Annotated in this window: 212 protein-coding genes, 2 tRNA genes and 2 pseudogenes (2 of these 216 cut by a window edge); 86 read left to right on the top strand and 130 right to left on the bottom strand. The window is 70.8% G+C overall.

Annotated elements, in window-relative coordinates:
- Positions 1 to 1866: the 5' portion of a fumarate reductase/succinate dehydrogenase flavoprotein subunit gene (locus ACQEV1_RS12845; protein ID WP_433393930.1), read on the bottom strand. The gene continues 75 nt to the left of window position 1, outside the view; the window shows 1866 of its 1941 coding nt (coding positions 1-1866); it begins with the start codon at positions 1864 to 1866; its stop codon lies off the left edge, out of view.
- Between the two features lie 63 nt (positions 1867 to 1929).
- On the bottom strand, positions 1930 to 2667 hold the full coding sequence (locus ACQEV1_RS12840) for a succinate dehydrogenase cytochrome b subunit (RefSeq protein WP_285618525.1): 738 nt from the start codon (positions 2665 to 2667) through the stop codon (positions 1930 to 1932).
- A gap of 79 nt (positions 2668 to 2746) precedes the next feature.
- Between ACQEV1_RS12840 and ACQEV1_RS12835 the strand changes: the two genes are divergently transcribed.
- The gene (locus ACQEV1_RS12835) at positions 2747 to 3688 is read left to right on the top strand and encodes a LysR family transcriptional regulator (protein WP_285618526.1); all 942 of its coding nucleotides are present in this window, start codon (positions 2747 to 2749) and stop codon (positions 3686 to 3688) included.
- On the opposite strand, the gene ACQEV1_RS12830 is transcribed toward ACQEV1_RS12835, so the two are convergent.
- Positions 3675 to 4226: a hypothetical protein gene (locus ACQEV1_RS12830; RefSeq protein ID WP_285618527.1), complete on the bottom strand. Its 552-nt coding sequence runs from the start codon at positions 4224 to 4226 to the stop codon at positions 3675 to 3677. The two genes, ACQEV1_RS12835 and ACQEV1_RS12830, sit on opposite strands and share 14 nt — an antisense overlap.
- 333 nt (positions 4227 to 4559) lie before the next feature.
- Here ACQEV1_RS12830 and ACQEV1_RS12825 point away from each other — a divergent pair, with 333 nt between their 5' ends.
- Genes ACQEV1_RS12825 through ACQEV1_RS12815 form a run of 3 tightly spaced genes read left to right on the top strand, consistent with a single transcriptional unit; the run spans position 4560 to position 8059 of the window.
- Positions 4560 to 5390 carry a hypothetical protein gene (locus ACQEV1_RS12825; RefSeq protein ID WP_285570795.1) on the top strand — a complete coding sequence of 277 codons (831 nt, stop codon included), beginning with the start codon at positions 4560 to 4562 and terminating at the stop codon, positions 5388 to 5390.
- A gap of 13 nt (positions 5391 to 5403) precedes the next feature.
- A complete protein-coding gene (locus ACQEV1_RS12820) occupies positions 5404 to 7281 on the top strand; it encodes a fumarate reductase/succinate dehydrogenase flavoprotein subunit (RefSeq protein ID WP_433393927.1) in 1878 nt (625 codons plus the stop codon).
- Between the two features lies 1 nt (position 7282).
- Complete coding sequence (locus tag ACQEV1_RS12815) at positions 7283 to 8059, top strand: succinate dehydrogenase/fumarate reductase iron-sulfur subunit (RefSeq protein ID WP_285570798.1); 777 nt, start codon at positions 7283 to 7285, stop codon at positions 8057 to 8059.
- A gap of 4 nt (positions 8060 to 8063) precedes the next feature.
- On the opposite strand, the gene ACQEV1_RS12810 is transcribed toward ACQEV1_RS12815, so the two are convergent.
- Positions 8064 to 9293: a sensor histidine kinase gene (locus ACQEV1_RS12810; RefSeq protein WP_433393925.1), complete on the bottom strand. Its 1230-nt coding sequence runs from the start codon at positions 9291 to 9293 to the stop codon at positions 8064 to 8066.
- Positions 9290 to 9943, bottom strand: coding sequence for a response regulator transcription factor (locus ACQEV1_RS12805; protein ID WP_433393923.1), 654 nt, complete (start codon positions 9941 to 9943; stop codon positions 9290 to 9292). The genes ACQEV1_RS12810 and ACQEV1_RS12805 overlap by 4 nt, the downstream gene beginning before the upstream one ends.
- 117 nt (positions 9944 to 10060) lie before the next feature.
- Here ACQEV1_RS12805 and ACQEV1_RS12800 point away from each other — a divergent pair, with 117 nt between their 5' ends.
- The 5 genes and pseudogenes from ACQEV1_RS12800 to ACQEV1_RS12780 all read left to right on the top strand — a co-directional run.
- A complete protein-coding gene (locus ACQEV1_RS12800; protein ID WP_433393921.1) occupies positions 10061 to 10546 on the top strand; it encodes a hypothetical protein in 486 nt (161 codons plus the stop codon).
- A gap of 5 nt (positions 10547 to 10551) precedes the next feature.
- On the top strand, positions 10552 to 11679 hold the full coding sequence (locus ACQEV1_RS12795; protein ID WP_433393919.1) for a peptidoglycan-binding protein: 1128 nt from the start codon (positions 10552 to 10554) through the stop codon (positions 11677 to 11679).
- On the top strand, positions 11676 to 12392 hold the full coding sequence (locus ACQEV1_RS12790; protein WP_433393917.1) for an ABC transporter ATP-binding protein: 717 nt from the start codon (positions 11676 to 11678) through the stop codon (positions 12390 to 12392). The genes ACQEV1_RS12795 and ACQEV1_RS12790 overlap by 4 nt, the downstream gene beginning before the upstream one ends.
- On the top strand, positions 12389 to 13612 hold the full coding sequence (locus ACQEV1_RS12785) for an ABC transporter permease (RefSeq protein ID WP_433393915.1): 1224 nt from the start codon (positions 12389 to 12391) through the stop codon (positions 13610 to 13612). The genes ACQEV1_RS12790 and ACQEV1_RS12785 overlap by 4 nt, the downstream gene beginning before the upstream one ends.
- 251 nt (positions 13613 to 13863) lie before the next feature.
- A pseudogene (locus ACQEV1_RS12780) lies at positions 13864 to 14091 on the top strand (succinate dehydrogenase/fumarate reductase iron-sulfur subunit); the annotation flags it as partial.
- Positions 14092 to 14256: 165 nt separating this feature from the next.
- Here the strand turns inward: ACQEV1_RS12780 and ACQEV1_RS12775 are convergent.
- From ACQEV1_RS12775 to ACQEV1_RS12765, 3 genes are all read right to left on the bottom strand, one after another.
- The gene (locus ACQEV1_RS12775) at positions 14257 to 14733 is read right to left on the bottom strand and encodes a hypothetical protein (protein ID WP_285618529.1); all 477 of its coding nucleotides are present in this window, start codon (positions 14731 to 14733) and stop codon (positions 14257 to 14259) included.
- A gap of 139 nt (positions 14734 to 14872) precedes the next feature.
- Complete coding sequence (locus ACQEV1_RS12770) at positions 14873 to 17011, bottom strand: hypothetical protein (protein WP_433393913.1); 2139 nt, start codon at positions 17009 to 17011, stop codon at positions 14873 to 14875.
- Positions 17008 to 17262, bottom strand: coding sequence for a hypothetical protein (locus ACQEV1_RS12765; RefSeq protein ID WP_433393911.1), 255 nt, complete (start codon positions 17260 to 17262; stop codon positions 17008 to 17010). The genes ACQEV1_RS12770 and ACQEV1_RS12765 overlap by 4 nt, the downstream gene beginning before the upstream one ends.
- A gap of 285 nt (positions 17263 to 17547) precedes the next feature.
- On the opposite strand from ACQEV1_RS12765, the gene ACQEV1_RS12760 reads away from it, so the two are divergent.
- The 3 genes from ACQEV1_RS12760 (at position 17548) to ACQEV1_RS12750 (ending at position 21714) form a co-directional block, all read left to right on the top strand.
- Positions 17548 to 18066: a DUF4282 domain-containing protein gene (locus ACQEV1_RS12760; protein ID WP_285570827.1), complete on the top strand. Its 519-nt coding sequence runs from the start codon at positions 17548 to 17550 to the stop codon at positions 18064 to 18066.
- A 70-nt stretch (positions 18067 to 18136) separates the two neighbouring features.
- Entirely contained in the window at positions 18137 to 20491 is a 2355-nt protein-coding gene (locus tag ACQEV1_RS12755) for a protein kinase domain-containing protein (RefSeq protein ID WP_433393909.1), read from the top strand.
- Positions 20488 to 21714, top strand: a complete 1227-nt coding sequence (locus tag ACQEV1_RS12750) for a response regulator receiver protein (protein WP_433393907.1) — start codon at positions 20488 to 20490, stop codon at positions 21712 to 21714. Before ACQEV1_RS12755 ends, ACQEV1_RS12750 begins: the two co-directional genes overlap by 4 nt.
- Positions 21715 to 21730: 16 nt before the next feature.
- Here the strand turns inward: ACQEV1_RS12750 and typA are convergent, their stop codons facing one another.
- A complete protein-coding gene (gene typA, locus ACQEV1_RS12745; RefSeq protein ID WP_285618535.1) occupies positions 21731 to 23587 on the bottom strand; it encodes a translational GTPase TypA in 1857 nt (618 codons plus the stop codon).
- Between the two features lie 269 nt (positions 23588 to 23856).
- Here typA and ACQEV1_RS12740 point away from each other — a divergent pair, with 269 nt between their 5' ends.
- The gene (locus ACQEV1_RS12740) at positions 23857 to 25794 is read left to right on the top strand and encodes a serine/threonine-protein kinase (RefSeq protein WP_433393904.1); all 1938 of its coding nucleotides are present in this window, start codon (positions 23857 to 23859) and stop codon (positions 25792 to 25794) included.
- On the opposite strand, the gene ACQEV1_RS12735 is transcribed toward ACQEV1_RS12740, so the two are convergent.
- The 12 genes from ACQEV1_RS12735 to ACQEV1_RS12680 form a co-directional block, all read right to left on the bottom strand.
- Positions 25789 to 26088 carry an MTH1187 family thiamine-binding protein gene (locus ACQEV1_RS12735; protein WP_285618537.1) on the bottom strand — a complete coding sequence of 100 codons (300 nt, stop codon included), beginning with the start codon at positions 26086 to 26088 and terminating at the stop codon, positions 25789 to 25791. The two genes, ACQEV1_RS12740 and ACQEV1_RS12735, sit on opposite strands and share 6 nt — an antisense overlap.
- Entirely contained in the window at positions 26085 to 26477 is a 393-nt protein-coding gene (locus tag ACQEV1_RS12730; RefSeq protein ID WP_433393902.1) for a (deoxy)nucleoside triphosphate pyrophosphohydrolase, read from the bottom strand. Before ACQEV1_RS12730 ends, ACQEV1_RS12735 begins: the two co-directional genes overlap by 4 nt.
- A 34-nt stretch (positions 26478 to 26511) precedes the next feature.
- Positions 26512 to 27498 carry an NlpC/P60 family protein gene (locus ACQEV1_RS12725; RefSeq protein WP_433393900.1) on the bottom strand — a complete coding sequence of 329 codons (987 nt, stop codon included), beginning with the start codon at positions 27496 to 27498 and terminating at the stop codon, positions 26512 to 26514.
- Between the two features lie 166 nt (positions 27499 to 27664).
- Positions 27665 to 28291, bottom strand: a complete 627-nt coding sequence (locus ACQEV1_RS12720; protein WP_285618540.1) for a hypothetical protein — start codon at positions 28289 to 28291, stop codon at positions 27665 to 27667.
- A 7-nt stretch (positions 28292 to 28298) separates the two neighbouring features.
- Positions 28299 to 30560: a type IV secretion system protein gene (locus ACQEV1_RS12715; RefSeq protein WP_433393897.1), complete on the bottom strand. Its 2262-nt coding sequence runs from the start codon at positions 30558 to 30560 to the stop codon at positions 28299 to 28301.
- Positions 30561 to 30646: 86 nt separating this feature from the next.
- Positions 30647 to 33175 carry an ATP-binding protein gene (locus tag ACQEV1_RS12710; RefSeq protein ID WP_433393895.1) on the bottom strand — a complete coding sequence of 843 codons (2529 nt, stop codon included), beginning with the start codon at positions 33173 to 33175 and terminating at the stop codon, positions 30647 to 30649.
- An 82-nt stretch (positions 33176 to 33257) separates the two neighbouring features.
- Positions 33258 to 36401 carry a TcpE family conjugal transfer membrane protein gene (locus ACQEV1_RS12705; protein WP_433393893.1) on the bottom strand — a complete coding sequence of 1048 codons (3144 nt, stop codon included), beginning with the start codon at positions 36399 to 36401 and terminating at the stop codon, positions 33258 to 33260.
- Positions 36402 to 36462: 61 nt separating this feature from the next.
- Complete coding sequence (locus tag ACQEV1_RS12700) at positions 36463 to 36735, bottom strand: hypothetical protein (protein ID WP_432705532.1); 273 nt, start codon at positions 36733 to 36735, stop codon at positions 36463 to 36465.
- 73 nt (positions 36736 to 36808) lie between these two features.
- Positions 36809 to 37816 carry a conjugal transfer protein gene (locus ACQEV1_RS12695; RefSeq protein ID WP_285618546.1) on the bottom strand — a complete coding sequence of 336 codons (1008 nt, stop codon included), beginning with the start codon at positions 37814 to 37816 and terminating at the stop codon, positions 36809 to 36811.
- A 190-nt stretch (positions 37817 to 38006) separates the two neighbouring features.
- The gene (gene ychF / locus ACQEV1_RS12690; protein WP_285618547.1) at positions 38007 to 39086 is read right to left on the bottom strand and encodes a redox-regulated ATPase YchF; all 1080 of its coding nucleotides are present in this window, start codon (positions 39084 to 39086) and stop codon (positions 38007 to 38009) included.
- Between the two features lie 36 nt (positions 39087 to 39122).
- Positions 39123 to 39746, bottom strand: a complete 624-nt coding sequence (locus ACQEV1_RS12685; protein ID WP_433393890.1) for a hypothetical protein — start codon at positions 39744 to 39746, stop codon at positions 39123 to 39125.
- A gap of 223 nt (positions 39747 to 39969) precedes the next feature.
- Entirely contained in the window at positions 39970 to 40548 is a 579-nt protein-coding gene (locus ACQEV1_RS12680) for a hypothetical protein (protein WP_285618551.1), read from the bottom strand.
- Positions 40549 to 40776: 228 nt separating this feature from the next.
- On the opposite strand from ACQEV1_RS12680, the gene ACQEV1_RS12675 reads away from it, so the two are divergent.
- Positions 40777 to 41991, top strand: a complete 1215-nt coding sequence (locus tag ACQEV1_RS12675) for a DNA recombination protein RmuC (protein WP_433393888.1) — start codon at positions 40777 to 40779, stop codon at positions 41989 to 41991.
- A gap of 112 nt (positions 41992 to 42103) precedes the next feature.
- Positions 42104 to 42652 carry a DUF6542 domain-containing protein gene (locus ACQEV1_RS12670; RefSeq protein WP_285570873.1) on the top strand — a complete coding sequence of 183 codons (549 nt, stop codon included), beginning with the start codon at positions 42104 to 42106 and terminating at the stop codon, positions 42650 to 42652.
- Between the two features lie 5 nt (positions 42653 to 42657).
- On the opposite strand, the gene ACQEV1_RS12665 is transcribed toward ACQEV1_RS12670, so the two are convergent.
- Complete coding sequence (locus ACQEV1_RS12665; RefSeq protein ID WP_433393885.1) at positions 42658 to 43605, bottom strand: 4-hydroxy-3-methylbut-2-enyl diphosphate reductase; 948 nt, start codon at positions 43603 to 43605, stop codon at positions 42658 to 42660.
- Between the two features lie 159 nt (positions 43606 to 43764).
- On the opposite strand from ACQEV1_RS12665, the gene ACQEV1_RS12660 reads away from it, so the two are divergent.
- Positions 43765 to 44517 carry a hypothetical protein gene (locus tag ACQEV1_RS12660; RefSeq protein WP_433393883.1) on the top strand — a complete coding sequence of 251 codons (753 nt, stop codon included), beginning with the start codon at positions 43765 to 43767 and terminating at the stop codon, positions 44515 to 44517.
- 173 nt (positions 44518 to 44690) lie between these two features.
- Here the strand turns inward: ACQEV1_RS12660 and ACQEV1_RS12655 are convergent, their stop codons facing one another.
- Positions 44691 to 45113, bottom strand: coding sequence for a MarR family winged helix-turn-helix transcriptional regulator (locus tag ACQEV1_RS12655; RefSeq protein WP_285618560.1), 423 nt, complete (start codon positions 45111 to 45113; stop codon positions 44691 to 44693).
- Between the two features lie 158 nt (positions 45114 to 45271).
- Here ACQEV1_RS12655 and xseA point away from each other — a divergent pair, with 158 nt between their 5' ends.
- The 3 genes from xseA to ACQEV1_RS12640 all read left to right on the top strand — a co-directional run bounded on the left by xseA (position 45272) and on the right by ACQEV1_RS12640 (position 47570).
- Positions 45272 to 46486: an exodeoxyribonuclease VII large subunit gene (gene xseA, locus ACQEV1_RS12650; protein WP_433393881.1), complete on the top strand. Its 1215-nt coding sequence runs from the start codon at positions 45272 to 45274 to the stop codon at positions 46484 to 46486.
- A gap of 113 nt (positions 46487 to 46599) precedes the next feature.
- The gene (locus ACQEV1_RS12645; protein ID WP_433393879.1) at positions 46600 to 47283 is read left to right on the top strand and encodes a hypothetical protein; all 684 of its coding nucleotides are present in this window, start codon (positions 46600 to 46602) and stop codon (positions 47281 to 47283) included.
- 47 nt (positions 47284 to 47330) lie between these two features.
- Entirely contained in the window at positions 47331 to 47570 is a 240-nt protein-coding gene (locus tag ACQEV1_RS12640) for an exodeoxyribonuclease VII small subunit (protein ID WP_285618564.1), read from the top strand.
- A gap of 16 nt (positions 47571 to 47586) precedes the next feature.
- On the opposite strand, the gene ACQEV1_RS12635 is transcribed toward ACQEV1_RS12640, so the two are convergent.
- Both ACQEV1_RS12635 and ACQEV1_RS12630 read right to left on the bottom strand, forming a co-directional pair.
- Positions 47587 to 48264 (bottom strand): DUF4245 domain-containing protein, encoded by a 678-nt coding sequence (locus ACQEV1_RS12635; protein ID WP_433393877.1) that lies wholly within the window; start codon positions 48262 to 48264, stop codon positions 47587 to 47589.
- Positions 48248 to 48859, bottom strand: a complete 612-nt coding sequence (locus tag ACQEV1_RS12630) for a TetR/AcrR family transcriptional regulator (protein WP_285570894.1) — start codon at positions 48857 to 48859, stop codon at positions 48248 to 48250. The genes ACQEV1_RS12635 and ACQEV1_RS12630 overlap by 17 nt, the downstream gene beginning before the upstream one ends.
- Before the next feature lie 394 nt (positions 48860 to 49253).
- Between ACQEV1_RS12630 and glpX the strand changes: the two genes are divergently transcribed.
- Positions 49254 to 50288: a class II fructose-bisphosphatase gene (gene glpX, locus ACQEV1_RS12625; RefSeq protein ID WP_285570896.1), complete on the top strand. Its 1035-nt coding sequence runs from the start codon at positions 49254 to 49256 to the stop codon at positions 50286 to 50288.
- Between the two features lie 66 nt (positions 50289 to 50354).
- On the opposite strand, the gene ACQEV1_RS12620 is transcribed toward glpX, so the two are convergent.
- The 4 genes from ACQEV1_RS12620 to ACQEV1_RS12605 all read right to left on the bottom strand — a co-directional run bounded on the left by ACQEV1_RS12620 (position 50355) and on the right by ACQEV1_RS12605 (position 54389).
- The gene (locus tag ACQEV1_RS12620; RefSeq protein WP_433393874.1) at positions 50355 to 51233 is read right to left on the bottom strand and encodes a carbohydrate ABC transporter permease; all 879 of its coding nucleotides are present in this window, start codon (positions 51231 to 51233) and stop codon (positions 50355 to 50357) included.
- Positions 51230 to 52186 (bottom strand): carbohydrate ABC transporter permease, encoded by a 957-nt coding sequence (locus tag ACQEV1_RS12615; protein ID WP_433393872.1) that lies wholly within the window; start codon positions 52184 to 52186, stop codon positions 51230 to 51232. Before ACQEV1_RS12615 ends, ACQEV1_RS12620 begins: the two co-directional genes overlap by 4 nt.
- A gap of 10 nt (positions 52187 to 52196) precedes the next feature.
- The gene (locus ACQEV1_RS12610) at positions 52197 to 53411 is read right to left on the bottom strand and encodes an extracellular solute-binding protein (RefSeq protein ID WP_433393870.1); all 1215 of its coding nucleotides are present in this window, start codon (positions 53409 to 53411) and stop codon (positions 52197 to 52199) included.
- 372 nt (positions 53412 to 53783) lie between these two features.
- Positions 53784 to 54389: a DUF1707 SHOCT-like domain-containing protein gene (locus tag ACQEV1_RS12605; RefSeq protein WP_285618571.1), complete on the bottom strand. Its 606-nt coding sequence runs from the start codon at positions 54387 to 54389 to the stop codon at positions 53784 to 53786.
- Positions 54390 to 54444: 55 nt separating this feature from the next.
- Here ACQEV1_RS12605 and ACQEV1_RS12600 point away from each other — a divergent pair, with 55 nt between their 5' ends.
- From ACQEV1_RS12600 to ACQEV1_RS12590, 3 genes are all read left to right on the top strand, one after another.
- Complete coding sequence (locus ACQEV1_RS12600) at positions 54445 to 55368, top strand: ABC transporter ATP-binding protein (protein WP_285618573.1); 924 nt, start codon at positions 54445 to 54447, stop codon at positions 55366 to 55368.
- Positions 55361 to 56140: an ABC transporter permease gene (locus ACQEV1_RS12595; protein ID WP_285570911.1), complete on the top strand. Its 780-nt coding sequence runs from the start codon at positions 55361 to 55363 to the stop codon at positions 56138 to 56140. The genes ACQEV1_RS12600 and ACQEV1_RS12595 overlap by 8 nt, the downstream gene beginning before the upstream one ends.
- 82 nt (positions 56141 to 56222) lie before the next feature.
- Positions 56223 to 57434, top strand: coding sequence for an MFS transporter (locus tag ACQEV1_RS12590; protein WP_433393867.1), 1212 nt, complete (start codon positions 56223 to 56225; stop codon positions 57432 to 57434).
- A 33-nt stretch (positions 57435 to 57467) separates the two neighbouring features.
- Here the strand turns inward: ACQEV1_RS12590 and ACQEV1_RS12585 are convergent, their stop codons facing one another.
- Entirely contained in the window at positions 57468 to 57713 is a 246-nt protein-coding gene (locus ACQEV1_RS12585; RefSeq protein WP_285570917.1) for a hypothetical protein, read from the bottom strand.
- Between the two features lie 144 nt (positions 57714 to 57857).
- Complete coding sequence (locus tag ACQEV1_RS12580; protein ID WP_433393864.1) at positions 57858 to 59276, bottom strand: serine/threonine-protein kinase; 1419 nt, start codon at positions 59274 to 59276, stop codon at positions 57858 to 57860.
- 119 nt (positions 59277 to 59395) lie between these two features.
- On the opposite strand from ACQEV1_RS12580, the gene ACQEV1_RS12575 reads away from it, so the two are divergent.
- Complete coding sequence (locus tag ACQEV1_RS12575) at positions 59396 to 60688, top strand: serine/threonine-protein kinase (RefSeq protein ID WP_433393862.1); 1293 nt, start codon at positions 59396 to 59398, stop codon at positions 60686 to 60688.
- Positions 60689 to 60708: 20 nt separating this feature from the next.
- On the opposite strand, the gene ACQEV1_RS12570 is transcribed toward ACQEV1_RS12575, so the two are convergent.
- Positions 60709 to 62349, bottom strand: coding sequence for a fumarate hydratase (locus ACQEV1_RS12570; RefSeq protein ID WP_433393860.1), 1641 nt, complete (start codon positions 62347 to 62349; stop codon positions 60709 to 60711).
- Between the two features lie 142 nt (positions 62350 to 62491).
- Positions 62492 to 63502, bottom strand: a complete 1011-nt coding sequence (locus ACQEV1_RS12565) for an EamA family transporter (protein ID WP_433393858.1) — start codon at positions 63500 to 63502, stop codon at positions 62492 to 62494.
- A gap of 67 nt (positions 63503 to 63569) precedes the next feature.
- On the opposite strand from ACQEV1_RS12565, the gene ACQEV1_RS12560 reads away from it, so the two are divergent.
- Positions 63570 to 65024 carry a PLP-dependent aminotransferase family protein gene (locus ACQEV1_RS12560; RefSeq protein ID WP_433393856.1) on the top strand — a complete coding sequence of 485 codons (1455 nt, stop codon included), beginning with the start codon at positions 63570 to 63572 and terminating at the stop codon, positions 65022 to 65024.
- 38 nt (positions 65025 to 65062) lie between these two features.
- Positions 65063 to 66463 carry a class II fumarate hydratase gene (locus tag ACQEV1_RS12555; protein WP_433393854.1) on the top strand — a complete coding sequence of 467 codons (1401 nt, stop codon included), beginning with the start codon at positions 65063 to 65065 and terminating at the stop codon, positions 66461 to 66463.
- A 12-nt stretch (positions 66464 to 66475) separates the two neighbouring features.
- On the opposite strand, the gene ACQEV1_RS12550 is transcribed toward ACQEV1_RS12555, so the two are convergent.
- The 9 genes from ACQEV1_RS12550 to ACQEV1_RS12510 all read right to left on the bottom strand — a co-directional run bounded on the left by ACQEV1_RS12550 (position 66476) and on the right by ACQEV1_RS12510 (position 77156).
- Positions 66476 to 66931 carry a lytic transglycosylase domain-containing protein gene (locus ACQEV1_RS12550; protein WP_285618588.1) on the bottom strand — a complete coding sequence of 152 codons (456 nt, stop codon included), beginning with the start codon at positions 66929 to 66931 and terminating at the stop codon, positions 66476 to 66478.
- A 65-nt stretch (positions 66932 to 66996) separates the two neighbouring features.
- On the bottom strand, positions 66997 to 67233 hold the full coding sequence (locus ACQEV1_RS12545; RefSeq protein ID WP_433393852.1) for a hypothetical protein: 237 nt from the start codon (positions 67231 to 67233) through the stop codon (positions 66997 to 66999).
- A gap of 14 nt (positions 67234 to 67247) precedes the next feature.
- Positions 67248 to 68300 (bottom strand): hypothetical protein, encoded by a 1053-nt coding sequence (locus ACQEV1_RS12540; RefSeq protein ID WP_433393850.1) that lies wholly within the window; start codon positions 68298 to 68300, stop codon positions 67248 to 67250.
- A gap of 420 nt (positions 68301 to 68720) precedes the next feature.
- The gene (locus ACQEV1_RS12535) at positions 68721 to 70028 is read right to left on the bottom strand and encodes a PhoH family protein (protein WP_285570944.1); all 1308 of its coding nucleotides are present in this window, start codon (positions 70026 to 70028) and stop codon (positions 68721 to 68723) included.
- A 162-nt stretch (positions 70029 to 70190) separates the two neighbouring features.
- A complete protein-coding gene (locus ACQEV1_RS12530) occupies positions 70191 to 70952 on the bottom strand; it encodes an isoprenyl transferase (RefSeq protein ID WP_285618592.1) in 762 nt (253 codons plus the stop codon).
- Positions 70953 to 71170: 218 nt separating this feature from the next.
- The gene (locus tag ACQEV1_RS12525) at positions 71171 to 72706 is read right to left on the bottom strand and encodes a phosphoenolpyruvate carboxykinase (protein ID WP_285618593.1); all 1536 of its coding nucleotides are present in this window, start codon (positions 72704 to 72706) and stop codon (positions 71171 to 71173) included.
- Between the two features lie 222 nt (positions 72707 to 72928).
- Positions 72929 to 73450, bottom strand: a complete 522-nt coding sequence (locus ACQEV1_RS12520; protein WP_285618594.1) for a hypothetical protein — start codon at positions 73448 to 73450, stop codon at positions 72929 to 72931.
- A gap of 307 nt (positions 73451 to 73757) precedes the next feature.
- Positions 73758 to 74927, bottom strand: a complete 1170-nt coding sequence (locus ACQEV1_RS12515; protein WP_285618598.1) for a C40 family peptidase — start codon at positions 74925 to 74927, stop codon at positions 73758 to 73760.
- Between the two features lie 246 nt (positions 74928 to 75173).
- Entirely contained in the window at positions 75174 to 77156 is a 1983-nt protein-coding gene (locus ACQEV1_RS12510) for a thioredoxin domain-containing protein (RefSeq protein WP_433393846.1), read from the bottom strand.
- Positions 77157 to 77335: 179 nt separating this feature from the next.
- Between ACQEV1_RS12510 and ACQEV1_RS12505 the strand changes: the two genes are divergently transcribed.
- Positions 77336 to 77689, top strand: a complete 354-nt coding sequence (locus ACQEV1_RS12505; RefSeq protein WP_285618601.1) for a hypothetical protein — start codon at positions 77336 to 77338, stop codon at positions 77687 to 77689.
- An 80-nt stretch (positions 77690 to 77769) separates the two neighbouring features.
- Entirely contained in the window at positions 77770 to 78300 is a 531-nt protein-coding gene (locus ACQEV1_RS12500) for a hypothetical protein (protein ID WP_433393844.1), read from the top strand.
- Between the two features lie 221 nt (positions 78301 to 78521).
- Here ACQEV1_RS12500 and ACQEV1_RS12495 read toward each other — a convergent pair whose 3' ends face one another.
- Complete coding sequence (locus tag ACQEV1_RS12495; protein WP_433393842.1) at positions 78522 to 78968, bottom strand: DoxX family protein; 447 nt, start codon at positions 78966 to 78968, stop codon at positions 78522 to 78524.
- Between the two features lie 25 nt (positions 78969 to 78993).
- On the opposite strand from ACQEV1_RS12495, the gene ACQEV1_RS12490 reads away from it, so the two are divergent.
- Positions 78994 to 79332: a PadR family transcriptional regulator gene (locus tag ACQEV1_RS12490; protein WP_285570971.1), complete on the top strand. Its 339-nt coding sequence runs from the start codon at positions 78994 to 78996 to the stop codon at positions 79330 to 79332.
- Entirely contained in the window at positions 79329 to 80024 is a 696-nt protein-coding gene (locus ACQEV1_RS12485; protein ID WP_433393840.1) for a permease prefix domain 1-containing protein, read from the top strand. Before ACQEV1_RS12490 ends, ACQEV1_RS12485 begins: the two co-directional genes overlap by 4 nt.
- A 373-nt stretch (positions 80025 to 80397) precedes the next feature.
- Here ACQEV1_RS12485 and ACQEV1_RS12480 read toward each other — a convergent pair whose 3' ends face one another.
- The 4 genes from ACQEV1_RS12480 to ACQEV1_RS12465 all read right to left on the bottom strand — a co-directional run bounded on the left by ACQEV1_RS12480 (position 80398) and on the right by ACQEV1_RS12465 (position 84302).
- Positions 80398 to 81018, bottom strand: a complete 621-nt coding sequence (locus ACQEV1_RS12480; protein WP_285618608.1) for a hypothetical protein — start codon at positions 81016 to 81018, stop codon at positions 80398 to 80400.
- A 9-nt stretch (positions 81019 to 81027) separates the two neighbouring features.
- Positions 81028 to 82320, bottom strand: a complete 1293-nt coding sequence (locus ACQEV1_RS12475) for an ABC transporter permease (protein WP_285618609.1) — start codon at positions 82318 to 82320, stop codon at positions 81028 to 81030.
- 84 nt (positions 82321 to 82404) lie between these two features.
- Positions 82405 to 83127: an ABC transporter ATP-binding protein gene (locus ACQEV1_RS12470; protein WP_433393837.1), complete on the bottom strand. Its 723-nt coding sequence runs from the start codon at positions 83125 to 83127 to the stop codon at positions 82405 to 82407.
- Positions 83124 to 84302 (bottom strand): efflux RND transporter periplasmic adaptor subunit, encoded by a 1179-nt coding sequence (locus ACQEV1_RS12465; protein WP_433393835.1) that lies wholly within the window; start codon positions 84300 to 84302, stop codon positions 83124 to 83126. The genes ACQEV1_RS12470 and ACQEV1_RS12465 overlap by 4 nt, the downstream gene beginning before the upstream one ends.
- A gap of 237 nt (positions 84303 to 84539) precedes the next feature.
- Between ACQEV1_RS12465 and ACQEV1_RS12460 the strand changes: the two genes are divergently transcribed.
- Positions 84540 to 85958 (top strand): efflux RND transporter periplasmic adaptor subunit, encoded by a 1419-nt coding sequence (locus tag ACQEV1_RS12460; RefSeq protein WP_433393833.1) that lies wholly within the window; start codon positions 84540 to 84542, stop codon positions 85956 to 85958.
- A gap of 411 nt (positions 85959 to 86369) precedes the next feature.
- Here the strand turns inward: ACQEV1_RS12460 and ACQEV1_RS12455 are convergent, their stop codons facing one another.
- The 3 genes from ACQEV1_RS12455 to ACQEV1_RS12445 all read right to left on the bottom strand — a co-directional run bounded on the left by ACQEV1_RS12455 (position 86370) and on the right by ACQEV1_RS12445 (position 90199).
- Positions 86370 to 87902: a S1C family serine protease gene (locus ACQEV1_RS12455; RefSeq protein ID WP_285618613.1), complete on the bottom strand. Its 1533-nt coding sequence runs from the start codon at positions 87900 to 87902 to the stop codon at positions 86370 to 86372.
- A 120-nt stretch (positions 87903 to 88022) separates the two neighbouring features.
- Positions 88023 to 89504, bottom strand: coding sequence for a sensor histidine kinase (locus tag ACQEV1_RS12450; protein WP_285618614.1), 1482 nt, complete (start codon positions 89502 to 89504; stop codon positions 88023 to 88025).
- Entirely contained in the window at positions 89504 to 90199 is a 696-nt protein-coding gene (locus ACQEV1_RS12445; RefSeq protein WP_285570999.1) for a response regulator transcription factor, read from the bottom strand. Before ACQEV1_RS12445 ends, ACQEV1_RS12450 begins: the two co-directional genes overlap by 1 nt.
- A 268-nt stretch (positions 90200 to 90467) precedes the next feature.
- Between ACQEV1_RS12445 and ACQEV1_RS12440 the strand changes: the two genes are divergently transcribed.
- A complete protein-coding gene (locus ACQEV1_RS12440) occupies positions 90468 to 91259 on the top strand; it encodes a phosphatase PAP2 family protein (protein ID WP_285618616.1) in 792 nt (263 codons plus the stop codon).
- On the opposite strand, the gene ACQEV1_RS12435 is transcribed toward ACQEV1_RS12440, so the two are convergent.
- On the bottom strand, positions 91213 to 91482 hold the full coding sequence (locus ACQEV1_RS12435) for a hypothetical protein (RefSeq protein WP_285571005.1): 270 nt from the start codon (positions 91480 to 91482) through the stop codon (positions 91213 to 91215). The genes ACQEV1_RS12440 and ACQEV1_RS12435 overlap by 47 nt on opposite strands.
- Positions 91479 to 92345 (bottom strand): mycothiol conjugate amidase Mca, encoded by an 867-nt coding sequence (gene mca, locus ACQEV1_RS12430; RefSeq protein ID WP_285618903.1) that lies wholly within the window; start codon positions 92343 to 92345, stop codon positions 91479 to 91481. The genes ACQEV1_RS12435 and mca overlap by 4 nt, the downstream gene beginning before the upstream one ends.
- Positions 92346 to 92501: 156 nt before the next feature.
- Here mca and ACQEV1_RS12425 point away from each other — a divergent pair, with 156 nt between their 5' ends.
- Together ACQEV1_RS12425 and greA are read left to right on the top strand one after the other, a co-directional pair.
- Complete coding sequence (locus tag ACQEV1_RS12425) at positions 92502 to 92867, top strand: DUF4307 domain-containing protein (protein ID WP_285618620.1); 366 nt, start codon at positions 92502 to 92504, stop codon at positions 92865 to 92867.
- 133 nt (positions 92868 to 93000) lie between these two features.
- Positions 93001 to 93501: a transcription elongation factor GreA gene (gene greA, locus ACQEV1_RS12420; RefSeq protein WP_285571010.1), complete on the top strand. Its 501-nt coding sequence runs from the start codon at positions 93001 to 93003 to the stop codon at positions 93499 to 93501.
- 15 nt (positions 93502 to 93516) lie between these two features.
- Here the strand turns inward: greA and ACQEV1_RS12415 are convergent, their stop codons facing one another.
- On the bottom strand, positions 93517 to 93984 hold the full coding sequence (locus tag ACQEV1_RS12415) for an Lrp/AsnC family transcriptional regulator (RefSeq protein WP_285571013.1): 468 nt from the start codon (positions 93982 to 93984) through the stop codon (positions 93517 to 93519).
- Positions 93985 to 94142: 158 nt separating this feature from the next.
- On the opposite strand from ACQEV1_RS12415, the gene hppD reads away from it, so the two are divergent.
- Positions 94143 to 95285, top strand: coding sequence for a 4-hydroxyphenylpyruvate dioxygenase (hppD, locus tag ACQEV1_RS12410; protein WP_433393828.1), 1143 nt, complete (start codon positions 94143 to 94145; stop codon positions 95283 to 95285).
- 42 nt (positions 95286 to 95327) lie between these two features.
- On the opposite strand, the gene ACQEV1_RS12405 is transcribed toward hppD, so the two are convergent.
- A complete protein-coding gene (locus ACQEV1_RS12405; protein WP_433393826.1) occupies positions 95328 to 95933 on the bottom strand; it encodes a TetR/AcrR family transcriptional regulator in 606 nt (201 codons plus the stop codon).
- A gap of 112 nt (positions 95934 to 96045) precedes the next feature.
- On the opposite strand from ACQEV1_RS12405, the gene ACQEV1_RS12400 reads away from it, so the two are divergent.
- The 4 genes from ACQEV1_RS12400 (at position 96046) to ACQEV1_RS12385 (ending at position 100391) form a co-directional block, all read left to right on the top strand.
- Positions 96046 to 96861 carry an SDR family NAD(P)-dependent oxidoreductase gene (locus ACQEV1_RS12400; protein ID WP_433393824.1) on the top strand — a complete coding sequence of 272 codons (816 nt, stop codon included), beginning with the start codon at positions 96046 to 96048 and terminating at the stop codon, positions 96859 to 96861.
- Positions 96862 to 97078: 217 nt separating this feature from the next.
- Positions 97079 to 98491: a M1 family metallopeptidase gene (locus ACQEV1_RS12395; protein WP_433393822.1), complete on the top strand. Its 1413-nt coding sequence runs from the start codon at positions 97079 to 97081 to the stop codon at positions 98489 to 98491.
- Positions 98492 to 98599: 108 nt separating this feature from the next.
- Positions 98600 to 100027 (top strand): M1 family metallopeptidase, encoded by a 1428-nt coding sequence (locus ACQEV1_RS12390; RefSeq protein WP_433393820.1) that lies wholly within the window; start codon positions 98600 to 98602, stop codon positions 100025 to 100027.
- A 130-nt stretch (positions 100028 to 100157) separates the two neighbouring features.
- Entirely contained in the window at positions 100158 to 100391 is a 234-nt protein-coding gene (locus tag ACQEV1_RS12385; RefSeq protein ID WP_285571025.1) for a hypothetical protein, read from the top strand.
- A gap of 69 nt (positions 100392 to 100460) precedes the next feature.
- Here the strand turns inward: ACQEV1_RS12385 and ACQEV1_RS12380 are convergent, their stop codons facing one another.
- Positions 100461 to 101630, bottom strand: coding sequence for an MFS transporter (locus tag ACQEV1_RS12380; RefSeq protein ID WP_433393817.1), 1170 nt, complete (start codon positions 101628 to 101630; stop codon positions 100461 to 100463).
- A gap of 104 nt (positions 101631 to 101734) precedes the next feature.
- Between ACQEV1_RS12380 and ACQEV1_RS12375 the strand changes: the two genes are divergently transcribed.
- A complete protein-coding gene (locus ACQEV1_RS12375) occupies positions 101735 to 102226 on the top strand; it encodes an Lrp/AsnC family transcriptional regulator (RefSeq protein WP_285618630.1) in 492 nt (163 codons plus the stop codon).
- 276 nt (positions 102227 to 102502) lie between these two features.
- Positions 102503 to 103093 carry a hypothetical protein gene (locus ACQEV1_RS12370; protein ID WP_433393815.1) on the top strand — a complete coding sequence of 197 codons (591 nt, stop codon included), beginning with the start codon at positions 102503 to 102505 and terminating at the stop codon, positions 103091 to 103093.
- A gap of 46 nt (positions 103094 to 103139) precedes the next feature.
- Here the strand turns inward: ACQEV1_RS12370 and ilvA are convergent, their stop codons facing one another.
- The 4 genes from ilvA to ACQEV1_RS12350 all read right to left on the bottom strand — a co-directional run bounded on the left by ilvA (position 103140) and on the right by ACQEV1_RS12350 (position 108618).
- Positions 103140 to 104351, bottom strand: coding sequence for a threonine ammonia-lyase (gene ilvA / locus ACQEV1_RS12365; RefSeq protein WP_433393813.1), 1212 nt, complete (start codon positions 104349 to 104351; stop codon positions 103140 to 103142).
- Between the two features lie 61 nt (positions 104352 to 104412).
- Positions 104413 to 106200: a stealth family protein gene (locus tag ACQEV1_RS12360; protein ID WP_433393811.1), complete on the bottom strand. Its 1788-nt coding sequence runs from the start codon at positions 106198 to 106200 to the stop codon at positions 104413 to 104415.
- Positions 106201 to 106395: 195 nt separating this feature from the next.
- Positions 106396 to 107343: an ROK family protein gene (locus ACQEV1_RS12355; RefSeq protein ID WP_433393809.1), complete on the bottom strand. Its 948-nt coding sequence runs from the start codon at positions 107341 to 107343 to the stop codon at positions 106396 to 106398.
- A gap of 87 nt (positions 107344 to 107430) precedes the next feature.
- Positions 107431 to 108618 (bottom strand): FIST signal transduction protein, encoded by a 1188-nt coding sequence (locus ACQEV1_RS12350; RefSeq protein WP_285618638.1) that lies wholly within the window; start codon positions 108616 to 108618, stop codon positions 107431 to 107433.
- Between the two features lie 374 nt (positions 108619 to 108992).
- Here ACQEV1_RS12350 and ACQEV1_RS12345 point away from each other — a divergent pair, with 374 nt between their 5' ends.
- From ACQEV1_RS12345 to ACQEV1_RS12335, 3 genes are all read left to right on the top strand, one after another.
- Positions 108993 to 110315 carry a sigma 54-interacting transcriptional regulator gene (locus tag ACQEV1_RS12345; protein ID WP_432705533.1) on the top strand — a complete coding sequence of 441 codons (1323 nt, stop codon included), beginning with the start codon at positions 108993 to 108995 and terminating at the stop codon, positions 110313 to 110315.
- A 31-nt stretch (positions 110316 to 110346) separates the two neighbouring features.
- Entirely contained in the window at positions 110347 to 112314 is a 1968-nt protein-coding gene (locus tag ACQEV1_RS12340) for a hypothetical protein (RefSeq protein ID WP_433393806.1), read from the top strand.
- A gap of 69 nt (positions 112315 to 112383) precedes the next feature.
- Positions 112384 to 112659 (top strand): hypothetical protein, encoded by a 276-nt coding sequence (locus tag ACQEV1_RS12335; RefSeq protein WP_285618642.1) that lies wholly within the window; start codon positions 112384 to 112386, stop codon positions 112657 to 112659.
- A 75-nt stretch (positions 112660 to 112734) separates the two neighbouring features.
- On the opposite strand, the gene ACQEV1_RS12330 is transcribed toward ACQEV1_RS12335, so the two are convergent.
- The 6 genes from ACQEV1_RS12330 to ACQEV1_RS12305 all read right to left on the bottom strand — a co-directional run bounded on the left by ACQEV1_RS12330 (position 112735) and on the right by ACQEV1_RS12305 (position 117729).
- The gene (locus ACQEV1_RS12330; protein ID WP_433393804.1) at positions 112735 to 114840 is read right to left on the bottom strand and encodes a tetratricopeptide repeat protein; all 2106 of its coding nucleotides are present in this window, start codon (positions 114838 to 114840) and stop codon (positions 112735 to 112737) included.
- Between the two features lie 12 nt (positions 114841 to 114852).
- Entirely contained in the window at positions 114853 to 116082 is a 1230-nt protein-coding gene (locus ACQEV1_RS12325) for a hypothetical protein (protein WP_433393802.1), read from the bottom strand.
- 406 nt (positions 116083 to 116488) lie between these two features.
- Complete coding sequence (locus ACQEV1_RS12320) at positions 116489 to 116770, bottom strand: hypothetical protein (RefSeq protein ID WP_433393800.1); 282 nt, start codon at positions 116768 to 116770, stop codon at positions 116489 to 116491.
- 41 nt (positions 116771 to 116811) lie between these two features.
- Positions 116812 to 117195 carry a MerR family DNA-binding transcriptional regulator gene (locus ACQEV1_RS12315; RefSeq protein ID WP_433393798.1) on the bottom strand — a complete coding sequence of 128 codons (384 nt, stop codon included), beginning with the start codon at positions 117193 to 117195 and terminating at the stop codon, positions 116812 to 116814.
- Positions 117192 to 117521 carry a hypothetical protein gene (locus ACQEV1_RS12310; protein ID WP_433393796.1) on the bottom strand — a complete coding sequence of 110 codons (330 nt, stop codon included), beginning with the start codon at positions 117519 to 117521 and terminating at the stop codon, positions 117192 to 117194. Before ACQEV1_RS12310 ends, ACQEV1_RS12315 begins: the two co-directional genes overlap by 4 nt.
- Entirely contained in the window at positions 117511 to 117729 is a 219-nt protein-coding gene (locus tag ACQEV1_RS12305; protein WP_433393794.1) for a hypothetical protein, read from the bottom strand. Before ACQEV1_RS12305 ends, ACQEV1_RS12310 begins: the two co-directional genes overlap by 11 nt.
- A gap of 303 nt (positions 117730 to 118032) precedes the next feature.
- Here ACQEV1_RS12305 and ACQEV1_RS12300 point away from each other — a divergent pair, with 303 nt between their 5' ends.
- From ACQEV1_RS12300 to ACQEV1_RS12285, 4 genes are all read left to right on the top strand, one after another.
- On the top strand, positions 118033 to 118284 hold the full coding sequence (locus tag ACQEV1_RS12300; RefSeq protein WP_433393792.1) for a Scr1 family TA system antitoxin-like transcriptional regulator: 252 nt from the start codon (positions 118033 to 118035) through the stop codon (positions 118282 to 118284).
- Positions 118275 to 118373 (top strand): DUF397 domain-containing protein, encoded by a 99-nt coding sequence (locus ACQEV1_RS12295; RefSeq protein WP_433393790.1) that lies wholly within the window; start codon positions 118275 to 118277, stop codon positions 118371 to 118373. The genes ACQEV1_RS12300 and ACQEV1_RS12295 overlap by 10 nt, the downstream gene beginning before the upstream one ends.
- Positions 118374 to 118706: 333 nt before the next feature.
- Positions 118707 to 119867: a methyltransferase domain-containing protein gene (locus ACQEV1_RS12290; RefSeq protein WP_433393788.1), complete on the top strand. Its 1161-nt coding sequence runs from the start codon at positions 118707 to 118709 to the stop codon at positions 119865 to 119867.
- 48 nt (positions 119868 to 119915) lie between these two features.
- Positions 119916 to 120521, top strand: a complete 606-nt coding sequence (locus ACQEV1_RS12285) for a hypothetical protein (protein ID WP_285618659.1) — start codon at positions 119916 to 119918, stop codon at positions 120519 to 120521.
- Here the strand turns inward: ACQEV1_RS12285 and ACQEV1_RS12280 are convergent.
- Positions 120505 to 121419, bottom strand: coding sequence for a LysR family transcriptional regulator (locus ACQEV1_RS12280; RefSeq protein WP_433393786.1), 915 nt, complete (start codon positions 121417 to 121419; stop codon positions 120505 to 120507). The two genes, ACQEV1_RS12285 and ACQEV1_RS12280, sit on opposite strands and share 17 nt — an antisense overlap.
- Positions 121420 to 121540: 121 nt before the next feature.
- Here ACQEV1_RS12280 and ACQEV1_RS12275 point away from each other — a divergent pair, with 121 nt between their 5' ends.
- Positions 121541 to 122692 (top strand): MFS transporter, encoded by a 1152-nt coding sequence (locus ACQEV1_RS12275; protein WP_433405885.1) that lies wholly within the window; start codon positions 121541 to 121543, stop codon positions 122690 to 122692.
- Here the strand turns inward: ACQEV1_RS12275 and ACQEV1_RS12270 are convergent.
- Together ACQEV1_RS12270 and ACQEV1_RS12265 are read right to left on the bottom strand one after the other, a co-directional pair.
- Positions 122647 to 123906, bottom strand: a complete 1260-nt coding sequence (locus ACQEV1_RS12270; protein WP_433393785.1) for a hypothetical protein — start codon at positions 123904 to 123906, stop codon at positions 122647 to 122649. The two genes, ACQEV1_RS12275 and ACQEV1_RS12270, sit on opposite strands and share 46 nt — an antisense overlap.
- A 128-nt stretch (positions 123907 to 124034) precedes the next feature.
- A complete protein-coding gene (locus ACQEV1_RS12265; RefSeq protein WP_285618666.1) occupies positions 124035 to 124694 on the bottom strand; it encodes a TetR/AcrR family transcriptional regulator in 660 nt (219 codons plus the stop codon).
- A gap of 67 nt (positions 124695 to 124761) precedes the next feature.
- Here ACQEV1_RS12265 and ACQEV1_RS12260 point away from each other — a divergent pair, with 67 nt between their 5' ends.
- Positions 124762 to 125526 carry an SDR family oxidoreductase gene (locus tag ACQEV1_RS12260; protein ID WP_433393783.1) on the top strand — a complete coding sequence of 255 codons (765 nt, stop codon included), beginning with the start codon at positions 124762 to 124764 and terminating at the stop codon, positions 125524 to 125526.
- An 87-nt stretch (positions 125527 to 125613) separates the two neighbouring features.
- On the opposite strand, the gene ACQEV1_RS12255 is transcribed toward ACQEV1_RS12260, so the two are convergent.
- On the bottom strand, positions 125614 to 126768 hold the full coding sequence (locus ACQEV1_RS12255; RefSeq protein ID WP_433393781.1) for a cystathionine gamma-synthase: 1155 nt from the start codon (positions 126766 to 126768) through the stop codon (positions 125614 to 125616).
- A gap of 176 nt (positions 126769 to 126944) precedes the next feature.
- Between ACQEV1_RS12255 and ACQEV1_RS12250 the strand changes: the two genes are divergently transcribed.
- Complete coding sequence (locus ACQEV1_RS12250; protein ID WP_433393779.1) at positions 126945 to 129101, top strand: MMPL family transporter; 2157 nt, start codon at positions 126945 to 126947, stop codon at positions 129099 to 129101.
- Between the two features lie 159 nt (positions 129102 to 129260).
- On the opposite strand, the gene ACQEV1_RS12245 is transcribed toward ACQEV1_RS12250, so the two are convergent.
- Entirely contained in the window at positions 129261 to 130631 is a 1371-nt protein-coding gene (locus tag ACQEV1_RS12245) for a cystathionine beta-synthase (RefSeq protein WP_285618670.1), read from the bottom strand.
- 133 nt (positions 130632 to 130764) lie between these two features.
- Here ACQEV1_RS12245 and ACQEV1_RS12240 point away from each other — a divergent pair, with 133 nt between their 5' ends.
- The 4 genes from ACQEV1_RS12240 to ACQEV1_RS12225 all read left to right on the top strand — a co-directional run bounded on the left by ACQEV1_RS12240 (position 130765) and on the right by ACQEV1_RS12225 (position 134320).
- On the top strand, positions 130765 to 132114 hold the full coding sequence (locus ACQEV1_RS12240) for a PQQ-binding-like beta-propeller repeat protein (protein WP_433393777.1): 1350 nt from the start codon (positions 130765 to 130767) through the stop codon (positions 132112 to 132114).
- A 102-nt stretch (positions 132115 to 132216) separates the two neighbouring features.
- A complete protein-coding gene (locus tag ACQEV1_RS12235; protein WP_285618673.1) occupies positions 132217 to 133437 on the top strand; it encodes an acetyl-CoA C-acetyltransferase in 1221 nt (406 codons plus the stop codon).
- Positions 133438 to 133672: 235 nt separating this feature from the next.
- Positions 133673 to 133900: a DUF4287 domain-containing protein gene (locus ACQEV1_RS12230; RefSeq protein WP_285571113.1), complete on the top strand. Its 228-nt coding sequence runs from the start codon at positions 133673 to 133675 to the stop codon at positions 133898 to 133900.
- Positions 133901 to 133909: 9 nt separating this feature from the next.
- The gene (locus ACQEV1_RS12225) at positions 133910 to 134320 is read left to right on the top strand and encodes a PPOX class F420-dependent oxidoreductase (RefSeq protein WP_285618674.1); all 411 of its coding nucleotides are present in this window, start codon (positions 133910 to 133912) and stop codon (positions 134318 to 134320) included.
- Positions 134321 to 134502: 182 nt separating this feature from the next.
- On the opposite strand, the gene ACQEV1_RS12220 is transcribed toward ACQEV1_RS12225, so the two are convergent.
- Complete coding sequence (locus tag ACQEV1_RS12220; RefSeq protein WP_433393774.1) at positions 134503 to 135360, bottom strand: class I SAM-dependent methyltransferase; 858 nt, start codon at positions 135358 to 135360, stop codon at positions 134503 to 134505.
- A gap of 74 nt (positions 135361 to 135434) precedes the next feature.
- Here ACQEV1_RS12220 and ACQEV1_RS12215 point away from each other — a divergent pair, with 74 nt between their 5' ends.
- A complete protein-coding gene (locus ACQEV1_RS12215) occupies positions 135435 to 136037 on the top strand; it encodes a TetR/AcrR family transcriptional regulator (protein ID WP_433393772.1) in 603 nt (200 codons plus the stop codon).
- 28 nt (positions 136038 to 136065) lie between these two features.
- Here ACQEV1_RS12215 and ACQEV1_RS12210 read toward each other — a convergent pair whose 3' ends face one another.
- The 3 genes from ACQEV1_RS12210 to ACQEV1_RS12200 all read right to left on the bottom strand — a co-directional run bounded on the left by ACQEV1_RS12210 (position 136066) and on the right by ACQEV1_RS12200 (position 138507).
- Positions 136066 to 136842 carry a Bax inhibitor-1/YccA family protein gene (locus ACQEV1_RS12210; protein ID WP_285618678.1) on the bottom strand — a complete coding sequence of 259 codons (777 nt, stop codon included), beginning with the start codon at positions 136840 to 136842 and terminating at the stop codon, positions 136066 to 136068.
- Between the two features lie 164 nt (positions 136843 to 137006).
- Positions 137007 to 137081: transfer RNA gene (locus tag ACQEV1_RS12205), tRNA-Leu, on the bottom strand.
- A gap of 97 nt (positions 137082 to 137178) precedes the next feature.
- Complete coding sequence (locus ACQEV1_RS12200; RefSeq protein WP_433393769.1) at positions 137179 to 138507, bottom strand: NAD(P)/FAD-dependent oxidoreductase; 1329 nt, start codon at positions 138505 to 138507, stop codon at positions 137179 to 137181.
- A 268-nt stretch (positions 138508 to 138775) separates the two neighbouring features.
- Here ACQEV1_RS12200 and ACQEV1_RS12195 point away from each other — a divergent pair, with 268 nt between their 5' ends.
- On the top strand, positions 138776 to 139459 hold the full coding sequence (locus ACQEV1_RS12195; RefSeq protein WP_433393767.1) for an isochorismatase family protein: 684 nt from the start codon (positions 138776 to 138778) through the stop codon (positions 139457 to 139459).
- A gap of 24 nt (positions 139460 to 139483) precedes the next feature.
- Here the strand turns inward: ACQEV1_RS12195 and ACQEV1_RS12190 are convergent, their stop codons facing one another.
- The 12 genes from ACQEV1_RS12190 to ACQEV1_RS12135 all read right to left on the bottom strand — a co-directional run bounded on the left by ACQEV1_RS12190 (position 139484) and on the right by ACQEV1_RS12135 (position 152937).
- Positions 139484 to 140242 (bottom strand): uracil-DNA glycosylase, encoded by a 759-nt coding sequence (locus ACQEV1_RS12190; RefSeq protein WP_285618683.1) that lies wholly within the window; start codon positions 140240 to 140242, stop codon positions 139484 to 139486.
- Positions 140243 to 140326: 84 nt separating this feature from the next.
- Complete coding sequence (locus ACQEV1_RS12185; RefSeq protein WP_285618684.1) at positions 140327 to 141358, bottom strand: Ppx/GppA phosphatase family protein; 1032 nt, start codon at positions 141356 to 141358, stop codon at positions 140327 to 140329.
- Positions 141355 to 141954, bottom strand: a complete 600-nt coding sequence (locus ACQEV1_RS12180) for a DUF501 domain-containing protein (protein ID WP_433393764.1) — start codon at positions 141952 to 141954, stop codon at positions 141355 to 141357. The genes ACQEV1_RS12185 and ACQEV1_RS12180 overlap by 4 nt, the downstream gene beginning before the upstream one ends.
- Before the next feature lie 84 nt (positions 141955 to 142038).
- Positions 142039 to 142470: an FtsB family cell division protein gene (locus ACQEV1_RS12175; protein ID WP_433393762.1), complete on the bottom strand. Its 432-nt coding sequence runs from the start codon at positions 142468 to 142470 to the stop codon at positions 142039 to 142041.
- Between the two features lie 6 nt (positions 142471 to 142476).
- Entirely contained in the window at positions 142477 to 143757 is a 1281-nt protein-coding gene (gene eno / locus ACQEV1_RS12170; protein WP_285618687.1) for a phosphopyruvate hydratase, read from the bottom strand.
- A gap of 112 nt (positions 143758 to 143869) precedes the next feature.
- Positions 143870 to 144301: an RrF2 family transcriptional regulator gene (locus ACQEV1_RS12165; protein WP_285618689.1), complete on the bottom strand. Its 432-nt coding sequence runs from the start codon at positions 144299 to 144301 to the stop codon at positions 143870 to 143872.
- 5 nt (positions 144302 to 144306) lie between these two features.
- Positions 144307 to 145266: a sulfate/molybdate ABC transporter ATP-binding protein gene (locus ACQEV1_RS12160; RefSeq protein ID WP_285618691.1), complete on the bottom strand. Its 960-nt coding sequence runs from the start codon at positions 145264 to 145266 to the stop codon at positions 144307 to 144309.
- Positions 145266 to 146051 (bottom strand): sulfate ABC transporter permease subunit, encoded by a 786-nt coding sequence (locus ACQEV1_RS12155; protein WP_433393758.1) that lies wholly within the window; start codon positions 146049 to 146051, stop codon positions 145266 to 145268. The genes ACQEV1_RS12160 and ACQEV1_RS12155 overlap by 1 nt, the downstream gene beginning before the upstream one ends.
- Before the next feature lie 28 nt (positions 146052 to 146079).
- The gene (cysT, locus tag ACQEV1_RS12150; protein WP_285618695.1) at positions 146080 to 146943 is read right to left on the bottom strand and encodes a sulfate ABC transporter permease subunit CysT; all 864 of its coding nucleotides are present in this window, start codon (positions 146941 to 146943) and stop codon (positions 146080 to 146082) included.
- 4 nt (positions 146944 to 146947) lie between these two features.
- Positions 146948 to 147961 carry a sulfate ABC transporter substrate-binding protein gene (locus tag ACQEV1_RS12145; RefSeq protein ID WP_433393756.1) on the bottom strand — a complete coding sequence of 338 codons (1014 nt, stop codon included), beginning with the start codon at positions 147959 to 147961 and terminating at the stop codon, positions 146948 to 146950.
- Between the two features lie 197 nt (positions 147962 to 148158).
- Positions 148159 to 150600, bottom strand: a complete 2442-nt coding sequence (locus tag ACQEV1_RS12140) for a transglycosylase domain-containing protein (protein WP_433393754.1) — start codon at positions 150598 to 150600, stop codon at positions 148159 to 148161.
- Between the two features lie 126 nt (positions 150601 to 150726).
- Complete coding sequence (locus ACQEV1_RS12135) at positions 150727 to 152937, bottom strand: transglycosylase domain-containing protein (protein ID WP_285618702.1); 2211 nt, start codon at positions 152935 to 152937, stop codon at positions 150727 to 150729.
- A gap of 109 nt (positions 152938 to 153046) precedes the next feature.
- Between ACQEV1_RS12135 and ACQEV1_RS12130 the strand changes: the two genes are divergently transcribed.
- The gene (locus ACQEV1_RS12130) at positions 153047 to 153607 is read left to right on the top strand and encodes a GNAT family N-acetyltransferase (protein WP_433393751.1); all 561 of its coding nucleotides are present in this window, start codon (positions 153047 to 153049) and stop codon (positions 153605 to 153607) included.
- A 3-nt stretch (positions 153608 to 153610) separates the two neighbouring features.
- On the opposite strand, the gene ACQEV1_RS12125 is transcribed toward ACQEV1_RS12130, so the two are convergent.
- From ACQEV1_RS12125 to mfd, 4 genes are all read right to left on the bottom strand, one after another.
- Positions 153611 to 153817, bottom strand: a complete 207-nt coding sequence (locus ACQEV1_RS12125; RefSeq protein ID WP_285618706.1) for a DUF4287 domain-containing protein — start codon at positions 153815 to 153817, stop codon at positions 153611 to 153613.
- Positions 153818 to 153881: 64 nt separating this feature from the next.
- Entirely contained in the window at positions 153882 to 154817 is a 936-nt protein-coding gene (locus tag ACQEV1_RS12120) for a MazG family protein (protein ID WP_433393749.1), read from the bottom strand.
- Positions 154805 to 155524, bottom strand: a complete 720-nt coding sequence (locus ACQEV1_RS12115; RefSeq protein ID WP_285618709.1) for a hypothetical protein — start codon at positions 155522 to 155524, stop codon at positions 154805 to 154807. Before ACQEV1_RS12115 ends, ACQEV1_RS12120 begins: the two co-directional genes overlap by 13 nt.
- A gap of 38 nt (positions 155525 to 155562) precedes the next feature.
- On the bottom strand, positions 155563 to 159165 hold the full coding sequence (gene mfd, locus ACQEV1_RS12110) for a transcription-repair coupling factor (RefSeq protein WP_433393747.1): 3603 nt from the start codon (positions 159163 to 159165) through the stop codon (positions 155563 to 155565).
- A gap of 183 nt (positions 159166 to 159348) precedes the next feature.
- Here mfd and ACQEV1_RS12105 point away from each other — a divergent pair, with 183 nt between their 5' ends.
- The 4 genes from ACQEV1_RS12105 to ACQEV1_RS12090 all read left to right on the top strand — a co-directional run bounded on the left by ACQEV1_RS12105 (position 159349) and on the right by ACQEV1_RS12090 (position 164122).
- Positions 159349 to 160053, top strand: coding sequence for a class I SAM-dependent methyltransferase (locus ACQEV1_RS12105; protein ID WP_285618713.1), 705 nt, complete (start codon positions 159349 to 159351; stop codon positions 160051 to 160053).
- A gap of 61 nt (positions 160054 to 160114) precedes the next feature.
- Positions 160115 to 161635 carry an adenylyl-sulfate kinase gene (cysC, locus tag ACQEV1_RS12100; protein ID WP_285618714.1) on the top strand — a complete coding sequence of 507 codons (1521 nt, stop codon included), beginning with the start codon at positions 160115 to 160117 and terminating at the stop codon, positions 161633 to 161635.
- A gap of 105 nt (positions 161636 to 161740) precedes the next feature.
- Entirely contained in the window at positions 161741 to 162682 is a 942-nt protein-coding gene (locus tag ACQEV1_RS12095) for a sulfite exporter TauE/SafE family protein (RefSeq protein ID WP_433393744.1), read from the top strand.
- A 279-nt stretch (positions 162683 to 162961) separates the two neighbouring features.
- Positions 162962 to 164122: a hypothetical protein gene (locus ACQEV1_RS12090; RefSeq protein WP_285618716.1), complete on the top strand. Its 1161-nt coding sequence runs from the start codon at positions 162962 to 162964 to the stop codon at positions 164120 to 164122.
- A 77-nt stretch (positions 164123 to 164199) separates the two neighbouring features.
- Here the strand turns inward: ACQEV1_RS12090 and ACQEV1_RS12085 are convergent, their stop codons facing one another.
- From ACQEV1_RS12085 to ACQEV1_RS12075, 3 genes are all read right to left on the bottom strand, one after another.
- Positions 164200 to 165255: a CU044_5270 family protein gene (locus ACQEV1_RS12085; protein ID WP_433393742.1), complete on the bottom strand. Its 1056-nt coding sequence runs from the start codon at positions 165253 to 165255 to the stop codon at positions 164200 to 164202.
- Between the two features lie 11 nt (positions 165256 to 165266).
- Complete coding sequence (locus ACQEV1_RS12080; protein WP_285618719.1) at positions 165267 to 165848, bottom strand: RNA polymerase sigma factor; 582 nt, start codon at positions 165846 to 165848, stop codon at positions 165267 to 165269.
- Between the two features lie 214 nt (positions 165849 to 166062).
- On the bottom strand, positions 166063 to 168867 hold the full coding sequence (locus ACQEV1_RS12075; RefSeq protein ID WP_433393740.1) for a PKD domain-containing protein: 2805 nt from the start codon (positions 168865 to 168867) through the stop codon (positions 166063 to 166065).
- Between the two features lie 173 nt (positions 168868 to 169040).
- Here ACQEV1_RS12075 and ACQEV1_RS12070 point away from each other — a divergent pair, with 173 nt between their 5' ends.
- The 6 genes from ACQEV1_RS12070 (at position 169041) to ACQEV1_RS12045 (ending at position 175869) form a co-directional block, all read left to right on the top strand.
- Complete coding sequence (locus tag ACQEV1_RS12070; protein ID WP_285618722.1) at positions 169041 to 170132, top strand: glycosyl hydrolase; 1092 nt, start codon at positions 169041 to 169043, stop codon at positions 170130 to 170132.
- 63 nt (positions 170133 to 170195) lie between these two features.
- Entirely contained in the window at positions 170196 to 171554 is a 1359-nt protein-coding gene (locus ACQEV1_RS12065; RefSeq protein WP_285618724.1) for a hypothetical protein, read from the top strand.
- A gap of 13 nt (positions 171555 to 171567) precedes the next feature.
- The gene (locus tag ACQEV1_RS12060; protein WP_433393738.1) at positions 171568 to 172707 is read left to right on the top strand and encodes a hypothetical protein; all 1140 of its coding nucleotides are present in this window, start codon (positions 171568 to 171570) and stop codon (positions 172705 to 172707) included.
- Positions 172704 to 173546, top strand: coding sequence for a sulfotransferase domain-containing protein (locus ACQEV1_RS12055; protein ID WP_433393736.1), 843 nt, complete (start codon positions 172704 to 172706; stop codon positions 173544 to 173546). Before ACQEV1_RS12060 ends, ACQEV1_RS12055 begins: the two co-directional genes overlap by 4 nt.
- Positions 173534 to 174955, top strand: a complete 1422-nt coding sequence (locus ACQEV1_RS12050; protein WP_285618730.1) for a Wzz/FepE/Etk N-terminal domain-containing protein — start codon at positions 173534 to 173536, stop codon at positions 174953 to 174955. Before ACQEV1_RS12055 ends, ACQEV1_RS12050 begins: the two co-directional genes overlap by 13 nt.
- A complete protein-coding gene (locus ACQEV1_RS12045) occupies positions 174952 to 175869 on the top strand; it encodes a glycosyltransferase family 2 protein (protein WP_285571199.1) in 918 nt (305 codons plus the stop codon). Before ACQEV1_RS12050 ends, ACQEV1_RS12045 begins: the two co-directional genes overlap by 4 nt.
- Before the next feature lie 4 nt (positions 175870 to 175873).
- On the opposite strand, the gene ACQEV1_RS12040 is transcribed toward ACQEV1_RS12045, so the two are convergent.
- Positions 175874 to 176377, bottom strand: coding sequence for a glycosyltransferase (locus ACQEV1_RS12040; protein WP_285571200.1), 504 nt, complete (start codon positions 176375 to 176377; stop codon positions 175874 to 175876).
- The gene (gene pssD, locus ACQEV1_RS12035) at positions 176374 to 176838 is read right to left on the bottom strand and encodes a PssD/Cps14F family polysaccharide biosynthesis glycosyltransferase (RefSeq protein ID WP_433393733.1); all 465 of its coding nucleotides are present in this window, start codon (positions 176836 to 176838) and stop codon (positions 176374 to 176376) included. Before pssD ends, ACQEV1_RS12040 begins: the two co-directional genes overlap by 4 nt.
- 151 nt (positions 176839 to 176989) lie before the next feature.
- Between pssD and ACQEV1_RS12030 the strand changes: the two genes are divergently transcribed.
- The 6 genes from ACQEV1_RS12030 to ACQEV1_RS12005 all read left to right on the top strand — a co-directional run bounded on the left by ACQEV1_RS12030 (position 176990) and on the right by ACQEV1_RS12005 (position 184844).
- A complete protein-coding gene (locus ACQEV1_RS12030; RefSeq protein WP_285618734.1) occupies positions 176990 to 178687 on the top strand; it encodes a tyrosine-protein kinase domain-containing protein in 1698 nt (565 codons plus the stop codon).
- A complete protein-coding gene (locus ACQEV1_RS12025; RefSeq protein WP_285618735.1) occupies positions 178684 to 180192 on the top strand; it encodes an oligosaccharide flippase family protein in 1509 nt (502 codons plus the stop codon). Before ACQEV1_RS12030 ends, ACQEV1_RS12025 begins: the two co-directional genes overlap by 4 nt.
- Positions 180185 to 181492: a ParB N-terminal domain-containing protein gene (locus tag ACQEV1_RS12020; RefSeq protein WP_433393730.1), complete on the top strand. Its 1308-nt coding sequence runs from the start codon at positions 180185 to 180187 to the stop codon at positions 181490 to 181492. The genes ACQEV1_RS12025 and ACQEV1_RS12020 overlap by 8 nt, the downstream gene beginning before the upstream one ends.
- Positions 181489 to 182607: a hypothetical protein gene (locus ACQEV1_RS12015; RefSeq protein ID WP_433393728.1), complete on the top strand. Its 1119-nt coding sequence runs from the start codon at positions 181489 to 181491 to the stop codon at positions 182605 to 182607. Before ACQEV1_RS12020 ends, ACQEV1_RS12015 begins: the two co-directional genes overlap by 4 nt.
- Before the next feature lie 68 nt (positions 182608 to 182675).
- Positions 182676 to 183374, top strand: coding sequence for a hypothetical protein (locus ACQEV1_RS12010; RefSeq protein WP_285571214.1), 699 nt, complete (start codon positions 182676 to 182678; stop codon positions 183372 to 183374).
- Positions 183375 to 183572: 198 nt separating this feature from the next.
- Positions 183573 to 184844 carry an epoxide hydrolase family protein gene (locus tag ACQEV1_RS12005; protein WP_433393725.1) on the top strand — a complete coding sequence of 424 codons (1272 nt, stop codon included), beginning with the start codon at positions 183573 to 183575 and terminating at the stop codon, positions 184842 to 184844.
- A 27-nt stretch (positions 184845 to 184871) separates the two neighbouring features.
- Here the strand turns inward: ACQEV1_RS12005 and ACQEV1_RS12000 are convergent, their stop codons facing one another.
- Positions 184872 to 185849: a helix-turn-helix domain-containing protein gene (locus ACQEV1_RS12000; protein WP_433393723.1), complete on the bottom strand. Its 978-nt coding sequence runs from the start codon at positions 185847 to 185849 to the stop codon at positions 184872 to 184874.
- Between the two features lie 56 nt (positions 185850 to 185905).
- Here ACQEV1_RS12000 and ACQEV1_RS11995 point away from each other — a divergent pair, with 56 nt between their 5' ends.
- From ACQEV1_RS11995 to ACQEV1_RS11980, 4 genes are all read left to right on the top strand, one after another.
- A complete protein-coding gene (locus tag ACQEV1_RS11995; protein ID WP_433393721.1) occupies positions 185906 to 186073 on the top strand; it encodes a hypothetical protein in 168 nt (55 codons plus the stop codon).
- The gene (locus tag ACQEV1_RS11990; protein ID WP_433393719.1) at positions 186070 to 187368 is read left to right on the top strand and encodes an MFS transporter; all 1299 of its coding nucleotides are present in this window, start codon (positions 186070 to 186072) and stop codon (positions 187366 to 187368) included. Before ACQEV1_RS11995 ends, ACQEV1_RS11990 begins: the two co-directional genes overlap by 4 nt.
- 6 nt (positions 187369 to 187374) lie before the next feature.
- On the top strand, positions 187375 to 187836 hold the full coding sequence (locus ACQEV1_RS11985) for a PPOX class F420-dependent oxidoreductase (protein ID WP_285618748.1): 462 nt from the start codon (positions 187375 to 187377) through the stop codon (positions 187834 to 187836).
- Positions 187837 to 187898: 62 nt separating this feature from the next.
- On the top strand, positions 187899 to 188105 hold the full coding sequence (locus tag ACQEV1_RS11980) for a hypothetical protein (RefSeq protein ID WP_433393717.1): 207 nt from the start codon (positions 187899 to 187901) through the stop codon (positions 188103 to 188105).
- Here ACQEV1_RS11980 and cysN read toward each other — a convergent pair.
- From cysN to ACQEV1_RS11935, 9 genes are all read right to left on the bottom strand, one after another.
- The gene (cysN, locus tag ACQEV1_RS11975) at positions 188089 to 189357 is read right to left on the bottom strand and encodes a sulfate adenylyltransferase subunit CysN (RefSeq protein ID WP_285618753.1); all 1269 of its coding nucleotides are present in this window, start codon (positions 189355 to 189357) and stop codon (positions 188089 to 188091) included. The two genes, ACQEV1_RS11980 and cysN, sit on opposite strands and share 17 nt — an antisense overlap.
- Before the next feature lie 2 nt (positions 189358 to 189359).
- The gene (gene cysD / locus ACQEV1_RS11970; RefSeq protein ID WP_285571225.1) at positions 189360 to 190289 is read right to left on the bottom strand and encodes a sulfate adenylyltransferase subunit CysD; all 930 of its coding nucleotides are present in this window, start codon (positions 190287 to 190289) and stop codon (positions 189360 to 189362) included.
- 26 nt (positions 190290 to 190315) lie between these two features.
- A complete protein-coding gene (locus tag ACQEV1_RS11965) occupies positions 190316 to 191083 on the bottom strand; it encodes a 3'(2'),5'-bisphosphate nucleotidase CysQ (RefSeq protein WP_285618755.1) in 768 nt (255 codons plus the stop codon).
- Between the two features lie 15 nt (positions 191084 to 191098).
- Entirely contained in the window at positions 191099 to 192577 is a 1479-nt protein-coding gene (locus tag ACQEV1_RS11960) for a sugar transferase (protein ID WP_285618757.1), read from the bottom strand.
- Positions 192578 to 192737: 160 nt separating this feature from the next.
- Entirely contained in the window at positions 192738 to 193319 is a 582-nt protein-coding gene (gene pth, locus ACQEV1_RS11955; protein WP_433393714.1) for an aminoacyl-tRNA hydrolase, read from the bottom strand.
- A gap of 68 nt (positions 193320 to 193387) precedes the next feature.
- Positions 193388 to 194029, bottom strand: a complete 642-nt coding sequence (locus ACQEV1_RS11950; RefSeq protein WP_285618759.1) for a 50S ribosomal protein L25/general stress protein Ctc — start codon at positions 194027 to 194029, stop codon at positions 193388 to 193390.
- A 180-nt stretch (positions 194030 to 194209) separates the two neighbouring features.
- Positions 194210 to 195190, bottom strand: a complete 981-nt coding sequence (locus ACQEV1_RS11945) for a ribose-phosphate diphosphokinase (RefSeq protein WP_285571239.1) — start codon at positions 195188 to 195190, stop codon at positions 194210 to 194212.
- A 4-nt stretch (positions 195191 to 195194) separates the two neighbouring features.
- On the bottom strand, positions 195195 to 196640 hold the full coding sequence (gene glmU, locus ACQEV1_RS11940; protein ID WP_433393711.1) for a bifunctional UDP-N-acetylglucosamine diphosphorylase/glucosamine-1-phosphate N-acetyltransferase GlmU: 1446 nt from the start codon (positions 196638 to 196640) through the stop codon (positions 195195 to 195197).
- Between the two features lie 233 nt (positions 196641 to 196873).
- Positions 196874 to 196945 (bottom strand) — tRNA-Gln (locus ACQEV1_RS11935).
- Positions 196946 to 197187: 242 nt separating this feature from the next.
- Between ACQEV1_RS11935 and ACQEV1_RS11930 the strand changes: the two genes are divergently transcribed.
- From ACQEV1_RS11930 to ACQEV1_RS11920, 3 genes are all read left to right on the top strand, one after another.
- The gene (locus ACQEV1_RS11930; protein ID WP_285618762.1) at positions 197188 to 198141 is read left to right on the top strand and encodes an acyl-CoA desaturase; all 954 of its coding nucleotides are present in this window, start codon (positions 197188 to 197190) and stop codon (positions 198139 to 198141) included.
- A 181-nt stretch (positions 198142 to 198322) separates the two neighbouring features.
- Positions 198323 to 199069 carry a TetR/AcrR family transcriptional regulator gene (locus tag ACQEV1_RS11925; RefSeq protein ID WP_433393709.1) on the top strand — a complete coding sequence of 249 codons (747 nt, stop codon included), beginning with the start codon at positions 198323 to 198325 and terminating at the stop codon, positions 199067 to 199069.
- A 70-nt stretch (positions 199070 to 199139) separates the two neighbouring features.
- Complete coding sequence (locus ACQEV1_RS11920) at positions 199140 to 199433, top strand: hypothetical protein (protein WP_433393707.1); 294 nt, start codon at positions 199140 to 199142, stop codon at positions 199431 to 199433.
- Here ACQEV1_RS11920 and ACQEV1_RS11915 read toward each other — a convergent pair.
- The gene (locus ACQEV1_RS11915) at positions 199350 to 199778 is read right to left on the bottom strand and encodes a glyoxalase (RefSeq protein WP_285618767.1); all 429 of its coding nucleotides are present in this window, start codon (positions 199776 to 199778) and stop codon (positions 199350 to 199352) included. The two genes, ACQEV1_RS11920 and ACQEV1_RS11915, sit on opposite strands and share 84 nt — an antisense overlap.
- 82 nt (positions 199779 to 199860) lie before the next feature.
- A complete protein-coding gene (locus ACQEV1_RS11910) occupies positions 199861 to 200700 on the bottom strand; it encodes a trans-aconitate 2-methyltransferase (protein ID WP_433393705.1) in 840 nt (279 codons plus the stop codon).
- A gap of 57 nt (positions 200701 to 200757) precedes the next feature.
- Here ACQEV1_RS11910 and ACQEV1_RS11905 point away from each other — a divergent pair, with 57 nt between their 5' ends.
- Both ACQEV1_RS11905 and ACQEV1_RS11900 read left to right on the top strand, forming a co-directional pair.
- The gene (locus tag ACQEV1_RS11905) at positions 200758 to 201258 is read left to right on the top strand and encodes a MarR family winged helix-turn-helix transcriptional regulator (RefSeq protein WP_285571257.1); all 501 of its coding nucleotides are present in this window, start codon (positions 200758 to 200760) and stop codon (positions 201256 to 201258) included.
- Positions 201259 to 201309: 51 nt separating this feature from the next.
- Positions 201310 to 203709, top strand: coding sequence for a hypothetical protein (locus ACQEV1_RS11900; protein ID WP_433393703.1), 2400 nt, complete (start codon positions 201310 to 201312; stop codon positions 203707 to 203709).
- A 113-nt stretch (positions 203710 to 203822) separates the two neighbouring features.
- On the opposite strand, the gene ACQEV1_RS11895 is transcribed toward ACQEV1_RS11900, so the two are convergent.
- From ACQEV1_RS11895 to ACQEV1_RS11825, 15 genes and pseudogenes are all read right to left on the bottom strand, one after another.
- The gene (locus ACQEV1_RS11895; RefSeq protein WP_285618772.1) at positions 203823 to 204356 is read right to left on the bottom strand and encodes a DUF488 domain-containing protein; all 534 of its coding nucleotides are present in this window, start codon (positions 204354 to 204356) and stop codon (positions 203823 to 203825) included.
- A gap of 73 nt (positions 204357 to 204429) precedes the next feature.
- Positions 204430 to 205545, bottom strand: coding sequence for an amidase (locus tag ACQEV1_RS11890; RefSeq protein ID WP_285618774.1), 1116 nt, complete (start codon positions 205543 to 205545; stop codon positions 204430 to 204432).
- Positions 205546 to 205667: 122 nt separating this feature from the next.
- The gene (locus tag ACQEV1_RS11885) at positions 205668 to 207410 is read right to left on the bottom strand and encodes an ABC-F family ATP-binding cassette domain-containing protein (RefSeq protein ID WP_433393700.1); all 1743 of its coding nucleotides are present in this window, start codon (positions 207408 to 207410) and stop codon (positions 205668 to 205670) included.
- An 82-nt stretch (positions 207411 to 207492) separates the two neighbouring features.
- A complete protein-coding gene (locus tag ACQEV1_RS11880) occupies positions 207493 to 208056 on the bottom strand; it encodes a hypothetical protein (protein ID WP_433393698.1) in 564 nt (187 codons plus the stop codon).
- Positions 208057 to 208078: 22 nt separating this feature from the next.
- The gene (locus ACQEV1_RS11875) at positions 208079 to 208762 is read right to left on the bottom strand and encodes a hypothetical protein (RefSeq protein ID WP_285618778.1); all 684 of its coding nucleotides are present in this window, start codon (positions 208760 to 208762) and stop codon (positions 208079 to 208081) included.
- Positions 208763 to 208789: 27 nt separating this feature from the next.
- Positions 208790 to 209122 carry a hypothetical protein gene (locus ACQEV1_RS11870; protein WP_285618779.1) on the bottom strand — a complete coding sequence of 111 codons (333 nt, stop codon included), beginning with the start codon at positions 209120 to 209122 and terminating at the stop codon, positions 208790 to 208792.
- A gap of 23 nt (positions 209123 to 209145) precedes the next feature.
- Positions 209146 to 209484 carry a YbaB/EbfC family nucleoid-associated protein gene (locus ACQEV1_RS11865; RefSeq protein WP_285618780.1) on the bottom strand — a complete coding sequence of 113 codons (339 nt, stop codon included), beginning with the start codon at positions 209482 to 209484 and terminating at the stop codon, positions 209146 to 209148.
- A 2-nt stretch (positions 209485 to 209486) separates the two neighbouring features.
- Positions 209487 to 209750 (bottom strand): YbaB/EbfC family nucleoid-associated protein, encoded by a 264-nt coding sequence (locus tag ACQEV1_RS11860; RefSeq protein WP_285618782.1) that lies wholly within the window; start codon positions 209748 to 209750, stop codon positions 209487 to 209489.
- A gap of 13 nt (positions 209751 to 209763) precedes the next feature.
- Complete coding sequence (locus tag ACQEV1_RS11855; RefSeq protein ID WP_433393695.1) at positions 209764 to 210966, bottom strand: S8 family serine peptidase; 1203 nt, start codon at positions 210964 to 210966, stop codon at positions 209764 to 209766.
- Positions 210963 to 212228 (bottom strand): hypothetical protein, encoded by a 1266-nt coding sequence (locus ACQEV1_RS11850; RefSeq protein WP_433393693.1) that lies wholly within the window; start codon positions 212226 to 212228, stop codon positions 210963 to 210965. Before ACQEV1_RS11850 ends, ACQEV1_RS11855 begins: the two co-directional genes overlap by 4 nt.
- A gap of 1 nt (position 212229) precedes the next feature.
- The gene (locus tag ACQEV1_RS11845) at positions 212230 to 212703 is read right to left on the bottom strand and encodes a hypothetical protein (RefSeq protein ID WP_285618786.1); all 474 of its coding nucleotides are present in this window, start codon (positions 212701 to 212703) and stop codon (positions 212230 to 212232) included.
- A 321-nt stretch (positions 212704 to 213024) separates the two neighbouring features.
- Positions 213025 to 213579 (bottom strand): hypothetical protein, encoded by a 555-nt coding sequence (locus ACQEV1_RS11840; RefSeq protein ID WP_433393690.1) that lies wholly within the window; start codon positions 213577 to 213579, stop codon positions 213025 to 213027.
- Positions 213580 to 213711: 132 nt separating this feature from the next.
- Complete coding sequence (locus tag ACQEV1_RS11835; RefSeq protein WP_432705534.1) at positions 213712 to 214596, bottom strand: 4-(cytidine 5'-diphospho)-2-C-methyl-D-erythritol kinase; 885 nt, start codon at positions 214594 to 214596, stop codon at positions 213712 to 213714.
- A 2-nt stretch (positions 214597 to 214598) separates the two neighbouring features.
- Positions 214599 to 215456: a 16S rRNA (adenine(1518)-N(6)/adenine(1519)-N(6))-dimethyltransferase RsmA gene (gene rsmA / locus ACQEV1_RS11830; RefSeq protein WP_433393688.1), complete on the bottom strand. Its 858-nt coding sequence runs from the start codon at positions 215454 to 215456 to the stop codon at positions 214599 to 214601.
- A gap of 126 nt (positions 215457 to 215582) precedes the next feature.
- A pseudogene (locus tag ACQEV1_RS11825) lies at positions 215583 to 216544 on the bottom strand (RNA-guided endonuclease InsQ/TnpB family protein).
- A 190-nt stretch (positions 216545 to 216734) separates the two neighbouring features.
- Between ACQEV1_RS11825 and ACQEV1_RS11820 the strand changes: the two are divergent.
- Positions 216735 to 217373: a hypothetical protein gene (locus ACQEV1_RS11820; RefSeq protein ID WP_433393686.1), complete on the top strand. Its 639-nt coding sequence runs from the start codon at positions 216735 to 216737 to the stop codon at positions 217371 to 217373.
- Here the strand turns inward: ACQEV1_RS11820 and ACQEV1_RS11815 are convergent.
- The 6 genes from ACQEV1_RS11815 to ACQEV1_RS11790 form a co-directional block, all read right to left on the bottom strand.
- Positions 217336 to 218151: a TatD family hydrolase gene (locus tag ACQEV1_RS11815; protein WP_433393684.1), complete on the bottom strand. Its 816-nt coding sequence runs from the start codon at positions 218149 to 218151 to the stop codon at positions 217336 to 217338. The two genes, ACQEV1_RS11820 and ACQEV1_RS11815, sit on opposite strands and share 38 nt — an antisense overlap.
- The gene (gene metG, locus ACQEV1_RS11810; RefSeq protein ID WP_433393682.1) at positions 218138 to 219931 is read right to left on the bottom strand and encodes a methionine--tRNA ligase; all 1794 of its coding nucleotides are present in this window, start codon (positions 219929 to 219931) and stop codon (positions 218138 to 218140) included. Before metG ends, ACQEV1_RS11815 begins: the two co-directional genes overlap by 14 nt.
- 71 nt (positions 219932 to 220002) lie before the next feature.
- A complete protein-coding gene (locus ACQEV1_RS11805; RefSeq protein WP_433393680.1) occupies positions 220003 to 220890 on the bottom strand; it encodes a CDP-alcohol phosphatidyltransferase family protein in 888 nt (295 codons plus the stop codon).
- Between the two features lie 223 nt (positions 220891 to 221113).
- On the bottom strand, positions 221114 to 222328 hold the full coding sequence (locus tag ACQEV1_RS11800; RefSeq protein ID WP_285618797.1) for a hypothetical protein: 1215 nt from the start codon (positions 222326 to 222328) through the stop codon (positions 221114 to 221116).
- Positions 222325 to 222864, bottom strand: coding sequence for an RNA polymerase sigma factor (locus tag ACQEV1_RS11795; protein WP_433393677.1), 540 nt, complete (start codon positions 222862 to 222864; stop codon positions 222325 to 222327). Before ACQEV1_RS11795 ends, ACQEV1_RS11800 begins: the two co-directional genes overlap by 4 nt.
- 134 nt (positions 222865 to 222998) lie before the next feature.
- Complete coding sequence (locus ACQEV1_RS11790; RefSeq protein WP_432705536.1) at positions 222999 to 224270, bottom strand: glycosyltransferase family 2 protein; 1272 nt, start codon at positions 224268 to 224270, stop codon at positions 222999 to 223001.
- 373 nt (positions 224271 to 224643) lie between these two features.
- Here ACQEV1_RS11790 and ACQEV1_RS11785 point away from each other — a divergent pair, with 373 nt between their 5' ends.
- Complete coding sequence (locus ACQEV1_RS11785) at positions 224644 to 226233, top strand: hypothetical protein (protein ID WP_433393675.1); 1590 nt, start codon at positions 224644 to 224646, stop codon at positions 226231 to 226233.
- An 8-nt stretch (positions 226234 to 226241) separates the two neighbouring features.
- On the opposite strand, the gene ACQEV1_RS11780 is transcribed toward ACQEV1_RS11785, so the two are convergent.
- Positions 226242 to 226541 carry a hypothetical protein gene (locus ACQEV1_RS11780; protein ID WP_285568882.1) on the bottom strand — a complete coding sequence of 100 codons (300 nt, stop codon included), beginning with the start codon at positions 226539 to 226541 and terminating at the stop codon, positions 226242 to 226244.
- Between the two features lie 112 nt (positions 226542 to 226653).
- Positions 226654 to 227508 carry a 16S rRNA (cytidine(1402)-2'-O)-methyltransferase gene (gene rsmI, locus ACQEV1_RS11775; RefSeq protein ID WP_432705537.1) on the bottom strand — a complete coding sequence of 285 codons (855 nt, stop codon included), beginning with the start codon at positions 227506 to 227508 and terminating at the stop codon, positions 226654 to 226656.
- A 179-nt stretch (positions 227509 to 227687) separates the two neighbouring features.
- Here rsmI and ACQEV1_RS11770 point away from each other — a divergent pair, with 179 nt between their 5' ends.
- Positions 227688 to 228056, top strand: the beginning of a protein-coding gene (locus ACQEV1_RS11770; RefSeq protein WP_349497948.1) for a dolichyl-phosphate-mannose--protein mannosyltransferase. Its footprint extends 1137 nt past the window's final position; only the first 369 of its 1506 coding nucleotides appear in the window; its start codon is at positions 227688 to 227690; the stop codon falls past the right edge of the window.

The raw sequence follows: 228056 nt of genomic DNA, 5'->3' as shown, positions 1-228056 counted from the left end.
GGTGTACTCCCAGGCGGCGACGTAGGCGAAGTGCTCGTCGTCGCGCAGGGCCTCGCCGTCGGGCGTCTGGGACTCGGCGCGGAAGTGACCGCCGCAGGACTCCGTACGGTGCAGGGCGTCGATGCACATCAGCTCGGCCAGCTCGAAGAAGTCCGCGATCCGCCCGGCCTTCTCCAGCGCCTGGTTGAGCTCCTCGTTCTCCCCCGGCACCTTGACGCGGGTCCAGAACTCCTCGCGCAGCTCGCGGATCCGGTCGATGGCCTTGCGCAGGCCCTCGTCGGTGCGCTCCATGCCGCAGTACTCCCACATGAGCGCACCGAGCTCGCGGTGGAAGGAGTCCGGCGTACGGTCGCCGTCGATGGACAGCAGCCGCTCGATGCGGCCGGTGACGGACTCGCGCGCCTCGACGACGGCCTCGTGGTCGTCGCCGACCTTCGGGAAGGGGCCCTTGGCCAGGTAGTCGCTGATGGTGTTCGGCAGCACGAAGTAACCGTCGGCCAGGCCCTGCATCAGCGCGGACGCGCCGAGCCGGTTGGCGCCGTGGTCGGAGAAGTTCGCCTCGCCGATCACGAACAGGCCGGGGATGGTGGACTGCAGGTCGTAGTCGACCCACAGGCCGCCCATCGTGTAGTGCACCGCCGGGTAGATGCGCATCGGCACCTCGAACGGGTCCTCACCGGTGATGCGCTCGTACATCTCGAACAGGTTGCCGTACTTGTCCGCGACCGCCTTGCGACCGAGCCTCTGGATCGCGTCGGCGAAGTCGAGGTAGACGCCGAGCCCGCCCGGACCGACGCCGCGGCCCTCGTCGCAGACGTTCTTGGCGGCGCGGGAGGCGATGTCGCGCGGCACGAGGTTGCCGAACGAGGGGTAGATCCGCTCCAGGTAGTAGTCGCGCTCGTCCTCGGGGATCTCGCGCGGGTCGCGCTTGTCCCCCTTCGCCACCGGCACCCAGACGCGGCCGTCGTTGCGCAGCGACTCCGACATCAGCGTCAGCTTCGACTGGTGGTCGCCGCTCTGCGGGATGCAGGTCGGGTGGATCTGGGTGTAGCACGGGTTGGCGAACAGCGCGCCCTTACGGTGCGCCCGCCAGGTGGCCGTGACGTTGCAGCCCTTGGCGTTCGTCGACAGGAAGAACACGTTGCCGTACCCGCCGGAGGCCAGCACGACGGCGTCGGCGGTGTGCGTCTCGATCTCGCCCGTGACCATGTCGCGGGCGACGATGCCGCGCGCGGCGCCGTCCACGATGATCAGCTCCAGCATCTCGTGCCGGGTGAACATCTCCACGGTGCCGGCCGCGACCTGGCGTTCGAGCGCCTGGTACGCGCCCAGCAGCAGCTGCTGGCCGGTCTGGCCGCGCGCGTAGAACGTACGGGAGACCTGGACGCCGCCGAAGGAGCGCGTGTCGAGCAGGCCGCCGTACTCACGGGCGAACGGCACGCCCTGCGCGACGCACTGGTCGATGATCTCCACGCTCACCTGGGCGAGCCGGTAGACGTTGGACTCGCGCGACCGGTAGTCGCCGCCCTTGACGGTGTCGTAGAAGAGCCGCTGGATGCTGTCGCCGTCGTTGCGGTAGTTCTTCGCGGCGTTGATGCCGCCCTGCGCGGCGATGCTGTGCGCGCGGCGCGGGCTGTCCTGGTAGCAGAACGACTTGACGTGGTAGCCGAGCTCGCCGAGCGTCGCGGCGGCCGAGCCGCCGGCCAGGCCGGTGCCGACCACGATGACCGACAGCTTCCGCCGGTTCGCCGGGTTGACCAGCTTGCCCCCGAAGCGACGCTTGTCCCAGCGCTGCTCGACCGGGCCCTCCGGTGCCCTGGTGTCCTGAATCGGCTCGCCCTCGGTGAAGAGATTAACGGTGTTCATGAGCCCTCCTTCGTCGGGGAGTGACCACGGACACTGTGTTGTCGATTCGCTCACTGCGTTCGCTCATGAGACCACCCCGATGGTGACGAGGACCGGCACGGACACGAAGCCGAGGACGATCACGGCCGCGACCGTGTCGGCGAGCAGGCGCAGGCCGCGGTAGCGGTTCTGCCGGCCCCAGCCGAGCGTCTGGAAGGCGCTCCACAGCCCGTGCCTGAGGTGGAACCCGACCAGGACCACGGCGACGATGTAGAAGAGCGTGATGTACCAGTGCGAGGGGGCGAAGTCGGCGACGATCTTGTCGTACGGCTGGGCGTCGCCGCCCTTGGGGTTGACCGCGCCGAACGTCAGGTCCAGCAGGTGCCAGATGACGAACAGCAGGATGACGACCCCGCCGTACCGCATGACGTGCGTGGCGTACCGGTGCTCCTGCGTGGTGGGCCGGGCGGCGTACCGCACGGGGCGGGCCCGCCGCGCGCGCCGGGCGAGCGAGACCGCCGACCACATGTGGAGGATCACCGCCACGGTGAGCACGATCTCGATGATGGTCAGGACGGTCCGGTACGGGACCGCCGGCTCACCCATCGTGCGCAGCCAGTGCGCGTAGTGGTTGAAGTCGTCGCGGCCCAGGAAGACCTTGAGATTGCCGATCATGTGGGCGATCAGGTACAGGACGAGGATCGCCCCCGTCACCGCCATGACGGCCTTCTTGCCGACGGAGGACCCGTACAGCCTTCGCGGAAGCGCCTGTGAGGTCGCCGTCTGCGGAGGTGCGGTCACCGTGCTCGCTCTGGATGACACATTGCGGACCGTATGTCCGATTCCAAAGAGACGTCCAAGACATGATGACGCTTGTTTCGATAGCCGTAGGCTATGGGTTGTGCAGCTACAGCAACTCTCGTACTTCGTGGCCGTCGCGGAGGTGAGGCATTTCACACGGGCGGCGGAAACTCTCCGGGTCGCGCAGCCGTCCCTGTCCAAGCAGATCAAGACGCTGGAAGCGGAGCTGGGCGCGCCGCTGTTCAGCCGGGCGCGCGGCAACATCACGCTGACGGCCGCCGGTGAGGCGCTCCTGCCACTCGCCCGGCGCATCCTCGCCGACGTCGACACGGCCCGGCGGGAGATCCAGGACCTGACCGGCCTGCGCCGGGGCCGGGTGCGGCTGGGCGCGACCCCCTCGCTGTTCGCGGGGCTGCTCGCCGACGCCCTGGCGCGCTTCCGCGGCCGCTATCCGGGCATCGAGCTGCGCGTGGAGGAGGGCGGCTCCCGCGACCTCGTACGGGACCTGGCGCGCGGGCAGCTCGACCTGGCACTGATCATCCTGCCGCTGCAGAGCACCGACCCCTCGCTGGAGACCGCGCCCATCCTGCAGGAGGACCTGGTCGTGGTGTCGCCGCGCTCGGACCCGCCCAAGCGGCCGTACGTGCGCATCGAGGACCTGCGCGGCCAGCCGCTCGTCATGTTCCGCAGCGGCTATGACCTGCGGGAGGCGACCCAGACGGCGTGCCGGCAGGCCGGGTTCGAGCCGACGTTCGCCGTCGAGGGCGGCGAGATGGACGGGGTGCTGCGCTTCGTCGAGGCCGGGCTGGGCCGGGCACTCGTGCCCTCGATGGTCCTGTCGGGCCGGGCGGGGCTGGTCGGCACGCCGCTGGCGCCGCCGGGCCTGGAGCGCACGATCGCGCTCGCCCACCGCAAGGACGTGCACCCGACCCACGCGGCGCGGGCGTTCCACGAGACCCTGCTGCACTTCCTCGCCGACATCGAGAGCCGCGGCGAGCTGCCGGCGGGCGTCTCACGCATCGCGGACGTCAGTGGGAGATGACCTCCACGTCGGGGGCGAACTCCCGCAGCGCACGGCCCAGCCGCCGAGGCGCGATGCGCCACCCGCCGAGGCGGGTGGAGACCAGGCGCGGGCGGTCGTCGCGCTCGGGCGCGTAGCCGCGCAGCGCGACCGCGCCACGGCCGACGGACCCGCCGTCGGCGGAGTGGAACTCGATCGCGGTGACCTCGTCCCACGCGAACCACTCACCCTGCGAGGCCCGGCCCGACGGGCACCAGTAGACGCCCTTCTCCGCGACCGCGAACGCCACCGCCCCGCGCGCCACCCGGCGCAGGCCGACCGCGGCGAACACCAGCAGGCCGGCGCCGACGAGCGGCATCAGCCACTGGGCGCCGTACATGGTCCAGCCCCAGGGGCCGAGGTGAGAGCCGGGACGCCAGTGCAGCCGCGGGGGATGTGAGGTCGCGCCGAGCACGAACCCGGCGATGATGGCCGCGCCGAGGACGGCCGGCACGAGCGGTCCCCACCAGGCGTAGCGGACGACGTACGCTCCCGGCCCGAAATGGCTCCGGCCCCGCATGCACAACTCCCGTCACAGAGGTCTCGTGCTTTCAAATGCTAGTGAGGTTGGTGAGACCGGTGGGAAAATCCGGCACTGACGTCTTCTCAAACGGACACCCAACATGAAACCATCACAAGCGGTGCAATAATTCTCATAAGTAGATCTAGAGTCAATAAGCCGTAAATCGGACGCATCCTACTCGCGAGTAAGTGGGGAGTTTCACATGCGCCGACCGCGCCTCGTATCGTGCTCGTGACAACTCCCTAATAACGTATGAGCGCCCCTGAACAGAGGAGAGGCTCGAGCACAGGCAGCCCTCCCAGGTGGTGTGCCTTCGATGGAGAATCCCGCATGACGCAGACAACGGTGGAAGCGCCGTCCAAGGATCGGGCCCAGATCCCGGCGCGCACCCTACGCAAGGATCGTTACTGGCTCACTCCGCTGGCGACGTTCATCTTCTTCCTGGCCTGGGTCGTGTACGCGACCGTGCGCTCGATGATGGGCAGCAGCTTCTGGGTGGCCAAGTATCACTACCTGACGCCGTTCTACTCCCCGTGCGTCAGCAAGGCGTGCCCACCCGAGGCGGCGGACTTCGGCAGGTTCGTACCCGACCACCTGCCGTTCTTCATCCCGTACGCGCTGATCTCGCTGCCGTTCCTGCTGGGGTTCCGGCTGACCTGCTACTACTACCGGAAGTCCTACTACCGGGCGTTCTGGCTGTCGCCGCAGGCCTGTGCCGTCCCGGACAAGGCTCCGGTGCGCAAGACGCCCGGCGGCTACACCGGCGAGCGGCGCTTCCCGCTCATCCTGCAGAACGCGCACCGCTACTTCTGGGTGGTCGCCGGCCTCATCTCCATCGTCAACACCTGGGACGCGATCAGGGCGTTCCACGGCGCGGACGGCGGCTTCGGCATCGGGCTCGGCACGATCATCCTGTGGGCCAACGTCATCCTGCTGTGGGGTTACACGCTCTCCTGCCACTCGTGCCGCCACGTCATGGGCGGGCGGCTGAAGAGCTTCTCCAAGGCTCCGATCCGCTACTGGTTCTGGACCCAGATCAGCAAGATCAACACCCGCCACGGGCAGTTCGCGCTCATCACGCTGGTCTCTCTCGCGGTGACCGACGCGTACGTCGCGCTCGTCGCGCACGGGGCCTTCTCCGACCTGCGGATCTTCAACTAAGGACCGACCACAAGTGAGTGAAATCGAAAGGCTGCAGTTCGACGTCGTGGTCATCGGCGCCGGCGGGGCAGGCCTGCGCGCCGCGATCGAGGCCCGGCTGCAGGGCAAGAAGACCGCGATCATCTCCAAGTCGCTGTTCGGCAAGGCGCACACGGTCATGGCCGAGGGCGGCGCCGCGGCGGCCATGGGCAACGCCAACCCGAACGACAACTGGCAGGTCCACTTCCGCGACACGATGCGCGGCGGCAAGTTCCTCAACAACTGGCGGATGGCCGAGCTGCACGCCAAGGAGGCGCCGGACCGCGTCTGGGAGCTGGAGGCCTGGGGCGCGCTGTTCGACCGCACCAAAGAGGGCAAGATCAGCCAGCGCAACTTCGGCGGCCACGAGTACCCGCGCCTGGCGCACGTCGGCGACCGCACCGGCCTGGAGCTGATCCGCACCTGCCAGCAGAAGATCGTCTCGCTCCAGCAGGACGACCACAAGGAGCTCGGCGACTACGACGCCAAGATCCAGGTGTTCGCCGAGACGACGATCACCCGGCTGCTGAAGGACGACGAGGGCAAGATCTGCGGCGCCTTCGGCTACATCCGCGAGACCGGCAAGTTCGTGGTCTTCGAGGCGCCCGCCGTCGTGCTGGCCACGGGCGGCATCGGCAAGTCGTTCAAGGTGACCTCCAACTCCTGGGAGTACACCGGCGACGGGCACGCGCTCGCGCTGCTCGCCGGCGCGTCGCTGATCAACATGGAGTTCGTGCAGTTCCACCCGACCGGCATGGTCTGGCCGCCGTCGGTCAAGGGCATCCTCGTCACCGAGTCCGTCCGCGGCGACGGCGGCGTGCTGCGCAACTCCGAGGGCAAGCGGTTCATGTTCGAGTACATCCCGGACGTCTTCAAGGACAAGTACGCGACGACCGAGGAAGAGGCCGACCGCTGGTACGAGGACCCGGACAACAACCGGCGCCCGCCGGAGCTGCTTCCGCGTGACGAGGTCGCCCGCGCGATCAACTCCGAGGTCAAGGCCGGCCGCGGCTCACCGCACGGCGGCGTGTTCCTCGACATCGCGTCCCGGCTCAAGGCCGAGCAGATCATCAAGCGGCTGCCGTCGATGCACCACCAGTTCAAGGAGCTGGCCGACGTCGACATCACGGCCGAGCCGATGGAGGTCGGCCCGACCTGCCACTACGTCATGGGCGGCGTGGAGGTCGACCCGGACACCGGCGCGGCGCTGATCCCCGGGCTGTTCGCGGCCGGCGAGGTCTCCGGCGGCATGCACGGCTCCAACCGCCTCGGCGGCAACTCCCTGTCCGACCTGCTCGTCTTCGGACGGCGCGCCGGCCTCGGCGCCGCGGAGTACGCCTCGGAGGTCACCGCCACGGTGCCCGAGTCCGAGATCGAGGCGGCGATGGCCGAGGCGCTCGAACCGTACGAGCGCGAGGGCGGTGAGAACCCCTACGCGGTGCACCAGGAGCTGCAGCAGACGATGAACGACCTCGTCGGCATCATCCGCCGAGAGGAGGAGCTGGAGCAGGCGATCGAGGCCCTCGGCAAGCTGCGCGAGCGCGTCAATTCCGTCTCCGTCGAGGGCGGCCGCGGTTACCACCCGGGCTGGCACCTGGCCCTCGACCTGCGCAACATGGTGCTCGTCTCCGAGTGCGTCGCGAAGGCGGCGCTGGAGCGCCAGGAGAGCCGCGGCGGCCACACCCGCGACGACTACCCGGAGATGTCGGCCGAGTGGCGCAAGCTGAACCTCGTGTGCAGGCTGAGCGACGGCACCGTCGAGCTCAAGCGCCAGGACATGGAGCCGATGCGGGACGACCTCATCGGCCTCTTCGAACTCGACGAGCTGAAGAAGTACCTGACCGAGGGTGAGCTCCCCTCTGAGGAGAAGTGAGATGGGCTACAAGGCGAAGTTCCGGGTCTGGCGCGGCGACGCCGGCAAGGGTGAGCTCAAGGACTACACGGTCGAGGTCAACGAGGGCGAGGTCGTCCTCGACGTCATCCACCGCCTGCAGGCCACCGAGGCCCCCGACCTGGCGGTCCGCTGGAACTGCAAGGCCGGCAAGTGCGGCTCGTGTTCGGCGGAGGTCAACGGCCGCCCGCGGCTGATGTGCATGACGCGGATGTCGACGTTCGAGGAGAACGAGACGGTCACCGTGACGCCGATGCGCACCTTCCCGGTCATCCGCGACCTGGTGACCGACGTGTCGTACAACTACCAGAAGGCGCGCGAGGTCCCCTCGTTCGACGGCGGCGACGTCAAGCCGGGCGAGTTCCGCATGCAGCAGGTCGACGTGGAGCGCTCGCAGGAGTTCCGCAAGTGCATCGAGTGCTTCCTGTGCAACAACACCTGCCACGTCATCCGTGACCACGAGGAGAACAAGGAGCACTTCGCCGGCCCGCGCTTCCTGATGCGCGTCGCCGAACTGGAGATGCACCCGGCGGACGTGGCCGACCGGCGGCAGATCGCCCAGGAGGAGTTCGGCCTGGGCTTCTGCAACATCACCAAGTGCTGCACCGAGGTCTGCCCGGAGCACATCAAAATCACCGACAACGCCCTGATCCCGATGAAGGAGCGCGTGGTCGGCCGCCGCTACGACCCGCTGGTCTGGCTCGGTTCCAAGATCGGCATCGTCAAGCGCGACAAGACGAAGGAAACCCCGAAGGCCTAGCCCTTCATCGCCAACGCCCGGCCCTCGTGGCCGGGCGTTCGCGTTTCCAGGGGGTGGCCGGGCTCGGCGCGGGCGGCCGTACGGAGACGCGGAGGCCGCCGCCCGGGTTGGGCCGGGCGGCGAGGTCCGCGTCGTGCGCCTGGGCGATCGAGGCGACGATCGACAGGCCGAGCCCCGCGCCGTCCGCCGGACCCGTCCGTGCCGCGTGCAGCCGCCGGAACGGCTCGAACAGTTCCGGGATCCGCTCTTCGGGGATCTCCGGTCCGGTATTGCGCACGGTCAGCCCCTCCTCCGGCGACACCGCCACGTGCACCTCGCCGCCCGGGTGGTTGTAGCGGACCGCGTTGTGCAACAGGTTCGTGGTGAGCTGGGTGAGCAGGACGGCGTCGCCGGCGACCGTGAGTGGCCGGGTCTCCAGCCGCAACGTCACTCCGGCGCGTTCGGCCTCCGTACGCAGCGGCTCAACCGCCTCCTCGGCGACCTCGTCAAGCCGTACGGGCTGCCGGGCGTCGAGCCCGCGCTCGCCGCGCGCCAGCGCGAGCAGCCCATCGATGAGTCGTTCGGTGCGCCGGTTCGCCGTGAGGAGTTCGGCGCGCATGCGGTCGACCTGCTCCGGCGACGCGTCGGCCAGGCCGATCTGGATCGCGGCCCGCTGAATCGCCAACGGCGTCCGCAGCTCGTGTGAGGCGTTGGCGACGAACCGGCGCTGGCTCTCCACGGCCCGTTCCAGCCGTTCGAGCATGGAGTCGAAAGTGTCGGCCAGCTCCTTCAGCTCGTCGCGCGGGCCGGTGAGGGCGATCCGCTCGTCGAGATTGGCCAGCGACAGCCGCCGCGCGGTCGCGGTGATGCGGTGCAGGGGGCGCAGCACCCGGCCGGCGAGCCACCATCCGGCGAGCACCGCGACGCAGGCGAGCACGACGACCGCGACCGCGGTCACGCCCCACTGGTAGCTCAGCACCGAGGCACGCAGCTCCGCCGCGGTCCGCGCGGCGGACCCCGCCGGCGAGTCTTTGCGGAACATCATGACCTGCTCACGCGACGGCGTCCGGCCGGTCGACCAGAACGCCTTGTCCTTCGTGCCGATCATGACCGCCGTGACCTTCTGGTCCAGCACCCGCTTGAGAAGCAGGTTCACGGTGACGAGCAGGCCCGTCGTCGTGAGGAGGAACAGCCCGCCGTACAGCGCGGTCAGCTTCACCCGTACGGTCGCGGGCAGCAGCCGGCGGGCGCTCACAGCCGGTACCCGCCGCCCGGGACGGTCACGATGGCCGGCGGATCACCGAGCTTGACGCGCAGCTTCCTGATGGTGACCTTCACGACCGTGGTGAACGGGTCGGTGTTCTCATCCCACGCGCGTTCGAGCAGTTCCTCGGCGCTGACGGTCGAACCCCGCGCGCGCATGAGCACCTCCAGCACGGAGAACTCCTTCCGGGACAGCGGCAGGTAACGTCCGTCGCGGAAGGCCTGCCGGTGTGGCACGTCGACCACGATGCCGGACCTGCGCAGCACGGGCGGCAGCGACGGCCGGCTGCGCCGGGCCAGGGCTCGGACCCGGGCGAGCAGCTCGGCGTACTCGAACGGCTTGGGCAGGTAGTCGTCGGCGCCGAGGTCGAGCCCGACCACCCGGTCCGACACCGCGCCGGACGCGGTGAGCATGAGGATGCGCACGTGTGCTCCGTTCCCGGCGAGCGCACGGCACACGTCGTCGCCGTGCACCTCGGGCAGGTCGCGGTCCAGGATGAGCACGTCGTACTCGTTCAGCCCGGCACACTGCAGCGCGGCCGCGCCGTCGTACACGACGTCGACCGTCATCGCGTGCCGCCGGAGTCCCTCCGCGACCAGATCGGCCAGTGCCCGCTCGTCCTCGGCGACCAGTACCCGCATGGTCTCTCTTGGTACGGGACGCCCTGTAAGGGGGCGGTTAACGATCGCGGTCACCGCCCCGATACCTCGCGCCGCCTAGAAATTCACCCGTCAAGGAACCGATCTGTAGGAGTGACGGTGACCTGGTTCAGGTACGCGGTCGCGCTGGGAGCGCTCCTCGCGCTCGCGGGCTGCGGTGGGCACGGCGGGACGGGCGCCTCGGCGTCCTCTTCGGCGAACGCGCAGGACACGATGGTGAAGTTCGCCCAGTGCATGCGGCAACACGGCGTGCAGGTGGACGACCCCAAGGCGGGCGACCCCGGCATCAAGATCAAGAGCAAGGGCGACGAGAGCAAGATGAACGCCGCGATGCAGGCGTGCCGCCAGTACAGCCCGAAAAAGGACATCAACCCGAACGATCCCCAGGTCCGCGACCGGATGCTGAAGATGGCGCAGTGCCTGCGGGAGCACGGCCTCCAGGTCGCCGACCCCCAGCCCGGCCAGGGGCTCCAGATCAACGTGAACCGCTCCGATCCGAGGGCGCAGCAGGCCATCCAGACCTGCAACAGACAGCTCCGCCAGGCCGGGAACGCGACGCCCGGCAAGCGGGCGAACGGCGGCTGAGCGCGATGAGTATACGCGAGGAGGACCGGCTGGCCGCGGAGGTACCGGCCGCCCGGCCGCGCCGGACCGGCCGCCGCCTGCTGGTCGTCGGGATCGCCGTGGCCGCGATCGCCGCCGCCGGCACCGTGCCGGTGCTCACGAGCGGTTCCGGTGGCCATCCGCCCTCCGGGCCCGCGGTGACCACCGCCGACGTCGTCCGTACGGATCTGACCGACCGGACCCGGGTCGACGGGACGCTCGGCTACGCCGACACCTATACCGTGCTGGGCGGCGGTCACGGGCACCTCACCTGGCTGCCCGACGTGGGCGCGACGATCCGGCGCGGCAAGCGGTTGTACGGGGTGGACGGCCACAGCGTGCCGCTGTTCTACGGAGTGACGCCGCTGTGGCGCGCCCTCGGTCACGGCGTGACCGACGGACCGGACGTGCGCGAACTGGAGCGCAATCTGACCGCGCTCGGCTACGGCTCCGCCGTGACCGTCGACGACCACTTCACGGCGGCCACGGCAGCGGCCGTACGGGACTGGCAGGACGACCTCGGCGTCACCGCGTCCGGCACCGTCTCCCCCGGCGACGTGGTCATGTTGCCGTCGGCGATCCGGGTGAAGAAGGTGGACGCCGCCCTCGGCGGCACCGCCGGCGGGCACGTGCTCGACGCCACGGGGACCACGCGCCAGGTCACTGTCGCGCTTCCCGTCGGCCGGCAGGAACTCGCCCACCGGGGAGCGGAGGTGACCGTGGAACTGCCGGGAGGCCGGTCGGCGACCGGCCACATCTCCTCGGTCGGCACTGTGGCCACCGCCGCGAGTTCCGACAGCTCGTCACAGACCGGCCAGGACACGCAGAATGCGACTATCTCGGTCCTCATCACCCTGGACCACGCCTCCGCCGCGGGCCGCCTGGACGGCGCGCCGGTCACGGTCGGCTTCGCGAGCGGTATCCGCAAAAACGTCCTCGCCGTGCCGGTGCAGGCGCTGCTGGCCTCGCCGTCCGGGCAGTACTTGGTGGAGGTCGTCACGACCACCGGCCGCCGTACGGTGCCGGTCTCACTGGGCGTCTTCGCGGACGGCCGGGTCGAGGTGAGCGGTCCCGGCCTGGCAGCGGGGATGAAGGTCGAGGTGCCCCGCTCGTGAACGTGGTGTCGTTGGAGAGCGCGTCGAAGGAGTACCCCGGCGGTGTTCGCGCGCTGCGCGAGGTGTCGCTGACGATACGCCGGGGCGAGATGGTGGCCATCGTCGGCCCGTCCGGGTCGGGCAAGTCGACGCTGATGCACCTGATGGGGACGCTCGACCGGCCGACCACCGGACACGTCCGGCTGCTGGGCCATGACGTCGCGTCGCTGCCCGACCAGCAGTTGTCGGCGATCCGGGCGCACTGGATCGGTTTCGTGTTCCAGCGGTTCTTCCTCACCGCGCACCTGTCGGCGCTGGACAACGTGGTCACCGCCCTGCTGTACGACGGGACGCCGCCGCGCCGGCGCCGCGACCTGGCGCGGTCGGCGCTCGAACGGGTCGGCCTGGGCCACCGGCTAGACCACCGGCCGAGCGAACTGTCCGGCGGGGAGCGCCAGCGCGTCGCCGTGGCCCGCGCGCTCGCGAGCGGACCGGCGTTGCTCCTGGCCGACGAGCCGACGGGCAACCTGGACTCGGCGTCGAGTGCCGGGATCATGGAGATCCTCACAGACCTGCACCGCGACGGCAGCACGATCGCGGTGATCACCCACAACCCGGACCTGGCCGCCGCGATGCCGCGCCAGGTGGAGATCCTCGACGGCCGGATCCGCTCGGACACGGGCATCCCTGACGGACCTTCTTCACCCCTCGGCCGTACGGAGGCACGATCATGAGCCATCTCGCTTTCCGCGACGGCGCCGGGGCGACACCGCTGCCACCCCCGGCGCGGTCGCGCTCGGCGGACCTGGTGAAGGCGGGCCTCGGCGGCCTGCGCGCCCGCCCGCTGCGCGCGGCGCTGTCCGCGCTCGGCATCGCGATCGGCATCGCCGCGATGGTCTCCGTCCTGGGCATCAGCGCGGTGAGCCGGGCGGGCCTGCTGGCGCAGATCCACCGGCTCGGCACCAACCTGCTGACCGCCGCCCCCGGCCAGACCCTCTTCGGGGACAGCGCCTCGTTGCCGGCCGAAGCCGTGCCCATGGTGAGCCGCATCCCGGGCGCGACCTCGGTCTCCGCTGTCGGCACGGTGCCCGGCGCGACGGTACGGCGCACCGACCGGATCGACCCTGCGGAGACGAACGGCATCGCGGTGTGCGCCTCCCGCCTGGACCTGCTGGCGACGCTCGGCGGCCGGGTCCGCTCCGGCGCGTACCTGTCCCCTGCGACGGAGCGGTACCCGGCCGTCGTGCTGGGCGCGGTCGCCGCGGACCGCCTCGGCATCGACCGGGCGGGCCGGAGCGTCTACATCGCCGGCCGCTGGTTCACCGTGGTCGGCATCCTGGACTCGCTCCGCCTGGCCCCGGAGATCGACCGGTCCGCTCTCATCGGCTGGGACATGGCCACCGCGCTGGACTTCGACGGCCACCCCACGATGATCTACGAACGCTCGGCGGACGACGCGGTGTCGTCGGTGTGGAGCGTCCTGGCCGCCACGATCAACCCACAGGATCCCGAGCAGGTCCAGGTGAGCCGCCCGTCGGACGCCCTGACGGCACAGCTCGCCGCCAAGTCCGCCTTCAACACCCTGTTCCTGGGCCTGGGCGCGGTGGCGCTCCTGGTGGGCGGCGTCGGCGTGGCCAACATCATGGTCATCTCGGTGCTCGAACGCCGTCAGGAGATCGGCCTCCGCCGCGCCCTGGGCGCGACGAGACGCCAGATCCGCCTGCAGTTCCTGACCGAGTCGGTGACGCTGTCGCTGCTGGGCGGCCTGGCAGGCGTCCTGCTGGGCCTGGCGACGAGCCTGACGTACGCGACCTACCGCGGCTGGCCTCTGGCCCTGCCGGTGCAGGCACTGTCGGGAGGAGTTCTGGCTGCCGTACTGGTCGGTGCGGCCGCGGGCCTGTACCCGGCCCGCCGCGCCGCCCGCCTCACCCCGACCCAGGCACTGGCGATGTGATCAGCCACTCCCCGCCGACGTGCAGTCATGCAGAACCCCGAACCGCCGCTCCGCGATACGCATGAGCCCGGCCAGATCCGCGGCCGCGTCCTGGCCGGAGGAGACGCCGCGAATGAAAAGCTCGATCCACGCGTCACGCGCCCCGCAAGCGAACGCCGCAGCGGTGGAGTACGGAAGCCGAACGCTTGGAGCGTAGACCGTGAAGCCGGTACCGAGCGTCAGGGCCTTCGAGACGCCGGTGACCGGGCGCGGACGTGGCCGACCGGCGGCAGATCGCCCAGGAGGAGTTCGGCCTGGGCCTCTGCAACATCACCAAGTGCCGCACCGAGGTCTGCCCGGAGCACATCAAAATCACCGACAACGCCCTGATCCCGATGAAGGAGCGCGTGGTCGGCCGCCGCTACGACCCGCTGGTCTGGCTCGGCTCCAAGATCGGCATCGTCAAGCGCGACAAGACGAAGGCAACCCCGAAGGCCTAGCCCTCCATCGCCAACGCCCGGCCCTCGTGGCCGGGCGTTCGCGTCTCCAGGAAGTGGTCACGGCGATCTCGGTTCCTTCGGCCGTACGGGGACGCGGAGGCTGATTCGTTTCACCAGGGCCTGTCCCCGGCACGCGTCACTTCGATCCCGGCGCTCGTCCTGTGATCATTTACTCGGGTCCGCCGTCGGTGCGCAGTGATGCAGAACCCCGAACCGCCGCTCCGCGACCCGCATGAGCCCGGCCAGATCCGCAGTCGCGTCCCGGCCGGGAGACACGCCGCGAATGAAGATTTCGATCCACGCGTCACCCGACCCGCACGCGAACGTCGCAGCGGCGAAGTACGGAAGCCGAGAGGTGCTCGGGGAATAGACCGCGAAGCCGGATCCGAGCGTGGCGGGCAACCGGACCGGATGATCTGATGCCACGTCCTTCGCCGATTGCCCGATCTCGTTCCGACCGCCCGTCACATCCCACTGCACGCCCAACGGACCGTACCTCTGCTCGTCCTTCACGGTACATATCGAGAGGTCTTCGCCGGTCCCAGCGTTACGTAGTTCATACAGGCCCCCTGAGACGCCGGCGACCCGGCTGAGGGCGCGTCGGGAGACCAGGTCGCACCAGTACGGCGCCGTATCGGGCACGGATCCGACGGTAGCGACACGTCCGGGCGGCGACGTCGCCGTCGTCGTCCGCGGCGTGGCAGGCCGTCTTTCGTGATGACCGGAAGAGCAGGCACTGATCAGCGTGACGGCCGACACGAGGACCATCACCCGCCCTGCCTTACGGTGTCTCATCGGTACCGTTGAAACTGCTGATCGCGTCGTCATGGCTGTTTTTGATAACCGTCTCGACCCGCTGGCTCATCTGCGGAGCCGCGAAGTTTTTGTCCTGGGACCAGTCGATGAAGCGCGACCGCGCCTTATCGTCCCACCGGCTCGGCGGGAGGATCTTTCCCTTCTCGTCGGCGAACGGCTCGCCCGATGCCCTGCCTCCAGAAGCGTTGAAACGGTCGATCGCGACGGACAGCGACATGTGGCGCAGCAGTTTGCGTACCGCCTGCTCGTCGGTGGCGACCTTCGTGTCCTCTGCCGCGGACCCTCCGTCCTGCTGCATGTGCTGAAACAGCCACGCCCCAACCTTGCCGTACTGCCGGCCGGCGAGCTCGCCGTAGACGCTCGCGGGCACGCCGCTGAAGAGTTTCGCGTACGGGACGGGAACAAGCCCAACCCCTTTGTCGATCAACTCCTTGATCTGAGCATTCGTCGTATCGACCGTCACGCCACGGGCGACGAGCGCCTCGTGACGCAGCGCGAGGAGGTGACCGAGGAAACCGCCCTGTGCGATCAGTACGTTGTCGACGCCCTCGGCGTGACGCTGATCGAGCAAGACGCGCGAGCGGCCGATCGTGTTCTCCACCAGGGACATGAATCCATCGTCGGACTGACCAGCCTCGGCCAAGAGCGCGTCGACGTCTCGCGGGGAGGGCAGGATCTTCGGCAGCTCGCTGCCACTGATGTCCGCGAAAAGGCTGTCTTCCAGGTCCTTAAGGTGAGAGCACATAATGGCCCCCAGACTGGGGCGGAGTCCGGACAGATCATCGGCGTGGCCATCTACATTACTGAACCTTAGTTTGTGGTCCTTGCCATACGTGAAGTATTTCCGCGTATCGCGGCCGAGCAGTTCGCTCGTCTCCTTGAAGAGCTTCTGCGAAATCGGATCGTGGGCGGACATGGCGGCGCTCATGGCCTGGCCGAGGCTGGTGCCGTGGTCGGTATAGGCCCACAGAGGGCGACGTTCGTGCAGGAGATACTCCAGGTCGGAGTTCTTCTGGCCAGACGGCGTGTGATCCAGGAGCGCCTGCGACCCGTCCCGACTGAAGGCCGCGGCGTGCAGGAGCCCGTTCAGAAAGTCCGTACGTCCGTGGGACGGGGGATCCACCGTGGGCCTGTCTGCCTCCGGTGTGAGCGCCCATCCCAGTTGCAGCAGACCGGTCAGATCGGGCGTGGGCGCCGATGCGTCTTCCGGCCGGCGATGGGGCATCCCGGGCACGTACGGGAAAGCGACCGGAGGTGGCGTTCTCGGGAGAGAGTGCTTCGGGCGGTGTTCTCGATCGTAGGCGATCATGTCTCTGCCGACGATCTGCATGAACCGGGCCGAAAAGGGCGGGCGTCCATCGCTCATGCCGAGAAGGGTCGCGAGTGGCTGATAGCCGTTGTACGTGTCGTTGGGTCCGCCTTTCGGAAAGCGATGATCGGCGCGTCCCTGGGCCGCTAGCCGGTTCAAGTACGAATCGCCGACGTAGCCGCCGCTCGCCGGATTCGTCCCTACCGCGAGCGCTCTGCTGAGCATCTTCAGCGCGCTCTGAACGCCCGCTTCGTCGGCCCCCAAGCTGGAAGCACGAGCGTCCATGGTCATCCGCAGTCGTTGGGCGAGGGCGGCGGGCAGGGTGATCACGCCGTCGGCGCCCAGGCGTTCGAGCAGAGACCTGGCGAAGGCGGGGTTGTTCGCTTCGGCGGCGAGCCTGGCGAGTCCGCCGAGGGCCTTCCGGTCGCCGCCTGCCGCCTCCTTCGCGAGGTCGGCCGCCTCCGCACCGTCGATCCTGGCCTGAAGGGCGTCCAGCGCGTCGGGAAGGTCCCACAACGTCCCCTGGGACGTGGAGAATCCGAAGCCGATCTTCTGGCGCTCCATCTCACGCACCAGGCGCTGCCGACGCTGAAGGTCGGCCGCCTGCTCCCGCAGGCGGCCTGCCACCGCACGGATCCGGATGGCCGGCGAAGTGTCGAGCTGTGCCCTGTTCAGCTCGGCCCACAGCGCCTGGGCGAGCCGGTCGATCTGGGCGGCCGCCCGTACGTGGCCGCTCACCATGGCGTCGAAGGCGGGCTGCCGGACGCCGACGAATGACGTGGAACGGTCGCTCATGAGATCTTCGGCACCGCCGCGAGTTTCGCCTGGGCGTTCCGCACCGCCTGGGACAGCTGTCCCCGCAACTCCACACGGTCGGAGCGGACGGACGAGCCGAACCGGCGCCCGGCCGGGCCCATCCACGCGTCCGCGTCCATGACGCCGCAGGTGGGATCCAGAGCGTGCCAATGGTCGTCCGAAAGGCGCTGAATGCGCGCCAGCGCGACTCGTAACTGCCGCGTCAATTCCTCAAGGTCACCGTCTGCCATGTCGCTTCCCCCGGACAACGACGAGAACGACAGCGATGGTGGCACGGTGTCGAGATGCTGTCAGCCCTACCGGATATCCGGACTTATCAACGAGGTGATTCGTGTTCATCCCTATCGGACATGAGTGGCGACATAAAAGACCAATTACGCAAGTAGTACCTCGATCCGAGCGCCCCGCACCGGCGGCGGCGGTCCGGACGCCGATACCCGACCGGAACGGCATGGTCATGTGAACTGAGGCGCTCGGCGGTCTAGCCTTTGACGGTGGAAGCCGAGGAGACCGAGATGTCAAACCCCCACGACGATCCCGGGCACCGTCCCCCGCCACCGCGACAGGGCGAGCCCCAACCGTCGTACCCGGGCGGACCGCCCCCGCCGTACCAGACCGATCCGCACGCCTACCCAGGTCCGCCGCAGCAGCCCGGCGGCCCCTGGCAGGGCCCGCCGCCCGGACACGGCATGCCCCCTCAGCAGGCGGTCTACGCACCCCGCAGTCGTGAGGGCAAAGGCTTCTTCGCGACGCTCTTCGACGTCAATTTCGATCACATGCTCACCGTGAGGCTGGCGCGGACGATCTACACGCTGATGACGGTGCTGATCAGCCTGTTCGCCCTGGTCGTGCTCTGGTACGGACTCTCGTTCCTCACCTGGAACACGACACTCGCCGTAATGACGATCATCGCCGCACCGTTGATCTGGGTGTTCGACCTCGTGGTGGTCCGCGTCTTCATGGAGTTCGTGATCAACCAGTTCAAGATTACGGAGCATCTCAAGGCGATGCGGGACCGGGAAGGGCTTCGCTGATCCCTGTCCCGGGCGCGTGCGGGCGCGTTAGGCTCGCACAGGCAACGGCGGACGTGGCGAGGGACGGGTAGTGGCGGACATCGAGCGGCCGTCCGGGACGCGGCGTGACGGGACGCGCCGCGACACCGATCGGCCGGACACCACCCGCCGTGACGGTGAACCGTCCGCGCCGCCCTCGCTCGTACGTCTCCCGGCCGAGCTGTCCGGCCGGCTCACCCTGATCGGCGAGCTGCCCACGCAGGGCGCCGAGTCCGACCTCCTGCACGTACGCGACGCCGCGGGCACCGAGCTCGTCGTCAAGCTGTTCCGCCGCGGTTTCACCGCCGATCGCGAGGTCTGGCAGAAGCTGCCCACCCTCGACTCCCCGCACGTAGTACGGATCCTGGAGACCGGGCACGCCGAGGGCCGTGACTACGAGGTCATCGAGTACATCGCCGCAGGCAACCTGCGGGCCGTCGGGGCGCGGCTGCCGCCGGCGCTGGTCGCCGAGGTGGTCGCGCAGCTCGCCGCCGGGCTCGACCGGCTGCACCGGGCCGGCATCGTGCACCGTGACCTCAAACCGGAGAACGTCCTGGTCCGCGGCACCACGCCGATGCGCCTCGCCATCACCGACTTCGGGCTGAGCCGGGTGATCGAGCAGAGCGTGGTGTTCGCGTCGTCGTCACGGACGCTGGCGTACGCCGCGCCGGAGTCGCTGTCCGGACAGGTCTCCCCCGCTCGCGACTGGTGGTCGCTCGGCGTCATCGTGCGCGAGCTGCTCACCGGGCGCACCCCGTTCGCCGGCATGAGCGAGACCGCCGTCGTCGACCATCTCGCGACGCGCACCGTCGACTGCGACGACATCGCCGATCCGCGCATGCGGCTCCTCTGCCGCGGCCTGCTCACCCGTGACCCCCGCCGGCGCTGGACCGGCCAGGAGGTCGAACGCTGGCTCGCCGGGGAGAGCCCCGCCGTCGCCGAGCCGGAGCCGCCGCGCGTCTCCCCGCTCGCGGCCGGCGCCGCGCGGGGAGCGCTGGCGTTCGGCGGGCAGACCTACACCGACCGCGCGCAGCTCGCCCGGGCCCTCGTCGCCGACTGGGAGAACGCCGCCCGCTACTTCTTCGGCACCATGTTCACCCCGGTCGGGCCGAGCGAGGCCTGGCAGGCGCTGCGCGAGTGGCTGAACGGCTTCGACGACGACGCCGAGGGCCGGATCCGCCTGATCGACCAGTCGCTGACGGGCGACCGACCTCCCAACGTCAAGCTCCTGCACCTGGTGCGCTGGCTCGACCCGACGCTGGAGCCGTACTATCTCGGCCTCCGCCTCCTGCCCGAGGACCTGCCCGCGCTCGCGGGCGTGGTCGACGATCCGCGCCACCCCGACCGGGCCACCGCGGCCCGCGCCGTACGGGAGCTGTGGGAGCTGCACCTGCTGCCGGAGTTCGCCGCGTGCGCCGGCGGCGACGAACTCCCCGCGGTCAACGACCGCTGGCACGGCCTCGCCGCCGAGTGGAACCGCCTCGCCGCCTGGCTGCGGCCCCAGCTGCCGCGTACGGCGAGCCGCCTGCCCGACGCCGGCGCCCGCGGGCTGGACGAGCCGCCCGTGGTCCTCGCGACCCTCCTCGCGCTCGCCGGCCGGCCCGCCGAGGCGGAGGAGGCCCTGCGCTCGGCGGCCGTACGGGCGCGGGAGGAGGTCCGCGAGCCGGTTCCGTGGTTCGGCTGGCTGTCCGAGCAGACCGGTGACGATCCACTGCGGAGCCTCGCCCTCGTACGCGCCGCGCCCGACGCCGTGCTGGAGATCGAGGACGCGGCCCGCCACCGGCAGGAGACCGAACGCCGGACCGCCGAAGGCCTCCGCCACTGGAACGAACGCGAGCGCCGGCGTCTCGCCGGCCGTCGGGCCGCGATGGCCCGCGCCGTCCTGTGGACGCTGCCCCTCCTGGTCGTGTGGGCGGGCGGCGCCTGGCTCCTGGCCCAGCTCCGCCACGCCGCCCAGAGCGACAGCTACGGCGGCGTCGGCGCGGTCGGCGCTCCCACGACCCTGCTCGTGGTCGCCGCCGTCGCCACCTGGCTCGTCGGCGTCGCCTGCGAGGTCCTCCTCGCGTCCCGCCAGGGAACGGACTATCTGCCGCTCGGGCCGTGGTCCTGGCTGGCCAAGGGGCTCGGCGGGGTCAAGCGAGGCGTGTCGGGCGTCTCCCGCACGCTGTCGGGGACCACACGGCGCCGCGGCCCGGCCGGATGCGGCGTGCTGCTGCTCGTCGCGATCGTGCCGCTGATCGTCTTCCTGGTGGTGGTGGCCATGCTGATCTCCATCGCCTGGCTGCTGTGGCTGGCGGTCATGGTGGCGGCGGCGATCGCGCACGTGGTGATGACCGGGGTACGGGCGCAGCGGTGGCGGCAGGAACGCGAGCGTACGAAGGAGCAGGCCGTGGGAGGGCGACTGTGAGCAGCGGCGTCGAAGCCGACATCGCACTGGACGCGGCGGTCATCGCCAGCCTCGGTCTGATCCGCGTGCTCGGCGGCGCGGCCGGCCTGGCCGCCGTCGGCACGGGCCTGCTCGCCGGGCTGGCCGAGGAGCGGGCCGAGATCCGGGCCCGCCGGCTCGAGGAGATCCGGCACCACGAGCAGGCGGTCGCCGAGGTCCTCGACCGCAACGCCCGGATCGCCGCGCTCGCCTCGTCGGCCAGGGAGAACGACGCCCGGCTCGCGTTGCCGCTCCCCCTCGAGCCCGCCGAGAAGACCGCCGGCGAACTGGTCGCCTGGTGCACCGAGGCCGACGCCGCCCTGGCCACGGCCGAAGAGGAGCTCGCCACCGCCATCGCCACCGCCGCGACCGGCCGCATCTTCGCTCCGGCCACCGAGTCGCTGAAGGCCGCGGCACCGGCCGCGTCGCCGCCGCCCGCCGCCACGACGCTCGCCACGACCCTGACCCGCGTCCTCGCCCGGCTCCTGCCCGACACCACCGAGGACGACCGACGCCGCGTCACCGAGGCCGCCGAGCAGGCCGCGGCCGCCACCACGCAGGGAGAGGCCGAGAGCCGCCTCACCGAGGTGCGCATCCGCATCCAGGAGGCCAACGAACGCGCCCGCCGGCGGCGCGACGACCGGGCCGCCGCCGCGCGGTTCGTCCGCGAGCTGGCGACCCATCCCGCCGCCGGCGACGTACGTGCGCGGCTGGCCGAGGTCGCCGAGGGCGCGGCGGCGTTCGACGAGGAGCTTCGCGCGGAGGCCGTACGCCTCGTCGGCGACCTCCAGCGCCAGGCCGAACGCCGGTACGTGACCACCGCGCTCCGGGAGGCCTTCGCGGGACTCGGTTACGAGGTGGACGAGGGCTTCGAGACCCTGACCGCCGACTCCGGCGAGGCGGTCCTCACCCGGGGCGACTGGTCACAGCACGCGGTCAAGGTCCGCGTCGACGACGCGCGCCAGATACGCATGGCGCTGCTGCGCACCGAACCCGCCGAGAGCGACGACCAGCGCCGCCTCGACGTCGAACGCGAGGAACAGTGGTGCGCGTCGTTCGAGGCCGCCCGCGAGCGCCTCGAAGAGGCCGGCGTCCACGCCGACGTGCGCTGGCGGGTCGAGCCGGGCGAGCAGCGCCTTCCGGTCGCGCAGCGGCGCCGCGACCGCCGGCAGCCCCAGGCCCGGCAGCGCGAACGCGACCGCTGACCTCGCGACGAGCGGGTCAGGCCTGGCCGCGCTTGCCGCGGGCGCGGATGCGCTCGCGCTCCTTGGAGTCCAGCACCACCTTGCGCAGCCGGATCGCCGCCGGGGTCAGCTCCACGCACTCGTCGTCGGCGATGAACTCCAGCGCCGCCTCGAGGCTCAGCACGCGCGGCGGGGTGAGGCGCTCGAAGACCTCCGCGGTCGAGGACCGCACGTTGGTCTTCTGCTTCTCCTTGGTGATGTTGACGTCCATGTCGTCGGCGCGGGAGTTCTCGCCGACGATCATGCCCTCGTACACCTCGGTGGTGGGGGCGACGAACAGCGTGCCGCGCTCCTGGAGGTTGAACATCGCGTACGCCGTGGCGGCGCCGGCCCGGTCGGAGACGAGGGAGCCGGTCGGCCGGGTGCGCAGGTCGCCGAACCACGGCTCGTAGCCCTCGAACACCTGGTGCGCGATGCCGGTGCCGCGGGTCTCGGTGAGGAACTCGGTGCGGAAGCCGATCAGACCACGCGCCGGGACGAGGAACTCCATCCGGATCCAGCCCGTGCCGTGGTTCGTCATGTGCTCCATGCGGCCCTTGCGCACGGCCAGGAGCTGGGTGATCGCGCCGAGGTACTCCTCGGGCGCGTCGACGGTCAGCCGCTCCACCGGCTCGTGCACCTTGCCGTCGATCTCCTTGGTGACGACTCGGGGCTTGCCGATGGTGAGCTCGTACCCCTCGCGGCGCATCGTCTCCACGAGAATCGCGAGCGCCAGCTCGCCGCGCCCCTGGACCTCCCACGCGTCGGGCCGCTCGGTCGGCAGCACGCGGATCGAGACGTTGCCGATGAGCTCGCGGTCCAGCCGGTCCTTGACCAGCCGCGCGGTGACCTTGGTGCCCTTCTCGCGGCCCGAGAGCGGACCGGTGTTGGTGCCGACCATCATCGAGATGGCCGGCTCGTCGACGGTGATCAGCGGCAGCGGACGCGGGTCCTCCGCGTCGGCGAGGGTGTCACCGATCATGATGTCCGGGATGCCGGCGATGGCGATGATGTCGCCCGGCCCGGCCTCCTCGGCGGCCTTGCGCTCGAGCGCCTCGGTCATCATCAGCTCAGTGATCTTGACCCGCTCGATGGTGCCGTCGTGCTTGCACCACGCGACCTGCTGCCCCTTCTTGATGACGCCCGCGTGGACCCGGCACAGCGCGATCCGGCCGAGGTAGGAGCTGGCGTCCAGGTTGGTCACGTGCGCCTGCAGCGGCGTGTCCGGATCGTACGCCGGGGCCGGAATGGTGTCCCGGATCACCTGGAACAGCGGCTCGAGGTCCTCGCTGTCCGGCAGCCCGCCGTTGTCGGGCTTGGTGAGGCTCGCCCGGCCGGCCTTGGCCGAGGCGTACACGATCGGGAAGTCGATCTGCTCCTCGGACGCGTCGAGGTCGAGGAAGAGCTCGTACGTCTCGTCGACGACCTCGGCGATGCGCGCGTCGGGCCGGTCGACCTTGTTGACGACGAGGATGACCGGCATCTTCGCGCTGAGCGCCTTGCGGAGCACGAACCGGGTCTGCGGCAGCGGGCCCTCCGAGGCGTCCACGAGGAGGACGACGCCGTCCACCATCGACAGGCCGCGCTCGACCTCGCCGCCGAAGTCGGCGTGCCCCGGCGTGTCGATGATGTTGATCGTCATGCCGGCGTGCCGGACCGCGGTGTTCTTGGCGAGAATCGTGATGCCCTTCTCGCGCTCCAGGTCGTTGGAGTCCATGACCCGCTCATTGACGTCCTGGTTCTCGCGGAACGCGCCGGACTGCCAGAGCATGGCGTCGACGAGAGTGGTCTTGCCGTGGTCGACGTGAGCGACGATGGCGACGTTGCGCAGATCGTCCCGGGTGGCGGTGGGCATGCGTGCGGGTCTCGCTTCGTGGGTGTGGGAGGCGCCGCGGGATCCACGCGGCACCACAAGTCTACTTGGCCGACCGCGCGCCTTGGCCGCCGTGCGCCTCCGGACGGCGGAGCGGGGCGGACACGCCGGAAGTATCGGCATTCGACGGCAACCGATCCGATGCCCTCCGCGTCGAACGATTGTGCGGGGCGCCCCGATCCTGGCCGGAGCATTCACCGGGGCGTCCCGCGCACTTATGTCCGGCGCCGCCAAAGCATCGAGGAGCAGGTGTGACCGACTGGAGAGTTCCGGGCTACACGGAACTGCGCGAGTTGGGCACGGGTTCCTTCGGCCGGGTGGTACTGGCGCGCCACGACGGGTCCGGCGCCCTCGTGGCGATCAAATATCTTTCCGTAGAACGTCTCGGCGGCGACCGGTTCCTGGCCCGGTTCCGCCAGGAGGCGCGGATTCTGGCCACTCTGCACAGCCCGCATGTCACCCGGCTGTACGAGTACGCCGAGGCAGATGGTTCCGCGGCGATTGTGATGGAGGCGGTCTCCGGCGCGTCCCTTCGCGCGGTATTGGACGCACACGGCCCGGCCGACCCCGAGGCCGCCCTCGCCGTGCTGAAGGGCTCGCTGGTCGGCCTCGGCGCCGCCCACTCCGCAGGGATCGTGCACCGCGACTACAAGCCCGGGAACGTGCTGGTTCAGAACGACGGACAGAGCAAGATCGCCGACTTCGGGATCGCGGTCCGCTCCGGCCAGGCCGACGTATCGGCCGGAACACCGAAGTACATGGCCCCCGAGCAGTGGGCCGGTGGCCATGCCGCACCTTCCACCGACGTGTACGCCGCGACGTGCGTCTTCTTCGAGTGCATCAGCGGCCGCCCGCCGTACGAAAGCGCCGACCAGGACGCCCTCAGACACCTCCATCTGACCGCGCCGATCCCGTTTGAGGACGTCCCCGAGCCGATACGTCCACTCATCCTGCGCGGCATGGCGAAGAACCCGTCCGACCGGCCGGCGTCGGCACTCGACTTCGTCAGCGAGCTGGAGCGGATCGCGGCCGAGGCCTATGGACGCGGCTGGGAGCGGACTGGCCGGCGCCGCCTGGCCGAGATCACCGCCGCGCTGGCCGCGCTCGCTCCTCTGGCGATCGCGCTGGGCACCGGATCGGGCGGTGGAGGCGAGGCTGCAGGTGGCGGCGTGGGCGGACCAGGTGGTGGAGGAACAGGTGGTGGAGGAGCAGGCGGTGGAGGAGCAGGCGGTGGAGGAGCAGGCGGTGGAGGAGCAGGCGGCACGGGCGGAGGTGCCGCCGGTGGTACGAATGGCGGCCCGGGCGCGACCGGCAACGGGGCCGGGAAGACCGTGCTCGGCCACGCGGGAGCCAAGGCCGGCGCGGCCGCCGTCGGAGCGATCGTCGTCGGAGCGGTGGCCGTCTTCGTCATCGCGAACCACGGCGGCGGCCGCGAAGACGACAGACCGCCCCGGTCGGCTGCGCCGAAGGGCCCCACCATCGCGTTCGCCTCGTTGACCGAGCGGTACACGCACCCGGCCCTCACGGTCGCGGGGAGGTACGTGCGTATCGACGGCCTGCGCGACCCGGCTGTAGCACAACGCGTGAACCGGCAGCTGCGAGCGCCACTCGACGAACAACTGCGACGCTACCGCGTGGCCCGTGTCGCGGATGCCGGGGGCATCGGGGCGAAGAACCCGGCGATCGCGACAGGCATCGAGCTCGGCTTGCGCGGCCCACGGCTGGTGGCGGCACGCTACGTCTTCAAGGCCCACAACGCACCGCTCACTCCGTTGGATCTGGCCACCACGCGCGCCGTCACGGTCGACCTCACCACCGGCCGGCGGCTCAGGGCATCGGACATCCTCCGGCCCGAGGCCGTCACCCGATCCGGCCTGGCCGACCTCGAACGGCGCATCGCCCACGCCGCTCCTGGCCGGGGACTCTGTGCGGGCAGCGAGAGGTCCGGCCAGGACACGCTGAGCCCCCGCACCCTCGACAATGACGACAAGGAGACCCGTGTACTCGATCTGATGCCGACAGGGACGGGCCTTCAGTTCGACGTCATGCCTCCGCTGCTGGGTTATTTCTGGGCATGCGCTGAGACCGTGATCACCGTTCCGTACGACCGGATCTCCGATCTCGTGCGACCGGAGGTGCTCGCGCTGATCAAGGCTTCGGCGGCCGACCCGTCGCCCTCTCCTTCATGAACCGGTGCCGAGATGCCGCTCGAGCGTCTCGACCTTGGAGGTCAGGCCCTCCGACACTCCCTCACGCACGTCGGCCTTGAGCACGAGGCTGACCCGCGGCGCCCGGGCGGCGACCACATCGACCGCCCGGCGGACCACATCCATCACCTCGTCCCACTCGCCCTCGATGCTGGTGAACATCGCGTCGGTCCGGTTGGGCAGCCCGCTCTCCCGTACGACGCGCACGGCGTCGGCGACGTACTCCCCCACCGACTCGCCGACGCCAAGCGGGGTCACGGAGAAGGCAACGATCATGAGTACTCCTTGAGGTGAGCGCGCACCGCCTCGACCACTGGCAGATCGGCCGGCAGCCACGGCACGTCGAACAGCTCGGCCTCGTGCAGCCAGCGCAGGTCGGAGTGCTCGAGCGCCTTCGGCTCACCTTCGGTGATCGTGGCGGTCCAGACGTGCATGACGTAACCATTCTGGAGCGGCCAGACGTCACCGACCCGCCGTCCGATGCTCACTTCGACGCCGAGTTCTTCCCGGCACTCACGGACGAGAGCCTGTTCGTCCGTCTCCCCGGGTTCGACCTTCCCTCCGGGGAACTCCCAGCCGCCCTCGAGTTCCGGAGGCGCCGCGCGCTGCGCCGCCAGAAGCCGCTCGCCGGCGATGATCGCCGCTCCTACGACAAGCCCGCGCATGCCGCGCCCCCCGTTCTCATCCGCGGCTCCGCCGTCACAGACGCTTCGTCGGTCCGTTGTGCCCGTTGTGCGCGGTCGGCCGGGTGAACCCGACCGGGCCGCCGGGATAGGTCTTGTAGTTCTGGAACTTCACCACGTCGCCCGTGTGCGGGGCGACGATCATGATGCCCTTCTTCGGGTTGTAGACGATCCCGACGTGGCCGGGTCCGCTGTGGCCGTGCAGATACTCGAAGTAGACCAGGTCGCCCGGCTGCTCCTGTCCCTTGGGCACCTCGGCGCCCCACCAGTACTGGGCGTCCGACAGCCGGGGGATGGTGACGCCGGCGCTGTGGTACGCCGCGCTCGTCAGGCCGGAGCAGTCGAAGGAGTTCGGGCCGACGGCGCCGTAGACGTAGGGCTTGTTGAGCTGCGCCTTGGCGAAGTTGATCACCTGCGCGCTGACGGCGTTGGGGGCGACCGGCGCCCCGTTCATGTCGGCGCAGGTCGGGCCGTTCGCCTGCACCACGTTGAAGGTTCCGCCTGCGTACTTCTGCGCCGTTGACAGCACGTTGTTCACGTACGAGACCAAATGGTTGTACGCGAAGATCGCCGAGCGCATGTGGGTGGGCGCGCCGCTGTGCTTGAGGAGGCGCGCGGCGGCGGGGATGGCGTCCGCGGGATCGTAGCGGTCCTTCTTCCCGTCGTTGTTGCCGTCGACGCCGAAGATCTTCCAGGTGCCGGGGATGAACTGCATCGGTCCGCCCGCGTGTGCGAAGTTCTCTCCGCTGAGCACGCCAGGGGCCTTGAGAGTCCCGTGGTGGGTCTCCACCCATCCGACGCCGGCGAGGACGTTCCACGGGATCCCGTACTGCTGGCCGGCCTTCTTGTACAGGGCGAGGTAGTTCGACGGGATGCTGTTGGCGTCTCCGGACTGCTGGGGCTGCGCGGCGGCTCCGGAGGTGTCGGTACAGTCCCCTCCGCCGGCGGCCCCCTGGTACAGCTGGTTGGCGCCGAAGAAGAGCGGGATCGCCACGAGGCTCATCAGGAACATCGCGGCCGTGCCCGCGATGATGATGATCGGTAGCCGGACCGCACCACGGTCCGAACGGACGAAACGATGAAGCGAGACAAAGCGACGGCTGTTCCTGTGTCCCCCGAAGCCGCTGCCGATCCTCCTCAGGCGCCGGCGAAGCTTCATTTCCTGCCTCTCACTTATCACCTACGTCTGCCGGTGCGAACGCGTAGACCACCCAGCCGCCGCCCGAACGCGTCATCGTGACGGCGTACTGCTGGCTGGAGTCGCTTGTCTTTCCTCCCTTGGTGATGTGCTGTTTTCCGGTCGCGAGAAAGATGAGCTGGTCCTTGGACATGTCTCGGATCGAGTCCAGCGAGGCGTCACACGTGGAGCTCTCCTGGTCCTGCTTCCGCTGGGCGATGACCCCGGGCGCCGCGGCCCCCTGCTGCAGCTGGTTCAGCACGTCGGAGGTGACCAGGTTGCGCATCCGGTTGATGTACGCCTGCGGGTCCTCGTCGAACCGATAGGTGCCGTACGCGGCGGTGAAGCGGCGTGCGACGTCCGCCGCCGTGGTGAAGTCCTTCTGGGAGAACGGCAGCATCGAGAAGATGTCGTACGTGCCGGGCGAGGGCGTCGGCCCGCTCACCGGCGGGGCACTGTCCGTGGACGGCGGCGTACTCGGCGTGGGCGTGCTCACGTGCTCCGCACGTGCGCCGTGGTGCCCTCCGCCACTGCCGATCGTGAGGAACACCCCGACCGCCGCCAGCACGACGACGAGTCCCCCGAACAGCCATTTGCGCTGACGGTCCGTCAGATCCATCCGTAACTCACTCTTCGCCGTCGTCGCGTTTCACCGGGCGCAGCCAGAACGGCATGGCCGGCGCCTCCTCGCGGGACTTGCCGGACCACAGCGGTGGTGCCTGCCGGGCACCGCCCTCCGCGCCGTCGGTGTCCCGCCTGCCGGCGCCGGACGCCGGCTCCCGTTTGCCGTCTGATCCGCCCTTGGCCGGCCCGCTCGGCCGGTCGGAACCGGGCCGTGCCGCATTGCGACCGCCGGAGCCGCCGAACCAGCCGCGACCGCCGCCCGAGCCCGCGCCCGCGCCTTCCTTCTCGCTGCCGCCGCCGAACCAGCCGCGACCTCCGTTGCCGCCGTCCTGGCGCCGGGGCGACGCGCCGCCGGATCCCTGGCCACCACCGGCGCCGCGGCCACTGGCACCCCAGCTGGGCCCGATGGCCGACGCGGGCGGCCGGCTGCCGCCACCGCTGGGCGCGGACGGCCGGTCTTCGCGCGGAGGCGAGCCACCGGCCGGCGGCCGCGTCGAGCCTCCGGACGCGCCGGACCGGGGCGCGCGGACCGCTCCGCCGTTCGCCCTCCCGCCGGAGGGCTGCGCCCGCGGCGACAGGTTGAGCGGCGGCGCGCTTCCGCGCGGCGCGCCGGCGGCCTTGGCCGCGAGCTGGGACGCACGGCCACGCCGCTCGGATCCGGCCGGGGCCCCGCCGCCGGCCTGCTCGCGATCGCCGTCGCGGGCGTCGTCGATCATGACGAGGCTCGGCGCCGTCGTCGTGGCTCCGGTCTCCCGCTTCGCCGCCCAGCGCCCGAACCGGTAGCCGGCGGTCCCCGGCACCGCCGCGGTGGCGACCGCGGTGGTCCGCTTGCGCGTCTCCCGCACCGCCTGCTCGAGATGCTCTTCGCTCTTGCGGGAGCCGACGGCGGAGTAGCCGACGGCGGCGAAGAGATGCTGGAACGGTTTGCGGTAGATGAACGCCGCGAGCGTCACCAGGGAGATGAGCAGGATCTGCAGACCCCAGGGCAGGCTCTCCGCCATGACGAGGCCGTAACACCACAGCAGGAGGGCGAGCACGCCGATCAGCGCCGCCTGTTTCAGCAGCGTCGACAGCAGCAGCTCGAACCACCGGGTGGCGATGACCCGCCCGATCCCCGGATGGATGCCGATCCCGAGGAAGATCGGCCCCGCCACCAGCAGGAGCAGGAACGATATCTTCAGGACCATCAGCATGACGGCGATGATCAGGACGAGCAGGCCGGCGACGAGCGCGGCCAGCAACGCGCCGAAGGAGACCGCCAGGCGCGACGTCCAGTTCTTCCCTTGGAAGAGCGGATAGACGCCGGGATAGTTGTCCTTGATGTTCTTGGTGACGGCCTTGTAGTCGTCCGCCTTCTGGCCGACGTCCGGTTTCTTGCCCGAATAGGTCTCGGTGAGGTCGACCGCCTGGGACGACAGCAGCTTCGCGCCGTTGTCCTGCACGATCTTGCTCTTCGCGTCGTCGGTGCCGAACTCGCCCATCAGCCACGGCTTGCAGACCAGCGTCACCCACAGACCGTTGGCGTTACGCGTGACCGCGTCGTTCTGCACCGCCTGCTGCGCCGCCGGACCGCCGGGGATGCAGGCCGAGGCGTTGGCGTTGCTCTGCGGCAGCGCGGCGTTGAAGGCCGCCGTCGCGCCGTTGGACACTTTGGTGCCCAGCGTCGTGAAGTCGCTGGGTCTGCCGATCAGCCAGACGAGGGCGACCATCGCCATGACCATCCAGATGGTGCCCTCCGCGACCCGGCTCGCCCGTCGCCGGATCAGACCCCACCAGGCCAGCCACAAGGCGCCGAGGATGACCACCCACGACCAGTACTTGGCGCCGAAGGTGTTGCCCATGCCCTTGATGACGCCGTCGACGGTCTTCTTCAACCAGCCGAGCAACGACTCCGAGGCCGCCGCCTGGTAGATGGTGATGGTCGTCCGGTCGAAGGCCTTCGCCAGCGTGAAGACCACGTTGGAGATGGAGTTGCCCACCATCGCCATGGCGTCCGAGCAGCCCATGTCGACGGCGTGCCACGACTGGCCCTCGGTGCCGTACCGGTCGTAGTAGGTCAGCCGGTCCGGCGGCGACTTCTGCAGCTGCTGGCTCGGGTAGTCGGGGGGCTTGACCATCCCGTCGATGCCGGACCCGTACTCCTCCGGAGAGGGATGGTCGGCCGGCGAACAGGCGTCGTTCGGATTCGATCCCGGCGCCGTCGGAAGAGGCGGAGTCGGTGCCGCGCTGGCGACGCCCAGTGGGCTGAGGACGAAGATGGCCATCAGGCAGAGGATGAGAAGCGACCTGCGCTTCCGACGTGGTTTTGCGGGCCCCGCCGCCTTTCGCCGGCGGCGGGTGGGGGGCACCCTCATCGCGGGACCTCCTGGGTGGCTTCGGTCGCCGGGTCGTGCGGAGCGGTGTGCGGGCCGGGGGGCGGTCCGTCGTCGCCGCGGCCGTTCGGGGCCGCGGCCTCGCCGGGCTTGGCGCGCGTGGGGTTGGTGTCGAGCCAGCGGAGCAGTTCTTCGGAGACGAGGTCGACCCCGATGCGGCCCGCGCGGCCGTCCAGGTCGCGGAAGATGCACTCGCCGTTGCCGAGGTTGCGAAGGACCGCCCGGTGTTCGTCGGAGTTCTCCACGCCGAGCAGGGCCATCACGTTGCCGACCTCGTTGCGCTCCGTGGAACGGAACGAATAGACGGACGACAGGCAGTTCGTCACCTGTTCATTCAAGAGGTCCCCAGCGTTCTGTGAGACCAGAATCAAGGCGGTGTTCCGGGATCGCCCCATACGTGACACTTCGGGGATCAGCTTGGCGCCCTCCGGCGTCTGGGTGATCGCCCATGCCTCGTCGAGGAAGATGGCCTTCGGCAGGTGCCGGTCGAGGCCGTGCATCAGCCGCCGCGCGAACTGCGACACGAGATACATCAGCGCGACCGACAGCCGCTGTTCGTAGGAGTAGTCGTCGCGGTTGATGGCGACGTCGGGCAGGGTAAGGCCGCCGAGGGTGAACACCGTGGTCCATCCGGCCGTGTCGATGCGCTCGCCGCCGGACGGGTCGAAGCACAGCCGGGCGAGCCGCATCTCCGACATCGAACGCAGCACGGCGCCGAGGTTCTTCGACGCCGGGTCGTCGGAGGCGTCGAGATAGTCGACGACCTTGCCGAGCGAGGGCTGCGGCTGGTTGGCCACCGCGCCCACGGCCTGGATCATCGCCGACTCGCGTTCCTCCGACATCCGCGGCAGCAGCAGCCGGAGCGTCTCGGTCGCCATGGTCTTCTTGGCGGCGAGGTCGTCGCCGAAGCTGAACGGGTCGAGCAGACCCGGCGCGGCCGAGCCGAGCGGCAGCACGCGGGCGCGGCGGCCGCGCCGGCGCAACAGCTCGACCAGGGACTCGGCGTCGCCCTTGGGGTCGATCGCGGCGACCGTGACCCCGCGCAGCGCCATCTGGTAGATCAGCAGCAGCGCCAGCGTCGTCTTTCCGCCGCCGGGCTCGCCGGTGATCGCGACCGCGGTGGGCCGGTTGCGGGCGGCGGCCACGAGCGGGTCGAAGTGCACCACCGAGCGCGCGCGGCCGAGGGTCTCGCCGATGTACGGGCCGACCCATCCGCCGGCGTTCTCGTCGAGCCGGTCGCCCAGGTCGACCGTCGCGGTGGGCATGCCACCGGCGATCGTGCGCAGCGGCTGCCGCTGTGCGTAGGCGTTGACCCGGATCCGGTCGCCCGGCAACGACTCGCAGAACAGGGAGAACTGGTCGCCGGTCGAGCACACGATGTCGATGCCCAGGTCGCGGTAGTGCTCGACCACGGCGTCGACACGCTGCTGGAGCAGCTCTTCGGTCGGCGCCGAAACGATCAGCCGGTGCCAGCCGTACACGAACGGCAGCCGCTCCTTGGTGATGCCGTGTTCGAGCATGCGGGCGGCGTCGATCTGCTCGGCCAGGGCGATGGGCGCCTCGGCGCCGGCCTCACGGATGTGCTGGTCCATGTCGCGGGCGTGCGCCAGCTTGCGCGACACGTCCTTGGAGGCCTTCGCCGGCGGGACGAGCTTCATCCGCGCCGACACCTCGACCGGGAACGGCAGGGCGTCGGCGAAGTGCAGCCACGGCTCGCCGTCCGGGAACGGCATCAGGTCCGGGAACCGGGCGAAGGACAGGTAGGCGGCGTACGACGAGCCGACCGGCTGCTCCATCCGCAGGTTAGACCGGCCGTTGATGATCGCCCCCTCGACCAGGGTCTCGATCTCGCCGGCGCCCCAGGTGCGGCGTGGCGTGGCCGACGGCGGCGGGTCCGTGAGCGATCCGCTGGCGGCATGCTGGAACAGCCACGCGACCTCGGTCGAGGACGCGTGCCGCGCGTACAGCGCGCTGCCGCTGAGCGCCCGGCCGATCCGCTCGGCCTGCTCGGTCCAGCGCCCGATCTCCTTGGCCGAGATCGCGTCGTCCTGCAGGCCGAGCGCCTCTTCGCTGCGCTTGTAGAAGCCGAACAGCTGGCGGAAGGCTCCCCCGGACAGCTGCGCGCCGACCCCGCGAGGGCCGAGCCGCACGCCGAGGTAGACCTCCTTGGTCCAGAAGTCCTTCGACCAGACGTGCGCGTACATCTCCTCGAGGTAGTCGCGCCAGCCCGGACCGCCGTCGGAGGTCTGGTCGAGCGCCAGCGCCCACTCGGCCGCGGGGTAGGTGCGGTGGGCGATCCGCAGGTGGATCTCGGCGTCCTGCATACGGATGCCGGCCATCGCGATGGTGATGTTGGTGGCGAGCGCCTCGCGCTCCTCCGCCGTGGTGAACTCGTACGACACCGTCGGCAGCCGGAAGTACGCCCACGCCGCGTTGTCGGTGAGCAGGATCCGGTCGTCGAAATACCGCACGGCCAGCCTGCTGCGGACCTTGGACGTCCTACTCATTCGGTGGCTCCCCGCTCCTCACTCACTCCGCGGACGTTCTCGTGCTCCGGCCGCGCTCTGCGCGCGCCGCCTGCGGACGGGCTCATCGCGAGACCTCCTGCCGTGGGTAGCGGTCGGGCGTCTGGACGAGGCCGCCGGCGACGACGCCGCCGAGCGCGATGTAGGCCTTCCGGGTGGACGCGCGCAGTGCGCGCAGTTCGTTGCGCGGTGCCCGGTCGAGGCTGAGATGGTCGTCCCAGGGGATGCGCACGAGCGCCCGGCAGCGACCCCGCGCGACCGACTCGGCCTGTTCGACGTCGTCCATGCTGCGGCGGCTCACTCCGTTGATCACCGTGACGGCCTTCGAACGCAGGTCCTCATAGCCGTGCCCGTCGAGCCACTCGAACGTCATCGCCACCGCCCGCGGCGCGTCGGAGCTGGCCGGGGCGACCAGCACGATCTGGTCGGCGTACGGCAGCACCCGGGCCACGACCGCGGCCGCGGCGTCGAGCAGCGTGATCGAGTAGAAGCGGTCGAGCGTGCGCATCGCGAGCGCGTAGTCGCGGTCGTCGAGGGCCTGGACCGGATTCTTGCCCGCCGCGACCACCTCCAGCCCGGACTTGGCCACGGAGGTGTAGCGGCGCATCATCTGGTAGCCGGTGACCTGCTCGGCGTGTGTGATCAGTGACGTGAGCGTCTCGCGGGTCTCGCTGCGGGTGCGCCGTGCCATGGCCCCGGGGCCGGGGTTGACGTCGACCGCCACGATGCGGTCGCCGCGGTGCTGGGCGAAGGTGTGGCCGAGCATCAGCCCGGTCACCGTCTGCCCGGCGCCGCCGGTGCAGCCCAGGACGACGACCCGGCGCGCGCCCTCGAACGCGGTGCGCACCCGCTGCTCGTAGTCGCCGTCGCCCTGGCCGCCGCCGGAGAAGATCCGGCGGATCCCACGGCCCTCGTCGTCGCGGCCCTCGTGTTCGGGCGCGGGTGACGGCATCGGCCCGGGGCGCACGGGTGAGGCCGGGCCGGAGCGGACGCCGCGCGCCGGCGACTCGGGCGGCGCGGTCTGCTCCGTCCAGGCCTGCGGGGCGCGTGCCGCCGGCGCCTTGGGGCGTGCCGGGGCGCCGGGGCGTGCCGGACCGCCGCGCTGCGGCGGGGCGGCCGACGGCGGCAGCGGGGCCTGCGCCGGCGGCTTCAGACCGGCCGCGGGCGCCTTCGGCGGAACGGCGGGCCGTGGTGGCACCGGCCGCTGGGCCGGCGTCGCCGGACCCCGTGGCGGCTGGGCCGGCTTGTCGGCCGGCCTCGGCGCCGGCTCGCGCGTGGGCGTGGGCGGCTGAGGAGACGCGCTCGCGCTCGCCGCGGGCCGTCCTTCGCGCTGCGGCGCCGGCTCCTCGCCGTGCGACCGGCCACGGGTCTGGCCGCCGGGCCGGGCGAACGGCCCCGGAGGTGGACCCTGGGCGGGCGTCCGCGGCCCGGTGGACTCGTGCGGGTCTTCGGTGTCCGCGCGCCCGCGCGGACCGCGCGCGGGCCAGACCATCTCGTCGGTGCGGGCCTCGGCGATCTCATCGTCTGAGGCCGCCGGCGTGGCGGTGCCGGCCTCGGAGGTGTCCGCCGGTTCGTCGCGGTCCTTCTCCGGCGCGCGCGACGCCGCCGGGCGCTCGTTTCCGGCCTGGTCACGGCCGGACCGGGCGTGCCGGCCACCCGGCACGAGCCGGATCACCTGTGCGGGCGGCCTGTTGTCGTCGGCGCGCTCGGCGTCGCCGGTGTCCGCGGTGCTCTCACCGGAACGCGGCTCCTCGTCGGAGCCGGACTCGGGCCGCTCGGGACCGGCGTGCCGTCCGCTCTTCGCGCCCGGCTCACCCGAACGCGGCGGAGCCTGCTCCCTGGAAGAGGCGCCCGGCTCGCCGGGGCGCGACGGAGCCTGCTCGCCGGAAGAAGACGGTGTCGGCTCGCCGGAGCGCGGCGGGGTCGCCGCCTCGTCCGGGCGCGCCGCGGAGGAGCCGGGCTCCTTCCGCCCGGCGGGTGTGCCGGTCCGCTCCGGCGCCGAAGGCACGCCCGGTCGCGCCGGAGCGCCGGGCCGCGCCGCGGGCGTGCGTCCCGGCTCCGCGGACTCGCCGGGCCGGCCGGTGGCCGGAGGCGTGCCGGGACGGCCCAGGGCCGGAGGCACGCCGCGCGTGCCGAACGGGGCGGGCCGCGACGGGGCGGCCGGAGAGGACGGAGAGGAGGGAGAAGGCGCGGGAACCGTGGGCCGAGGGCCGGTGGCCGCGGCGGGGCGCTCCGGCTCGTGGGAGGCGCTACGCCTCCGCCCCGTGCCGTGCGGCGCGCCCTCGGCATTCGCCGCGGGCCGCTCACGGTGGTCGTCGCGCTCGCCGGACTCCGGGGACGCGTCGTCGGCCGGACGGCCCGCAGGCGCGGGATAGCCGGGTACACGCTGCGGCGCCGCCGGATCGCGCCGGACCTTCTCCGGGCGGGTCACCCGCGGATCGTCGGAGTCGACCCGCGTGGCGTTCGGATCGCCGCCCGCCGGCATGCGGGGAATGTCGGTGCGCGTCGCGTTCGGATCGTCCACGCGCGTCGCCCAGGGATCACCGGCCCCGGGCCGGCTCCACGGCTCGCCGGAACGACGGGGTTTACGCCCCGGCGCGGCCGGCGAGACCATGGCGGTGCCCTCTCGCGGCGTCGGCCGCAGGGTCGGGCGCTGGGTCCGCGCCGGAGCCGCGGCACGCCCGGACGGCGCATCGGCGCGCGTCGCGGCGGCCGCGGGAACGCCCGGAACGGCGTCGTGCAGCGGCGGCGCGCTCCGCTCGGCCGAGGCCGAGGCGTCCGCGGCCGGCTGAGCGGACGGGCCGCCCTGCCGGCCGGCGTGGACCCGGCCGGACACTCCGCGGTGCCGCAGCCAGACCCGTCCGACGATGGCGACCTCGTCCGGCTCGCGGATCGGTGTCATCCGTGCCCAGGTCTTGGCCTCGGTGAGGTAACGGATCTGGGAGATCATCAACTCGGTCAGCCGCTTGCCCTCGATGACCGGCCGCGTCGCCAGGTACGTCAGGACACCGGGCGGCACGATGTACACCACGTGCCAGGGCGTGTGGAACGGCACCTGAAGCAGTTGGAGCAGGACGATCCACGGCACGAATATGCCGAAGAAGACACCGATCTGCACCAACGGCAGCGGCATCGGCAGCCTGAGATCATAAAGCTTGTAGAGCCGCTTTTCGATGCGCCAGATATTGGTGTACGTGGGCAGATCCACGCGGGCCCCACTCCCCTAACTGGAACCGACCATATTCAGACCTACACGGCACCTGCGGTTATCAGGTAATGGTTACTCCAAGTGCCTTGGCGATCGCTTTGGCCGTCGTCTCGATGATATTCGGTACGTAGAAGATCACTCCAATGCCGATGGCCAGAATGATGAACTGAACGAACCGCGTGATCTCTCGCGTGAAAAGAAAGAAGATCGCGACGATCGAGACGATGACCAGGAACAGCGGGCCGAAGACCGCGCGAAGCCATTTCGCGAGATCATCGGTGTTCAGGCCATTGGCGTTCTCCGCGATCTCATGATGCGGGAGCATCGCCAACATATGCTGAATCATCGACCTAGCCTTCCTCGGTCGGGGAGTGAATCGTAGCTTCCGGATGGGACCGGCCGGTCCGTCATGACGCGGCCGGAAGGGTAGAACCTCGAATGTCCGTTACGTACCAATTGCCGTCTTTTTTCACCATCGTGAGCTGATAGGTCTGCTCGAGCGACCCGCCCGTGGTCTTGGGCTGACCAGGAGCGACCTGCCAGATCACGGTCGCGTTGACCGTCCGCGCGTTGGCGTCGCCTCGCGGCGCGTCGATCTCCTGCAGTGCGCTGAACGTGAACACGTTGCCGAGTCCCGTCACCGGCGGGTCGGAGTAACGCTGCAGCGAAGCGGTGTCACCGCTCGCGTACGCCTTGAAGAAGCCCGTGAGGGGCTCCTGCAACTCGGATTCGAGCGCGGTATCGCGATCTTGATTGGTCGGCGGCAACGCCGCCCTCGGCGGCGCCGGAAGCGTCGCGGGCCGCCCGGATATCGCCAACGCGCCGTCCTTCGCGTACACCGGGACGGCGAGCTGGAAGATTTTTCCGTTGGCCTGCACGAGCAGCGTCACGATCGCCCGGTTGACGTCCTGCGCCTCGACCGAGGACACATGCGCCGACCGCAGCACCGACTTTCCGGTGTTGTTCCAGCCCAGCTGCGGGTCCACGCCGGGGGCGATGAATTGTGCGAGCTGCCGTTGCCGGTCCGCCGCCGTCGCCGGGTCGTAATTCAGGTAGACGTCGGCGAAGGACAGCGCATAGGAAGAGGCCGCCTCCTGCGGGAACGCCGGCTTATTCGACGAGGGCGCGGACGGCGTCGACGGCTGGGCCGTGAAGCGCTCGAACGGTGCCCTGATGCCGTTGACCAGCACCACGATGATAAAGGCCCAGAGGATGACACGGCCGGCGTAGATCCACCACCGTCCGCCGGAGCCTCCCCAGCCGCCGCGGTCACCGCCACCGCCGCCGGACCCACGACGGGCCTTGCCCCGCCGCCCCTTGTCGTCTGACTGATCCCAGGGGTCGGCGGGCGGGAATCCGCCCGGCGGGTAACCGGGCGTGCCGGCGTCTACAACGCCGGACGACCTGCGAGCCATCGTCCCTCCGCTCGCGCCGCCCCAGCCGGATCGGCGCGCGTCTTATCCATCTACTGGTGTTCGATTTACCACCTTAACCACGGCGGTCAATTGTTCCAGTGTCGAGCGGAGATGCACAGCCCCGGCACGCGGTTGTGGATAACTCCTTGTGACGGGCAGTATTACCGGAAGGCGAGGTTTGTCTCGCTTCCTACACGTTGAAGCGGAACTCCACGACGTCGCCATCCTGCATGACGTACTCTTTGCCCTCCATCCGGGCCTTCCCGGCGGCGCGGGCGGCCGCCACGGAGCGTTCCGCGATGAGATCGTCGTAGGACACGATCTCGGCCTTGATGAACCCGGTGCGGAAGTCGGTGTGGATGACGCCGGCGGCCTCCGGCGCGGTGGCGCCCTTGCGGATCGTCCAGGCCCGCGCCTCCTTCGGGCCCGCGGTCAGGAACGTCTGCAGCCCGAGCGTGTCGAACCCGACCCGTACGAGCTGCGCCAGCCCCGGTTCCTGCTGGCCGGTCGACTGCAGGAGCTCCAGCGCCTCGTCGTCCGGCAGCTCGATCAACTCCGACTCGATCTTGGCGTCGAGGAAGATCGCCTCGGCCGGGGCGACGAGCCCCTGCAGCCGCGCGCGCAGGTCCTCGTCGCCCAGCTCGTCCTCGTCGACGTTGAACACGTACAGGAACGGCTTGGCGGTGAGGAGGTGCAGCTCGCGCAGGACGGCCAGGTCGAGCCCCGAGGCGTACAGCGTGGTGCCCTCGTTCAGCACCTTCTGCGCCGTCTGGGCCGCGTCCACGACCGCGAGCTTCTCCTTGTCCTTGGTGGTCCGCGCCTCCTTCTCCAGGCGCGGCAGGGCCTTCTCCAGAGTCTGGAGGTCGGCGAGGATCAGCTCGGTGTTGATCGTCTCGATGTCGCGCAGTGGCGCGACGTCACCGTCGACGTGCGTGACGTCCGGGTCGTCGAAGACGCGGATGACCTGGCAGATCGCGTCGGTCTCCCGGATGTTGGCGAGGAACTGGTTGCCCAGCCCCTGGCCCTCCGAGGCACCCTTCACGATGCCCGCGATGTCGACGAACTGCACGGTCGCGTGCACGATCTTCGCGGAGTCGTACAGCCGCGACAGCTCGTCGAGACGCGGGTCGGGCAACCCGACCACACCGACGTTCGGCTCGATCGTGGCGAAGGGGTAGTTCGCCGCGAGAGCGGTGTTCTTGGTCAGGGCGTTGAAGAGCGTCGACTTGCCGACATTGGGCAGCCCGACGATTCCGATGGACAGGCTCACGGACGGCGAGTCTACGGCCCCCGGCGCACGCGCCGGTCACCCGCCGGAGCCGCCCAGCCGCAAGGCCGCCTCCGCGTCGAGGGCGCGTACCGAGGAGGCCGGATCGCGCGCGCCGGTCACCGCGAGGCTCTCGAACGTCAGGCTGAACACCACGTTCCGCACCCGCGTGTACGCCGTGCAGCTCCCGGGCCCGCCGTCCGGAGGCGCGGCACACGCCATGAACGTCTCGTCGCCGATCTTCAGCGGGGTGATCGTGGTGCCGGGTGCGTCCGCCTGCCGCCGCCGGAGGTCGTACTCCTCCTCGGCGTCCTCGACGCTCGGCGGGTCGCCGGGCAGGGCCTCGACGCTGGCGGTGAGCCGCTCCCCGGCACGGCCCGGTTCGGTCCAGGAGCACTGGTATCCGCCGCCGTCGGCCACCGCGCCGGGCAGGTACGCGCCGACCTGGTCCTGGTCGAGCAGCGAGCACGCCGATGGCGTCGCGAGGCCGCCCTCCGGGGACGCGCCCGTGTACATCGCCCAGACGAGCCCTGCCACGAGCGCCGGGATGAGGACGGCCAGGATCACCACGGGCGCCCGGTCTCGCCGCCCGGCGGGAGGCGGGGGCGGCGGACGGAGTCCGGGCAGAGAGGCCGGAGTTCCCACGAACACCCCCAATGTCATCGGTGCACGGGAGCGTAACGGAAGCCCCTGTCGCCGGGGACGATGATCGCGTCCACATGCGGCCCGCGCGTCGTGCCGACAAGCCGGGCCGGCTTTGTCACGACGCGTTCATGGATGTTCTGGTCGTCGGTCTCGTCGTCGGTGCGTTGTCCGCTCCGATGGACAGGCTCACGGACGGCGTGTCCACGGCCCCGCCGCGCCCGGACCGTCATCCGGCGGAGCGCTACCCGCCCGCCTGGTCAAGGTGCCGGGTGGCCTGCGCGGTGAGCGTCCGCACCACGAGTGCCGGGTCCCGCACGTTCCGCTCCTCGAAGCTCTCGAACTCCACCCTGAACACCTGGTTGCTCAGGCGCGTATAGGACTCACAGCTTCCTGCCGAACCCTTGGAGGCGTTGCATGCCATGAAGCTCTCATCGCCGTTCGACAGCGGAACGATCGTGACACCGGGCGCGTCGGCCTGTCGCCGTCTGACGCCGTACTGGTCCTCGGCGTCCTTGACGGTGGACCGGTCGAAGGTCTCCACGTACACGTGCACCCGCCCGGTGGTGTTGGTGCCGCTCGCCTCCCACGTGCACGAGGCCCCCTCCAGGCTCGGTTTCGGGCCGGCGCCCGGCACGTACACCTGGATCTGCGCCTGGCCGAGCAGCCAGCACCCTTCCGGGGCGTGCTTGAACCGGCCCTGCGACCTGCTGTGGTTCACGACGATCAGCACGACGCCGAGCACCACCACGACCAGGAACCCGGCGATCAGGAGGATCGCCGGCGCGGCCCCTCGCGATTTCCGCGGCGGAGCACCGGGCATGGGCGGGCCGGGAGGGCGCCCCGGCGGACCGGGGTACGGCGGGCCCGGATACGGCGGCCCCTGGTAGGGCCCCGGACCGTACGGTGGTTGCACGAATGTCCCCTTGCTCATCAGACGCCCGGAGCGTAGCGGACGAGCTCTTGGTCCGTGAGTGAGAGTTCCGCCCGCAGTGGCGCCTCACCCGCGCGTCGGGCCGACTTTGCCCGGCCGCTTTGTCACGATGCGGAGATGGACGTTCTCCTCGGTCTGGTCGTCGGTCTCATCGTCGGTGCCGTCGCGGGGGTGGCGTGGGCCCGGAGCCGTACGGCGGCGATCAGCGCACGGGCCAAGGCCGCCGAGGAGAAGGTCGCCTACGTCGAGGAGCGCCTCACCGAACGCTTCCAGGCGCTGTCGGCGCAGGCCCTGGACGCCAGCAACCAGCGATTCCTGGAGTTGGCCGGCACGCGCCTGGCCACCGCGAACGCCGAGGCCGCCGGCGAGCTCGACAAGCGCATCGCGCCGCTGAAGGACACGCTCGGCCGGGTCGAGGCGCAGCTGCGCGAGGTGGAGACCGGCCGCCGTGAGTCGCACGCGATGCTGGCCAAGCAGGTGGAGTTCGTCCGGCAGAGCTCCGACCAGCTCCGCCGGGAGACCCAGACCCTCGTACGGGCGCTGCAGCGGCCCGAGGCGCGCGGCCGGTGGGGCGAGCTCCAGCTGCGCCGCGTGGTGGAGATCTCCGGCATGACGCGCCACTGCGACTTCGACGAGCAGGCCACGGCCGGCAGCGGGGTCCGCCCCGACATGGTCGTACGCCTCGCGGGCGGCAAGAACATCGTCGTCGACTCCAAGGTGTCCCTCGCGGCGTACCTGGAGGCGGCGGACGCCGATGAGTCCGTCGTCTGGAAGGCGCGGCTCGACGCGCACGCCCGGCACCTCCGCGACCACGTCGACCGGCTGGCGGCCAAGTCGTACTGGCGCTCCTTCAGCCCCGCGCCGGAGTTCGTGGTGCTGTTCGTGCCGGGTGAGGCGTTCCTGGCGCCGGCGCTGGACCGCGACCCCGGGCTGCTGGAGTACGCGATGCGCCGCCGGGTGCACATCGCCACCCCGACGACGCTGGTCACGATGCTGCGGACGGCGCACTACGCGTGGCAGCAGGAGGCCCTGTCGGAGAACGCCCGCGCGGTGTTCGAGCTCGGCCGGGAGCTGTACGAGCGGCTCGGCACGCTGGGCCGCCACGTCGACCAGCTCGGCAAGTCGCTGACGAACGCGGTCGTCGCCTACAACCGCACGGTGGGGTCGCTGGAGAGCCGGGTCCTGGTCACCGCGCGGCGGCTGAACGAGCTCGGCGTGACCGACGACGAGCTCGACCCGCCCGGCCAGGTCGGCGAGCCGGCCCGTTCCCTGTCCGCCGCGGAACTCGCCGATGACGCGGACGAGAACCGCCAGATTCGGCTGCTTCCCTGATGCCGGTAACGTCGTGTCGCGGGACGTGACCCGCCGAAGCGGGTTACCGTACGGTCAGAGGCGCTCGACTCTGGGACGGCTGGTGGCAACGGACACGCGCGGAGGCCCGAAGGTGGCATCTCCTCCCCCGGGAGGGAAACGCCGGCGGCGCCCGCCCTCCGGCCCGGCCGTCACGCTGACCGGCCGGGGCGGCATCGTCGTCGTGCTCGCCTCGACCCTCCTCGGCGCGGTCTTCGGCGGGCTGTTCGGCCTGCACGGGGCGCAGGGGTTCCTGTTCGTGCTCGGCTGCCTGCTGGCGGTGGTGACGACCCGCCGTACGGACCTGCTGGTCCTCGTGGTCAGCCCGCCGCTGATCTTCTTCTTCGTCTCCCTGGCCGGCGCGGCCGTCGGCTCGTTCGGAGCGCGCTCGTTCCTGGTCAGCATGCTGCTCACCCTGGTCACGACGCTGACGTCGAACGTGCCGTGGCTGTTCGTCGGCGCGCTGCTCGTGGTGCTGATCGCCGTTCCGCGCGGCCTGCCGGCCAACCTGCGGGAGCTGCGCGCGAGCGTCGCCGAGGACAACCCGTTCCGCGGCCGCACGTCACTGCTCGGCCGCAAGAACGAGGACGACGACCCGGTCCGCTGGGACGACCCCCCGGCCCCGGGCGCGTCCGCCGACTAGGAAACTCAGGCGGACCGAAGGTCGCGGCGGAGTTCGTGGGGCAGGGCGAAGACCATGCGTTCGCGGACGGACTCGACCTCTTCCACCGTGTCGAAGCCGTGGGCCGCGAGACGTTCGAGGACGCCGTCCACGAGCTCCTCCGGCACCGAGGCGCCGCTCGTCACGCCGACCGTGGTCACGCCCTCCAGCCACGCCGGGTCGATCTGGTCGGCGTAGTCGACCAGGTACGACGCGTCGGCGCCGTGGTCCTTGGCGACCTCGACGAGGCGCTTGGAGTTGGAGGAGTTCTCGGAGCCGACCACGATGACCAGCTGCGACTGGGCGGCGATCTCCTTGACCGCGACCTGGCGGTTCTGTGTGGCGTAGCAGATGTCGTCCGACGGCGGGTCGATCAGCTTGGGGAACCGGGCGCGCAGGGCCTCGACGGTCGCGGTGGTCTCGTCCACGGACAACGTGGTCTGGGAGAGCCACACGACCTTCTCCGGGTCGCGGACCGTGATGTTGGCCACGTCGTCCGGCCCGTCGACCAGCTGGACGTGCTCGGGGGCCTCGCCGCTGGTGCCGATGACCTCCTCGTGGCCCTCGTGGCCGATGAGGAGGATGTCGTAGTCGTCGCTCGCGAACCGCCGGGCCTCCTTGTGCACCTTGGTGACCAGCGGGCAGGTCGCGTCGATCGTACGGAGGCTCAGGCCGGCGGCCTCGTCGTGGACGACCGGGGCGACGCCATGGGCGGAGAACACCACGATGGCGCCCTCGGGGACCTCCTCGGTCTCGTCCACGAAGATCGCACCTCGCTCCTCGAGGGTCTTGACGACGTGGACGTTGTGCACGATCTGCTTGCGCACGTAGATCGGGGCGCCGTAGCGCTCGAGCGCCAGCTCCACCGTCTGGACGGCACGGTCGACGCCCGCACAGTAACCACGCGGCTTGGCCAGGAGAACGCGACGAGTCATAGGCACCATGGTAGGCGGGATCGCGATGCGCGATCCGACCGCGGGGAAACCGGCCACGGCGCGTGAACGTCGCGACACCGTAGGGCAGAGTGTTCGTAGACACAACGTCGGGTACCGGCCGGTCCGTTTGTACCGGGCTGGAGAGAGCAGAAACAAACGATGACACGATCACCACGCCAGCTCAGGGAACAGGTCAAGGACACCGTCAGCGAGCTGCCGATCCAGGCCGCCCGGTTGGCGGTCATGGGGGTCGGGCGGGCTCTGCTGCTCACCGACCGCCTGCGCAAGGACTACCGCGAGGCGCGCGAGTCCGGGCTGAGCCCCGTGCTGGGCCGGCTGAAGAACGACGCCGAGAACCTCACCGGCATGGTCGTCGGCAAGGTCGCCGGCAACGGCCGGACCACGGAGCCGTCGAAGGGCCCGGCGGCCGGCGACTCGGAGATCTCCGTCGGCAAGCCGAAGCCGTCCGCGACCGCACGCCCGCAGCGGCCCGCCGAGCGCCCGAAGCCGGCCACGGCCCCGCCGACCCGGCCCTCGGCCACCTCCCGCCCCAAGGCGGCGGGAAAGCCCGCGGCGGCCAAGTCGACGGCGGCCAAGCCCAGTCCGAAGCCGGCGCCGAAGCCCTCGCCCAAGCCGTCGCCGAAACCGGCGGCCAAGGCCAAGCCCGCCGCGGCGGCGAAGGCCAAGCAGGCCGAGACGAAGACCACGCAGCCGAAGCCACGCGCCAAGGCGGCCGCGAACCTGCCGATCTCGGGCTACGACGAGGCGACGCTCGCCTCCGTACGCGCCCGGCTGCGGGGCCTGGACGCCAAGCAGGTCGGTGAGCTGCGCGACTACGAGCGTTCGCACGCCGCACGCGCCGACTTCCTGCGCATGTACGAGAACCGCATCGCCAAGCTGCGCGAAGGCTGAGCGGTCGTCGCGACGCCGCCGATCCCGTACGGACCCGGCGGCTCTTTGGCATGCCACCGATCATTGAGCGCGAGCACGCGTTCGCAGGCGTTGGGGCTGAGCGCCGCGCGGACCGTCGCCTTGCCCGGGTACGGCCGGTCATGCCGCGCTCGGGTTCTTCCTGGCCCGAGCCGTCACGAGCCGGCGAAAAGCTTCTCCAGGGCCGGCAGCGCGGCCTCGATGGAGGCGCGCTCGGCGTCGTTCAGCAGTGTCATGCGCCCCGCGAGGAAGGTGATCCGCTGTTCCCTCGCGTGCTGGAGGCGTTGGCGTCCCACCGGGGTGAGCTCGGCGGTGACCACCCGTGCGTCATCGGCCTCGCGTCCCCGGATGACCAGTCCGTCGCGGGCGAGGCGGCCGATCTGCCGTGTCATGGTCGGCAGCCGCACACCGTGCTCCGCGGCGAGATCGGACATCCGGCGCGAGCCGCCTTCGAGCGAGCCCATCACGAACATCTGCTGTGTCGTGATGGCCTGACCGGCGTTCGCGCGACGGAGCATGAGCACGATGTCGCGGATCTGCCGGTTGAAGCGTTCGGCGAGCGCACGGGGATCGGACATGACCTTTCCTCCTTCCAAGCTAGCAGAGCACCGCGTTTAGCTGGGCTAACTACGGAGTGTGGGGCTTACCACACGATCCGTCCAGCTCGGCTCGCCAGAACGGCCAGGCTCATCGCTCTCCGGCCCGCGCCGTCCCCGCCGGCCGTTAGGCTGCGCGCATGGCGCTGGAGACCTCGCCGGAGTCGCCGACCCCGGTCCGTACCGTTCTGCAGCTCGTCGGCGGCTGGATCTCCAAGCTCGGGCGGATCTGGGTCGAAGGGCAGATCACCGAGCTGAACCGCCGCGCGGGCACGGTCTACTTCACCCTGCGCGACCCGGTCGCCAACGTCTCCGTGCGCGTGGTGTGCCCGCGCGCGGTCTGCGACGCCGGCGGCCCGGCCGTCGTCGACGGCGCCCGTGTGGTGGTGCACGCCAAGCCCGACTTCTACATCAACCGCGGCTCGTTCGCGCTCTCGGCGTTCGAGATCCGCCCGGTGGGCGTGGGTGAGCTCCTTGCCCGGCTGGAGCGGCTCAAGCAGCTCCTCGCCGCCGAGGGCGTGTTCAGCGCCGAGCGCAAGCGTCCGCTGCCCTTCCTGCCCGGCACGGTCGGGCTGATCTGCGGCCGCGACTCCGCCGCCGAGCGCGACGTGCTGGAGAACGCCCGCCGCCGCTGGCCCGCCGTCCGGTTCAAGGTGGAGAACACCGCCGTCCAGGGCACGTACGCGGCGGGCGAGGTGATCGACGCGCTGGGCCGGCTCGACGCCGACAAGGACGTCGAAGTGATCATCATCGCTCGTGGCGGCGGTTCCCTGGAGGACCTGCTCGCCTTCTCCGACGAGGCCCTCGTACGCGCGGTGGCCGCCGCCCGCACACCCGTGGTCTCCGCGATCGGGCACGAGCAGGACACGCCGCTCCTCGACTACGTCGCCGACGTGCGCGCCTCGACGCCGACCGACGCCGCCAAGAAGACCGTGCCCGACGTGCGCGAGCAGCTCACGCTGGTGCGGCAGCTGCGCGACCGCGGCCGGCGCTGCCTGTCCGGCCGGGTCGAGCGGGAGGTGCAGTGGCTGGCGGGGGTGCGCTCGCGGCCGGCGCTGGCCGATCCGGTACGGGAGGTCGAGCGGCAGGAGGAGGGGGTCACCACCCTGCGCGACCGGGCACGGCGTTGCCTGGCCTCGGCCCTCGACCGCGCCGCGGACGACCTGTCCCACACCCGGGGCCGCCTCGTGGCCCTCTCCCCCGCCGCCACGCTTCAGCGCGGCTACGCCGTCGTCCAGCGCCCCGACGAGTCGGTCGTCGGTGCCGCCGCCGACGTGAGCAAGGGCGACGAGTTGCTGATCCGCTTCCACGACGACCGGATCACCGTGCGCGCGGAGGACGGCGGAACGGTGTGAGCACCGCCTCACCAGGAGAAACTTCGTAACTTACCCGAGCACCCCCAGATCATGCCGATAATGGTCGCTCACCTCATCCGTCACGTGCACCACATCTGTCGAAGGACTCCTCCGTGACTCAGCCCCCGTACCAGCAGCCGCCGTACCAGGGGCCCGGCCCCTACCAGCAGCAGGCCTACCAGCAGCCCGCCCAGGGGCACTACCAGGCGCCGTACCCGCAGCCCCAGCAGCAACAGCAGCCGTACGGACAGCAGTGGGGGCAGCCGCAGTACCAGGGCGCTCAGCAGGGCTACCAGCAGCCTCAGCAGCAATACCAACAGCAGCAGTACCAGCAGGGTCAGTACCAGCAGCAGCAATACCAGCAGTACCAGGCACCGCAGCAGCAGGCCGGTCAGCAGGCCTACGGAGGGCAGTCCTGCCGGCTGTGCGGGAGCGGACCCGCCGCCAACGCGACGTTCCGCGCCGTGGTCGGCGCGGTGGTCATGCACACGATCTGGACGGCGTCCGGCCCGTACTGCCGCGACTGCGGCCTGCACACGTTCCGGCGGCTGACCGCCAAGACGCTGACGGGCGGCTGGTGCAGCGTCCAGAGCATCGTGATGACTCCGATCTTCCTGCTGATGAACGTCAGTTCCCGCAGCAACGTCGCGAACCTGCCCGCGCCGCAGCCGCAGGGCGACGGACGCGCGCCGCTCGACCCGGGCCCGCCGGTGTTCCACCGCCCGGGCGCGTACCTCTACCCGGGCCTGGTGTTCCTCCTGCTGCTCCTGATCATCGTCGGAAACCTCAGCGGCTGACCGGTGGCTCGGCGCGGGCGGGGCGCGGTGCCCGTAGGGTGGTTCGGGTGACGGAGGAGAAACCAGAGCTGTCCTACGAGCAGGCCCGTGACGAGCTGACGGACGTCGTGCGCCGGCTGGAGGCCGGCGGCCTCACTCTCGAGGAGTCGCTCACTCTCTGGCAGCGCGGCGAGAAGCTGGCGGGCATCTGCGAGGAGTGGCTGGAGGGCGCCCGCGCTCGGCTCGCCGCGGCCATGTCCGAGCGCGCCGAGCCGAGCGCCGAACCCGCCGAGGGCGCGCCCTTCTGAGCCGGGCCCCGGCGGGTCAGCCGACCGGCGTGGCCGCCGAGGACGGCTTCGGCTGGGGCTTCAGCGCGGCCGCCAGCACCCCGAGCTCCTCGTACGAGGCCGTGCCGGTGAGGACGATCGTGACGCCGGGGAGGCGGCGGACGAGTGAGCGCTGCTTCTTGTCCGGCCGGAACTCGCGGTCCCAGGTCGCACCGGCGATCTGGGCGGTGCCGTCCGGGTGGCCCTGGCTCGTCATGCGATCGATGAAGTGACCGGCGCCGTCCGGCGTCTCGTTGCTCTCCTCCAGTGCGGCGTACTCCTTGCGCGCCGTGGAGAAGCCGAGGTGCCAGGAGATCGGCCCCTGTCCGTGGCCGCTGAGCCGGGTGCTGGTCGCGAACCACTGCGGCGGCAGGCCCTGGGGCGCCAGCACCTGGTACGGGGCGACGGCGGTGAGTCCGGCCAGGTCGCTGCTGTAGTCGGCGTGCGGCATGGCGGATTCGTTGTGCCGCGGGGTGATCAGGATGACCAGGCCGACGAGGGCGAGCGACGCGAGCATCGCCATGCAGAAGCCCGGCAGGCCCGACATGAGCCGCTTGTACACCGAGGGCGACACGACGTACGGCCCCTCGGGCGGACGGGTCGCGGTGGCGGTGGTGCCGGGCGGCGTGTCGCCCGGTGTGGGGGTGCCGTCCGCCGGCTCAGGACCGTCGCTCACGGGGGCTCTCCATGCGGGAAATGATCGCCAGGACGTCGTCGGCGAGGCGCCGTGACGCCGTCTCGTCCTCCGACAGCGACAGCTCCGCGACCGCGCCGGACATCGCGCCCGTCAGCACGACGACGAGCGCCTCGTCCACCTCGCCGTCGCCGGTGTGGAAGAGCGCCGCGTTGCGCCGCGCCCAGGTGCGGAGGCGGTCGCGCAGGGCCCGGTCGAAGCCGGGCGGCCCGTCGCCGGACAGGAACAGCCGGGCGAGGTCGGGCTCGGCGAGGCAACCGTCGAGGTAGGCACGCGCTCCGGCGATGAACAGCCGCATCGGGTCGGCCTCGCCCTGGTCGCGGGCCAGGTGGACGGCCTCGCGGGTGCGCTCCTGCTGGCGGTTCTGGAACTCCTCGAAGAGCGTGAGGTAAAGGTCGGCCTTGCCGCTGAAGTGGTGGTAGAGGCTGCCGACGCTCGCTCCGGCCTTGGCCACGATGTCGGTCACCGCCGCCTGCGCGAACCCGGACACCGAGAAGACTTCACGCGCCGCCGCCAGCAGGGCGCCACGCGTGGCCGCACCTCGATCGGAGGTGCGCTGGAGGTGTTCGATGCTCAACTGCGCGCTCCTCGCCGTGCCGAAGAGGCGCACGGCACTCGCCACCGACGGCCGGCCGGGCACGTCGCTCGCCCGCCGGGCCGCCGCTTGATTTCGCTGCTCATTACGGCCCTAGATTACGCCCTGTCTGCGCTGAATTTACGTCCTCCGGCATCGGCCGCCGGTGATCCGGCGGCTTCCTGCCGTCCCATGGGCCGGTCCGGCCCCTCGGGAGGCGAATCGTCAAAGTGGTGTTTCTCGCACGCAACCTTCCCTACAAAACGGGCATGTTTGCAGTGCCTGCGCATCCACCTCGCCGCAGCCAGACGTGCGAACATGCGATCGACCTGACACTCGAGGAGGGAGCGGCGTTCGCCCTCGGCCGGCCGGCCGGGCCGCCACGCCGCGTGATCCGATGACCGAAGCAAGCACTCCGTCGTCCCCGCTGGTGACCGAGGCCCACGCCCCGGACCGCAACCTCGCGCTGGAGCTCGTGCGCGTGACCGAGGCCGCGGCGATGGCCGCCGCCCGCTGGGTGGGACGCGGTGACAAGAACGGGGCCGACGGCGCGGCGGTGAACGCCATGCGCCAGCTGATCAACACGGTGTCGATGAACGGCGTGGTGGTGATCGGCGAGGGCGAGAAGGACCAGGCCCCGATGCTCTTCAACGGCGAGCGCGTCGGCGACGGCAACGGCGCGGACTGCGACGTCGCCGTGGACCCGATCGACGGCACGCGGCTCACCGCGCTCGGGCAGAGCAACGCGATCGCGGTGATCGCGGTGAGCCCGCGGGGCACCATGTACGACCCGTCGGCCGTGTTCTACATGGAGAAGCTGGCGACCGGCCCCGAGGCGGCCGACGTCGTCAACATCGACGCGCCCGTGGCGGACAACATCCGGGCGGTGGCGCGGGCCAAGGGCTGCTCGTCGTCGGATGTCACGGTGGTCATCCTCGACCGGCCTCGGCACGAGCGGATCGTCAAGGAGGTACGCGAGGCGGGCGCCCGGATCAAGTTCATCACCGACGGCGACGTCGCCGGCGCGATCATGGCCGCGCGGGAGAACACCGGCATCGACCTGATGCTCGGCATCGGCGGCACGCCGGAGGGCATCATCGCGGCCTGCGCGATCAAGTCGCTCGGCGGCGTGTTGCAGGGACGGCTGTGGCCCAAGGACGACGCCGAACGGCAGAAGGCGGTCGACGCCGGACACGACCTGTCGCGGGTGCTGACCACCGACGACCTGGTCACCTCCGACGACGTGTTCTTCGCCGCGACCGGCATCACCGACGGCGAGCTGGTCGGCGGGGTCCGCTACAGCAAGGGCCTGGCGTACACGAACTCGCTCGTGATGCGTTCGCGCAGCGGGACGATCCGCCGGATCGACAGCGAGCACCGGCTCGCCAAGCTCCGCGCCTACTCCGCCATCAACTTCGACACCGCGAGTTAGCCGGTCCGTCGCACACCCTTCCGGCCGCGAGGGCCGGAAGGGCCACGTGCCCCGTACGGGCGACGGCTACTTGACGCTGCCGGCGGTCAGGCCGCCGATGAGGTAACGCTCGATCACGATGAACAGGATGACGACCGGCACGATCGCGATCAGCGAGGTGGCGAACAGGTACTGCCAGTGCTGCTGGTACGACGTGACGAAGCCGGGCACGGCCACGGTCAGCGGCTGACGGTTGGGCGAGGACGTGATCGTCAGGGCGACGACGTACTCGTTCCACGCCCCGATGAACGTGTAGACCACCGCGGTCACCAGGCCGGGCAGCGACAGCGGCAGCGTCACCCGGGTGAGCGCCGTGAACCGGCCCGCGCCGTCGATGTAGGCGGCCTCCTCCAGCGCCTTCGGGATGCTGGAGAAGTACCCGTGCAGGATCCACACGCAGAACGGCAGGTTGAAGGCGGCGTTGACCAGGATCAGCGCGAGCAGCGTGTCGGTCAGGTTGAGGTAGACCATCTCACGGTAGATGCCGATCACCAGCGCGGTGGGGGCGAACATCTGCGTGATGAGCACCAGCAGCAGGAACGGCCCGCGCAGCCAGAACCGGTTGCGCGCCGTGTAGTACGCCGCCGGCAGCGCTACCAGCAGCGCGATCAGCGTGGACGCGGCCGCGACGATGAGCGAGACCTGCATGTTCGTCCAGATCGGCGCCGCTTTCCACACGTCGACGAAGTTGCCGAAGCTCCAGTGCTTCGGCAGGAACGTCGTCGGCGACGCGGTCAGCTCACGGTCGGGCTTGAGCGCGGTAAGCAGCATCTCCAGGTACGGCGCGACGAACACGAACGCCACCAGGTAGCCCACCGCGGTGAGGAGGACGATTCGTCCCCTACCGGCCGACCCCGGCACACCGCGGCCGACCGTGGCCGGACGGCGGTTGCTCAGGCTGCTCATGGTTGTGCCTCCCCGCGCCAGCCGACGGCCCGCAGGTACAGCAGGACCAGGATCAGGATCAGCGCGAAGTTCACGACCGCCATCGCGGCCGACTCTCCGACGTCACCCGTTCCGCTGAAGGCGAGCTTGTACATGAAGGTCGTGCTGGTGTCGGTCTTGCTGCCCGGTCCGCCCCCGGTCATCGCGTAGATGATCGGGAACGAGTTGAAGACGTTGATCACGTTGATGATCGCCGCGACCAGCAGGGCCGGCCGCAGCAGCGGCAGCGTGATGCGGAAGTAGGTCCGCGCGCGCCCGGCGCCGTCGACGCGGGCCGCCTCGTAGACCTCCTGCGGGACGGTCTGCAGCCCGGCCAGGATGACGAACGAGGTGAACGGCAAGGAGACGAAGACGGCCACCCACATCATCCAGATCAGCGCCTGGGTGGGGTTGGACAGCCAGTTCACCGAGTGGTCGATCAGCCCGACGCCCTTGAGGACCTTGTTGACCACGCCGTAGTAGTAGTTGAGCATCCACTTCCAGGTCAGCGCCGTCATCAGCACCGACGCGGCCCAGGGCACGATCACCGCCCAGCGCACCACGCGGCGCCCCGGGAAGTTGGCGTTGAGCAGCTGGCCGATGGCCAGCGACACGACGATCGTGACCACGACGACGCCGACCACCCACACCACCGTGCGCAGCAGCACGCTGACGAGGTCGGTCTCGCCGAACAGGTCGTGGTAGTTACCGGTGCCGCGAAAGCCCAGCGTCGCCCCGGACGAGCTGATCTTCATCAGCGACGTCCAGACCATCTCGACGACCGGCCACAGGACCACGGCCACGATCAGGATGATCGCGGGGCCGATCCAGGGCAACGGTGCCAGCGCACGGAGGATCCGGCTGTTTCTTCTTCTCGCCGACGCCGGCGCCGGGGACCTGGCCCCGGCGCCGCGCGCCTCGATGGTGTCGTGCACGAGCCGTCCGTCAGCCGTTCTTCTGCGCGGTCTGCTGGAGCTCGCTCAGCACGCTCTTCGGGTCACCGGTGATGGCGGTGCCGAGCTTCTCCTTGACCGTGTTGGCCAGCGGGCCCCAGGCGGCGTTGCCGGTGGGGTAGAACTTGGCGTTCGGCAGGGCGTCGATGAACGGCTTGTCGTACGGCACGGCACTGCTGATCACGTCGCCCGCCGACTTGGTGACGGGCAGGAAGCCCTCTTCCTTCTGGAAGTTGGCGACGTTGTTCGTCTGGTAGAAGAAGTTCAGGAACTTGGAGACGGCGTCCTTCTTCTTGCCGCCGCCGTTCTTGAACGCCACCAGGAAGTCCTGCACACCGAGGGTGCTGGGCGTGCCCCCGGCCTTGGTCGGCAGCGGCGCCACGGCGTACGGCAGCTTGGCGTTGACCTTGTTGATGAAGCCCGCCGGCATGAAGACGGCGCCGTTCAGCATGCCGATCTTGCCCTGCGCGAACTCGTTGAAGACGTCCTTGCGGTCGGTCGTCTCGGGGTTCGGCTGCGTGAGGCCGGACTTGCTGAGGTCCTTGAGGTAGTTCAGCGTGTCGACGTTGGCCTGGCTGTCGATCGTCCAGTTGCCGGACTGGTCGACGTAGCCGCCGCCGTTGTTCATCGCCCACATGAAGAACTCGGCCTGGGACTCCTCGGCGCCGAGCGGCAGGCCGAGCGGGAAGACGCCCTTCCCGCCCTTGTCCTTGATCTTCTGGGCGTCGGTCTTGACCTCGTCCCAGGTCTTGGGCGGCGCGGAGATGCCGGCCTTCTTGAAGACGTCCTTGTTGTAGAAGAACAGCCGGACGCTGGACAGCAGCGGCATGCCGTACTGCGTGCCCTTGTACTTGTCGCCCTCGACGAAGGACGGGAGGATGTCGCTCGACACCTGCGGGGACAGCACGTCCGAAGTCGGGAAGAGCAGGCCGTCCCGCGCGAAGTCGGCGAACGCGTTGTAGTTCAGGATGTCGGGCGTCTGCTTGGTCTGGACGTAGGTCTTGACCTTGGCGTCCATCTGGGTCCAGTCGACCATTTCCAGGTTGACCTTGTAGCCCTTGTTCTGCGCCTCGAACGTCTTGATGAGGCTGTCCCAGAGGGACTTGGTCTTGTCGTCGTAGATCGCGGCGACGAACCTGATCGTCTTGCTGTCGCCGCTGTCGCCCGAGGAACTCCCCTTGCTGCATCCGGTCAAACCGAGGGTCACCGTGAGACCCGCGGCGATAACGCCGGTGAGGTGCCGTTTCACCTGTCCCCGCCTTCTTGCGTGAGGCTTCGGGGCGCGCGGGTGCGCGCGACGTCCCCGGTCATGTGTGGAAAAAGGGTCGCCAACCCCCGGCCGGGCCCCCGGCTCATCACCTCCGAGCGGCCGCTTGGCGTGGCACAGCTGGTGTGCGGCTCGCGCCGCCACCTCCTTTCACAGGCATGAAAGGTTGTGCACGATTCGACTGCTCACTGAGCAGAATCGCGCATGGCACTGAACGATAGGAGCTGGTCCGTACCAGTTCAAGGGGATGCGCGCCGAGGAGTCTCAACCGTTATTGAACCTCCTGCGTGACCTGCTGCTCCGGTTCTGTGATCAGCGGGCCGGGCGGCGCAGGCGGGGCAACCGGCGGCGTCTCGGCGTGCGCGCGCCGACCGAACCGAACACCACCGTGCCGCTCACTTCGATGACGGGCACGTCCGGGCCCTGCGGCTGCCGTACGCGCAGCGCCTGCGAGCCCACGATGGACCGCCCGGTGAACTCCACGCGCACGCCCTCGGGGACGACCAGCCGGAGCCGCCCGCCGAGCACGCTCGCGCGTACGACGACGTGACGGCGCTGCAGCAGGGCCTCCCGCAGGTCGATCTCCAGCGTGCCGAAGACCGCCGCGGCCGCGAACCGGCCGGGCACGACCCACCGCCCGTCGCGTCGTACGGTGCCGAACAGGGCGTGCAGCGGGCCCGGGTCCAGCCGGATGGGTTGCTGCTCCTCCGGGAGCAGGTCACGGGTCAGCACGGCGAGCTCGCCGAGCGTGCGGGCGGCGTACGCCCGCTCGACCCGTTCGCCGTGCTCGTCGAGCGTGATCCGGCCGTCGCCGTGGGCCTCCCTCAGGAGCCGCACGACGTTCTCCCGGTCGGTGTCGGAGGCGCGCAGCTCACGCGGCGAGAGATCGTCGCCGCCGGGTTTCCACGGAAGGTCCACGCCCCCGACGATATTCGTTGGCGGTCTGTCAGAGGCCCTGCATACCGTGAACAGCATGGCCATCGTGTTGCGTGACGTCGTCAAGCGGTACACCGATCGTGACGGCACGTCGATCGCGGCGGTCGACGGGCTGACGCTGGAGGTGCCCGACGGCGTCTGTCTCGGGCTGCTCGGCCCCAACGGCGCCGGCAAGTCCACGACGATGCGCCTGCTGACCGCCCAGTCAAGGGCCGACGAGGGCACGATCAACGTGCTCGGCCACGACATCCCGCGTGAGGCCAAGCAGGCACGGGCTCTGATGGGCGTCGTGCCGCAGACCGACAACCTCGACGAGGAGCTGACCGCCCGGCAGAACCTCGAGGTCTTCGCGCGGCTCTACCGCGTGCCACGCGCGGGCGTACGCGCGGCGGTGGACCGGGCGCTGGAGATCGCCCACCTGACCGGCCGGGCCGACGCGCGCGCCGACAAGCTGTCCGGCGGCATGCGGCGGCGGCTGCTGGTCGCGCGGGGGCTGGTGCACTCGCCGCGCCTGGTGCTGCTGGACGAGCCGACCGTCGGCCTCGACCCGCAGGTGCGCGCCGACCTGTGGGGGCTGATCGCCGCGCTGCGCGCGTCCGGGGTGACGGTGCTGATGTCCACGCACTACATCGAGGAGGCCGAGCGCCTCGCCGACACGTGCGCCCTGATGTCACGCGGCAGGGTGATCGCGACCGGCAGCCCGGCCGAGCTGATCGCCGATCACGCGGGCGACCGCGTCGAGGAGCACGAGGGCCCGCCGGAGCGGCTGGCCGAGGTCGAGGGCCTGGCCCACCGCGCGGGCCTGCCGACCCGCCGCACCGGCCCGACCGTGTCGGTGCTGCGCGCCGAGCGGATCCCGCCGTCGCTCGCCGACAACCTGGCCAACGGCGACCGCGTCGTACGCCGGGCCGCCAACCTCGAGGACGTCTTCGTCATGCTGACCGGAGAGACCGTTGACTGATCACCTAAAGGTCTTCGAGTGGGCGCCGGTGCGCGGGGTGTGGCGGCGTGAGCTGGCGCTGTTCCGCCGCTACTGGGCCTCGTCGTCGTTCGCGTCGATCATCGAGCCGACGATCTACCTGCTGGCGTTCGGCTTCGGCTTCGGCTCGCTCGTGGGCCATGTCGCGGGCTACCGCTACGTCGACTTCGTCGGCACGGGCGTGGTCGCGACGGCGACGCTGTTCACCTCGGTGTTCCCCGGGATGTTCAACACCTACATCCGCCGCACCTACCAGCATTCCTATGACGCGGTCCTGGCCGCGCCGGTGGACGTGCACGAGGTGGTGGCCGGCGAGGCGTCGTGGATCGCGGTCAAGAGCGGGGTGTACTCCTGTGCCCCCATCCTCGTGTCGCTGGCCTTCGGCCTGCGGCCGCACGCCGGCGTGGTCGCCGTGCCGATCTTCACCGTGCTGACCGCGTCGGGCTTCGCGCTGTTCGGCATCTGGGCGTCCACCGTGGTCCCGTCGATCAACAGCTTCGACTACATCATCAGCGGCGTGCTGGCCCCGCTGTTCCTGGTCGCGGGCACGTTCTTCCCGATCAGCGGCCTCCCCCACTGGGCCCACCCGATCGCCCACGTCAACCCGCTGTACCACTGCGTGGAGCTGGTACGCCACGCCGTGTTCGGCTTCCACCCGCTCGCCGACCTGGGGCACGTGGGCGCTCTGCTGGTGTTCGCCGCGCTGATGTGGTTCCTCGCCGTGCGCGGCATGCGCCGCCGCCTCATCGACTGATTCCACCAGGTCCGGCCGTATTGACCGTGGCGCGCCCGGTCTCTACGCTGACGCGAACCTCTTTCATGTTTCGGAGGGCGCGGTGGCGGCAGAGATCGACCAACGGACCCGGCGAGGCCGTCGCGCGGCGTACGCCGCCTTCGGAGTGCAGGGCCTGTCGTTCGCCGCGCTGGTGACCCGGATCCCGGAGATCCAGAAGGCCCACCGCCTCAGTGACGCCACGCTCGCCCTGGTCCTGCTGGCCGTGCCCGTCGTCGCCGGCGTCGGCAGTGTCCTGGCCGGCGCGCTGATGCCGAGGTACGGCAGCGGCCCGGTGCTGCGGATCTCCCAGCCGCTCGTCCTGCTGTCGATCCTCGCGATCGGCGTGGCCCCCGGCGATCCGGCCCTGTACGCGGCCACCGCGCTGTTCGGCCTGTTCGTCGGCGCCGTGGACGCGTCCATGAACGCCCAGGCGGTCACCGCCGAGACGCGGTACGGCAAGAGCCTGCTGACCGGGTTCCACGCGATCTGGAGCGCGGCCGGCATCGTCGCGGGGCTGTGGATCGCGCTCGCCAACCGCGTCGGCCTGGGGCTCGGCACCGGGTTCGCCATCCCGGCGGCGCTCGGGCTCGCGGTCACCCTCGGCAGCGGCCATCGGCTCTATCCGCGGGCGATGGAGTCCAGCGGGCCCAGCGGCGACCAGCTGCGGGCCGCCGCCAAGCGGGTCCCGTGGCGACCGATCGTCGTCATCGGGATAGCCGTGACCTGCATGTACATCGCCGACTCGGCCACATCGAGCTACAGCGCCAAGTATCTGAAGGACGACCTGCACGCCGCGGGCGCGGTCGCTCCGCTGGCGTACGTCGCGTACCAGGTCTGCATGATGCTGAGCCGGGCCGGCGCCGACTTCGTCGTACGGGCGTACGGGGCGGCGCGGGTCGTCGCGGTGGGGGCACTGGTGGGCGGGCTCGGGCTGCTGGCGGCGGCGCTCGCGCCGGATCCGGCGGTGGCGATCGCCGGGTTCGCGGTCGCCGGGCTGGGCCTGGCCGTCGTGGTGCCGACGTCGTTCTCGGCGGCCGGACGGCTCGACCCCACCGGCCTGGGCATCGCCGTCGCACGGGTGAACGTCTTCAACTACGCCGGCTTCGTGCTGGGCGCGGTCATCGCGGGCGCGGTCGCGTCGAACCTGTGGATCGCCTACGTGGTCGGCGCCGCGCTCACCCTCGTGATCCTCGGGACCGCCAAGGGCGTCGAGCCGGCGCCGCTGCCCGGCGCCGACCCGCGAACCCCGGTCGCCGAGCGTCCCGTCGCCTGACGGAGACGGGACCCGCGACGTAGCTGGGCGGGCTCAGCGCCGCGAGCCCTCTTCCTGCTCGATCCGTTTCATGGCCGTCTCGCCGGCGCGTTCGGCCTCTTCCGGCGACATGTCGGCGAGGGCGATGCGCAGGGCGACCTCGGCCGCGTCCGCCGCCGCTCTCGCGGTGATCGTGTGAGTGTGGGCGCGCTCGATCTCACCGAGACCGATGCAGTCGAAGGCGACCTGCGTATCGTGGGCCGCCAGTTCCAGTTGGCGGGCTGCTTCGTCCAGGCTCATCACATTCCTCCATCGTCGTCGCGGTATTACCCACCATCACCGGCCCCACACACGTCTCCCGGTGTCGCGGGTCACCCGCCCTCAGCGATACGGCGAGCGTAGTCGACGCACTACTCTCCGCCAGGGTGAAGGGCGCGATAGACACTAGGAGGCCGCGCCGTACACGCCCGCGAACCAGGCGATCGGGCCGTCACCGGCGTCGGCGCCGGGGCGTACGCGGACGCGGATCCGGGCCGGATCGGTGCCCGGCGGCAGCCGCAGGGGCCGGGACGCGGGCGGGCTGCCGCCCACGGCGGCGCACGTGCCGTGCACGAGCGACCCGGCGTCCCCGAGCACGTACGCGGTGAAGGTCAGCAGGCGCGGACCCGACGGGCAGGTCACGACGACCGACACCCGCGCGGCGCTGTGGCCGGCGCCGAGCCGCAGCGTCAGCCCGGAGGTGTCCGGCCAGGTCGCGCCGCCCCGGGCGAGGCGTACCGCCGGCGGCCCGCCCGTCTCGCCACCGATCGTCGCCGGAAGCGGGCCGACCTCCGGGTCCCGCGACCGTGGGGTGGCCGAGCCGGCCGTGGCCGAGGGGGGCTGCGACGTCGGCCGCCCGGAGTATCGGGCGGGTGTGCCCTTCACCCCCGCGAGGACGCCCGCGCCGATCGCCAGGGCCAGCACGCCGACGGTCACCACGGGCACGACCCCGCCGCGCTCGGTGAGCCGTCGCCGGCGTCGCTGCGGCCGGGGAGCCGGTGCGGGCGGCGTGGCGGCGGCCGCGAGCAGTTCGCCCGCCCGCGCGGCGGTCAGGCGCCGGGCCGGGTCCTTGGTCAGCAGGCCTCCGAGGACGGACCGGAGCGGCCCCGCGCGCATCGGGGGGTCGGGCTCGCTGGTGACGAGGGCGCTCAGCGTCGCCATCGCGGTCTCGTAGTCGTACGGCGGGCGGCCCTCCACCGCGGCGTAGAGCGTCGCGCCGAGTGACCACAGGTCCGACGCCGGAGTCGCGGGCTCGCCGCGCGCCACCTCGGGCGCGACGTACGCCGGGGAGCCCATGAACGTGCCGGTCTGGGTCAGCGTGGTGGCGCCGTCGTAGGTCGCGATGCCGAAGTCGGTGAGCACGACCCGCCCGGAGGTCTCCAGCAGGACGTTGCTCGGCTTCACGTCGCGGTGGACGATGCCGGCGTCGTGCGCGGCGCGAAGTGCGGACAGCAGTTGCACGCCGATCTCCGCGACGCGGCGCGGGGAGATGGGACCGTCGTCGACGAAGACGTCCTCCAGCGAACGCGCCGCGACGTACTCCATGACCAGCCAGGGGCGGGAGTCCTCGATCACCATGTCGTAGATGGCGATCAGCCCGGGATGGCGCAGGCGGCCGGCGGCGAGCGCCTCACGGTCGGTGCGCCGCAGGAGGTTGACCCGCTCGCGGTGGCCGAGGCTGGGCGGCAGGTGCACCTCCTTGACCGCGACCTCGCGATCCTCCAGCTCGTCGTGGGCCCACCAGACCGTTCCCATGCCGCCCCGGCCGATCTGGTCGATGAGCCGGTAGCGGCCGGAGAGCAAGCGATCCCGCGACTCGGCCACGAAGCGCAAGATACCTGGGAGACGTTAACTCCGGTATCCAGATCTTTGCCGTTCACTTGCACGGAACCCGGCCGAAATGCAGGATCGAGATCACCCGGTTCCCACGGAGGGCTTGGCGCATGCGGACACCTACGGCCTCGGCGGACGAGAGCCTGCCTGCGGGTGTACGGCCGCTGACGTCTGAGGACCCGGCTCAGATCGGCGGATACCCGCTGCTCGGACGCCTGGGTCACGGCGGGATGGGCGTCGTCTACCTGGGTCGCGGCCCCGACGGCGCTCTCGTCGCGGTCAAGACCGCCCACGGTGAGACGGCCGGCGACGAGGACTTAACACGGCGCTACGAGGCGGAGGCCGCGTGCCTGCGCCGGGCGCCCGCCGTGTACGTCGCGCGTCTCGTGGCCGACGGCAGCGGCCACCGGCCTCCCTACGTCGTCACCGAGTACGTCGAGGGACCGTCGCTGGCGCAGGCCGTCAAGGCCGACGGGCCGCTGGCCGGCGCGGCGCTGCGGGCGCTGGCGGTCGGCGTGGCGCGCGCGCTCGCCGCCGTCCACCATGCCGGGCTGATCCACCGTGACGTGAAACCGGCCAACATCATCTTGAGCGCCACCGGGCCGCGTCTGATCGACTTCGGCATCGCGCGGCCGGTCGGCGACGCGGGCGGCCCGACCGGGCCGGGCATGGTGGTGGGCAGCCCGGGATGGATCCCGCCCGAGCGTCTCGAATGCCTCCCGGCCACACCCGCCTCCGACGTCTTCGGCTGGGGATGCGTCATCGGGTTCGCCGCCACCGGCCGCAACCCGTTCGGCCGGGGTGACCCGGACGCCCTCGCGGAGCGGACCATGTTCGACGCGCCGGACCTCGACGGGCTGGACGACTCGCTGCGCGGACCGGTGAGCCAGGCCCTCAGCAAGTCCCCGGCCGGGCGTCCCGCCGCCGCCGAGCTGCAGGTGTGGCTCGACTGGGCCGGCGCGACGCGCGAGCCGGTACGCGAGGTGCCCGCCCGCAGGACGGCCCCCGAGCCGGACCTGCCGCACACCGGTGATCGAGAACCCTTCCCGACCGGCGGCCGGTCCGGCACCAGGGATCTGCCCCGGCCGAGGCGCCCCTCGGCGTCCGCGCCGGTCGCGGTGGCCGCCACGGCGACGGCGGCGGCACTCGTCGCCGCGCTCGTGACGACCGCCGCCGACCACGGCGGGCACCTGCCGGAGACGCCGCACGGCGGCACGCCCACGGCGGTGCCGTCGAACGCCGCCGTCACCCACCGCGTGGTCGTTCCGCACCGGCGAACGCACCGCCCGGCGGCGCGGAGCTCCTCCGCCCAGCCGTCCCCGGCGGACGGCCCGGCGCAGAGCGGCAAACCGGGCAAGGGGAAGGGCAGGGCCAAGGGGAAGGGCAGGGGCCCCGGCGGCTGAGCGACCGCCGGGGCACCGCGTCAGCGGCGGCCGATGGTCAGCAGCGGGCCCGTCGTGTCGGCGAAGAAGTCGTTGCCCTTGTCGTCCACGACGATGAAGGCCGGGAAGTCCTCCACCTCGATCTTCCAGACGGCCTCCATGCCGAGTTCGGGGTACTCCAGCACGTCGACCTTCTTGATGCAGTCCTGCGCGAGCCGCGCGGCGGGTCCGCCGATGGAGCCGAGGTAGAAGCCGCCGTGCGCCTTGCAGGCGTCGGTGACCTGCTTGCTCCGGTTGCCCTTGGCCAGCATGACGAACGATCCGCCCGCCGCCTGGAACTGCTCCACGTAGGAGTCCATCCGGCCCGCCGTCGTGGGGCCGAAGGAACCGCTGGCGTAGCCCTCCGGCGTCTTGGCCGGGCCGGCGTAGTAGACGGCGTGGTCGCGCAGGTACGACGGCATCGGCTCGCCGGCGTCGAGGCGTTCTTTGATCTTGGCGTGGGCGATGTCGCGGGCGACCACGAGCGGGCCGCTCAGCGACAGCCGCGTCTTGACCGGGTACCGGCCGAGCTCGGCGCAGATCTCCGACATCGGCCGGTTGAGGTCGATGCGCACGACGTCGCCCTCAAGGTCGTCCTCGGTGGTGTCGGGCAGGAAACGCGCCGGGTCGGGCTCCAACTGCTCGAGGAAGACGCCGTCGCGGGTGATCTTCGCGAGGGCCTGCCGGTCGGCGCTGCACGACACCGCGATCGCCACCGGGCAGGACGCGCCGTGCCGGGGCAGCCGGATCACGCGGACGTCGTGGCAGAAGTACTTGCCGCCGAACTGCGCGCCGATGCCGAGCTGCTGGGTGAGCTCGAACACCTGCTGCTCCAGGTCGAGGTCGCGGAAGCCGTGCCCGGCCGGGCCGCCCGAGGTCGGCATCGTGTCCAGGTAGTGCGCGGAGGCGTACTTGGCGGTCTTGAGGGCGTACTCGGCGCTCGTGCCGCCCACGACGATGGCCAGGTGGTACGGCGGGCAGGCCGCGGTGCCCAGCGAGCGGATCTTCTCCTCCAGGAAGGTCAGCATCCGCTTGGGGTTCAGGACGGCCTTGGTCTCCTGGTAGAGGAACGACTTGTTGGCGCTGCCCCCGCCCTTGGCCATGTAGAGGAACTTGTACGCGTCGCCCGGCGTGGCGTACAGCTCGATCTGGGCCGGCAGGTTGCTGCCGGTGTTCTTCTCCTCCCACATGGTCAGCGGCGCGAGCTGGGAGTAGCGGAGGTTCAGGCGCGTGTAGGCGTCGTAGACGCCGCGCGCGATGTGGCGTTCGTCGTCGCCGTCGGTGAGGACGTGCTGCCCGCGCTTGCCCATGACGATCGCGGTGCCGGTGTCCTGGCACATCGGCAGGACGCCCGCGGCGGCGATGTTGGCGTTCTTCAGCAGGTCGAGGGCGACGAACCGGTCGTTCGGGGAGGACTCGGGGTCGTCGAGGATCCGGCGGAGCTGCGCGAGGTGGGCCGGCCGCAGGAGGTGGGAGATGTCGTGGATCGCCGTCTCGGTGAGCAGTCGCAGCACCTCGGGCTCCACCTGGAGGAACGTACGGTCTCCGGCCCCGAACTCGCTGATCCCGTCGGTGGTCAGCAGGCGGTACTCGGTCTCGTCGGGACCCTGCGGAAGCAGTTCGGTGAAGGCGAACTCGGGCATCGGTGTCCTCACAGGCGGCACGGTGTTGGTGAGGCTTACCAGGGTAGAGCGGCCCGTCGACGGGGTGGACACCAGCTCGACAACCGTCTTGGTTCCGTCAAACAGGGGTATGTCCGGCTTTGGGGGAATCATGGTTCTGATGTCACACGCCGTGATCAGCGGCCTTTTCCGCAACGAAGCGGCGATCTTCGGGGTGCTGATCGTCGTGGGCCTGATCCTGGTGACCCTCTTCGTCGTGGGCTGGATCGTGATCGTCCGCCGGGGCGGCAACCGCGAGTGGCCGTTCCGCTGATCTCCTGAGACCCACGATCACGCCGAGGCCGACGAGGAGGGCGCCGCCGAGTTCGGCCATGCCCGGAGACCGGAGCCCGAGCACCACCGTGGTCGCCACCGCGCTGACCGGGATCAGGCCGGCGAACAGCCCCGCCCGGTCGGCGCCGATCCGGCCCAGCGCGTCGTACCAGACGATGAACGCGCCGGCCGTGACGACGAGCGAGAGGTACCCGAGGCCGGCGACCTCGCCCCGGGTCGGCACCCGCAGCACCGACGTGCCGTCCACGGCCAGCCCGGCGGCCAGCAGCATCGGCACCGCGGCGGCCGCCGAGTAGGCCGAGACCCGTACCGCGCCGAGCCGGGGCAGCAGCGGCAGGGCCAGCAGCGAGAAGCACACCTCCCCGGCCAGCGCCCCCAGCGCCAGCAGGAGCCCCGGCAGGCTGCCGCCGCCCAGGCCGTTGGCCAGGGCCGCCCCGGCGGTCACCACCGCCGCCGCGGCGACGATGCGCGCGGCCGGCCGCCGCCCATCCATCAGCGGCGCCGCCACGGCGAGCACGACCGGGACCGAGCCGACCACCGTCCCGATCGTCGCGGGGCTCGTGTAGTGGGTGCCCTCGACGATGCAGACGTTGAACCCGGCGAGGCCCGTGGCGGCCAGCGCCGCGAGCAGCGGCCACTCCCAGCGGGCGGACGGGCCCGGCCGCGGGCCGCGCAGCCGCGCCACGCCCAGCAGGATGACGGCCGCCACCGCGTAGCGCACGGCCTGCCCGCCGTAGACCGGATAGCGGGAGACGGTGGCGGAGACGGCGGTGAGCGTGCCGACGGTGGTCATGGCGACGGCGGCCTGGACGATGCCCCGGATGTTGGTGTTCTGCCCCATGCGCTGAGACGCTAGGGGTCTATTGGTTCCCTCACGAGGACCAATCCGCGCCACGTTTCGAGGACCATTGGACCTGCATCTCACTCTGGACCGGTCGGCGGGACGGCTCGCGGCCCAGCTCGCCGACGGCCTGCGCGCGGCGGTGCGCGACGAACGCCTGCGCCCCGGCGCGCGCCTGCCCTCGACCCGCGACCTGGCCGCCGACCTGGACGTCTCGCGCGGCGTCGTGGTGACCGCGTACGAACAGCTCGTCGCGGAGGGCTTCGTGGTGTCCCGGCAGGGCGACGGCACCCGGGTCGCGCCGGCCCCGGCCGTACGCCCGGCGCCGGAGGCGCGCAGCGAGGCGCACCGGCGCGCGCTACGGCTCGCCGCCGGCACCGAGGCGGGCCCGGCCGACCCGCCCGGCATCGCCTACGATCTGCGGCCGGGCAAGCCGGACCTGGCCGCGTTCCCCCGCGACCGCTGGGCGGCGACGCTGCGGGACGTCCTGCGCGAACTGCCGCACGCCGCGCTGAACTACCCCGATCCTGCGGGCGTGCCGGAGCTGCGGGCCGAGCTGGCCGCGCACCTGGCACGGGTGCGCGCCGCCGTGGCCGACCCGGCGGCGCTCGTCGTGACCGCGGGCGTGGCCCAGATGCTGGCGATCGTCCCGCGCGTGCTGATCGAGGAGGGACACCGGCTGCTCGCGGTGGAGGACCCGCTGGGCCACCACCAGATCCCGATGATCCGGGCCACCGGCGTCGAGCTGGCCGGGGTACCCGTGGACGCGGAGGGCATCGACGTCGACGCGCTGGCCCGTACGGGGGCGCGGGCGGTGCTGGTCACGCCGGCCCACCAGTTCCCCACCGGGGTCGTGCTCTCCCCCCGGCGCCGCGCCGCGCTGATCGACTGGGCGCGCGACGTCGACGCGCTGGTCATCGAGGACGACTACGACGGGGAGTTCCGCTACGACCGCGACCCCGTCGGCTGCCTGCAGGGGCTCGCGCCGGAGCGGGTGCTGCTGGCCGGTTCGGTGAGCAAGGCGCTGTCGCCCGCTCTCCGCATCGGCTGGGCGGTGGCGCCCCCGTGGCTGGCGGTACGCCTGCGGGCGGCACGCGCCCTGTACGACCTCGGTTCGCCAGTGCTCGACCAGCACGTCCTCGCACGCCTGATCGCCGGCGGGGAGTACTCCCGGCACCTGCGGCTGATGCGCCGGACGTACCGGGACCGGCGGGACGCCTTCGTGGCGGCGCTGGCCGAACGCCTGCCGGAGGTGCGGGTGCACGGCGTCTCCGCCGGCCTGCACGCGTACGCCGAGCTCCCCGGAGACTGCGACGAGGCCGCCGTGGTCGCCGGGGCGGCCGCGCTGGGCGTGGCGGTGGAGGGCGTCGCGCCGATGCACGTAGGGCGGCCCGGCCCGCCCGCGATCGTGGTCGGCTACGCCCGGCTGGCCGAGCACCGCCTCGCCGAAGCGGTCGGCCTCCTCGCGAGAGCGGTGGCCGCCGCCCGGCCCGGGCGGCGGGACGATCTCCGCCGCGCATAGGGTCGATGGTGTCGGCACAACGTTCCGGGAGGCATCAGATGTCCGAGCAGGAACACCGGGTCGAGCACGACTCCATGGGAGACGTCCGGCTCCCGTCCTGGGCCAAGTGGCGGGCCCAGACGCAGCGGGCGGTGGAGAACTTCCCCATCTCGGGCCAGCGGCTGGAGCGCGCGCAGATCGCGGCGCTCGCCCGCATCAAGGCCGCGGCGGCACGGGTCAACGCCGAGCTCGGCGTGCTCGAACCGGAGATGGCCGACGCCGTCGAGAAGGCCGCGCTCGCCGTCGCCGAGGGCGAGTACGACGAGCACTTCCCGATCGACGTGTTCCAGACCGGCTCCGGCACGTCGTCGAACATGAACGCCAACGAGGTCATCGCTACGGTCGCCCAGGAACGGCTCGGCCGTCCCGTCCACCCCAACGACCACGTCAACGCCTCCCAGTCCTCCAACGACGTCTTCCCCACCTCGATCCACATCGCGGCCGCCGGTCTCGTGGTGCACGAGTTGGTCCCCGCGCTCCGGCATCTCACGGACGCGCTGGGGCGCAAGGCCGAGGAGTTCGCCGCCGTCGTCAAGGCGGGCCGCACCCATCTGATGGACGCCACACCGGTCACGCTCGGCCAGGAGTTCGGCGGGTACGCCGCCCAGGTCGCGTACGGCGTGGAGCGTCTCGAGGCCGCCCTGCCGCGCCTGGCCGAGCTGCCGCTGGGCGGCACCGCGGTCGGGACGGGCGTCAACACGCCGGCCGGCTTCGCCCAGCGGGTCATCGCCGAGCTGGCGCACGACACAAATCTGCCGCTCACCGAGGCCCGGAACCACTTCGAGGCGCAGGGCGCGCGCGACGCCCTCGTGGAGACCAGCGGGGTGCTACGGACCATCGCGGCGGGCCTCATCAAGATCGCCAATGACCTGCGCCTGATGAACTCCGGTCCGCGCGCCGGCCTGGCCGAGGTCCGCCTGCCCGAGCTCCAGCCGGGCTCCTCGATCATGCCGGGCAAGGTGAACCCGGTCATCCCCGAGGCGGTGTGCCAGGTCGGAGCACAGGTCATCGGCAACGACGCCGCCATCGCCTACGGCGGCACGGCGGGCACCTTCGAGCTCAACGTCATGATGCCGATGATGGCCCGCAACCTGCTGGAGTCGCTGCGCCTGCTGACCTCCGTCTCCCGCGTCCTCGCCGACAAGTGCGTCGACGGGATCGAGGCCGACGCCGAACGCGGCCGGGAGTACGCCGCCTCCTCCACGGCCATCGTCACGCCGCTCACCCGCTACATCGGCTACGAGGAGGCCGCCAAGGTGGCCAAGCGAGCGCTCGCCGAACGCCGGACGATCCGGGAGGTCGTGCTCGACGCCGGATACGTCGATCGCGGCGACCTGACGCTCGAACAGCTCGACGCCGCACTGGACACCCTCGCGATGACCCGTCCGAGCGGGTCCTGAGGGCGGCGCGCCTCAGTACCAGCCCGCGGCCTCGGCGTGGCCCCAGGCCGCGCACGGGGTGCCGTACCGCCGGGCGATGTAGCCGAGCCCCCACTTGATCTGCGTCGCCGCGCTGCCGCGCCAGTCGTCGCCGGCGCTGCGCATCTTGGTGGCGGGCAGCGCCTGAGGGATCCCGTACGCCCCGGACGAGCGGTTGCGCGCCAGGTGGTTCCAGTTGCTCTCGCGTGTCCACAGCCGGTCCAGGCACCGCCACTGCCGGTCCGACCAGCCGCGCGGGGTCATGAGCGCCACGGCCAGCAGCCGGTTGCGCAACGGCGCGGAGATCTCCAGCGCGTCGACGCGGCCGGAGTCGTGTGCGGAGTCATGGTCCGCGCGGACCTGCGCCGTCGCCGTACGGCCGGGCGCCCACGGGCCCACCGTGACGGCACAGCCGATGGCCGCGGTGATCCGGATGATGTATCGATGCACAGCCAGGACACTCTCCGCGGCCACGGCGGGGCGACACCCGCGCGGGCGGCATCCGTGCCGGGCCGTTACCGGTTCTTTGCCGCCGCCGCGCCGTTTCGTTGCTCCTGGCGCGTGGCGTGGTGACGCCGGTCGCCGGTGTCGGGCTTCTTGTGGTGCCGCGCCGCGACGATCCGCGAGGCGGCCGTGCTCGGCGACGCCGCGCGCGCGGGCGCCGCCAGGGCGAGCCCCGCCGCGACGCCGAGGCCGGCCAGCGTGGCGACGGCCTTCGGCGCAACGGAACCACGTATGGAGTTGTGAACCACTGTGTGCCCGACCCTTAGTACCAGCCGGTGGACTGGGAGTGCGACCAGGCCCCGCACGGGGTGCTGTACCGGTCCTTGATGTAGCCGAGGCCCCACTTGATCTGGGTGGTGGCGTTGTTCTGCCAGTCGGGCCCGGCGCTGGCCATCTTCGAGCCCGGCTTCGCCTGCGGGATGCCGTACGCCCCGGACGGGTTGGCGGCGTGCACGTTCCAGCCGCTCTCGCGGTTCCACAGGTTGACCAGGCAACCGAACTGCGAGCTCGGGCTCCAGCCGTAGCCCGGCAGCAGCGAGCGCGCGATGCGCTGCGCCTCGCCCGCCGGCACCGGGTTGCCCGCGCTGGGGGTGCTGGGCTTCGGCTTCGGCGGAGGCGTGCCCTTGGCCAGCAGCCTCGGCCGGACCACCGTGTTACGGGCGGCGCGGGAGGCGCGCTTCTTCAGCTCCTTCTGGCGCCGCTTCTCGGCGTCCGCGCGCTGCGCGTCGGTCAGCGGCGCGGGGGGCGGGGCCTGAGCCTGCACCTGCTGGGTGCTGTTGTGCCGGTCCGAGGAGGAGGAGCCACCGGTCACCGCCCAGGCGACGCCTCCGCCGCCGACCACGGCGACGGCGGCTGCGACCGCGGCGAAGCGGATCAGCCGCTTGTTGCCCGCGGTGGGGCTGCGGCGCGCGCCCTCGAAGTCAGGGGTGAGCGCGGGGTCCGGCCCGGGCCCGCCGTACGGCGGCATGGCCGAGGTGGCCATGGGCTCCGGCTCGTACTCCGGCTGGTACACGGGGATGTCGTGCGCCGTGTTGTCGGCGGGCGTCTCGCCCATGTCGTACGCGGCGGTGGCGTTGCCGTCGGGCGCACCGTGCGCGTAGCCGCTCGGGTCGAAGTCGCCGGTGTCGTACGAGGGCGTCTCGTCGTACCCGCCGTCGTCGTGGGCGGAGGGCGCGCTGAGAGGTGCGCCGGCGACCTTGAGGTCGTCGTGCGGCGTCGGGACCGGGCCGCTGCCGGTCTCCCACGGCACCTGCTGGGGGTCGGCGCCGTCCTGTCGATCGTCTCGTCCGGGTGACCTGAATTGGTCTCCGTACAAGGCGGTCCTTCCGAAGGTCGCACGCGCATGGGCACACGTACGAATGTCCTCACTCCAGGAACCGGCGAGGCCGCGCTCGGCGCGGCCGTTCGGTTCCCTGGGCAGGGCACGCCCTCCATGGCGGCGTACGGCGGGGGTGAACGCCGGGACTGGGGGGCTGTCCCACTGGAGTGCTTACGGCGCCCAAGACTGCACGAAGACGGGGGGTACCCCGCAACCGGAATGACGTGACTGATCTCACGGCGAACCGTGTCACATCAGGAACAGAGCGCTCAATTCACCCGGCTATCAGCGGTTTCCAAGCTTTCTCAGCTACACTGTGACTTTGGTCACATTGCTACCGAAGAACGCTCCGCGACCGCGCAGCGTGACGAGAACCCCCGGCTCCCGAAGGTGCCGGGGGTCCCCAGGGGAAGAGGCTCAGACGCCGACGTCGCCGAGCGTGTCGGTCACCAGGGCGGCGATCGGCGAGCGTTCGGACCTGGTCAGGGTGACGTGTGCGAACAGCGGGTGGCCCTTGAGCTTCTCGACCACCGCCACGACGCCGTCATGTCGTCCGACCCGCAGGTTGTCACGCTGTGCGATGTCGTGGGTGAGCACGACGCGCGAGCCGGCGCCGATCCGCGACAGCACGGTGAGCAGCACCCCGCGTTCGAGGGACTGCGCCTCGTCGACGATCACGAACGAGTCGTGCAGCGAGCGGCCGCGGATGTGGGTCAGCGGGAGCACCTCGAGCATGCCGCGGTCGAGGACCTCCTCGATGACCTCCGGGGTGGTGATGGCCGAGAGCGTGTCGTACACCGCCTGGCCCCACGGCGACATCTTCTCGTTCTCGGTGCCGGGCAGGTAACCGAGTTCCTGGCCGCCGACGGCGTACAACGGGCGGAAGACCACGACCTTGCGGTGCTGCCGGCGTTCGAGCACGGCGTCCAGGCCGGCGCACAGGGCCAGCGCGGACTTGCCCGTGCCGGCCCGGCCGCCGAGCGAGACGATGCCGATGTCCTCGTCGGTCAGCAGGTCGAGCGCGACGCGCTGCTCCGCCGACCGGCCGTGGAGGCCGAAGACCTCACGGTCGCCGCGGACCAGGCGTACGGACTTGTCGGGCATGACCCGGCCGAGGGCGGAGCCTCCGCCGGAGAGCAGCCGCAGGCCGGTGTGGCAGAGCAGGTCGCGCGCCTCGTCCAGGTCCACCTGGCCCTCGTCGTACAGGCGCTCGAGCCGGTCGGCGGTCACCTCGAGTTCGGCCATGCCGGTGTGCCCGGTCTCGATCACCTTCTCGGCGCGGTACTCCTCCGCCGTCAGGCCGACGGAGGCCGCCTTGACCCGCAGCGGAAGGTCCTTGGACACGAGAACGACGTCGTGCCCCTCCTGGGACAGCGACAGCGACACCGAGAGGATGCGCGTGTCGTTGTCGCCGAGCCGGAATCCGGCCGGCAGCACGGAGGGGTCACTGTGGTTGAGCTCGACCCGGACCGTTCCACCCTCGTCGCCGATGGGCAGAGGTTCGTCGAGCCGGCCGTGCGCGAGCCGGAGGTCGTCGAGCGTCCGCAGCGCGGCACGGGCGAAGTAGCCCAGCTCCGGGTGGTGACGCTTGGCCTCGAGCTCGGTGATCACGACGATCGGGAGTACGACCTCGTGCTCGGCGAACCGGGTCAGCGCTCCCGGGTCGGCCAGCAGGACACTGGTGTCGAGGACGTACGTGCGCCGGGTGGCGGCTGATCTGGCCACTCGTTCTCCTTCGGGCGCCTGCCCAGGCGGACCGCCTGAGGAGGCGTCCTTTCCTCGGGGGGACCTGTTTCGACGCTAGAGCCGCCACCCCACCCGAGAACAGAGGCAAGCCGATAAGTAACCCGGACGTAACCGGGGATTCGGCCTGGCCTCCCAGATGGTTCAGGAGCCGTAGCGGCGATGTCTCGCGGCGTAGGCGCGGATCGCCCGCAGGAAGTCGACCTTGCGGAAGTCAGGCCAGAAGGCCTCGCAGAAGTAGAACTCCGAGTGGGCGCTCTGCCAGAGCATGAAGCCGGAAAGGCGCTGCTCTCCCGACGTACGGATGACGAGATCCGGGTCGGGCTGGCCACGGGTGTAGAGATGCTCGGCAATGTGCTCGACGTCGAGGACCTCGGCCAGTTCCTCGATGCTGGTGCCCCTGCTCGCTTGTTCGTGCAGGAGTGAGCGCACCGCATCAGCGATCTCACGCCTACCTCCATACCCAACTGCGACGTTCACAATCAGGCCGGGGGCATCGGATGTGCTTTCTTCAGCATGTTTCAGGACACGGGCCGTCTTGTCGGGGAGCAGGTCGAGCGCTCCGACCGGCTTGACGCGCCACCCCTGCGCGGCGAGGTCCTCGACGGTGTTCTCGATGATCTGCAGGAGGGGCTCCAGCTCGGCGGCGGGCCGGCCGAGGTTGTCGGTGGACAGCAGCCACAGCGTGACCACCTCCACGCCCGTCTCCTGCGACCACTGGAGCAGCTCGGAGATCTTGTCGGCGCCGCGCTGGTGGCCGGTGTTGATGTCGGCGATGCCCATCGAGCGGGCCCACCGGCGGTTGCCGTCGAGGATGACACCGATGTGGCGCGGGTTCGCGTGGGGGTTCAGCCTCGCCTCAAGCCGTCGTTCGTACAGCTTGTAGACAAGGTCCCGCAGGCTCATGAGCCGCACCTACTCCCAGTTCCGCGCCATGGTGTGAGCAGTCAATTATCGCGCTCAGCTCCGCATGCGGGGCCCGTACGGATGAACTGCCGGAAAACCCCCAGGTGTCCGCCAGGGGCGCCTGAGCCCCACCAGACGCGCTGAGAGGCACCCTCAACAGGTGAGGATGCCTCTTCGGCGCTGCCGTGCCCGCAGGGCCTCTCAGGCCCGCTGAGGCCTCAGCGGATGGACTTCAGGATCGCCTCATCGAGGCCGCGGAACGACGCCAGGTACTCCCGCCGTTCGGCCTTCATCCGCTCCACCATCGCGTGGTACTCGTCGAGCCGGTCCTGCCGCTCGTACAGCCGCCGGGGCTGGAGGATCTCCATGTCGTCGATGCCCGGCAGGGAGGAGGCGACCTCGTAGCCGAAGTCGGGGTCCTGCTCCCACTCGATGGTGTCCTCGACGATGGCCTGCACGATCGCCGACGAGTGCGGGATCTTGACCTTCTTGCTCCGGTCGTCGCCCTCACCGCCGCCGACGCGGCCGGTGTTGAGGACGAACACCTTCATCTCGTGGCCGTCGAGCAGTTCGAGCATGCGGTTGCCCATGTCGGCCATGTCGCGCGGGAAGAACGGGTTGGTGCCGGGCACGCGGAGGAACTTGCCCTCCTCGTCCTTGCCGCCGGCGCTGGTGCCCGTGGTCTCGCCGAGCATGAAGTACGCCGCGGCCTGCGCGCGGTCGAGGCGCGCGACGCCCGGGACGATGTTCTCGTTGCGGTTGAGGATCAGCAGGAACTCGGCGGGCTCCACCTGGTCGGCCGGCCACGGGTCGACGTACTTGAACGGCCAGGTCGTACGCCCGTTCTTGGTGTACGACGTGTCGAAGAAGTCGACCTTCCCGTTCTCGTCGACGGAGACGTTCTCCAGGTAGGCGTCCGGCTTGGTGGTCGCGTGGTAGATCGTCGGCTCGAACTCCGGGTCGAGGCCGAAGGTCTTGGCGAAGCAGCCGTTCTCGGTGGTGTAAACCCGTCCCTGGGGCATCAGCGCGATGAAGTCGTCCTGGACCGGTTTACTGCCGAGCTGGGTGGTGAAAGTCGTCGTGGTCTTGCCGGTGCCGGAGAGACCGACGATCAACACCGTCTTGTTCTCGCCGCCCACCGGAATGACCTTGCAGCCCGCGTGCAAAGAAAGGCCGCCACGCTTGTAGACGATGTTGTTCCACATTCGCAGGCCGCCTTTTTTGGACTCACCGAAGTAGTCCGAATTGAAGACGCGCGTGATGTTGGAATTCAGGTCGACGGCGATGAGGCGGTCGTTCGGGTAGCCCTCCATCGGCAGGTTCGGCGTGTAGACGACCGTCGTGTGCGGGTCCCACGTCGCCGGGTCGTAGTCCTCCCCGACCGGGTAGTAAAGCTGCTTCTGCATTCCCGCGATGTTGGCGTTCGAGGCCTCGATGACGAGGCGCGCCCGGGTGCGGAACTCCGGGTCGCTGCCGATGTAGCCGTCGACGACGACCACGTCCTGCCGGGCGAGGTAGTCCTCCTGCACGGCCGCGACGCGCTCGTACTCGGCCCGCGTGATGGTCTGCTTGGTGGTGTTGGTCGAGTCCTCGGCGATGAAGGTCGACTTCGCGCTCCGGCTGTCGACCCTCGCCTTCACCACGACGTTGGCGAACTCCGTGACCGACGAGTTGGGCATCTTCTCGGTGAGTTCACGTAGTCGCTCCGGGCCGGGGTTCCACTCGACGGAACTGGCCTTGACTTCGTACGCCACGATCGCTCCTTCAAGCCGGTACGCCCCTCGGCTGAATGACCAGGGGTTTTTCCGAGTGTACCCGGAGGAACGATTTATAACATGAGTGGGGCTGGTTTAGCGAGAACGCTTTCGAGCCATTGGTTTAGACCTTTGGCATAGACCTTTGGATTAGACCTATGGAGTAGACCTCTTTCGCGATTCTCTTTGTTTCTGATGTGTTGCCGGTGCGTTTTACCGGCTTCACACCTGCGGACCGGCGGCGCGCGCCCGCTCGACGTGCTGCAGGGCGTCGCGGAGCTCGGCCAGCCAGTCGTCGGCGTTCTTGCCGACCAGGCGCACGCACCACGCCAGGGCGTCGCTGCGGCTGCGTGCCACGCCCGCGTCCACGAGGGTGTCCAGCACTCTGCGCTCCGACTGGCGCAGCCGCGTCATCACCGGAACGGACAGCTGGGTGAACATCGTCGTCTCGTCCCCGCACTGGACGCCCCAGGAGACCTTGCGACCGAACCGGTGCTCGGCCTCGCGGGCGATGTCGACCCGGCGTTCACGCGTGTCCTCGCGGAAGCGCTGCACATGCCCGGCGATGACGCCGGAGCGCTCCGCCTCGGACGCGCCCTCGGCCGCCTTCGGCTCGGCCAGCCGGCCGATCACGCTGATCTCCTCGCGGTCCAGCACGACCTCGGGAGCGCCCTCGAACCAGCCGTCCGGAAGCCGCCCCGTGAACCACCCGCGCAGCTTCTCCAGCCCGTCATTCGTAGTCATGTAATCATGATTACACACTAACGCCGTACCGGCCAAGCAAAGCCTTCATTGCCACTCGCCGAACGTAGGCCGCGCACGACGCCGCCGGCCTTCGGGCCGTCGGTGTGCTGTTCATGGCCCCGCAGCACTTCGGGAACGTCCTCGGCACCGAGGCGTCGGTGCGGGGCTACGACCTGGTTGGGCTCCGCCTCCCGTCAGCGGGGCACCACCGCCGCGTGGACGAGACGGGCCTACCGGCGGACGCGCCAGACGACGTCGGCGGCGGCCTCAAGGTGGCCGCCTCGGTGCTCGCGGTGGTGGCGGTCGCTCAGGCGCCGCCGGCCTTGCGGGCGGCGAGTTGCGGGTTGACCCGGATGGCGCCCCAGAAGTTGGTCATGTAGACCGTCTGGATCTGCACGTCCGTGCCGGTGTGCGGCGCGACGACCATCTTGTTGTTGCCGAGGTAGATGGCGATGTGCGAAACGCCGTTGAAGGTCGGGTCGTTCTTCCAGGTGAGCAGGTCGCCCGGCTGCGCCTGGCTGTAGGGCAGCCGCCAGCCGGTGAACGCCTGGATGTCGGCGGTGCGCGGCATCCGGATGCCGGCCTTGGCGAAGGCGTACTGCACGAGCCCGGAGCAGTCGTAGCCGCCCTCCGCGTCGGACTCGCCGCCCCAGACGTACGGCATGCCGATCTTCGACTCGGCCGCGCGGATCACCGTGTTGACCTCGGGCGCGGTCAGGACCTTGCCGTTCGGCGAGCTGCCCGGCGCGCTCGTGCCGTCGTACCGCGACTCCAGTGCCGCGGTCTTCACCCCGTGCGGCAGCACCTTGGCGAGCGCCTTGCGCAGCTTCGCGACGTCGGTGTGCGGCGCGCTGACGAGCAGCGCGTTGCCGGACGGCATGCCGATGGAGCGGGCGGTGGCGTGCGAGACGACCGCGTCGACCTGGCCGATGCCCATCGTGGCGTACGCGCCGACGCGTACCGCGGTCTTGTGGTCGGTGCCGCCGATCTGGGTCCAGGAGGCGAGCGGGACGCCGCCGTCCTTACCCATCGTGAAGGAGACGGCGACGTCGCCGCCGGAGATGTTGCGCCACAGCGCGTCGGACTTGGCGCTGGCCTCGGGCGTGTACGCGCGGAAGGTCGAGGGTTCGACGCCCATCACGCCGACGCGCTTGCCGGCGACGAACGCGCGGGCCGCGTCGACCACCTCGACGGCCTTGACGCCCTTCACATGCCGGACCGCCTCGACGTTCGCCGCGGGGATGGTCTGGTCGGAGGCGACGAGGACGTGCGGGATGATCTCCTTCCGCAGCGCGGAGACGGCGCCGGGCGTGTAGCCCGCGGGGTCGGTCGCGGCGACGAGACGCTCACCGCTCGTTCCCACCGGGGTACCGCTCTGGTCACGCGCGACGACGACCGCGATGTCCGCGGCGACCGTGGTGACGAGAGTGACGCCAATGACCGTCGGCAGCATGCGGCGGCGGCTCGGCCAGCGCACAGCACCCCTCCTCATCCCCGCTGTGTCGTACGACTATGGCCCACCGGGCAACGGTCGTCTACCCGTGCACCGTGTGGACCACTCGTCTTCGCCTGGCCGCATCATGCGTACAGGCGCCCGCCATTGAGGTAACACTGCGATAACTGAAAGATCAAGACCGTTCGGCGCCGATGTTGACAGAAATTCCAATGAGCGGCCTTTCGGCGCGTACGCACGGTCAGTAAGCGAATGTCCGCAGTGACCGAATCAGCCTGTCGTCAGTTCTTTCTGAAGCGCGGCGGTCTCGGTGACCGGCATCCGGCAGGTGAACTCCCGGCACACGTACGCCGCGGGGCGTCCGTCGACGGGCGTGCGGCCCTCCATGAGCGGGACGCCGTCGCCGGTCGCCACGACGGCGGGCACCGGGCTCAGCAGCGCCGTACGGTGCAGCTCGCGGGTGCGCGGGTCGTCCGCCGGGCCGGCGATGGCCACCTCCAGCGGGCCGGCGAGCAGCGCCTCCACGACGGCCAGGCCCCAGCCGGCGAACCGCGCGTGCCGCTCGGCGAGCGGCACCACCGGGGCGAGCGCGGCGGCGGCCGCGTCGCGGTGCCGCGCCGAGCCGGTGAGCGCCGCGTACGACAGCAGCGCCCCGGCGGCGGCGAACTGCCCGGACGGCGTCGCGTTGTCGGTCGGGTCCTGCGGGCGCTTCCAGAGGCGCTCGGCGTCGTCGGCGGTGTCGAAGAACCCGCCCTGGCCGTCGGCGAACCGGTCGAGCACGACGTCGAGCAGTTCGCCCGCGAACGCCGCGTGCGCCGCGTCGCCGGTCACGCCGTACAGCGCGATGAGTCCCTCGGCCAGGTCGGCGTAGTCCTCCAGCACGCCGACGTTGTCACCGGCCCGGCCCTCGCGTGAGGTGCGCCGCAGCCGCCCGTCGCGCCAGTGGACGTCGCGCAGCAGCCGCGCGGCCTCGATCGCGGCCTCGACCAGGTCGGGCCGGTCGAAGTACGCCCCGCACTCGGCGAGCGCCGCGATCGCCAGGCCGTTCCAGGCGGCCACGACCTTGTCGTCCCGTCCCGGCGGGACGCGCCGCGCACGGGCCGCCAGCAGCGCCGCGCGCACCCGCGCGTACCGCTCGCGGTCTTCGGGCGGGCGCGGAAGCTGCAGGACCGAGCTGCCGTGCTCGAAGGTGCCGGTGACCTCGAACAGCTCCACGGCGTACGCGCCGTCGTCGGCGCCGAGGACCTCGGTGAGCTGCTCGGGCGTCCAGACGTAGTAGGCGCCCTCCTCGTGCCGGCCCTCCGGTGTCTCGCTGTCGGCGTCGAGGGCGCTGGCGAGCCCGCCCTGCGCGGTCCGCAGGTCGGCCAGCATCCAGTCGCAGGTCTCCAGGGCGATCCGCCGGCCCTCCTCGGCGCCGGTGAGCCGCCACCAGTGCGCGTAGACGCGGGCGAGCAACGCGTTGTCGTAGAGCATCTTCTCGAAGTGCGGCACGACCCAGGCGGCGTCCACGGAGTAGCGCGCGAAGCCGCCGCCGAGCTGGTCGTAGATGCCGCCGCGCGCCATCGCCGTGAGCGTGGCGTCCGCCATCTCCAGGGCCGTCTCCAGCCCCTCGCCGCCCCGCGCGGCGCGGCGCAGCAGGAACTCCAGCACCATCGACGGCGGGAACTTCGGCGACGTGCCGAACCCGCCGCGTACCCGGTCGTACCCCTCCGCGAGCCCGCGCACGGCGGCGGCCGGCACCTCCTCCGACGGGGCGGCGCCGCCCCCGAGCCCGGTCGCGCCGGTCAGCGCGCCGACGACCTTCTGCCCCTGCGCGAGGACCTCGTCGCGCCGGTCGCGCCACGTCTGGGAGACCGCCTGGAGGAGCTGCTGGAAGTGCGCGCGGGGGAAGTAGGTGCCGCAGTAGAACGGCTCGCCCGACGGCGTCATGAACACGGTCATCGGCCAGCCGCCCTGGCCCGTCATCGCCTGGGTGGCCTCCATGTAGACGGCGTCGACGTCGGGGCGCTCCTCGCGGTCCACCTTGACGCTGACGAACAGGTCGTTCATCATCCGCGCCGTCGCCGGGTCCTCGAACGACTCGTGGGCCATGACGTGGCACCAGTGACAGGCGCTGTAGCCGACCGAGAGCAGGATCGGGACGTCCCTGCGCCGGGCCTCCTCGAAGGCGTCATCGCCCCAGGGGAACCAGTGCACGGGGTTGTCGGCGTGCTGCAGCAGGTACGGGCTGGTGGCGTCCTTCAGCCGGTTCATCGGGTCTCCGGAATCTGGCCGGGTGCGCTGGTGCCGTGCTCGGGCCCTCGTCGCGGCGGCCCACGGTTCCACCGTAGTGGGCCGCGAAAGCCGGTCCGGCGGGACATCTTCGGCAATTGCGCAGCGCGATTTCAGCGTATGGCCCGGCCAAGCGAACTAACCTATGCAGAGGAGTCATCATGGGCGGAGTGTGCATAGTGGATCTGATTTCGGTCTCGGCGCTGGTCTCGCTCTTGTCGAAGATCTTCAACAGCACCACGGAAAAGGGCGGCGAGCAGTTGTGGCAGTCGCTGACCTCGGTCGTGCGGCGACTCTTCGGCCGCAACACCACATCCGTCGAGGCGGTGAAGCGCCTGGGCGAGCGGCCGGGTGACCCGGACGCGATCCGCGCCCTCGCGAAGGCGCTCGTCGACGACGCCGGCCGCGATCCGCAGGCCGCCGCCCAGCTGCGCCACTGGGTGCTCGCCGCCGAACGGACCATCGCCGCGGACGGCGCGGTGAGCGGCGAGGTAAGCGGCAACGTCGCCTTCTGAGCGTCCGCCACCCTGGCGTTGCGGAACCTTTCAGGTTCGTCGGAGGCAGGCTCCAGGATGGTGGGCCACCATCCGGCAGCATGCGAATCCTCCAGGGTGGAGTGCTGCTGGCGACGGGCGCCGCACTGCTCCTCACCGCGGCCTGCGGATCCTCCTCGGGCGACAAGGCGGCGGCCTCGCCTTCCGGATCGGCGTCCTCGGGCGGCTTCGCCGCGTACGCCGCCTGCCTGAAACAGCACGGCGTGAACGTCCCGACCGCACGCCCGTCGGGCCGTCCGTCCGGAGGCGGCGGTGGTTTCTTCGGCGGCGGCGACCAGCAGGCGGTCCAGGCCTGCCGGTCACTGGCCCCGCAGGGCGGCCGCTTCGGCGGACAGGGCATGCAGGAACTGCAGGCGTACCGCAGCTGCCTGTCCGACCACGGAGTGAAGCTGCCCACCCCGACACCGGGCGCCCGGCGCACACCCGGAGCCCAGCGCACCCCCGGCGCCCGCCGCTCCCCGGGCGCGGGCTTCCTCGGCGGCCTCAACACGGCGGACCCGAAGGTCGCCAAGGCGGTCAAGACCTGCAAGCCGCTGCTCCCGACGTTCTCCCCGCGTCCGTCACCGAGCTGACCCAGATCCCCGCGCGGGCCCTCCTCCCCCGCGCGGGTCTCTCCGGCCGCGCGGGTTCCCTCCCCCGCGCGGCTCCCCGCTGTACGGACCCTGGTTGTCCACAAGCCGTGGATCGCTCTTCCGCTGCTTTCCCGAGCTTGGGACGATGAAATTGGGATGGCCCCCCGGGAGGGAGGGGTCCGCTACGGGGCCCACCCGACGGCCGGGGGGCGGAGCCGGCGTCAAGGGGCCGCCGCGCGGTGGGTTCGGCGGCTCGGTGGGCGTAGTGACCAGGACACGACGGTCAGGGCCGTCATGGCGGTGAGCGGTGCCAGCTCCCCGAGCGCGTACCCGGTGGCCAGGTGGGACACGATGGCCCCGCTGTAGGTGAACAGGACGCCCGCGTAGGCCCACTCCTTCAGCAACGCGTACCCCGGCGCGAGCAGGGCCGCGGCGCCCAGCATCTTCCAGCAGCCCAGCAGCACCAGGAAATAGGGCGGATAGCCCAGGTGCGTCACGAGGTCGCGGACGTACGGGATGCGGGCGACGTCCCACAGGCCGCCGACTCCCAGTTCGGCCGTGACCAGGGCGGTGGCCGACCAGTACGCGAGCGCCCGCGGGCGCGTGAGCCCGGACCGGCCGAGCCCCCGCGCTACAGCAGTATCACTACATGTAGCTTTACTACTCATACTGCCGACGGTAGCTTTGCTACGTATGAGTGCGCAAGCGTTGAAGGGCCATCTGGACGGCATGCTGCTCGCCGCGCTGGAGGACGGTCCCCGCCACGGATACGCGGTCATGGAGATCCTGCGCGCGGGCAGCGACGGCCGGTTCGACCTGCCCACCGGCACGATCTATCCGGCCCTGCGCCGTCTCGAACGCGCCGGGCACGTCCGCGCGCAGTGGTCCGAGGAAGGCGGGCGACGCCGGCGGGTGTACGAGCTCACGCCCAGCGGCCGCCGGACGCTCGACGACGAACGTCATGCCTGGCAGGAGTTCTCCTCCGCCGTCACCGCCCTGCTCGGGCCGCATCGGCGGCCGGTGACGTCGTGACCGGTCCCGGCGCCGTCGACGAGGTCATCGGGACCTACCTGGCCGAGATCGCCGCCCGGCTGACCGGCCCCGCCAGGGCGCGCCGCGACATCCTCGCCGAGCTGGAAGCCGGTCTCGCCGACGCGTCCGACGCCCACCGAGCCGCCGGGCTGAGTGCCGTCCAGGCCGCCCGCGCCGCCGTCGCGGAGTTCGGCGGGCCCGAGCGGGTCGCCGAGGGATTCCACGCCGAACTGGCCGCCGCCCAGGCTCGCCGGGTCGTGCTGCCCCTGGTGACGGCCGGCCCGTTGATCGGCGGCCTGTGGACGGTCACCGCCATGGGCGGCAGGACCGTTCCGCCCTGGCAGTGGGCCGGTACCCCCGCCGAGGCCCGGCCGGTCATCCTCCTCGCCGTGCTCGCCCTCGCGGCCGCTATCGCCGGCACCCTTTTCACGATGGCCACCACCGGCCGGTTCGTCGGCCGGTTGCCCGGCCGTCCCCTGGTCACCGCGGCGATCGCCGCCGGCGGTACGGCCCCGATCGACCTCACCCTGCTCGCCCTGTTCGCCGTGCAGGTCGCCGCCGCGCCGAGCCGTTTCGCCGTGTTCCCGGCGGCGACGGCCGCGGCCGCCAGCCTCATCCGCCTCGCCTACGCGGGCCGCGCGGTCCGAACCTGCCTCGCGACGCGGGCCCTCAGCCGCCCTGGACACTCGTAGCCGTCACCGCACCATCCCGGCCCGCCGAGCACCGGACGACGACCGGCACGCCGCCCCCGAGCGTCTTGACCGCCACCACACCCGCCTCGCCGCACCGACGGTCAACCCGCCCTGGACGCTCCCGGCCGTCACCCCACCATCCCGGCCCGCCGAACACTGAACGATGACGGACCTACACGCCGACCCCAAGAACCTTGACCGTCGCCTGCACCTGCCTCGCCGCGCCGACGGTCAACCCGCCCTGGACGCTCCCGGCCATCACCCCACCATCCCGGCCCGTCGAGCACCGGACGACGACCTGCGCACCGACCTCGGACACCTGGACCGCCGCCCACGCCCACCGCGGTCCGGGCCTGCCTCGCGGCGTCGGCGGTCAGCCGCCCTGGACGCTCGTGGCCGTGACCGTACCGTCCTGGCCCGCGGAGCCCTGGACGGTGATCTTGGAGCCGGCCCTGAGGGCCTTGGCCGTCGCCTTCTTGGCGACGGTGATCTTCGTGGAGCCGGTCGTCTTCACGCGGACGATTCCGTTCGGGGTCTGGACGTAGATGGTGTCGCCGTCGACGAGTTTCACCGTGCCCGACGTGCCGCTGCCCGCCGTCGGCGTACCGCCGTTCTGACCGCCCGGCTGGCCGCCGTTCTGGCCGCCGTTCTGACCGCCGAAGCCTCCGAAGCCGCCGAAACCACCGCCCGGCTGGCCCCGGGTACCGCCCTGCCCGGTGCCTCGCCGGAGCTGGCCGAGCACGGCCGCCGGGTCGGATGAGTTCTTGGCGCCCCAGTGGCGGTCGGCCTGTACGCCGCCGACGAAGCCGCCCACCAGTAGGACGCCCGCGACGAGCAGGACGGTGGCCGACGGCGGCCGGCGTCTCGGCCGTTCGTCGGCCTTGAGCTCCTCTGCCAGGTCGCCCTCGAACGGCGGGGTGTTCAGCAGATCCTCGGGTGGCACATCGAGGTCCTCAGGTGGCGCGTCGTTCGTCTTGCGCCGGGTTCCAGTCACGGTTGCTCCCTATTCGTGGCGGAGGGCTTCGATGGGCCGGAGCTTGGCCGCGCGGTTGGCGGGATAGCTGCCGAAGAACAGGCCGATCGCGACGGAGACCCCGAGGGCCAGCACGATCGAGCTGGGGACGATGACCGGCTTGACCCCCACCACCTTGAACTCGCTGCCGATCACACCGGCGGCGACGCCGAGCAGCCCGCCCAGGAGGCTGAGCACGGTCGCCTCGACGAGGAACTGGCCGAGGATGGCGCCGCGCGGCGCGCCGATCGCCTTGCGGATGCCGATCTCACGGGTTCGCTCGGTCACCGTGACCAGCATGATGTTGGTGATGCCGATCCCGCCGACGAGCAGGCTGATCGCCGCCACCGCTCCGAGCAGCACGGTGAACGTCTTGCTGCTACTGCTGATCGCCGACTGCAGTGTCGCCTGGTTCATGATCTGGAAGTCCGCCGTGTTGCTGCCGGTGATGCCGTGCCGCTGGTTCAGGATGTCGGTGATCTCCGACTGCGCGGCGTCGACGGTCTTGGGCGTCTTGGCCTGCACGACGATCTGGTTCAGCGCGCCGTACCCGGTCAGGCTCTCCTGGACGGCCGGGAGCGGCGCGATCGCCACGTCGTCGGCGTCCTGGAAGCCCGACGACCCCTTGGTCTTCAGCACTCCCACGACGGTGAAGTTCACGCCGTTGACGGTGATCTGCTTGCCGACCGCGTCGACCGTGCCGAACAGGTCCTCGTTCACGGTCTGCCCGATCACGACGACCTTGCGGTCGTTCAGCACGTCGTCGTTGGTGAAGTAGGTGCCGCGGTCGATCGGGTCGTTGGACGCCTCGAAGTACGTCGGGTAGGTGCCGACGAACTGCTGGATCGCGTGGCTGGTCCCCGCGTACGCGGCGTTCGCCGAGGAGGCGTTGACCACCGGCGAGACGCTCTTGACCGACGGGGCCGCCGACGCGTCGGCCATCGCCCGCGCGTCGTCGACGGTCAGGTCGTGCGCCTGGGTACGCGGCCCGGTCTGCTGCTGCGCCCCGGCACCGGGGGCACCGCCGCCGCCGAACGCGCGGGCGAACCCACCGCCGCCCCCGCGCGCGCCGGCGCCGCCACGCGACGTCGAGGGTGTGACGGTCAGCGTGTTCGTGCCGAGCCGTTCGATGTTCTGCTGCACCTGCTTGGACGAGCCGTTGCCGACCGCCACGAGCAGGATCACCGCGCCGACGCCGATCAGGATGCCGAGCGTCGTCAGGCCGCTGCGAAGCTTGTTCGCCGCCAGGCCGCGGAACGCGAACGTGAGTACTTCGCGTGTCATTGGTCGCTCACCGCTCCTCACTCGCTGCGCGGAGGGCTCGTACCTCGCCCGCCACTTCGCTCGCTGCGTCGGATTCGCTCCCGCTCATCGCAGCCCCACCAACCCGGGCGGCGGCTCGTCCACGTGCGTTGTGCGCCGGTCGTCGACGATCAGGCCGTCGACGAGGCGGATCACCCGCTTGGCGTGGCGTGCCACGTCGTCCTCGTGCGTGATCAGCACGATCGTACGGCCGGCGGCGTTGAGGCCGTCGAGGACCTCCAGCACGTCGGCGGTCGACCGGGTGTCCAGGTTGCCGGTCGGCTCGTCGGCGAGCAGCAGCGCGGGCGCCGTGACGAGGGCCCGCGCGACCGCCACCCGCTGCTGCTGGCCGCCGGACAGCTCGTTCGGCTCGTGGTCGACCCGCTCGCTGAGCCCGACGCGGTCGAGGGCGGCGAGCGCCCGCCGCCTGCGGTCGGCCGCCTTCACCCCGCCGTACGCGAGCGGCAGCTCGACGTTGGCGAGCGCGCTCATCCGCGGAATGAGGTTGAACGACTGGAAGACGAACCCGATCTTGCGGTTGCGCACGATCGCGAGCCGGCGGTCGTCCAGGGTGCCCACGTCCGTGCCGTCCAGCAGGTAGCGACCGGAGCTGGGCACGTCGAGGCAGCCGAGGATGTTCATCAGCGTCGACTTGCCCGAGCCGGACGCGCCCATGATCGCGACATAGTCGCCCTGCTCGACGGCCAGCGACACGCCGCGCAGCGCCTGCACGGCCGTGCCGCCCTCGCCGTACACCTTGGTGACGTCACGGACGTCGAGGACGGTCATCCGCGGGCTCCGCCCCGGACTCCGCCGCCGGCGCCACCGATGCCGCCCGTGCCGGGGAACCGGCCGGTCGGGAAGCCGTTGCCGCCCGTCGTACCGCCGCTGCTGGCGACCAGGACCTGGTCGCCCTCGTTCAGCCCGGACTTGATCTCGGTGCCCTGGTCACCCTGGATCCCGGTCTCCACGACCTTGGTGACCTGCTTGCCGCCGGACATGACCGTGACGGTGCCCCGCCCGCCCGCGGTCCGTACGGCGGCGGTGGGCACGTACAGGACGTTCTGCGCGCTGGCCGTGGTGATCTGGACCGTCGCCGTGGCGCCGATGCGCAGGCCGCTCGGCGGGTCGGTGAGGCTGACGGTCACGCCGTACTGCACGACGTTGTTGGACGTCGTCGAGGTCTGGTCGATCGCGGTGACCTTGCCGGTCGCCCGCGTGCCCTGCATGGCGTCGAAGGTCACCGACGCCTGCTGGCTCTTCTTGATCTTCGAGACGTCGGACTCGGTGAACTCGCCCTTGACGTCCAGCTTCGAGGTGTCGGCGATGGTGATGAACCCGCTGCCGGAGCTGGACGTACTGCTCGACGAGGTGGACGAGGACGCGCCCCCGCCGCCTCCGCCTCCGCTGCTCCCGGAGCTGCTGCTGCTGGAACTGCTGCTCGAACTGCTCGACCCGCTGGAAGAGCCGCCGACCGACCCGTTGACCGCGATGACCGTCCCGCTGAAGGGCGCGGTGAGCTCGGTGCCGTCGAGCGCCCGCAGGGCGCTGTCGTAGGAGGCCTTGGCCTGCACGTAGCTGGAGTAGCCCGAGGGGGTCGAGGTGTCGCCCGCCTCGGCGGCGCTGAGCGCGGCCTTCGCGGACTTCAGGTCGTCCTGCGCGCTCGTGTCGTCGAGCGTCGCGAGGAGTTGCCCCTTCTTCACCTTGTCGCCGACCTGGACTTTGATCGAGTCGACCGTGCCGCTCGTCCCGAAGGAGAGGTCACGGGACTTCGCGCTGGCCACCGAGCCGGAGGCCGAGACCGAGGACACGATGGTGCCGCGGCTCACGCGGACGATGCGGCCGGGCGACGAGGCGCCCGCGTCGTCGTGCAGCGACAGGTAGGCGACGCCGACCCCGACGACGAGAAGAAGAGCCAGAGCGCCGTTGAGCAGCAGGCGCCGGCGACGAAGGAGGGCTTTCACTCGCTACAGCGTCACGGACCCGGCTGGGGTGAACCTGATACCTCCCTGAAAGGTTTCTGCGTGCGGGGAGATGTCGCACGACGGCCGCATATGGACCTTTTACGGTAGATGTCCTGGCCGGTGGCACACCGCCCGAGGCACGTCGCCGCGGCCGGGTGAACCCGGGCAGGGTTCGTTCAGGAAACTCTCAGGCCAGACTCGGGTCACCGTCACCTTGGACCACGAGGATCTCGATCCGTGAACCGGCCGACCCTCCGCGATCTACGCAAACCCCCCTGGCTCGCCGCCGGCGCGGTCGTCGTCCTCGCCAGCGGGCTGGTGGCGGTGGGCGACTCGCCCGCGCGTGCCGTCACGCAGGCGACGGTTCTGCGCGGCGACGTCACGGCGACGGTCGGCGCGGCCGGGAACATCCAGAGCGCCGACACGCGTGACCTGGTGTTCGGCACGTCGGGAACGGTGACGAAGATCGAGGTCTCCCCCGGCGACAAGGTACGGGCCGGAAAGGTCCTCGCGCGCCTCGACGACACCGACGCACGCGCGCAGCTCGAGGCCGCGAAGGCGGCCGTCGCCGCGGCCGATGACACCTACGGCAAGGCACAGCAGGGCATCTGCGGCGGCTCCGGAGGCGGCGCGGGCGGCGGAGGGCAGACGCAGCAGGCCGACTACTCCTCCGGGAACGGACGCCAGGGCTCGGGATCGTCCCGCGGCACGACGTCGCGGCCGTCCTCCCGGCCCACCCGGTCGAAGACGCCGACCCCGACGCCCACACCGACGCGCAGAACGCCGACCCCGACGCCGAAGCCCACTCCCACCCGTACGTCTCCGACGCCGACGCCGACGAAGTCGCGTCCCACGCAGTCCCCCACCCACAGCTCGAAGCCGACCGCACGGCCGAGCCAGAGCCGCGGGAACGGCGGCGGGCGCGCCGGCGCCGGCGCGGGATCCGGCGGAGGCGCCCGCGGCGGCGGGAACGGCGGCGGCTGCCAGGTCAACTCGGTGCAGCTCGCCGCGGCGAGCGTCACCCAGGCCGAGGTCAAGGAACGCGAGGCGGAACGCACGCTCGCCGCCACCGAGCTCACCGCTCCGATGGACGGCACCGTCCTGTCGGTGGGCGGCACGGTCGGCGGTCAGGTCACCGGCCAGGGCCGCACCGGCTTCATCACCCTCGGCGACCTGGACGACCTGCAGGTCCGCGCGATGTTCCCGCTCGGTGAGGTGAACCAGCTGAAGCTCGGCCAGTCGGCCGAGATCAGCCTCGCGATGAGCGCCGACCGCACCTACCGCGGCACGGTCGCGGGCATCGACCCCGCCGCGACGAGCGACGGCAGCCGGGCGCTGTTCGGCGTGATGGTCTCGTTGGACGACACACCCCCCGCAGGCCTGCGTACGGGCATGAGCGCCACCGTCGAGGTGGTGACCGCCCAGGCGGAGAGCACGCTGTACGTGCCGGCCGGCGCGGTCCACCCGACGTCGAACGGCCAGGCCACGGTCCTGGTCCGCAAGGACGGCCGCACGACGGTCCGCACCGTGCGCACGGGCATCCACAGTGACCGCTACGTCGCCGTCACGTCGGGCCTGAGCGCCGGCGACCACGTCGTCGTACCGTCCGGAACGGACACGGACGGCTTCCCCACCCCCACCTTCCCGGGCGCCTGACCCCATCCCGCGAACGGCCCGAGCCGTGAGCACCGTGTACGGCCGACGATCGCACGGACGCGATGTCGGCGACCTCGCCCGGACCCTGAGCGGCCGAACCGGCCGGGAAGCGGTGGCGGGCGGCGTCGATCTCGCGCCGCCCCCGGTCGCCCGATGTGAAGGAGCATCCCTCCGATGGCCGACCGCCGTCCTGGGAGCGACCGCACGGTGCCGGTCGGCCCCCGGGCGGCGGCGGCCGGGAAGCGGCGACGAGCTCGCACCGCGCCGGAACAGTCGCCCGGTGTAAGGGAGCATCCCCCGTACGGCGGACCCCGGTCATGCGAACGGCCCGGGCCGGTCGGGCCGGCTCGGGCCGTCGGGGGAGGGACCGCGCGGTGCCCCACGGGCGTGCGGGCACCGCGGGTCTCCCGGTCAGGTGCCGCCGTTGGACGTCAGCGTCACGTTCGCCGTGTGCTTCTGGCCGTTGCGCAGATACGTCAGGGAGATCTTGTCGCCCGGGTTGTGCCCGCGGATCGCCGCGGACAGGTCGTCGGCGCCGTCGATCGCCTTGCCGTCCACCTGGGTGACGATGTCGCCTTCCTTCAGACCGGACGAGGCGGCCGGGGTGCCGCTCTGCACGGACGCCACCAGGGCGCCCTGCTGGTCGCCCTCCGCGTCGGACAGCGTCACTCCCAGGTAGGCGTGCGTGGCCTTGCCGGTCTTGATGAGCTGGTCGGCGACCTGCTTGGCCGTGTCGATCGGGATGGCGAAGCCGACGCCGATGTTGCCGTTGCCGTTGCCGGACGTGGCGATCGCGGTGTTGATGCCGATGACCTGGCCGGAGGCGTTCACCAGCGGGCCGCCGGAGTTGCCCGGGTTGATCGCGGCGTCCGTCTGGATGGCGTCGCCGATCGCGGTACCGCCCGAGTTGTTCTGCTGGCCCTGGTTCTGGCCGCCGCCGCCGAACGGGAGGCCCGGCTGCTGCTGTTGTTCGCCGCTCTCGGTGAGCGTACGGTGCAGGGCGCTGACGATGCCGGACGTCACGGAGCCCTCCAGGCCGAGCGGGCTGCCGATCGCCACCACCGGGTCGCCGACCTGCAGCTGGTCGCTGTTGCCGAACGTCACCGGCTTGAGCCCGGACACCCCCGCCGCCTTGATCACCGCGAGGTCGGTCGCCGGGTCGGTGCCGACGATCTGCGCCGAGGCCTTCTTGCCGTCGTTGAACTTCACCGTGATCTGGCCGCCGCCCGAGGCGTCCGCGACCACGTGGTTGTTGGTGAGGATCATGCCGTCGGACCGGATGATGACGCCGGTGCCCTCGTCCTGACCCTGCTGGGTCGTCACGGTGATCGACACGGTGCTCGGCTGCACCGCCTGGGCGATCGCCGCGACGCCGGTGGCCGACTTGCTGGACGCGGGCTTCACGGCGGTCGGGCTGGCGTACGTGGTGCCGCTGCCGCCGACCACCGCCGCCACGGCGCCTCCGGCGAGACCGCCGCCGAGGATCAGCGCCAGGGCGAGACCGCCCGCCGCGACCTTCCGCTTCGCCGTCCACCACGGGTGTCCGCCGGGAGCCTGGCCGTACGCCGGGCCGGGACCGTACCCCTGCTCGCCGAACGCCGCCTGGCCGTAGGGCCGGTCGTGCGGACCGGGCACCTGCTGCCCGGGCGCCGGCTGTCCGTAGGCCTGTCCGCCGTAGCCCGGCTGACCGTACGCCTGCGGGCCCTCCTGCTGGCCGTACGCCTGCTGCTGACCGGAACCGCCGGGCTGCGCTTGCGCCGCGGGCACCGGTCCGGTCTCATCGTCGGCCGGCGTCCGCGGGGCCGGAGGCGGTGGCCAGGCCTGCACGTACGTCGACTGATCCGACGCGGCCGGGGAGGTGCCGGTCTCCCGTTCCGACTCCAGTGGCGCCTCGCCGCGCGGCTCTTCCTCGTGGCCGCCCGCCGGCTGCTCGTGGGTCTCCATCGCTCACTCCCCAAGATCCCTCATCTGGTGATACTCAGAGAATCGCCAACGGGACTGGACTTCCGCTGAGACGCGCCTGAATGTTGCCGCAATAAGGGCTGTGTTAAGACCGCGCGGCTCCTAAAGAGGCGCCGACTCCACCGCGTCGGTCTCGACCGCGTCCGGATCGAGCGGCAGGATGACGCGGAACGTCGCGCCCTCACCGGGCGCGGTCTCCACCGAGACGGTGCCCCCGTGGGCCTCGACCAGCCCGGCGACGATCGCCAGGCCGAGGCCGGTGCCGCCGCGGCTCCGGGCCGGGTCGGCGCGGTAGAACCGCTCGAACACCCGATCGGCCTGTTCGGGCGGCATGCCCGGACCGCTGTCGACGACCTCGAGTACGGCCGCCGGAGAGCCGCCGAGCAGCCCGGACCGTACGACCACCTCGACGGGCGTGCCGGACGGCGTGTGCCGCAGCGCGTTGCTCACCAGGTTGCCGATCACCTGCCGGAGACGCACCTCGTCGCCGGTCACGATGAAGGCCGAACCGCTGCGCACCGACAGCGTGATCTCCCGTGAGCCGTCCACGACGCGCGCGTCGTGGACGGCGTCGGCGGCCAGCGCGAGAAGGTCGACCGGCTTGCGCGCCAGCGGGCGCTGCTGGTCGAGCCGGGCCAGCAGCAGCAGGTCGTCGACCAGGACGCCCATGCGCGCGGCCTCGTCCTCGACCCGGCCGATCAGCCGGTCCAGTTCGTCCGGCGGGACGTCGGAACGCTGCCGGTAGTACTCCGCGAAGCCCCGGATCACCGCCAGCGGCGTCCGCAGCTCGTGGCTGGCGTCGGCGATGAAGCGGCGCATCCGCTCCTCCGACTCGCGGGCGGTCGCCTCCGACTTCGCCTGGGCGCGGAACGCCGTCTCGATCTGGGTCAGCATGCCGTTGAGCGCGTTGCCGAGCCGGCCGACCTCCGTACGCGGGTCGGCGTCGGGCACGCGGCGCGACAGGTCGCCCGCCGCGATGCCCTCGGCGGTGTGCTCGATGTGCACCAGCGGGCGCAGGCTGGCGCGGACGATCGCGATGCCGAGGCCCATGACGAGCACCAGCACGATGCTGCCGACGACGATCTCCACGCCGATGAGACGGCCGGTCGTGCGCGCGACGTCGCGCAGGTCCGCGGCCACGACCACGTAGCCGCCGGCGATGGGCTCGATGTGGACGCGCCAGTGGCCGTCGCCGGACACCGCGCCGACGGTGACGGCCTGCTCGGCGTGCGTCGCCAGCCACACGGCGTCCTGCGGCACGGCGGGATCGGGCACGGAGTCACGCCAGATCGATTTGCCCGAGTCGGCCAGGACCCTGCCGGTCGCGTCGCGTACCTGGACGACGAACTGCCCGGTCACCGGCACCTTCGTCTGGGTCGGTCCGGGCTGGCTGATCACCCGGGCCGTCACGCGGGCGAACCCGGTGAGCTGCCGGTCGGTCTTGTCCAGCAGGTAGCCGCGCATCGCCGAGACGCTCGCCACGCTCACCGCGACCAGCGCCAGGGCGACGAGCGCCAGCGAGGCGGCGATGAGCTTGACCCGCAGCGGGGTCCGCGCCGACAGGCGGGTCAGCCAGGGCGGCATTACTGCTCCGGCGGCAGGCGCAGCACGTAGCCGACTCCGCGCAGGGTGTGGATCAGGCGGGGTCCGAGTTTGTCGAGCTTGCGGCGCAGCACCGAGACGTAGGACTCGACGATCCCGGTGTCGCCGCGGAAGTCGTAGTCCCACACGTGGTCGAGGATCTGCGCCTTGGACAGCACGCGGTTGGCGTTGGTCATGAAGTAGCGCAGCAGCTTGAACTCGGTCGGCGAGAGCTGGATGGGCTTGCCGGCCCGCCACACCTCGTGACTCTCCTCGTCCAGTTCGAGGTCGGCGAAGCTCAGCCGAGGCGGCGCCTCGGCCGGGCCGCCCTGGGCGCGCCGGAGCACGGCGCGGATGCGGGCGATGACCTCTTCGAGGCTGAACGGCTTGGTCACGTAGTCGTCGCCGCCGAGGGTCAGGCCGCGGATCTTGTCCTGGGTGGCGTCTCTCGCGGTGAGGAACAGCACCGGGATGTGCGCCCCGCCGCCGCGCAGCCTGCGGATGACGTCGAAACCGTCCATGTCGGGCAGCATGACGTCGAGCACAATGAGATCGGGGCGGCGCTGCAGGGCCACCTGCACCGCGTCACTGCCACCGGTCGCGGTGACGACCTCGAACCCGGCGTAGCGGAGGCTGCCGGACAGGAGTTCCAGGATGTTGGGCTCGTCCTCGACCACGAGCAGTCGCGCTTCACTCACAGTCCCATCCTGGCCTGCGGAGTTGAGTACTACCTGAACGTGCCCTGACGAAGGACTGGAGGAACACGTTTCGGCTCCTGGGCGTTGACCGGCATGCCGGGCGCACAGCCACCAAGGCGACACGCCGGGAGCCTCCGGGCCACACCGACCTGTTCCGGCCGCTATAGATGTACTTTGCACATATATACTTTTGCGCGGGGACAAGGGCTCCCTCGCTCCGGGGGATCGCCGGCGGAGGGGGCCTCATGCTGATCACGGCGTGCACGGGATGAGCCGGCTCGCACCGGCTCCACCGATCTCGGCTCCCGACACGAGGATCCGTCCCCGATGGTGGCGCGAGGTCGCCCTGCTCGGCGCGATGTACCTGCTGTACGACGGAGTGCGCCTGCTCGTCTCCGCCGGCCACGGCGAGGCGTTCGCCAACGCCCATCGCGTGCTGGACCTGGAGCGCACGCTGCGCATCGCGGATGAGACGAGCATCAACCACGCCGTCTCGTCGATCCCGGAGTTCGGCGTGCCGCTGTCCTACGCGTACGCCATGCTGCACTACGTGGTGACGCCGCTGGTGCTGGTGTGGCTGTGGCGCCGCCGGCCCGGCGTCTACCGCGGCGCGCGTACGGCGCTGGTGATCGCGACGCTCATCGGGCTGCTCGGGTTCTGGTTGTTCCCCACCGCCCCGCCGCGCATGCTGCCCGGCTTCGTCGACACGCTCGCCAGGTATCACGACTGGGGCTGGTGGGGCGACGCGGCCAGCGCGCCCCGCGGTCTGGCCGGCCTGACCAACGAGTTCGCGGCGATGCCGTCCCTGCACGTCGGCTGGGCCGCCTGGTGCGGCTGGCAGATCGCGCGCAACACGACCTGGCGCTGGCTGCGAGTGCTCGGCGCCCTCTATCCGGTGTTCATGCTCGTCGTCGTGGTCGGCACCGCCAACCACTACATCGCGGATGCCATCGCCGGCCTGGCGGTGATCGCCGCCGGGGCGCTGCTCGCCCGGCTGCGCGAGCGACGCCGCGTCAGGCGTCCGGCCGATCGCCTCCGGAGGGCGACTCAGCCTTCTTGACGCCGGTGGCCGCCTTGCCGGCCTGGTCACCGGAGTCCCGGCCGGTCTGGCGACGCTCCCACTCGGCCTGGCGCAGGTCGTCCTCGCTCGGGGCCTGGATGCGCGCGATTCGTTTGTTCATCGAGCGGATCAGGAAGAAGAGCGTCACGCCCAGCGCCGCGACGATGAGGAACGCGCCGACCCCAGGCGTCACCTGGTCTTCGTTGACCGCGAGAACCATCATGGCAGGCACACCTTTTCCTGGACCTCGTGAACGCCGGCGAACAGATCGTCCTCCGGCAGCTCGGTGTCCACCAGTGAACGTGCCAAATGGTAGTCCTCGGTCGGCCATGCCTTGCGCCGGAGGTCGGTCGGGCAGGCGAAGAAGGGCCCGTTCGGGTCGATCTGCGTGGCGTGGGCGATCAGCGCCTGGTCGCGTAGGTCGAAGTAGTCCGCGCAGGGCACCTTGGTGGTGATCTCCCACTTCAGCGGCCGGTCCTGCCAGCGCTGGAGCATCTCCTCGTACGGCGACTCGAGGCCGGCGTCGAGCATCGCCTTGTGCTCGGCGAGGTAGCGATCCTGGTGGAAGGTCATGTGGTAGTAGAGCTTGAGCGGCTGCCACGGCGCCCCGGCGCCGGGGTAGCGGTCGGGGTCGCCCGCCGCGTCGAAGGCCTCCACCGAGACCTTGTGGGTCATGATGTGGTCGGGGTGGGGGTAACCGCCGTTCTCGTCGTAGGTCAGGATCACGTGCGGGCGGAACTCCCGTACGGCGCGCACGAGCGGCTCGCTGGCGACCTCGATCGGCTGCAGGCCGAAGCAGCCCTCCGGCAGCGGCGGCAGCGGGTCGCCCTCCGGCAGGCCCGAGTCGACGAAGCCGAGCCACCGCTGGTCGACGCCGAGGATCTCGCGGGCCCTGGCCATCTCCTGCATGCGCACGGCGGCGAGGTCGGCCTTGATCTCCGGGCGGTCCATCGCCGGGTTGAGGATGTCGCCGCGCTCGCCTCCGGTACAGGTCACCACGAGGACCTGAACGCCTTCGGCGGCATAGCGCGCCATGGTCGCCGCGCCCTTGCTGGACTCGTCGTCCGGATGGGCGTGCACGGCCATCAGGCGCAGCGGTTCGCGACACGTCGAGGTCTCGGACAACTCAGGCTCCCCGTGAGCGTAAGGTCGTATTCATCCGATGCGGGACCGGGCGTCCGGCGACCGCACCGCGAAGCATGATTCTCCCTGAGAACAACACCGCCCCGCACGGAGATTCCCATGAGCTCGACCGGCACCACCACCAGGCGTAACGGGGTGGCCTATGCGGTCATCGGGGTGTTCGTCGCGATCTGCGCCGCCGGTTGGGCCATCATCATGGCGCACACGGAGGGGACTCCGGGGATCACGCCGCAGATCGTCTCCTGGCAGGCGGCCGACCGGTCGGTCCGCGTGCATTACCAGATCTCCAAGTCCAAGGGCGACAATGTGCGCTGTGCGCTCATCGCGTACGACACGGCTCACGCGGAAGTGGGGCGAATGGAGGTGACCGTGCCGACCGGCACGGGTGACGTCGATCGCCGCCAGCAGCTTCCGACGAGGTCCCGTGCGACCGCGGTTGACGTCCAGGGGTGCCGTACAGGTTAATACCGGCTCTCCCCTGGGGAACAAACAAGAGCGTCATAACGACACAAAGCTCTCTTGCGCTGGCTACTTCACGTTTGAATGCCGGTAGCCTTGAGAGTTCTACGGCCGCACTTCACGTGGATGAGGAGTACCCGTGACCGAGACCCGCGATGCCAACGTCACCTGGCTTACCCAGGAGGCGTACGACCGGCTCAAGCACGAGCTGGACTACCTCACGGGCGAAGGCCGGATCGAGATCGCCGCAAAGATCGAGGCCGCCCGCGAGGAAGGTGACCTCCGCGAGAACGGCGGTTACCACGCGGCAAAGGAAGAGCAGGGCAAGCAGGAGGGCCGCGTCCTCCAGCTTCAGCAGATCCTGCAGAACGCGCGCGTCGGCGAGGCGCCGCGTGCGGAGGGCGTGGTCGGTCCCGGAATGACGGTGACCATCCAGTTCGTGGGCGACGACGAGGAGGTCACGTTCCTGCTGGCCTCGCGTGAGGAGAGCGGCGCCCCGATCGACGTCTACTCCCCCAAGTCGCCCCTCGGCGCCGCCATCAACGGCAAGAAGGTCGGCGAGAAGGCCAAGTACACGCTGCCCAACGGCAAGAGCATGTCCGTCGAGATCCTCGACGCCACGCCCTACGGCGGCTCCTGAGCCTTAGGGCCTGTCTCACTGACGTACGGCCGCGTGCACCAGCGGCAGGGTCCGCTGGTGCACGGGGGTCGCCAACGCGATCACGGTCGACGTCCGGTGCACGCCTTCCACATCGACGATCAGGTCGATGACCCGTTGCAGGTCCTGGTTCCCGCGTCCGACGATGCGGCACAGCATGTCGCCCCCACCGGTGATCGTGTGCACCTCGATCACCTCCGGGATGGCGGCCAGCCGTGCCGCGACGGAGTCGTGCCCGCCCGCCTGCCGGATCTCCAGCGTCACGAACGCGGTGACCTGGTAGCCGAGGGCGGCCGGGTCGACCTCGGGGCCGAAGCCCCGGATCACGCCGCGCTGCTGTAGCCGGTCCAGGCGTGCCTGCACGGTGCCGCGCGCGACGCTGAGCCGGCGCGAGCACTCCAGCACGCCGATGCGCGGCTCGTCGGCCAGCAGCGCGATCAGCCGCGCGTCGAGTTCGTCGATCATGGCGTTCCTCGCTGTAGGCAGCCTGTACAGATTTTCGAGTGTCCTCGGGATCAGGGTGTACAGGTTGCTCAGCTATTTCAAGTGCTCTTGCGCAACCTGTGGACGGGATCGACATTGAGGGGGTCGAGCTGTCGTTCACCCGTCGCGTGAGGAGCACCATGACGACCGCAGCCAACGAACACGTTCCGGCCGACGCGCGCGAGGCGGACGCCTTCCCGGTCAGGGGCATGGACGCCGTCGTGTTCGCCGTGGGCAACGCCAAGCAGGCGGCGCACTACTACTCCACCGCGTTCGGCATGCGCTGCGTGGCGTACAAGGGGCCGGAGACGGGCAGCCGGGACGAGACCGCGTACGTCCTGGAGTCGGGCGGCGCGCGGTTCGTGCTCAAGGGCGCCGTGCACGCCGGCACCGACCTGGGCCGCCACGTCGCCGAGCACGGTGACGGAGCGATCGACCTGGCCATCGAGGTGCCGGACGCGACCGCGGCGTACGAGCACGCCGTCGCCCAGGGCGCGACCGGGCTGGACAAGCCGCACGTGCTGGAGGACGAGCACGGCCGGGTCGTGATCGCCGCCATCGCCACGTACGGCGAGACCCGCCACTCCCTCGTCGAGCGGGGCGACTACTCCGGCCCGTACCTGCCCGGGTACGTCGCCGCCGACCCGATCGTGGCCCCCGGCGACCGGCGCTTCTTCCAGGCGATCGACCACTGCGTGGGCAATGTCGAGCTCGGCCGGATGGACGAGTGGGTGGGCTTCTACAAGCGCGTCATGGGCTTCACGAACATGAAGGAGTTCATCGGCGACGACATCGCCACGGAGTACTCCGCGCTGATGTCCAAGGTCGTCGCGGACGGCCGCGGCAAGGTCAAGTTCCCGCTCAACGAGCCGGCGATCGCGAAGAAGAAGTCGCAGATCGACGAGTACCTGGAGTTCTACGGCGGTCCGGGCATGCAGCACATCGCCCTGGCGACGAACGACATCCTCTACTCCGTCGACGCGATGCGCGCCGCCGGCCTGGAGTTCCTCACCACGCCCGACTCCTACTACGAGGACGAGGAGCTGCGGAGCCGCATCGGCGAGGTGCGCGTGCCGATCGAGGAGCTGCAGAAGCGCGGCATCCTGGTCGACCGCGACGAGGACGGCTACCTGCTGCAGATCTTCACCAAGCCGGTACAGGACCGCCCGACGGTCTTCTTCGAACTGATCGAGCGGCACGGGTCGCTCGGCTTCGGCAAGGGCAACTTCAAGGCCCTGTTCGAGGCGATCGAGCGCGAGCAGGAACGCCGCGGCAACCTCTGACCGCTTCCGCGGCGGATCGTGTCCCGCCCGGTCCGGGCGTCGTCAGCGGACGACGTCCGGCCGCATGGCCTTGAGAAAGACCTCGACGAGGGCGTCGGCGTATTCGGGGGTGAGCGGGCCGGAGCGGAGCAGCCAGCGCTGGTAGAGAGGTGCGTACAGCAGCTCCAGCGCCAGGTCGAGGTCGGCGTCCGCGGCGAGTTGCCCGGCCCGTTGCGCGCTGCGCAGCCGGGCCTTCTTGGCCTCGTCCACCGGACCGCCCAGCTTCTCGCGATACTGGGCGGCCAACGCGGGGTCGTTGACGATCTCGGCGTTGAGCGCGCGGATCGGCCCCTCGAACGCGGGGTCGGCGAACTCCGCCACCGTCGCCCGCATCACCACCTTGAGATCGGCCTCCAGGTCGCCGGTGTCGGGCAGAGCCACGCCCTGTCCCGGTCCGGACTCGCTCAGCGCCAGGAAGGCGTCGAAGATCACAGCGCCCTTGGAGGGCCACCAGCGGTAGATGGTCTGCTTTCCCACGCCGGCCCGGGCCGCGATGCCCTCGATGGTCAGCTTGGCGTACCCCATCTCGGCGATCAGCTCGCGGGCGGCGGTGAGGATGGCCTGCCGGGAGCGCTCGCTGCGGCGGGCGGGGTTGGGCGGCTTGACCATGACCCGGATCGTACCACTCTATGAGACGAGACGTTCCGTCTTGACATCTTGCCGAGGCGAGACGTATCGTCTTGCCTCGTTACGGAGAACCAGACAGGAGGGGGTGAAGTCCATGAACCGTGTGTGGTTCATCACGGGCGCGTCGCGCGGTCTGGGCCGGGCGTTCGCGGAGGCGGCGCTGGAGGCGGGCGACCGGGTCGTCGGGGCCGCGCGGAACGTCGAGCCGCTCGCCGACCTCGCCGGGAAATACCCCGACCGGCTGGTACGGCTGCCCCTGGATGTCAGCGACCGCGCGGCCGTGTTCGCGACCGTGGACCGGGCGGCGGCGGCCTTCGGCAGGCTCGACATCGTGGTCAACAATGCCGGCGGCATGCTGCTGGGCATGGTGGAGGAGGCGACGGAAGAACAGATCAGGGCCCACTTCGACGTCAACCTCTTCGGCGCGGTCTGGGTCACCCAGGCTGTGCTCCCGCATCTGCGCGCCCAGGGCGGCGGGCGCATCCTGCAGGTCACGACGATGGGCACCGGCGGCGGTTTTCCGATGGTCGGCCTGTACGCGGCCGGCAAGTCGGCCCTCGACTCGGTCTCCGAGGCCGTGGCGATGGAGGCCGAGCAGTTCGGCGTCAAGCTCACCATCGTCCAGATGGGCGACTACGACACCGGCCTGTTCACCACGGGCACCACGGCGACGACGCCCGACCCGCACTACCAGGAACTGCGCGACAAGATGATCGAGATGTGGGGCGAGGACGCCGGTCCCTCCCCGAGCACGGCCGCCCCCGTGATCATGGAGCTGGTCGACCTGCCGGAGCCGCCCCGGCGGCTCATCGTCGGCGGCGCGTCCTTCGACATGGTGCAGCAAAGCCTTCAGGCCCGCACGGCGCAGTACCGCGAGTGGGAGCACCTCAGCCGCATGGCGCCCGGCTGACGTGACCGCAGGACGAGCGTCGTGGCGGCGAGGATCACCGCCGTGGCCCTGAGGACGTCGCATTCCCGGCCAGGACCGTGACTTCGCCGCTGGCCGGGAAAGACGCCCGTTTTGAGCTGGGTGGGATGACGCCCGCAATGCCCGTTCCGTACGTCCGAAGCCCCGGCTGCACCCTCCCGATTTGGCGTTTGGGCCGCTGACCAGCCACTCTGTATCGATGAAAGCCCGCCGGACCGCCGCGAGCGTCCTCCTGCCCCTGGCCCTGACGGCCTGTACGGCAGGCAGCGCCCGTGTCCCCGCGCAGCAGGCCGCGCACGCGGCGCCCGGCGCCGCGAGCGCCGGCGACTCCGTGGTGCCCGGCAGCGGCAACGGCGGCTACGACGTCCAGCACTACGACCTCGACCTGAAGATCACCCCGCAGGCGCATCCGGCGATCGCCGGCACCACGACGATCACCGCGACCGCCACTCAGGCGCTGAGCCGGTTCGATCTCGACCTCACCGGGCTCGACGTCACCAAGGTCACGGTCGGCGGGGTGTCCGCGACGCACAGCCGAGTGCCCGGCAAGCTGGTCGTCACTCCCCCGAAGCCGATCGCCCGGGGCGGCTCGTTCACGGTGGCCGTCACCTACTCCGGCAACCCGAAGGCGGTCGACGACCACCTGCTCGGCAAGTACGGCTGGATCCGTACCGGCGATGGCGTGTTCACCGGCGACGAGCCCGACGGGGCGCACAGCTGGTTCCCGAGCAACGACCACCCGAGGGACAAGGCGACGTTCGGGTTCCGCGTCACCGTGCCGCGCGGGCTGACCGCGGTGGCCAACGGCGAGCTCGCCGGCACCACCGAGTCCGGTGACGCGGTCACCTACACCTGGCGCGAACGCGATCCGATGGCGACCTACCTCGCGATGGTCGACGTCGGCCGGTTCAAGGTCCGCCAAGGACGCACGCCGGGCGGGGTTCCGGTCTACGTCGCCGTCGACTCCTCCATCGACCAGGCCGGCCTGGACTCCCTGTACGACAACACGGTGAAGGTCACCGACGCCTGGGCCAAGCTCTTCGGCCCGTACCCCTTCACCTCGACGGGTGGGGTGGTCGACGACGCGCCGGTGCAGTTCGCCCTGGAGACCCAGACCAGGCCGGAGTACATCGCGGGCATGGCCGCGCTGCCCACCGTGGTCGCGCACGAGCTGTCCCACCAGTGGTTCGGCGACAGCGTCTCGGTGACGCGGTGGGGCGACATGTGGCTCAACGAGGGGTTCGCGACGTACGCCGAGTGGATGTGGGGTGAGCGGGAGAACCCCGCCGACACGGTCCAGAGCCAGTTCGACAGCCGGTACTCCCAGACGCGCGGCTCCGACCTGTGGAACATCCCGCCGGCCGCGCCCGGCCGCACCGCGCTGTTCGGCCGTTCGGTCTACGACCGCGGTGCGATGGCGCTGCACGCGTTGCGCAAGAAGGTCGGTGACCAGCGGTTCTTCGCGATCCTGCGTGCCTGGACCGCCGAGCACCGGCACGGCAACGCCACGACCGCGCAGTTCACGGCGCTCGCCCAGCGGGTCTCCGGCATGGACCTGCGCCATCTGTTCCAGGTGTGGCTGTACGACAGAGGGCGCCCCGTGAACTGGTAGCCGGACGGAACGCCGCACCGACGCGGATCTTGCAGCGAAGCATTCGGCCGAGCATGCTTCCCCTTGCATGTTCAGGCGCGCATGCGCCTTGATGACGGGAGAGTTCGCATGGCGAGGACCACCTCGCGAGCGCTGTCGATCGCCGCCGCACTGGCGACGATCGGTCTGCTCGCTCCCACGGCGACCGCGTACGCCGGTCACCGTGCCTTCACGCCGGGCCTGCCCGGCGCCGGCGACCGTTACTTCCCCGACATGGGGAACGGCGGCTACGACGCCCAGCACTACTCTCTCGGCCTGAAGTACGACCCGGGCACCAAGGCCATCGACGCCACCGCGAGGATCACCGCCCGGGCCACCCAGAACCTGTCGCGGTTCGACTTCGACTTCTCCGGCCCGCTGAAGATCAGCAAGCTCACCGTCGACGGGCGGACCGCCTCCTACACCCGCTCCGGCGCCCAGGAGCTGGTGATCACGCCGGCGCGCGGCGTGCCGCAGGGCAAGGTCTTCACCGTCGACGTCGCGTACTCCGGCGTGCCGCAGTCGATCAACGACCCGGCGCTCGGCCTGTCCGGCTGGATCGCCACCCACGACGGCGCGGTCGCGCTGTCACAGCCGTTCGGGTCGGCGACCTGGTACCCGGTCAACGACACGACCCACGACAAGGCGACGTACGACTTCACCGTCACGGTGCCGAAGGGCCTGAAGGTGCTGGCCAACGGCGACCCCGCGGGCGAGCACACGCAGGGCGCGAACACCACCTTCCGCTGGATCGACCGCCAGCCCACCGCGAGCGAGCTCGTGCTGATGGCGATCGGCCACTTCGACGTCCGTGACACGCGCACCGCGACCGGCCTGCGGAACATCACGGCCGTCGACCCGGCCTCGGTGCCGGCCGGTAACAAGACGGCGGCCGACGACTTCAACAAGGCGACCGCCGACGTCATCGACTGGGAACAGAAGATCTACGGGCGCTTCCCGTTCTCCACGACCGGCGGCATCAGCGTGCTCGCGCCGAACGTCGGCTACTCCCTGGAGACCCAGACCCGGCCGGTGTACGCCCGGCGCACCGCCGGCGCCCTGCCGTCGGCCACCCTTCTCTCTCACGAGCTCGGCCACCAGTGGTTCGGCGACTCGGTGACCCCGTACGTCTGGCAGCACATCTGGCTGAACGAGGGCTTCGCGACCTACACCGAGTGGCTCTACGACGAGCAGCACGGCGGCGAGACGGCGCAGCAGCACTTCGACGACGCCTACAAGTCCGCCTCCACCGACTGGAACGGGAAGGTGGCCGACCCGGGCCGCGACCACATCTTCGACGACCTGGTGTACACCCGGGCGGCGATGACCCTGCACCAGCTGCGCCTGGCGATCGGTGACACGGCGTTCTTCGCCCTGGTCAAGGCGTGGCCGGCCCAGCACCGGTACGGCAACGACACGACCGCGGAGTTCACCGCCTTCGCCCAGCGGTACACCCACAAGGACCTGCGCCCGCTGTTCCAGGCGTGGCTGTACACCGCGGGCAAGCCCGCGCTGTAGGCGTTCCGGCCGAACGTCCCCGGGCCCGCGCGGGCCCGGGGACGTTCGTCTTTTCCGGTCGCGACATCAGCGGGCGTGGTCGGGGGAAGACTGAGGGTGACCACCACTGGGGATGGGTTTGGGGGGACTCATGGCCACATGCGAAGTCTGCGGGAACGACTACGGCATGTCGTTCGAGGTGCACGCGCAGGGCGCGGTGCACGTCTTCGACTCGTTCGAGTGCGCGATCCAGCGCATGGCCCCGATCTGCGAGCACTGCCAGTGCCGCATCGTGGGCCACGGCGTCGAGGCGGGTGACCGCTTCTTCTGCTGCGCCCACTGCGCCCGCGAGTCGGGCGTCCGCGAACTGGTCGACCACGCCTAGGGACGGCGACGCCCGCCTCGGTTGGGGCGGAACGCTGTTCGGCGGCGATCTTCGTCCGCTCCGGCCGGGTCACCGCGCCTCGGCGGTGAGCAGGAACGCCGCCGGTGCCAGCGCGCACGCGGCGGCGGCCCAGGCGAGCGCCGCGTAGCCGCCCGCCGACAGGACCGGTGTGGACACGAGGCTCGCCACCGCCGCGACGCCCCACACCGTAGCGTCCACCGCGCCCTCGACTCCGGCTCGCGCCGGTTCGGGCAAATCCCGGGCGAGGCGGCTGCTGCCACCGACGAAGCAGAGGTTCCAGCCGTAGCCGAGCAGGAACAGCGCTCCGGCACGTACGGACGTGCCGCCGGTGGACGTGATCGCGGCCAGCACCGACGCGAGGACCAGGACACCCAGCCCGCCACCCATCGCGGGCCGGGGGCCGGTCCGGTCGATCAGCCATCCGGTGACCGGCGAGAACGCGAACATGCCCAGCGTGTGCGCGGACAGCGCCAGCCCCACGGCGTCGAGCCCCTCACCGTGCATGTGCATCTCCAGAGGGGTCGCCGTCATCACCGCGACCATGACGACCTGCGCGGTGACCATCACCGCCAGTGCGGTGCGCGCCCCGGCGCCCCGGGCCACCTCCCGGAGTCGCACGGACGTCACGTCGTACCCCGCGCGACCTGCCCGGCCCGCCAGGGCCAGGCGGGCGACGCCGGCGGCGATCAGGGTCGCCGCGGCGGCGACGGCGTAGGGGCCGGTCAGAGCGGTGTGGCCGAGCGAGGACGTGACATCGCTCGCCGGGCCGATCAGCAGTGGCCCGATCACCGCGCCGATCGCGCCGGCCCACACCACCGAGCCGATCGCGAAGCCACGGCGTTCCGGCGGATAGAGCTCGGCGGCCGCGTACCGCGACAGCTGCGCGCCCGCGTTGCCCAGACCGAGCAGGAGCAGCCCGGCGCTCAGCGCGAGGACGTTCCCGGAGGTCACCGCGCCGGCCGACACCACACCCCCGAGCGCCGCCGCCAGGTAGCCGCAGGTCAGACCGGCCCTCCGGCCGTGACGGCCCATCATCCAGGTCAGAGCCAGCGCGCCGACGCCGGTGCCGATGATGCCCGCGGTGTTCGGCACCGCGCCCCACCGCGCGCCGAGGCGGTCGCCGGCGACGATCGTGGCGACGGCACTGGCGATGGCCATCGCGGCGTTCATCAGCGCGGCCCCGGAGAAGAGGGCCGCCACCATACGTGTACGGATCATGCGTTGACGGTAGAAAAGCCGAGCCGCCCGATGAATGGGTGATCAACGGAGATCGGGACGGACGGCCTCTTGTCCGAAAGGAGATTCGGCGCGAGAGTTTCCGGATGGACAGACCGCTCGATCAGACCGACTGGCGCATCCTCGGCGAGCTGCAACGTGACGGCCGCCTGTCGTACAACCGGCTCGCCCGCCTGGTGAACCTCTCCGCCCCCGCGGTCGCCGAGCGCGTCCGGCGGCTGGAGGAGGCCGGAGTCATCACCGGGTACGGCGCGCGCGTCGACGCGGCCAAGGCCGGACTGCCGCTGACGGCATTCGTCCAGCTGCGCTGCGCACTCGGCAGTTGCCTGCTCAAGACCACGACGGCCGAGGAGTTCCCGGAGGTCACCGAGATACACAAGCTGAGCGGCACCGCCTGTTCGATGCTCCGCGTCCGGGTCGCGTCCATGCAGCACCTGGAGGGACTGCTCGAACGCCTCGGCTCACACGGCGAGATGAACTCCCACATCGTCCTGTCGACCCAGTACGAGGGCCGCCCCGTCGAGCCGCCCCCGGCCCAGGCACGCCCGGTCACCGAGCAGAGCGGCTGGGCCGTATGACCGCGTGAGTTCCTGAACGGACCGGTTCAGGCGGGACGATCACGCTACGTTCGTCGAATGTCCATCCTGTCTCGTCGTCACTTTCTCATCGGGGGAACGGCGGCCGTGGCCGCCGTGGGAGGTGCCTATCCACTGGTGCAGGCGGACATTCTTCCGGGGCGTTATCGGCTGGCGCCCTATCTCGGAAAATGCGGGTCGATGCCGAAGCTTCCCAAAGTGACGCCCGGGCCCGTTCGCGAGTTGCCTTTCTCCGCGAATGGGCGGACGACGTCGGCCATGGTCGGTTTTCCGCCCGGCGGGGCGAAACACCTGCCGGTGGTGGTGATGCTGCACGGCTCGAACGGGGACGCCCGGACGCCCTTCGACCTCTATGGCGTCCAGTACCACCTCGCCGCCGCCGTCCAGAGCGGCGTCCCTCCGTTCGCCATGGCCGCCATCGACGACTGGGCCGACGTCACCGGCGATCCGTCGCCCGTGATCACCGAGTCCCTGGTGCCCTTCCTGCACGACCAGGGACTCTCCACCGGACGTATCGGGCTGCTCGGCTGGTCGATCGGCGGCCGCGGCGTGCTGAGCCTCGCGTCGGCGCTGGGGCCTGATCGCGTCGCCGTGGTGGCGGCGACCTCACCCGCGATCTCGCATGATGACGCCGTCGCGTTCTCCAGGTCGGTCGCGCGTATTCCGGTCTCGGTGACCTGCGGCCGGGACGACGCGCTCTCGATCCCGGCCAAGACCCTGCTGGACCGGCTCCGCCTCGCCAAGACCGCCGAGGTCACCGGCGGCATCTACGCCGGGTGCCACGACGCGGTGTTCCGCCGCCGCATGCTTCCAGCGCAGATCGCCTTCCTGGGCCGGCACCTCGTCTGAGCGGACCCACCGTCCGGACGACTCCCCGACGGCCTGACAGCCCGCTTCAATGGAAGCTCAGGGTGTAGCCCTCTTTGCGGAGGCGGCCGAGCACCTCGTCGCAGTGTTCCGGACCCCGGGTCTCCAGGTGCAGCAGCACCTCGGCCTCGTCGACGTTGAGCCGGGCGGCCACCCGCTCGTGCACGACGTCGAGGACGTTGACCTCCATCTCGGCCAGCTCGGACAGCAGGTCCACCAGCGCGCCCGGGTGGTCGCGCAGCCGGGCGCGGAACACCAGGTAGCGTCCGGCCGACGCCAGCCCGTGACGGAGCACCTTCGACAGCAGCAGCGGGTCGATGTTGCCGCCGGACAGGACCGTGACGACGGGGGCCTCGAACTCCTGCGGCCGGTCCAGCAACGCGGCGACGCCCACCGCGCCGGCCGGCTCGACGACCTGCTTGGACCGTTCGAGGCAGTTGACCATCGCCGCGGACAGCGACTCCTCCGAGACCGTCACCACCGAGTCGACGAGCTTGGAGACCAGCTCGAAGGTGAGGTCGCCGGGACGGCCGACGGAGATCCCGTCGGCCATCGTCGAGGCCGGTTCGACCATGACGGGGCGTCCGGCGGCGAGCGAGGGCGGGAAGGCCGCGGCGCGCTCGGCCTGCACGCCGACCACGTGGACGTCCGGGCGTACCGCCTTGACCGCGGCGGCGATCCCGGAGATCAGCCCGCCGCCCCCGACGCCCACGAGGATGGTGCGGACGTCGGGACACTGTTCGAGGATCTCCAGGCCGAGCGTGCCCTGGCCCGCGACGACGTCGGGGTGGTCGAACGGGTGGATGAAGACCGCGCCGGTCTCCTCGGCGTAGGCGTTCGCGGCGGCGAGGCACGCGTCCACGCCGGGGCGCTCGAACACGACCTCGGCACCGTACGCGCGGGTGGCCACGACCTTGGGCAGCGGGGCGCCGGCCGGCATGAAGACGACCGCCTTGCTGCCGAGCAGTTTGGCGGCGAGCGCGACACCCTGGGCGTGGTTGCCGGCGCTCGCCGCGACGACGCCCCGCGACCGTTCCTCGTCGGTGAGACGCGCGATGCGCACGTACGCGCCGCGGGTCTTGAAGGACCCGGCGCGCTGGAGGTTCTCACACTTGAGGTGGACGGGGCCGCCGATCTTCGCGGACAGTGACCGGGACTCGAGGATCGGCGTGGTGACGGCGACGTCCCGCAGCAGTTCGCGGGCCGCGCGGATGTCATCGATGCCGACGGCGGCACTCATGAGCAGAGTTAACCACGACCGGCACCGCTCACCGCGCGGCAGGACGCGCCCGCGGCGGATCTCACCGCCTCTCGTAGGGACTGGGCACCGGGAAGTAGGCGTCGAGGAACCAGCTCATGAGCTGGAGCTGCCGCGCCTGCGTCACGGCGTCGGAGTCGGTGTCGTTCAGGCAGAACACGTCGAACCGCCGCAGCGACAGCATCCGGCGCAGCCGGTACGGGGTCTCGCGGGCGGCCAGGTCGGTGTAGGAGTAGTTGATGTGCCCCGGCGCGGCGCGCCCGGTCAGGAACGCGTAGTAGTGGTGCAGCGATGACGGGATCGCGATGTCGTCGGGGTGGCGGAACTGGTGCCGTGCCGTCTCGGCGGCCTCCTTGGCGAACCGCGCCTCGATCTCGGCGAGCACGCTGCGCCGCAGCGCGTACGGGACGTGCTTCATCTTCTGGGTGACCACCGGCCCGAAGGCCTCCTCGATCAGCCGCCGGTTGTTCTTGCCTGCGGCCAGCACCGGCAGGTCCGCCACGGACCGGTCGCCGAGTGCCACCTGCGCCTTGGAGGTGAAGAACCGGCTGACGCCGTTGGCCTGGAAGAACTGCGCGGGCCGCACCGGGCGGCCGAGGAAGAAGTCGTCGTTGAAGTACAGGAAGTGCTCGGCCAGCCCCTCGATGTGGTGGAGCTGCGACTCGATCGCGTGCGAGTTGAACGTCGGCAGGACGCCCCGGTCGTCGAAGATGTCGCGGTGGTCGACCACCGTCACCTTCGGGTGGTCGGCGTCCAGCCAGGGCGGCACCTGACCGTCCGTCACGATCCAGATGTGGCGGACCCACGGCGCGTAGGCCGCGACGCCGCGCAGGGAGTACCGCAGTTCGTCGCGGCTGATGTAGCGGGCGTCGTTGGCCGCCTGCCGGTTGAGCCGGGCGACGCCGACCGCCTCGAGCGCCGCGTCGCGCCGGGCCCGCCACGCCTCGTCCGCGCCGTCGACCCAGGTGTAGACGACGTCGATGGGGAAGGCCACGTCGTCCACCAGCCGGGCGGTGAACTCCGGTCGCGTCGGATAGTCCCCGTACGGCTCGCCGTACGGGGACAGGGTGGTCAGGCACGCCTCGGGTACGCCCACCGTGCGCCCGTCCGCCGGGACGCGTTCGGCGACGCGGTTGGGCCGCGGCGCGACCAGGTCGTCCTCCTCACGGGTCCAGAACTCCACCGTGCAGCCGTGCTCCTCGCCGAGCACGAGGCGTCCATCCGGGGTGCTGTAGTAGCGGACGATCCGCAGGACCGGCGCACCGGCGACGCTTCGCCACGCCCGGCCGCCGAACCGGTGGCGGTCGCCGTCGCCGACGTACGCTCCGGCCTCCGCGCAGGCGGCGGCCAGCGCACGGATCGCGCGCCCGCGGTCGGCGTCCGCCACGCCGACGGCCGACTGGCGGTCGTCGAGCGGGCGCAGGCAGAAGTACGGCACGCCGGCCGCGGTCAGGCCGGCGCACACCAGGTCGAGCGTCTCCCGGCGGGCGAACGTCGGCGTGAGGCCGGCGCGGATCTCGGCGAGCCGCACCCGGCCGCGGGCGCGAGCGAGTCCTCGCCCGGCCGGGGCCACCAGCCGCCGGTGGCGCAGGTGGTACCACAGCATCATGCGGCGGTCCGCGAGCCGGCGCAGCGGACCGCCCGCGGAGGCCTTCAGGAGGAACCGGTTGCGCACCTCCGGCGACACCCACCGGGCGACGCGCGACCGCAGCGCCCGCGGCATGAGTTTCCGGTAGAGGCGCAGCAGCCAGAACGACTCCGTGCTGGTCGGCGCGAGCACGATCCGGTTCGGTGTGACGGTGTGCCGGTCGACGTCCGGCCGTTCCCCCACCGGTTCACTGTCGTACGGCGTCCGTACGGCATCCTGCATGTGTCAGTCCCAAATGTGAACTGGCGCGACTGGCTTGCGGGGGTTAGCCAGAGTTCGCCATAGGTTTTCCGCTTATTGGTGGGACCGTTACCTCACGTCACCGGTTTACTCGCCGGCAAAGTCCGTGGAAAATTCATGCCGGCCGTCAGCGATAGGTCAGCCGCGGGTCCAGTAGCGCTCGCCGCCGAAGACGAACGCCGCCGCGCCGACCAGACCCGCCATCTGCCCCAGCGCCGCCGGGACGACCCGCACCTCACGGGCGAAGTCCATGCGGGCGTGGGCGCGGAAGGTGTCCTCCAGGGGACGGAACAGCAGCGGCCCCGCCTGCGACAGGCCTCCCCCGACCGCGACGACGTCCAGGTCGCACAGGTGGGTGGCCGAGGCGATCGCCACGCCCAGCGCCCAGCCCGCGCGGTTCATCGCACGGACGGCGATCGGATGGCCGCGCGCGGCGTCGTGGGCGAGTTCCTTGCCGGTCTCGCCGGTCCAGCCCTGTTCGCGCGCCCAGGCCGACAGCGCGGGGCCGCGGGCGATCGCCTCCAGGCAGCCTCGCCCGCCGCACTCGCAGGGCGGGCCGTCCGGGTCGACGATCACGTGCCCGATGTGCCCGGCGTTGCCGCTCGCGCCGTCGACGAGCCGGTCGCCCAGGATGAGACCGCCGCCCACCCCGGTGGACACGACCATGCCGAGGACGTTGCGCCGGCCGCGTCCGGCGCCGCGCCAGTGCTCGCCGACGGTGAACGCGACGGCGTCGTTGTGCACCCGGACCGGCAGGCCGGGGAAGCGGTCGACGAGCCGCTCGCGCAGCGGGAAGCCGCGCCACGCGGGCATGTTGAGCGGGGAGACCTTTCCCGACGGCCACCCCATCGGACCACCGCAGCCCACCCCGACGCCGGCGAGCCGCTTGGCCGGCAGCTTCTCGATCAGGGCCAGGAGCGTGCGCCACAGGCCCTCGGCGTCGACGTGGGGCGGTTGGGGCGTGACGATGCGCTCGTACGCGCCGACCCGTCCTCCGGGTTCGACGAGCGCGGCGGCCATCTTGGTGCCACCGATGTCGATCGCGAGAACCGAGGCGTCCACCGGTGCGCCGCCGCCGTCTTCCATTTTCCGCCGCTCCCCTAGCCGAGCCCGTACCGCTCCTTCGAGGTCACGACCCGGCCGGCGGTCCCGTCGATCTGCGGATCAAACGCATCATGGGGTCCCCGCCTCGGGGCCGAAGGCCAGGATCGAGGCGCTGAACCCGTGCACGTGGTTGTGGCCCGAGACCGGCCCGATCTCGCCGGCGGCGAAGAACCCGCCGATCCCCGACGTGCCGAGCATGCTGCGCAGCAGCCGCACGTCGTGGTCGGAGTTGGGGAACATCGCGCGGCCCCGGCCCGTGCAGGAGAACAGCAGCGCCCCCTCGACCGGCGCGAGGCCGAGATCGCCGAGCATGAGGGTGAGGTCCTCGTCGGCCGCGCCCGCGTCGCGCACCTGGAAGCGCACCGTACGGCCGATATCGATGACATCGCCGGTGGCGAGGGCCCCGGCGTCGGGGTCGGCGCCGATCACGCCGCGGACCAGGAAGTCGCCGCGCTCGTGCTGTTCGGCGTACTCGTCCATCGCGATGCCGATCAGCAGCCCGCCCTCGATCATGGAGCGTTCTTTCTCCGGCAGTTCGGACACGACCTCTTCGAGTTTGGTCAGCGCGGGCGTGCCGGCCAGTTCGTACAGGACGTTGTCCTCGGCTCGGGTGACGGCCATCGGCGGGCCGACCGGCCGGGCGCCCTGGCTGACCAGTGTCGCGGTCATGACCGAACCGCCGAGCAGCACGCCGACCGCGCCCGAGTCGACGATCTCGCCGTCGGCGAAGAGCCGCGCGGTGCCGCGGCCGCCCTGGCCGGTGGCCAGGCCGCCGACGAGCGGCAAGCCCGGCAGGACCTCGCCGGACCGCTCGACGAAGGCGTCCACGGGAAAGGTGTAGGGGTCGGCGAGCAGGACGGCGACGACGTCGTCGTCCCTGGTCTGGGGCATGCCGACCACGGCGAGGCGCTGGGCTCCGTCCGGCTCCTCGCCGGGGAACTTCAGCGTCTCCAGCCGGAACGGCTCGATGCGCGCCTCCGGCAGCCGCGCCGCCCACGCGCTGACCGCGCTGGAGTCCTCGACGCCGTGGTTGCCGCCGATCACGCCGGGAGCGCCGCAGCCGATCACGTTGGGGGTGCCGGCGACCTCCATCGCCCGCCGCGCGGCCCGCTCGACGGCGTCCGGGGCCTGCGCGCACACGAACACGAAGACGAGGTCGGGCGGGCCGTCGAGAGGCAGGCGGGCCTGCGCCACCGCGGAGTCCGCGGCCGCGACAAGGTCGGGCCCGACGGCCAGGCCGTCGCCGAACCGCGCCACTGCGTCTCCCCCTTCAACACGTCCGATTTCTTACGGTCTACCACAATGTGGGGAGGATTCCCGGCCTCGCCACGGTCGTCTCCCCGGCCCCTTCCGGCCCCTCCCTCCAAGGACAGCGAGTTCACCTACCCGGCGTTGACGGCTCTCAACCGCCGTGTCGACGAGAGCCCTCCGGATGCGCATCCGAAAATCGGGGCATAGTGTCGAACGGAGCACCAGCCCGCGCGGGAGTCCGGCGCGGCGAGCCAAGAGGCGGGGGTGGCGACGTGAGCGCGCCCTTCGGCCGGCCACCAGTGAGATAGCGATAGAGGACAGTGAACACGCGACCGACGACACTTCGTGAGCTCCGCGCCAGTGGTCATGTCCACCGGCCGGTGAAGACCGAGATCCGCGACAACCTCCTTGCCCGCCTCCGTACCGGTGAGCCACGCTTCCCGGGCATCGTCGGGTTCGACGAAACGGTCCTGCCGCACCTCGAACGTGCCCTGATCGCCGGGCACGACCTCGTCCTCCTGGGCGAGCGCGGCCAGGGCAAGTCCCGGCTGATCCGCACGCTCGGCGGCCTTCTGGACGAGTGGACGCCGATCGTCGCGGGCTGCGAGATCAACGATCACCCGTACGCCCCGGTGTGCGTGCGCTGCCGCCGGCTGCTCGACGAGCACGGCGACGACCTGGCGATCGACTGGAAGCACCGTGACGACCGATACGGCGAGAAGCTCGCCACGCCCGACACCAGCGTCGGCGACCTCGTCGGCGACATCGACCCGATCAAGGTGGCCGAGGGCCGTACGCTCGGCGACCCGGAGACCGTCCACTACGGCCTCGTGCCGCGCACCAACCGCGGGATCTTCTGCGTCAACGAGCTGCCCGACCTGGCCGAGCGGATCCAGGTGTCGCTGCTCAACGTGCTGGAGGAGCGCGACGTGCAGATCCGCGGGTACGCCCTGCGGCTGCCGCTCGACGTCCTGCTCGTGGCCAGCGCGAACCCCGAGGACTACACCAACCGCGGCCGCATCATCACGCCGCTGAAGGACCGCTTCGGCGCCGAGATCCGCACCCACTACCCGCTCGACCTGGACGACGAGCTGGTGCTGATCGGCCAGGAGGCCCAGGTCACCGCCGCCGTGCCGATCCACCTGATGGAGGTCATCGCCCGGTTCACCCGGCTCGTACGCGAGTCGCCGGCCGTCGACACCCGCTCCGGCGTGTCGGCGCGGTTCTCCATCGCGGCCACCGAGACCGTCGCCGCCTCGGCGCTGCGGCGCGGCGCCGTCGCGAACGAGGACCAGCCGGTGGCGCGGGTCTGCGACCTGCCGTCGATCGTGCCGACCCTGCTCGGCAAGGTGGAGTTCGAGGTCAGCGAGGAGGGCCGTGAGGAGGAGGTGCTGGCGCACCTGCTGCGCCGCGCCACCGCCGAGGCCTGGCGGCGCATGCTCGGCTCGGCCGACCTGACGGGCCTGCTCGACCGGTTCGACCGCGGCGCCACCGTCGACGCCGGCGAGCTCGTACCGGCCGCGGAGCTGCTGCACCGCATCGGCCCGGTCAACGGCCTGTCGCGGATCCTGGAGGGCCTCGGCATGGAGGGCGAGTCGCCCGGCCACGCGGCGGCGGCGCTGGAGTTCGCGCTCGAAGGGCTCTACCTCATGCGGCGGCTGTCCAAGGACGTCGCGGACGGCACGTCGACGTACCGCACCTGAGTCACGTTTCATCTGGGGAAAGAAGGTCACCGTGTCCGGATACCGGTACGGGTCCTACCACGACGGGCCTGATCCGCTCGCGCCTCCGTACGACATCCGCGAGGCCATCGACGCCATGGGCGACTCCATGCTGGAGGGCACCGGGCCGGCCGAGGCGCTGCGCGAGCTGCTGCGTCGCGGGCTGCCCGGCGACCGCCGGCGGCGCGGCCTGGACGACCTGCTGCGCCAGGTGCGCTCCCGGCGGCAGCAGCTACGCGGCAGCGGGCGGCTCGACGGCACGCTAGAAGAGGCGCGCGCCCTGCTCGACCGGGCGATCGGGCAGGAACGCGCCGCGCTCTTCCCCGACCCGAGCGACGACGCGCGGCTGCGCGAGGCCGAGCTCGACACGCTGCCGCAGGACACCGCGCAGGCCGTACGCCGCCTGTCGCCCTACCAGTGGCGTTCGCCGGAGGCGCGGCAGACCTTCGAGGAGCTGAAGGACCTGCTGCGGCGTGACGTGCTGGACGCGCAGTTCCGCGGCATGAAGCAGGCGATGACCAACCCCGACCCGGCCGCCATGCAACGGGTCAAGGACATGATGTCCGCGCTCAACGACATGCTCGAGAAGGACGCGCGCGGCCGGCACACGCAGGAGGACTTCGACGCCTTCATGCGGGAGTACGGGGAGTTCTTCCCCGACGACCCGCAGAACCTGGAGGAGCTCGTCGACTCCCTCGCCCGGCGCGCCGCCGCGACCGAGCGGCTGCTCGCCTCACTCACACCCGAGCAGCGCGAGGAGCTCGCCTCCCTCATGGCCCAGACGATGGAGGACGCCGGGCTGGCCGACGAGATGGCCCGGCTCGGCTCGGCGCTGCGGCAGCGGCGACCCGACCTCGACTGGACCGGTTCGGAGCGGATGAACGGCGACGACCCGATGTCGATGGGCGACGCCACCACCGCGCTGGAGGAGCTGGCCGACCTCGCCGAGCTGGAGGGCGCGCTGCGGCAGGACTATCCGGGCGCGCGGATGGACGACATCGACGAGGAGGCGGTACGCCGGGCGCTGGGCCGCCAGGCCGTGGACGACCTGGCCGAGCTGCGGCGCATCGAGACCGAGCTCGAACGCCAGGGGTACCTCAAGCGCCGTGGCGGGTCGCTGGACCTGACGCCCAAGGCGGTGCGCCGGCTGGGCGAGACGGCGCTGCGGCGGGTGTTCGCCCAGCTCGAAGCCTCGCGCAAGGGCGACCACGACCAGGTCGACGCGGGCCAGGCGGGCGAGCTGACCGGCGCCAGCCGCCCGTGGCGGTCCGGCGACGAGCAGCCCATCGACGTCATCCGCACGCTGTCGAACGCCCTCCGCCGGGGCGGGGCGGTCGCCGAGGCCCCGCGCCCGCGCGTACGGCTGGAGGTCGACGACTTCGAGGTGCTGGAGACCGAGCGCCGTACGGCGGCGGCGGTGTGCCTGCTGGTCGACCTGTCCTACTCCATGGCCCTGCGCGGCACCTGGGGATCGGCCAAGCAGACCGCCCTCGCCCTGCACACGCTGGTGGCCAGCAAGTACCCGCAGGACGCCGTGCAGATCATCGGCTTCTCCAACTACGCCCGCGAGCTGCACCCGACGGAGCTGGCCGGCCTCGACTGGGACATGGTGCAGGGCACGAACCTCCACCACGCCCTGATGATCGCCGGCCGCCACATCGACAAGCACCCCGAACACGACCCGATCATCCTGGTCATCACCGACGGCGAGCCGACCGCGCACCTGCTCCGCGACGGCCGCTCCGCGTTCGACTGGCCGCCGTCACCGGAGACGCTGGAGCTCACCCTGGCCGAGGTCGACAAGATGACCCGGCGCCGGGCGACGCTCAACATCTTCATGCTGGCCGACGACGAACGGCTGGTCTCGTTCGTCGAGGAGGTCGCCCGCCGCAACGGCGGCCGGGTCTTCGCCCCGACCCCGGAACGCCTGGGCGAGTACGTCGTCCGCGACTACCTCCGCGCACGCCGGGGCGGCCACTGACAGCAACCATCCTCCGGGCGCACGCGTACGGAGGCGGCACCTGCCTCGAGGGATCGTCGTTAGGGAGTCGTGAAGGACAGGAACCGCTTCCGTCGGGTCGGCGGCTACCTCACCGGTGCGCTGATCGCCGTCGGCGTCGCCGCCTCCGGCGGCTTCAGGCCGGGCGGCGTCCCCGTGACGATTCTCGTCTTCTTCGCCGCGGGGGTGGCCGCGCTGGGATATGTGACCTGGCGGCTGGTCACCGGCCGGGACGGACTGTGGCGGCGGGGCCCGACCCGCCGACGCCGTGACAGGCTCGAGCGGCGATCATCCGGCGTTTCACCCACGGATCGCCGACCGCCCTAGCTGTATTGGCCGAGTACTCGTCCGCGACTACCTCCGCGCACGCCGGGGCGGCCGGGGCCGGCCGGGCTCACGATCTCACGACGGGGTCATGGCGCCCTTCACGGCGGCGAGGGCGTCTGCCACGTCCGGGTCGTCGGGGTCCAGGTCGCGGGCGACGTCCAGGTCGGCAAGGGCACGCTCCCACTGGCCGCTGTGCTGATATACGAACGCTCGGTTGAAGCGCAGCAGCGGATTGTCGGGCTGGACCTCGACGGCGTGGCTCAGGTCGGCCAGCGCGATCTCCACGTCTCCGAGATCGTGAGCCACGGCGGCGCGACCGGACAGGGCGGAGACCAGGTCCGGGTCGGCGGCGAGGGCGCGATCGAATGCCGACCTCGCCGCCGGGTAGTCCCCTCGCTCGGCGTGAATCTGGCCGAGCACCGCGTGCAGGTGCGGGGTGTCCGGGTCGTGCGCCAAGCCGGTTGCGGCGTCCCGCTCGGCGGCGTCCAGATCACCGAGTTCGAGATACAGCCCGGCCCGGTTGACACAGGCGTCCACGAAGTCCGGCTGCAGCTCCAGCACGTACGAGAAATCGGCGATCGCACCCTCGACGTCACCCATCTCCGCGCGAAGATCACCCCGGTTGTAAAAGACCTCCGGGAACGGCGAAGACAGCCGAATCGCTTCGGTGTATTCGGCGAGCGACTCCTCGAGGCGCCCGAGCCGTCGCAGTATCCCAGCCTGGTCGAAATGATACTCAGCCCAGTTCGGGTCGATGTCGATGAGCTCGGCGTAACTGTCCACGCTCTCTTCGAGTCGTCCGAGGGAGGCGAGGACCTGGCATCGGTTGTAGCGCAGAATCGTGCGGAAGTGGAGCCACTCATCCGGGGGGAACTCTTCCTGCAACCGAGCGATTCCGTGGTCGAGCAGACTCAACGCCTCTTCGAGATTGCCAAGGTGGAGTTCGATCAGGGCCAGCCCGTTGCGGTACCACACCGTGTTGAACTCGCGTACTTTGCGTTCGGTCATCGTGCCCGCCAAGGCAATGGCCAGATTGATCCAGCCAAGCGCCGCCTGGTGGTCGCGTTGCTCGGGATCGTAATGGCGGGTATAGAGCATCGCCAGGCCGTAGGCCGCCTGTATGTGCACCAATGGCGAGGTACTTCCCCGGCGGGCTTCCTCGTAGGCCAGATGCGCCTCGTCGATTCGGCCGGACGCGGAAAACGCCGCAGCCAATTTGGCGACGAAATGCTTCCACTGTTCTTCGTCGGTTTCGCGGTTGACCAACGCCAGCCCGCGTGCACTCAATTCGGCCATCGCGTGATAACATCCCACGTTCTGGCAGTGCTCCAGCGCATGGCGCAGCGCCGGCACGGCGGCGCCGACCGGATCACTGCCCCGTTCGAGGTGATAGGGAATGGCGCCGAGGAGGAGTGAAAACTCCTCGCGTGCGCCGAGCTCGGTGGCGCAGGCGTCGTGCAGACGCTTTCGTTCCTCGGCGTCGAGGCGTTCATAGGCGATGATCGCCGCCGGATCGTCGTCGATGCAACCGCCGAACACGTAGTCCCGCGCAAGGTCGGAAACGTCGGTAGCCTCGGCGGCGGCATCGATGACCTGATTCGGCCCGTCCAGCCGAATACAGTGGGCCTCGAGGGCGAGTCGGAGCGGCTCCGTGACGGGGCCTGGTGGCTGGACGAGCGGATTGGTTCCCGTGGTCACCACGACCGTCAACAGCTCCGGATCGATGCGCCGGAGCAACACGGCGAGGAATTCCTGGTCGGTGGGATCGGCTTCGTGCGCGTCGTCAACGATCAGGGTGTGCTTGCCGCCGAGGCAACGCAGATAATTGGCGACGAAATCGACCAGACCGTGGGACATCCGCAGTGTCCGCAGCCGAGCATAGAACCGGGTACGTTCGGGCACCGGCGTTCGCGAGGTCAGCGTCTCCCGGGTGGCGGAAACGGTGCCGCGCAGTTCCGGCGCGGTATCGATGATTTCAGTATCGTGCTGCTGCACCAGATCGGGGCACCGGTCCAGCGCATCGGGCACGATCGCGCGCAACAGCGTGCCGACGGCGGTGTAGGGGCCGCGAAGCCGACGATGGGCGTTGACCACGGCGAGCGCGGGCGGCAGGGCAAGCTCCGACCGCGCGGCCACACGATCGCGTTGACGCGGCGCACGAATCCAACGATGTTCGGCCATTTTTCTATCCTTTTATTTATGGGTCGTGGTTTTTCGGCGCCGGTCTCGTCCGGCCAGTAGGACGACCAGCAGGATTTGCGTGAGGTTGAGGCCGACGAACACGGCCGAGTCGAGCAGCTCGCCGGATGTCGCGGCACCGCCGAAGAATCGGCTGAGCACACCGCTGAACAAATGGTATGCCGTCGGCAGAACGGCAACCAGGAAGACTACGATGGTGCCCAGGTACCCGGCGAGCATCAGCCAGGCATACCAGCGGGCCACCCGCTGATCGGTCGGATGCCAGGATGATTCATCCAACGCCGGCCTTCCCAGCGAACGGCGAAAAGCGTTGCGCAGCACACCTTTGGCCACGTCGTGCAGGTCGACGCATCCCAGCGCCGTGGCGAACAGGACGTACAGATCGGTGCGCAGATAAAAATAAAACTGCCATGAAAGGCGAAGCAACGTCGTATAGGCAAGAGCGAGGCACACTCTACCGAAAAGCGCCGGGGTGCCGGTGTCATCGATGGCGACCGAAGCCGACAACGTCAACACGGCCAGCACGACCACATCCGCCAACATTCCCGCCATAATTGGCAGGACCCGCCGCCGGCGCGGGATCATGACCAAGCCATCGAGCGAGGTTTCGAACACGATATATATCAGCCGGCGGCCGATGCTCAGTCGTGACCGAATCCCGCGTCGGCGACCGGCCAACGCATGAAAGGCCTCGTGAATCAGCAGCAACGGGAACTGGCCGAAGAACAGCACCACTTCAACTATCGTGAATGACTTCGTGAAGAATATGTTCCGATAATGCGGCACCAGCTGCGGTGACCGCGCCATGGCAACGACGGCGCCGACCGTGAGAGCGCCATAGCAGACCCATGCGGGAAATGAGAACAATGCCCGGCCGAGGCGTTGCCAGCGTACCGATCGCGTCTCGCCGGACGGAGATTCCGTCGCGGATCGTGCGTCGGAGCGGATGAATCCCAACTCGTCGAGGGTGTCGAGCAGGTCCCCGACGTCGACGCTTTCCCCGTAGGCACCCGAGTACCAGTCAGCCGCCTCGCGCGGAGTCATCCCCTCGGCCAACCGGCGAACGAGCTCGGCACCGTCCTTGGGCAGGACGGCATAGGAGTCGACGTCCAATCGACCTACGGTTACCTCGTCCCCGTCGTCCAGATACTCCAATGGATACAGGCACACGACCCGCTCGAGATCGACACCAGCATTTTCGGCCACCACCCGCCTCCCGCGCATTGAAAAATGATAGGCGGCGGAGGCCGAACCCAGCTCTACACTCGACCTCCGCCCCGGAAAAGACTTAATCACTCATAGCAGAAGTACAGCGGCTGCGCCGCGCTGGTCAGACGGACCGAACCCGCCTTACGAACAACAATCTTCTTCACCTTGCCACCCCCATCTCCTCAGAGAGGGTTGGAAAAGAGTTACAATTACTGATAGCAGACGTACAGCGGCTGCGCCGCGCTGGTCAGACGGACCGAACCCCTCTTACGAACAACAATCTTCTTCATCATGTCACCCCCTCTCCTCAGAGAGACAGATTTTATTGTGTAAACAACGGATCGACCTTATATTTCAACAAACCTAGAACCTATGCCTTAAATTGCTAGGCGGCCCGCAACGTAGTGCCGTAAATGGGACGTCAACCGCATGCTTGGGAGCTGCGTGGTCCGTACTCGCCGCGCCGGTCACGCCCCAGCCGGAACAGGTCCGAGTAACTGATCGGCTCCCCATCCGGACCGGGCGGCACGCGGACGCTGTACGGCAGGCCGCCGCCGTTGGCCACGTCGAGAAACGCCCGGTAGGCGGGTGGGAGCGCCTGTCCGATCCCGCGTTCCAGCGCGCCGATCTCGTCCGGGTCCACCGGCTCGAAGGGGCCGAAGACGGCTCGGCCCCGGTACCGCCGCGCAAGCTCTTCGGACACGGCCAGAGCCCTCCTGCCGGTTGACGCCGTCGAGCCGCCGCTCAGCTCGGGCGTACGGCTCCGCGAGCGTTCAGGACGGCGTGTTTCACCAGGATCCGGCGCATCTTGCCATAGCTGCACCCGAACTCCGCGGCGACCCGGCGGATCGGCCAGCCCTGCTCGTACAGGCGGACCGCGTCCCGCTCCATCCCCTGTTCCGGGTTCGGCTCGGCCGGACGACGGGCGTCGCGAAGGGCGAGTACCTCGGCGCGGCGGTAGCGACGATGACCGCCCGGGGTGCGTACGAAGGAGACGATCATTCCGACGCGTGCCCATGCGGCGACGGTCGCCGCGGTGACGCCGAAGATCTCGGCCACCTCGCGTGGGGTGAGCAGCTCCTCATCGGGCCTGATCATCGGCCGGGCGTCGCCGTTCCGGCCGCTCACCGGTCCTCCTCCGCCGGGCGCGTACGCCGTGGTTCCGCCGCGCCCGGGGCGTCGACGTGGCGGGAGATGGCCGCCGCGCCCGCCGGGTCGGTGACCGGGTGGCGGAATCCGGCGCCACGCCACTCGAGGAACTCGCCCGAGGCGTCCACGGTGATCCACCACGGCGGTGCGGTGCCGGTACGGATCACCGCGGCCGGCCGGGCGTCGCTCATACTCACGTTCAGCCCCAGTTTCGCCGACTCCCGGCACAGCTCGGTGATCAGCTTGAGCTCCGAAGTCCGGCCGCCCGCGTACACGTCGATGTCTCCCTTCCGGTCAGCAGGCACCGTCGGCCTCGTACGGGCTGGTCTCGATCTGACACAGGATGGACCGCGCCTGCATCGGGTACCGGCGGACGAGCGCGTCGAGTCGCGTCAGGTCCGCGGCCCACGAGACGCCGGGCATGCCGAGCGCCGCCCGCGCCGCCTCGAACGACCGGATCGACCGCGTCAGCGGGTCCCCTTCCGCCTGCGGCGGACTCGTTCGAGGGCTCATCGGGTCGCTCCCGCGGCGACGACGTGGCGGAAGCCGGGTGGACGGCTCGATCACGGTCACTTTCAGACCCGCCTCCTCGCACGCCTTGGCGAGACGTTCGGTGAGCCGGTCCGCGCTTTCCTCAGACCCCGAGGCAATGACATCCATTCGAAAAACTCCCGTTGTCGGTAATCGTGCCAACAGATTGGCGGTTTCGAACTACGATCGGAACGGTTCGCGACTCCCCCGCCAATTCACCACGCGAAGCGGAAGTGTCCGTGTGCGGATCAGGAGCGTCGATCGAACCGCGTAGAGCAAGCGTCCGTGGGGCCACGTCTGACGTTGCAAGTCGTACGATCGGAACTGAACCCCCGCTCCGCGGGAGCATTCACTATCGCCACCGTCGACGGCGCCGACGTGGCGTACATAGAGACTGCCGCACAAGGCATCGTCACGAGCAACCGCGAAGAAATCGCCGCTCTGACCGCCGCCTGGGAGGCCATCAGGACGTTCGCCCTCTCACAACAGGAGTCCCTCGACCTGATCAGGAAAGTGATAGAGGAGAAATGGACGTAGCAAATCTCGACTGGCGGAAGTCGGCGCGCAGCGCTCAGAACGGCGGCAACTGCGTGGAGGTCGCCGTCACCGAAGACGGCGGCGAGTAAGCCTTGCGGCGAGGCCCCCACCGCCGGTCCGAGCGGTGGGGGCCTCACTTCGGCATGACCGCCGGATTTCCGACGTTTGCCGCCTGGTGACGAATCATGCGTTTTACATCGCACAAAGCCACCAGGGCGTAACCGAACGGCTACAGCAACGCCCAGTCCCTTGCCATAGCCTGCTGTCCACTGCTCCTCCTACCCCTGGGAGGTCCCGATGGGACAGCACAGCGGCGAGCCGAACGACGGCAAGGGCGGCGACAGCAACCGGCCGCAGGGTGGTTCACACTCCGGAGGTTCCGGGTCGGGTGGCAACTCCGGTGACGGGAACAAGCCGGGCCGATGATCCCCGACGATCTCACCGCCCGGATCGACCGGCTCTGTGATCGGCTGGCCGCCGACGGAGATCTGCTCGATCCGGGTTGGCGGGCGGCGTTCCACGCGGTGCCTCGCCATCTGTTCGTGCCCGAGCGGGCGTGGGCCGCGCCGAACGGTCCCGGTCCGGGGTTCGTCATCGACCGGGCCGCCGATCCCGGCACGTGGTGGGACGCCGTCTACTCCGACGCCGCGATCATCACGCAGCGATCCGACGGCACGGCCGATGTCGCGGACCCGGGGGAGCCGTCGAGTTCCTGCTCGGCGCCGGGCACGGTCGCCGAGTTCCTCAGCCACCTCGCCCCCGAGGACCACAACCGGATCCTGGAGGTCGGCACCGGTACGGGCTGGACGGCGGCCCTGCTGTCGTACCGGGTCGGCGCGGGCAACGTCACCTCCGTCGACATCGACCCGGCGGTGTCCGAGAGCGCGGCCAAGAACCTCTCCGGCACGGGCCACGCGCCGCGCCTGTTCGTGGGCGACGGCACGCTCGGTCTGCCGGAGTCCGCGCCGTTCGATCGCGTGCACGTCGCCGCCGGCGTCACCGGCATCCCGTACGCCTGGGTCGAGCAGACGAGGCCCGGCGGCGTCATCGTCCTGCCGTTCGCGCCGGGATGGGGGTTCGGGTGGCTCGCCCGGCTGCACGTCGTCGGCGACGGTACGGCGGTCGGGGCCTTCCCCGGGTTCGCCGGCTACATGCCGCTGCGGGGTCAGCGCGTCCCCTGGCGTTCGCTGTCCGGCCTGCCTCAGGACGGTCTGGCCGAGTCGGCGACCCGGCTGGACCCCCGGCGGCTGCGCGCCGATTCGGCGGCCGACCTGTTCCTCGCCGCCGCCGTCCCCGGCGTACGGACGTATCTCTTCCACGGTGAGGGCGCCGAGGCGGACGAGTGCACGTTGTGGCTGGTCGAGGCCGGTGACAGAGGCGCGTGGGCGTCGGTCGACTACGCTCCCGGGCGGCGCGAGTTCCTCGTTCAGCAGCAGGGGGCGCGGCGGCTGTGGGACGAGGCCGAGCGGGCGTACCTGCGGTGGCTGGGGATGGGACGGCCGACACATGACCGGTTCGGGCTGACGGTCACGCCGGACGCCCAGCACGTGTGGATCGACCATCCGGGTATTCACGCAGCGTGACGCCGGGGTGCACTGGCCGCGATCGCGGGCGGGCGCTAGGGTCGTGCCATGTCCAGTGGCGATCGCTTGCTCATGATCCTGCACATCGGCTTCGCGATCTTCGCACTCGGGCCGGTGACCGCGGCGACCATGGCCACGCCGCGCCACATCCGGCGTGGTGAGGCGTCGGTCGTACGCAACCTCAACCGCATGACCCGCATCTACGGGCTGCTGACGCTCGGCATCTTCCTGTTCGGGGCGCTGGTGGCGCACGGCAAGTTCGACCAGATGTGGCTGTCGGCGTCGATGACGCTGTTCATCGTGGCGTTCGTGCTGCTGTTCATCGTCGAACGCGACCAGCGCAAGGCCATCCACAAGATCGAGGTCGCCGCGGCCGAGCGGCGCGCGGAGAAGGCGGAGGCCGCGCGGCCCGCCGACACGACCGCGACCACCGCCCCGACCACGGCCCCGACCGACAAGCCCGTGGCCGGAGCCGACGTCCCGACCGGCGCGGAGCAGGCCGAGACGCCGGCTCCGGAGCCGAAGCCCGAACCGCGGCCCGAGCCGCGACCCGCCGCTGAGGCCGCCAAGGTCGAGACCGGCCGTATCGCCACCCTCTCCGGCGTCGTCGCGCTGATCTGGATCGTCATCCTGGTGCTCATGGTCTGGCACTGAGGGCGTCGATCACCGGCCGGAGCAGCGGAGAGTCCTCGGCGCCGGCCCGTACGGCGAGGAAGATCCGGCGCGCCGGCGGACGCGGCGCCGCAGCGCGCAGCACCGTGCCGGGCGGCGCGGCAGGGAGCGCGAGGCTCGGCGCCAGCGCGACGCCCGCGCCGACGCCGACGAGCGCGCCCAGCGCGGTCCAGTCGTCCGTACGGTGACGGATCTCGGGGTTGAAACCGGCCTCGGCGCACGCGGCGAGCGCGACCTCCAGGCAGGGTCCGGACCGCCCGGCGACCCAGGGTTCGTCCGCTAGGTCGGCCAGTTCAAGCCGTTCGCGCCCGGCCAGCGGATGGTCGGCGGGCAGGACCACGTTCATCGGGTCGGTGAGCAGGTCGCGGCGCGCGTACCGGGGGTCGGCGCGATGGGGTGCGTCGCGCCAGTCGACGGTGATGACCACGTCGAGCTCGCCGACGCCGAGGCGGCTGAAGCAGCCGGGGGCCTCCGCCTCGACGACGCGAACGCGCAGCCGTGGCCGTTCGCGGCGTAGGCGGGCCAGCGCGGGAACGACGACCCCGGTGACGGCGCTGGCGAACGCCCCGATCACCACCTCTCCGACCTCGCCGTCGGTGTGGGCGTCCAGGTCCGCGCGGGCGCGTTCGAGCTGCGCGTGCACGATGCTCGCGTGGTCCAGCAGGATCCGCGCCTGCGCCGTGAGACGTACGCCCCGGCCGTCGCGCGACAGCAGCGGCACGCCGACCTCGCGGGCGAGGGTCGCCAGTTGCTGGGAGACGGCGGACGGCGTCACGTGCAGGGCGGCGGCGGTCGCGGCCACGGTGCCGCGGTCGGCGAGCTCCCGGAGTACGCGGAGCCGGTAAAGGTCGATCGTGAAGAGTTTGCTTACCGGTTCCATCAACAAAGTTTAGCTGGACCCGTACGGACCTGCGGCTCCACCATGATCGGCATGATCGAAGAGCCGGTGGCCGGCGGCGCGGCCCGGCGGCCGTGTCCGGTTCGCCGCCACGGCGTACGCGCTGGCCGTCCTCGTGCTCGGCACGGGTCTGCCCACTCCCCTGTACGCGGTCTACCAGGCGCGTTTCGGGTTCTCCGACCTGGTCGTCACGCTCGTCTTCGCCGTCTACTGCGGGACGCTGGTCCTCGCGCTGCCGCTGTTCGGCCCGCTGGCCGACGCGGTCGGGCCCCGGCGCGTCGCCGTGTTCGGCCTGGTCCTGGCCGTGGGCGGCGCGACGCTGCTGGCTCTCGCCGACGGCGTGGGAGGGCTCTACGCCGGGCGGGCGTTCCAGGGCCTGGCGGTGGGGGCCGCGTCCGGCGCGCTCACCGCCGGCCTGGTCCGCGCGGAGCCGGACGGCGACCGTGAGAGGGCCTCCGCGGTCGCCTCGATCGCGCTGTGCGGGGGCGCCGGGCTGGGCCCGATGCTGGCCGGTGCCCTCGCCCAGTACGCTCCGGCGCCACGCGTGCTCTGCTACGTCGTCGAGACGGGGCTGCTGCTCGCGCTGGCGCTCTCCGGTGCGCCGACGCTGCCGGGCCGTACCGCCCGGGTCCGGTGGCGGCCGGCGCGGCCCCGCGTGCCCGCGGCCATCCGGCGGCCGTTCCTGGCCGCCGCCTCCATGAGCGCGCTGGCCTGGGCCGTCGCCGCCCTCTTCCTCACGCTCACCCCGGCGTACACCACGTCGCTGCTGCGTACGCACGACCTGCTGGTCGCGGGCCTGTCGAGCGGCCTCCTGCTGCTCACCGCCGCCTGCGTACAGCCGGCCGGCGCCCGCCTCGGCCAGAGACGGGCGCGCCGCGCGGGCCTGGTCCTCCTGGCCCTGGGCTCGACGATCACGATCTGCCTGCGCTGGATCCCCTCGCTCCCGCTGCCGCTGGCCGGCGTGGTGGTCGCCGGCAGCGGGCAGGGCCTGGCGTTCATGGGGGCGGTACGGCAGGTCAACGAGATCGCGCCGGACGGCTCACGGGCGGGCGTGCTCTCGGCGTTCTACGTCGTCACGTACGTCGCGGAGGCGCTGCCCGTGATCGTCGTCGGCCTGCTCGCGAACCACGTCGGCCTCGAACCCGCCGTGGACGCCTTCCTTGCCGTCGCGGTCACCGCCTGTCTGTGCGCCCTGTTCGCATCCCGTGGTCAGGCGACCTTCTTCATCCGGAATCCGTACAGGGTGCCCTGGTAGGAGACCAGCGCGACGCCGGAGTCGGCCAGCGTGATGTCGTCGATCTGGAGGTTGTCGGCGAGAACCTGACCGGTGCGGTCGTTCACCGCGACGTAGGTGTGCGACTGGTCGCCGCTGGTGGAGGTGTCGGTGGCCGTCAGGTAGGCGACGCCGCCGCCCGCGACGGCCGGAAGCACGTTACGGGCGTTGGCGCCGGACTGCTGCCAGCGCACCCTCGCGGTGGTGTTGTCCAGGGCGGTGAGCGGTGACCGGCCGAGCCGCTGGCTTCCGCACAGGATCGAGCCGGAATCCTTGTCGAACGCCGAGACGTGACAGTCGAAGGTGGCGGTGCGGGCACTCCCGATCTTCCGCCCGGACGCCGCGTCGAGGAGGGTGAGCCGCTGGGTCTCGGTCTTCCAGTCGCCTTTGCCGGTGAGCACCGCGTCGCCGAACACGCCGAAGTAGTCGACGCCCTTCATCGTCCATCCGGGCTTTCCGGTAGTGAGGTTCAGCCCCTCGATCCCGTCCGCGGACAGATCGCCCTGATGGGTTTCGACCGCCGTCGTGCCGCGGACCGCGTAAACGAATTCGTAGCTCCCGTCGCCCTGGCCGCTCTTGACGCTCTGCCCCCCGTCGACGGCGGTGATGGTCGAGACGCCGGTCGGCAGACCGTCGTACGGGCCCGTGCTCTGCACGAATCCACCCGACATGGCGAGACTTCCGTCCACGAAGTACCCACCTACGAAATGGCGTTCGCCGGCGACGTTGGTCGGCGAACGCCAGACCTCACGCCCGGTCTCGTCGAGCACGAGGTCGGAGGTCTGGTCGTGCTCGCCCTGCATTCCGCTGGCCGGCACGTGTTCGCGAAAGCGCACGACGGCGACGGGCGCGCCGCGGTGAACGTCCCGGATCAGTCCCGGAGACCCGTCCGTGTCCGAGGTCGGTTCGGCGAGCGGCCGGTTCGCTCCGATGTTCTTTCCCGTCGCGGCGTCGAGGAGAACAACACTTTGGCCCTGCCTCCCGAGCACGGCGGCGAACGCCTTTCCCAGACCGACCGTCGAAACGGCCGCGGCGTTCGGCACGCTCCAGATCGGCTTCGCCTCGAGCCCGGGAATCGCCGGCCCGGAGTACGACACGGCGGGCGGCGCCGCGGACCCTTTGGCGCCACCGTCATGCTTTCCCTGGTCGCTCTCACCGCCGCAGGCGGACATCGACAGCAATGCGGCAAGAACCACGGAAACGCGAATAGCCTTCATAATGGCGACAACCCTTTTCTGGCGATTTCCGCATGATCGTAGCGTGTGATCACGCCGCGACTCGGCGTATTGGCCGGGGCGAAGGGTAATTTGTCGCCTATTAAGCGTTATTGGTATTTCTGGGAGCCGCGCGGCCTCCTGCCGTTCCCATCGACGAAGTCATCGCCGAAGGCGGCGGCGAGCGCCTCCGCGATCACATCGGACAGCTCGGTCCGTCCGTCGTCCTCGGCCCAGCGCACCAACGCCGTGTGCATGGCGGCCAGGCAGGCGCTGGCCGCCGCCTGTGCGTGGAACCCCGCGTCGGGACCGGTGACATCGTCTTCGAGGGCGTCGACGATCGCCTGCTGAAGGGCGTAGTGGTTGTCCAGGTGCTTGGCCCGCAAGGCCGGCGTCGAGATCATGAGCCGGAGGCGGGCGAGCAGGAACCGCGCGTCCGCCGTCAGGTCGTCTCCACGGCCGCCACCGGTCAACGTCGCGGCCGAGGCGATGAGCGCGCCACCGATGCGGCGGACCATGGGCTGCTCGGCGGACGACGCGGCGATCCGCTCGGCGACGAGCCTGCCGTGCTGGTCGATGAGGACCAGGTCTTCCTTCGTGGGGAAGTGCCGGTACACGGTCATGGGCGACACACCCGCGGCTTCGGCGACGTCGGTCACGGTCGTGGCGTCGTATCCGCGCTCGGTGAACAGCCGTAGCGCGTGCGCCTGAATCGTGCGCTGCGTCTCGGCCCGCCGTTTCGCTCGCAACGTCGGGTGCTGGTCCGGCATGTGATAGACACTACCACGATGGTAGTGACTACCAGATTGATAGCGGCTAACACCTCGGAGGGTTGCCATGAGTGATCTGACCGGCAGGACGGCTCTCGTGACCGGAGCATCGCGCGGCATCGGGCAGGCGATCGCGGCCCGGCTGGCGGCGAAGGGGGCAATGGTCATCGTGCACTTCGGCACGGACGAGGCCGGCGCGACGGCGACGGTCGGCCAGATCGAACGTACCGGTGGAACCGCGCTCGCCGTCGGGGCGGAGCTGGGCGTGGATGACGACGTCGAGACGCTTTTCGCGGGAGTCGAGGCCGGCCTGGCCGGGCGTCCGCTGGACATCCTCGTCAACAACGCGGCGGCTGCGCCGGCCGGCCCGCTCGGAGTCACGACGCGGGCGGAGTTCGACCACCTCTTCGCGGTGAACGTGCGAGCGCCGTACTTCATCATCCAGCGAGCATTGCCGCTGCTCCGCGACGGTGGCCGCATCGTCACGATCTCGTCCGTGGCGACCCGGATGGCCAACCCCGCCCAGACGTCCTTCGCCATGACGAAGGGCGCGGTCGAGACGATGAGCATGACCTTGGCCAACGAGCTCGGAGCCCGAGGCATCACCGTGAACGCGGTCGCTCCCGGCGCCACTCGGACGGCGACCAACGGATCGGTCTTCGAAGCGCCGGGCCTGACCGAATTCATCGCTGGAACGACGGCGCTCAATCGCCTGGGCGGGCCCGACGACGTCGCCGACGTGGTCGCGTTCCTCGCCTCCGACGCGGCGCGCTGGGTCACCGGTCAGGTCATCGACGCAAGCGGTGGCCTGTTCCTCGGACCGCGCGCCTGAGCGCTCGTGCGGGTCCGCATGCGTGCGACCGGGCGGCGCCCGCCTCGACCAGAGACGGGCGCACCGTGCGGGCCTCTTCCCCGGAAGCTAGCCGAGGGCACGTTCCAAATCGGCGAGCAGGTCGTCGGCGTCCTCGATGCCCACCGACAGGCGTACGAGGTCGGCCGGCACCTCCAGCGGCGATCCGGCCGCCGAGGCGTGCGTCATGCGGGCGGGGTGCTCGATCAGCGACTCGACGCCACCGAGCGACTCCCCCAGGATGAACAGCCGGGTGTTCTCGCAGACCCGTACGGCGGCCTCCTCGCCCTCGGCGAGCTGGAACGACACCATGCCGCCGAACGCCCGCATCTGCTTGGCCGCCACCTCGTGGCCCGGATCGTCGGGCAGACCCGGATAGCGCACCGACGAGACCTTCGGATGCCGCCGGAGGAACTCGGCGACGCGGGTGGCGTTGGCGCAGTGCCGATCCATGCGCACGCCGAGCGTCTTGATGCCGCGCAGCGTCAGCCAGGCGTCGAACGGGCCGCCGACGGATCCCATGGAGTTCTGGTGGAAGGCCAGTCGCGAGCCCAGTTCGATGTCGGCCACGACCAGCGCACCGCCGACCACGTCGGAGTGACCGCCGAGGTACTTGGTGGTCGAGTGCACGACGACGTCGGCGCCGAGCGCCAGCGGCCGCTGGAGGTACGGCGACGCGAACGTGTTGTCCACCACCAGGAGCGCGCCCGCGTCGTGGGCGACCTGCGCGAGCGCCGCGATGTCGGCGATGCCGAGCAGCGGGTTCGTGGGCGTCTCCACCCAGACGACCTTGGTGTCGGGCCGCAGCGCGGCGCGTACGGCGTCGACGCTCGCCACCGGCACCGGGTCGTACTCCAGGCCCCACGGCTTGAAGACCTTGGAGATCAGCCGGTACGTGCCCCCGTAGGCGTCATCGGGGATGACGACGTGGTCGCCGGGCTTGCAGACCGTACGCAGGAGCGTGTCCTCGGCGGCCATCCCGGAGGCGAACGCCAGGCCCCGCACCCCGCCCTCCAGCGCGGCGAGGCACTCCTCGAGCGCGGCGCGGGTCGGGTTGGCGGTACGGCTGTACTCGTAGCCGCCGCGCAGACCTCCGATTCCGTCCTGCTTGTAGGTGGATACCTGATATATCGGCGGAACGACCGCTCCCGTGGCGGGATCGGGCTCCTGGCCAGCGTGAATGGCGAGTGTCTCGAAGCCGGTCACGTCGTTGAAACCGTCCATGCAAGTGAGGCTAGTGCCACCACCGACACAGCCGTACCAAAGGTGAGCCATACCCAGGGATGAGACTTCTCCCCCACAGGGACGAGGGTCGATATCGCCTCACGAGGGGAGGTAAGCGCCTCTTCCCGCCCTTACCTTCTTAGGGACAATCGATACCAGACGAAGGGGAGCCACCCGTGTTCGGATGGCTGGGGCGTACCGTCGTACGGCACCCATGGTGGACGATCGTGGCTTGGCTGGTCGCCGCGGCCGTCGCAGTCGTGCTCGCACCGAAGCTCGACACCCACTCTGACCAGCAGGACTTCCTGCCCACGAAGTACGAGTCGGTCCAGGCTGGAAAGCTGGCCGACCGCGCCTTCCCGAGCGGCAGCCAGAAGGTCAGCAACGAACTCATGGTCGTGAAGCGGAGCGACGGGCAGGCCCTGAGCTCCACCGACCAGAAGAAGGTCGGCCAGATCGCGCAGGCGCTCCAGGCCAAGCACATCCCGGGCATCACCGCGGTGGCGACCAGCGCGCAGACGCTCTCGCAGAACCACCGCATCCAGATCGTCATGGTGCCCCTGCCGGCCAACTTCAGCGACCAGAAGCTGGAGAAGAAGAACGAAGACGCGATCAAGAAGCTTCGCGTCGCCGCGACCCAGGAGTTCCAGGGCACCGGCCTGCACTACGGGATCAGCGGCAACGTCTCCAGCCAGATCGACAACGCCGAGTCCGGCAACAAGACCTTCGCGCTGATCGGCATCGCGACGGTCGTCCTGATCATCGCGCTGATCCTGATCATCTTCCGTGCCCCGATCGCCGCACTCCTGCCGATCTTCGTGGTCGGCCTCGTGCTCGAGGCCTCCAACGCGGTCTCCGCGATCATCGGCAACGCGTTCGACCTGAAGTTCGACTCCAGCATGGAGCCGCTGATCCTCATCGTCCTGTACGGCATCGGCACGGACTACATCCTGTTCCTGCTGTTCCGCTACCGAGAGCGCCTACGCCTCGGGGAGGACAAGAAGACAGCGATGATCGTCACGGTCGAGCGGGTCGGCGAGGCCATCGCCTCGGCCGCCGGCGCGGTCATCATCGCGTTCCTCGTGCTCCTGCTCGCCAAGTTCAAGTCCTTCGGCGCCCTCGGCCCGCAGCTCGCGATCGCGGTCGGCGTCATGCTCATCACCGCGCTCACACTGGTGCCGGCGGTCGTCTCGCTGCTCGGCCGGGCGGTCTTCTGGCCGTCGAAGTCGTGGAAGAAGGAGCCCAAGGCCAGCGTGTTCACGCGGCTGGGCAACGCCGTCGGCCGCCGGCCGCTGGTGACCGCGGTCGCCTCCGGCGTCGTCCTGCTCGCCCTGGCCTCGGTGGCGCTCGGTTTCAAGGCCGACTACGACTTCAGCGCCGGGCAGCCGCAGAACACCGAGTCGGCCATGGCGTTGAAGGATCTGCGCAGCAGCCTCCCGCCAGGCCTGACCGACCCGACCCAGGTGTACGTCCAGGGCAACGGGCAACTCGACAAGCAGGCGCTGGAACAGTTCCGGCAGAAGATCAATGCCAGTGGCTATGGCCAGGCCGGGCAGGCCGAGCTCAACCCGGACAAGACAGTCGCCAAGATCCCTGTCATCCTCAAGCTCAACCCCAACTCCAACGAGGCCATCGACCTGGTGAAGGGGCCGCTGCGGGACACCGTCCACCAGAACGCTCCGCCCGGCACGAAGGTGCTGGTCGGCGGCACCACGGCCGTCTTCGCCGACATCAACGCGGTCAGCAGCCGTGACCTGTCGGTGATCCTGCCGGTGGCGATCGTGCTGATCGCGATCATCCTGGCCCTGTTGCTGCGTGCGCTGGTCGCCCCCGTCTACCTGGTGGTGGCGGTGCTGCTCGGCTTCACCGCGACCCTCGGCGCGAGCGTGGCCCTCTTCCAGGGCGCGGAGGGCAAGGAGGGGCTGATGTTCCAGATGCCCATCATCTTGTACCTGTTCGTGCTGGCCATCGGGACGGACTACAACATCCTGATGATCGCGCGACTGCGTGAGGAAGCGCGCGAGGGCCACGACCCGCGGCGTGCCGCGGCAGTCGGCATCCAGCACGCGGGCCCGACCGTGGCGGCGGCCGGCGTGATCCTCGCGGGCTCGTTCGCCGTACTGGTGTTGTCGCCGATGTCGTTCCTGGCCCAGATCGGGTTCGGCGTGGCGATCGGCATCCTGCTGTCGGCCTTCGTGGTCTCGACGTTCTTCGTCCCCGCGGTCACCGCGCTGATCGGGCACGCCGCCTGGTGGCCCGGCCACGCCGACCGGGCCAAGAAGCCCGGTCCCCCGGCGGCGGAGCCGTACGAGCTGGCAGGACGGCCTCACTGATCTAGGGGTCAACCGACCGGCCCGGCCGGGCCGGCGTCCCGATAGGGAAACGCCCGGCGGCGCGACAAGCGCCGCCGGGCGTTTCTCATGTCCGGTCACGTGGGGTGCGGGATGGTGGCCGGATGGCCGACACGTCCGGTTCAGAAGGAACGCAGGACACTAGCTGCCCGCGAGGAAGCCGAGGAGGTCCTGGCGGGTGATCATTCCGGCGGGTTTGCCGTCCACGAGGACGACGGCGGCGCCGGCCTTCTCCAGGACGCCCACCGCCTCGCTCACCGGCTCGCCGGAGCCCACCATCGGCAGGGGCGGCGCCATGTGGTCGCCGAGCGGGTCGTCGGCGGAGGCCCGGCCGGTGACCAGGGCGGCCAGCAGGTCACGCTCGCCCACCGAGCCGACCACCTCGGCCGCCATCACCGGCGGCTCCTCCTTCATGACCGGGAGCTGGGACACGTCGTACTCGCGCAGGATCGCGACGGCGGTGCCGACCGACTCGTGCGGATGAACGTGCACGAACTCCGGCAGGCCGGTGCCCTTGCGGGACAGCACGTCGGCGATGCGCGGCTCCTCGGTGTCGGAGCTGAGGAAGCCGTAGTCGGCCATCCAGTCGTCATTGAAGATCTTGGACAGGTAGCCGCGGCCGCCGTCGGGCAGCAGCACGACGACGACGTCGTCCGGGCCGGCCTCGGCGGCGACACGCAGCGCCGCCACCACCGCGAGGCCGCACGATCCGCCGACCAGCAGCCCCTCCTCGCGCGCGAGCCGCCGCGTCATCGTGAAGGAGTCCTTGTCGCTCACCGCGATGACCTGGTCGCAGATGTCCCGGTCGTACGTCTCGGGCCAGATGTCCTCGCCGACGCCCTCGACGAGGTACGGCCGCCCGCTGCCGCCGGAGTAGACCGAGCCCTCCGGGTCGGCGCCGATGATCTTGACGCGACCGTCCGAGATCTCCTTGAGGTAGCGGCCCGTGCCGCTGATCGTGCCGCCGGTGCCGATGCCCGCGACGAAGTGCGTGATCCGGCCCTCGGTCTGCGTCCAGATCTCCGGCCCGGTCGTCTCGTAGTGGGACCGCGGGTTGTTCGGGTTGGCGTACTGGTCCGGCTTCCACCCGCCCGGGATCTCCGTGGCGAGGCGGTCGGAGACGGAGTAGTACGACTCCGGGTGCTCGGGCGATACCGCCGAGGGGCACACGACGACCTCCGCGCCGTACGCCCGCAGCACCGCGATCTTGTCGCCGGCCACCTTGTCGGGGCAGACGAACACGCAGCGGTAGCCCTTCTCCTGGGCGACGATGGCCAGGCCCACACCGGTGTTGCCCGAGGTCGGCTCGACGATCGTGCCGCCCGGGCGCAGCGCCCCGGAGGCCTCCGCCGCCTCGATCATGCGGACGGCGATGCGGTCCTTCACCGAACCGCCCGGATTGAAGTATTCGACCTTCGCGAGCACCTGGGCCCGCGCCCCGGCCGTGACCTTGCCGAGCCGGACCAGAGGGGTGTTTCCCATGAGCTCGGTCAGGGAGTTGTGCACATCCACGGGCGACGTCCTTGTCGTTCCACAACGGTTCTGCTCAGAAGGTACCCCACCCCTCCATCATCACGTTCCGTCTGCGAACCGTCACCCAGCGCTGCTAGCCTCGACCGGCGTCCAACCAAAGGAGGCCCCGGCCGTGGCGCCACATCGACGACTACTCTCCGCGCTCATCCCGGCACAGACCGCCGCGCTCATGCTCGGCGCGGCCGCCTGTGGCGGCTCGTCCGACACCCCGGCCGCGGCCGACCGCCCGGCGTGGAACGACACCGCGGTCGACGCGGTCAGCCGGCCCGTGATCGGCTCCGGATTCACCGCGTCCACCGCACTGGGGCGGGACGGGCACCTGCAGACGGTCGTCAGCGACGTCCGCAGCGGCAAGCGGCTGTGGGCCCGGCCTGCCGTGATCTCCGGCCGGCCGGCCGCGATGGGCGTCGCGCCACCGGCCATCGCCGGCACCGCCGGGCACACCGTCGTGGCGAGCGTCGAGACCCAGGGTCACGGCACGGCCCTGGTGGGCCGCGACGCACGCACCGGGGCCCAGCGCTGGACGCGGGCCGTCGGCACGACCTTCGGCCCGGCCCGGTGCGGCACGCTGCTCTGCGTGTCCGAACAGACCGCGCGCAAGTCCGCCGCCTTCACCGTGCTGAACCCCGAGACCGGCAAGCCGGCCTGGCACATGCCGGGCGTGGCCGAGGTCGAGTGGGCGGGGCCGGGCCGCGTGGTGGTGTTCCGCATGTCGGCGCACCCGACGGTGGAGGCGCACGATCTCGCCACCGGCAAGGAGGTGTGGGCGTTCCCGGTCGAAAACGCCCTGGGCCGCGGGGCGGACCTCTCCGGCGGCTGGGCGTTCGGCTCCGTGGGCGACACGCTCATCGGCTACCTCGCCCCGTACCAGACGCGGGCGAACGGCCCGCTGTCCGCGTTCGGGTTCTTCTCGCTGCGGCTCGACGATGGAAAGCAGCAGTGGGTGCGCAAGCGGCTGCTGCGGGTCTACCCCAGCGCCAACCCGGCGGTCTCGCTGATCACCCGCGAGGTCGACGACCACGACCGCTACGGCGGCTTCACCGAGCTCGACCCCCGCACCGGCCGGTCGGTGACCCGCCTCACCACGTCGGGCACGCCGAAGGCCACCTGGTGGCTCGCCTTCCCCGACAACCTCTCGGCGGTCGGCTTCCTGGCGCACGACCAGCCCAGCCTCATGTACGACCTGCGCACCGGCAAGGCGGTCGGCGGGCACGCGCGCGCCTGGTCGTTCTGCACCACGACCCCGGCCCCGCTGAAGATCACCGGCCAGCAGGGCTTCTACCCCATCGCCGCGCTCTGCCCGTACGACCTGAAGAGCGGCCACCGGCTCGACGCGGCGCAGGCCGTACCCCCGAGCTGGTACACCGGGGCGGTCGACGGCTGGCGCGTCTGGCGCGACGAGCGCGGCGGTCTGCACGGCGTGCACGACGGCGACGGAACGAGCCCGGGGATGTACCAATAGCTTTGCTACCCCCCAGTAGGAATCGGGTCCTCCACGCAGTAACCTGCGAGTCGGGCGTCCGCCCACGCACGCCCACTGACGCCCAGATGAGGGAGACCCGTAATGCCTGAGGCTGTCATCGTCGCGACCGCCCGTTCCCCGATCGGGCGGGCGTTCAAGGGATCGCTGAAGGACCTGCGCCCCGACGACCTCACCGCCCGCATCGTGCGCGCGGCGCTGGACAAGGTGCCCGAGCTGGACCCGGCCGACATCGACGACCTGTTGCTGGGGTGCGGCCTGCCGGGTGGCGAACAGGGCTACAACATGGCGCGCGTGGTGTCCGTGCTGCTCGGCTACGACCATGTCCCGGGCGCGACGGTCACCCGTTACTGCTCCTCTTCGCTCCAGACCACGCGGATGGCCTTCCACGCGATCAAGTCGGGCGAGGCCGATGTGATCATCTCGGCCGGCGTGGAGATGGTGAGCCGGTTCGCCAAGGGCAGCAGCGACGGCCTGCCCGACACCCAGAACCCGGTGTTCGGCGAGGCACAGGCCCGTACGGCCAAGCGCGGGGAGGGCGGCGCGGACGCCTGGCACGACCCCCGCGAGGACGGCCAGGTCCCCGACGTCTACATCGCGATGGGCCAGACCGCCGAGAACGTCGCCGAGCTGCACGGCATCAGCCGGGCCGAGCAGGACGAGTTCGGCGTCCGCTCGCAGAACAACGCCGAGAAGGCGATCGATGCGGGCTTCTTCGCCCGCGAGATCACCCCGGTCGAGCTGCCCGACGGCACCGTGGTCGCCAAGGACGACGGCCCGCGGCCCGGCACGACGCTGGAGAAGGTCGCCGCGCTGGCCCCGTCGTTCCGCCCGGACGGCACGGTCACCGCCGGCAACTGCTGCCCGCTGAACGACGGCGCCGCCGCGGTGGTCGTGATGAGCGACACCAAGGCCGCCGAGCTGGGCCTGACCCCGATCGCCCGCATCGTCTCCTCCGGCGTCTCCGCACTGTCCCCCGAGATCATGGGCCTCGGCCCGGTCGAGGCGTCGCGCCGGGCCCTGAAGCTCGCCGGGCTCACGATCGACGACATCGACCTCGTGGAGATCAACGAGGCGTTCGCCGCCCAGGTGATCCCCTCGTACCGCCAGCTCGGCGTCGACATCGACAAGCTCAACGTCCACGGCGGCGCGATCGCGGTCGGCCACCCCTTCGGCATGACCGGCGCCCGCATCACCGGCACGCTGCTCAACGGACTGCAAAGCCGCGACGGCACGCTCGGGCTGGAGACCATGTGCGTCGGCGGCGGCCAGGGCATGGCCATGGTTTTCGAGCGCCTCAGCTGAGTCCGGCCGGAGGCCTTCGTACGGTCGCGCGCGGGTCCGCGCCCCCTCTCAGGGCCGCGGATCCGCGCCGTTAAGCGTCTTGCAACCCAGGCGTTAGCGGTTCGTAATGAACCACGCACGATACGTGACCAGAGATCTACGTCCCGTGACAGAAAGGTCCCCCCAGGGGGGTTGTGCGATGGGCATCGCTGTTGCAAAGTCGTCAACAAGATGCACGCCCAGCCAGGAGGTGCCTATGTCTTTGAACCACTCACCGGAGACGCACAAGAATCTCATCGCACGCATCCCGAAAGTCACAGGTCGTGACCTCCCCGAGTGGTTCCAAGCCATAGATGACGGCCCCTCCTTCATCCGATGCGAGGAGAGGGTCAACTGGCTCGCGGACGAGCACGGCCTCTCCCATGGCTACGCCGTCGCCCTCGTGCACGAGCACGAGCTGCACCGGCGGGCCGTCCGCTACTAGCACCCACTCGTGGATCCGAGCCGGGCGCGCGACTTCGCCCGCGAACACCATCGGGCGATCATGGTCACGCGTCACGCGGACGGGCGCCCACAGACGTCACCCGTGCTGTGCGCGGTCGACGACGCCGGACACCTGACCGTCAGCACCCGCGAGACCGCGGCCAAGACCCGTAACGTGCTCCGCGATCCCCACGTCACGTTCTGCCTGATCAGCGATGCCTTCTTCGGTGAGTGGGTGCAGATCGACGGCGAGGCGGAGGTCGTGCGCCTACCCGAGGCCATGGAGCCGCTCATCGACTACTACCGGATGATCTCCGGTGAGCATCCAGACTGGGACGACTACCGCGCGGCCATGGAGCGCGAGCGCCGCGTGCTGATCCGGGTGAAGATCACGCACGCCGGCCCCGACGTCCACGGCTGACGACCTGTACCCCAGGTTCTAAGGGCCTGTCTCGGAGTCCCCGTCCGTAGCGAGCGGTGTCCAGGCGGCGCGTCGCAAGGCGGAGGAGGGAGTCAGCCTGGTGTTGGCTGGCGACCGACGACAACGCGGCGAGGCGTCGCCTGGGCGCCGCGCAGTAGGACAGCGGGGCTTCGAGACAGGCCCTAACGCCCCCGCAGAGATCGCGGGGGCGTTTCGTCGGTTCTGGTGGCGGTGGCCGCCAGGGTGACGTACGGCATGGTGAAGCCGCCGCCGATCCGGTCGATGGCGGCCCCGACGTGGTCCAGCACCTCCGCCAGCCGGTCCGGCGGGAGCCGCGTGAGGGCGCCGGTGGTGGGCAGATGGTCCAGCCACTGGTCGCGGGTGTAGGACTGCTCCCAGTCGAACCTCCACTGCTCCGGCTCGTCGAATCCGCCGTCCCGCCGGATCCCGTCGGCGGCGGTGGCGAACATCGTCTGGTAGATCTCCAGAGCGGTCCCGGCCGGCCGGGTGCCGCGGTTGAACGGCGCATCGGGCGCCACCCGCCGGAAGACCTCGGCGAAGGCCTCCGACACCTCGGCCGGGGCGTCGAACACGTGCCCGAACACCGCCAGCCGGCCGCCGGGCCGCAGGACCCGCGCCGCCTTGGCCGGGCCCGCGACCGGGTCCACCCAGTGCCAGGCCTGTCCGGCGACGACCGCGTCGAACACCCGGCCGGCGGAGTCCCACTCCTCGAAGGTCGCCACCTCGACCTCGACGCCGGTCCGCCGGGCGAACTCGGCCATCCGCGCGTCGGGGTCGACGCCGAGCACCGTGCAGCCGGCCGCCTGGAACTGCCTGGCCTCGATGCCTGTGCCGCAGCCGACGTCGAGGAGGTCGCGGCCGGGACTGGCGGCCACGATCCGTTCCACCAGCGCCTCGGGGTAGCGGGGCCGGGCGCGGTCGTAGCGTTCGGGGTCCACGCCGAACGACTCCGCCATCTCGCGGGCCTGGTGCGCCTCACGCTCGGGCGGAGGCGGTTGTTCTTGAGACTTAGTGGGCATGCGCCCACTCTAGTGGGCGACTGCCCACTTGGTCCACCGGTAGGATCGGGCCAGTCACGGAGAGGGGGCGGGCAGTGCCGACCGGAGTGCACATTCGTGACGCCCGCCAGCAGCTGTTCGAGGCCGCCGAGCGCGTCCTGCTGCGGGACGGGCCGAGCGCGCTGACCAGCCGGGCGGTCACCACCGAGGCGGGTGTCGCGAAGGGCGTCCTGCACCGGCACTTCGCCGACTTCGACGCCTTCCTCGTCGAGCTCATCCGAGATCGCGTCGTCCGAATCGAGCACCAGGCCGCCGCCCTGAGGGCGTCCGCCGGGACCGGCACCGTCGCCGGCAACCTCACCGAGGCGCTGATCGACCTGTTCGACCCGGTCGCGGTGGGGATCGTCGGTCTCGTCATCTTCCGGGACGAGCTGCGCGCCCGGCTGCGCCAGAAAAGGCCGGCCCACACCTTCCCGGTCGCGACCGAAGCCATGGCCATGATCGCCGCCTACCTCACCGACGAGTGCGAGCTCGGCCGCATCGCGGCCGACGCGGACGTCGGCTCGCTCGCGCTCTCGCTGGTCGGGGGCGCACACCTGCTCTACGCCGACCGGAAGGGCACTCCGCCGGATCGCGCGGCCGTCGGCAAGGTCGTAGCCACGGTCATCGCCGACGTCGTGCAACGCCGGCTGCTGTGAACCGCTCGGCGGCGGGCGACCCCTCGGGTCAGTCGCGGCTGTAGAAGCGGGACAGGAAGCGGAGCAGCTCCAGGTAGATCCACACCAGGGTCAGGGTGAGCCCGAACGCGGCGAGCCAGGCGGTCTCGCGCGGCGCGCCGCTGCGCACCCCGTCCTCGATCGCGTTGAAGTCCAGCAGCAGGTAGAGGCAGCCGACGAGGATCGCCGCGACGCTGAAGACGACGCCGAGCAGGCCGTGGCCCCGGATGCCGATGCCGCCCACGTGGAAGAACGACACGAGCAGGTTGAGGACCATGAGGCCGACCAGCGCGAGCCCGGCCGCGATCACGAACCGGGTGAACCTCGGCGTCACCCGAACGATGCGCAGGGAGTACACGGTGAGCATCGCGCCGAACGCGAGGGCCGTGCCGACCACCGCCTGGAGCACGACGCCGTTGTAGACGTCGTTGTAGAGGTGGCTGATCAGCCCGACCGCGACGCCGTACGACGCCGCGAAGCCGAGCACGAGCACCGGGTTGGCCCGGCGGCCGAACGTCAGGATCGCCCAGAACACCACGCCGGCCAGGACCGCCACGAGCGAGACCGGCCCCGCCAAGCGCTCCGGCACGAGCACCCACGCCAGCGCGCCGGCCACGACGAGTGTGCCGAGCGTGAGGAACGAGCGCACGACGACGTCGTCGAGGGTCATGGAGCGCGGCGGGGCGTACGCCGGGGCGTTGTACACGTCGTACCGCGCGTGGGGCGCATATCCGGCACGCTGGGCGAAGGCACCGCGCCGGGAGAAGACCGGGTTGCCGCTCTCCATGGAAAGCCTCCAGACATCTGCTGCGCTCAGGCTAACGCGTCACTACACGTGCGGTGTTCCCGTTGTTACGTACCGCCGTCCCCGACGTACGGTGCATGGAGGCCCTGTCAGGACGACCTGGACGAAAAGGGTCGAAGCAGCGCTCAACTCCTGTCAATGACCGGTGCCCCCGGTCGGAGTCGAACCGACACGAACAACTCTTTTAGGGAGTCTGCCTCTGCCTGTTGGGCTACGGGGGCGCCCGCAATCATACCGGGGGAGCGCCAATAGTGGTCCACAGGCTAAATGCAGTCAAGAATTCCTATTATTGCCGCCGAAATTCGAACCGAATACCACTCAGTATTTCTTCGTGGCCAGCTCGAACTCCTCGCGCGGGCGCTGGAGCGTACCCAGCGAAACGACCTCACGGCTGAAGAACAGGGCAAGCGTCCAGTCCGCGGTGACCCGGGCCTTGCGGTTCACAGTCGGCAGACGGGACAAGTGATACGTACGGTGTATGAACCACGCGGGCAGGCCCCGTAGCTTGACACCGTAGATCTGCGCAACCCCCTTGTGCAGTCCGAGACTGGCCACCGATCCGGCATAGGCGTGTTTGTAGGCCTTTAGTTCCCGGCCGCGCAGCGCGGCGGCGACGTTGTCGCCCAGGACCTTTGCCTGACGCACCGCGTGCTGGGCGTTCGGGGCGCAGAACTGCCCGGGTTCAGTGAGATCGGGCACCGCCGCGATATCTCCCGCGGTGAAGGCGTCTTCGACGCCGTCGACGGTCAGTTCGGCGGTGGCCTTGACTCGATCCTTGTCATCCAGCGGCAGATCCGTCTTCTTGACAAGTGGGTTCGGCTTGACGCCCGCGGTCCACACCAGAGTGCCCGCGCCGAACTTCTCGCCGTCACTGAGCACGATCTCGCGATTCTCGGCGGACTTGAGCAGCGTCTTGAGCCTGACTTCGATTCCCCGGCCACGCAGGGCCTCGACCGTCCATTTCCCCATGTCCTCGCCGACCTCGGGCAGGATCTTGTCGCTGGCCTCGACCAGCACCCAGCGCATGGAGTCGCCCTTGAGGTCCGGGTAGTACCGGCAGGCGTCCCGCGCCATGTCCTCCAGCTCGGCGAGCGCCTCCACGCCGGCGTACCCGCCGCCGACGAACACGAAGGTGAGGGCCTGCCGGCGCGACTCGGGGCAGGTCGAGGAGGCGGCGATGTCGAGCTGCCGCAGCACGTGGTTGCGCAGGTAGATCGCCTCGGCCACGGTCTTGAAGCCGATGCCGTGCTCGGCCAGGCCGGGGATGGGCAGGGTCCGCGAGATCGACCCCGGGCAGAACACCAGCGTGTCGTAGTCGATCGTCCGGACCTCGTACGGCTCGGCGTCGGCGCGTTCCACGACCTCCACGGTCGCCTTGCGGCCGGCGTGGTCGATCTCGGTCACGCGGCCGTTGAGGATCGTCACGCCGGGCAGCACCCGTCGCAGGGACACCACCACGTGCCGGGGTTCGAGGTTGCCGGCCGCCGCCTCGGGCAGGAACGGCTGGTAGGTCATGTAGGACTGCGGGGCGACCATGGTGATCTTGAGTTCGCCACTCTTGAGCTGCCGGCGCATCTTTTTCCGCAGCCGCAGCGCGGTGTACATGCCGACGTAGCCGCCACCAACGATGAGCACGTGTTTGGACATATTCGATCCGGTACCCATGGCCCTTCCCGAAATTCGACCGTGAGCTTGTGAAAACTTTCACGAGCTCTGCCTTCACGGTACTCCGCGCGAGGGCGCCTGGGCAGAGGGGGTCCTGTGAAACGAGTCACCCTCGAACCGCAGGACCCGCGCGGGCGTCATAGAGGGAGGAAGCGATCAGTGAGCGACGGGCAGGGCGCGCGTCCAGGGGAAGCGGGGGCTTTCCTGGCCACCGCCCTGCCCTTCGCGTACGGAGGGATCGGGGGAGGCCTTGCCACCGGACACCGAGGTACGGCAGCACCAGTGGTGGATCGATCCCCGCGAGTACGCCCGGCACGAGGCTCGCCGGGGCCGCAGGTTCGCGTTCACGCACCTCGTTCCGGCGCGCACCGCGCTGGTGGTGATCGACATGGTGCCGTTCTTCGTCTCCGAGAACCCCTACTGCCGTGGCATCGTGCCCAACATCGGCCGCCTCGCCGACGCCCTCCGGACGGCGGGCGGGACGGTCGCCTGGGTGCTGCCCGCGGCCGGGGAACGGACGCCGGTGCGCGATGAGTTCTTCGGTCCGGAGGTGGCCGAGACCTATCGCACCTCCGGCGGAACGGGCCCTCTCCCCCGGCGGCTGTGGCCCGAGCTGACGCCCGGTCCCGGCGACGTACTGGTCGAGAAGACCACGGCCAGCGCCTTCTTCCCCGGCCACTGCCCGCTTCCAGAACTGCTGGCGGAACGCGGGGTCGACACCGTACTGATCAGCGGCACCGTCACCAATGTGTGCTGCGAGTCCTCGGCCCGCGACGCCGCCGCCCTCGGGCTCCGGGTCATCATGGTCGCGGACGCGAACGCGGCACGACGCGACCAGGACCACAACGCCACGTTGTACACCGTCTACCGATCCTTCGGAGACGTGCGCCCGACCTCCGACCTCCTCGACCTGGTCCGGCCGCACACCCCGTAGCCCCGCCGCCTGCCGTCCGCGGGCTCAGCGCCCTTCGGGTCCCGGCAGGCCGGCGTACGTGCGGGCGCGGGTCAGGACCGTGTCCAGCATCGTCTCGGTGACGCGGCCCGTGAAGGTGTTCTGCTGGCTCGGGTGGTAGCAGCCGATCAGCAGGGTCGTTCCGCCGGCCGGGGACGTGAGTTCGACCTCCGCCCCGTGGCCGAACGCCGGACGCCGGGCCGGCGTGGCGTAGCCCGCCTCCTTGAGGGCCGGCCACAGCGCCTGCCAGCCGTACCCGCCCAGGACGACGATCGCCCGGACGTCGCCCGCGACGAAACCGAGCTCCTTGACCAGCCACGGAGCGCACGTGGCGCGTTCGTCCGGCGTCGGCTTGTTGGCCGGGGGCGCGCAGCGCACCGGCGCGACGACGCGGGCGCCGAGCAGCCGCTGGCCGTCATCCGCGTGCGTGCTGGTCGCCTGGGCCGCCAGGCCGACCCGGTACAGGGACGCGAACAGCCAGTCGCCGCTCCGGTCGCCGGTGAAGATCCGGCCCGTACGGTTTCCGCCGTGGGCGGCCGGGGCCAGGCCGACGATCAGGACGCGCGGGGACGGGTCACCCCAGCCCGGGACGGGTCGGCCCCAGTACTCCTCGTCCGCGTACGCGCGGCGGCGTTCGACGGCGACCTGTTCGCGCCACGCGACCAGGCGGGGGCAGGCCCGGCAGACCGACTGCCGGGCCACCAACTCGTCCAGAGACGACGCCTCGGCGGCGAGCGAGCGGACGGACGCGGCGTCGGTGGCCACGGGAGTGTCCGCCCGCGCCGGGTCGCCCGGCCACCCCGTCCCAGGCGGTACGAACGGCGCGTTCACGCTACTGCCCACGTCGGCTCAGACCAGGGACCAGGCGATGCCGTCCAGGATGTCGTGCTCGCTCACGACCACGTCGTTGAAGCCGTACTCCCGCATGATCCGGTCGAGGATCAGCGCGCCGGCGCCGATGACGTCGACCCGGCCCGGGTGCATGACGCCGATCGCGGCGCGCTCGTCGTGGGTCGAGTGCAGCAGCATGCGGGTCACGTCGTGGACCTGACGGACCTTCAGCCGCGACAGGTGGATGCGCTCGGAGTCGTACTCCGGAAGGTCCAGGGCGATGCCGGCGACGGTCGTCACCGAACCCGCGAGCCCGACGAGCGTGCGGGCGCGGTCGACCGGCACCGGCGGGACGAGCGGCGGTGCCGGCGGAGGTAGCGGCGCGCCGCCACCCGTCTCCGCCAGGGCCGCCTCGCCGGCCAGGGCGGCGGCCTCGTCGCGGGTGCTCTCCCCCGTGCGTACGGCGGCGAGGGCCGCGTCGATGTCGGCGACGGCCGCCGCGAGCTGTTCGGGCGACGGCGGATCGGAGCGCAGGTGGCGTTCGGTCATGCGGACGCAGCCGATGTCGACCGAACGCGACGCCTCGACCTCGGTGGTGCCGAGGACGAACTCGGTCGAACCGCCGCCGATGTCCACGACGAGGTACGGGCGCATGGGACGCAGAGCGGCCAGGTCCTTGGTCGCGCCCGTGAAGGAGAGCTGCGCCTCCTGCTCGCCGCTGATCACCTCCGGCTCGACGCCGAAGATCTCGACGACGCCCCGGACGAAGTCGTCACGGTTGGCGGCGTCACGGGTGGCGCTGGTGGCCACGACCCGTACGCGCTCGGCGCCGTGCCCGGCGATGAGCTTGGCGTAACCGCGCATCGCGGTGAAGGTGCGTTCGAGCGCCTCCGGCGCGAGCCGTCCGGTCCGGTCGACGCCCTGGCCGAGCCGGACGATCTCCATCCGGCGTTCGATCTCCACCAGCTCGTCGCCGGAGATGTCGGCGATGAGGAGGCGGACGGAGTTGGTGCCGCAGTCGACGGCGGCGACGCGGGTCGCGGCGCTCATTCGCTCGGCTCCCGGTGGGGCGCGCTGTCTTCGGTGCTCATCGCACCAGCGATCATGACACTTTCCTGACTTGGTTGACAGGTAGTCTGTGAAGTCTGTTCGACATTGACACAACTCCCGGCTCGCCACCAGTCCGGGAGCTCGCGGAGGGCTTCGGCGCCGAAGGGGTTCGCCCCCGGCACCGCGAGCTCGTGCGCGACCAGCGCGTGCAGGCACTTGACCCGGGTCGGCATACCGCCGGCGCTCTGCGTTCCCGCTGGTAGCGGCTGGGTCCCCTCGGCGCGCGCGGCGGCGTCGCGGCGCGTCAGGTAGTCGTCGTGGGCGGCGGCGTACGAGGCGGCCAGCTCCGGGTCGGAGGCCAGCCGGTCCGTCATCTCCCTCATCATCCCGCTCGCCTCGAGGGTGCCGATGGCCGAGGCCGCTTTCGGACACGTGAGGTAGTACAGCGTGGGAAACGGCGTGCCGTCGGCCAGCCGCGGCGCGGTCTCCACCACGTCGGGCAACCCGCAGGGGCAACGATGGGCCACCGCCCGCAGCCCGCGCGGCTCGCGGCCGAGCTGAGCCGCGACGGCCGCCGCGTCGCGTTGGTCGATCACCGGTTTCCCTTCGAGCCTTGCGTACCTGCCGGGCGAGCCGAGCGTCCGCCGGACGAGCCGAGCGTCGCTTGCAAGGTTATGCGCTCAGCGGTGCTGATCCGCCGCGTCGACCGAACGCCACAGGGTGACGTACCACGGCGGCGTCGGCGCCGGCGTCTTGCGCGCGGCGCTCTTGCCACCGCCGTCGTCACCGCCGACGACGACGTAGCACTTGGCGCCGGGATCGCACATGTGCAGGCGGGTCCGGGCCTCACGCCGTACGTAGGACTCGTCGCCGAGCCGCTTCTTCTGCGCCTCGAGCTGTTCGACCTGTTGCTGCGCCTGCCGCTGCTGGACGCGCAGCTGGGCGATCTCGCGACGCTGCGCGATGTACTCCCGGACCGGGTAGGCCAGGCTCAGTGCGATCGCGCAGGCCACCACGGCCAGGATCGCGGCGCGCCCCGTGAGGTGGGCGCGCCGCAGCTCCTTGGCGTCGGCCGCGTCGGAGTCCAGCGACCTGCGCTTCGCCTCGGCCACGGTCGCCTACGACCAGCGGAACCGCGGGAAGGCGGCGGCGCCGGCGTAACGGGCGGCGTCGTCGAGCAGCTCCTCGATGCGGAGCAGCTGGTTGTACTTGGCCACCCGGTCGCTGCGCGCGGGCGCGCCGGTCTTGATCTGGCCGCAGTTGGTCGCGACGGCCAGGTCGGCGATCGTGGTGTCCTCGGTCTCGCCGGAACGGTGGCTCATCATGCAGCGGAAACCGTTGTTGTGGGCGAGCGCCACGGCGTCGAGCGTCTCGGTGAGCGTGCCGATCTGGTTCACCTTGACCAGCAGCGCGTTGGCCGAGCCGGCGTCGATGCCGCGCTGGAGCCGCTCGGGGTTGGTGACGAACAGGTCGTCGCCCACGACCTGCACCCTGTCGCCCACGGCGTCGGTGAGGGCCTTCCAGCCCGCCCAGTCCTCCTCCGACAGCGGGTCCTCGATGGAGACCAGCGGGTAGGCGTCGAGCAGCTCGCCGTAGTAGGCGGCCATCTCCTCGGCCGAGCGCTTGGCGCCCTCGAAGTCGTAGACGCCGTCGGTGTGGAACTCGGTCGCGGCCACGTCGAGCGCGAGCGCGATGTCGGTGCCCGGACGGAAGCCGGCGCTCTTGATCGCCTCCAGGATGAGGTCGAGGGCGTCGCGGTTGCTCGGCAGCTCAGGGGCGAAGCCGCCCTCGTCGCCGAGGCCGGTGGCCAGGCCGCGCCCCTTGAGCACCGACTTGAGCGCGTGGTAGGTCTCCGCGCCCCAGCGGACGGCGTCGCGGAAGGTCGGCGCGCCGATCGGAGCGATCATGAACTCCTGGATGTCGACGTTGGTGTCCGCGTGCGCGCCGCCGTTGAGGATGTTCATCATCGGCACCGGCAGCAGGTGTGCGTTCGGACCGCCGACGTAGCGGAACAGCGGCAGGTCGGCCGTCCTGGCCGCCGCCTTGGCCACCGCCAGGCTCACACCGAGAATGGCGTTGGCCCCCAGCCGGGACTTGTCGGGCGTGCCGTCGAGGTCGATCAGCTTCTGGTCGATGATGCGCTGGTCGTCGGCGTCGTACCCCAGGAGCTCCGGCGCGATCTCGTCCTTCACGCCGAGAACGGCCCTCTCCACGCCCTTGCCGTTGTAGCGCTCACCGCCGTCGCGCAGCTCGACGGCCTCGAACTGGCCGGTCGAGGCTCCGCTCGGCACCGCGGCGCGAGCATCGCTGCCGTCGTCGAGCAGAACCTCGACCTCGACGGTGGGGTTACCACGGGAGTCGAGGATCTCCCGAGCCTGGACGACGTCGATCGACGACACTTGATCTCCTTGTGATCACTACGAGACGTTTCGGTCCCCGAGCCTAGCCGCCTTGGGGAGGGGGGCGTTGCAACGCCACCCCCGTTTCCGTGTCGGGACCGGTCCTGAGCCCTCAGCCGGTGAGGTCACGGACATGGGGCGGCAGGTTACCCGTGACGACGTCGGCGAGGGTCACCTGATCGACGATGTTCTGCACCGCGGTGTCGGCGGCCATCCACACCTGTCGCAGATGGGTCGCCGTGCCTTCGTAGGAGGCGTTGGCGGCCGGCTCGCCGCGGATGTCGGTGAGCGAGCCGTCGACCGTTCGGATGACCTCGCCGACGGAGATGTCGGTGGCCGGCCGGGTCAGCCGGTAGCCGCGCTCCGGGCCGCGCTGGGTGACGATGAGGTCGGCACCGCGCAGTTCGCCCAGAATGGTCTTCAGGAAGGACAGCGGCATCCCCTCTCCCGCCGCCAGCGCACTGGCGGTGACGGTCGCGGGATCGGCGGCGGCCAGGGCGAGTACGGCCCGGAGCGCGTAGTCGGTACGTGCGGTGATGTGCACAGGCGTCAGACGACGGCGAGGGTCCGAGCGTCGGGGCCGGGCCGGACGTGGACGGTCTCACCCGGCGCCAGCCGAAGCCGTTCGGCCAGTCCCCGGGTGACCTGGGCCCACGCGTCCTGATCCCCGAGTCTCATCTCCACCCGGACCTCGAAGCCCAGGCGGACCACGCGTTCGACCGTCGCCTCGGCGCTGCCCGGCTCGGGTTCGGCGGTCAGCTCGATGTCGTGCGGGCGGACCAGGCGGCCGTCCAGCTCGGTCACCGGGCCGAGGAAGCGCATCACGAACTCGTTGGCCGGGTTGTCGTACACCTCATGCGGGCTGCCGGACTGCTCCACCCGGCCGCCGGCCAGCACCACGATGGTGTCGGCGACCTCGATCGCCTCCTCCTGGTCGTGGGTGACGAACACGGTCGTGACGTGCACGTCGTCGTGGAGCCGGCGCAGCCAGGCCCGCAGCTCCTTGCGGACCTGGGCGTCCAGCGCCCCGAACGGCTCGTCCAGCAACAGCACCTCGGGCTCGACCGCCAGCGCCCTCGCCAGCGCCATCCGCTGCCGCTGACCGCCGGACAGCTGCGCCGGATACCGCTTGGCGAACTGGTCGAGATGGACGAGCTCCAGCAGCTCGTGCACCCGCTTGTGGATCTCGTTCTTGGGGCGTTTGCGGATCTGCAGGCCGAACGCGATGTTGTCGAAGACGGTCATGTGCTTGAACGCCGCGTAGTGCTGGAACACGAAGCCGACGTTGCGCCGCTGCGGAGCCAGCCGGGTGACGTCGGCGCCGGCGATCAGCACGGTCCCCGAGTCCGGCTGCTCGAGCCCGGCGATCACCCGCAGCAGTGTCGACTTGCCACCGCCGGAGGGACCGAGCAGCGCGGTGAGTGAGCCGGAGGGGACCTCCACCGACACGTCCTGCAGGACCGAGGTGGCGCCGAACGCCTTGTTGATGTGACGGGCCTCGATGGCCATCAGTCAGCCTTTCGCTGGAGCAGTTTGATGACGAGCAGGCTGACGATGGCGATCAGCGCGAGCGCGGTGGCGGCGGCGAACGCGGCGGGCTGCTCGAAGTTCTGGAAGCGTTCCTCGACGTACAGCGTGAGGGTCTGGGTCTGGCCGACCAGGCGGCCCGACACGACCGCGACCGCGCCGTACTCGCCGAGGGCCCGTGCCAGGCAGAGCACGATGCCGTAGGCCAGGGCCGAGCGGATGCCGGGGACGGTGATGCGCCGGAAGGTCTGCCACCGGCCCGCGCCCAGCGTCTGGGCGGCCTGTTCCTGCTCGTCGCCCATCTCCTCCAGGACCGGGACGACGGCGCGCACGACCAGCGGCAGCGCCACGAACACGGTGGCCAGGACCATGCCGGGCGTGGAGAAAATGATCTTAATGCCGTGGTCCTCCAGCCAGCCGCCGAACGAGGAGAACCTCCCGTACACCAGGATCAGCGCCAGGCCGACCACGACCGGGGAGACCGCCAGCGGCAGGTCGATCACCGCGTTGAGGATCCGCTTGCCGGGGAAGCGGTGGCGGACCAGCAGGATCGCGGTGCCGACTCCGAAGACGGTGTTCAGCGCGACCGCCCACAACGCGACGATGAACGTCACCTGGAAGGCGTGCAGTGCCTCGTGGGTGGTGAGCGCGTCGAAGAACGGGCCGAGCCCGTGCTGGAAGGTCTTCCAGCCGATCAGCACCACTGGCAGGACCAGCAGGAACAGCAGGTAGGCCAGCACGACGACCCGCAGCACGTACTTGCTCACAACCGACGGCCCCGTGACGCCTGAGCGCTCAGCCACGACGCGACCCCCACCTCTGCACCAGGTCCAGGGTCACCAGGACCACGAAGGCGACGACCAGCAGGGCGGTCGAGACGGCGGCCGCCGAGGCGGTGTTGTCGTTCTCGATCTGCCCGAAGATCTGCACCGCGGCCACCTGCGTCTTGAAGGGCAGGTTGCCGGAGATCAGCACGGTGGAGCCGAACTCGGCGATCGACCGGGTGAAGGCCAGCGCGGTCCCGGAGACCATCGCGGGCAGCAGGTTGGGCAGGATGATCCGCCGGAAGATGGTCCAGTTGCCGGCGCCCAGGGACGCCGCCGCCTGTTCCATGTCCCGGTCGAGTTCGAGGAGGACCGGCTGGACGGTGCGCACGACGAACGGCAGCGTGACGAACAGCAGCGCCACCGCCACGCCGACCCTCGTGTACGCCAGGTTGATGCCGAGCGGGCTGTCCGCTCCGTACAGCTCCAGCAGCACCAGCCCGGCGACGATCGTCGGCAGCGCGAACGGCAGGTCGATGAGGGTGTCCAGCACGGCCTTGCCGGGGAAGGAGTCGCGTACGAGCACCCAGGCGATCAGCGTGCCCATCACCAGGTTGATCAGGGCCACGATGATCGAGGCGACGACGGTCAGCTTCAACGCCGCCCAGGCGTCCGGGGTGGTGACCGACTTCCAGAAGAAGCCCGGCCCGTGCTCCGCCGACTTCCAGAGGACGGCGGCCAGCGGAATCAGCACGATCAGGCTGAGAAAGATCATCGCCGAGCCCAGGCCCAGCGCCGTCGGCGCGCCGGGCGGCCTGCGCCGCGCGACGGGCCGCACCGGGCCCGGCGGAGTGCCGAGCCCGGTGGAGTCCGTTTCCAGGATCTTGGAGGTCAAGAGGTCACTTCCCGGTCGAGACGCCGAGGCTCTTCTCGATGCCGGTCACGATGCCCTTCTGCGGGTCGAAGAACTCCGTGGTGACCTTGTCCCAGCCGCCCAGGTCGTTGATGGTGAACAGGCCGGTCGGCTTCGGGAACTTGTCGGCTCCCGCCACCCCCGAGACCGTCGGCCGGTAGCCGTTCTTGACCCAGATCGCCTGGCCCGCCGGGCTGTAGAGATAGTCCACGAACGCCTTGGCCTCGGCCGGGTGGGCGCTGTTCTTGGTCACCGCGATCGGGTTCTCGATGAGGATCGTGGAGGCCGGGACCGTGTAGTCGACCGGCTGGCCCTTCTGCTGCGCGAAGATCGCCTCGTTCTCGTAGGTGATGACCGCGTCGCCCTTGCCGCCGACGAAGGTCTGCAGCGCCTTGCGGCCGCTGTCGTCCTGCACCGGGACGTTCTTCAGCAGACTCTGGAGGTAGGCCACTCCGGCGGGCTTGTTGGCGCCCTTGTTCGACGCGGCGCCGTAACCGGCCAGGATGTTCCAGCGCGCCCCGCCCGAGGTGGACGGGTTGGGGGTGATCACCTGGATGCCGGGCTTGATGAGGTCCGGCCAGTCCTTGAGGTTCTTCGGGTTGCCCTTGCGGGTGGTGATGGTGACCACCGAGTCGGTGATGAACCCGTGCTGCGGGTTGCTGTTCCAGTCGGAGGCGACCAGCCCGGCCTTCACCAGCCGGGTGACGTCCGGCTCCAGTGAGAAGTCGACGACGTCGGCCTTGAGCCCGGACGCGACCGCCCGGCTCTGGTCGCCGGAGGCGCCGTAGGACTGGGTGAAGGTGATGTTCTTACCGGCGGTTGTCTTCTGGAAAGCCTTGATGAGCTGCTGGAACGCTGCCTGCGGAGTGGAGTAGGCCACCAGGGCCAGCTGCACCTTCTTACCGCCGCCGCTCCCGGATGAGTCGCTTCCGCAGGCCGCGAGGGACATGCTGACGCCCAGTGCCGCCACCGCGGCGATGGTTCTTCTGCTGTGACCCATCGTCCTTTGCTCCATATTTCCGATCAATTTGGTAATAAAAGTAGACCAGCGGGCGTTGCCGTAGTCAACTGATCAGGTAGGCCATACCGGGAACGATTGGATAACGCCACAGGTCGTGCGGCACTCCGCCGACGGCTACCGTGACCGCCGCTCTGTGGAACTCCGAGAGCGCCTGGGCCTCTCTTACCGGCCGATCGTCAGCCGTTGCCCGTACGGACGGCCTGACCGGACTCGCCGGCGAGGCGGGCGAAGGGCGTGTTGCCGGCGGTGTCGCCGATCGGCGGGAACGTCGGGGGCGGGATGGTCGGCGGGCCGCCCGTGGGCGGGCCACCGGGGGGATTGCCGGGCGGGTGCGGAACCCTCGGCGCCCCCCGGCTGAGGTGAATGACGACCGTCGTGCCCGGTTCGACGCGGGCGCCGCCGCCCGGGCTCTGGCTCGCCACGGTGCCCCGCGAGTACCCTGAGGACACGCTGGACCCCGTCACCACGCCGAAGCCGGCCGCCGCCAGCCTCGACCGCGCCGCCGAGGCGCTCAGGCCGACCACGCTCGGCACCGAGACGAGGTCCTCGCCCGAACCCTCCCGGTAGTACTCGCTCGGCGGGCTGTGGAAGTCGTGCGCCGGCACGCCCCTCAGCGCGCCCAGCATCGTCTCCCGCCAGATCGGCGCCGGGATGTCCGAGCCGAACACCTCGCCGTAGCAGCGCCCGGCCAGGCACACGTTGCGCAGCGGGTGGGCGTAGCCTCCGCGCGGGTCGCCGACCCAGACGGCGCTCGCCAGGTCCGGCGTGTAGCCGGCGAACCAGGCCGAGGAGTAGTCGTCGACCGTGCCGGTCTTGCCGGCCGCCGGGCGGCCGATGCCCATGCCGGCCGCGGTGCCCTGCGTGAGCACGCCGCGCAGCACGTGGTTGACGCCGTCGGCGACGCCCTTGCGGATGGCCTGGCGGCACTTGGCGCTGGGGACCTTGAGCTCGCGGCCGTTCGCATTGGTGATCTTGGACAGCACGATCGGCTCGCAGTAGCGGCCGCGGGCGGCGAACGCCGCGTACGCCGCCGCGAGCCGTAGCGGCGAGACCGTGTTGGCGCCGAGGGTGAAGGAGGCGACCTGTTCGAGCGGCTTGCCGTCGGCGCGGCGCATGCCGAGGCGTTCGGCCATCTTCACCGTGTCGCAGAGCCCGACCTGCTTCTCCAGGTTGAGGAAGAAGGTGTTGACCGAGTTCCACGTGCCGGTGACCAGGCTGAACGACCGGCCGCCCTCGCCGTCGGCGGCGTTGCTCAGCGACGTGCTCGACCCGGCGTACTTGCCGTCGCAGGCGCGCAGGCCGGTGGGCGCGTAGTGCTCGGGCGCGTACAGGCGGTGGCCGAAGGCCATGCCCTGGTCGAGGGCGGCGGCGAGCGTGAACACCTTGAACGTCGAACCCGCCTGCATGCCCAGGCTCGTGCCGTGGTCGCCGTCGGCGGCGAAGTTGACCCAGGTCTTGCCGACCTTCTCCGACGGGCCGAGCGCGCGGTCGACGGCCATCGCCTTGACCGCGCCGGTGCCGGGCTGGACCAGGACCTCGGCGGATGCCTTGTGGCTGGAGTTCTTCTGCGGCACGTAGTGGTCCACCGCGCGCTGGGCGGCCCGCTGCATCTTCGAGTCCAGAGTGGTGCGGATGGTCAGGCCGCCGCGCTGCAGGAGCAGCTTCCGCGCGTCGGCGGTCGACCCGAAGATCGGATTGGTGAGGATCTCCCGCTGGACGTAGTCGCAGAAGAAGGGCGCCGAGCTCTCCACGCAGCCGTTCGGCGTGGAGGTGACGTGGAGGTCCAGCGGCGCGCTCTCGGCGTCCGAGGCGTCCGCCTTGCTCACCCAGTGGAGCTGGGCCATCCGCGCCAGCACCGTGTCGCGGCGCTCGACGGCCGTCTTGGGGTACACCGTCGGGTCGTAGGCGAAGGGATAGCGCACCACGCCGGCCAGCAGAGCCGCCTGCGGCAGCGTGAGCGTCGCGGCGGACCGGCCGAAGTAGTGCCGCGCGGCGGCTTCGACGCCGTACGCGCCGTCGCCGAAGTAGGCGATGTTGAGGTACCGCTCCAGGATCTGGTCCTTGGTGTAGCGCTTCTCCATCGCGACCGCCATGCGCAGCTCGCGCACCTTGCGGGCCGGAGTGGTGGCGACGGCCGAGTCGCGCTCCTCACTGTTGGACGCCGTCTCCAGCAGCAGGTTCTTGACGTACTGCTGGGTGATGCCCGAGCCGCCCTGGGTGACCTGACCGGCCGCGATGTTGCTCGCCAGGGCGCGGACGGTGCCCTTGACGTCGAGGCCGCCGTGCTCGTAGAAGCGGTTGTCCTCGATCGCGACGATCGCCTTGCGCATGACGGGGGCGACCTTGTTCAGCGGTACGTCGACCCGGTTCTCGTAGTAGAAGGTGGCGATCTTGGAACCGTCGGAGGCGAGGATTACGGATCGCTGCGGCACCGGCGGCGTGCTGAGGTCGGCGGGCACCGACTGGAACCAGTTCGCGCCGTCGCGGGCGCTCACCCCGAGCATGCCGAGGGTGGAGAACGCGATCAGGGCCGCCAGCACACCGGCGACCACCCCCGTGCCTGCGAGGCGGCAGACGATGCGGAGGGTTCGATGTTGCGGGGCCACCCCTGACGACACCCGGACAGAGTACGTCGAAAGTAGTCTTCGTGGATCTCGCGGACCTAACAAAAATTCCCACTAAAGGCGGTCCGCCACCTCAAAGCACGCTTAACTGCGCTTTTGTCGCGCTGTCCCTTAATGGAATTACGGTCGCCAGGCCTGGAGGAGCCAGTCGAGGAACGGCGACCCATCGGCCGGTTCGTCGCCGTGTCCCGGTTCGTCGCCGTGTCCCGGCTTGTCGCCGGCCTTGGCATCTCCCTTCTCCTTGTCCTTCTTGTCCTTGTCCTCCTCTTCCTCGCCGCTCCCCTTGCGGAAGAAGCCGCCGCTGGGCGCGCTGAACGCGTGCTCGGGCACACCCTGCAACGCCTCGGTCATCGTGTCGCGCCAGATGGGCGCCGGGACGTCCGCGCCGTACACCTGCGCGAAGCAGCCCTCGCCGAGGCAGACGTCACGCAGCGGGTGCTTGTAGCCGCCGCGCGGGTCCCCCACCCAGACGGCGCTCGCCATGTCGGGCGTGTACCCGGCGAACCAGGCGGAGGAGAAGTTGTCCACCGTGCCGGTCTTGCCCGCCGCCGGACGGCCGATCTCGTTGCCCTTGGCCGTGCCCTTGGTCAGCACTCCGCCGAGCACATGGTTGACCGCGTCGGCGACGTCACTGTCGACCGCCTGGTGGCAGCCGGCGCTCGGAACCCTCACCGGCCCCTTCGGCGAACTGATGCTCGTGATGGCGATCGGCGAGCAGTACCGGCCGCGCGCGCCGAACGCCGCGTACGCCGCCGCCAGCCGTACCGGCGAGACGGTGTTGAAGCCGAGCGTGAAGGACGGGTACTGCTCGAGCTTGCCGCCGGTGGCCTTGCGCATGCCGAGCCGGGTGGCCATCTTGTACGTCTCGCACAGGCCGACCTTGCGTTCGAGTTCGAGGAAGAACGTGTTCACCGAGTGCCAGGTGCCGGTGACCAGCGTGAAGTCATGGCCGCCCTCGCCGTCGCCGGCGTTGCCGAGCGCGGTCGAGTCGCCGACACGGTTACCGGCGCAGTCGTGGAAGCCGGTCGGCACGAACTCCTTGGGCGCGAACAGCTTGTCGCCGAACGCCATGTCCTGGCGAAGCGCCTCGGCCAACGTGAACACCTTGAACGTCGAACCCGCCTGCATGCCGAGGCTGGAGCCGTGGTCGGAGTCGGCCGCGAGGTTCACCCACATCATGCCGCGCTTGCTGCTGTCACCGAGCTTGCGGTCGATCGCCATCGCGGTGATCTCCCCCGTGCCCGGCCGGACGAGGACCTCGGCGGCGGCCTTGCCGGAGGAGTTCTTCGGCGGCACGTGCCGGTTCACCGCGTGCTGGGCGGCCTTCTGCATCTTGGGTTCGAGCGTGGTGTGGATCTCCAGCCCGCCGCGTTGCAGCAGCGCCCGCCGCTGCCGCAGGCTCTTGCCGAAGACCGGGTTGCCCAGGATCTCCCTCTGCACGTAGTCGCAGAAGAACGGCGCCGAACTGGTCACGCAGCCGTTCGGCGTTTTGGTGATTTTGAGTTTGACCGGCTGGACGCGGGCGGCCGCGGCGTCCGCCGGCGTGATCACCTTGAGCTGGAGCATGCGGTTCAGCACGAGGTCGCGTCGTTGCCGGCCGCGCTTGGGGTGCAGGTGGGGGTTGTAGGTCGTCGGCGAGCGCACGATCCCGGCGAGCATCGCGGCTTGGGCGAGCGTGAGGTCCGCGGCGTGCACGCCGAAGTAGTGCCGGGCCGCCGCCTCGACCCCGTACGCGCCGTCGCCGAAGTAGGCGATGTTGAGGTACTTCTCCAGGATCTGGTCCTTGGTGAACCTCTTCTCCAGCCCCACCGCGTAGCGGAGTTCGCGCAGCTTGCGGCCGGCGGTCGGCTCCAGCGCGCTCCGGCGTTCCTGCGCGTTGTCGGCCATCTCCGCGAGGGCGTTCTTGATGTACTGCTGGCTGAGCGTCGACCCGCCCTGGATGACCTCACCGGCCTGCAGGTTGGTGATCACCGCGCGCACGGTGCCCTTGACGTCGAGCGCGCCGTGCTCGTAGAAGCGGCTGTCCTCGATCGCCACGATCGCCTTGCGCATGATCGGGGCGACCTGGGCGAACGGCACCTCGACGCGGTTCTCGTAGTAGAAGGTGGCGAGTTTGCTGCCGTCGGCCGCGAGGATCACCGAGCTCTGCGGCAGCGCCGGAGTCACCAGGTCGGCGGGCAGCTTCTGGAACCCACGGTCGGCCGCGCGCACGCTCAGCCCGCCCATCAGCGCGTACGGGAGCAGCAGCGCCGCGGTCAGCATGCCCGCGATGAAGCCGACGGTCGCCAGATCGCGGAGCCTGGCGAGCGTATCTCCCGTTTTCGCCCCCACAATCCGCGGTCATCCCCACACGCGCGGTAACCGGAAACCTTGGGCGGCGTTTCGTCGGTTACCGGCGCTCTGAGCGCCTCCTGGCGTTCCGCGCCGATATGGTGCCCGGATGGCCCACAAGGATCACCGGGTGACCCTGCGCCCGCTCACCGCTGGCGACGAGCACGAGTTCCTCGCCCTGGTGGCCGCGAGCGCGGAGCTGCACCGGCCGTGGATGTCGCTGCCCGACACTCCCCCGAAGTTCCGCGCCTACGTCACGCGCTACGAGGGGCCGGACGAGGAGTCGCACCTCGTCTGCCGGCGTGACACCGGGGCCATCGTGGGCCTGATCAACATCAACAGCATCATCCGCGGGCGTTTCCAGTCCGCCTCCCTCGGCTACGCGGCGTTCGCCTCGTCGGCCGGCCGGGGATACATGTCCGAAGGGCTCGACCTGGTGGTTCGGCACGCCTTCGAGCAGCTGCAGCTGCACCGGCTGGAGGCCCAGATCCAGTCGGAGAACCACGCCTCCATCCGGCTGGTCCGCCGGGCCGGATTCCGCAACGAGGGCTGCTCACCGGACCTACTGTTCATCGACGGGGCCTGGCGGGACCACGAACGCTGGGCCATCACCAACGCGATGGCCGGCATCGTCCCCGCCGAGCCGCACCCGACGCTGCCCGAGCGCTGACGCCTACTCGCGTCCGGCCAAGCTGTGCGCGACCAGGGCGTTGGCGTGCCCGTGCCCGAGGCCGTGCTCGGTCTTGAGCCAGTTGACGAGCTCCATGTGCCTGGTCAGCGGCGAACCCTCGATCAGCGCCAGCCATTCGGTGACGGGACGGCCGTACTTCTTCTCGATCGACGGAAAATAGCTGGCAGGACCCTTCACAGGATCAGTCATGGGGGCCATCATGCCAGCCGCCACCGACAGACCCGAGCGCACCTCCGGATGACGCCCCTGCGGCTCAGGACTCGCCGGAGTCCTCCCAGTCGCGGACGCGGTCGTGGAAGCGCCTCGCGGCGGCGCGAAGCTCGGCCTCCGGGTCGCGGCCCTCCTCGCGCAACCGGTTGACCAGGGCGAACAACTCCGCGCCGGTCCCCTCGTCGGAGAACAGCTCCGCCGGGGCACCCGCCTTGGCTGCGCGTCGCTGCAGCTTGGCCGCGAGCGACAGCGCGGGCTGGCCCATCGGCACGCCGTGGAAGATCGACGCGTCCTCTCCGCGCTCGGCCGACTTGATCTTGTCCCAGTTGGCGTTGACCTCGTCGGCGTCGGCGACCGTGACCTCGCCGAACACGTGCGGATGGCGGCGGACCAGCTTGGCCACGATGCCCTCGGACACGTCGTCGACGGTGAAGTCGTCGGACACCTCCGCGTGGAAGGCGACCTGCATGAGCACGTCGCCGAGCTCCTCGCGGAGGGCCTCCAGGTCGCCGCTCTCGATCGTGTCGACGACCTCGTACGCCTCTTCGAGCAGGTACGGCGCGAGGGAGGCGTGCGTCTGCTCGCGGTCCCACGGGCACTCGCGGCGCAGCGTCTCCATCACCGTGACCAGGTCGAGGAAGCGTGCGCCCGGCAGGTCGTACGCGCCGTGCACGACCTCCACCTCGGGCGGGTCGTCCATGCCGATGAGGGCCGTGCCGACCGCGCGCATCAGGGCCTCGTCGCCGTCTTCGGCGGCCAGCCACACGACCGTGCCGTCCGACGCGGCGCGCACGAGGGCCGCCGCGTCCGGGTCGGTCACCTCGACCTCGATCCCGGCGGCGGCGATGTACGGCAGCTGTGGGTGCTCGGCCGAGCCGGTCAGGACCCGGCCGGCCGTGCGCAGCGCCTGCCAGGCCGGCCAGGTCAGCTGCCCCGGCGCGACGCGGGGCGAGGACGCGAGGAAGGTCAGAGTTGGCACTTGATCTCACCGGCGGCATCGGGAGTGCCGGAGTCGGGGGTGGACAGATGGGGGCAGACCGGGCCGAGCGAGATCGTCTGGTCGTCGAACTCGCCGAAGCGCGGGTTCACCGTGATGCCGACGTGCCGCTTGGCGTTCGCGTAGTCGCCCGCGAGCCGCTGCAGCACCTGCTGCCCCTGCTGCTGGTCGACGGGCTGGTCGGGGTTGACCCCGTACCGCTGGAGCATCGTCCGCTGGATCAGCACGCTCCGCGCGTAGTCCTCGTCGTAGGAGGTCGGCAGGCCCTGCGCCACGACGTACGCGTCGAGGCTCTGCTGGCCGCCCTGGGACGCGATGAAGGCGTCCACCTGGCCCGGCGCGGTGGACACGTGCTGTTCGCGGGCGACCTCGTCCCACAGGCGGATCTGGATCACCTTGTACAGCACGCTGCGCTGCGGCGAGGACGGGTCGTACGGGCCCTGCTGCTGCCCTGCCTGCTGACCCGCCTGCTGCCGCTGGGCCTCCTTCGCCGCGGCGACGATCTGGCCCGCCTGGGGGTAGTGCGGCAGCTCCTTGGCCCACTGGTTCGCGGCGGAGTCGACCTTGGAGACGGAGATGCGGTCATGGCCGACGATGGCGGCGGCGCCCGGCTGCACGGGGCCGCACGCGGCCAGGGCGGTACCGGCGGCCAGTGCGCAGACGGCGGTCTTCAGCGACTTACGGAACACGCGTGTCCTTCTCGTTTCGTGGCTCTCGGGGAACCATCTCACTGCGCCACCGGCTCGGGGAGGAACAGCGCCTCGACGAGGTCGGTGGCCCATTTCAGCAGCTCCTGGTCGCGCAGCGGGCGGCCGCCCAGCGGAGCCGTCTTGGGCGTCGGCACCAGCAGCGTATTGGTCGCGGCCTTGAGGATGCTCTTGGGGTACAGGCGTTGCAGCCGGACCCGGCGCGAGTCGGGCAGCTGCACGGGTGAGAACCGGATGTGGTTGCCCTGCAGGGTGACGTCCGTCAGCCCGGCCCGGCGCGCGAGGGCACGGAACCGCGCGACCTCCAGGAGGTTCAGCACCGGCACCGGCAGCGGGCCGAAACGGTCGGCGAGCTCCTCGCGCACGGGTTCGAGCTCCGAACCGTCCTGGACGCCCGCGATGCGGCGGTACGCCTCCAGCCGCAGCCGCTCCCCCGGGACGTACTCGTGCGGGATGTGCGCGTCGACCGGCAGCTCGACCTTGACCTCGGGTGTCTCGGCCGGACCGTCCTCGCGCAGCTCGCGCACGGCCTCGCCGACCATCCGGACGTACAGGTCGAAACCGACGCCGGCGATGTGGCCGGACTGCTCGGCGCCGAGGACGTTGCCGGAGCCTCGGATCTCCAGGTCCTTCATGGCCACGAACATGCCCGCGCCCATCTCGGTGTGCTGGGCGATCGTGGCCAGCCGCTCGTGCGCGGTCTCGGTGAGCGGCGCCTCGGGCGGGTACAGGAAGTAGGCGTACGCGCGCTCGCGCCCGCGCCCGACCCGGCCGCGCAGCTGGTGGAGCTGCGACAGGCCGTACATGTCGGCCCGGTCGACGATCAGCGTGTTGGCGTTCGGGATGTCCAGCCCGCTCTCCACGATCGTCGTGGCGACCAGGACGTCGTACTCCTTCTCCCAGAAGTCGACCATGATCTTCTCGAGCTGGTGCTCGTTCATCTGGCCGTGCGCGACGCCGACCCGGGCCTCGGGCACCAGTTCGGCCAGGTGCTTGGCCACCTTGTCGATCGAGCGCACGCGGTTGTGGACGAAGAAGACCTGGCCCTCGCGGAGCAGCTCACGGCGGATCGCGGCGGCGATCTGCTTGTCGTCGTACGGGCCGACGAACGTCAGCACCGGATGCCGCTCCTCGGGCGGGGTGAGGATCGTCGACATCTCGCGGATACCGGACAGGCCCATCTCCAGGCTGCGCGGGATCGGCGTGGCCGACATGGCCAGGACGTCGACCTGGGTGCGCATCTCCTTGAGGCGTTCTTTGTGCTCGACGCCGAACCGCTGCTCCTCGTCGATGATGACCAGGCCCAGCTCCTTGAACCGGGTCTCGGGCGACAGCAGCCGGTGCGTGCCGATGACCAGGTCGACGCTGCCGTCGGCGAGACCGCGCAGTGTCTCGGCGACCTCGCCGGCGGTCTGGAACCGGCTGATCGGCTTGATGGTGACCGGGAACGCCGCGAACCGCTCGGCGAACGTCGACAGGTGCTGCTGCACCAGCAGCGTCGTGGGCACCAGGACCGCGACCTGCCGGCCGTCCTGGACCGCCTTGAACGCCGCGCGCACCGCGATCTCGGTCTTGCCGTAGCCGACGTCGCCGCAGATCAGCCGGTCCATCGGCACCGGCTTCTCCATGTCGGACTTGACCTCGTCGATCGCACCGAGCTGGTCGGGCGTCTCGACGTACGGGAAGGCGTCCTCCAGCTCCCGCTGCCACGGCGTGTCGGGCGCGAACGCGTGCCCCGGCGAGGCCTGCCGGGCGGAGTAGAGCCGGATCAGCTCGCCCGCGATCTGGCGCACCGCCTTGCGGGCGCGGCCCTTCTGCTTCTGCCACTCCGCGCCGCCGAGCCGGTGCAGGCTGGGCGCCTCGCCGCCGACGTAGCGGGTGACCTCCTCCAGCTGGTCGGTCGGCACGAACAGCCGGTCGCCCTTGGCGTACTCGATGATGAGGTACTCGCGGGTGGCGCCCTGGACCGTACGGCTCGCCATCTCGACGTAGCGGCCGACGCCGTGCTGCTCGTGCACGATGTAGTCGCCGGGAGTGAGCCGCAGCGGGTCGATGCCGCCGCGGCGGCGCGACGGCATGCGCCGCATGTCCTTGGTGGAGGACTTCTGCCCGGACAGGTCGGTCTCGGTGAGGACCGCGAGGCGCACCGCGTCCCAGACGAAGCCATGGTCGAGGCGCCCGCAGGCGACGTTCACGAGCGCGGGCTCCGGCGGGCCGTCCAGGTCGGCGACCTTGGCGCCGAGGCCCTCCTCGCGGACCACCTCGGCGAGGCGCTCGGCCGGGCCGTGCCCCTCGGTGACGAGCACGACGCGCCAGCCGTCGTGGATCCAGCCCTTCACGTCGGCCATGACGCGCTGGGTGTCGCCGCGGTAGAAGTCGGCGGCGCGCGCGCCGACGCGCAGCGCGTCGCCGTCGGGCTCGCCGCTCACCTCGGTGACCTCGGTCAGCTCCCCGGTGGCGTCGGAGTACTCCCGCCGCGTCGTCGACGTGTCATTTCCGACCCCCCCTTCGGCTCCCACCCCCGCCGCGCTCGCGAACGGGGTGATGGTGCGCCACGGCAGGCCGAGCCCGGAGGCGTGGTCGCGCACCTCTTCGAGCGTGCGGTAGGCCGCCTCGCCGAGGTCGATCGGCGCCTCGCCGCCCGCGGCGGCGTTGACCCAGGACGCCTCGAGGAACTCCTGGCCGGTGCTGACCAGCTCCGCGGCCCGCGTCCGGATGCGCTCGGGGTCGCAGACGACCACCCAGGAGCCGTCGGGCAGCACGTCGAGCAGCAGCTCCATGTGGTCGGCGAGCACGGGCGCGAACGCCTCCATGCCCTCGACCGCCGAGCCGTCGGCGATCTGGTCGAGGACCTCGGCCAGCGCCGGGTGCTCGCTCGCCAGGTCCTTGGCGCGCTCGCGCACGGACTCCGTCAGCGGCAGTTCGCGGCAGGGCGGCGCCCACAGGCCGTCCTGCGCCACCTCCAGCGAGCGCTGGTCGGCCGCCTTGAAGTAGCGGATCTCCTCGACCTGGTCGCCCCAGAACTCCACGCGCAGCGGGTGCTCCTCGGTGGGCGGGAAGACGTCGAGGATGCCACCGCGCACGGCGATCTCACCGCGCTTCTCCACCAGGTCGACCCGGTTGTAGCCGCCGTCGGCCAGCCGCCGGACGACGTCGTCGAGCTCCACCTCGTCCTGGGCGCGCAGGCGTACGGGCTCCAGGTCGCCGAGGCCGGACACGATGGGCTGCAGCACGGCGCGGACCGGGGCGACCACGACGCGCAGCGGACCCGCCGCGGGGTCGTCCGGGTCGCCGTGCGCCAGGCGCCGTAGCACGGCGAGACGCTGGCCGACCGTGTCCGAGCGCGGCGACAGCCGCTCGTGCGGCAGCGTCTCCCAGGCCGGGAACGCCGCGACGTCGGCGGGATCGAGCAGGCTCGTCAGCGCGGCGGTGAGGTCCTCGGCCTCGCGTTCGGTGGCGGTGACCATCAGGACGGTACGACCGGGTTCGCGGGCGAACGCGGCACCGAGAAGCGGCCTTAGCGCGGGCGGCGCGACGAGGTCGAGCCGCGGGTCGCCACCGGAGACCGCCGCCACGAGGGCGGGGTCGGCCGAGGCGACGTCGAGCAGTCCGGAAAGGGTCATGAGCTCACAGAGGCGGGCAGCGGGAAACACCCGAAGGCAGTGGCACCCCCAGGGGTTCCCAGCCTACGCGCACCCGGTTACCACAGGGGCGCCTCCCCATGAGGAGCGGTAAGACGAAACGCACCACACGGACAAAGTCGATTGCGAGCACGATGCGGATGCGGGCGACTACTCTCCGGAGTTGTGACCGACCTGCGAACACCGCCGATTCACGACGGTGGCCTGTTCCCAGCACGCGTCCGGGAGTACGCCCTCGAGAGGCCCATGCAGCGGCTCGCGATCCTCGACGCCGGCTGCGGGTGGGCGCGCGAGATCGAGCTGGCCGCCCATGAGTGCGTCATCACCGGCGTGGACGACGACCAGCCGCCGCTGCGCGCGCACACGGAGTCGCGGCGCGACCTCGACAGCTGGCAGCTGGGCGACCTGCGCACCGTCCCGATGCCGCCGCGCGTGTACGACGTGGTCCGCGCCTCGCACCTGATCGAGCGGATCGCGCACGCGGAACTCGTGCTCGACCGCTTCGTCGCCGCGCTGAAACCGGGCGGGATGATGGTCGTGCGGTTCCGTGACCGCGCCGGCGCCTTCGGCTACCTCGACCGTCGGCTGCCGCACTGGCTGCGGCAGCTGCTGTGGCACCACGAGCAGCCGCCGCCGGCCGTGTACGACCGGGTCGCCTCGCTGGAGGGCATGCGCTGGTACTGCATGATGCGCGGGCTGGTCATTGCCGAGGAGATCACCTCGCGCGACACCGTGACCGGCTTCGGACGCGTGATGGGCATCGCGTTCCGTGTCGTGGCGCTGCTCGGCCGCGGCCGGGTGACCTCGGCCTACAGTGAGGTCACCATGGTGATCCGCAAGCCGGAAAACCGCTTCGCCCGCATCATCTGAGGTGTCCTGTGCAGCGCGTACAGTGCAATGGTCAGGGGTCTAGACACGATCGGAGTCCGCGTTGACCACCGAAACCGGCGAGCTGCGCGATCTGCCGACTCTCACGCCGGGCCCGGCCGAGCTGGCCGACCTCGAGCTCCTGCTGAACGGCGCGTTCCAGCCGCTCACCGGATTCCTGGGCGCGGTCGACGCCGCGACCGTCGCGGCGGCCGGGCGGCTGTCCGACGGCACGCCCTGGCCGGTGCCGGTGACGCTCGCCGTCCCCGAGGACCTGGTGAAGGAAGAACGCCTGATCCTGACCGATCCCGAAGGCGTGCCGCTCGCGGTGCTGACCGCGGCCGAGGCGTGGAAGGAACCCGCGCCCGCGCCGGACGCCCTGGCCGACGCCGACCCGCTGCGCGAGCCGGCCCCCTCGGGATGGCGGATGGCCGGACCGGTCACGCCGCTGCGCACACCCGAGCACGGCCCGTTCCGCGGGCTCCGCGTACCGCCGGACGAGGTGCGCCTGGAGCTGGCGGGCGCCCCGGCCCTCGCCGTCGCGACGCGCACGCCGCTGCACCGGCGTCAGCTCGGACAGTTGCGCCAGCTCGCCGAGAAGCTCGGCGCGCGGGTCCTCGTCCTGCCGCTCCTGGGCGAGGGCGGCCACGACGCGCTCGTGCGCGCGGTGCTGAGCGTGCGCCGCGACCTGCCGGGCGACGCGCTGGTCGTGCCCGTGCCGCTGGCCGAACGCCACGGACGCGAGCTGCTGCTCACCGCGCACGTCGCCGCCGCGTACGGCGCGACGCATCTGTTCGCGCCGTCGTTCACCGCGGCCGACGAGGAGGCGGCTCCGCTGACGCTCGCCGCTCCGGAGCCGTGGGCGTTCGACGAGAGCCTCGACGTGTGGCGGCCGACCGCCAAGATCGAGCCTGACGACGTGCGCGACGAGCCGACCGACGAGGAGTTGGCCGACCTGCTCGACCGCGGCGAGGAGATCCCCGAGTGGTTCACCACGCCCGCGGTGGCCGAGGAGCTGCGGCGCGCCCACCCGCCGCGGCACCGGCGGGGCGTGACGGTGTTCTTCACGGGCCTGTCCGGCTCGGGCAAGTCGACGCTCGCGCGCGGCCTGTCCGACATGCTGGTCGAGCGCGGCGGCCGTACGGTGACGCTGCTGGACGGCGACGTCGTCCGCCGGCTGCTGTCGGCCGGCCTGACGTTCTCCCGCGAGGACCGCGACCTCAACATCCGCCGCATCGGGTACGTCGCGGCCGAGATCACCCGCCATGGCGGGGTGGCCGTCTGCGCCCCGATCGCCCCGTACGCCGCCACCCGCGCGGAGGTGCGCCGCATGGTGGAGGCGGCCGGCGACTTCGTCCTCGTCCACGTGTCCACGCCGCTGGCCGAGTGCGAGCGCCGTGACCGCAAGGGCCTGTACGCCAAGGCGCGGGCCGGCGTCATCCCGGAGTTCACCGGCATCTCCGACCCGTACGAAGCGCCGGAGGACGCGGACCTGACGATCGACACGTCCGGCCTGTCCCCGCACGACGCCGTGACGCGGGTCTTCGACCACCTCGTCGCCGGAGACTGGGTCCGCACCGGCTGAGCCGAAAAGCCGGGCCGACAGGTCCGTTTACCACCACTCTGGTGGTCATTGTCCGCCGGAAGGTACGCTGGGGCGAGTTGCCTAGTTTGCCGGTAGGACATACAGATGCACTTCGACTTCACGATGGCGGCGGGGGCGCTCCTCGTGTCGGTCATCGTCGGCCTGACCGGCATGGGCGGCGGCGCCCTGATGACGCCGATGCTCACCGTGCTCTTCGGCGTTCCACCGCTCACCGCCGTCTCCAGCGACCTCGTCGCCGCGGCGATCATGAAGCCGGTGGGCAGCCTCGTGCACCTGCGTCACGGCACCGTCAACCTCCGCCTCGTCGGCTGGCTCTGCGCGGGCTCGGTGCCCTCCGCCTTCTGCGGCGTGCTCATCGCCCGCGCCCTCGGCGACGGCAGCGGGGTGCAGGACGTGATCGGCAAGGCGATGGGCGTGGCCCTCCTCATGGCCGCCGCCGGCCTGGCCATCCGCGGGTACCTCGCGATGAAGGACCGGGCCTCCCGCCGCCCCGACCGCCGTACGGCCGCTCCCGGCTCACCGGCCTCCGAGCCCCCGCCCGTCATCGCCGTACGGCCGGTCCCCACAGTGATCGTCGGGATCGTCGGCGGCCTGAGCGTGGGCATGACCTCGGTCGGCTCCGGATCGCTCATCATCGTGACGCTGCTCGCGCTCTATCCCACCCTGAAGGCCAACCACCTCGTCGGCACGGACCTGCTGCAGGCGGTGCCGCTGGTGTGGGCCGCCGCGCTCGGGCACATCTTCTTCGGGGACTTCCACCTCGCGGTCACCGTCGCGTTGCTGGCCGGGTCGATCCCCGGTGTGATCATCGGCTCGCTGATCTCCGCACGCGCGCCGGGCGGGCTGATCCGGCGCGTCCTGGCGTTCGTGCTGCTGGCGTCGGCACTGAAGATGTTCGGCATCGGCAACGCGGCGATGTTGTGGATTCTCCTCGCCGTGCTGGTCGGCGTGGTGGCCCTGTGGATGCTGCTGCGGGCCGCCCACGGCCTGCGCCCGATCGCGATCTTCGACCGCCAGCGCGGCTGATTTCAGGCGGCTGATTCGGAAGGGAATGCGGCCTGGCGCCGCCTATTTCCCGTACTTCCGGGCAAGCGCGGCGATCAACGGCAACAATGATGTCTCGATCAACACCGAGCCACGGATCCCCGCCAGAGGCCTGTGATAGACAAGCTCGGTTCACGGGTGAAGAAAATTGGGAGCAAAACCATGCGCCGACGCGTGCTCAGTGTGGCGATAGCCACCGCAGCCGCCACCGCAGGGGCCGCCGTTCCCGCGGCCCAGGCCGATATCGCGCAAAGCGCGGTTGTGTCGCAGAACCCGGTCAACACGACGCCGAACGTCACCGACGGCACGGTTCGCGCCATCGCCGTCGTGGGTTCGAAGGTCGTCGTCGCCGGTAACTTCGACCACGTCAAGAACGCCGGGTCGAGCACGAGCATCTCGCGGCACAACATCTTCGCCTTCGACGCCAAGACCGGAAAGGTCGACACGAAGTTCGTGCCGAAGGTCGACGGCACCGTGTACGCCCTGCAGGCGGGCACGTCGAACACCGTGTACGTCGGCGGCTCGTTCACCAACACCAACGGCGTCGGGCTCGGCTCGCTGACCAAGCTCAGCGTCACCACCGGCAAGGCCGTCTCCGGCTTCAACCCGCGCGTCGGCCACGGGCTCATCTTCACGATGATCCGGCGCGGCAGCCACGTCTACATCGGCGGTGAGTTCACCACCATCGCCGGCAAGACCCACGCGCCCCTGGCCCGGGTGGACGCCACGACCGGCAAGGACGCCGGTCTCAACCTGTCCGTCACGACGCCGCGCTCGGGCGCGCTGAAGGTCTACCGGATGGCGGTCGACCCGGCCGACAAGCACCTCGTCATCGACGGCACCTTCACCCAGGTCGCCGGCAAGCGGCGCTACCAGATCGCGATGATCGACACCTCGGGCACGCCGGCGCTGTCCTCCTGGGCGACCGAGCGGTACGCCACGCCGTGCAGCTCGTCGTTCGACACCTACATGCGCGGCATCGACTTCGCCCCCGACGGCTCCTACTTCGTGGTCGTCACGACCGGCGCGCCCCACGGCACCAGCCAGCTGTGCGACTCGGCGGCCCGCTGGGAGACGAGCAAGACCGGCGCGGGCCAGAACCCGACCTGGGTGAACTGGACCGGCGGCGACACGCTCCTGTCCGTCTCGGTGACCGGCAAGGCGATCTACGTCGGCGGCCACCAGCGCTGGATGGACAACCCGCAGGGTCACGACAGCGCCGGCCCCGGCGCCGTGTCCCGCCCGGGCATCGCGGCGCTGAACCCGAGCGGCGGCAAGGCCCTGTCCTGGAACCCGACCCGCACCCGCGGCCACGGCGTCGAGGCCCTCGTCGCCACCTCCAGCGGCCTGTACGTCGGCAGCGACACCGACGAGCTGGGCCACGAGTACCACGGCCGCATCGGGGAGTTCCCGCTGTCGTAACCGCTCTTTGCGCGACACCGGCGACGCCGCCGGACCTGACGACAAGGTCCGGCGGCGTCGTCGTGTTTCCGGGCGGTTCAGGACTTCGGGCGCTCGCCGGCGTGGTCCACGATCCCCGCCGCCAGCTGGACGGTCTCGGTGTACTCCTGCCGGGCCTGGGCGCTCGTGGGCGACACGAGCACCCGCGGAGGCGTCCGCCCGGCACCGGGCGGCGCCTCGTTCGGATCCGCCGTCCAGACGAGCCGCTCGCCCCGGTACTCGTACGTGCGCGGGTCCAGGAGAATCTGCTCGCTCTGGAAGTCCCGTGGATAGGCCTCGGCCACCGCGAGGACGCGCCGACCCGCCAGGTCGGCCACGTCGCGCCGGACGACGACGTGCGGAAGCGTCGCCAGCACCCGGTAGAACGCCGCCTGCAACCTCGGCGGTAGCGCCACGTCGCGCAACAGCTTGTCGGCCATCGAGAAGACGCACCCGGTGGGGTCCGCCGTGGACGGAGTGTGCGGGCAGAGCTTCTTCACGAGCTTGCCGGGATCGGTGGGCAGGACGGCGAGGCGGGCGTAGTCCTCGATCGGTGTCGTCTCGTCCGCGTCGTGATCGAGGTTCGCGACGTGCAGCCGGTGGCGGTCATCGTCGACCATGTTGTCGCCCCGGTACGCCTCGCGGGCGCCGTCGAACCGAGTCCAGACCTCCGTGACCATCGCCCTGCCGCCACCCGCGATCCGCACGCTGCCCTCCGCGCCGCGGTCCACACTGGAGTAGCTCATCTTCTTCACGTAGGCCCACTGGTCGGGACGCGGACGTACCGCGGCCCGTGTCTCGACGGCGTCCGCGGCGAGAGACAGCACCTGGGCGGCGTTGACGGGTGTCCCGGCCGTGGCCGATCCCGGCCGTGGCACGGCACCGGCCCCGTCGTGCGTGACGGCCTGCCGGACGACGGCGGCCGCGACGACCGCGACGACCAGACCGGCCGCGACGCCCGCCAGGCCCCACGGCCGCCGGATGGCGGGCACCGCCCGGCGCCGGGAGCCCGGATCGGCGGCGGCGATCAGCGCGGCGCGGGCCTTCTCCCGTGCCGGTTCCGGATACGAGGGCACGTCGGGACGTGCCGTACGCAGCAGTTCGAGTTCGTCCATGTCCCGCCCCTTCATGCCGGTGACCTCTCGCCGATGGTCAGCGGATCGGCGCCGCCCAGTGCCTTGCGCGCCTTCCGCCGGGCACGGTGCAACCGTGAGCGCACCGTGCCGACCGGCACGTCCAGCGCCTCGGCCGCCTCCTCGTACGTCAGGTCCGCCCAGGCGATCAGCAACAGCAGGTCGCGTTCGCCGGCGGACAGCCGGCCGAGCATCCCGGCCAGCCGCCCGCCGAGCCGCTGGGCGCTCACCCGCCCGGCCGCCAGTTCCTCGAACGGCTCGGCCGCGGTCGTGGTGTCGAGACGGCCGAGCGCCCGCCGGCGCCGTGCCTCGGCGCGGCGATGCTCGCCGATGGTCCTCGTCGCGATGCCGTACAGCCACGGCCGCGCGTCGTCGCGTTCCCCGGAGAACCGGTCGCGTTTGCGGAACGCCGTGAGGAACGTCTCCGCCGTCGCGTCCTCGGCGACGTCCGGGCCCACCCGGCGCGCCAGATAGCGGAAGATCTCCGCGGAGTGCCGGTCGAACAGCGCGGCGAAGCACTCGGGTTCGCCGAGCGACCGTTCGATGAGCACGCGGTCGGAGAGGGGCTCGGTCACGGCATCACCCGGCGGCAGGCTGGGCGTGGCGGGCAGGGGGACGAACGTCCATGGGGTTCCTCTCGGCGCGGGGCGCGGTCACTCCTACTCGGCCGATCTCCCACGGACGGTTCCCGGATCCGGTGGACTGTTTCCGCGGCCGTCGCCCGGACACGCGTCGGGGCCGGGCGGTGGAGGTGCTCCGCCGCCCGGCCCCGCCGGTCGAATCCTCCGGCTACTGGTCGGCGGCCAGGACGATCGTCCAGGTGACCGCCCGGCTGGCCGCGTCCGTCGTCGCGGTCAGGCCGCCGTACGTGCCGGTCGGCACCGTCCCGCCGCTGTCGGCGGCCAGGGACGTGACCCGGCCGCTGCCGCTGCCGAGCGAGGTGCCCCGGCTCGTCACACCGCTCGGGGCCGTCCAGGCCGTCGTCGTCGACGACTTGTCCGACCACAGCGTCACCGCCCAGCTTCCCGCCGCCGACACGGTCGCGTTCGGCGAGGTGTGCGACGTCGTGCTCGCCGGGTCGGCGGTGTTGGTGGCGGCCGCGACCGGCGCCGTCGGGTTCGTGCCCCGGTAGGCGAGGACGCGCAGGTTGGCCTTCGCGTAGTCGCTCAGGCCGACCGACACCGTCTGCCCGGCGTCGCTCGCCGTGGCGACCTTCTGCCAGACCGTCGAGACGGCCGTGCCGACCGTTTGGGATCCGACCTGCTGCCAGCCGGACGGCGGCGTGACGGTCTTGGTCGTGTCGTTGTCGGTGAAGGCGAGCAGCAGCCCGTCTCCGGCCCGCACCGACGACGGGATCGTCACCGTCGCGTTCGTCGTGTTGGCGTTGTAGACGTCGGTGCCGACGTAGTCGATGTTCGCCGCGTTCGTCTGCACCTGCTGCGACGCCGCGTCCGTGCCGCCGCGGTCGTCGGTGACGGTCAGCTTGACCGTGTAGTCGCCGGCCGCGGCGTACGTGTGCTGCGGCGTCGCGCCCGTGCCGGTGGAGCCGTCACCGAAGTCCCAGGAGTACGACGCGATGGAACCGTCCGGGTCGGACGATCCCGAACCGTCGAAGGAGCAGGCGAGGTGGTCGCAGTTGGACGTGAACGTCGCGGACGGCAGGCTGTTGGGCTTGCCCGCGTACAGGAACACGCCCTGTCCGCGCCAGTCGCCGCCGTCCACGACCGTGGGAGTGCCGGAGGGCACGCCGCCGGTGAAGTCCAGGCTCCGCAGCTTCCCGTCCGTGGTGCTGACGTAGTAGAGCCTGCCGCCCGCGGTGAACATGCCGCCGACCGTGCTCCAGTCGACGCCGGTCAGGTTGCCGGTGGCGGTGGACTCCAGTGCCGCGACGACGCCGCTCTCGGGGTTGAAGCCGCGGTAGTACAGCGCCGAGGTGCCCTTGGTGTAGTAGATCCGGCCGTTCGCGTAGAACATGCCCTTGATCGACTGAACCTCGGTGTGCCAGTCGCTCTCGCTGACCAGCGCGTCCGCGCCGTCGACGGTGCTCGCCGAGCCGAACGTCTTCCCGTCGAAGCTCCGCCGCGACAGGCTCCCGTCCGAGGCTCCGGTGTAGAGATCGTCGTTGATCATGAACGCGCCGCGCACCGTCCGCCAGTCGATCCCGCCGGTGTCATCGCTGGTGACCGACCCGGCGGTGGTGCCGTCGAAGGAGCGATGCGACAGGCTGTTCACCGTGGCCGTGCCGCCGGTGTAGACGTCGCCCGGCAGCGTGCCGGTGTTCTGCGTGGGCAGCGTCTTTCCGCCCGCCGTGGGGAACAGGGCGAGCTTCTGGTGGGTCTCGCCGCCGGTCTCGTCGGTGTCGCTGGCCATCCACAGGCCCTGCTGCGTGGCCAGCAGGTCGAAGACGCCCACGCCGCGGGTACGCCCGGGGTTCCACTGGAACGGCATGCCGTTCGCCGGGTCGAGCGCGGCGATGCCGGACCGCTCGACGGCGCCCCGGCCCGCCGCGTCCGAGCCGTACGGGTTGTTCGACCAGCGGAAGTGCCCACCCACGTAGACCGCCGAGCCGGTGATCTCCACGGCGTACGTCGTGTCGCCGCCGGTGTAGGTCACCCAGGTCGGCTGGAGGTTCGAGCCGGTGGCCGAGGTCTCCCAGCGCGCCTGGCTGTCGCACATCTTGGTCGTGCCGCCGGCGGCGCCGGTGGTGGAGACGACGAAGAACCTGCCGTCCGGTGAGATGTCGACGTCGCGCATGTACGAGTCGAACGAGGCGGAGCAGGCGGCGGCGTATCGGCTGGTCTGCCAGTCGGCGAGCGTCGCGGAGGTCCCGCTCAGGTCGAGCATGACGATCTGTGGCCGGGACTGGCCGCCGACGGAGGTGAAGTTACCGACCGCGATGAGCTTCGAGCCGTCCGGTGTGACGTCCATCTTGTAGACGAGCGTGGTGCCGCCGTTCTGGGTGCCGCTGAACGACAGGCTCTGGAAGGCGTCCCGGCGCCCCGTGTCCGGGTTGAGCGCGGCCAGGGCGTTCTGGGAGGCCCCGTCGACCAGGTCGAAGTTGCCGCCGACCCACAGCCGTCCGCCGGCCAGCCGCAGGTCCTTGACCCGGGCGTCCAGGTTGGGCGTGAAGCCGGGCACGGGCTGGCCGGTGTCGACGTCGAGCCGCGCCAGGACCTTCTGCGCGACGCCGTCGATGTGGGTGAACATCCCGCCGAGGTAGATGGACTTGCCGTCGGCGGCGGGCAGCAGGACGGTCACCTCGCCGTCCGCGGACGGTTTGAAGCTGTCGTCGATCTTGCCGGTCGTCGCGTCGAAGGCGAGCACCCGGTCGCGGGTGATCACCGTGTCCGAGCCGGCCTCCTTGACCTGGGTGAAGTTGCCGCCGATGAAGATCCGGCTGCCGATCTGCACGACGGACTGGACGTCGCCGTCGACGAGGTTGGGTGTGAAGTTCGCCGGGTCGGCACTGACGATGCCGGTCTGCGGGCCGGTCTGCGGCGTGTCCGCCCGTGCGGGCGGGCCGGCCGTCGTCGTGACGAGACCGGCCGCCAGCAACAGAGCGGCCCCACTTGCGATGAAGGTGCGAAGGCGCACGCGTTCTCCCCTTCCGCGCGCCCTCACCCGGCCCAGCGGGGGACGGCCGCCTGAGGGAGCTGATTCACGTGTGCGAGCAATGTAACCGTCACCAGGGACACCGTCTGGTGTCAGATATCCGTTTCATACCTTCTGCTCCACGCGTTGAGGGGGGCTGGTTATAGTGCGCAGCCATGGATAGACGTATGCCCGGCGTCGCCGGGCGCGCCTTTCTGGCCCTCACGACCGCGGTGTCACTGGCGGCCTGCGGCGTCATCGGAGGCAACGGCGGCGGCGACGAACCCGAGCTCGCGCCGCGGAGCGGCGACCCGTCCACCTCTCCCGCGAAGTGCACGGTCTCGGCCAAGCTCGTCCCCTCCTGCGGCGCGTGGTGGGGCGTCACCCCGGTCATCGGGTCGCGTCAGGACCCGGTCACCGCGGTGACCTCCTACGAACGCCAGATCGGCCGGTCCGTGGACATCTACCACGGCTACCACTCCTACGCCGACCTGTTCCCGTCCGCCCGCGAGATCGCGCTGACCCGCCAGTCGGGCAAACACCGCATGCTGGTCCTCAACTGGAAGCCCGACAGCGGGAAGACGTGGAAGCAGGTGGCCGCCGGGGCCGCGGACGCCCAGATCGCCCGCGAGGCGGCGTATCTCAAGGCGCACTTCACCAAGAAGTTCTGGCTCGTCATCCACCACGAGCCGGAGGAAGAGGTCAAGACCGCGCCGAACTCCGGCTACACCGCCGCCGACTACCGGGCGATGTTCCGGCACGTCGTCACACGGTTCCGCGCCGCCGGTGCGAAGAACATCCTCTTCACGATGGTCTACATGGGCTACACCGGCTACATGGCCAAGCCGTGGTTCGGCGACCTGTACCCGGGCGACAAGTACGTCGACTGGATCGGCTACGACCCGTTCGCCAAGTCCAACATCAAGGACTACGCGAACCTCGTCAACAAGGTCGCTCCCGCGCAACAGGACCTCGGCTTCCCCGGCTTCTACGACTACTCCGCCAAGCACTTCCCCGACAAGCCGCTCATGCTGTCGGAATGGGCCGTGCTGGAGGTGCCGGGCGACCCGGGCCGCAAGCCGGCGTTCTTCAAGGGCGTCGGGAAGCAGTTCGCCAAGTACCCGCGCATCAAGGCGCTGTCGTACTTCAACACGACCCACGCGGTGAACATGCCGGACGGCGGGAACACCAGCATCGACGCGACCTCGCAGGCCCTGAAGGCGTTCCGCGCGCTCGGCAAACGGCCCGAGTTCAACGTTGAGCGCTGAGCACCACGCTCTCCGGGTTAGTCTCGGACTTTCCGCAGGGGATACGAGAACAGGGCGTTCAGGGTGGGCACAACGAGGGTCGTCCCGGCACGAGTGATGGCGCGGCCGGCCACGTGGCGTCCGTCCGCCGGCTGGCCGCTCGCCGTGATCTTCCTGGGTTTCCCGGTCTGGTGGCTGCTCGGCCTGGGCATGCTGATCTTCCTGATCATGAGCGTGCCGATGGCCGTGTACCTCTACAAACGGCGGTCGCGGCTGCTCGTCCCCCGCGGCTTCGGCGCCTGGGCGCTGTTCCTGTGCTGGGTGGTCCTCGGCGTCGGCGTGCTGTGGGCGAACGCGCCCGGCGCGGTGCCCGGGGGGAGCATGGGCCGGCTGCTGGCGTTCGCCTGGCGCATCGCCTGGTACGCCGCCTCGACGGTCGTGTGCCTCTACATCGCCAACCTGAGCGACGAGGAACTGCCCGCCGACCGGGTCGGGCGGCTGCTCGGGTGGATGTTCATCGTGACGACCGGAGGCGGCCTGCTCGGCACGTTCGCCCCGCACCTGCAGCTGACCTCGCCGCTCGAGATGGTGCTGCACACCCACAACACCTTCCTGCTCGACGCCATCCATCCCAAGACCGCCGACGTGGCGACGATCCTCGGGTACGAACAGGCGCGGCCGATGGCGCCGTTCGCCTACGCCAACACCTGGGGCGCCGCGTACGCCTTCTTCCTGCCGTTCTTCGTCATCACCTGGATCTGGCGGGCCGGCCGGTGGCGGCGCGTCACCGGCGTCGTCATCCTGCTGGCGTCCCTGTGGCCCGTCGTCTACTCCCTCGACCGCGGCCTGTGGATCGCGCTCGGCGTGATCGTCTGCTTCGCCGGTCTCAAGGGGGTGGCCCGCGGCGGGCGGCGCGCGCTGCGACTCGCGGTCGCGGGCATGGTCGTCGGCGGCCTCGTCTTCGCGGTCTCACCGCTGCCGGACATGATCCAGGCGCGGATCCAGAACCCGCACAGCAACAACCGCCGTACCCTCCTGGCCGAGCAGAGCGTGCGCAGCGCGCTCACCGGCTCGCCGATCGTCGGCTTCGGCACGACACGTCAGGTCCAGGGCAACCTCAGCTCCCTCACCGGCGGCGACCGGCCGGGCTGCAAGGCGTGCGGCGCGCCGCCGCTCGGCACGCAGGGCCACATCTGGCTGCTGCTGTTCGCCAACGGCCTCATCGGCACGATCGCGTTCCTCGCCTTCTTCCTCATCCGGTTCGCCCGGCACTGGCGGGAGCGCTCGGCGTACGGCGTGGCCGGCTGCTGCGTGCTGCTGGCGTTCGGACTGTTCCTCTTCATCTACGACCTGGTGGAGGTTCCCCTGTACACGGTGATGATCGCGGTGGCGCTGATGTGGCGCGCCCGGCGCGAGGCCGACGCCCTGGCGGGTGGCGCGTGAGCAGGGAGGGCGCATGAGTTCGGGCGCGGCGTGGGCCGACGCGGTGGCGCGGCTGTGGCCGGACGCCGAGGTCGGCACCGGCTCCGGCACGGGCGCGGTCCGCGAGTTCGCCTTCCTGCCGAACGCCGAGCGGCCGCGGCTGCTGCTGCCCGCCGGCGTCCCCGCGGCCGCCGCCGGCGCGCTGCGCCGCTACAGCCACGACCTGGGCGCGCGGCAGCGTGTCACCCGCGTGCTCACCACCGCCGCCGTACGCGCCGGGCTCGCCGACCGGGCGCTGCGCGACCGGCTGCTCGTCACCGGCGCCGGCGAGTCCGTCGAGGACCGCCTCGGCGCGCTCCTCGGCCGGCCGGTCGTGGTCAGCGTCGGCCTGGGCTCCGAGCGGGCCAACCGCAAGCCGATCCTGCACGCCCTCACCCCGCGCGGTGAGCCGTTGGCGTTCGTGAAGGTCGGCGACTCCCCCATGGCACGTGAGCTGATCGCCGGCGAGGCGGCGGCGCTCGGCCGGCTCGCCGAGCGCTCCTTCCACGGGCTGCGCGTGCCCCAGGTGCTCCACCACGGCGAGTGGCGCGGTCTCGACCTGCTCGTGCTGTCGCCCCTGCCGACGGGCCCGCTGTCGTTCCGCTCGCGCCGCGACGTCCCGGTCGCGGCGATGCGGGAGCTGATCGGCGAGACGCGGCGCGTCCCGCTGGCCGAGAGCGGCTTCTGGTCCCGCTTCGGCGACGTGACGCTCGAGGATCCCGACCAGGGCAAGCGGCTGGCCGACGCCGTGGGACGCATCGGCGAGACGTACGGCGGCGACGAGGTGGAGTTCGGCGCCTGGCACGGCGACTGGACGCCCTGGAACATGGCCTGGCACCGCGGCGCCGTCCAGCTGTGGGACTGGGAGCGGTACGACCCGGAGGTGCCGGCCGGCCTCGACCTGCTGCACTACCGCCTGCAGACCGGCGGGGGCTACGACACGTGGCCGGACCCGGCGATCCTCACTCCGCTCGGGCAGGCGGGCCGGACCTCCGCGATCACCACCGAGCTGTACGTTCTGGAGCTGACCCGCCGCTACCTGGTCGCCGCGCAGGGCGACCTCGGCACGCCGCTGCGTGCCCAGGCCATGGCCCTGCTCGACCTGCTGTACGCCAACGCCGGGAGGACGGCATGATCTCGCGACGCGACGCCCCGCAGTGGATGAAGGAGAGCGGCCGCGCGGTCAGCCGTACGGCCGGGCGGCTCAGCGCCGGGCTGCGCGCGCTGCCGGACTTCCTGCTGGTCGGCACGCAGCGCGGCGGCACGACGTCGCTGTTCCGCGCCCTCGCGCCGCACCCGGGCGTCACCCCGCCCAACTTCCACAAGGGCGTGCACTACTTCGACGTGAACTACCAGCGCGGGATCGACTGGTACCGCGGGCACTTCCCGCTGCGCCGCGGATCCCGGCTCGCGTTCGAGTCGGCCGGCTACTACATGCACCACCCGCTGGCTCCCGAGCGCATCGCCGCCGACCTGCCCGGCGTGAAGCTGCTCGTCCTGCTCCGCGACCCGGTCGAGCGCGCCTACTCCGCGCACAAGCACGAGCTGGCCCGCGGTTTCGAGACCGAGACCTCGTTCGAGCGCGCCCTCGAACTGGAGCCGGCGCGCCTCGCCGGCGAGGCCGACCGGATCAGGAACGAGCCCGGCTACCTCAGCCACAGCCACCGGCACCACTCCTATCTCGACCGGGGCCACTACGCCGACCAGATCGAGGTGCTGTTCAAGCTGTTCGGCCGCGAGCGGGTGCACGTGGCGTTCGCCGAGGACTTCTTCGCCACGCCGGAGCCCTGCTACGACGCGATCGTGGACTTCCTGGGGTTGGAGCGGTGGCGGCCGGCCGACTTCGAACGCCACAACGCGCGCCCGAGCCTGCCGCTGTCCCCCGGCCTGCAGACACGTTTGGCCGAGCACTTCGCGCCGTACGACGAGCGTCTCGCGACCCTTCTCGGAGAGGTGCCGCCGTGGCGTCGCTGACGCCCCTGTCCGAGACACCGCTCGTCACCCCGGCCGACGAGCCGGTGCAGATCGACGCCGTACGCCTGGGCCGCTACTTCGGTTTCGTCCGCCGCCAGTGGCCGGTGCTGCTGCTGGCCGTCGTGCTCGGTGCGCTGTGCGGCATGGTGGGCTCGGCGACCGCCCAGCACACCTACACCTCGACGGTGAGCGTGCTGGTGCCGCCCGTGGCCATCGAGTCCGGCCTTCCGCCGCTGTCACAGGGTCCGTACGCCACGATCGACCAGAAGCCGGTCCTGGACACCATGGACACCAACGCGCAGCTGGTGCGGTCCGGCTCGGTGCTGGAGCAGCTGAAGCGCGTCCCGGGCTTCCACATCCCCGCCGACCGGATCGGCGAGCGGGTGACGGTGACCGCGTCGGCGTACTCCCGCGTCCTGGTCATCAGCGTGCGGGCGAACCGGCCCGGCAACGCCCGGCAGGGCGCCCGCGCGGTCGCGCGCGCCTTCATCAAGCTGCGCGACCGCGTCATCGGGCAGTACCAGACGCACGACCGCCAGACGATCAACCGGCGGATCGCCGTCCTGGAGGCCCAGCTGAAGGCGCTGCCCGGAGACGCCGCGGACACGACCCGGCTCACGGCCCGCACCCGCCGCCAGGCGGTCCAGCTCCAGATCATGAACGCGAAGAAACAGCTGCGGTACGGCGACCAGTTCGCCGAGACGGTGAGCGCCGCCACCAAGCCCACGACCTCCGACGACCCCGGCTCCGACGTCAACCGCACGTCCGGGGTGGGCGTGGGACTGCTCGCCGGGTTCGCCGTCGGCCTGGTGCGCGACCGCCGGCCGCGGCGGCTGCGCTACGCACGCGACGTACGGCGGCGGATCCCGGTGCCGATCCTCACCGACACGGGCCGGGAGGACCTGGCCGACTCCGGACGGCGGCTGCGCAACCTGGCGTTCGCCGAGGACGCGCGCACCGTCCTGGTCACCGGGATGCCGGGCGAGACCGCGGACCCGGTGGCGGTCAGCGTGGCCGCGGCGTTCGCGCACAGCGGCGCGCCCACCAGCCTCCTGCGCGTCATGGACGACCAGCCGTCGGTCTACCAGGACGGCGCGCGCGATCCGGCCGCACGCGACGACGGCCTCGGGTCCTTCCGCGTGGTGACGCTGGCGATCAACGACGGCGACCGCGGCCTGGCCGCGGCGGTCGACCGCGCCCACCGCGACGCGGGGGTGGTCGTCATCTCCGGCCCGGGCGTCGACACCGCCGAGGCGGTCACCCTGGCCGCCGTCTCCGACATCACGCTGGTGACCGTCGCGCTCAAGCGGATCACCGACCGGCCGCTCACCGCGGCCCTCTCCCATCTCGACAAGGCCGGCGCCTCACCGCGCGGGATCGTGATCACTCATCCGAAGGACGCTCCTTGACACCCGAGTTCCCGCCCGTCTCCGTCATCATCGCCACGCACGACCGCCCGGAGCTGCTCGCCCGCGCCGTCGCGGCGGTACGCGACCAGGACTATCCGGGCACGGTGCAGTGCGTCATCGTCTTCGACCAGGCCGAACCGGACTCCGCGCTGGCCGATGACGACCCGCGGCGCCCGGTCACCGTCATCGCCAACGACCGCACCCCCGGTCTGGCGGGCGCCCGCAACGCCGGCGCCGCGACGGCCTCGGGCGACCTGCTGGCCTTCTGCGACGACGATGACGCGTGGCTGCCGGAGAAGCTGCGGCTCCAGGCCGAACGCCTGGCCGCGACCGGCGCCGACGTGGTGGTGTCGGGCATCCACGTCAGCTACGGCGACAAGGTGATCACGCGGGTGCCGCGCCCGGAGGACGTCACGCACGCCGAGCTGCTGCGCCGCCGCGTGATGGAGGCGCACCCGTCCACGGTCGTGGTCCGGCGTACGGCGTTCCTCGGCAAGATCGGCCCGGTGGACGAGGAGATCCCCGGCAGCTACGGCGAGGACTACGACTGGATGCTGCGGGCCGCGGCGGCCGGCCCGATCGCGGTCGTGGCCGAGCCGCTCGTCACCGTGCTGTGGGGGCGCACGTCGCACTTCAACCGCAAGTGGCGCACGATCAGCGACGCCCTCCAGTACCTGCTGCGCAAGCACCCGGGCTTCGCCGACGACCCGCGCGGCCTCGCCCGCGTCCAGGGCCAGATCGCGTTCGCGCACGCCGCGCTCGGCGAGCGCGGCGAGGCCCGATCGTGGGCGCTGCGCGCGCTGCGGGGCTCCTGGCGTGAGCGCCGGGCCTACCTGGCCCTGCTGGTCTCGCTGCGCGTGCTCAGCGCCGACCGCGTGCTGCGGCTGGCGCACGCGACCGGACGCGGCATCTGAGGGGTCAACGGCGGCGGGCGAGCAGGTCGGCGACGAGGCCGCCGAAGCGCGCGACCGACTCGGCGACGTCACCGCTGTCGGCGGCCACCGAGAAGTCGTCCGGCGCGGCGAGAGCGTGGTCCACGAGCCCGCGGAAGGCGTCCTCGTCGGCGGCCGTGCTGATGAGGCCCTTGGCCGCCATCCGCGCGCAGAAGCGCTGCTGGTGGTCGTCGACGTGCTCGCCCAGGGACGGGTCGCGGGGGACGACGACCGGGCGGCGCCCGTGCCGGCGGCTCTCGGTGATGGTGGTCGGCCCGCCGTGGCAGACGACCACGGCCGCCTCGTCCAGCAGGGAGGTGAGCGCGGCGTGATCGAGGTAGGCGACGCCCTCGGCGCGCAGCGGAGGGGCCGAGGTGCCGTGCTGCACCACGCACGGCACTCCCTCGGGCAGCCATGCGTCGACCCAGCGGATGAGCCGGTCGAAGGGGTGGTGGTCGGTGCCGACGGAGACGAAGACCAGTGAACTCACAGCAGGCTCCCGATGACCTGCGCACGGGGGTAGAACCGGGTCTGTTCCTCCCATTGCACGCAGAACAGGTCGGTGATGGGACGGCAGAGCCTACCCGTGAGCGTCGGCGAGTCGAGCCGGTCGTACACCTCGATGTAGACCGTCGGCACGCGCATCGCCTTGGCCACCAGGAAGAACGGGAACGCGACGGCCGCGCCGGTGGAGACCACGACCTGCGGGCGCTCACGGCGCATGACGCGGACGGCGAGGGCGAAGTTGCGCACCAGGTTGCGGACGTTGCGGGTCGTCGGATGGAACGCCCACACGGCACGCTCGCCGTCGAGCTGGGAACGCGCGTCCTCGGTGCCGAACGTGACCCAAGTGCGCTCCCGCTCGTGCCACCATGGCCTCAGCGCCAGCAACTGAGCGAGGTGACCACCACTGGAGGCCACCAAGAGAGCGTGTTCCCGATCTCCCGACATGCGGATCAATGTAAACGGAACTCCAAGGACAGACGACCAATTTGGGAACGGAAGATAGTGTCATGCCGAGCGCATGACCCTGGCCGGGGTGTAGATCGAGGGAGACCAGCGCATGGCGGCTGATCAGGACGCACAAGGGCGATTGACGGGGGTGGCACGACGCCATCTCAAACTCATCGGCGCGCTCGCCGCGGTCGCCACCGTGCTCGGCCTGGCGGCGGGGCTGCTGCTTCCCTCGAGCGCCAAGGCGACGGCGACGGTGCTCATCAGCCCGCTCGACGGCAACCCCTACTCCCCCAACGGCCGGGGCGACGACCTGACCAACCTCGAGTCGGAGGCCGAGCTCGTCCGCGCCGACGCGGTCCAGCAGGTGGTGCGCCAGAAGCTGCGCAGCGCCGACCGGTCGCGGGTCAGCGTCACCGTGCCGCCCAACACCCAGGTCCTGCTCATCACCTACACCGGTTCGAGCGCCACCGCCGCCCGTGACGGCGCGCAGGCGTTCGCGAACGGCTACCTGACCTACCGCTCGCAGCGGGCCCAGAGCGTGCTGACCGACCGCTCCAACAAGCTGCGCGAGCAGGAGAAGAAGGTCCAGCAGGAGCTGACCAACACCACCAAGCGGCTGGCCACGGCGCCCGCCTCCCAGAAGAGCTTCCTGCGGCAGCGGATCACGGCGTACAACAACCAGATCGGCGTGATCGACGAGCAGAACAACGACATCGCCGCGACGCCCGTCAACGCGGGATCGGTCATCACCCCGGCGCAGCCGCCGAGCGGGTCGCTCACCGCGCGCGCCGCGACGTTCGGCGGCGTGGGCCTGCTGGTCGGCCTGTTCGCGGGCCTGCTCATCGCGCTCGCCCTCGAACGCTCCGACCGCCGGCTGCGCGACGTCCGCACCGTCGAGCGGCTCGGTGTCCCGGTGCTCAGCACGGTGTCCTCGGCCGGCGGCCTGGTCCTGGTGACCGCGCCGAAGAGCCGGGCCGGCGAGGCGTACCGCCGCCTGCGCGCCGCGGTCGTCGCGTCCGTGCAGGAGCGCCCGGTCACCCTGCTGGTGACCAACGCCACCCCGGCCGCGTCGGCGACGCTGGCCAGTTCGAACCTCGCCGTCGCGCTCGCCCACGCCGGCTCGGCGACGATCATGGTGGACGCCAGCTTCTCCGAGACGAGCCCCTCGGCGCTGTTCGGGCTCGGCCAGTCCAAGGGCCTGTCCGACGTGCTGATGCGCGGCACCGATCCGACGCAGCTCCTCGTGCACGCCGACTCGCAGCTGCGGCTGCTGCCGCGCGGGCCGGGCGCGGGCGCCGCCGCCGAACGGTTCAGCGGCCCGCGCATGCGCGAGACCGTGCGCCTCCTGCGCGACAAGGCCGAGTACATCCTGATCAACGCCCCGAGCGTGCACGACGCCAACGCCCAGGCGCTGTGCACGCTGGCCGACGCCGTGCTCATCGTCGTCACGCTCGGCCAGACGACGCGCGCCGACATCGAGCAGGCCTACCTCGAGGCCGAGCGCGCGGGCGCCATCGTGATCGGCACCGTGGTCGAGGACAGCCGCGGGCGCCGCGTCGCCTCGCGCGACGCCGGGCCCCGCGGCGGCTCCCATCGCGGCGACGCCGGCCCCGGCGGCCAGCCTGGCGGCCAGCCTGACTACGCCCCCGGCACGGGGATGGCGCGGCCCCCGCACCCGCCCCAGGGCGCGCCGACGCCTCCGGCCGCTCCCGGCCGCCCCAGCACGACCGCGACCTCACCGGACTGGTCGCGCTTCGCCGGCCAGGACGACGTCCAGCGCCAGCAGCCGGGCGACGCCTCCGACTCGACGGAGACCGCCGTCCACAAGGCGATCGAAGCGTGAGTTCCGAACCTCATCTGTCCCGGCTGGCCCGGGGCGGCGCGCTCAACCTGGCCGGTGCGGCCACGGCCGGGCTCATGGGCTTCGCACTGGTGTTCGCGGTCGCCCACGCGTACCCGCAGGGCGTCGCGGGCGCGTTCTTCGCGGCCACGTCGCTGTTCGTCATCCTGAACGCCGTCGCCGGCCTCGGCAGCGACGCGGGCCTGCTGCGCTGGCTGCCGCGTCACCTCGCGCTCGGCGACCACGGCGCGGCCCGCCGTACGGTCCCGGTGGCGCTCGTGCCCGTGGTCGCGGTGGCCTGCGTCGCCGCGCTCGTGCTGTTCGCGGCCGCTCCCGCGCTGTCGGACAGCCTCGGCGGCGGGCAGGTCGCGCCCATGCTGCGGGTGCTCGCGGTGTTCCTGCCGGTCGCCGCCGCGCACGACGCCGTGCTCGCCGCGACGCGAGGGCACTCCACCATGCGGCCCACGGTGGCGATCGAGAAGATCTTCCGGCAGGTGACGCAGGTCGCCGGGGTCCTCCTCGTCGCCGTCTTCACCGCGAACCCGGTCGCCCTGGCGTTCGCCTGGGCCCTGCCGTACCTCGTGGGCCTGGTCGTCGCCGTCGCGTGGTACCGGCGCATCGTGGCGCGCCTGGACGACGGGCCGGCCGACACGCGGGCCCTCGCCGGGGAGTTCTGGCGCTACACCGCGCCGCGCTCGGTCGCGCAGATCTGCCAGACCGCGCTGCAGCGCGCCGACATCGTGCTCATCGCCGCGCTGGCCTCGCCACGCGACGCCGCGATCTACACCGCGGCCACCCGCTTCATGGTCATCGGCCAGCTCGGCACGCAGGCGGTCCAGCAGGCCATGCAGCCCGCGGTCAGCCGGCTCATCGCGCTGGAGGACCGCGAGGGCACCGCGCGGGTGTTCGCGGGCTGCACCACGTGGACGGTCGCGCTCACCTGGCCGGTGCACCTGTCCGTCGCGGTCGCCGCCCCCGTCTACCTGTCCGCGTTCGGGCACGGGTACGGCACCGGCCAGTACGCCACCGTCATCCTCGCCCTGGCGATGCTGCTGGCCACCGGCACCGGTCCGGTCGACGTGATGCTGCTGATGGGCGGCCGCAGCGGGCTGAGCCTGGCCAACAACACCGCCGCGCTCGTGGTCGACCTCGCGCTGAACGCCGTGCTCATCCCCTGGCTGGGCATCACCGGCGCCGCGCTCGCCTGGGCGGCCGCGCTGGCCACCCGCAACGTCCTTCCGCTCGCGCAGGTTCGGCGGATCTTCGGCATGACGCCGGCCGGCGCCGGTCTTGGCCTGGCGGCGGCGTCGGCGCTGGCCTGTTTCGGCCTGCTTCCGCTGGTGGCCCGGCTGGCGTTCGGCACGACCGCCACGCTGGCCGGTCTGGTGCTCGGCGCGGGCTGCTACGCCGGGCTAATGTGGGCCGGTCGCGCCCGCCTCGCACTTACCGCGTTCGCCGCCCTGTTGCCCGGACGCAGAGCCACCGGAGGAATGGTCAACAATGCTTGATGAGGTACGCCGCAATCTGAACCCGCAGAAGTTGCGGAGCGGTGGCCGGCGGGCGAAGCAGGCGCTGCGCAAGGCGGGAATGGCCTCCGCCGGTCCGGTGTACGGGCGGCTGGCCGACGCCGGCCGCTCGGTGCCGATCCCCCCGAAGGCCCGTGTCGTGGTGTCCACGCTCGTGCTCCGCCGTCCCGGCCACGTCACCGTGCCGATCGACCGGCTGCTGGTCGGCGCGCAGGCCGGCTGGACCGCGCGCGAGTTCGCCGAACGCACCGACGACCTGCTGTGGCCCTCGACCCGTCTCGTCGACGGGCCGCACGTCGACCTGCTGCGGCTCACCGACCCGACCGACGAGGAGATCCTGGCCTCCCCGTACGGCCGCCTGGCGCGCCGTTGCATCGACGCGGGCGGCCGCTACTTCGGCGCCACGGACGACGCCGGTATCGTCGCCGGCGCGCGGAGCTTCCTGTCCGGCGAGGAGGGCGAGCGCCGCCCGGAGCAGAGCGGGCGGCTCGACCCCGTCCTCGTCGCGCCGGTCCGCGGCAGCGACTACTACCAGGTGCTCGACGGCCACCACCGCCTCGCCCGCGCCGCGGCACGGGGCGAGACGACCGCGCGCGTCGTGACCAAGTGGCTGCCGGTCACCACGCCGCTGCAGGACCTGCTGCTGCGCATGAGCTGGCTCGACGGCACCAAGGAGCTGTACCAGCCGATCGACGCACCGGAGCTGGCCAAGAGCTGGACCACCGTGCGCCGCTGCACCGACCGGCTGGAGAAGATGGTCAAGCTGCTCGCCGAACGCGGCGTCACCGGCTCCTACCTCGACGTCGCGAGCTGCTACGGCTGGTTCGTGGCGGAGATGGGCAAGGCGGGCTTCGACGCGCAGGGCGTCGAGCGCGACCCGCTGGCCGTGCCGCTGGGCAAGGCGATGTACGGCCTGCGCGAGGGGCAGATCGGCACCGGCGACGCCGTCGAGCTGCTCGCCTACAGCGACCGCGTGTACGACGTGGTGTCCTGCTTCAGCCTGCTGCACCACTTCGTCCTGGGTCGCGGCTCGGTGGGCCCGGAGGCGCTCGTGAAGCTGCTCGACCGGGCCACCGGCAAGGTGCTGTTCCTCGACACCGGCCAGGAGAACGAGGCGTGGTTCCGCACCTCCCTCGAAGGCTGGAACGCCGAGTCGATCGCGGACTTCCTGCGGCGGCACACGACGTTCGACGAGATCATCGACCTCGGTCCGGACGATGACGCCCACCCGCCGTACGCCGACAACTACGGACGGCATCTCTTCGCCTGCGTCCGTACATGAGAGCGGTCGCCCTGATGCTGGCCGGCAGCATCGTCACGGGCACACCGGCGCCGGGTCACCGGGTCATGCTCGGCGCCGTCGGGCAGACCCGGCAGGAGGTCCAGCAGCGCGAGAGCGAGACCGGCCACCGGCTGGAGGGCGTCCGGGTCTTCCGCCGCTGGGACGAACCGCTCTTCGACGCACACCAGCAGTGGGCCAGGCACACCGGCCACACCGTGTTCGTGTCGATCAAAGCGCGGCGCAAGAACGGCGCGAAGCTCTCCTGGCGCGACATCGCGGCGGCGCGGCCCGGCGGCCCGCTGTGGGCCGACATGCAGCGGCAGGCGAAGGAGATCAAGAGGTTCCGCGCGCTCGTCTACGTGGTGTTCAACCACGAGCCCGACGCCCGTACGTCGGCGCCGATGGGCGGGCCGGCCGACTTCGTCGCCGCGTGGCGCAACCTCGTCACCACCTACCGGGCGGCCGGTGTGCGCAACGCGCGCTACGTCTGGACGATGACCGGCTGGGCGTTCTCCCACAACGCCGGCCACGGGCTGACGGACGCCGACCTGTACTACCCCGGTGACGCGTACGTCGACGACATCGCCGGCGACAGCTACAACTGGAACACCTGCCACTCCGGCTCCGGCCGCTGGGAGAGCCCGGCCGAGCTGGTGGACCCCGAGCGCCGGTTCGGCCTGCGGCACCCGGCCAAGGGCCTGATGCTGCTGGAGTTCGGCTCGGTGGAGGACCCGGCGCGCCCCGGCCGCAAGGCCCAGTGGCTGCGCGACATGGGGCAGCTGCTGACCAGTCCGGCGTACCGGCAGTTCCGCGCCGCCCTGTACTGGGACGACCAGCACACCGGCCAGCGGGTGAACGCGGCGTGCGACTTCGACTACCGCACCTCGCCGGACTCCCTGAACGCCTGGCGGGCGCTGGCGGCGGTCCCGGCGCTGGCCGCCCGGTCGTCGTGCGAGCTCGGCGACTGCGCGGCGGCGAAGAAGAAGCGGCGGCACCCGTCCCGCCCGCTGATCATCGCCGGCGGGGCACCGGTGGCCCTGATCGTGGCCGGTCTGGTCGCTCTCGGGATCCATCGGAGGCGACGCGCCGTAGCCCGGCGGCCGACCGGCGCATAACCCGGCGGGCCCGCGACGTAAGTCGGTAGGCTCGCCTATTCAAGAGAATGACGAGGAGCTGACCCCCCATGGACCTGCGCGCACGCCGCGCCCTGTTGCCGGCCCTCCTTGCGGCCGCGTTGCTGATGATGCTCGGCTGGCACGCCGTACCCGCGCGGGCGGACACCATCGACCCCGAGCTCGTCGCCGAGTCCGTCTCCGAGGACGGCTACTACGTCGACTCCAGCGCGTCCTACCTCAAGTCCGACGCCGACCTCGACAAGCTGCGCGCCGCCATCGAGGGCGCGGGCCGCGCGGGGGTCGTCGTGCTGCCGGCCGGCGCCTCCACGGCGGCGGTGGTCAGCCGGCTGAGGCAGGAGCCGAACCGCACCTACGTCATTCTCACCGGCACCCGCCTGCAGGCCTTCTCCAACAGCCTGCCGAGCGCCAAGGTCAACGGACTGCTCTCCCGGGCCAGGAAGGCGGGCAACCCCAAGTCCGAGGTGCTGACCTTCCTCGACCTGATGAGCGGCAAGCACCCGGCCGTCACCCCGCGGAAGAAGGCCGCCGAGCAGCCCAGCGCGGCCGCGTCGGCCGGCGGCGCGACCGACCAGCCCAGCACCACGCCGGTCGCCGCGTCCAAGAAGGACTCCGGCGGCAACGGCGTGCTGTACGGCATCGTCGGCGTCGTCGTCGTGCTCGTCCTGGCCATCGGCGGCTTCTTCCTCTGGCGCCGCAAGCAGGGTTCCTCCGGCGGTCCGGGTCCGGACGCGCCCGCCGCGATCTGACCATTCCGGCCACTCCGGGCCGCGGGCCGATTATCGGCTCGCGGCCCGTCGCGTGTCATGGCATGATGCGACAGGTCAGCACTCGCTGAGGAGAGGAGGTGGCCCCGATGCTCACCGTTCGTGACATCCGGGTGTTCCTCCTCGTCGCCTCCATCCGCTGACGACCGCCGGGGAGACGCCCTCCGATCTGGAGGACTCATGTCCGTCACTCATTTCCGCGTCGACGTCTCCGAGGACGTGCTCGCGGACCTGCGCGACCGCATCCGCCGCACGCGCTTCACCCCCGCCTCCAGCCCCGAACCGTGGGCCGCGGGCACCGACCCGGCCTACCTGCGGTCGCTGCTGACCTACTGGGCCGACGGCTTCGACTGGCGTACGGCCGAGGACGAGCTCAACCGCCTGCCCCACCGCCTGGCCGACATCGGCGGGCAGCGCATCCACTTCGTGCACGTACGCGCGGTGGGTGGGCGGCCCGCGCTGCCCCTCATCCTGACGCACGGTTGGCCGAGCAGCTTCGTGGAGATGCTGCCGCTCGTGCCGCTGCTGACCGATCCGGCACGCTTCGGCGGCGACCCCGCCGACGCGTTCGACGTGGTCATCCCGTCGCTGCCCGGATTCCTGTTCTCCGACCTGCCTCCGGGCCGGCCCATGACCGAGCGAAGCGAGGGAATCAAAGGCACAGCCGCGGTGGTCACCCCTTCCGACGTAGGAGGGCCCATGACCGAGCGAAGCGAGGGAATCAAAGGCACTGCCGCTGTGGTCACCCCTTCCGACGTAGGAGGGCCCATGACGCGGCAGAGCACCGCGGAGACGTGGCACGCGCTGATGACCGAGGAGCTCGGGTACGCCCGGTACGGTGCCTTCGGCGGCGACATCGGCGCGGGGGTGACGACCTGGCTCGGCGCCCTGTACCCCGAGAGCGTGGCCGGCATCCACCTCATCCATCCGGGCATGCCGGCGGAGCCGGGCGACCTCACCGACGCCGAACGCGCGTGGCTGGCGGCGGTCGAAACCTTCGACGAGAAGGACGGGGGCTACAGCGAGATCATGCTCACCCGCCCGGACACCATCGCCGCCGCGCTGCAGGACTCCCCCGCCGGGCTGGCCGCCTGGATCGTGGACAAGTACCGCGCCTGGAGCGACTGTGGCGGTGACCTGGAGAGCCGGTTCGACCGCGACGACATGCTGACGGTCCTCACGCTCTACTGGGCGACCGGCACGATCGGTTCGTCGTTCCGCCAGTACTACGACTGGCCGCTGAGTCCGCCCCGCCCCGTCGTCCCGGTGCCCGCGGGGGTCACGCTGAGCGCCGAGCCGGTGCTGCGTGACATGCCACGCTCCCTCGCCGAACGCGGCTTCACCGACCTGCGGCAGTGGCGCGGCCCGACGGTGGGCGGCCATTTCATGCCGATGGAGGAGCCCGCGCTCCTCGCCGGGGACCTGCGCGCCCTCTTCCGCCCGCTGCGCTGATCGCCGCGGCCGCCCGGTGGCGACCCGCTACCGGGCGGCCAGCCGGTCGCCGAGTTCGCTGCGGCGGTACAGGACCTGCCGTCCGTCACGGGCCCGGGTGACCAGGCCCGTGGCGTACAGCACGCGCAGGTGCTGGGACACGGCGCTCGGGGTGACGCGGAGGCGGCGGGCGATCTCCACCGTGGGCAACGGTTCTTCGAGCAGTCCGAGCAGCCGTGCTCTCGACGAGCCGATAAGCGAGGCGAGAGCGGTCGCGTCGGCGGGAGGAGGCGCGGCCCACAGCGTCGCCACCCCGCGGCTGGGGTAGGCCAGCATCGGCGGTTCCTCCGGGCTCACCGGCGGTGCCGGCTGGTGAGAGAAGACGGACGGCACCAGCAGCAGCCCCCGTCCCGCCGCCGTGACCCGGTGCCGGCTGATCATCTTGTCGATGTGCAGCACTCCGTCGTGCCAGCGCAAATTCGGGTGCATGTCGGCGAACAGCAGCCGCGCGCCTCCGACGGCGAGCCGCCGCGCACGGTAGGTCATGTCCGCTTCCAGCACGAGCCGCATCCGCGGCCAGTCGGGCTCGATGGCGAGCTCCCAGTACCGCCGCAGGAGCGCGCAGATGGCGTCGCGGAGCGCGGCGACACGCGCGTCGTCGCCGTCAGTGGCCTCGCGCAGGGCCGCGGGCACCGGGTCCGGGGCGTGCGCGGCCAGCAGGTCCCGGCGGACCAGGTCCGGGTCGGTCCGGCGTACGACGGCCAGCTCGTCCTCGAACGCGGCCGCGAAGGTGACCGGCCGCGGGGTGAGGAAGTCGGGCAGGGTACGGCGCGGGCCGACCAGCGACATCAGCAGCTCCGTGTCGAGCACGCCGATCGCGGCGAGGACGAACCGGCGCCACGGCAGGTGCAGCGCGGACAGGCTCGGATCGCGGAGCACCCGGAGGCTGAGCACGGTCTCGTGCAGGGGCGAGAGGGCGAACCGGGTGTCGGCGAGGTCCTCGACACCCAGGACAAAGCTGATCATTAAGCCATACGCTACATCGATTGGCGGCGGGACGCCGGTGCCGTGGACTTCGGTCCATGACCGTTACCGATCGACGTTCGGCGGCCGTGCCGGACGAGGAACTCGCGCGAGTCCGGCTGAGCCGCCGGACGATCCTGCTCCTGCCCCCCACCTGCGGAGTGGCCGTCGGCAACACCTACCTCCCCTGGCGGCGGGACTCCGGTGCCGTGGACTTCGAACCATGACCGTTCCCGATCGACGTCCGGCGGCCGTGCCGGACGACGACCTCGCGCGAGTCCGGCTGAGCCGCCGGACGATCCTGCTCCTGGCCCTCACCTGCGGAGTGGCCGTCGGCAACATCTACTTCCCCCAGGCGATCAGCCCGTCGGTCGCCGCCGGCCTGCACATCGGCGCCGGCTCGGCCGCCCTGGTCGTGACCGCGACGCAGTTCGGCTACGCGGCCGGGATCTTCCTGCTCGTCCCGCTCGGCGACCGGCTGCCGCACCGGAGGCTGGTCGTCGCCCTCCTCGGCGTCACCGGGCTGGGGCTGCTGGGTGCGAGCGCGGCGCCCGCCCTTCCCGCTCTCGCCGGGGCGAGCGCGCTCATCGGCCTGGCGACGGTGGTGGCGCCGATCATCGGTCCGATGGCGGCCGGCCTGGTGCCGGAGGACCGTCGTGGAGTGGTCAGCGGCACGCTCCTGAGCGGCTCCATCGGCGGCATGCTGCTGTCCCGCACCCTCGGCGGGGTGCTGGGCGAGTGGCTGGGCTGGCGGGCCCCGTACCTGCTGGCCGCCGCGCTCACCCTGGTCCTGGCGGCGGTCCTAGGCCGGGCGCTGCCGCCGACGTCCCCGCCGTCGGGACAGCGGTACCCGGCGCTGCTGGCCGAGTCGCTGCGCCTCCTGCGCGCCGAGCCGGAGCTGCGCCGCTCCTGCTTCTACCAGGCCACGATCTTCGCCGGGTTCTCGGCCGTCTGGACCGGCGTCGCACTTCTGCTGACCGGCCCGGCGTACGGCCTGAGCATCCGGGCGGTCGGGGCGCTCGCCCTGGTCAACGCGGGGACCATGGTCTGCACGCCGGTCGCGGGACGCCTGGCCGACCGCCACGGGCCCGACGCGGTCAACCTCGTGTGCGTGCTCGGCGTCATCGTCGCGGCACTCGTCCTCGCGGGCGGCGGCCGGGGCGGGACGGTGGGCCTCACGGCACTCGTGCTGGGTTCGCTGTTGCTCGACGTCGCCATGCAGTCCGGGATGGTCGCCAACCAGGTACGGAACTACGCCCTGCGCGCCGAGGCCAGAAGCAGGGTCAACACCGCCTACATGACCTGCGCCTACCTCGGCGGCAGTGCGGGCTCCTGGCTCGGCGCCCGCGCCTACGGCCGGGCCGGGTGGTGGGGCGTGTGCGCGCTCGTCGCGCTGCTCGCCGTACTCGCCCTGATCCGTCACCTGGTGGCGCTGCGCGCCCGCGGGTCCGGGCTCGAAGGCGGCGTGGCAGGATCGGAGCGTGCCACGACGTCGACCGGCCGGTCACCCGGCGGAAGGTGAGGCTTGATGTCCCCGAAGATCGCGACCGCGGACAAGGTCGACCGCGACGCGCTGATCGACTTCCTCCGTCCGCGCCACCACGGGCTGCTCGCCACGACCCGCTCCAGCGGGCGGCCGCAGCTGTCGCCCGTGTCCTGTGGCGTCGACGGTGAGGGCCGCATCGTGGTCTCCACCTACCCCGAACGCGCCAAGGCCCGCAACGCGCGCCGCGACGAGCGGGTCTCGATCTGCGTGCTGTCCGACGACTGGAACGGTCCGTACGTCCAGGTGGACGGCAGCGCCGAGGTGCTCGACATGCCGGAGGCGGAGGACGCGTTCGTCGAGTACTACCGGAGCATCGCCGGGGAACATCCCGACTGGGACGAATACCGCCAGGCGATGCACCGCCAGAACAAGTCGCTGATCCGCATCACGATCGACACGTGGGGCCCGATCGCCACCGGTGGCTTCCCGCCCGGCCGCGTTTAGGGCGTCCGGCCGTCGTTGGTGGGAGGCGTGCTCCGCGCCGGAGACCACGAGCCGGCGCCGCCATGAGCGGCGGTCCGAAACGTGGTCACGAACAGCGCCTCGATGCTCTCGTCGTCGAGTCCGGCGCGGCGGGCACGAGCTGCTGGTACGGCGAGAGCCCGGACCTGGCCGGGGGCGGAACCGAGGCGGCCGCGTTCGCGCGTGCCGCCCGGTCACAGCAGGTCCGGGCCCGAATGACCGCTCAGGCCGGGGTCAGCGGCTCTCCATGATCATGCCGGCCGCGACGGTCGCGTTCGTCGCCTCGTCGATCAGGATGAAACCGCCGGTGGCGCGGTTGCGGCCGTACGCGTCGGCGAACAGCGGCTGGGTGACCCGCAGCGTCACCCGGCCGATCTCGTTGAGCTCCAGGCGTTCGGCGTCCTCGTGCCGGTGCAGGGTGTTCACGTCGAGCCGGTAGTGCAGGTCGCGGACCATCGCACGGGCCGTACGGGTCGTGTGCTTGATGACGAGCTTGGTCCGCGGTGTCAGGGTCCGCTCGTCGGACATCCAGCAGATCATCGCCTCGACGTCCTGCGTGACCTGCGGCTTGTTGTGCGGCCGGCAGATCATGTCGCCGCGGGAGATGTCGATGTCGTCCTCGAGCAGCAGCGTCACCGCCATCGGCGGGTAGGCCTCATCGACCGGGCCGTCGGCGGTGTCGATCCGCTTGATCCGCGTGGTCAGCCCCGACGGCAGGTGCATGACCTCGTCGCCCGGCTTGAGCACGCCGCCCGCGACCTGTCCGGCGTACCCGCGGTAGTCGTGCAGCTCCGGGTCGGTCGAGGCCTGGGGGCGGATGACGTACTGCACCGGGAACCGCACGTCGATGAGGTTGCGGTCGGAGGCGATGTGGAGGTTCTCCAGGTGGTGGAGCAGCGACGGCCCGTCGTACCAGGGCGTGTTCGCCGACCGCTCGACCACGTTGTCGCCGTGCAGCGCGGACATCGGGATGAACGTCAGGTCGCCGACCGACAGCTTGGCCGCGAACGAGGTGAAGTCGTCCTTGATCCGCTCGAACGTCTCCTGGTCGTAGTCGACCAGGTCCATCTTGTTGACCGCGAGCACGAGGTGCGGGACGCGCAGCAGAGTGGCGAGGAACGCGTGACGCCGCGACTGCTCCAGCAGGCCCTTCCGCGCGTCGATCAGGATGATCGCCAGGTCGGCCGTTGACGCGCCGGTCACCATGTTCCGGGTGTACTGGATGTGCCCCGGAGTGTCGGCGATGATGAACTTCCGCCTCGGCGTGGCGAAGTAGCGGTACGCCACGTCGATGGTGATGCCCTGCTCGCGCTCGGCGCGCAGGCCGTCGGTGAGCAGCGCGAGGTTGGTGTACTCCTCACCCCGGTCGCGGCTGGTGCGCTCGACCGCCTCGATCTGGTCCTCGAAGATCGACTTGGAGTCGTACAGCAGCCGCCCGATGAGCGTCGACTTTCCGTCGTCGACCGATCCAGCGGTGGCGAGCCGGAGAATGTCCATGCTCATGGTTAGAAGTACCCCTCGCGCTTGCGGTCCTCCATGGCGGCCTCGCTCGTACGGTCGTCGGCGCGGGTCTGGCCGCGCTCGGTGATCCGCGTCGCGGCGATCTCGGTGATCACCTCGTCGAGGCCGGTCGCGGTCGACTCGACGGCGCCGGTGCAGCTCATGTCGCCGACCGTGCGGTAGCGGACCATCGCCTCGAAGGCCGGCTCGTCGTCGCCGCGGTTCGAGAACGGGCTGTCGGCGAGGAGCATGCCGTCGCGCTCGAACACCGTGCGGCTGTGGGCGAAGTAGATGGAGGGGATCTCCAGCTTCTCGCGCTTGATGTAGTCCCAGATGTCCAGCTCGGTCCAGTTGGACAGCGGGAACACCCGGATGTGCTCACCCTGGCGGATGCGGGTGTTGTACAGGCTCCACAGCTCGGGCCGCTGGTTCTTGGGGTCCCACTGGCCGAAGTCGTCGCGGAAGGAGAAGACCCGCTCCTTGGCGCGCGCCTTCTCCTCGTCGCGCCGTGCACCGCCGAACGCGGCGTCGAAGCGGTGCTCCTCGATGGCGTCCAGGAGCGTCGTCGTCTGCAGCCGGTTGCGGCTCGCCCGCCGCCCGGTCTCCTCCACGACGCGGCCCTTGTCGATCGACTCCTGCACGGACGCGATGACGAGACGGACGCCCAGCTCGGCCACCCGGCGGTCGCGGAACTCGATGACCTCGGAGAAGTTGTGGCCGGTGTCGACGTGCATCACCGGAAAGGGGATCCGGGCCGGCCAGAAGGCCTTCTCGGCCAGGCGCAGCATGACGATGCTGTCCTTGCCGCCGGAGAAGAGCAGGACGGGCCGTTCGAACTCGGCCGCGACCTCGCGGACGATGTGGATCGACTCCGCTTCGAGTACGTCGAGCTGAGACGTCCGGTAGTCACGGGCGTCAGCTGTGCTGCGCTGCATCGCGTCAAGGCTCCCGGGTCGGTTCGTTACAGGACCGCCCGGATGCCGGCGAGCAGCGTCGGCGCCAGTTCCGGGTGGCAGACCAGAATATCCGGCAGAAGAGTGTCCTCTTCGTTGTAGGTCAGCGGTGACCCGTCGATCCGCGAGGCGTGGGCGCCGACCGCGTGGGCGACGGCGACCGGGGCGGCGGAGTCCCATTCGTACTGCCCGCCGGCGTGGACGTAGGCGTCGACGTCGCCGAGCAGCACCGCCGCGACCTTCGCCCCGGCCGATCCGATCGGCACCAGCTCGACGTCGGCGTCGAGGTGCTCGGCGAGGCGCGTGGCGAACTCCGGCGGACGGCTGCGGCTCACGGCGACCCGGATGTGGCCGGTGTCGACCTGGGAAAGCTCGATCGGCTCGGCGGTGGAGAGCGTACGGCCCTGCGACGGGAGCGCGACCGCGCCCGCCGCGAGCCCGCCGGTCGTGCCCTCGTCGCGCTGCCAGAGCGCGACGTGGACGGCCCAGTCTCCGCGACCCTCCTCGGCGTACTCGCGCGTGCCGTCGAGCGGGTCGACGATCCACACCCGCTCCGCCTCGAGGCGGGAGAGCTCGTCCTTGCCCTCCTCGCTGAGCACGGAGTCGCCGGGGCGCTGCCGCGCGAGCGCCTCGGTCAGGTAGACGTGGGACTCGCGGTCACCGGCGTCACGGAGAGCCTTGAGGTCACCGAAACCGCGGTCGGCGCGCAGCCGGAGCAGCAGCGCGCCCGCCTCGGTCGCGAGATCACGGGCGAGGGCATGATCGTCGTGCGTCACGTACTTCTCTCTACGTCAGTAGGCACCGGATCCTCGAGCCACCGCGGACCAGGTCTTCCACAGGATCTGCAGGTCGAGGGTGAGGGACCAGTTCTCGACATAACGCAGGTCCAGGCGGACCGATTCCTCCCACGATAGATCAGAGCGCCCGCTCACCTGCCACAGACCGGTCATGCCCGGGCGTACGACGAGCCGGCGGCGTACGTCGTCACCATACTGGGCGACCTCTTCGGGCAGCGGAGGGCGGGGGCCCACGAGGGACATGTCACCGCGCAGCACGTTGATCAGCTGGGGCAGCTCGTCGAGGGAGTACCGGCGCAGCCACCCGCCCGTGCGGGTGATCCGCGGGTCGTTCCTGATCTTGAAAAGAACGCCGTCGTGATCGTTGTACTGAACGAGGGCGGCCTTGCGCCGCTCGGCGTCCGAAACCATCGTGCGGAACTTCAGCACCGTGAACTCACGGCCGTCACGGCCGACCCGCACCTGCCGGAACAGCGCCGGGCCCTTGCTGTCGAGGCGGATCGCGACCGCGATGCAGGCCAGCACCGGCCACAGGAAGACGAGCGCGAGCCCCGCGCCGACCCGGTCGAAGGCGCTCTTGGCCACGCGACGGCCGCCGGACAGCTCCGGGTGCTCGACGTGCAGGAGCGGCAGGCCCGCCACCGGGCGGATCGAGGTGCGGGGACCGGCGACCTCCATCAGCGCGGGCGCGACGACGAGGTCGACGTCGTCCCTCTCGAGCTGCCAGGCGAGCCTCCGCAGCGCCACGCCGTCGAGCTCGGGGCAGGCCAGCACGGCGACCGTACAGGCGCGGATGCGTTCGACCACGGCCGCGACCTCGGTGAAGTCGCCGGCGACCGGCACCCCCTCGACCTCGGTGACGGCGTCGTCGCCCGTGGCGAGCATCGCCGGCAGGCACGCGGCGGCGATCTCCATGCCGTGGTAGGGCTCGCGGCGGAGCTGGCGGACCAGGTCGGCGACGGCGGCCCGGTGGCCGACGACCACGACGCGCCGCATGTACTGACCGGCCTTGCGCCGCCGGTGCAGCCGCTTGCGCAGCTGGTAGCGGCCGTACAGGCCGAAGCCGGTGGTCAGGGGCAGCGCCGCGATCACATAGCCGCGCGCCACCTCGGTCTTCGTCGCGTACGCCAGGATGGCGACGCTCGCGGTCAGGGCGAAGCCGGACCGCAGGATCCGGCGGAACTCCTCCGGCCCCACGCCGAACATCGGCTGTTCGTACCCACGGGCGAGGGCGAGCGCGCCGGTCCACAGGAACGGGAGGGCGAAGCTGAGCCCGATGTAGGGGGTGCTCCAGGGGTCGCCGAAGGAGGAGAAGCGGAATCTGATCACGAAGGCGATCAGGCCTCCGAGGAGCGCGGCGACGAAGTCGAGGCCGAAAGCCTGCCGGGCATAACGCGATGCCCAGGCCGTGACCTGTTCCCTGCTTCCGCCCACGGGCCGAGCCCTTGGCCGCGCCTCTTCGACGACCGCCATTTCACCCCTCGTCGAACGTCACTTTTACCTGTACAGATGCATGACGCTCGTTAGCCACCTGAGGTTCACGAGTTCGTTCTCGGTGTGGCACATATCCTAGAGTTCACTTCAGCCGCAGGAGCGAACATCGCCACCTTCGGCCACCTTGGCTCGCCAGAGCTCAGGGCTCGCCGTGGAAGGTGTTCTGCGCCCGGTCCAGGCCCTGCGTGACGAGCGCCTCGACGGCGTCCGCGGCACGGTCGGTGTTGAGGTCCAGCTCCTTGCGCTCGGCGGCGGAGAAGTCGCGCAGGACGAACGCCGCCGCGTCCATCCGGCCCGGAGGCCGCCCGATGCCGAACCGCACCCGCAGGTAGTCACGGCCGCCCAGACTTTTGGTGATCGAGCGCAGGCCGTTGTGACCGTTGTCCCCGCCGCCCCGCTTCAGGCGCAGGGTGCCGTACGGGATGTCGAGCTCGTCGTGGACGACGACGAGCCGCTCAAGCGGGATCTTGTAGAAGTCGCAGAGGGCCTTGACCGGCCCGCCGGACTCGTTCATGTACGACCGCGGCTTGGCGAGCACCACCCGGTGGCCGGCGAGCCGCCCCTCGACGACGTCGGCACGCGCACGGTGGGACTTGAACCGGCCGCCGACCGTGCCGGCCAGGACGTCGAGCACCATGAAGCCGGCGTTGTGCCGGTTGCCGGCGTAGCCGGTGCCGGGGTTGCCCAGGCCGACCAGAAGCCACGGCTCGTCCGAGGCCATCGTTCCTCCCGCCCCCATGGGAAAACGCGAAAGGCGCCCCGGAGGGGCGCCCGTCGCACTCGCAGTGCTTACTCCTCGCCGCCCTCGGGCTTGGCCTCGGACTCGGCACCCTCGCCCTCGGCGCCGCCCTCGGCGGCCTCACCCTCGAGCCCGGCCTCCATCTGCGCGGCGGTCGGCGCGGCGATGACGTGGAGGACGAGCGTGTCCTCCTCGGCGTCGAGCGTCGCGCCGCTCGGGAGCGGGAGGTCCTTGGCGAGCAGCTGGTCGCCGATGGCCATGCCCTCGACGTTGACCTCGATCGCCTGCGGGATGTGGGTGGCCTCGGCCTCGAGCGACACCTGGACGAGCTGCTGGTCGAGCATGCCGTCCGGCACGACGTCGCCGGTCACCTGGACCGGCACCTCGACGGTGACCTTCTCGCCGCGCTTGACGACGAGGAGGTCGACGTGCTCCAGGAAGCCCTTCAGAGGGTCACGCTGGACGTCCTTGGGCAGAGCCAGCTCGTCGCCGCCGTCGAGCCCCTGCAGGCGCAGCAGCGCGTTCGGGGTCTTCAGCGCGAGCATCAGCTCGTGGCCCGGCAGCGCGATGTGACGGGGGTCGGTGCCGTGGCCGTACAGGACGGCGGGCACCTTGCCGGCCCTGCGAGTGCGCCGCGCGGGGCCCTTGCCGAACTCGGTGCGGGGCTCGGCGGCGATGCGTACCTCGGACACGGCAAAACTCCTCGTTGGATCAAGCTAGTCAGTGCTACGTCGACGGGATCAGTCGAAATGTCGGTGCTCCGAGCGGCACGCGGACCAGGTCTGGTCGGCCGCGCGACACAGCGTCGGACGCACTCGGTCAATCAAGTCTAGCCGATCGTCCTTCCCATTCGTGCCGGGAGGCGTTCGTTGTCAGCTGTGGCCGCCGAACAGGCTGGTCACGGACCCGTCGCTGAACACCTCGTTGATCGCTCGGGCGATCAACGGGGCGATCGACAGGACCGTCAGCTTGTCGAACCGCTTGTTGTCCGGGATCGGCAGCGTGTTGGTGAGGACCACCTCGGAGATCCGGGAGTTCTTCAGCTTGTCCACCGCCGGCCCGGACAGCACGCCGTGCGTGGCGGCGACGACCACGCGGGCCGCACCCTCCTCGAACAGCGCCTCGGACGCCTTCACGATGGTGCCGCCGGTGTCGATCATGTCATCGACGACCACGCACGTGCGGCCCTCGACCTCGCCGACGACGTCGAAGACCTTGACCTCGTTGGCCACGTCGGGATCGCGGCGCTTGTGGATGATCGCCATCGGGCAGCCGCCGAGTTCGTCGCTCCACCGCTCGGCCACGCGCACCCGCCCGGCGTCGGGCGCCACGACGGACACGCCGTCGGTGTCGAGCTTCTCCTTGATGTAGTCGGTGAGCAACGGCAGCGCGAACAGGTGGTCCACGGGGCCGTCGAAGAAGCCCTGGATCTGCGCGGTGTGCAGGTCGACCGCCATGAGCCGGTCGGCGCCGGCGGTCTTGAACAGGTCCGCCATCAGCCGCGCGGAGATCGGCTCGCGGCCGCGGTGCTTCTTGTCCTGGCGGGCGTACCCGAAGAACGGGGCGACCACGGTGATCCGCTTGGCCGACGCGCGCTTCAGCGCGTCCACCATGATCAGCTGCTCCATGATCCACTGATTGATCGGCGCGGTGTGGCTCTGCAGGACGAACGCGTCGGATCCGCGGACCGACTCGTTGAAGCGGACGAACGTCTCACCGTTCGCGAAGTCGTACGCCGACGTGGGGGTCGGCTCGACGCCGAGCGCCTCGGCCACTTCCTCGGCCAGTTCGGGGTAGGCGCGGCCGGAGAAGAGCATCAGCTTCTTCTCACCCGTCGTTTTGATGCCGGTCACGGGGTCAGTCTCCTTGCTCTGCTCGTTCTTGCGCGCGCCGCGCGGCCTCCGCGGACGGAGTGCCCGGCCGCTTGCGCTCGACCCATCCCTCGACGTTGCGCTGGCGGGCCCGGGCGACGGCCATCGCCCCGGGGGGAACATCACCGGTGATCACCGAACCGGCCGCGGTGTAGGCGCCGTCGCCGATGTTCACCGGCGCGACGAGCATGTTGTCGCTGCCCACCTTCACGTGGTCGCCGACGACGCTCTTGCGCTTCTCGACACCGTCGTAGTTCACGAAGACGCAGGCCGCGCCGATGTTGGAGCCCGCGCCGATCTCGGCGTCGCCGACGTACGTCAGGTGCGGCACCTTGGTGCCCTCGCCCACCACGGCGTTCTTCATCTCGACGTACGTGCCCGCCTTGGCCCCGCGGGCCAGCTTCGTGCCCGGCCGCAGGTACGCGAACGGGCCGACGCTGACCTCCGGGCCGATCTCGGCGCCTTCGCAGACGGCGTTCACGACGACGGCGTCCTCGCCGACCGTGGTGTCCGTGAGGGTGCAGCCGGGGCCCACCCGCGCCCCGGCCGCGACGTGCGTGGTGCCGCGCAGCTGGGTGCCCGGCTCGATCACCGCGTCCGGCTCGATCATCACCTGGACGTCGACCCAGGTGGACATCGGGTCGACGATCGTCACACCCTGGCGCATGTGCGCCTCGAGGACGCGGTCGTTGAGCAGCCGCCGGGCCTCGGCGAGCTGCACCCGGTCGTTGACGCCGAGGGGGCCGAGCCAGTGGCGGTCCAGCGCGCCGCCGACACGGTGACCCGAGTCGCGCAGGATGGTGACGACGTCGGTGAGGTACTCCTCGCCCTTCGCGTTGTCGGTGGTCACCTGCTTGAGGGCGGCGCCGAGCAGGGCGCCGTCGAAGGCGTACATGCCGACGTTGATCTCGGTGATGGCGCGCTGGGCGGCGTCGGCGTCCTTCTCCTCGACGATCGCGCTCACCGAGCCGTCGGCGGCACGGATCATGCGCCCGTAACCGGTCGGGTCGGGCAGGTCGGCGGTCAGGATCGTCGCGGCGTTGCCCTCGCCCTCGTGCACCGCCAGGAGTTCGTGGAGCACGTCGCCCCGCAGGAGAGGGGCGTCGCCGTTGAGCACGAGCACGGTGCCGTCGATCGAGCCGACGGCCTCCAGCGCCATGCGCACGGCGTGGCCGGTGCCGTTCTGCTCCGCCTGGAGCACCGGTCGCGCCCCGGGCCAGTCGGCCTCCAGATGCGCGATCACCTTCTGCCGGCCGTGGCCGACGACGACCAGGAGCCGCTCGGGCTCGAGTTCGCGCGAGGCCGCGAGGACGTGGCCCACCATGGTGCGCCCGCCGAGCTCGTGCAAGACCTTCGGCACCTTGCGGGACTTCATTCTCGTGCCCTCGCCTGCGGCCAGGACGATGACAGCAGCCGGACGGATCGCGCTCACGTATGGAGGCCCTTCGGCATCGCGGACGGGTACGCGTCGGGGCAGAGAGCCGGTCCCCGTCAGAGGCGTTCTACGGGGTCAGGCGACCTTCGGACGGCAGCAGCGATCAGCCCGGCCGTCCCCTGCCCGACACCCGAAGAATACCGCTGGGGTGATGACCGGGATGCAGGTCGGGGGTGGCGTTCCCACCTGGCCCAAAGTGCCATAGGGGATTCGACGGACGTCACCGTCAGCTCCGGCGCCTGGACTCGAACCAGGAACAAAGGGACCAAAACCCTCCGTGTTGCCGATTACACCACGCCGGACCGCACGAGGCTCTCCAGTCGTCCGAGGCCCCCGGTCGATCGTCCACGATACCGGTCCATCGCCCCACGCAGGACGGATAAAGACGGCGTCATGTCCGATAAAGCCGGTCTTGCCACTCGGTAACCGCTGTGTGACCAACGCGACAGGTTTGGTCGAATTCTACGGGGCATCTTGCATAACCTACGCCGCCGTAGGTTACGGTTGCGTAGCCGTAAGTTCTCAGCTGGCAGGAGGAAACCGCATGACCATAGCCCCGGCAGGAGCACCGTCCGCCACCGCTAGGCCGCAGGCCAGACCCGAAATCGAACCCGACCCCAAGGGCACGTTTGAGAAGGTCCTGATGGGCGTTTTCATCGCGGTCCCGCTTCTCGCCGTGGTGGCGGCCGTGCCGTTCGCATGGGGCTGGGGGCTCGGCTGGACCGACCTGGCGATCATGTTCGTGATGTACGGCGTCTCCGGTCTCGGAGTCACCGTCGGATACCACCGGCACTTCACGCACGGCTCGTTCAAGGCGAAGCGTCCGCTGCGCATCGCCATGGCCATCGCCGGTGGCCTGTCCATCGAGATGAGCGTGATCGACTGGGTGGCCGTGCACCGGCGCCACCACAAGTACTCCGACCAGGAGAACGACCCGCACTCGCCCTGGCGCTTCGGTAACGACTGGCGCGCCCTCACCAAGGGTCTGGTCTGGGCGCACATGGGCTGGCTGTTCGACAGCCGCCGTACGTCGCCGCAGAAGTTCTGCCCCGACCTGGTGGCCGACAAGGACATGCGGCGGATCAGCCGCTTCTTCCCCGGCCTGGTGGCCATCTCGCTGTTGCTGCCCGCCGCGCTCGGCGGCCTGCTGACCATGTCCTGGTGGGGCGCCCTGACCGGCTTCTTCTGGGGCGCGCTCGTACGGGTCAGCCTTCTGCACCACGTCACCTGGTCCATCAACTCCATCTGCCACGCCATGGGCGAGGAGGAGTTCGAGGCGCGTGACAAGTCCCGCAACGTGTGGTGGCTGGCGATCCCGTCGTTCGGCGAGTCGTGGCACAACCTCCACCACGCCGACCCGACCTGCGCCCGGCACGGGGTGCTCCCCGGCCAGCTCGACAGCAGCGCCCGTACGATCTGGCTCTTCGAGAAGCTCGGCTGGGCCTGGGACGTGCGGTGGCCGACCCCGGAGCGGCTCGCCGCGAAGCGGATATCGTAGCTGACCGGCCCGACTCTGCGGCGGGCGGCCGGTTGCGGCCGCCCGGCGCACGCGCAAGGTGCTCCGGCATCCCGTGAGCAGGGCTCATCCGGTCGATCCCCCCACACGTACGGCACCGCCGGCGGTTCCGCGTTCCCGAGCCGCCCGGCCAGGAGAAAGCGTGACCGTCACAATTGATGATGTGAGCGAACCCCCCAAATCCCGTCGCAAGCGCATGACGGGCAAAGAGAGACGGGAGCAACTGCTCGACATAGGCCGGACCCTCTTCGCCGAACGCGGCTTCGACGGCACCTCCATCGAAGAGATCGCCACCGTGGCCGGGGTCTCCAAACCCGTCGTGTACGAGCACTTCGGCGGCAAGGAGGGCCTGTACGCGGTCGTGGTCGACCGCGAGATGGCGAACCTCCTCGACATGGTCACCAAGTCCCTCGTCGGAGGACATCCCCGGCAGAAGATCGAGCGCGCGGCGCTGGCCCTGCTGGAGTACATCGAGGACAGCAGCCAGGGCTTCCGCATCCTCGTCCGCGACTCGCACGCGGCATCGGCGACGGGCACGTTCGCCAGCCTGCTGAGCGACATCGCGAACCAGGTCGAGCACATTCTCGGCGACGAGTTCAAGGACAAGGGCTACGACCCGAAGGCCGCGCCCCTGTACGCCCAGGCCCTCATCGGCATGGTCGCCATGACCGGGACGTACTGGCTGGACGTGCGCAAGCCCAAGCGCGAGGAGGTCGCCGCCCACCTGGTCAACCTGGCGTGGAACGGCCTGTCCGGGCTGGAGCCCAAGCCGTACCTGACCACCGACCACAAGGCCCGCCAGAAGGATCTGAAGGCGAAGGCCAAGGAGGCGGCGAAAGAAGCGGCGAAGGAGGCCAAGGAGTCGGCCCGCGCCGCCCGGCGGACCAGCCCCGAGCCGGGCACCGTCTGACTCAGCGTAGCCGTACTGTCACACCCTCCCCCTATCGTGCGAGGCATGAATTCCAGGGAGAGGACGGCACATGTGGCACGGCGATCCCGGCTTCGGGCGGCGGCGCGCCGGCCGGGCGGAGACGGACCGTTCCGTCGACGCGCGGCGGGCCCGCCGGGCCCACGACAACACGGCGGACTCCCGCGCGAGGCGGTTCACCGAGGGCCTCGAGGACGCGATTTCGGGCCTCGGGGGCGGCTGCTTCGAGCACGCCGGCCACAAGGCCGACCACGTCGAGGAGTTACGTCGCGTGCTCGGCCTTCTCCTCGACGTGCTGGCCGACTGGGAGATGCTCGCCGCGCGGCCCGGTGAGCGGCTGGAGTAGCTCCAGCCGGTTGCCGGCCGGGTCGTCGACGTAGAAGCGCCGAAAGCCGGGCAGCAGGTCGTCGGGCCGCACCTCATGGCCTGCCGCCCGGAGCCGGCCCGCCATGTCGTCGAGATCCCGCACGAGGATGCCGGGATGCGCCTTGCGCGCCGGCCGGAAGTCCTCTTCGACGCCGATGTGGATCTCGATGCCGGGCCCGCCGAACCACACCCCGCCCCGGGCGGCCAGGACGGGCGGCTTGGGCAGTTCGGTGAGCCCGAGCACACCGGCGTAGAACTCCCGCATGCCCGGCTCGCAGCCGGGCGGCGCGGCGAGCTGCACGTGGTGGATCCCGAGCAAGGTCATCGCACCGACCCTCCCTTTCCGCATGGCCCCTCACGCACGGGCGTCACGGCAAGCCGCATGCACTGAGACCCGGCCGGGGTCCTCACGCCGGCTTCCTCTGCCCGCCTGACTCCTCGTGTGCCGGCGGCGCGGACGCGACGACGAAGATCCGGCGGAAGGGGAAGATCGTGCCGTGCGGACCGGGCGGGTACGCCTCACGGAGGCGAGCCGACAGCTCCGCGACGAACTCCTCGCGTTCGTCCTCCCGCTTCAACGCGTCGAACGCCGGTCGCAGCGCCGTGCCCTTCATCCACTCGAGCACCGGATCGTTCCCGTGCAGCACCTGGATGTAGGTCGTCTCCCACGCGTCCACCTCACAACCGAGGTCGCTGAGCAGCCGGAAGTACTCCGCGGGCGTACTGACGACGTCGTGCCGGTTGACGCCGGCCAGCCGGTCCCGCCAGCGAGGCGACTCGCACAGCTCCCGCAGGATGCGATGGCTGTCCTGGTCGAAGTTCCCGGGCATGCTGAACGCCAGCCGCCCACCGGGAGCCAGCGCCCCGACCCACCGCGCCAGCAGGTCCTGGTGCCCGGGCACCCACTGAAAGGCCGCGTTGGAGAAGATCACGTCCACGGGCCGCGACGGCGCCCAGGCGTCGATGTCCCCGACCGAGAACGCCAACGATCCGCTGCCGGAAGGCGAGTGATCGAGTGGCAGGCGCCGGGCCTCGGCGATCATCTGTTCGGAGCTGTCGATGCCCTCGATGACGGCGTTCGGCCATCGGACGGCCAGGTCGGCCGTGCGCTCGCCGGGGCCGCAGCCCAGGTCCACCACGTACGCCGGCTCCTCGACGTCCACCCGGGCGAGCAGCTCGTAGAAGGGGCGGGCGCGGTGAGAGGAGTACGCCCGATACTGGTGCGGGTTCCAAATATCTCTTGACATCGAGATAAAGCATGCTGGCTAGATATCTCGATGTCAAGACAGGTAAGGTGATCGACCATGGAGGACGAGGTCGATCGCCTGGTCGCGGCCTGGCGCACGGAGCGGCCAGACCTCGACACCGAGCCCCTGCACGTCCTCAGCCGCGTGTCGCGGCTCGCTCGGCACCTCGACCGTGCGCGCCGGGCCGTGTTCGCCGCGCATGACATGGAGTCCTGGGAGTTCGACGTGCTGACCGCGCTGCGCCGCGCCGGCCCACCGTACGAGCTGAGTCCCGGCCGTCTCCTGCGCGCCACGCTCGTCACCTCCGGCACGATGACCAACCGGATCGACCGGCTGGAGAGCGCCGGGCTGGTCAGCCGCAATCCCGACCCGCAGGACAAACGCGGTGTGCTCGTACGCCTGACGGACGCCGGCCGTACCCGCGTCGACGCCGCCTTCGCCGACCTCATCGACCGCGAACGCGACCTGCTCGGCTCCCTCACCGCCGACGAACGCCGCACACTCGCCGGCCTGCTGCGTTCGCTCCTCGCCCCCTTCGACGCCGACCCCGCGAACTAGGGGTCTCCGGGACACAGCGGGTGCGACCTGTGGTGTCCTACGCTGACCTCTGTGTCAGAGGTGATCGATTACGGACGGTTCGCCGAGCGCCTGCGGCAGGTCATGCCCCGGTGGGAGGACCGCGACCGCATGTCCTCCGAGGAGTTCGCCGCCCATCTGGCGGACACCGGTCCGCGCTGGGAGCTGCTCCGCGCCTTCCAGGAGGAGTGGGGGTACGAGCCGCCCGGCGGAGAGCCTCGCTGGCCGCGCTGGTCGGAGGACGAGCACCGGGCGTACGTCCGCCGCCTCAAGGAGGAGACGACCGGCGAGGAGGAGGACGCGCTCGCCGGCGTCGACCTGGCCCTCCCGATCCCGGCGGCCCTGGACGAGTGGTGGGACCTGCCGTTCAACTCCTTCACCTACCGGCCGCGGCTGTACTGGACCAACCCGGAGTGGCCGCCGACCGTACGGCCCGACCCGACGGGCTACGGCGCCTCGGACGGGCTGCCGCCGGACAACCCGTTCGTCGGGCCGGCCGCCGACCACCGGGTCTGCGTGTTCAAGGCGGAGTACCAGTACTGCAACGAGTGGGGCTACCTCGCCGCCGAGGCCGCCCAGGCCGACCCGAGGGTCGTCGTCAGCACCGAGGACGGCTGGGTGGTGCAGTCCGGGTCGATCTCGGAGTTCTTCCTGCAGCTGGCCCTGATGCGGCTGCCCGGACACTTCGGCTGGACCGTGCGCCTCTACGAAGCGGGGCCCGACGTCGAAGAACGGGTCCGCGAGAACTTTCCCGCCATGGGCCTGCCGCCCTGGCGTGAGCTGGGCAGCCGGACGATCGCCTACGGCGCGCCCGACGCGATCGTCTACCTGGACGGAGGGGGCTACGCCGACTTCGGGCTCGTCGTGCACGCCCGGAGCCGTACCGCCCTGGAGGAGGTCGCCCGGACCCTCGGCGTGGACTGGAGCGAGGAGATCGAGTCGCCGGAGGCCGACCGGCCCGAGCCCGGCCCGCCGCCGCTCTCGCTCAAGGCGGGCGACGCCGACGCCGACGGGCGGTGGACCGTCGAGAGCGTCTCCGACGCGCCGTACCCGCCGGGAGAGGAGACCGTGCCGCCCGCCGAGATCCTCGGCACCGGCCGGCCGGACGGCGTCACGGTCTGGGCCGAGGAGCCCGGTACGGGGGTGGTCGCCGGCGACCAGGCCGGCGGCGTGCACCTGTGGCCGGTCTCCCGTCCGGAGGCCGCCGCGGACGCGGAAGCCGCGAGCGACGGCGCCGTGCCGGAGCCGGTGCCGCTTCACCGTTCGGCGCACGACGCGCCGGTGACCGCGGTGGCCGGCCGTCGGTTCGAGCACCTCGGCGTCACCGTGGTGAGCGGCGACTCGGACGGACTGGTCGGCCTCTGGCTACTCGACGGCGACTGGGGCCCGACCGAGATCGCCCGCCACGACGGAAAGGTGGTCGGCGTCGGCACCGAGTGCCTGGAGACCGGGCCGGCGCTCGCCGCGGCCTGGAGCACCGGCACCGTACGGCTGTGGGACATCGGTTCGGGCCTCAACACGATCCTGGAGCTGGGGACCGGTATCGAGGCGCTGCGTCTGGACCCGGAGGGCACCATCACCGTCGGCGGTCCGACCGGCAGCGCCATAGTGCGCCTCGACGTCGATCGCCTGTGGCCGCGGCGGGACCTCACCGCGGCCGTCCACCGGTTCGACTGGGACCAGCTCGAATGCGTGACCGGCCCGGCCGGCGCCGTTCCCGACCTGCTCCTGACGATCGTGGACTCGGACGACGCCGCGGCCGCCGAGGGCATGCTCGCCGACCTGCGGGCGATGCTGTACGAGGGCGCCAGGGTCTTCTCGGCGACGGTCGTCGCCCTTCCGTGCCTGCTCATGATGGTCGGTGAGGAGGACAGTCTCGTCCGCCTGCCGTTGCTGGACCTGGCCGGAGAGATCGTGCGGGCCGCCTCCGAACCGGCCGCCGCGGACGAGGAGGCCCGTCGCTGGGCCGGGCACACCCGTTCGGCCCTGGAGAACTGCGTGCCGGCGCTGTACGTGCTGATGGACGCCGACGACCCGGCCGTCCGGGCGGCGTCGGCGCTGTTGCTGTCGGAGGTGCCGGAGGCGCGGCCCGATGACGGCACCGACCCGCTGTCGGAGCTGGTGGCGCGGATCGAGGAGGAGACCGAGGTCGAGGCCCTGGCCGGCCTCGTGGTCGCCGCCGCACGCGTCGCCGAGGCGCGTGTCGGCTCACCGCCGGCGGTGTTCTCCCGGCTGCTCGCCGAGTCGGGGCATCGCGAGGTACGGGCGGCGGCCGCGGCGGCGCTCCTGCGGTGTGGGGCGGCCGGCGGAGTGGCCGGCCGTACGGTCGCGGAGGCCATCGACCGGGAACTCGCCGCGCCGGAGTCGGCCCTGGACCGCCCGCTACGCGTCATCGGCCTGACACGTTCCTCGTTCCTGCGCGACACCCGGTAGCGCAGACCCGCCCTGCTCTCGGCGGGCCTTGAGATCGGCCGGTGAGGGTCGCCGTCCGCTCCGTTCCGGCGGGCGCCTCGTCGTCTTCGGACGGTAGCGGTCCGCGCCGCGCGTCACAGCAGGGTCTCCTGGCCTCCGTCGTAGACGATCAGGCCGTCGTCGCGGAGTCGGGCGCCGGGGGGTGGTTCGTGGTGAGTGAGGCGGCCGTCGTGCATCAGGTGTTCGACTCGGACGCCGCGGGTCAGGACGAGGAAGTCGGCGATCATCCGGCGGTGGCAGCGCCACCAGACGGATTCGCTGCACATCACCGTCTGTTCGCCCGCGAAGGCGAGCAACGCGTCGATCGCGGTGGTGAACTCCGGCGTGCGCATGTGCGCCGCGTAACCGCGGAACATCTCCTCCCGCCAGAAGACGTCCGGCGAGTCGGGCGGAGGCCGCCGGAATCCGCCGAGGCGCTTGTCCCAGCGGTACCCGATGCCGCTCTCGGGCAGCCAGGACTCCAGTGACGTCCGGGCGACGTGCGGGTTGCGGCGGCTGCCCGGCGCCGTACGGACGTCGACCACCAGTTCCACGCCGGCGCCCCGCAGCAGCCCGGTGATCTCCTCCTTCGACGCCGTTCCATGGCCGAACGTCCGGACGGTACGCATCAGCGCGACACCACCTCACTCAGTGCGGCGTCTCCCTAACGTTCCCGGCTCGCGTCTCCCTACGCGGCGCGGATCATCGCAGGGCGGACTCGATGAGGGCGCCGGCGGCCAGCAGGCGTCCCTCTTCGTTCGCCGGGGCCACGAGTTGCAGGGAGCCGGGCAGCGCACTGCCCTCGACCGGGATCGGCAGGGCCAGGGCCGGGTCGCCGGACAGGTTGAAGGGCAGGGTGAGGGCGGTCAGGTCGACGTCGCGTTCGGCGCCGATGCGAGGGGGCGGCTGGGTGATCGTGGGCAGGGCGAGCAGCGGATAGCGTTCGAAGAGCTTGCCGAGGACCTCGCGCAGCGTCTCCCGCGCGGCGTACGCCTCGTCGAACATGCCGTCGGTGATGCGCTCGCCGCGTTCGATGCGGCGTCGGATCCGCTCGCTCATCCGGTCGGGGTAGGCGAGGAGGCTCCGGTGGGCGCGGAAGCCCTCGCCGAGGATCAGCCGGTTTCCGGCGTCGAGGGCGGCGGACCAGCAGTCGACCGGCTCGTCGGCGAAGATGAGCCCGGCGGCGTGCAGCGCGGCGTCGACGGCGGCGTCGACCTCGGGCGCGACGGGTGTGCCCACCGGACGCAGCCGCCCGATCATCGCGCCGGCGTCGAACGGACCCGGAGCGAAACCGGGCTCCATCAGCGTCATGCCGAGCGTGAGCGCGGCGACGTCGGGCCCGAGCGGGCCGACCGTGTCCAGCGTCTGGGCGAGCGGGAAGACTCCGTCGACCGGGACCCGGCCGTGCGTGGTCTTGAGCCCGGTGACACCGCAGCAGGCGGCCGGCACCCGGACCGACCCGCCCGTGTCCGTGCCGAGCGCGACGTCGGCCTCGCCCAGCGCCACCGCGACCGCGGAGCCGCTGGACGAGCCGCCGGGCACCCGGTCGGCGTCGAGGGGATTCTCCGGCGTGCCGGTCCAGGGGTTGACGCCGTCGGCGGCGCGGCAGAGCTCGGTGAGGTTCGTCTTGCCGACGATCCGGGCCCCCTGCCGGCGAGCGGCCGCGACGACGGGGGCGTCGTGCTCCGCGGGCTCGGCTCGCTCGCTGATGACCGGGCATGCCAAAGTCGTCGGCGATCCGGCGACGTCGATGGCGTCCTTGACGGCGAGCCGTGGCCCGTCGCCCTGCGCGGTGAACTTCTCCAGCCAGATGGTCACGACGACATCATGGCGTGAGGAAGACCGATGAGATAGACCGAGCGCACGCCTGTGGACGACCTCCTGCCGCCAGGTCCCCGTCCGTCAGTGAGCGGTCCGGGCGGCAGGTCGCAGGCCCTGGCTCAGGCGTTCTCCGCGAGTTCGAGCCACTGCTCCTCCAGCTCCTCGCGTTCGGTGCTCACGGTGCGCAGCTCCGCGTCGAGGGCGAGGAGTTTTTCGTGGTCGGTGGCGTGCTGGGCCATCAGGTCGTGCAGTTCGGCCTCGCGTTCGCCCAGCCGGGAGATGCGCCGTTCGAGCCGGTCGAGGTCCTTCTTCGTCTGCCAGGCGTTCTTGGACTCGGTCGGCTTCGGCGGCTCGGCCGGGCGCGCGGCCTGCGGCGGCGTCGCGCCGCGACGACGCCGGTCGAGGTACTCGTCCACGCCGCCGGGCAGCATCTTCAGCCCGCCGTCGCCGAGGAGGGCGACGACACGGTCGCTGACCCGCTCGAGGAAATACCGGTCGTGGCTGACGAGGACCAGCGAACCGGGCCATCCGTCGAGCAGGTCCTCCAGCTCGGTCAGGGTCTCGATGTCGAGGTCGTTGGTGGGCTCGTCGAGCAGCAGGACGTTCGGCTCGCCCATGAGCAGGCGGAGCAGTTGCAGGCGCCGGCGCTCGCCGCCCGACAGATCGCCGACCGGCGTCCACTGGGCGTCGCCGCGGAAGCCGAAGCGTTCGAGCATCTGACCGGCGGAGAACTCCTTCTTGCCGACCGTGAGGCGCCGCTTGATCTCCTCGACCGTCTCCAGCACCCGGCGAGAGGGATCAAGCTCGCCCAGCTCCTGCGACAGGTGCGCCAGGCGTACGGTCTTGCCGGTCACCACCCGGCCCGCCCGCGGGCGTACGGAGCCGTCGAGCAGGCGGAGCAGCGTGGTCTTGCCGCTGCCGTTCACGCCGACGAGCCCGATGCGGTCGCCGGGGCCGAGCTGCCAGGTCAGGTGCTCGAAGAGCGTGCGGTCGCCGACCTGGACCGTCGCGTCCTCCACGTCGTACACGGTCTTGCCGAGCCGCGCCGTGGCGAACCGTACGAGCTCCACGCTGTCACGCGCCGGCGGCTCGTCGGCGATGAGGGCGTTCGCGGCGTCGACCCGGAACTTGGGCTTGGACGTACGCGCCTGGGGGCCGCGCCGGAGCCAGGCCAGCTCCTTGCGCAGGAGGTTCTGCCGCTTCTCCTCGGCGGAGGCGGCGATCCGGGCCCGCTCGGCCTTGGCCAGCACGTACGCGGAGTAGCCGCCCTCATAGCGGTGGACCTGCCCGTCGGCCACCTCCCACGTGCGGTCGGTCACCTCGTCGAGGAACCAGCGGTCGTGCGTGACGACGATGAGCGTGCGGTCCTTCAGATGGCCGGCGAGCCAGGCGATCGCCTCGATGTCGAGGTGGTTGGTCGGCTCGTCCAGCATGAGAAGGTCGGTCTCGGGGACCAGCAGCGCGGCGAGCGCGACCCGCCGCCGTTCGCCGCCGGACATGCCCGCCACGGGAGCGTCGAGCGGCACGTCGCCCAGCAGGCCGGCGAGGATGTCACGGGCCCGCGCGTCACCCGCCCAGTCGTGCTCCGCCCGATCGCCGAACACGACGGAACGCACCGTCGCGCCGTCGGGAAACGCGTCCCGCTGCGTGAGGTAGCCGATCCGCGCGTCCCGCGCTCGCGTGACGCGCCCGGCGTCCGGCTCGGTGCGCCCGGCCAGCAGGGACATCAGCGTGGACTTGCCACCACCGTTACGGCCGACGATGCCGACCCGGTCACCCGCCGACACCCCGAGGGACACCTCGTGGAGCAACGGAACCGGCCCGTACGCCTTGCCCAGACCTTCGACATTGATGAGATTCACAACGCCAGCAAGGCTATCCGCCCGCAGCAGCCCCCTGGCAACGCCGATGCGCGCCTGTGGACAAGTCGCTCAGCCCATGGCCTCAAAGCTTCTGCAGCACGGTCTTGGCCAGCAGTTCGGCCGTGGCCTGGCGTTGGCCGCCCGAGCACATGTTCGGATTGCGGACGCTGCACGTCACCCGGACGAACAGGTTGCTCGTGCGGAAGGCGACCAGCGGAATCCCCGTGTCCGGAAAGACGCAGGACTGATCGACCGTGATACCGCGTGCGGGCGTGCAGCCGGTCTGGGTCAGTTCTTTGTCGTGGCCCTTGATGATGGCCTGGACGGCGTTGTCCACCGAGTTCTCGGTACCGCGCTGGACGAAAACGGTGACCTGGCCGAATTGCGCATCGGGGTGGTCGGCGTCGGCGACCTTCATCCACGAGCACTCCTGCTCCTCCGTGACCGCTTTGTCATCGACGCGCTCGCCCGCCACCGCCGCACCGATGAGCCGCTTGACCAGCGACGGCGGCATCAGCGCACAGGAGTCTGGCGTTTCGGTGAACCGGCCGGCATCCGAAAAGCCCGGATGATGTTTCTCCGCCGAACAACCGGCAACGGACAGGACAGCACACACCGCCATGGGGACGACCCGCGCGGCCGTCATCGTTCGCCACTGCACAGGAGCGCTAGTCCTTCCGGTAGTGCCACTTCTTGGCGATCAGAGCGCTGGAGGGAAAGTCGTTCGGCTCAATGATCGCTTGGATCTCGGTCATCGTCTGCTTGCTGTTTGTAATGTAGGCACGCAGGGCGTTGCGGTGATCGATCTCCCATTTGGCGATCGTCGACGCGAAGTCCGAGAGCAGATTTGATGCGGCCTCCGTCGTCCTGAGCATGTTCTGGATCTTCCAGGGTGCGTACTTGCTCATGGTGACAGCGACGTCGGCCATCTTCTGCACGGACTGGTTGTACACGTCGATGATCTCGCCGTACGCCTGGAGCAATTGCTTGCACACGGCGACCATGTGGTCGGCGTTGCTCTTGCTCGCCTGGACGGGACCGTTGTCCCCCGTCAGATATCCGGAGAACGCGTCGTAGGCAGGCCCCTGCCACCAGCCTCCGAGATTGCTCAGCGTCTTCGTGAGCACGCTCGCCGATCCGCCGACCAGGTTGTTCGCCGCGTCGGACCAAACGTCGTAGGTGTGCAGAACGGCATCGGGCCGGCCGGCCATGTTCCGTATTCTCTGCACGCTCGCCTCGGCCCTGCGATGGCCCCCGACGGCGTCGATGCCGCGCATGACGATCGACTCGGCCTGGCGCGGATAGGCCACCTCGTCCGGCAGCCCATAATTCTTGAACCTTACATCTGGCATCCCAGAGTCCCATTCACCCGTGCTTCGTCAGATACCGATATCGGGCCGTACCGACTTGACGGTTTCCGTGACGCGGTAGTCGTTCTCTTCATACGAGTTGGCCACCAGGTGGAGGCCGTTGACGCCCGAGGACAGTGACTGCGATCCACGCCAGAGCTTCTGGACGACCTGTTCGGCGTAAGAATTGAACTGGGTGGGGTAGCCCGCCTCGCGCCCCAGGTTCCCGAACGCGTCAGGCGGGAGTTCGGCCGCCCTGATGTTCTGCCACGCCTTCTGCCAGTTCTGTGAAGCGACGTTCAGGTGCACGGCTTGGTTGCGGATCTCCTCGGCGGCGTAGTAGACCTCATCGTCCTTCGCCATTCACATCACCTCATGTCTTGACATCACTGCCACATCTTCCGGGCCAGCTTGTCGATATGCGCGTCACGGGCGCTGAGCGCACGCCGGCGCGCGGCGGCGATGGCCTCCAGAACGCGAGAACCTAGCTTGAACGCGTCTCCGGTTTCGAGGCTGTCCGGATTGAGCCGAACGCGGACAAGCCGCCCGTCTCCGTCAACGGTCACGAATCCCATCCCGGCCTCGATCTCACAGCGCGTCCCCCTGGCGCCCAGGGACCCGTCGAACTCGTCGATCTCCTTCATCACGGCATCGATCGCCTCGACGCGGCCGGTGACGGCCTTCACCGCTGTGATGATCTGGTCCTTCAGCGGATCTTCCGACATGGCTACTCGTCAGCCTCCAGAAACGATTCCGCCAGTCTCCGACGCAGCTTCTCACCGAGAAGGTCGGCTCGCCCGACGGTCAGAACGATGTCCTTCTCCAGACGCGCCGAGTTCTGCCGCGAGATCGCGTCGTGACGTATCTGCAGGTCGATCAGAGTCCCGTGGCCGTCCACGGTGACCCGTACCGACTTGTCGTCGGACTCGACAGTGATCCTCTTGGTTGCGAGCTTCTGCTCCAGCTCGCGAATCTCAGCGATCTTCTTCATGAAAAATCCCGTCTCAACCGGCGTGCGCCCGGCGGCGAACCACGATGACAAAGACGACCGTGAGAACTGCTATCGCTCCACCGATCGAGATCACCGCCATGGTCGGAGACACGGCGCCGCTGCCGGTGTTCCGGCTGGAGGCGTTCCGCCGGACCCCAGCCTCGGGAGTTCTGCGAGGAACCGTGCCGTAACGGTTGGCCTGCCATTCGTCGAAACGAGCGTACGTCGGGTTGGGAGCATCAGCCGGCACCGGGTAACGCTGCGGGTTCATCGCGCTGGTGATCTGAATCGGCCCGTAGCCTGTCCTATCGTTCCAGACCGGCGCTTTCGGGTGGTACGCAGTCGCCATCAGCCGCTGCACCACGGTGCGGGCCGGCATGCGCGGGTTGCGAGAGCGGATGATGGCGATGGCCGCCGACACGAGTGCCGCGGAGAGGCTCGTTCCAGTGACGTGCGGAGCGAACCTGCCGGTCTTTCCGACGACAGGACCCACACCTGGCGCCGCGACAGCGAGGTAGGACTGGCGCTGGGTTCCAGGCCAGGGGCGCAGAGACTTGTCGACTCCGCCGACCGCGACCACACCGGCACACGAGCCCGGGAGCTCGGGCCAGTTGGTCGTGTTCCCTTCATTGCCGGAGCTCGCCACCACGATCACGTCGTGCGCGACGGCGTAGGCGATGGCATCCTGGACACCGGGGTCGCAGTGCTCGGGCAACGTGGCCGACGTGATGCCCTGCGAGATGTTGATGACTCCGGCCCTGTGGTCGACGGCGAAGCGTATCCCGCTCGCCATCGCCTCGTAGAGGCCGGCCGAGTCGCCGAATTCCGCTGTGACGTGGACCGGCAGGATCTTCGCGTCAGGAGCAACACCGACATAACCGGTGCTGCCGCCTCCTTGGCCGGCGATCAGTGCTGACAGACCGGTCCCGTGCCCGCCCTCCTTGTCATCGAAGTCATGGCGCCCGTCGCCTCTCCTTCCGGTCGTGTCGGCTCCTTTGAGGACAACACCGGCGAGCTCCGGCAGGGACGCGTTGACCCCGGAGTCGAGCACCGCGACGGTAACGCCCGCCCCCCTGGACTGTGGCCAGACGTATTTCTCGATGCCCCAGACGGAGAACCACCATTCGTCCGGGAGCGGGCGGAGTGCCGCCGACGCCGGGCGGCCCACCATGACCATGAGCATGACCGCGGCGACGCCTGCGAGCAGTCGCCTCACTCGGCTTCTCCGATGATCGGGCCCGGCGGCTCAGGATCATCGATCGTTGCGGCGGCCTGCTCTTCGAGGCCTGTCGGCTTCGCCCGAGGTTCGGTGACCCCCTCTTGCGGGTCCTCCAGCGAGACCTCCCCGCTCAGCTCCTCGAAGAGATCATCGATCGCCTTGTCATCGTCGTCCGACAGGTTGATCAGCAGAGGTTCATCGAAACGCTCGCGGTCGTCCTCCGTGTCAGTGGTGATCAGCTCAGGTGCCACATGCACATTGCCGGTCCACATCTTCTCGTCTTCGGACAACCAGCTCCGTCGCTTACGCTCGCGGTCTCGGCGCTCGGCGCCGGCCGGCAGCCCAGTCATGCCCGCACGCGAGACATTGCTCGTCTCGGCGGCCTGAGCCTCCTGCGTGGCGGCAGCCTGATCGGACAAGACCGGCGTCATCCGGCCGGGTCCACCACCCACATCACCGGGCACCCCGGTGATGACGTTCGGGGTGATCAGTCCATAGTGGGACGCCGGTACGCTTCCGGGGCCCACGACTCCAGCACCGCCTCCGATTGGCAGCCCGCCCAAGTCGACCGGAACGGCTCCGGTGGGAGGCACAGCGGTCGGAGCCAGGCCGGCGAGCTGGGTACCACCGTCTCCGATCTGACTCGGCTCCGCAGCGTCGTCCGGCCGGTGACCATGTGACGCGGATGAGCCATCGCCGGCACCAGGGTGAGAGGAGGGTGATCCCACGGACGTTCCCGCAGCCGCCGAGTGCCCGGGGTTCCAGCCGTCGGAGTGATACTTCTCAGCGCCCGGCGGGAGGGTGGTGGACAGGTTCTGGGGCAGAGAGTTCCACGCCTGGGTGACACGTTCGTTCGCGCCGGTCATCCAGCTCTGGGCTTCCGGCAGTGACTTGGACGCGGGCTTGTTGTACTTGTACCAGGCCAGGTGCTCCGAGCCGTGGCGTTCGATCGCCACACCGAACGTCTTGGCGGTCTGGCGGACCGTTGCCGCCGCGGACCATACCTCACGCAACTGTGCTTGGGCGGCCGCCGCGTCCTTTCCGGTCCACGCGTTGTGCAGGTCCGTCCGCATATGCAGAAGGACGCCGGCGATCTTCTCGTATGCCTCGGCGAACTTCTGGTACCCGCGGCCCGATGCAGCGACCGCCTCCGGGTCGCTGGACTTCAGGAGGGCATCGATGCTCCTGAAGTCGGTGTACTGCGACGGCGATCCCGCCGGCGCCGTGGATCGCATCGGGGAGACATAGGAATCGACCATCTCAGTCCCTCGCGTCCGGGTTCAGCGAGTTCGGAGGCGCGGTCGGTGGCGGGGAACCCGATGAGTCGTGCTGGAACAGGTCGGTGGTCGGCACGGCGTGCAGGCGCTTGTCGACGGCAGCGATTCGGCGTTCCAGGTCGGACTCGGTCGCGTCGTAGATGTGGGCCGAGGCGTGAAGCTTCTTGATCATGTCCAGCACGGCGTGCAGAAACCGGCTGTGCTGGTCGACGAGCGTGTCGTGGCCGGACTTGGCGCTCGGGTAGAACGCCTGGGCAGCGTCCCAGGCGCCGTACGCCGCCTGGCTCGCCGGGGTGAGATGCTCGTCCGCCGACAGCAGGTCTTCCAGATGTGCCGTTAAGCGATCCGCGATGACCCTGACCTGGTGCCGGTCCATCGTGACGCGTTCCGAGGGGTCGAGCCCCGGCCAGTCACGGTAGACCCCCAGCGGCACCGGTCCCGAATCCACAGGCGGCATGGTTCTCCCCCTCCCCTGATGTGCGGAACACATCAGGCGCCGCAGCCCCCGTTCAAATCCCCGTAAAAGCCTTAGAGACTTTACAAAATTTGACTTTCCGCGTCCAGGCTCTGGCAAGGCAACTTTACTCCTACGTGATGTTCCATCTACGAAGAGTGAGATTTCGGGTTGTCCGGATCAGATGAGCGCGGCGCCCGTTACGGCCCCGGGTGCAGCAGGCGGTGCCGCGAGCCCGGGTCGCCCGTTCGGCGCGGTTCGTCCCGATCCAGACCGCTTCGGGCCTGCCGCAGCCTCCACCAGATGCCGACACGGCGGCCCCGGTCATGCGCCGGAGCGCAGGCGGACCGCCCGCTCCGCACGGTCCAGGCGGGTTCTCTGGCGGCGTGCCGACACCATGACCACGATCGACAGCACGGCGTAGTACACGATCATGACCAGGTGAAAGACGTTGGGTTCGATCACCATGGACAGCGCGACGAGGACCAGGACCAGGCCCCAGATCCATGGACCGGTCCGCATCGACCGTGCGAGCTTGGCGCGCCGCCACTCGATCAGGGCCATCGCCGCCTGATCGAGGTCCGGCTCACGGGGCGCGTCGCCGACCCGCAGAGCCCGGTTGACCTCGACTCGGGTCGTCGGCGGCAGTTCGCCGACGGCCGCCCTTTCGCGGCGCCGGGCCAGAAAGACGATCAAGCTCATCCAGGCACTGAAGAACACGGCGAACAACAGGATCTCGGCGACCCGCGCGCTCGGCGGCACGTGCCGGTCCACCAGCCAGAAGGCCGGTGCCCCGAGCACCACCGCGACCACCGCGATCACTAAGGCGAGGCGCCTGATCGGCCAGGTCACCGCCCGGTCCCGCCAGCTGTCGTCCATCCGCCGTCCCCGCTCGTTCCCCTGGCGAGGCGGCCCCGGACCCGCCTCGCGTCGTACGCGGCGTCTTCTCCCCCGCACGCATGAACCCACGCATGCCGGAAAGGCCGGATCCGGCCGGTGAGAGGTCGCGGGTCAGACGAGCGCGGCGCCCGGTACGGGTCCACGGGCCCGGCGGACGGCGGCGAAGTGGCCCGTGCCGGACAGGGACGTCGCCAGTTCCTCCGCGTGCGCGGCCGAGGACGCCAGGAACGCGCACGTCGGCCCGGAGCCCGACACCAGCGCTCCCACCGCCCCCAGCCGGGAGCCCGCCGCCAGGGCCTCGGCCAGCGACGGGCGCAGGCTCAGGGCCGCGGACTGCAGGTCGTTGCTCAGCGCCCGGCCGAGAGCCTCGGCGTCGCCCGTCTTCAGCGCGGCCATCAGATCGTCGGAGACCACCGGCCACGGGACCGGAGCGTCCTCCCGCAGCCGGTCGCACTCGGCGTACACCGCCGGGGTCGACAGCCCGCCGTCCGCGTACCCGAACACCCAGTGGAACTCCCCCGCCACCTCGAGCGAGGTCAGCCGCTCCCCCCGGCCCAGGCCCACGGCCGTGCCGCCGAGCAGGGCGAACGGCACATCGCTGCCGATCCGCGCGCCCAGCCCCAGGAGGGTCTCCCGGCTCAGCCCCGTCTCCCACAGGGCGTCGCACGCCACCAGGGCCGCCGCCGCGTCGGCGCTGCCGCCGGCCATTCCGCCGGCCACCGGGATGTCCTTGCGGATGTGCAGGGCGACCCGGGGTTCGACGCCGGCGTGCGAGGCGAGAAGCAGCGCGGCCCGTGCGGCCAGGTTGTCCGGGCCCGTGGGAACGCCGGCCGGGCCCTCCACCGTGATCGTCAACGTGGGGGCGGGCGTGGCGGTCACCTCGTCGAACAGCGACACGGCGTGGAAGACGTTGACGAGATCGTGGTAGCCGTCGTCGCGGGCCGGACCGACACCGAGCTGAAGGTTGACCTTGGCGGGTACGCGAACAGTGGTCACGATCACCGAATGCTAGGCGATGCGCGGCGCTCCCCGGCGATCCGGGTGAAGGCCGCGACGTCGAGCGACTCGCCGCGCGCGCCCGGGTCGACGTCCGCGGCGCGCAGGATCCGCTCCGCCTCGGCGGCCGAACCCGCCCACCCGGCCAGAGCCGCGCGCAGGGTCTTGCGGCGCTGCGCGAAGGCCGCGTCGACCACCGCGAACACGTCCGCACGCGGGACTCCCGCCGGCGGCTCGCGCCGGGTGAAGGCGACCAGGCCCGAGTCCACGTTCGGTACCGGCCAGAACACCGCCCGCCCGACGTTGCCCGCCCGGCGCGTCCGGGCGTACCAGGCCATCTTGACCGACGGCACCCCGTACACCTTGCCGCCCGGCGACGCGGTGAGCCGGTCGGCGACCTCGGCCTGCACCATGACCAGCCCGTGCCGCAGCGTCGGGAACGCCCCGAGCAGGTGCAGCACGACGGGCACGGCCACGTTGTACGGCAGGTTCGCCACCAGCGCGGTCGGCGCGACGGGCAGCTCGGTCACGCGCATCGCGTCGCCCGGGACCACGGTCAGCCGGTCGGCGAGCGACGGCGCGAACTCGGCGACCGTCCGCGGCAGCCGCCCCGCCAGCGTCTCGTCCACCTCGACGGCGACGACCCGCCGAACGGCGGGCAGCAGCGCCAGCGTCAGCGAGCCGAGCCCGGGCCCCACCTCCAGGACCACGTCGTCCAGTCCGACCTCGGCGTCGCGCACGATGCGCCGCACCGTGTTCGCGTCGATCACGAAGTTCTGGCCGAGCGTCTTGGTCGGGCGGATGCCCAGGTCAGCGGCGAGCGTGCGGACGTCCGCCGGCCCGAGTAGTCGTTCACCCACCTGTTCAGTGTCCCGTACGTGCAACAGTTCCGGCACCGCGCCCGTCCCCGGAGCGAGGAGGGCGCCGTCAGCTTCTCGGCCCTGGGGCCGAGCTCGCAGCTCTGGTCCGTGCCTGGCGGGCACGGGTCAGGCCGCGTCGTCGGCAGCGTGACTCACTGCCCAGCCCGCCGCACCGCGCGCGGCGATGTTGCGGGCTGCGTTCACATCGGCGTGCTCAGCGAAGCCGCACGACATGCACTGGAAAGTTGCCTGGTTGGGACGGTTCTTCTTACTGATGTGACCGCACGCGCTGCACCCCTGGGAGGTGTAACGGGGATCTACGTAGAGCACTGGCACCCCGGCACGGGCCGCCTTGTAGGAGATGTAGGCGCCGAGTTGAGCAAAACTCCACGAATGCAAGGTGACCCGCTGGGGCTTACGGAGCCGTACCCTCTCGCGGATACCACCCAAATCTTCCAGAGCGATACCACGACAGGTGCGTTCAGCCTCGGTCACCAACTTCTTGGAGATGCAATGGTTAGTATCGGCCGCGAAACGCGCCTCCCTGCCCGACAGCTTACGCAACAGCCGTTTCGCGGACTTGGTGCCCTTCTTCTGCAAGCGTGCGCGAACGCGGCGATTTCGGTGCCGGACCTGGTTCAAATGCCTGCCAGCATGGACGGTACCCTCAGAGGTGACGGCGATGTTCGCGATACCGAGATCGACACCGAGGAAGCCTTCCTTAGGCTCGCGCATGTCGGCCTCGGGCGTTGAGCAGCGTTCTTACGGAACCGGATCGGCGTGCTCTCGGCTTTGGCGCGCCGTTTGGAGCCTTCGGGTCCGTAGTTGCCCGCCTTGAGATTCGCCTTCAACGTCGCATATGCCCCCGCGACCTTCCGAACCGCGTGGATCGCCGGCTGGGCAGACAGCCCCATCTGCTTCAACTCGCCGTAAACCAGACGCTGCAAAGACGCCTTCCTCAAAACGCCGGTGTCGAAAGCACGACGGGAGGCGTGGTTCGCGGCGATGTTACACAAACGCAGCGTCTCCCGCAGGGCCGTTTCGGCGGCCTCATCTGGAAGTAGCTTCACCTGCACCACCAGCTTCACGACTGCATCGTATTGCCGACATCACCATCACACCTCCCGAACCCCGCAAATACGCCGAGGAACAGCATCGTTCAACTCCTGACGGCGGATACATGATCGTCAACCTCGCCGCGATCCAATCACTCCGAAACGGGTACAGAATTGGTGCCCGGTCAGGGCGGCTTCCCGGAACAGGACAGCGAGGTGAACCATGCGGCACCGTCGGCTGATGATGCTCCTCGGCGTCGGCGCCGCGGTCACGCTGGGCCCGGTCACGTACGCGGCGGCCGCGCGGGCGGCGACCGGCCCCGTGCACGGCACCGGTCACCGGACGGCCATGTCGGCATGGCCGGGGCGGGCCGACCCGGATCCGGCCTCGGGCGGTTCCACCTCGGTGAGCTTCCGCGTGCTGCCGCCGGACCCGCCACCGCCTGATCCGGCACCGGCCGACCCGGACGCGGGCGCGGTCGGCGGCGGCCCGATACCGGGCGGGCCGGGCACGGGTGCCGTCGCCGCGTCGGACGACGACACCTCCGTCGATCTCGGCGAGAAGGAGTCCGGCGGCCACCTCACCCGGCACGGGGAGAACGGGTCGTACGGCGGACGCCACGAGTCTCACGGCGGGCTCCGCCCGTCTCGCGTACGGCCGGGGACCGAGAGCGCCGGGCCACGGCGGCGTCCGGCCGCACACCACGGCCTGCTGCCCTTCACCGGCGCCGACATCGGCGCGGCCACCCGATTCGGAGTGGCCGCCGTCCTCGCCGGCGTGCTCGCCCTCGCCTCCGTACGCCGGAGACGACAGGCCCCGGGCGTCACCAGGCGCCGAAGACGCGCTCCCCGTTGCGGCTGATCGTCTCGCACAGCTCGCCCAGGTCCATGCCCTTGACCTCGGCGAGGCAGCGGGCGGTCAGCGGCACCAGGTACGGGGCGTTCGGGCGGCCCCGGTACGGCACCGGCGTGAGGTACGGCGCGTCGGTCTCCACCAGCAGCAGCTCCGGCGGCGCGACCTCCGCGGCCTCGCGCAGGTCACCGGCGTTCTTGAAGGTGACGTTGCCGGCGAAGCTCATGACGTAGCCCCGGTCGGCGCAGACCTTGGCCATCTCCCGGTCGCCGGAGAAGCAGTGGAAGACGACCTGCTCCGGCGGGCCCTCCTCGGCGAGGATGCGCAGGACGTCGTCGTGGGCGTCGCGGTCGTGGATGACCAGCGCCGTGCCGGTGCGCTTGGCGATGTCGATGTGCGCGCGGAAGGACCGGTGCTGGTCACCCTGGTCGGCCCAGTCGCGGTAGTAGTCGAGCCCGGTCTCGCCGACCGCACGGACGTGCGGCAGCGCGGCGAGCGAGGCGATCTCCTCGAGCACCTCGTCGGTCGCGTCGCCCGCGTCGTTGGGGTGGATCGCCACGGCCGCGTAGACGTCGTCGCGGGTGGCGGCGGCCTCGGCGCACCACCGCGACGACGCCAGGTCGTACCCCACGGTCACGGCCCGGCGGATGCCCACCGACCGGGCCGCGGCGAGCACCTCCGGCACGGGCGTCTTGAGGATGTCGAGATGGCAGTGGCTGTCGAACACGTCGGCCGGCAGCGGCTCGGGAGGCGGCGGGGCCGCCTCCCGCGACTCACGACTGCTCAAGTCGGGCCAGCTCCTCGTCGACGACCGAGGGGTCCAGCTTGGTGAAGAGCGGCTTCGGCGGCGCCAGCGGGACGCCGGGCGTGATCGGCCGGGACTCCCAGCGCGCGGAGGCCGTCTCGTACGTGCCGGTCAGCACCTGGTAGCCCGGCCCGCCGTCCTCGTCGACGTCGCGCAGCTCCGGCATGCCGCTCCAGTCGCCCTCGCCGCCGAGCATCTTGTACACCTTGTCCGAGGACTTCGGCAGGAACGGCGTCAGCAGCGACTTGGCGTCGTCCACGAGCTGCAGCGCGACGTGGAGGATGGTCTTCATCCGCTCCGGGTCCTCGCTGCGGAGCTTCCAGGGCGCCTGCTCGGACAGGTACTTGTTGGCCTCCGCCACGGTGCGCATGGTCTCGCCGACGGCGTTCTTGAACCGCGACCGGGCCAGCTCCGCGCCCACCGCGTCGAACGCCGCCCGCGAACGCTGCAGGATGGCGCGGTCGGCCTCGGTCAGCTCGCCGGCCGCCGGGATCTCACCGATGTTCTTGGCCGCGAACGAGACCGAGCGGTTGACCAGGTTGCCCCACGCGGCGACGAGCTCGTCGTTGTTGCGCCGGACGAACTCCGACCAGGTGAAGTCGGTGTCCTGGTTCTCCGGGCCGGCCACCGCGATGTAGTAGCGCAGGGCGTCGACGTCGTAGCGCTCGAGGAAGTCGCGCACGTAGATCACGACCTGCCGCGAGGAGGAGAACTTGCGCCCCTCCATCGTCAGGAACTCCGAGGAGACCACCTCGGACGGCAGGTTGAGCCGGCCGAGCGAGCCGGGCTGCCCGCCCTTGTCGCCCTCGCCGTTGTAGCCCAGCAGCATCGCCGGCCAGATCTCGGAGTGGAAGACGATGTTGTCCTTGCCCATGAAGTAGTACGACCGGGCGTCGGGGCTCTGCCACCACGCGCGCCAGGCGTCCGCGTCGCCGGAGCGCCGGGCCCACTCGACCGAGGCCGAAAGGTAGCCGATCACCGCGTCGAACCAGACGTACAGCCGCTTGTCGGGCCGGTCGATCCAGCCCGGCAGCGGCACCGGCACGCCCCAGTCGAGGTCGCGGCTGATCGGGCGGGGCTGCATGTCATCGAGGAGGTTGCGGGTGAACTTGTAGACGTTCGGCCGCCAGAGCCCCTCTTTGCTCTGCAGCCACGACCCGAGGGTCTCGGAGAACGCGGGCAGGTCGAGGAAGAAGTGCTCGGTCTCCACGAACTCCGGCTTTTCGCCGTTGATGCGGCTGCGGGGGTTGATCAGGTCGATCGGGTCGAGCTGGTTGCCGCAGTTGTCGCACTGGTCGCCGCGCGCCCCGTCGTAGCCGCAGATCGGGCAGGTGCCCTCGATGTAGCGGTCCGGGAGGGTACGGCCGGTGGACGGGGAGATCGCGCCCATCGTCGTCTTCTCGAAGACGTAGCCGTTGGCGTGGAGGCCCTTGAAGATCTCCTGGGCGACGGCGTAGTGGTTACGCGTCGTCGTCCGGGTGAACAGGTCATAGGACATGCCCAGCCCGTGGAGGTCCTGGCCGATCACCTTGTTGTAGCGGTCGGCGAGCTCCCGTGCGGTCACGCCCTCCTTGTCGGCCTGGACCTGGATCGGCGTGCCGTGCTCGTCGGTGCCGCTGACCATCAGGACCTTGTTGCCCGCCATCCGCTGGAAGCGGCTGAACATGTCGCAGGGCAGCGCGAAGCCGGAGACGTGCCCGATGTGGCGGGGCCCGTTGGCGTACGGCCAGGCGGGCGCGGTCAGGATGTGACGGCTGGACATGCCCCTAAGACTAGAGGTCGTCCCGCGATGCCTCACGCCGATATCCGATCCGCCCCGCCCGGCACGCCGGTTCACGCCGCGACGCGGTCCGCGTCGGCCTGGGCCATCGCGTGGGCGAAGTCCCGCGTCGACAGCCAGAGTTTGTAGACGATCGCCACTTCGAAGATCAGCATCAGCAGGCCCGCCACGACCGTCACCGGAATGATCGCCTGGCACAGCGGGCCGACGATGAAGACGGCCATCTGGAACTCGATCCCGCTGACCAGGTGTGGCCTGACCCGGTGCCGGGCCAGCCAGTCGCGGACCCGCGGATACCAGGAGAACCGCGCGCGGAAGCCCTGCTGGAGGTCGATGGCCTGCGGGGCCGGCGTTCCCACCTCGCCGGTCGCCTCGTCCGAATCGACGGGCAGCAACCGATCGACGAACCGGTCCTCACCCTCGGCACCGCGCGCCGACCGCAGGCGCGAGCGCATCTCCCGGCGCGCGGCGGCCACCTTCAGCGCGTCCAGGTAGCGGAGCATGTCGAGGAAGACGATCGCCACGCCGAGCGCCAGGTAGACCGGCCGGCCGGTGGCCTCGTACTGGCCGGCCGTCAGCGCCAGGGCACAGATCAGCACCCGCACCCGGTCGAAGACGTAGTCGAGCCAGCTCCCGAAGACCGAGCCGGTCCCCTTCAGCCGCGCGATCTTGCCGTCCATGCAGTCGAGGACGAAGCTCAGGTGGTACAGGACGGCGCCGGCGACGAGCCACTTCCAGCCGGCCGCCCAGAAGCACCAGGCCGCGCCGAGCCCGAGCACCAGAGCCCCGCACGACAGGCCGTTGGGGGTCAGCGACGTGCGGTTCGCGGTGAACCGGACGAGGCGCCCGGCCAGGGGATCGACCAGGAAGACGGTCCACCACGCGTCGCGGGCCTTGTACGTGCGGGTCCGCACGTCGTCCATCGTGAAGCCCGGGCTCACCACTCCTCCTCGCCGTCCTCGTCGGCGAACGCGTGGCTGTCGTCCCCCGCGTGCAGGCCCGGGTCGGGACCGAGGAGTATCGCTATCTGCTCCAACAGATTCTTCAACATCGAGACCACCGTTCATGCTCGCTGTGCCCACACCCGTACTCCGCCGGTCCGCCTCGTCCGGTTCCCCCTTTTCGACGCTTCCGAGGGAACGTCGCTATGCCGGTGCCGGCGGATCAGCCGTGGGCGGGCACGCCGATGCGGTCGGTCCAGCCGTCGGTGATCATCAGCGTGGAGTGGTCGGGCTCGCTCGCGACCGCGCCGTCCGCGCCGATCGGGTAGTACTCGCGCGCCAGGATCCGCGCCGATCCGGGCTCGATGATCAGATGCTCCTCGTTCCGCTGGAGGCCGTGCATCGTGTGTGCCTCGATGCGGACGGCCAGCGCCGCGCCGGACCGGCCGAGCCCGTCGCGGGCCGAGCCGATGTCGCGGATGCCCTTCTGGGTGGCGAGCATGCGGTACGCCGCCGCGCGGACCTTGGGTGGCGCGGGCGCGTTGATGATCGCGATGCCGGCGTCCAGTATGTCCTCGATGATCGAGAGTTCCTGGTACTGCGCGTGGTACTTCGCCAGTTGCGCGATCCTGCGGTTCCGGTCCGCCAGGACCATGCGCCGCAGTCCCGCGGCGGTCGTGGGCAGTTTCGCCAGGCCGGCCATTGTCGTACCCTTGGGCCCCAGCTCGAGGTAGGGGTCGTCGTCCGTGTGGGAGTCGGCGGAGAAGGGCTTCATGTCGGTCAGCGACGGTGACCCCGCCCGCTGCCAGGCGGCCTTGTCCGCCGGGGTGGCGAAACCGCTACGGATGTCCCGGTCCACCATCCGCGAGGGCCGGCCCTGCTGGTACGGGTCCCAGTTCTCCCAGGTGATGCTGACGTACGCGTGGAAGGGGAAGTAGGGTCCGCTCCTCGGCGCCCCGTTGGCGCTCGTGCCGTGGGTCTTGACGCCCTTTCCGGGCTGCCGGGCCCGCTCCACCTCGCGGATCTGGGAGTACCAGTAGGCCCCGTGCGCGGTCGCCGGCTGCTTCGCGGCGTACTCGGCGCCGGCCAGCAGGACCGATCGGGCGTCCAGGGTCCGCGGCGTGGAGGCGGACGGCGTGGCCCTGCCGGGCCCGGGCGTGTCGTCCGGCACGGCGAGGACACCGGCGGCCACGGCCGCGGCGGCGGCCACGGCCACGCCCGCCAGGATGGGCCGGACGCGGCGGTGTCGCGCGGGAAGGATCGGGCGGTCGGCCCGGGCCGGTGCGCGCCCGGCGGCGGCGATGCGGGCCAGGTCCGCGGCGCGACGGCGCCGGTAGCCGTCCTCGGCCAGCGTGCCGACGTGGTCCGCGAGCGTCGTCATCGGGTCGGTGAAGGTCATCTCGGCTCCTGCGTCGTGGCCGGTCTCATCGGGGTTCATCGGGCCCTCTCCTGGATCAGTGCCGTACGGGCCGGAGCGGCCGGCGGGGTGCGCAGGGCGCGGGCGAGGCGCTTGCGGGCGCGGTGCAGCCGCACGGCGAAGGCCGCGGCGGAGCAGCCGATGACGCGTGCGGCGTCGCGCGGCGCCAGGTCGTACCAGGTGGCCAGGACGATCACCTCGATGTCCCGTTCCCCCAGCGCCGTCAGCGCGGCCCGGACGGCGGCGCGGTCCACGACGCCCTGGGCCACGTCGGGGCCTGCCAGGTCGTCCGCCGTGGTGGCCGCGGCGATCCGGTCGGCGAGCGCCTGCCGGCGGCGGCCGGAGTCGTACTGCTTGTGCAGCAGGTTCCGCGCCACGCCCAGCAGCCACGGCAGAGGCGGGTCGGGCAGGTCGCCCAACCGCCGCCAGGCGACCAGGAAGGTCTCACTGGCCACGTCCTCCGCGGCGTCCTGCCCGGCGCGCAGCAGGGCGTAGCCGAGCACGTTCCGGTAGTGCCGGTCGTACAGGGCCGTGAATCGGTCGGCGGGGTCCTTCACGCCAGCGTCCTCCGGGGTCGGTCGGCGGCTGACGGGAAGTACTCCCCCGGACGGGAACGGCGATTACACCGGACCGACGCGCGCATGAGAGAAGGGCCCCGGCGTGGTGCCGGGGCCCTTCTCGTGAACGGTCGTCAGGAGGTCTCGGCCGTGTCCTTGTCCTTGCTCTCCTCGGCCACGCCCTCCTCGTCGGAGGTGTCCTCGGCCGCGGGCACGTCGATCTCCTTGAGCTTGAGGGTCTTCGCCTCGCCCGCGACCTTGACGACCGCGGCGTCCACGACGTCCGCGGCCTCCTCCGCCGGGTCGGTGACCGGCGGGTGGGAGCGGCGGCGGATCCCCAGGATGCTGACGAACAGCGACGCGAAGATCATCTGGAAGCTCATGATGAGCGCGGTGGCGGCCGGCACGACGATGCGGAGCGAGTCGCGCGGGTCGAGCTGGCCGAAGCTGTGGCCCTGCCAGTGCACGAGCGAGGCCACCAGCCCGACGAGACCGGCGAGCGCGAGCAGACCGCCGACGACGAGGCCGCGTTCGAGGCTCCAGGAGTGGACGATGCGCTGCACCCGCCGGTCATGGGGAAGGAAACCCTCCTCCATGGCATAGACCTTGGTCAGCAGCGCGAACAGCACCGCCTGGAAGCCGATCACCAGCATCGCGGACGCCCCGACGAGGGTGTCGACGTCGAAGGCGATGTCGCCGACGTGGATCGGGCCGACGGACAGGGCGATGCCGCCGATCAGTCCGAGGGTCATGAGCAGCAGGCCGGGGATGAGGAACAGCCAGCGGGGGCTGTAGAGCATGAGGAAGCGCAGGTGTCGCCAGCCGTCGCGCCAGGTGCTCAGGTGCGGGGCGCGGGAGCGGCCGTCGGGCGAGAGTGTGGTGGGGACCTCGCGGATGTCGTACTTGGCGAGGGTGCAGCGGACCACCATCTCGCTGGCGAACTCCATGCCGCCGGTCTGCAGGCCGAGCCGCAGGATCGAGTCCCGGCGGAAGCCGCGCAGCCCGCAGTGGAAGTCGCCGATCTTGCTGCGGAAGAACAGCCGGCCGACGAAGCTGAGCACCGGGTTGCCCAGGTACCGATGCAGCGGCGGCATGGCGCCAGGCGCGATGCCGCCCTTGAAGCGGTTGCCCATGACCAGGTCGGCGCCGTCCCGCAGCTCGGTGAGGAACGGCATCAGCGAGGTGAAGTCGTAGGAGTCGTCGGCGTCGCCCATGACCACGTACGTGCCCCGAGCCGCGCGGATACCGCCCATCAGCGCGTTGCCGTAGCCCTTGGAGGTCACCGGCACGACGCGGGCACCCGCGTCGCGGGCGAGCTGCTGACTCCCGTCGGTGCTGCCGTTGTCGGCGATGATGACCTCACCGTCGACGCCGTGCTCAGCGAAGAATCCGAGGGCCTTCCGCACGCATGTCTCTACGGTCTCCGCCTCGTTCAGGCAAGGCATCACCACGGAGAGTTCCACGTCGTGTCCTCCATTACCCCTCTGCGACCATGCTTCGGGGGTTTCGACTAACCTCGTCATTGTTCCGACAAGTGGCGTGTGTTACCCATGATGCCCGCCAGCGAGCGGCCGCGTGTCGTAAAGCCGCAACCTTTGACTTCGCAAGAAGCACCCGGCTGACGGCAGGCTGGGGATACAGGATAAGGGCTGTGCTGTCCAGAGAGGTCGGTCCGACTTGACTACCGCGGGAGAACAGAGCGGGGAATCCGCCGTAACGGGCGCGCCGCCTGACACGTCATCTGACGCGTCCGCGGATGTAAAGCCGCAGGTCAAAGCGGTGGAAGTCGGCACGGACGAGGAGCGCCCGGCGGAGAAAGGGCGCGTCCGCCGTGTCGGGTTCATCTCATTGGGCGTGCTCCCGCTCCTCCTCTCGCTCGTGCGGCGTCACAAGACGTTCACCGTCGTGCTCGCGGGCGGTGCCTTCCTCCGGGCGCTCGCCATGCTCGGCTACCGGCCCGCGTCGTGGTTCAACGACTCGTTCGACTACCTGCACGTCGCGATGTCCCCGTACCCGCACCCGATCCGGCCGGACGGCTACTCGTTCCTGCTGTGGGCGCTGAAGCCGTTCCACAGCTTCGCCGCGGTGGCCGGGCTCCAGCACCTGATGGGGCTGGCCGGCGCGGTCATGATCTACGCGCTGCTGCGCCGGAGGTTCGGCCTGCCGAGCTGGGGCGCGTCCCTGGCGACCGTGCCACTGCTGTACGACGGCTACCAGATCCAGCTCGAGCATCTAATCCTGTCCGACATCACGTTCGAGTTCCTGCTCGTCTGCGCGGTGACGATCGTGCTCTGGTACGGCAAGTCGCTCACCTGGAAGGCCGCGGGAGTCGTCGGCCTGCTGGTCGGCCTCGCCACGCTGACGCGCACGGTCGGCGAGCCGGTGCTGGTCGCGATCGTCGTGTACCTCCTGATGCGCCGCTTCAACTGGCGCGTCTTCGTCGCGACGATCGCGCTGTGCGCGCTGCCGCTCGGCGCGTACGCGGGCTGGTTCTGGGCCTGGTACGGCAAGCCGGGCATGACGACCAGCAGCGGCGTCTTCCTGTACGCGCGGGTCACGGAGTTCGCCGACTGCAACAAGATCAAGCCGCCGGTCTCGGAGTACCCGCTCTGCAAGGACAGCCGGACCTCCCACACGCCGCTGACCTTCTCCCAGGACGCCATCTGGGACCGCAACTCCCCGTTCCACCGGGTGCCGGCCGCCAAGTTCACCAACTACCAGAACCAGCTCGCCGGCGACTTCGCCAAGCGCGCCATCATGGCCCAGCCGTTCGACTACGCCGTGGTCGTGCTGAAGGACTTCCTCTACACCTTCAAGTGGCACCGGACGGTCTTCCCGGACAAGGCCACCTACCAGATGTACGAGTTCGGCAAGAAGTCCGCGGCCCTGCCGAACTGGCGGATGAGCCGCGACCAGACGGCCGCGTCGGAGGCGCACAAGTACGAGGACGGCAACGCGCGTACCCGGATCATCACGCCGTACGCCACGGGCATCCGCACCTACCAGGACGTGGCGCACCTGCCCGGCACGCTGCTCGGCGGCATCCTCATCGTCGGCCTGGCCGGGCTGATCCCGCTGTGGCGACGGTGGGGCGGCCAGGCGTTCCTGCCCTGGATCCTCGCGACCGGGCTGCTGCTCGTGCCACCGGCCACCGCCGAGTTCGACTACCGCTACGTACTGCCGACGGTGCCGTTCGCCTGCCTCGCCGCCGCGATCACCTTCTCCCGCGAGCCGCGCGAGAAGCTGAGGCGGCTCCTGTGGTGGCGCGGGAGCGCGCCGGAGCAGACGTCCGGAGACGCCGACGGCTCCTCCGGCGAACCGGAGGAGCCGGGGAAGCCGGCCGCCCAGGACGCGGTCACCGCGTCCTGAGCCGGCCGTCAGTAGGCGTGGAGCCGGCGGAGCCGGAAGATCATCTCCAGCTCGGTGTGCCGCTGGCGGGGGATCGGCGCGACGACGCTCCACCCGGTGGGGAGGATCTTCACGTCGTAGCCGCCGCAGGACGGGCACACCGGCTCCGCCCATGGGCAGGTGCAGCGCTGGCTCAGGTGGTGGTAGACGACGACCTCACCACCGTGACCGTCCGAGGAGCGTCCGACCTCGAACTCCTTCTGCCACTCGTGCAGGCAGCCGAGGCACTCGTACTTCCACGTCTCCTGCGAGATCATGGATTCGTGCATTTCCCGTCACCCCCGGGCGAAACCATCGGATTGCGTCCCGCCACGAGTTTTCCCCATTAAGCGTCGTTTGAGGGGCCCTGAGCTGCGTAAAGCTTACGTCAAATAATCGTCATCACCTGGTTTTTCGTGCAATAACCGCGTCATAAAGCTCCCTTTTCGGTACACGATGTTCTCGTGCAACCTCGCCAATCGCGTCTTTTCTGGCCGCGCCATCGGTGACGCGCCGCTCGACCTCGTCGGCGAGCGCGTCCAGGTCAGCCGGTCCGGAGCGCTCCGGCGCGCCTCCGACGACGATCGTGATCTCACCGCGCACGCCGCCCGAGGACCACGCGGCCAGCTCGCCGAGCGGCCCGCGACGCACCTCCTCGTACGTCTTGGTCAGCTCGCGGCACACGGCGGCGGGCCGGTCGGCGCCGAGCGCGCCCGCCATCGCCTCCAGCGCGGCGGTCAGCCGGTGCGGCGCCTCGAAGAAGACCATCGTGCGCGGCTCCCCGGCCAGCGCGGCCAGCCGCGACGCGCGCTCCCCCGCCTTGCGCGGCAGGAAGCCCTCGAAGCAGAAGCGGTCGCTGGGCAGCCCGGAGATGACCAGCGCGGTGGTCACCGCGGACGGCCCGGGCAGAACGGTGACCGGCACCTCGGCCTCGATCGCGGCGGTGACGAGCCGGTAGCCCGGGTCGGAGACGCCCGGCAGCCCGGCGTCGGTGATGACCAGCACGTCGCGACCCTCGCGCAGCTCCTCGACCAGCTCGGCGGCGCGGGCGCGTTCGTTCGCGTCGTAGTACGACACGATCCGCGCGTCGGTGGTGACGCCCAGGTCGGCGGTGAGGCGCCGCAGGCGGCGAGTGTCCTCCGCGGCGATGATGTCGGCCGCGCCCAGCGCGCCGCGAAGGCGTTCGGATGCGTCCTCCGCGCGGCCGATCGGCGCGGCGGCCAGCGTCAGCGTCCCAGATGTTCCCACAGCACCCATCTTCGACCCCGGCGTCACCGTCCCGCACCTCGGCGATCGCCGCGCCGTCACGATCTCGTGAGGGCAGGCAGTCCGAAGTGCACAATCGGCCCGGTATCCCCCCGTACGATGTCGGGGTGGTGGCGATGACAGGACTCGAACCAGCTCCTCGGTCCCAGAGCGACGGACGCCCGCCATCGTTGCGCCAGTGGCTGGCGCCGGCGATTCCGGGCAGCAGGCTGATGGGCTGGCTCGGCCCGCTGCTCGTGACGCTGTTCGCCGGCGTGCTGCGGTTCTACGACCTCGGCAAGCCCCGTGCGGTGATCTTCGACGAGACCTACTACGCCAAAGACGCGTACGCGCTGCTGAAGTTCGGGTACGAGCACAACACCGTCAAGAACGCCGACAGCCTGCTCCTCCAGCATCCGCCGAACCTCAACATCTGGGGCACCGGCGGCAGCTTCGTCGCCCACCCGCCCGCCGGTAAGTGGCTGATCGCCATCGGCGAGTGGATGTTCGGCATGAACCCCTTCGGCTGGCGGTTCGCCTCGGCCCTGATCGGCACGCTG

Origin of the sequence: Actinoallomurus sp. CA-142502 (assembly GCF_050936355.1) — a bacterium.
GTDB lineage: Bacteria > Actinomycetota > Actinomycetes > Streptosporangiales > Streptosporangiaceae > Actinoallomurus > Actinoallomurus iriomotensis.
Note: the sequence above shows the minus strand (reverse complement) of the source record. Positions and strands in the feature narration are given on the sequence as shown.

Bases quoted from the DNA above. Each gene is read 5' to 3' on its own strand.
- ACQEV1_RS12830 (WP_285618527.1), bottom strand. From the start codon at position 4,226: ATGCGGGGCCGGAGCCATTTCGGGCCGGGAGCGTACGTCGTCCGCTAC.
- ACQEV1_RS12825 (WP_285570795.1), top strand. From the start codon at position 4,560: ATGACGCAGACAACGGTGGAAGCGCCGTCCAAGGATCGGGCCCAGATC.
- ACQEV1_RS12815 (WP_285570798.1), top strand. From the start codon at position 7,283: ATGGGCTACAAGGCGAAGTTCCGGGTCTGGCGCGGCGACGCCGGCAAG.
- ACQEV1_RS12805 (WP_433393923.1), bottom strand. From the start codon at position 9,943: ATGCGGGTACTGGTCGCCGAGGACGAGCGGGCACTGGCCGATCTGGTC.
- ACQEV1_RS12795 (WP_433393919.1), top strand. From the start codon at position 10,552: ATGAGTATACGCGAGGAGGACCGGCTGGCCGCGGAGGTACCGGCCGCC.
- ACQEV1_RS12785 (WP_433393915.1), top strand. From the start codon at position 12,389: ATGAGCCATCTCGCTTTCCGCGACGGCGCCGGGGCGACACCGCTGCCA.
- ACQEV1_RS12770 (WP_433393913.1), bottom strand. From the start codon at position 17,011: ATGAGCGACCGTTCCACGTCATTCGTCGGCGTCCGGCAGCCCGCCTTC.
- ACQEV1_RS12765 (WP_433393911.1), bottom strand. From the start codon at position 17,262: ATGGCAGACGGTGACCTTGAGGAATTGACGCGGCAGTTACGAGTCGCG.
- ACQEV1_RS12760 (WP_285570827.1), top strand. From the start codon at position 17,548: ATGTCAAACCCCCACGACGATCCCGGGCACCGTCCCCCGCCACCGCGA.
- typA (WP_285618535.1), bottom strand. From the start codon at position 23,587: ATGCCCACCGCCACCCGGGACGATCTGCGCAACGTCGCCATCGTCGCT.
- ACQEV1_RS12735 (WP_285618537.1), bottom strand. From the start codon at position 26,088: ATGATCGTTGCCTTCTCCGTGACCCCGCTTGGCGTCGGCGAGTCGGTG.
- ACQEV1_RS12730 (WP_433393902.1), bottom strand. From the start codon at position 26,477: ATGCGCGGGCTTGTCGTAGGAGCGGCGATCATCGCCGGCGAGCGGCTT.
- ACQEV1_RS12725 (WP_433393900.1), bottom strand. From the start codon at position 27,498: ATGAGCCTCGTGGCGATCCCGCTCTTCTTCGGCGCCAACCAGCTGTAC.
- ACQEV1_RS12720 (WP_285618540.1), bottom strand. From the start codon at position 28,291: ATGGATCTGACGGACCGTCAGCGCAAATGGCTGTTCGGGGGACTCGTC.
- ACQEV1_RS12715 (WP_433393897.1), bottom strand. From the start codon at position 30,560: ATGGCCATCTTCGTCCTCAGCCCACTGGGCGTCGCCAGCGCGGCACCG.
- ACQEV1_RS12710 (WP_433393895.1), bottom strand. From the start codon at position 33,175: ATGAGTAGGACGTCCAAGGTCCGCAGCAGGCTGGCCGTGCGGTATTTC.
- ACQEV1_RS12700 (WP_432705532.1), bottom strand. From the start codon at position 36,735: ATGTTGGCGATGCTCCCGCATCATGAGATCGCGGAGAACGCCAATGGC.
- ACQEV1_RS12695 (WP_285618546.1), bottom strand. From the start codon at position 37,816: ATGGCTCGCAGGTCGTCCGGCGTTGTAGACGCCGGCACGCCCGGTTAC.
- ACQEV1_RS12685 (WP_433393890.1), bottom strand. From the start codon at position 39,746: ATGACATTGGGGGTGTTCGTGGGAACTCCGGCCTCTCTGCCCGGACTC.
- ACQEV1_RS12680 (WP_285618551.1), bottom strand. From the start codon at position 40,548: ATGCCCGGTGCTCCGCCGCGGAAATCGCGAGGGGCCGCGCCGGCGATC.
- ACQEV1_RS12675 (WP_433393888.1), top strand. From the start codon at position 40,777: ATGGACGTTCTCCTCGGTCTGGTCGTCGGTCTCATCGTCGGTGCCGTC.
- ACQEV1_RS12665 (WP_433393885.1), bottom strand. From the start codon at position 43,605: ATGACTCGTCGCGTTCTCCTGGCCAAGCCGCGTGGTTACTGTGCGGGC.
- ACQEV1_RS12660 (WP_433393883.1), top strand. From the start codon at position 43,765: ATGACACGATCACCACGCCAGCTCAGGGAACAGGTCAAGGACACCGTC.
- ACQEV1_RS12655 (WP_285618560.1), bottom strand. From the start codon at position 45,113: ATGTCCGATCCCCGTGCGCTCGCCGAACGCTTCAACCGGCAGATCCGC.
- xseA (WP_433393881.1), top strand. From the start codon at position 45,272: ATGGCGCTGGAGACCTCGCCGGAGTCGCCGACCCCGGTCCGTACCGTT.
- glpX (WP_285570896.1), top strand. From the start codon at position 49,254: ATGACCGAAGCAAGCACTCCGTCGTCCCCGCTGGTGACCGAGGCCCAC.
- ACQEV1_RS12620 (WP_433393874.1), bottom strand. From the start codon at position 51,233: ATGAGCAGCCTGAGCAACCGCCGTCCGGCCACGGTCGGCCGCGGTGTG.
- ACQEV1_RS12600 (WP_285618573.1), top strand. From the start codon at position 54,445: ATGGCCATCGTGTTGCGTGACGTCGTCAAGCGGTACACCGATCGTGAC.
- ACQEV1_RS12585 (WP_285570917.1), bottom strand. From the start codon at position 57,713: ATGAGCCTGGACGAAGCAGCCCGCCAACTGGAACTGGCGGCCCACGAT.
- ACQEV1_RS12575 (WP_433393862.1), top strand. From the start codon at position 59,396: ATGCGGACACCTACGGCCTCGGCGGACGAGAGCCTGCCTGCGGGTGTA.
- ACQEV1_RS12570 (WP_433393860.1), bottom strand. From the start codon at position 62,349: ATGCCCGAGTTCGCCTTCACCGAACTGCTTCCGCAGGGTCCCGACGAG.
- ACQEV1_RS12565 (WP_433393858.1), bottom strand. From the start codon at position 63,502: ATGGGGCAGAACACCAACATCCGGGGCATCGTCCAGGCCGCCGTCGCC.
- ACQEV1_RS12555 (WP_433393854.1), top strand. From the start codon at position 65,063: ATGTCCGAGCAGGAACACCGGGTCGAGCACGACTCCATGGGAGACGTC.
- ACQEV1_RS12530 (WP_285618592.1), bottom strand. From the start codon at position 70,952: ATGAGCCTGCGGGACCTTGTCTACAAGCTGTACGAACGACGGCTTGAG.
- ACQEV1_RS12520 (WP_285618594.1), bottom strand. From the start codon at position 73,450: ATGACTACGAATGACGGGCTGGAGAAGCTGCGCGGGTGGTTCACGGGG.
- ACQEV1_RS12510 (WP_433393846.1), bottom strand. From the start codon at position 77,156: ATGAACCGGCTGAAGGACGCCACCAGCCCGTACCTGCTGCAGCACGCC.
- ACQEV1_RS12505 (WP_285618601.1), top strand. From the start codon at position 77,336: ATGGGCGGAGTGTGCATAGTGGATCTGATTTCGGTCTCGGCGCTGGTC.
- ACQEV1_RS12500 (WP_433393844.1), top strand. From the start codon at position 77,770: ATGCGAATCCTCCAGGGTGGAGTGCTGCTGGCGACGGGCGCCGCACTG.
- ACQEV1_RS12495 (WP_433393842.1), bottom strand. From the start codon at position 78,968: ATGAGTAGTAAAGCTACATGTAGTGATACTGCTGTAGCGCGGGGGCTC.
- ACQEV1_RS12490 (WP_285570971.1), top strand. From the start codon at position 78,994: ATGAGTGCGCAAGCGTTGAAGGGCCATCTGGACGGCATGCTGCTCGCC.
- ACQEV1_RS12475 (WP_285618609.1), bottom strand. From the start codon at position 82,320: ATGACACGCGAAGTACTCACGTTCGCGTTCCGCGGCCTGGCGGCGAAC.
- ACQEV1_RS12470 (WP_433393837.1), bottom strand. From the start codon at position 83,127: ATGACCGTCCTCGACGTCCGTGACGTCACCAAGGTGTACGGCGAGGGC.
- ACQEV1_RS12455 (WP_285618613.1), bottom strand. From the start codon at position 87,902: ATGGAGACCCACGAGCAGCCGGCGGGCGGCCACGAGGAAGAGCCGCGC.
- ACQEV1_RS12450 (WP_285618614.1), bottom strand. From the start codon at position 89,504: ATGCCGCCCTGGCTGACCCGCCTGTCGGCGCGGACCCCGCTGCGGGTC.
- ACQEV1_RS12440 (WP_285618616.1), top strand. From the start codon at position 90,468: ATGAGCCGGCTCGCACCGGCTCCACCGATCTCGGCTCCCGACACGAGG.
- ACQEV1_RS12435 (WP_285571005.1), bottom strand. From the start codon at position 91,482: ATGATGGTTCTCGCGGTCAACGAAGACCAGGTGACGCCTGGGGTCGGC.
- mca (WP_285618903.1), bottom strand. From the start codon at position 92,345: ATGGCCGTGCACGCCCATCCGGACGACGAGTCCAGCAAGGGCGCGGCG.
- ACQEV1_RS12425 (WP_285618620.1), top strand. From the start codon at position 92,502: ATGAGCTCGACCGGCACCACCACCAGGCGTAACGGGGTGGCCTATGCG.
- ACQEV1_RS12415 (WP_285571013.1), bottom strand. From the start codon at position 93,984: ATGATCGACGAACTCGACGCGCGGCTGATCGCGCTGCTGGCCGACGAG.
- hppD (WP_433393828.1), top strand. From the start codon at position 94,143: ATGACGACCGCAGCCAACGAACACGTTCCGGCCGACGCGCGCGAGGCG.
- ACQEV1_RS12405 (WP_433393826.1), bottom strand. From the start codon at position 95,933: ATGGTCAAGCCGCCCAACCCCGCCCGCCGCAGCGAGCGCTCCCGGCAG.
- ACQEV1_RS12400 (WP_433393824.1), top strand. From the start codon at position 96,046: ATGAACCGTGTGTGGTTCATCACGGGCGCGTCGCGCGGTCTGGGCCGG.
- ACQEV1_RS12395 (WP_433393822.1), top strand. From the start codon at position 97,079: ATGAAAGCCCGCCGGACCGCCGCGAGCGTCCTCCTGCCCCTGGCCCTG.
- ACQEV1_RS12390 (WP_433393820.1), top strand. From the start codon at position 98,600: ATGGCGAGGACCACCTCGCGAGCGCTGTCGATCGCCGCCGCACTGGCG.
- ACQEV1_RS12385 (WP_285571025.1), top strand. From the start codon at position 100,158: ATGGCCACATGCGAAGTCTGCGGGAACGACTACGGCATGTCGTTCGAG.
- ACQEV1_RS12380 (WP_433393817.1), bottom strand. From the start codon at position 101,630: ATGATCCGTACACGTATGGTGGCGGCCCTCTTCTCCGGGGCCGCGCTG.
- ACQEV1_RS12375 (WP_285618630.1), top strand. From the start codon at position 101,735: ATGGACAGACCGCTCGATCAGACCGACTGGCGCATCCTCGGCGAGCTG.
- ACQEV1_RS12370 (WP_433393815.1), top strand. From the start codon at position 102,503: ATGGTCGGTTTTCCGCCCGGCGGGGCGAAACACCTGCCGGTGGTGGTG.
- ilvA (WP_433393813.1), bottom strand. From the start codon at position 104,351: ATGAGTGCCGCCGTCGGCATCGATGACATCCGCGCGGCCCGCGAACTG.
- ACQEV1_RS12355 (WP_433393809.1), bottom strand. From the start codon at position 107,343: ATGGAAGACGGCGGCGGCGCACCGGTGGACGCCTCGGTTCTCGCGATC.
- ACQEV1_RS12330 (WP_433393804.1), bottom strand. From the start codon at position 114,840: ATGGCCGAACATCGTTGGATTCGTGCGCCGCGTCAACGCGATCGTGTG.
- ACQEV1_RS12325 (WP_433393802.1), bottom strand. From the start codon at position 116,082: ATGCGCGGGAGGCGGGTGGTGGCCGAAAATGCTGGTGTCGATCTCGAG.
- ACQEV1_RS12305 (WP_433393794.1), bottom strand. From the start codon at position 117,729: ATGAGCCCTCGAACGAGTCCGCCGCAGGCGGAAGGGGACCCGCTGACG.
- ACQEV1_RS12295 (WP_433393790.1), top strand. From the start codon at position 118,275: ATGGACGTAGCAAATCTCGACTGGCGGAAGTCGGCGCGCAGCGCTCAG.
- ACQEV1_RS12290 (WP_433393788.1), top strand. From the start codon at position 118,707: ATGATCCCCGACGATCTCACCGCCCGGATCGACCGGCTCTGTGATCGG.
- ACQEV1_RS12285 (WP_285618659.1), top strand. From the start codon at position 119,916: ATGTCCAGTGGCGATCGCTTGCTCATGATCCTGCACATCGGCTTCGCG.
- ACQEV1_RS12280 (WP_433393786.1), bottom strand. From the start codon at position 121,419: ATGGAACCGGTAAGCAAACTCTTCACGATCGACCTTTACCGGCTCCGC.
- ACQEV1_RS12265 (WP_285618666.1), bottom strand. From the start codon at position 124,694: ATGCCGGACCAGCACCCGACGTTGCGAGCGAAACGGCGGGCCGAGACG.
- ACQEV1_RS12260 (WP_433393783.1), top strand. From the start codon at position 124,762: ATGAGTGATCTGACCGGCAGGACGGCTCTCGTGACCGGAGCATCGCGC.
- ACQEV1_RS12255 (WP_433393781.1), bottom strand. From the start codon at position 126,768: ATGGACGGTTTCAACGACGTGACCGGCTTCGAGACACTCGCCATTCAC.
- ACQEV1_RS12235 (WP_285618673.1), top strand. From the start codon at position 132,217: ATGCCTGAGGCTGTCATCGTCGCGACCGCCCGTTCCCCGATCGGGCGG.
- ACQEV1_RS12230 (WP_285571113.1), top strand. From the start codon at position 133,673: ATGTCTTTGAACCACTCACCGGAGACGCACAAGAATCTCATCGCACGC.
- ACQEV1_RS12220 (WP_433393774.1), bottom strand. From the start codon at position 135,360: ATGCCCACTAAGTCTCAAGAACAACCGCCTCCGCCCGAGCGTGAGGCG.
- ACQEV1_RS12210 (WP_285618678.1), bottom strand. From the start codon at position 136,842: ATGGAGAGCGGCAACCCGGTCTTCTCCCGGCGCGGTGCCTTCGCCCAG.
- ACQEV1_RS12200 (WP_433393769.1), bottom strand. From the start codon at position 138,507: ATGTCCAAACACGTGCTCATCGTTGGTGGCGGCTACGTCGGCATGTAC.
- ACQEV1_RS12185 (WP_285618684.1), bottom strand. From the start codon at position 141,358: ATGAGCGCCGCGACCCGCGTCGCCGCCGTCGACTGCGGCACCAACTCC.
- ACQEV1_RS12160 (WP_285618691.1), bottom strand. From the start codon at position 145,266: ATGGCCATCGAGGCCCGTCACATCAACAAGGCGTTCGGCGCCACCTCG.
- ACQEV1_RS12145 (WP_433393756.1), bottom strand. From the start codon at position 147,961: ATGGGTCACAGCAGAAGAACCATCGCCGCGGTGGCGGCACTGGGCGTC.
- ACQEV1_RS12130 (WP_433393751.1), top strand. From the start codon at position 153,047: ATGGCCCACAAGGATCACCGGGTGACCCTGCGCCCGCTCACCGCTGGC.
- ACQEV1_RS12125 (WP_285618706.1), bottom strand. From the start codon at position 153,817: ATGACTGATCCTGTGAAGGGTCCTGCCAGCTATTTTCCGTCGATCGAG.
- mfd (WP_433393747.1), bottom strand. From the start codon at position 159,165: ATGACCCTTTCCGGACTGCTCGACGTCGCCTCGGCCGACCCCGCCCTC.
- ACQEV1_RS12095 (WP_433393744.1), top strand. From the start codon at position 161,741: ATGCACTTCGACTTCACGATGGCGGCGGGGGCGCTCCTCGTGTCGGTC.
- ACQEV1_RS12085 (WP_433393742.1), bottom strand. From the start codon at position 165,255: ATGGACGAACTCGAACTGCTGCGTACGGCACGTCCCGACGTGCCCTCG.
- ACQEV1_RS12070 (WP_285618722.1), top strand. From the start codon at position 169,041: ATGGATAGACGTATGCCCGGCGTCGCCGGGCGCGCCTTTCTGGCCCTC.
- ACQEV1_RS12060 (WP_433393738.1), top strand. From the start codon at position 171,568: ATGAGTTCGGGCGCGGCGTGGGCCGACGCGGTGGCGCGGCTGTGGCCG.
- ACQEV1_RS12055 (WP_433393736.1), top strand. From the start codon at position 172,704: ATGATCTCGCGACGCGACGCCCCGCAGTGGATGAAGGAGAGCGGCCGC.
- pssD (WP_433393733.1), bottom strand. From the start codon at position 176,838: ATGTCGGGAGATCGGGAACACGCTCTCTTGGTGGCCTCCAGTGGTGGT.
- ACQEV1_RS12020 (WP_433393730.1), top strand. From the start codon at position 180,185: ATGCTTGATGAGGTACGCCGCAATCTGAACCCGCAGAAGTTGCGGAGC.
- ACQEV1_RS12015 (WP_433393728.1), top strand. From the start codon at position 181,489: ATGAGAGCGGTCGCCCTGATGCTGGCCGGCAGCATCGTCACGGGCACA.
- ACQEV1_RS12010 (WP_285571214.1), top strand. From the start codon at position 182,676: ATGGACCTGCGCGCACGCCGCGCCCTGTTGCCGGCCCTCCTTGCGGCC.
- ACQEV1_RS12005 (WP_433393725.1), top strand. From the start codon at position 183,573: ATGTCCGTCACTCATTTCCGCGTCGACGTCTCCGAGGACGTGCTCGCG.
- ACQEV1_RS12000 (WP_433393723.1), bottom strand. From the start codon at position 185,849: ATGATCAGCTTTGTCCTGGGTGTCGAGGACCTCGCCGACACCCGGTTC.
- ACQEV1_RS11995 (WP_433393721.1), top strand. From the start codon at position 185,906: ATGACCGTTACCGATCGACGTTCGGCGGCCGTGCCGGACGAGGAACTC.
- ACQEV1_RS11990 (WP_433393719.1), top strand. From the start codon at position 186,070: ATGACCGTTCCCGATCGACGTCCGGCGGCCGTGCCGGACGACGACCTC.
- ACQEV1_RS11985 (WP_285618748.1), top strand. From the start codon at position 187,375: ATGTCCCCGAAGATCGCGACCGCGGACAAGGTCGACCGCGACGCGCTG.
- ACQEV1_RS11980 (WP_433393717.1), top strand. From the start codon at position 187,899: ATGAGCGGCGGTCCGAAACGTGGTCACGAACAGCGCCTCGATGCTCTC.
- cysN (WP_285618753.1), bottom strand. From the start codon at position 189,357: ATGAGCATGGACATTCTCCGGCTCGCCACCGCTGGATCGGTCGACGAC.
- cysD (WP_285571225.1), bottom strand. From the start codon at position 190,289: ATGCAGCGCAGCACAGCTGACGCCCGTGACTACCGGACGTCTCAGCTC.
- ACQEV1_RS11960 (WP_285618757.1), bottom strand. From the start codon at position 192,577: ATGGCGGTCGTCGAAGAGGCGCGGCCAAGGGCTCGGCCCGTGGGCGGA.
- pth (WP_433393714.1), bottom strand. From the start codon at position 193,319: ATGGCCTCGGACGAGCCGTGGCTTCTGGTCGGCCTGGGCAACCCCGGC.
- ACQEV1_RS11930 (WP_285618762.1), top strand. From the start codon at position 197,188: ATGACCATAGCCCCGGCAGGAGCACCGTCCGCCACCGCTAGGCCGCAG.
- ACQEV1_RS11920 (WP_433393707.1), top strand. From the start codon at position 199,140: ATGTGGCACGGCGATCCCGGCTTCGGGCGGCGGCGCGCCGGCCGGGCG.
- ACQEV1_RS11915 (WP_285618767.1), bottom strand. From the start codon at position 199,778: ATGACCTTGCTCGGGATCCACCACGTGCAGCTCGCCGCGCCGCCCGGC.
- ACQEV1_RS11910 (WP_433393705.1), bottom strand. From the start codon at position 200,700: ATGTCAAGAGATATTTGGAACCCGCACCAGTATCGGGCGTACTCCTCT.
- ACQEV1_RS11905 (WP_285571257.1), top strand. From the start codon at position 200,758: ATGGAGGACGAGGTCGATCGCCTGGTCGCGGCCTGGCGCACGGAGCGG.
- ACQEV1_RS11895 (WP_285618772.1), bottom strand. From the start codon at position 204,356: ATGCGTACCGTCCGGACGTTCGGCCATGGAACGGCGTCGAAGGAGGAG.
- ACQEV1_RS11880 (WP_433393698.1), bottom strand. From the start codon at position 208,056: ATGACGGCCGCGCGGGTCGTCCCCATGGCGGTGTGTGCTGTCCTGTCC.
- ACQEV1_RS11875 (WP_285618778.1), bottom strand. From the start codon at position 208,762: ATGCCAGATGTAAGGTTCAAGAATTATGGGCTGCCGGACGAGGTGGCC.
- ACQEV1_RS11870 (WP_285618779.1), bottom strand. From the start codon at position 209,122: ATGGCGAAGGACGATGAGGTCTACTACGCCGCCGAGGAGATCCGCAAC.
- ACQEV1_RS11865 (WP_285618780.1), bottom strand. From the start codon at position 209,484: ATGTCGGAAGATCCGCTGAAGGACCAGATCATCACAGCGGTGAAGGCC.
- ACQEV1_RS11860 (WP_285618782.1), bottom strand. From the start codon at position 209,750: ATGAAGAAGATCGCTGAGATTCGCGAGCTGGAGCAGAAGCTCGCAACC.
- ACQEV1_RS11850 (WP_433393693.1), bottom strand. From the start codon at position 212,228: ATGGTCGATTCCTATGTCTCCCCGATGCGATCCACGGCGCCGGCGGGA.
- ACQEV1_RS11845 (WP_285618786.1), bottom strand. From the start codon at position 212,703: ATGCCGCCTGTGGATTCGGGACCGGTGCCGCTGGGGGTCTACCGTGAC.
- ACQEV1_RS11840 (WP_433393690.1), bottom strand. From the start codon at position 213,579: ATGGACGACAGCTGGCGGGACCGGGCGGTGACCTGGCCGATCAGGCGC.
- ACQEV1_RS11820 (WP_433393686.1), top strand. From the start codon at position 216,735: ATGCGGCACCGTCGGCTGATGATGCTCCTCGGCGTCGGCGCCGCGGTC.
- metG (WP_433393682.1), bottom strand. From the start codon at position 219,931: ATGTCCAGCCGTCACATCCTGACCGCGCCCGCCTGGCCGTACGCCAAC.
- ACQEV1_RS11800 (WP_285618797.1), bottom strand. From the start codon at position 222,328: ATGAACCCCGATGAGACCGGCCACGACGCAGGAGCCGAGATGACCTTC.
- ACQEV1_RS11780 (WP_285568882.1), bottom strand. From the start codon at position 226,541: ATGCACGAATCCATGATCTCGCAGGAGACGTGGAAGTACGAGTGCCTC.
- rsmI (WP_432705537.1), bottom strand. From the start codon at position 227,508: ATGGGTGCTGTGGGAACATCTGGGACGCTGACGCTGGCCGCCGCGCCG.